195 protein-coding genes and 5 pseudogenes (2 of these 200 only partly in view) are annotated in these 229,160 nt (G+C 71.3%); 104 read left to right on the top strand and 96 right to left on the bottom strand.

Going from position 1 to position 229,160, the window contains the following annotated elements; translation table 11 throughout:
* From OHS33_RS35825 to OHS33_RS35790, 8 genes are all read left to right on the top strand, one after another.
* Positions 1-957, top strand: partial view of a condensation domain-containing protein gene (locus OHS33_RS35825; protein WP_330334605.1) — the 3' portion only. The gene continues 450 nt to the left of window position 1, outside the view; 957 of the gene's 1,407 nt are visible here — the last part of the coding sequence; the start codon falls outside the window, past its left edge; the stop codon is at positions 955-957.
* Positions 954-2,279: an ATP-grasp domain-containing protein gene (locus OHS33_RS35820; protein WP_330334604.1), complete on the top strand. Its 1,326-nt coding sequence runs from the start codon at positions 954-956 to the stop codon at positions 2,277-2,279. Before OHS33_RS35825 ends, OHS33_RS35820 begins: the two co-directional genes overlap by 4 nt.
* A complete protein-coding gene (locus OHS33_RS35815) occupies positions 2,272-2,511 on the top strand; it encodes an acyl carrier protein (RefSeq protein ID WP_330334603.1) in 240 nt (79 codons plus the stop codon). The genes OHS33_RS35820 and OHS33_RS35815 overlap by 8 nt, the downstream gene beginning before the upstream one ends.
* On the top strand, positions 2,511-3,971 hold the full coding sequence (locus tag OHS33_RS35810) for an amino acid adenylation domain-containing protein (protein ID WP_330334602.1): 1,461 nt from the start codon (positions 2,511-2,513) through the stop codon (positions 3,969-3,971). Before OHS33_RS35815 ends, OHS33_RS35810 begins: the two co-directional genes overlap by 1 nt.
* Before the next feature lie 44 nt (positions 3,972-4,015).
* Positions 4,016-5,899: an FAD/NAD(P)-binding protein gene (locus OHS33_RS35805; protein WP_330334601.1), complete on the top strand. Its 1,884-nt coding sequence runs from the start codon at positions 4,016-4,018 to the stop codon at positions 5,897-5,899.
* A 145-nt stretch (positions 5,900-6,044) separates the two neighbouring features.
* A complete protein-coding gene (locus tag OHS33_RS35800; protein WP_330334600.1) occupies positions 6,045-6,587 on the top strand; it encodes a GNAT family N-acetyltransferase in 543 nt (180 codons plus the stop codon).
* Positions 6,588-6,807: 220 nt separating this feature from the next.
* Positions 6,808-8,982, top strand: coding sequence for a protein kinase domain-containing protein (locus OHS33_RS35795; protein WP_330334599.1), 2,175 nt, complete (start codon positions 6,808-6,810; stop codon positions 8,980-8,982).
* Positions 8,983-8,984: 2 nt separating this feature from the next.
* A complete protein-coding gene (locus tag OHS33_RS35790; protein ID WP_330334598.1) occupies positions 8,985-11,276 on the top strand; it encodes a protein kinase domain-containing protein in 2,292 nt (763 codons plus the stop codon).
* A 105-nt stretch (positions 11,277-11,381) separates the two neighbouring features.
* On the opposite strand, the gene OHS33_RS35785 is transcribed toward OHS33_RS35790, so the two are convergent.
* Together OHS33_RS35785 and OHS33_RS35780 are read right to left on the bottom strand one after the other, a co-directional pair.
* Entirely contained in the window at positions 11,382-12,344 is a 963-nt protein-coding gene (locus tag OHS33_RS35785) for a hypothetical protein (protein ID WP_330334597.1), read from the bottom strand.
* 2 nt (positions 12,345-12,346) lie between these two features.
* Positions 12,347-12,736, bottom strand: coding sequence for a hypothetical protein (locus OHS33_RS35780; protein WP_330334596.1), 390 nt, complete (start codon positions 12,734-12,736; stop codon positions 12,347-12,349).
* Positions 12,737-12,851: 115 nt separating this feature from the next.
* Here OHS33_RS35780 and OHS33_RS35775 point away from each other — a divergent pair, with 115 nt between their 5' ends.
* Entirely contained in the window at positions 12,852-16,475 is a 3,624-nt protein-coding gene (locus OHS33_RS35775) for a CHAT domain-containing protein (RefSeq protein ID WP_330334595.1), read from the top strand.
* Between the two features lie 232 nt (positions 16,476-16,707).
* Here OHS33_RS35775 and OHS33_RS35770 read toward each other — a convergent pair whose 3' ends face one another.
* The 6 genes from OHS33_RS35770 to OHS33_RS35745 form a co-directional block, all read right to left on the bottom strand.
* Positions 16,708-17,724, bottom strand: a complete 1,017-nt coding sequence (locus tag OHS33_RS35770; RefSeq protein ID WP_330334594.1) for a ricin-type beta-trefoil lectin domain protein — start codon at positions 17,722-17,724, stop codon at positions 16,708-16,710.
* Between the two features lie 145 nt (positions 17,725-17,869).
* Positions 17,870-23,548: a PA14 domain-containing protein gene (locus OHS33_RS35765; RefSeq protein WP_330334593.1), complete on the bottom strand. Its 5,679-nt coding sequence runs from the start codon at positions 23,546-23,548 to the stop codon at positions 17,870-17,872.
* Between the two features lie 238 nt (positions 23,549-23,786).
* Entirely contained in the window at positions 23,787-32,480 is an 8,694-nt protein-coding gene (locus OHS33_RS35760) for a type I polyketide synthase (protein ID WP_330334592.1), read from the bottom strand.
* A gap of 145 nt (positions 32,481-32,625) precedes the next feature.
* Complete coding sequence (locus tag OHS33_RS35755; protein WP_443065492.1) at positions 32,626-34,083, bottom strand: amidase family protein; 1,458 nt, start codon at positions 34,081-34,083, stop codon at positions 32,626-32,628.
* Between the two features lie 601 nt (positions 34,084-34,684).
* Positions 34,685-35,305, bottom strand: a complete 621-nt coding sequence (locus OHS33_RS35750) for a hypothetical protein (protein WP_330334590.1) — start codon at positions 35,303-35,305, stop codon at positions 34,685-34,687.
* Positions 35,306-35,379: 74 nt separating this feature from the next.
* Positions 35,380-36,375: an alpha/beta hydrolase family protein gene (locus OHS33_RS35745; protein ID WP_330334589.1), complete on the bottom strand. Its 996-nt coding sequence runs from the start codon at positions 36,373-36,375 to the stop codon at positions 35,380-35,382.
* A gap of 164 nt (positions 36,376-36,539) precedes the next feature.
* On the opposite strand from OHS33_RS35745, the gene OHS33_RS35740 reads away from it, so the two are divergent.
* Together OHS33_RS35740 and OHS33_RS35735 are read left to right on the top strand one after the other, a co-directional pair.
* Positions 36,540-37,142 (top strand): TetR/AcrR family transcriptional regulator, encoded by a 603-nt coding sequence (locus OHS33_RS35740; protein ID WP_330334588.1) that lies wholly within the window; start codon positions 36,540-36,542, stop codon positions 37,140-37,142.
* A gap of 8 nt (positions 37,143-37,150) precedes the next feature.
* Positions 37,151-37,684 carry a GNAT family N-acetyltransferase gene (locus OHS33_RS35735; protein WP_330334587.1) on the top strand — a complete coding sequence of 178 codons (534 nt, stop codon included), beginning with the start codon at positions 37,151-37,153 and terminating at the stop codon, positions 37,682-37,684.
* A gap of 117 nt (positions 37,685-37,801) precedes the next feature.
* On the opposite strand, the gene OHS33_RS35730 is transcribed toward OHS33_RS35735, so the two are convergent.
* The 8 genes from OHS33_RS35730 to OHS33_RS35695 all read right to left on the bottom strand — a co-directional run bounded on the left by OHS33_RS35730 (position 37,802) and on the right by OHS33_RS35695 (position 48,480).
* A complete protein-coding gene (locus tag OHS33_RS35730; protein WP_330334586.1) occupies positions 37,802-39,256 on the bottom strand; it encodes a hypothetical protein in 1,455 nt (484 codons plus the stop codon).
* Positions 39,257-39,359: 103 nt separating this feature from the next.
* Positions 39,360-39,884 carry a SigE family RNA polymerase sigma factor gene (locus OHS33_RS35725; protein WP_330334585.1) on the bottom strand — a complete coding sequence of 175 codons (525 nt, stop codon included), beginning with the start codon at positions 39,882-39,884 and terminating at the stop codon, positions 39,360-39,362.
* Between the two features lie 190 nt (positions 39,885-40,074).
* Positions 40,075-41,694 carry a M4 family metallopeptidase gene (locus tag OHS33_RS35720; protein ID WP_330334584.1) on the bottom strand — a complete coding sequence of 540 codons (1,620 nt, stop codon included), beginning with the start codon at positions 41,692-41,694 and terminating at the stop codon, positions 40,075-40,077.
* A gap of 521 nt (positions 41,695-42,215) precedes the next feature.
* Complete coding sequence (locus OHS33_RS35715; RefSeq protein ID WP_330334583.1) at positions 42,216-43,586, bottom strand: glycosyl hydrolase family 28-related protein; 1,371 nt, start codon at positions 43,584-43,586, stop codon at positions 42,216-42,218.
* Between the two features lie 85 nt (positions 43,587-43,671).
* Positions 43,672-44,691: a peptidogalycan biosysnthesis protein gene (locus OHS33_RS35710; RefSeq protein WP_330334582.1), complete on the bottom strand. Its 1,020-nt coding sequence runs from the start codon at positions 44,689-44,691 to the stop codon at positions 43,672-43,674.
* On the bottom strand, positions 44,688-45,959 hold the full coding sequence (locus tag OHS33_RS35705) for an MFS transporter (RefSeq protein ID WP_330334581.1): 1,272 nt from the start codon (positions 45,957-45,959) through the stop codon (positions 44,688-44,690). The genes OHS33_RS35710 and OHS33_RS35705 overlap by 4 nt, the downstream gene beginning before the upstream one ends.
* Entirely contained in the window at positions 45,956-47,221 is a 1,266-nt protein-coding gene (locus OHS33_RS35700; RefSeq protein ID WP_330334580.1) for an ATP-grasp domain-containing protein, read from the bottom strand. The genes OHS33_RS35705 and OHS33_RS35700 overlap by 4 nt, the downstream gene beginning before the upstream one ends.
* Before the next feature lie 5 nt (positions 47,222-47,226).
* A complete protein-coding gene (locus tag OHS33_RS35695; RefSeq protein ID WP_330334579.1) occupies positions 47,227-48,480 on the bottom strand; it encodes an ATP-grasp domain-containing protein in 1,254 nt (417 codons plus the stop codon).
* Positions 48,481-48,697: 217 nt separating this feature from the next.
* On the opposite strand from OHS33_RS35695, the gene OHS33_RS35690 reads away from it, so the two are divergent.
* The 3 genes from OHS33_RS35690 (at position 48,698) to OHS33_RS35680 (ending at position 51,567) form a co-directional block, all read left to right on the top strand.
* On the top strand, positions 48,698-50,146 hold the full coding sequence (locus OHS33_RS35690; RefSeq protein ID WP_330334578.1) for a coproporphyrinogen-III oxidase family protein: 1,449 nt from the start codon (positions 48,698-48,700) through the stop codon (positions 50,144-50,146).
* The gene (locus OHS33_RS35685; protein ID WP_330334577.1) at positions 50,143-51,237 is read left to right on the top strand and encodes a DUF1152 domain-containing protein; all 1,095 of its coding nucleotides are present in this window, start codon (positions 50,143-50,145) and stop codon (positions 51,235-51,237) included. Before OHS33_RS35690 ends, OHS33_RS35685 begins: the two co-directional genes overlap by 4 nt.
* Before the next feature lie 96 nt (positions 51,238-51,333).
* Positions 51,334-51,567: a tetratricopeptide repeat protein gene (locus OHS33_RS35680; RefSeq protein ID WP_330334576.1), complete on the top strand. Its 234-nt coding sequence runs from the start codon at positions 51,334-51,336 to the stop codon at positions 51,565-51,567.
* Between the two features lie 150 nt (positions 51,568-51,717).
* Here OHS33_RS35680 and OHS33_RS35675 read toward each other — a convergent pair whose 3' ends face one another.
* Complete coding sequence (locus OHS33_RS35675) at positions 51,718-54,672, bottom strand: AAA family ATPase (RefSeq protein WP_330334575.1); 2,955 nt, start codon at positions 54,670-54,672, stop codon at positions 51,718-51,720.
* Between the two features lie 306 nt (positions 54,673-54,978).
* Here OHS33_RS35675 and OHS33_RS35670 point away from each other — a divergent pair, with 306 nt between their 5' ends.
* From OHS33_RS35670 to OHS33_RS35660, 3 genes are all read left to right on the top strand, one after another.
* Positions 54,979-55,707: a helix-turn-helix transcriptional regulator gene (locus OHS33_RS35670; protein WP_330334574.1), complete on the top strand. Its 729-nt coding sequence runs from the start codon at positions 54,979-54,981 to the stop codon at positions 55,705-55,707.
* 164 nt (positions 55,708-55,871) lie between these two features.
* Positions 55,872-56,585, top strand: a complete 714-nt coding sequence (locus OHS33_RS35665; protein WP_330334573.1) for a DUF4255 domain-containing protein — start codon at positions 55,872-55,874, stop codon at positions 56,583-56,585.
* A complete protein-coding gene (locus OHS33_RS35660; protein ID WP_330334572.1) occupies positions 56,582-58,630 on the top strand; it encodes an ATP-binding protein in 2,049 nt (682 codons plus the stop codon). The genes OHS33_RS35665 and OHS33_RS35660 overlap by 4 nt, the downstream gene beginning before the upstream one ends.
* A 15-nt stretch (positions 58,631-58,645) precedes the next feature.
* Here the strand turns inward: OHS33_RS35660 and OHS33_RS35655 are convergent, their stop codons facing one another.
* The gene (locus OHS33_RS35655; RefSeq protein WP_330334571.1) at positions 58,646-60,037 is read right to left on the bottom strand and encodes an RICIN domain-containing protein; all 1,392 of its coding nucleotides are present in this window, start codon (positions 60,035-60,037) and stop codon (positions 58,646-58,648) included.
* Between the two features lie 160 nt (positions 60,038-60,197).
* Here OHS33_RS35655 and OHS33_RS35650 point away from each other — a divergent pair, with 160 nt between their 5' ends.
* The 13 genes from OHS33_RS35650 (at position 60,198) to OHS33_RS35590 (ending at position 74,418) form a co-directional block, all read left to right on the top strand.
* Positions 60,198-61,796 carry a phage tail sheath family protein gene (locus tag OHS33_RS35650; RefSeq protein WP_330334570.1) on the top strand — a complete coding sequence of 533 codons (1,599 nt, stop codon included), beginning with the start codon at positions 60,198-60,200 and terminating at the stop codon, positions 61,794-61,796.
* Positions 61,797-61,898: 102 nt separating this feature from the next.
* Positions 61,899-62,342 carry a phage tail protein gene (locus tag OHS33_RS35645; protein ID WP_330334569.1) on the top strand — a complete coding sequence of 148 codons (444 nt, stop codon included), beginning with the start codon at positions 61,899-61,901 and terminating at the stop codon, positions 62,340-62,342.
* Positions 62,342-62,821, top strand: a complete 480-nt coding sequence (locus tag OHS33_RS35640; protein WP_330334568.1) for a hypothetical protein — start codon at positions 62,342-62,344, stop codon at positions 62,819-62,821. Before OHS33_RS35645 ends, OHS33_RS35640 begins: the two co-directional genes overlap by 1 nt.
* Positions 62,818-62,976 (top strand): DUF6760 family protein, encoded by a 159-nt coding sequence (locus tag OHS33_RS35635; protein ID WP_330334567.1) that lies wholly within the window; start codon positions 62,818-62,820, stop codon positions 62,974-62,976. Before OHS33_RS35640 ends, OHS33_RS35635 begins: the two co-directional genes overlap by 4 nt.
* A gap of 4 nt (positions 62,977-62,980) precedes the next feature.
* The gene (locus OHS33_RS35630; RefSeq protein WP_330334566.1) at positions 62,981-65,098 is read left to right on the top strand and encodes a hypothetical protein; all 2,118 of its coding nucleotides are present in this window, start codon (positions 62,981-62,983) and stop codon (positions 65,096-65,098) included.
* Between the two features lie 907 nt (positions 65,099-66,005).
* Entirely contained in the window at positions 66,006-66,713 is a 708-nt protein-coding gene (locus OHS33_RS35625; protein ID WP_330334565.1) for a hypothetical protein, read from the top strand.
* Positions 66,714-66,785: 72 nt separating this feature from the next.
* Positions 66,786-67,208, top strand: coding sequence for a phage tail protein (locus OHS33_RS35620; protein WP_330334564.1), 423 nt, complete (start codon positions 66,786-66,788; stop codon positions 67,206-67,208).
* A gap of 31 nt (positions 67,209-67,239) precedes the next feature.
* On the top strand, positions 67,240-67,962 hold the full coding sequence (locus tag OHS33_RS35615) for a CIS tube protein (protein WP_330334563.1): 723 nt from the start codon (positions 67,240-67,242) through the stop codon (positions 67,960-67,962).
* Positions 67,962-69,875 (top strand): VgrG-related protein, encoded by a 1,914-nt coding sequence (locus OHS33_RS35610; RefSeq protein WP_330334562.1) that lies wholly within the window; start codon positions 67,962-67,964, stop codon positions 69,873-69,875. Before OHS33_RS35615 ends, OHS33_RS35610 begins: the two co-directional genes overlap by 1 nt.
* 46 nt (positions 69,876-69,921) lie before the next feature.
* Positions 69,922-70,371 (top strand): GPW/gp25 family protein, encoded by a 450-nt coding sequence (locus tag OHS33_RS35605; RefSeq protein ID WP_330334561.1) that lies wholly within the window; start codon positions 69,922-69,924, stop codon positions 70,369-70,371.
* Positions 70,371-72,329, top strand: coding sequence for a putative baseplate assembly protein (locus OHS33_RS35600; RefSeq protein ID WP_330334560.1), 1,959 nt, complete (start codon positions 70,371-70,373; stop codon positions 72,327-72,329). Before OHS33_RS35605 ends, OHS33_RS35600 begins: the two co-directional genes overlap by 1 nt.
* On the top strand, positions 72,326-72,898 hold the full coding sequence (locus OHS33_RS35595; RefSeq protein WP_330334559.1) for a phage tail protein: 573 nt from the start codon (positions 72,326-72,328) through the stop codon (positions 72,896-72,898). Before OHS33_RS35600 ends, OHS33_RS35595 begins: the two co-directional genes overlap by 4 nt.
* Positions 72,895-74,418, top strand: coding sequence for an NADase-type glycan-binding domain-containing protein (locus OHS33_RS35590; protein WP_330334558.1), 1,524 nt, complete (start codon positions 72,895-72,897; stop codon positions 74,416-74,418). The genes OHS33_RS35595 and OHS33_RS35590 overlap by 4 nt, the downstream gene beginning before the upstream one ends.
* Before the next feature lie 24 nt (positions 74,419-74,442).
* Here OHS33_RS35590 and OHS33_RS35585 read toward each other — a convergent pair whose 3' ends face one another.
* The gene (locus tag OHS33_RS35585; protein ID WP_330334557.1) at positions 74,443-77,469 is read right to left on the bottom strand and encodes an eCIS core domain-containing protein; all 3,027 of its coding nucleotides are present in this window, start codon (positions 77,467-77,469) and stop codon (positions 74,443-74,445) included.
* 478 nt (positions 77,470-77,947) lie between these two features.
* Complete coding sequence (locus OHS33_RS35580) at positions 77,948-78,292, bottom strand: hypothetical protein (protein WP_330334556.1); 345 nt, start codon at positions 78,290-78,292, stop codon at positions 77,948-77,950.
* 758 nt (positions 78,293-79,050) lie between these two features.
* Here OHS33_RS35580 and OHS33_RS35575 point away from each other — a divergent pair.
* Positions 79,051-79,893, top strand: a complete 843-nt coding sequence (locus OHS33_RS35575) for an alpha/beta fold hydrolase (protein ID WP_330334555.1) — start codon at positions 79,051-79,053, stop codon at positions 79,891-79,893.
* 49 nt (positions 79,894-79,942) lie between these two features.
* Positions 79,943-80,302 carry a hypothetical protein gene (locus OHS33_RS35570; RefSeq protein ID WP_330334554.1) on the top strand — a complete coding sequence of 120 codons (360 nt, stop codon included), beginning with the start codon at positions 79,943-79,945 and terminating at the stop codon, positions 80,300-80,302.
* A gap of 57 nt (positions 80,303-80,359) precedes the next feature.
* Here the strand turns inward: OHS33_RS35570 and OHS33_RS35565 are convergent, their stop codons facing one another.
* Positions 80,360-80,863 (bottom strand): hypothetical protein, encoded by a 504-nt coding sequence (locus OHS33_RS35565; protein ID WP_330334553.1) that lies wholly within the window; start codon positions 80,861-80,863, stop codon positions 80,360-80,362.
* Between the two features lie 432 nt (positions 80,864-81,295).
* Between OHS33_RS35565 and OHS33_RS35555 the strand changes: the two genes are divergently transcribed.
* The 4 genes from OHS33_RS35555 (at position 81,296) to OHS33_RS35540 (ending at position 85,589) form a co-directional block, all read left to right on the top strand.
* On the top strand, positions 81,296-81,952 hold the full coding sequence (locus OHS33_RS35555; protein WP_330334552.1) for a DUF6193 family natural product biosynthesis protein: 657 nt from the start codon (positions 81,296-81,298) through the stop codon (positions 81,950-81,952).
* Between the two features lie 276 nt (positions 81,953-82,228).
* Positions 82,229-82,669, top strand: a complete 441-nt coding sequence (locus tag OHS33_RS35550) for a VOC family protein (protein ID WP_330334551.1) — start codon at positions 82,229-82,231, stop codon at positions 82,667-82,669.
* Between the two features lie 281 nt (positions 82,670-82,950).
* Positions 82,951-85,002: a HelD family protein gene (locus OHS33_RS35545; protein ID WP_330334550.1), complete on the top strand. Its 2,052-nt coding sequence runs from the start codon at positions 82,951-82,953 to the stop codon at positions 85,000-85,002.
* Positions 85,003-85,157: 155 nt separating this feature from the next.
* Positions 85,158-85,589: a hypothetical protein gene (locus OHS33_RS35540; RefSeq protein WP_330334549.1), complete on the top strand. Its 432-nt coding sequence runs from the start codon at positions 85,158-85,160 to the stop codon at positions 85,587-85,589.
* Between the two features lie 29 nt (positions 85,590-85,618).
* Here the strand turns inward: OHS33_RS35540 and OHS33_RS35535 are convergent, their stop codons facing one another.
* Positions 85,619-87,982, bottom strand: coding sequence for a hypothetical protein (locus OHS33_RS35535; RefSeq protein ID WP_330334548.1), 2,364 nt, complete (start codon positions 87,980-87,982; stop codon positions 85,619-85,621).
* 981 nt (positions 87,983-88,963) lie between these two features.
* On the opposite strand from OHS33_RS35535, the gene OHS33_RS35530 reads away from it, so the two are divergent.
* Together OHS33_RS35530 and OHS33_RS35525 are read left to right on the top strand one after the other, a co-directional pair.
* Positions 88,964-90,010 carry a hypothetical protein gene (locus OHS33_RS35530; RefSeq protein WP_330334547.1) on the top strand — a complete coding sequence of 349 codons (1,047 nt, stop codon included), beginning with the start codon at positions 88,964-88,966 and terminating at the stop codon, positions 90,008-90,010.
* Positions 90,011-90,333: 323 nt separating this feature from the next.
* Complete coding sequence (locus OHS33_RS35525) at positions 90,334-90,672, top strand: hypothetical protein (RefSeq protein WP_330334546.1); 339 nt, start codon at positions 90,334-90,336, stop codon at positions 90,670-90,672.
* A 612-nt stretch (positions 90,673-91,284) separates the two neighbouring features.
* Here OHS33_RS35525 and OHS33_RS35515 read toward each other — a convergent pair.
* The 5 genes from OHS33_RS35515 to OHS33_RS35495 all read right to left on the bottom strand — a co-directional run bounded on the left by OHS33_RS35515 (position 91,285) and on the right by OHS33_RS35495 (position 95,509).
* Complete coding sequence (locus OHS33_RS35515) at positions 91,285-91,656, bottom strand: MerR family transcriptional regulator (protein WP_330334545.1); 372 nt, start codon at positions 91,654-91,656, stop codon at positions 91,285-91,287.
* Positions 91,657-91,682: 26 nt separating this feature from the next.
* Complete coding sequence (locus tag OHS33_RS35510; protein ID WP_330334544.1) at positions 91,683-92,474, bottom strand: SDR family NAD(P)-dependent oxidoreductase; 792 nt, start codon at positions 92,472-92,474, stop codon at positions 91,683-91,685.
* An 88-nt stretch (positions 92,475-92,562) separates the two neighbouring features.
* A complete protein-coding gene (locus OHS33_RS35505; protein ID WP_330334543.1) occupies positions 92,563-94,035 on the bottom strand; it encodes a hypothetical protein in 1,473 nt (490 codons plus the stop codon).
* The gene (locus OHS33_RS35500) at positions 94,032-94,358 is read right to left on the bottom strand and encodes a helix-turn-helix domain-containing protein (protein WP_330334542.1); all 327 of its coding nucleotides are present in this window, start codon (positions 94,356-94,358) and stop codon (positions 94,032-94,034) included. Before OHS33_RS35500 ends, OHS33_RS35505 begins: the two co-directional genes overlap by 4 nt.
* Positions 94,358-95,509: a tyrosine-type recombinase/integrase gene (locus OHS33_RS35495; protein ID WP_330334541.1), complete on the bottom strand. Its 1,152-nt coding sequence runs from the start codon at positions 95,507-95,509 to the stop codon at positions 94,358-94,360. The genes OHS33_RS35500 and OHS33_RS35495 overlap by 1 nt, the downstream gene beginning before the upstream one ends.
* A gap of 371 nt (positions 95,510-95,880) precedes the next feature.
* Between OHS33_RS35495 and OHS33_RS35490 the strand changes: the two genes are divergently transcribed.
* A complete protein-coding gene (locus tag OHS33_RS35490; RefSeq protein ID WP_330334540.1) occupies positions 95,881-96,621 on the top strand; it encodes a dienelactone hydrolase family protein in 741 nt (246 codons plus the stop codon).
* Between the two features lie 36 nt (positions 96,622-96,657).
* On the opposite strand, the gene OHS33_RS35485 is transcribed toward OHS33_RS35490, so the two are convergent.
* On the bottom strand, positions 96,658-96,918 hold the full coding sequence (locus tag OHS33_RS35485) for a hypothetical protein (RefSeq protein WP_330334539.1): 261 nt from the start codon (positions 96,916-96,918) through the stop codon (positions 96,658-96,660).
* Between the two features lie 94 nt (positions 96,919-97,012).
* On the opposite strand from OHS33_RS35485, the gene OHS33_RS35480 reads away from it, so the two are divergent.
* Positions 97,013-97,207: a hypothetical protein gene (locus OHS33_RS35480; protein ID WP_330334538.1), complete on the top strand. Its 195-nt coding sequence runs from the start codon at positions 97,013-97,015 to the stop codon at positions 97,205-97,207.
* Here the strand turns inward: OHS33_RS35480 and OHS33_RS35475 are convergent.
* The 3 genes and pseudogenes from OHS33_RS35475 to OHS33_RS35470 form a co-directional block, all read right to left on the bottom strand.
* A complete protein-coding gene (locus OHS33_RS35475; protein ID WP_330334537.1) occupies positions 97,177-97,821 on the bottom strand; it encodes a hypothetical protein in 645 nt (214 codons plus the stop codon). The two genes, OHS33_RS35480 and OHS33_RS35475, sit on opposite strands and share 31 nt — an antisense overlap.
* 122 nt (positions 97,822-97,943) lie before the next feature.
* Positions 97,944-98,102 (bottom strand): annotated as a pseudogene (locus OHS33_RS39885) (zinc finger domain-containing protein); the annotation flags it as partial.
* A gap of 341 nt (positions 98,103-98,443) precedes the next feature.
* Positions 98,444-99,241 (bottom strand): maleylpyruvate isomerase N-terminal domain-containing protein, encoded by a 798-nt coding sequence (locus OHS33_RS35470; RefSeq protein ID WP_330334536.1) that lies wholly within the window; start codon positions 99,239-99,241, stop codon positions 98,444-98,446.
* Between the two features lie 1,149 nt (positions 99,242-100,390).
* Here OHS33_RS35470 and OHS33_RS35465 point away from each other — a divergent pair.
* The 5 genes from OHS33_RS35465 to OHS33_RS35445 are packed head-to-tail and all read left to right on the top strand — an operon-like array spanning position 100,391 to position 109,245.
* The gene (locus OHS33_RS35465) at positions 100,391-100,591 is read left to right on the top strand and encodes a DUF5988 family protein (protein WP_330334535.1); all 201 of its coding nucleotides are present in this window, start codon (positions 100,391-100,393) and stop codon (positions 100,589-100,591) included.
* Positions 100,592-100,608: 17 nt separating this feature from the next.
* A complete protein-coding gene (locus OHS33_RS35460; RefSeq protein WP_330334534.1) occupies positions 100,609-105,864 on the top strand; it encodes a type I polyketide synthase in 5,256 nt (1,751 codons plus the stop codon).
* 59 nt (positions 105,865-105,923) lie between these two features.
* Positions 105,924-106,880 carry a spirocyclase AveC family protein gene (locus OHS33_RS35455; RefSeq protein ID WP_330334533.1) on the top strand — a complete coding sequence of 319 codons (957 nt, stop codon included), beginning with the start codon at positions 105,924-105,926 and terminating at the stop codon, positions 106,878-106,880.
* Entirely contained in the window at positions 106,877-107,869 is a 993-nt protein-coding gene (locus OHS33_RS35450; protein ID WP_330334532.1) for a spirocyclase AveC family protein, read from the top strand. Before OHS33_RS35455 ends, OHS33_RS35450 begins: the two co-directional genes overlap by 4 nt.
* Positions 107,866-109,245, top strand: a complete 1,380-nt coding sequence (locus tag OHS33_RS35445) for an NAD(P)/FAD-dependent oxidoreductase (protein WP_330334531.1) — start codon at positions 107,866-107,868, stop codon at positions 109,243-109,245. The genes OHS33_RS35450 and OHS33_RS35445 overlap by 4 nt, the downstream gene beginning before the upstream one ends.
* Positions 109,246-109,350: 105 nt before the next feature.
* Here OHS33_RS35445 and OHS33_RS35440 read toward each other — a convergent pair whose 3' ends face one another.
* Both OHS33_RS35440 and OHS33_RS35435 read right to left on the bottom strand, forming a co-directional pair.
* Positions 109,351-110,781 carry a sensor histidine kinase gene (locus tag OHS33_RS35440; RefSeq protein WP_330334530.1) on the bottom strand — a complete coding sequence of 477 codons (1,431 nt, stop codon included), beginning with the start codon at positions 110,779-110,781 and terminating at the stop codon, positions 109,351-109,353.
* Positions 110,778-111,512 carry a response regulator transcription factor gene (locus OHS33_RS35435; RefSeq protein WP_330334529.1) on the bottom strand — a complete coding sequence of 245 codons (735 nt, stop codon included), beginning with the start codon at positions 111,510-111,512 and terminating at the stop codon, positions 110,778-110,780. Before OHS33_RS35435 ends, OHS33_RS35440 begins: the two co-directional genes overlap by 4 nt.
* Positions 111,513-111,682: 170 nt before the next feature.
* Between OHS33_RS35435 and OHS33_RS35430 the strand changes: the two genes are divergently transcribed.
* The 3 genes from OHS33_RS35430 to OHS33_RS35420 are packed head-to-tail and all read left to right on the top strand — an operon-like array spanning position 111,683 to position 114,307.
* Positions 111,683-113,062, top strand: a complete 1,380-nt coding sequence (locus OHS33_RS35430; RefSeq protein WP_330334528.1) for a ferredoxin reductase family protein — start codon at positions 111,683-111,685, stop codon at positions 113,060-113,062.
* Between the two features lie 11 nt (positions 113,063-113,073).
* On the top strand, positions 113,074-113,535 hold the full coding sequence (locus OHS33_RS35425; protein ID WP_330334527.1) for an FMN-binding protein: 462 nt from the start codon (positions 113,074-113,076) through the stop codon (positions 113,533-113,535).
* A gap of 4 nt (positions 113,536-113,539) precedes the next feature.
* The gene (locus OHS33_RS35420) at positions 113,540-114,307 is read left to right on the top strand and encodes an FAD:protein FMN transferase (RefSeq protein WP_443065392.1); all 768 of its coding nucleotides are present in this window, start codon (positions 113,540-113,542) and stop codon (positions 114,305-114,307) included.
* A 66-nt stretch (positions 114,308-114,373) separates the two neighbouring features.
* On the opposite strand, the gene OHS33_RS35415 is transcribed toward OHS33_RS35420, so the two are convergent.
* Positions 114,374-115,543: an ETX/MTX2 family pore-forming toxin gene (locus OHS33_RS35415; protein WP_330334526.1), complete on the bottom strand. Its 1,170-nt coding sequence runs from the start codon at positions 115,541-115,543 to the stop codon at positions 114,374-114,376.
* A gap of 395 nt (positions 115,544-115,938) precedes the next feature.
* Between OHS33_RS35415 and OHS33_RS35410 the strand changes: the two genes are divergently transcribed.
* From OHS33_RS35410 to OHS33_RS35395, 4 genes are all read left to right on the top strand, one after another.
* Positions 115,939-116,958: a helix-turn-helix domain-containing protein gene (locus tag OHS33_RS35410; protein ID WP_330334525.1), complete on the top strand. Its 1,020-nt coding sequence runs from the start codon at positions 115,939-115,941 to the stop codon at positions 116,956-116,958.
* 60 nt (positions 116,959-117,018) lie between these two features.
* The gene (locus OHS33_RS35405; protein ID WP_330334524.1) at positions 117,019-117,378 is read left to right on the top strand and encodes a hypothetical protein; all 360 of its coding nucleotides are present in this window, start codon (positions 117,019-117,021) and stop codon (positions 117,376-117,378) included.
* Between the two features lie 23 nt (positions 117,379-117,401).
* Complete coding sequence (locus tag OHS33_RS35400; RefSeq protein WP_330334523.1) at positions 117,402-117,749, top strand: hypothetical protein; 348 nt, start codon at positions 117,402-117,404, stop codon at positions 117,747-117,749.
* 156 nt (positions 117,750-117,905) lie between these two features.
* Complete coding sequence (locus OHS33_RS35395) at positions 117,906-118,721, top strand: class I SAM-dependent methyltransferase (RefSeq protein ID WP_330335326.1); 816 nt, start codon at positions 117,906-117,908, stop codon at positions 118,719-118,721.
* 74 nt (positions 118,722-118,795) lie between these two features.
* Here OHS33_RS35395 and OHS33_RS35390 read toward each other — a convergent pair whose 3' ends face one another.
* Together OHS33_RS35390 and OHS33_RS35385 are read right to left on the bottom strand one after the other, a co-directional pair.
* Positions 118,796-119,380 carry a DinB family protein gene (locus OHS33_RS35390; protein WP_330334522.1) on the bottom strand — a complete coding sequence of 195 codons (585 nt, stop codon included), beginning with the start codon at positions 119,378-119,380 and terminating at the stop codon, positions 118,796-118,798.
* A gap of 33 nt (positions 119,381-119,413) precedes the next feature.
* Positions 119,414-120,688: an MFS transporter gene (locus tag OHS33_RS35385; RefSeq protein WP_330334521.1), complete on the bottom strand. Its 1,275-nt coding sequence runs from the start codon at positions 120,686-120,688 to the stop codon at positions 119,414-119,416.
* Between the two features lie 89 nt (positions 120,689-120,777).
* Here OHS33_RS35385 and OHS33_RS35380 point away from each other — a divergent pair, with 89 nt between their 5' ends.
* The 4 genes from OHS33_RS35380 to OHS33_RS35365 all read left to right on the top strand — a co-directional run bounded on the left by OHS33_RS35380 (position 120,778) and on the right by OHS33_RS35365 (position 124,058).
* Positions 120,778-121,782, top strand: coding sequence for a winged helix-turn-helix domain-containing protein (locus OHS33_RS35380; protein WP_330334520.1), 1,005 nt, complete (start codon positions 120,778-120,780; stop codon positions 121,780-121,782).
* A 250-nt stretch (positions 121,783-122,032) separates the two neighbouring features.
* On the top strand, positions 122,033-122,722 hold the full coding sequence (locus OHS33_RS35375) for a CatB-related O-acetyltransferase (protein ID WP_330334519.1): 690 nt from the start codon (positions 122,033-122,035) through the stop codon (positions 122,720-122,722).
* Positions 122,719-123,684, top strand: a complete 966-nt coding sequence (locus tag OHS33_RS35370) for a Vgb family protein (protein ID WP_330334518.1) — start codon at positions 122,719-122,721, stop codon at positions 123,682-123,684. Before OHS33_RS35375 ends, OHS33_RS35370 begins: the two co-directional genes overlap by 4 nt.
* On the top strand, positions 123,681-124,058 hold the full coding sequence (locus OHS33_RS35365) for a hypothetical protein (protein ID WP_443065391.1): 378 nt from the start codon (positions 123,681-123,683) through the stop codon (positions 124,056-124,058). The genes OHS33_RS35370 and OHS33_RS35365 overlap by 4 nt, the downstream gene beginning before the upstream one ends.
* A 60-nt stretch (positions 124,059-124,118) precedes the next feature.
* Here the strand turns inward: OHS33_RS35365 and OHS33_RS35360 are convergent, their stop codons facing one another.
* The 3 genes from OHS33_RS35360 to OHS33_RS35350 all read right to left on the bottom strand — a co-directional run bounded on the left by OHS33_RS35360 (position 124,119) and on the right by OHS33_RS35350 (position 126,991).
* A complete protein-coding gene (locus OHS33_RS35360; RefSeq protein ID WP_330334516.1) occupies positions 124,119-124,607 on the bottom strand; it encodes a hypothetical protein in 489 nt (162 codons plus the stop codon).
* A gap of 39 nt (positions 124,608-124,646) precedes the next feature.
* On the bottom strand, positions 124,647-125,882 hold the full coding sequence (locus OHS33_RS35355) for a lipase family protein (protein WP_443065390.1): 1,236 nt from the start codon (positions 125,880-125,882) through the stop codon (positions 124,647-124,649).
* Between the two features lie 149 nt (positions 125,883-126,031).
* Complete coding sequence (locus OHS33_RS35350; protein WP_330334514.1) at positions 126,032-126,991, bottom strand: NADP-dependent oxidoreductase; 960 nt, start codon at positions 126,989-126,991, stop codon at positions 126,032-126,034.
* 114 nt (positions 126,992-127,105) lie between these two features.
* Between OHS33_RS35350 and OHS33_RS35345 the strand changes: the two genes are divergently transcribed.
* Positions 127,106-127,561, top strand: coding sequence for a winged helix-turn-helix transcriptional regulator (locus OHS33_RS35345; protein WP_330334513.1), 456 nt, complete (start codon positions 127,106-127,108; stop codon positions 127,559-127,561).
* 196 nt (positions 127,562-127,757) lie between these two features.
* Entirely contained in the window at positions 127,758-128,291 is a 534-nt protein-coding gene (locus OHS33_RS35340; RefSeq protein ID WP_330334512.1) for an RICIN domain-containing protein, read from the top strand.
* Positions 128,292-128,331: 40 nt separating this feature from the next.
* Here the strand turns inward: OHS33_RS35340 and OHS33_RS35335 are convergent, their stop codons facing one another.
* The 5 genes from OHS33_RS35335 to OHS33_RS35315 all read right to left on the bottom strand — a co-directional run bounded on the left by OHS33_RS35335 (position 128,332) and on the right by OHS33_RS35315 (position 132,800).
* The gene (locus tag OHS33_RS35335) at positions 128,332-128,667 is read right to left on the bottom strand and encodes a hypothetical protein (RefSeq protein ID WP_330334511.1); all 336 of its coding nucleotides are present in this window, start codon (positions 128,665-128,667) and stop codon (positions 128,332-128,334) included.
* Between the two features lie 21 nt (positions 128,668-128,688).
* A complete protein-coding gene (locus OHS33_RS35330) occupies positions 128,689-129,216 on the bottom strand; it encodes a hypothetical protein (RefSeq protein WP_330334510.1) in 528 nt (175 codons plus the stop codon).
* 520 nt (positions 129,217-129,736) lie between these two features.
* Entirely contained in the window at positions 129,737-130,144 is a 408-nt protein-coding gene (locus OHS33_RS35325) for a hypothetical protein (protein WP_330334509.1), read from the bottom strand.
* A 755-nt stretch (positions 130,145-130,899) separates the two neighbouring features.
* A complete protein-coding gene (locus OHS33_RS35320; RefSeq protein ID WP_330334508.1) occupies positions 130,900-131,568 on the bottom strand; it encodes a response regulator transcription factor in 669 nt (222 codons plus the stop codon).
* Positions 131,565-132,800 carry a sensor histidine kinase gene (locus tag OHS33_RS35315; protein ID WP_330334507.1) on the bottom strand — a complete coding sequence of 412 codons (1,236 nt, stop codon included), beginning with the start codon at positions 132,798-132,800 and terminating at the stop codon, positions 131,565-131,567. Before OHS33_RS35315 ends, OHS33_RS35320 begins: the two co-directional genes overlap by 4 nt.
* A 118-nt stretch (positions 132,801-132,918) precedes the next feature.
* On the opposite strand from OHS33_RS35315, the gene OHS33_RS35310 reads away from it, so the two are divergent.
* From OHS33_RS35310 to OHS33_RS35300, 3 genes are read left to right on the top strand one after another with little or no spacing between them, the layout of a single operon-like run.
* Positions 132,919-133,125 carry a hypothetical protein gene (locus tag OHS33_RS35310; RefSeq protein ID WP_330334506.1) on the top strand — a complete coding sequence of 69 codons (207 nt, stop codon included), beginning with the start codon at positions 132,919-132,921 and terminating at the stop codon, positions 133,123-133,125.
* Between the two features lie 12 nt (positions 133,126-133,137).
* Complete coding sequence (locus tag OHS33_RS35305) at positions 133,138-134,112, top strand: ABC transporter ATP-binding protein (protein WP_330334505.1); 975 nt, start codon at positions 133,138-133,140, stop codon at positions 134,110-134,112.
* Positions 134,109-135,101 carry an ABC transporter permease subunit gene (locus tag OHS33_RS35300; protein WP_330334504.1) on the top strand — a complete coding sequence of 331 codons (993 nt, stop codon included), beginning with the start codon at positions 134,109-134,111 and terminating at the stop codon, positions 135,099-135,101. The genes OHS33_RS35305 and OHS33_RS35300 overlap by 4 nt, the downstream gene beginning before the upstream one ends.
* A gap of 118 nt (positions 135,102-135,219) precedes the next feature.
* On the opposite strand, the gene OHS33_RS35295 is transcribed toward OHS33_RS35300, so the two are convergent.
* Entirely contained in the window at positions 135,220-136,116 is an 897-nt protein-coding gene (locus tag OHS33_RS35295; protein WP_330334503.1) for a hypothetical protein, read from the bottom strand.
* Positions 136,117-136,196: 80 nt separating this feature from the next.
* Between OHS33_RS35295 and OHS33_RS35290 the strand changes: the two genes are divergently transcribed.
* A complete protein-coding gene (locus OHS33_RS35290) occupies positions 136,197-137,012 on the top strand; it encodes an IS5 family transposase (RefSeq protein WP_443065389.1) in 816 nt (271 codons plus the stop codon).
* Positions 137,013-137,211: 199 nt separating this feature from the next.
* Here the strand turns inward: OHS33_RS35290 and OHS33_RS35285 are convergent, their stop codons facing one another.
* Positions 137,212-138,111, bottom strand: coding sequence for a LysR family transcriptional regulator (locus OHS33_RS35285; RefSeq protein WP_330334502.1), 900 nt, complete (start codon positions 138,109-138,111; stop codon positions 137,212-137,214).
* Between the two features lie 133 nt (positions 138,112-138,244).
* Here OHS33_RS35285 and OHS33_RS35280 point away from each other — a divergent pair, with 133 nt between their 5' ends.
* The 8 genes and pseudogenes from OHS33_RS35280 to OHS33_RS35245 all read left to right on the top strand — a co-directional run bounded on the left by OHS33_RS35280 (position 138,245) and on the right by OHS33_RS35245 (position 146,576).
* Positions 138,245-138,886, top strand: coding sequence for a hemerythrin domain-containing protein (locus tag OHS33_RS35280; protein ID WP_330334501.1), 642 nt, complete (start codon positions 138,245-138,247; stop codon positions 138,884-138,886).
* A gap of 81 nt (positions 138,887-138,967) precedes the next feature.
* Positions 138,968-139,966: a GNAT family N-acetyltransferase gene (locus OHS33_RS35275; RefSeq protein ID WP_330334500.1), complete on the top strand. Its 999-nt coding sequence runs from the start codon at positions 138,968-138,970 to the stop codon at positions 139,964-139,966.
* A 39-nt stretch (positions 139,967-140,005) separates the two neighbouring features.
* The gene (locus OHS33_RS35270) at positions 140,006-140,671 is read left to right on the top strand and encodes a DUF4097 family beta strand repeat-containing protein (RefSeq protein WP_330334499.1); all 666 of its coding nucleotides are present in this window, start codon (positions 140,006-140,008) and stop codon (positions 140,669-140,671) included.
* 62 nt (positions 140,672-140,733) lie between these two features.
* On the top strand, positions 140,734-141,951 hold the full coding sequence (locus OHS33_RS35265) for a serine hydrolase domain-containing protein (RefSeq protein ID WP_330334498.1): 1,218 nt from the start codon (positions 140,734-140,736) through the stop codon (positions 141,949-141,951).
* A 271-nt stretch (positions 141,952-142,222) separates the two neighbouring features.
* Positions 142,223-143,434 (top strand): annotated as a pseudogene (locus OHS33_RS35260) (glycosyltransferase); the annotation flags it as partial.
* Positions 143,435-143,452: 18 nt separating this feature from the next.
* Positions 143,453-144,190 (top strand): SAM-dependent methyltransferase, encoded by a 738-nt coding sequence (locus tag OHS33_RS35255; protein ID WP_330335324.1) that lies wholly within the window; start codon positions 143,453-143,455, stop codon positions 144,188-144,190.
* Between the two features lie 100 nt (positions 144,191-144,290).
* The gene (locus OHS33_RS35250; RefSeq protein WP_330334497.1) at positions 144,291-145,175 is read left to right on the top strand and encodes an alpha/beta fold hydrolase; all 885 of its coding nucleotides are present in this window, start codon (positions 144,291-144,293) and stop codon (positions 145,173-145,175) included.
* 138 nt (positions 145,176-145,313) lie between these two features.
* The gene (locus OHS33_RS35245; RefSeq protein ID WP_330334496.1) at positions 145,314-146,576 is read left to right on the top strand and encodes a glycosyltransferase; all 1,263 of its coding nucleotides are present in this window, start codon (positions 145,314-145,316) and stop codon (positions 146,574-146,576) included.
* 463 nt (positions 146,577-147,039) lie between these two features.
* Here OHS33_RS35245 and OHS33_RS35240 read toward each other — a convergent pair whose 3' ends face one another.
* Positions 147,040-147,948: an alpha/beta hydrolase gene (locus OHS33_RS35240; RefSeq protein WP_330334495.1), complete on the bottom strand. Its 909-nt coding sequence runs from the start codon at positions 147,946-147,948 to the stop codon at positions 147,040-147,042.
* A 407-nt stretch (positions 147,949-148,355) separates the two neighbouring features.
* Here OHS33_RS35240 and OHS33_RS35235 point away from each other — a divergent pair, with 407 nt between their 5' ends.
* The 5 genes from OHS33_RS35235 (at position 148,356) to OHS33_RS35215 (ending at position 152,267) form a co-directional block, all read left to right on the top strand.
* Positions 148,356-148,775 carry a hypothetical protein gene (locus OHS33_RS35235; protein WP_330334494.1) on the top strand — a complete coding sequence of 140 codons (420 nt, stop codon included), beginning with the start codon at positions 148,356-148,358 and terminating at the stop codon, positions 148,773-148,775.
* A gap of 265 nt (positions 148,776-149,040) precedes the next feature.
* Positions 149,041-149,670, top strand: coding sequence for a hypothetical protein (locus OHS33_RS35230; protein ID WP_330334493.1), 630 nt, complete (start codon positions 149,041-149,043; stop codon positions 149,668-149,670).
* 278 nt (positions 149,671-149,948) lie between these two features.
* Positions 149,949-150,656: an Lsr2 family DNA-binding protein gene (locus tag OHS33_RS35225; RefSeq protein WP_330334492.1), complete on the top strand. Its 708-nt coding sequence runs from the start codon at positions 149,949-149,951 to the stop codon at positions 150,654-150,656.
* A 114-nt stretch (positions 150,657-150,770) separates the two neighbouring features.
* Positions 150,771-151,454, top strand: a complete 684-nt coding sequence (locus OHS33_RS35220) for an Lsr2 family DNA-binding protein (RefSeq protein WP_330334491.1) — start codon at positions 150,771-150,773, stop codon at positions 151,452-151,454.
* Positions 151,455-151,514: 60 nt separating this feature from the next.
* On the top strand, positions 151,515-152,267 hold the full coding sequence (locus OHS33_RS35215) for a hypothetical protein (protein ID WP_330334490.1): 753 nt from the start codon (positions 151,515-151,517) through the stop codon (positions 152,265-152,267).
* Positions 152,268-152,452: 185 nt separating this feature from the next.
* Here the strand turns inward: OHS33_RS35215 and OHS33_RS35210 are convergent, their stop codons facing one another.
* From OHS33_RS35210 to OHS33_RS35200, 3 genes are all read right to left on the bottom strand, one after another.
* On the bottom strand, positions 152,453-153,337 hold the full coding sequence (locus OHS33_RS35210) for a hypothetical protein (RefSeq protein WP_330334489.1): 885 nt from the start codon (positions 153,335-153,337) through the stop codon (positions 152,453-152,455).
* Between the two features lie 173 nt (positions 153,338-153,510).
* Positions 153,511-153,996, bottom strand: coding sequence for a DUF2867 domain-containing protein (locus OHS33_RS35205; RefSeq protein ID WP_330334488.1), 486 nt, complete (start codon positions 153,994-153,996; stop codon positions 153,511-153,513).
* Between the two features lie 633 nt (positions 153,997-154,629).
* A complete protein-coding gene (locus tag OHS33_RS35200; protein WP_330334487.1) occupies positions 154,630-155,115 on the bottom strand; it encodes a hypothetical protein in 486 nt (161 codons plus the stop codon).
* Positions 155,116-155,348: 233 nt separating this feature from the next.
* Between OHS33_RS35200 and OHS33_RS35195 the strand changes: the two genes are divergently transcribed.
* Both OHS33_RS35195 and OHS33_RS35190 read left to right on the top strand, forming a co-directional pair.
* Entirely contained in the window at positions 155,349-155,762 is a 414-nt protein-coding gene (locus tag OHS33_RS35195; protein WP_330334486.1) for a hypothetical protein, read from the top strand.
* 512 nt (positions 155,763-156,274) lie between these two features.
* Positions 156,275-156,586, top strand: coding sequence for a hypothetical protein (locus tag OHS33_RS35190; protein WP_330334485.1), 312 nt, complete (start codon positions 156,275-156,277; stop codon positions 156,584-156,586).
* A gap of 177 nt (positions 156,587-156,763) precedes the next feature.
* On the opposite strand, the gene OHS33_RS35185 is transcribed toward OHS33_RS35190, so the two are convergent.
* The 4 genes and pseudogenes from OHS33_RS35185 to OHS33_RS35170 all read right to left on the bottom strand — a co-directional run bounded on the left by OHS33_RS35185 (position 156,764) and on the right by OHS33_RS35170 (position 161,908).
* Complete coding sequence (locus tag OHS33_RS35185; RefSeq protein WP_330334484.1) at positions 156,764-158,494, bottom strand: Ig-like domain-containing protein; 1,731 nt, start codon at positions 158,492-158,494, stop codon at positions 156,764-156,766.
* A 59-nt stretch (positions 158,495-158,553) separates the two neighbouring features.
* The gene (locus OHS33_RS35180; protein ID WP_330334483.1) at positions 158,554-159,633 is read right to left on the bottom strand and encodes a hypothetical protein; all 1,080 of its coding nucleotides are present in this window, start codon (positions 159,631-159,633) and stop codon (positions 158,554-158,556) included.
* A 149-nt stretch (positions 159,634-159,782) separates the two neighbouring features.
* Positions 159,783-160,379, bottom strand: a pseudogene (locus tag OHS33_RS35175) (sigma factor-like helix-turn-helix DNA-binding protein); the annotation flags it as partial.
* A gap of 260 nt (positions 160,380-160,639) precedes the next feature.
* Positions 160,640-161,908, bottom strand: a complete 1,269-nt coding sequence (locus OHS33_RS35170) for a hypothetical protein (RefSeq protein WP_330334482.1) — start codon at positions 161,906-161,908, stop codon at positions 160,640-160,642.
* A gap of 204 nt (positions 161,909-162,112) precedes the next feature.
* Here OHS33_RS35170 and OHS33_RS35165 point away from each other — a divergent pair, with 204 nt between their 5' ends.
* The 3 genes from OHS33_RS35165 to OHS33_RS35155 all read left to right on the top strand — a co-directional run bounded on the left by OHS33_RS35165 (position 162,113) and on the right by OHS33_RS35155 (position 164,217).
* Positions 162,113-162,631, top strand: a complete 519-nt coding sequence (locus OHS33_RS35165; RefSeq protein ID WP_330334481.1) for a MarR family winged helix-turn-helix transcriptional regulator — start codon at positions 162,113-162,115, stop codon at positions 162,629-162,631.
* A 165-nt stretch (positions 162,632-162,796) separates the two neighbouring features.
* Entirely contained in the window at positions 162,797-163,324 is a 528-nt protein-coding gene (locus OHS33_RS35160; protein WP_330334480.1) for a hypothetical protein, read from the top strand.
* A gap of 8 nt (positions 163,325-163,332) precedes the next feature.
* Positions 163,333-164,217, top strand: a complete 885-nt coding sequence (locus OHS33_RS35155; protein WP_330334479.1) for an NAD(P)H-binding protein — start codon at positions 163,333-163,335, stop codon at positions 164,215-164,217.
* 50 nt (positions 164,218-164,267) lie between these two features.
* On the opposite strand, the gene OHS33_RS35150 is transcribed toward OHS33_RS35155, so the two are convergent.
* A complete protein-coding gene (locus OHS33_RS35150) occupies positions 164,268-164,678 on the bottom strand; it encodes a hypothetical protein (RefSeq protein WP_330334478.1) in 411 nt (136 codons plus the stop codon).
* 336 nt (positions 164,679-165,014) lie between these two features.
* Between OHS33_RS35150 and OHS33_RS35145 the strand changes: the two genes are divergently transcribed.
* Both OHS33_RS35145 and OHS33_RS35140 read left to right on the top strand, forming a co-directional pair.
* Entirely contained in the window at positions 165,015-165,650 is a 636-nt protein-coding gene (locus OHS33_RS35145; RefSeq protein WP_330334477.1) for a hypothetical protein, read from the top strand.
* 74 nt (positions 165,651-165,724) lie between these two features.
* Positions 165,725-166,465, top strand: coding sequence for an SDR family oxidoreductase (locus OHS33_RS35140; RefSeq protein ID WP_330334476.1), 741 nt, complete (start codon positions 165,725-165,727; stop codon positions 166,463-166,465).
* Positions 166,466-166,472: 7 nt separating this feature from the next.
* On the opposite strand, the gene OHS33_RS35135 is transcribed toward OHS33_RS35140, so the two are convergent.
* Together OHS33_RS35135 and OHS33_RS35130 are read right to left on the bottom strand one after the other, a co-directional pair.
* A complete protein-coding gene (locus tag OHS33_RS35135; protein ID WP_330334475.1) occupies positions 166,473-167,807 on the bottom strand; it encodes an MFS transporter in 1,335 nt (444 codons plus the stop codon).
* Entirely contained in the window at positions 167,804-168,361 is a 558-nt protein-coding gene (locus OHS33_RS35130) for an ArsR/SmtB family transcription factor (RefSeq protein WP_330334474.1), read from the bottom strand. Before OHS33_RS35130 ends, OHS33_RS35135 begins: the two co-directional genes overlap by 4 nt.
* A gap of 329 nt (positions 168,362-168,690) precedes the next feature.
* Here OHS33_RS35130 and OHS33_RS35125 point away from each other — a divergent pair, with 329 nt between their 5' ends.
* On the top strand, positions 168,691-169,077 hold the full coding sequence (locus tag OHS33_RS35125; protein ID WP_330334473.1) for a C40 family peptidase: 387 nt from the start codon (positions 168,691-168,693) through the stop codon (positions 169,075-169,077).
* Here OHS33_RS35125 and OHS33_RS35120 read toward each other — a convergent pair.
* Positions 169,074-169,577, bottom strand: a complete 504-nt coding sequence (locus tag OHS33_RS35120) for a DUF3291 domain-containing protein (RefSeq protein ID WP_330334472.1) — start codon at positions 169,575-169,577, stop codon at positions 169,074-169,076. The two genes, OHS33_RS35125 and OHS33_RS35120, sit on opposite strands and share 4 nt — an antisense overlap.
* A gap of 95 nt (positions 169,578-169,672) precedes the next feature.
* Complete coding sequence (locus tag OHS33_RS35115) at positions 169,673-170,353, bottom strand: helix-turn-helix transcriptional regulator (RefSeq protein ID WP_330334471.1); 681 nt, start codon at positions 170,351-170,353, stop codon at positions 169,673-169,675.
* Between the two features lie 170 nt (positions 170,354-170,523).
* Between OHS33_RS35115 and OHS33_RS35110 the strand changes: the two genes are divergently transcribed.
* Genes OHS33_RS35110 through OHS33_RS35100 form a run of 3 tightly spaced genes read left to right on the top strand, consistent with a single transcriptional unit; the run spans position 170,524 to position 172,930 of the window.
* On the top strand, positions 170,524-171,045 hold the full coding sequence (locus OHS33_RS35110) for a hypothetical protein (RefSeq protein WP_330334470.1): 522 nt from the start codon (positions 170,524-170,526) through the stop codon (positions 171,043-171,045).
* Between the two features lie 20 nt (positions 171,046-171,065).
* A complete protein-coding gene (locus OHS33_RS35105) occupies positions 171,066-172,259 on the top strand; it encodes a sensor histidine kinase (protein ID WP_443065388.1) in 1,194 nt (397 codons plus the stop codon).
* On the top strand, positions 172,256-172,930 hold the full coding sequence (locus tag OHS33_RS35100; RefSeq protein ID WP_330334468.1) for a response regulator transcription factor: 675 nt from the start codon (positions 172,256-172,258) through the stop codon (positions 172,928-172,930). The genes OHS33_RS35105 and OHS33_RS35100 overlap by 4 nt, the downstream gene beginning before the upstream one ends.
* A 32-nt stretch (positions 172,931-172,962) precedes the next feature.
* On the opposite strand, the gene OHS33_RS35095 is transcribed toward OHS33_RS35100, so the two are convergent.
* Entirely contained in the window at positions 172,963-173,694 is a 732-nt protein-coding gene (locus tag OHS33_RS35095; protein ID WP_330334467.1) for an ATP-grasp domain-containing protein, read from the bottom strand.
* Positions 173,695-173,906: 212 nt separating this feature from the next.
* Here OHS33_RS35095 and OHS33_RS35090 point away from each other — a divergent pair, with 212 nt between their 5' ends.
* Together OHS33_RS35090 and OHS33_RS35085 are read left to right on the top strand one after the other, a co-directional pair.
* Complete coding sequence (locus OHS33_RS35090; protein ID WP_330334466.1) at positions 173,907-174,308, top strand: hypothetical protein; 402 nt, start codon at positions 173,907-173,909, stop codon at positions 174,306-174,308.
* Between the two features lie 8 nt (positions 174,309-174,316).
* Entirely contained in the window at positions 174,317-177,373 is a 3,057-nt protein-coding gene (locus OHS33_RS35085) for a tetratricopeptide repeat protein (protein WP_330334465.1), read from the top strand.
* A gap of 49 nt (positions 177,374-177,422) precedes the next feature.
* Here the strand turns inward: OHS33_RS35085 and OHS33_RS35080 are convergent, their stop codons facing one another.
* Both OHS33_RS35080 and OHS33_RS35075 read right to left on the bottom strand, forming a co-directional pair.
* Positions 177,423-178,313: an alpha/beta fold hydrolase gene (locus tag OHS33_RS35080; RefSeq protein ID WP_330334464.1), complete on the bottom strand. Its 891-nt coding sequence runs from the start codon at positions 178,311-178,313 to the stop codon at positions 177,423-177,425.
* Positions 178,310-178,903 (bottom strand): TetR/AcrR family transcriptional regulator, encoded by a 594-nt coding sequence (locus OHS33_RS35075; protein ID WP_330334463.1) that lies wholly within the window; start codon positions 178,901-178,903, stop codon positions 178,310-178,312. The genes OHS33_RS35080 and OHS33_RS35075 overlap by 4 nt, the downstream gene beginning before the upstream one ends.
* Before the next feature lie 168 nt (positions 178,904-179,071).
* Here OHS33_RS35075 and OHS33_RS35070 point away from each other — a divergent pair, with 168 nt between their 5' ends.
* Positions 179,072-180,718, top strand: a complete 1,647-nt coding sequence (locus OHS33_RS35070; protein ID WP_330334462.1) for an ArnT family glycosyltransferase — start codon at positions 179,072-179,074, stop codon at positions 180,716-180,718.
* A 48-nt stretch (positions 180,719-180,766) separates the two neighbouring features.
* Here the strand turns inward: OHS33_RS35070 and OHS33_RS35065 are convergent, their stop codons facing one another.
* Both OHS33_RS35065 and OHS33_RS35060 read right to left on the bottom strand, forming a co-directional pair.
* On the bottom strand, positions 180,767-181,606 hold the full coding sequence (locus OHS33_RS35065; RefSeq protein WP_330334461.1) for a PIG-L family deacetylase: 840 nt from the start codon (positions 181,604-181,606) through the stop codon (positions 180,767-180,769).
* A 188-nt stretch (positions 181,607-181,794) separates the two neighbouring features.
* Positions 181,795-182,046 carry a hypothetical protein gene (locus OHS33_RS35060; protein ID WP_330334460.1) on the bottom strand — a complete coding sequence of 84 codons (252 nt, stop codon included), beginning with the start codon at positions 182,044-182,046 and terminating at the stop codon, positions 181,795-181,797.
* 247 nt (positions 182,047-182,293) lie between these two features.
* Here OHS33_RS35060 and OHS33_RS35055 point away from each other — a divergent pair, with 247 nt between their 5' ends.
* Positions 182,294-186,247 (top strand): HEAT repeat domain-containing protein, encoded by a 3,954-nt coding sequence (locus OHS33_RS35055; RefSeq protein WP_330334459.1) that lies wholly within the window; start codon positions 182,294-182,296, stop codon positions 186,245-186,247.
* 198 nt (positions 186,248-186,445) lie between these two features.
* A complete protein-coding gene (locus OHS33_RS35050; protein WP_330334458.1) occupies positions 186,446-187,189 on the top strand; it encodes a class I SAM-dependent methyltransferase in 744 nt (247 codons plus the stop codon).
* 510 nt (positions 187,190-187,699) lie between these two features.
* Here the strand turns inward: OHS33_RS35050 and OHS33_RS35045 are convergent.
* Both OHS33_RS35045 and OHS33_RS35040 read right to left on the bottom strand, forming a co-directional pair.
* A complete protein-coding gene (locus OHS33_RS35045) occupies positions 187,700-188,431 on the bottom strand; it encodes a DUF7873 family protein (protein ID WP_330334457.1) in 732 nt (243 codons plus the stop codon).
* A gap of 264 nt (positions 188,432-188,695) precedes the next feature.
* The gene (locus OHS33_RS35040) at positions 188,696-189,073 is read right to left on the bottom strand and encodes a VOC family protein (RefSeq protein WP_330334456.1); all 378 of its coding nucleotides are present in this window, start codon (positions 189,071-189,073) and stop codon (positions 188,696-188,698) included.
* A 210-nt stretch (positions 189,074-189,283) separates the two neighbouring features.
* On the opposite strand from OHS33_RS35040, the gene OHS33_RS35035 reads away from it, so the two are divergent.
* The gene (locus OHS33_RS35035) at positions 189,284-189,871 is read left to right on the top strand and encodes a hypothetical protein (protein WP_330334455.1); all 588 of its coding nucleotides are present in this window, start codon (positions 189,284-189,286) and stop codon (positions 189,869-189,871) included.
* A gap of 129 nt (positions 189,872-190,000) precedes the next feature.
* Here OHS33_RS35035 and OHS33_RS35030 read toward each other — a convergent pair whose 3' ends face one another.
* The 5 genes from OHS33_RS35030 to OHS33_RS35010 form a co-directional block, all read right to left on the bottom strand.
* Positions 190,001-190,780: an SDR family NAD(P)-dependent oxidoreductase gene (locus OHS33_RS35030; RefSeq protein ID WP_330334454.1), complete on the bottom strand. Its 780-nt coding sequence runs from the start codon at positions 190,778-190,780 to the stop codon at positions 190,001-190,003.
* 143 nt (positions 190,781-190,923) lie between these two features.
* Positions 190,924-191,397 (bottom strand): GNAT family N-acetyltransferase, encoded by a 474-nt coding sequence (locus OHS33_RS35025; protein WP_330335323.1) that lies wholly within the window; start codon positions 191,395-191,397, stop codon positions 190,924-190,926.
* 121 nt (positions 191,398-191,518) lie between these two features.
* Positions 191,519-191,944 (bottom strand): arsenate reductase ArsC, encoded by a 426-nt coding sequence (locus OHS33_RS35020; protein WP_330334453.1) that lies wholly within the window; start codon positions 191,942-191,944, stop codon positions 191,519-191,521.
* A complete protein-coding gene (locus OHS33_RS35015) occupies positions 191,941-192,738 on the bottom strand; it encodes an aquaporin (protein ID WP_443065387.1) in 798 nt (265 codons plus the stop codon). Before OHS33_RS35015 ends, OHS33_RS35020 begins: the two co-directional genes overlap by 4 nt.
* Complete coding sequence (locus OHS33_RS35010; RefSeq protein WP_330334452.1) at positions 192,735-193,148, bottom strand: ArsR/SmtB family transcription factor; 414 nt, start codon at positions 193,146-193,148, stop codon at positions 192,735-192,737. The genes OHS33_RS35015 and OHS33_RS35010 overlap by 4 nt, the downstream gene beginning before the upstream one ends.
* A 120-nt stretch (positions 193,149-193,268) precedes the next feature.
* On the opposite strand from OHS33_RS35010, the gene OHS33_RS35005 reads away from it, so the two are divergent.
* From OHS33_RS35005 to OHS33_RS34995, 3 genes are all read left to right on the top strand, one after another.
* Positions 193,269-193,745 (top strand): ArsI/CadI family heavy metal resistance metalloenzyme, encoded by a 477-nt coding sequence (locus OHS33_RS35005; protein ID WP_330334451.1) that lies wholly within the window; start codon positions 193,269-193,271, stop codon positions 193,743-193,745.
* 115 nt (positions 193,746-193,860) lie between these two features.
* Positions 193,861-194,643 (top strand): alpha/beta hydrolase, encoded by a 783-nt coding sequence (locus OHS33_RS35000; protein ID WP_330334450.1) that lies wholly within the window; start codon positions 193,861-193,863, stop codon positions 194,641-194,643.
* A gap of 342 nt (positions 194,644-194,985) precedes the next feature.
* Positions 194,986-195,594: a hypothetical protein gene (locus OHS33_RS34995; RefSeq protein WP_330334449.1), complete on the top strand. Its 609-nt coding sequence runs from the start codon at positions 194,986-194,988 to the stop codon at positions 195,592-195,594.
* A 40-nt stretch (positions 195,595-195,634) separates the two neighbouring features.
* Here OHS33_RS34995 and OHS33_RS34990 read toward each other — a convergent pair whose 3' ends face one another.
* Positions 195,635-196,414 (bottom strand): MerR family DNA-binding transcriptional regulator, encoded by a 780-nt coding sequence (locus OHS33_RS34990; RefSeq protein WP_330334448.1) that lies wholly within the window; start codon positions 196,412-196,414, stop codon positions 195,635-195,637.
* A 98-nt stretch (positions 196,415-196,512) separates the two neighbouring features.
* Between OHS33_RS34990 and OHS33_RS34985 the strand changes: the two genes are divergently transcribed.
* The 4 genes from OHS33_RS34985 to OHS33_RS34970 all read left to right on the top strand — a co-directional run bounded on the left by OHS33_RS34985 (position 196,513) and on the right by OHS33_RS34970 (position 199,071).
* Entirely contained in the window at positions 196,513-197,154 is a 642-nt protein-coding gene (locus OHS33_RS34985) for a putative immunity protein (RefSeq protein WP_330334447.1), read from the top strand.
* The gene (locus tag OHS33_RS34980; protein ID WP_330334446.1) at positions 197,151-197,666 is read left to right on the top strand and encodes a putative immunity protein; all 516 of its coding nucleotides are present in this window, start codon (positions 197,151-197,153) and stop codon (positions 197,664-197,666) included. The genes OHS33_RS34985 and OHS33_RS34980 overlap by 4 nt, the downstream gene beginning before the upstream one ends.
* A 90-nt stretch (positions 197,667-197,756) precedes the next feature.
* Complete coding sequence (locus OHS33_RS34975) at positions 197,757-198,086, top strand: hypothetical protein (protein ID WP_330334445.1); 330 nt, start codon at positions 197,757-197,759, stop codon at positions 198,084-198,086.
* A gap of 481 nt (positions 198,087-198,567) precedes the next feature.
* Positions 198,568-199,071: a hypothetical protein gene (locus tag OHS33_RS34970; RefSeq protein WP_330334444.1), complete on the top strand. Its 504-nt coding sequence runs from the start codon at positions 198,568-198,570 to the stop codon at positions 199,069-199,071.
* A 184-nt stretch (positions 199,072-199,255) separates the two neighbouring features.
* Here the strand turns inward: OHS33_RS34970 and OHS33_RS34965 are convergent, their stop codons facing one another.
* The 3 genes from OHS33_RS34965 to OHS33_RS34955 all read right to left on the bottom strand — a co-directional run bounded on the left by OHS33_RS34965 (position 199,256) and on the right by OHS33_RS34955 (position 203,129).
* Positions 199,256-201,250 carry an ABC transporter permease gene (locus OHS33_RS34965; RefSeq protein WP_330334443.1) on the bottom strand — a complete coding sequence of 665 codons (1,995 nt, stop codon included), beginning with the start codon at positions 201,248-201,250 and terminating at the stop codon, positions 199,256-199,258.
* A complete protein-coding gene (locus tag OHS33_RS34960) occupies positions 201,247-201,981 on the bottom strand; it encodes an ABC transporter ATP-binding protein (RefSeq protein ID WP_330334442.1) in 735 nt (244 codons plus the stop codon). The genes OHS33_RS34965 and OHS33_RS34960 overlap by 4 nt, the downstream gene beginning before the upstream one ends.
* A gap of 116 nt (positions 201,982-202,097) precedes the next feature.
* Positions 202,098-203,129, bottom strand: a complete 1,032-nt coding sequence (locus tag OHS33_RS34955) for a phosphotransferase (RefSeq protein WP_330334441.1) — start codon at positions 203,127-203,129, stop codon at positions 202,098-202,100.
* Between the two features lie 132 nt (positions 203,130-203,261).
* Here OHS33_RS34955 and OHS33_RS34950 point away from each other — a divergent pair, with 132 nt between their 5' ends.
* Positions 203,262-203,774: a hypothetical protein gene (locus OHS33_RS34950; RefSeq protein ID WP_330334440.1), complete on the top strand. Its 513-nt coding sequence runs from the start codon at positions 203,262-203,264 to the stop codon at positions 203,772-203,774.
* A 91-nt stretch (positions 203,775-203,865) separates the two neighbouring features.
* Here OHS33_RS34950 and OHS33_RS34945 read toward each other — a convergent pair whose 3' ends face one another.
* The 12 genes and pseudogenes from OHS33_RS34945 to OHS33_RS34890 form a co-directional block, all read right to left on the bottom strand.
* Positions 203,866-204,276 carry a hypothetical protein gene (locus tag OHS33_RS34945; RefSeq protein ID WP_330334439.1) on the bottom strand — a complete coding sequence of 137 codons (411 nt, stop codon included), beginning with the start codon at positions 204,274-204,276 and terminating at the stop codon, positions 203,866-203,868.
* Positions 204,277-204,316: 40 nt separating this feature from the next.
* Complete coding sequence (locus tag OHS33_RS34940) at positions 204,317-205,075, bottom strand: hypothetical protein (RefSeq protein WP_330334438.1); 759 nt, start codon at positions 205,073-205,075, stop codon at positions 204,317-204,319.
* Positions 205,076-205,226: 151 nt separating this feature from the next.
* Positions 205,227-205,886 (bottom strand): hypothetical protein, encoded by a 660-nt coding sequence (locus tag OHS33_RS34935; protein WP_330335321.1) that lies wholly within the window; start codon positions 205,884-205,886, stop codon positions 205,227-205,229.
* 335 nt (positions 205,887-206,221) lie between these two features.
* A complete protein-coding gene (locus tag OHS33_RS34930) occupies positions 206,222-206,755 on the bottom strand; it encodes an SMI1/KNR4 family protein (RefSeq protein ID WP_330334437.1) in 534 nt (177 codons plus the stop codon).
* 70 nt (positions 206,756-206,825) lie between these two features.
* The gene (locus tag OHS33_RS34925; RefSeq protein WP_330334436.1) at positions 206,826-207,236 is read right to left on the bottom strand and encodes a hypothetical protein; all 411 of its coding nucleotides are present in this window, start codon (positions 207,234-207,236) and stop codon (positions 206,826-206,828) included.
* Positions 207,237-207,253: 17 nt separating this feature from the next.
* Complete coding sequence (locus tag OHS33_RS34920; protein ID WP_330334435.1) at positions 207,254-207,664, bottom strand: hypothetical protein; 411 nt, start codon at positions 207,662-207,664, stop codon at positions 207,254-207,256.
* Entirely contained in the window at positions 207,661-212,448 is a 4,788-nt protein-coding gene (locus OHS33_RS34915; protein WP_330334434.1) for a putative T7SS-secreted protein, read from the bottom strand. The genes OHS33_RS34920 and OHS33_RS34915 overlap by 4 nt, the downstream gene beginning before the upstream one ends.
* Positions 212,448-213,119, bottom strand: coding sequence for a hypothetical protein (locus OHS33_RS34910; protein WP_330334433.1), 672 nt, complete (start codon positions 213,117-213,119; stop codon positions 212,448-212,450). The genes OHS33_RS34915 and OHS33_RS34910 overlap by 1 nt, the downstream gene beginning before the upstream one ends.
* Positions 213,116-213,649 (bottom strand): SseB family protein, encoded by a 534-nt coding sequence (locus OHS33_RS34905; protein ID WP_330334432.1) that lies wholly within the window; start codon positions 213,647-213,649, stop codon positions 213,116-213,118. The genes OHS33_RS34910 and OHS33_RS34905 overlap by 4 nt, the downstream gene beginning before the upstream one ends.
* Before the next feature lie 341 nt (positions 213,650-213,990).
* Complete coding sequence (locus OHS33_RS34900) at positions 213,991-214,806, bottom strand: hypothetical protein (protein WP_330334431.1); 816 nt, start codon at positions 214,804-214,806, stop codon at positions 213,991-213,993.
* Positions 214,807-215,297: 491 nt separating this feature from the next.
* Positions 215,298-215,567 (bottom strand): annotated as a pseudogene (locus tag OHS33_RS34895) (putative quinol monooxygenase); the annotation flags it as partial.
* Between the two features lie 61 nt (positions 215,568-215,628).
* On the bottom strand, positions 215,629-216,051 hold the full coding sequence (locus tag OHS33_RS34890) for a VOC family protein (RefSeq protein ID WP_330334430.1): 423 nt from the start codon (positions 216,049-216,051) through the stop codon (positions 215,629-215,631).
* A 71-nt stretch (positions 216,052-216,122) separates the two neighbouring features.
* Between OHS33_RS34890 and OHS33_RS34885 the strand changes: the two genes are divergently transcribed.
* Positions 216,123-217,106 (top strand): helix-turn-helix transcriptional regulator, encoded by a 984-nt coding sequence (locus OHS33_RS34885; RefSeq protein WP_330334429.1) that lies wholly within the window; start codon positions 216,123-216,125, stop codon positions 217,104-217,106.
* A gap of 17 nt (positions 217,107-217,123) precedes the next feature.
* Here the strand turns inward: OHS33_RS34885 and OHS33_RS34880 are convergent, their stop codons facing one another.
* The 3 genes from OHS33_RS34880 to OHS33_RS34870 form a co-directional block, all read right to left on the bottom strand.
* Complete coding sequence (locus OHS33_RS34880) at positions 217,124-217,597, bottom strand: hypothetical protein (protein ID WP_330334428.1); 474 nt, start codon at positions 217,595-217,597, stop codon at positions 217,124-217,126.
* Between the two features lie 26 nt (positions 217,598-217,623).
* Complete coding sequence (locus OHS33_RS34875) at positions 217,624-218,124, bottom strand: MarR family winged helix-turn-helix transcriptional regulator (RefSeq protein WP_330334427.1); 501 nt, start codon at positions 218,122-218,124, stop codon at positions 217,624-217,626.
* Positions 218,125-218,291: 167 nt separating this feature from the next.
* Positions 218,292-218,627 (bottom strand): hypothetical protein, encoded by a 336-nt coding sequence (locus OHS33_RS34870; RefSeq protein WP_330334426.1) that lies wholly within the window; start codon positions 218,625-218,627, stop codon positions 218,292-218,294.
* A gap of 251 nt (positions 218,628-218,878) precedes the next feature.
* On the opposite strand from OHS33_RS34870, the gene OHS33_RS34865 reads away from it, so the two are divergent.
* Entirely contained in the window at positions 218,879-219,625 is a 747-nt protein-coding gene (locus OHS33_RS34865) for an alpha/beta hydrolase (RefSeq protein ID WP_330335320.1), read from the top strand.
* Between the two features lie 501 nt (positions 219,626-220,126).
* Positions 220,127-220,465 carry a trypco2 family protein gene (locus tag OHS33_RS34860; protein WP_330334425.1) on the top strand — a complete coding sequence of 113 codons (339 nt, stop codon included), beginning with the start codon at positions 220,127-220,129 and terminating at the stop codon, positions 220,463-220,465.
* A gap of 273 nt (positions 220,466-220,738) precedes the next feature.
* Here OHS33_RS34860 and OHS33_RS34855 read toward each other — a convergent pair whose 3' ends face one another.
* Positions 220,739-224,239, bottom strand: coding sequence for a tetratricopeptide repeat protein (locus OHS33_RS34855; protein WP_330334424.1), 3,501 nt, complete (start codon positions 224,237-224,239; stop codon positions 220,739-220,741).
* Between the two features lie 755 nt (positions 224,240-224,994).
* Between OHS33_RS34855 and OHS33_RS34850 the strand changes: the two genes are divergently transcribed.
* Positions 224,995-225,534, top strand: a complete 540-nt coding sequence (locus tag OHS33_RS34850; protein WP_330334423.1) for a hypothetical protein — start codon at positions 224,995-224,997, stop codon at positions 225,532-225,534.
* A gap of 212 nt (positions 225,535-225,746) precedes the next feature.
* Here the strand turns inward: OHS33_RS34850 and OHS33_RS34845 are convergent.
* From OHS33_RS34845 to OHS33_RS34825, 5 genes and pseudogenes are all read right to left on the bottom strand, one after another.
* A pseudogene (locus OHS33_RS34845) lies at positions 225,747-225,926 on the bottom strand (DUF1330 domain-containing protein); the annotation flags it as partial.
* 112 nt (positions 225,927-226,038) lie between these two features.
* Positions 226,039-227,493, bottom strand: coding sequence for an MFS transporter (locus OHS33_RS34840; protein WP_330334422.1), 1,455 nt, complete (start codon positions 227,491-227,493; stop codon positions 226,039-226,041).
* A gap of 37 nt (positions 227,494-227,530) precedes the next feature.
* Positions 227,531-227,989 (bottom strand): MarR family winged helix-turn-helix transcriptional regulator, encoded by a 459-nt coding sequence (locus OHS33_RS34835; protein WP_330334421.1) that lies wholly within the window; start codon positions 227,987-227,989, stop codon positions 227,531-227,533.
* Positions 227,990-228,240: 251 nt separating this feature from the next.
* Complete coding sequence (locus tag OHS33_RS34830) at positions 228,241-228,624, bottom strand: hypothetical protein (RefSeq protein ID WP_330334420.1); 384 nt, start codon at positions 228,622-228,624, stop codon at positions 228,241-228,243.
* A gap of 172 nt (positions 228,625-228,796) precedes the next feature.
* Positions 228,797-229,160: the 3' portion of an NADP-dependent oxidoreductase gene (locus OHS33_RS34825; RefSeq protein WP_330334419.1), read on the bottom strand. Its footprint extends 566 nt past the window's final position; 364 of the gene's 930 nt are visible here — the last part of the coding sequence; its start codon lies off the right edge, out of view; the stop codon is at positions 228,797-228,799.

The raw sequence follows: 229,160 nt of genomic DNA, 5'->3' as shown, positions 1-229,160 counted from the left end.
GGCATCAGCCAGTCCCTGCTGTTCGAGGAGCTGAGCGGGCTGATGGCCGAAGAAGGCCCGCTCGTCCCGGCCGAACGGGGCAGCTCCGCGGCGAGTTACGCGGAGTACGGCGAGAGGCAGCGGCAGGCACTGGGCCCGGACTCGCAATCCGTACGGTTCTGGGACGAGCAGTTCCACCGCAACGGCGTCTATCCGCCCACGCTGCGCCCGAGCGGGCGGCTCGCCCCCGCACCGTTGGCGACGGGGCCCTCCGCCCATGTCGAGGTCGAGCTGCCCGGCGAGTTCACCGCCCGCCTCAAGGAGATCACCGCGGCCACCCGGACCACCCCCTTCATGGTCTATCTGTCGCTCCTCGCCTTCGGGCTCCGCGACGGCCTGCTGGACGACCGGCTCGGCGTCGTCTTCATGGAGTCCGGCCGGCGCGGCCGCGATGCCCGGCGGCTGATCGGCAACCTGGCGTTCGAGCTGTGCGCCTGGACCCCGCTCGACCCCGAGGACGGGATCCGTGACGTGCTGGCCCGGGTGCGCGACTCGGTGGCCACATCGGTCGCCCATGCCATGCCGCTGTGGTGGGCGACCCGCCGCTACTCATCGCGGGAGGGGGCCCGTGAGACCTTCGACCCGTCGCGGCTGGACGAGCGGTTCGCCACGCCGTGGATGTACTTTTCCGTCTCCGATCCCCGCGCGAACCCGCTCAGGCTGCCCGGCGCGCAGGTCCAGCCGTATCCGGCGCGGGTCGAGATCCCGTACATGAGGACCCCCCTGCTGATGGCGACGGCGGTGGCCGAAGCCGACTCGACGAGGCTGTCGTTCGACTTCGCGGAGGGCGGGTACGACCCTTCGGCGCTGGACGCCGTGCTGGCGGCGGCCGCGCGCGCGGCGGCAGAGCTGGCGGTCCCGCCAGCACCGCCGTCATCGCCGCCGCCGTCAACTGCGTCGTCGCCGTCGGACCGATGATCGTCGTCACGTACGCCGCCGGCGGCTCCGCCTCGCCGACCGAGGCGGCACGGGCCTGTGCCCCGTTCGGCGGTGCGGTGTTCGTCCTCGGGCCATCGGGTCCGCTCGACGAGCGGACCCGTACCGTACTGGAATCCGTGGGCCGGGTCGTCGTGGCCGATGACCCGGCCGACGTGGTCCGGTCACTCGCCGGGACCGCGACCGCGATCGACGGCGTGGTGGCCTTCGCGGACGCGACCGTCGAGGTCGCCGCCGGGCTCGCCGAGGCCCTCGGCCTGCCGTACCACAGCCCGCGTACGGCGGCCCGCCTGCGGGACAAGCTCGCCCAGCGGCGGCGGCTGAACGAGGCGGGCGTCGGCTTCGTGCCGGTCGTCTGGTCCGGCACCGGTGCCGGGCTGACGCCCTTCGACCGCGGCGCGTATCCCGTGGTGGTGAAGCCGCGCCGTGGTGCGGGCAGCGAAGAGTGCGTGATCATCGAAGGCCCGGAGGACCACCGCGCCACGGCCGCCCTGCTCGACCCGGCGCGGGAGTACCTCGCCGAGGGCTACATCCCCGACGGTGCGCCCCCTGACGAGCACCTGGCGAACTTCCTCTCCGTCGAGAGCGCCGTGCGCGGCGGGGACGTCGTCCACCTCGGGATCAGCGGCCGGCTGCCGCTGGCGCCACCGGTCCGCGAGAGCGGCACGGTCTTCCCGGCCCCGCTCTCCCCGGAAACGGCCGGACGGGTCACGGCGCTGGCCGACCGCGCGATCCGGGCCCTCGGCATCACCTGCGGAGTCGTCCACACCGAGATCAAGCTGGCGCCGCGGGGGCCGCAGATCATCGAGGTCAACGGTCGGCTCGGCGGCTACCTCAGCGAGCTGATGAAGCTGGTCGGGCATGCCGACCCGGTCGGCCTGGCCGCGCAACTCGCCGCCGGGGGCCCGCTGCCGCAACCACGGAGCGCCCGGGGCGCCGCCCTGGTCGTGCTCCGGCAGCCGCCCATGGAAGCGCGCACCGTGCTCCGGGTGCCCACGTCCCGTGATCTCGTGTCCTTGCCCGGAGTGGTCCGCGCGAAGCAGTGGGCGCGGGCCGGTGCCCCGCTGGACTGGCGCGTCGGCACCGCGGGGATGGTGCTCCAGGTGTGGATGCACGGAACCGACTGGGCCGGGCTGCGCCGTGACTACCTGCGGGTGACGGACTTCCTCGACCGGAACCTCCGCTACGCGTACGTGAACGACACCGACGAGCAAGCGACACCGACGAGCAGTGGACGAGCAGTACCAGTGAAGGGACCAGGAGATGAGCGGCGGGCCGGACCGGTACGTTTCGGCGATGTGTGAGATCTGGGGGGACGCGCTCGACACCCCCGTCGGTCCCGACGACGACTTCTTCACCCTCGGGGGCGACTCCCTTCTGGCCGTGGAGATCGAGGAGCAGGTCGAGCAGCGGCTGGGGCTCGAAATCGACTTCCGCGACTTCTTCAACGCGCCCACCCCGCGTGAGCTCCTACGGGCGGCCCGGGCCCGCTCCACGGACGGGAGCGGGGCCGGGGCCGGACCGGGGCAGCCCTGATGGACCGGCTTCCCGAGCTGCTGCACGCGCGGGCCGCCGCTCACCCGGACAGCGCCGCGCTCCGCCAGGGCGGACGGTCTCTGACCAGCCGTGAACTCCTCGCCGAGGTCGTGGACCGGGCCGCCGGGCTGTCCCGTCTCGGGTACCCTCCGGCCACACCCGTCGCGGTGGGCGTCGGCCGTGACATCGACTCCGTACTGACGGTCATGGCGCTGCTGGAGGCGGGCTACGTCTATGTACCGGTCGACGCCGGCTGGCCGGCGGCACGGCGGGAGTTCGTACTCGCCGATGTGGGGGCGGCGGCGGTCGTCGACCCGGGGACCGGGCGGGTGACCGAGCTGCCCGGCACCCGCGGGCCCGGTCTGTCCCCGTCGACCGCCTACGTCCTGTACACCTCCGGATCCACCGGCCGGCCGAAGGGCGTCGCGGTCAGCCACGACAACGTGCTCTCCCTGCTGCGGGCCGCGACCGCGCCGTTCCGGTTCGAGGCCTCGGACGTGTGGACCGTCTTCCACTCCCTGTGCTTCGACTTCTCGGTCTGGGAGCTCTGGGCGCCGCTGTACACCGGGGCCTGCGCCGTCCTGGTGGACCGCCGGGACACCCGCAGCCCGGCCGGACTCCGCGACCTCGTCCTGCGCGAACGGGTGAGCGTGCTGAATCTGGTGCCCTCGGTCTTCCACCGTTTCATGGATGCCTGCGCCGCCCGGCAGTGGCCCCGACTGCCGTTGCGCCAGGTCGTGCTGGGCGGCGAGGCGATCGACCGGCAGCAGTGCCTGCGGTGGATCCGGCACCAGCCGCAGGTGCCGCTGGTCAACATGTACGGCATCACCGAGGCGACCGTGCACACGACGTACAAGCGGCTGACCGAGGGCGACCTGACCGGTCACGGCCCGGGCACCCCCATCGGCCGCCCCCTCGACACGTGGGCCGTCCGTCTCGTCGACGGGGCGGGAGCCGCCGTCGCTCCCGGCGCGGTCGGGGAGATCGCGATCTCGGGGGCCGGGGTGGCGCTGGGGTACGTGGCCAACCCCGAGGAGAACCGGCGCCGGTTCGTCGAGCTGGACGTCGACGGGAGTCGCGCCCGCTTCTTCCGCACCGGCGATCTGGCCCGCGCGGAGGGGCCGGAGCTGTTCTACGCCGGTCGCGCGGACGCCCAGCTGAAGGTGAACGGGCACCGCATCGAATCGGGAGAGATCGAGACCGCGCTGCGCGAACACCCCGGGGTGCGCGCCTGTGCGGCACTGGACACCGTCGGCCCGAACGGCGTCCCGCAGCTGGCCGCGCTCGTCGTCGCCGACGGGCGCGCCGTGACTCCGGCCGAGCTGCGCACCCATCTGCTCGACCGCGTGCCCACCTACATGATCCCGGGCATCTTCGTCTTCGTCGACGCGCTGCCGATCAGCGAGAACGGCAAGCTCGACCGCACGGCCTGCAGACATGTCCTCGACGGGGCACGGTGACGCTCATGCGCCGACCTGACGGCATCCTTGGGGAGCGAGATCAGATGTACGAGGCGGCAGACCGCGAAGGCCGGGCGCACCGCATCGCCGTGGTGGGGGGCGGGCCTCGCGGGATGGCGGTACTGGAGCGTCTTGCTGCTCGACTGGCCGACGGCCCGTCCCCCGAAGGCCCGGTGGAGATCCATCTGATCGACGCCCGCACGCTCGCGGGTGGCCGCGTCTGGCGCGCCGACCAGCCGGACTGGTTCCTGATGAACACCGCGGCGGGCGAGATCACCATGTTCTCCGGTCCACCGGACGGGGGTCCCACCAGGCCCGGCGCCGGCCCGTCGTTCGCCCAGTGGTGGACCGGCGCGGACCCCTCGTCCGCGTCGCCCGAGGGCTATGCGCCGCGGGCGCTGTACGGCCGCTACCTGGAGCACGTACTGCACTCGGTGGAGCGGTCGCTCCCCTCGGGCGCCCGCCTCCACCGCGTCCTCGACTCCGTCGATGACATGGAGCGGACCGCGGCGGGGTACGCGCTCTCGCTGGCGCGCGGCGGCACCCTGACCGTCGACAAGGTCGTGCTGGCCACCGGCCACACGCTGCCCGCGCTGGGAGAAGCCGAACAGCGACTCTCCGACTTCGCCCGGGAGAGACCGCACCTCCGGTACATCCGCGGTGATTCGGCTGCCGACATGCCGCTGGACTCCGTCCCGGCCACCGCGGTGGTGGGGATCATCGGGCTCGGTCTGTCCTTCATCGACGTCGTGTTCGCGCTGACGGTCGGCCGGGGCGGGGAGTTCGCCGAAACGGGTGCGGGTGACGGGAGGGTGGTGTATCGGCCCGGCGGACGGGAACCGGTGCTGGTGGCCGGTTCCCGCAGTGGGATGCCGGTGCTCTCACGCGGCTTCGACCAACGGCCGGCGGGCGCGGTCCGCAAGCCGGTGCTGTTCACCGAGGCGAGGGTGCTGTCGGGGGCGGACCGGGAATCCCTCGACTTCCGCCGTGACGTCTTCCCCCTGCTGGCCGCGGAGATGGACCTGGCCCACCACGCCACCTCGCTCCGCCTGCGTCGCGGCCCCGCGGCGGAGGCCGGGTTCCTGCGCGAGCTGACCGCCGTCGCCGAGCACGGCGACCCGGACGTCTGCGGGCTGGCGGCGCGGCACGGGATCGGTGAACACGAGCACTTCGACTTCCGGGCGTCGCTGCGCCCCTTCGCGGGCCAGGACTTCCCCGATCAGGAGGCTTTCCAGAAGGAGTTGACGCAGCAGCTGCGGACGGACATCTCGCGTACCGAGCGGGGGAACCATGAAGACCCGTTCAAGGCCGCGGTCCAGGTCATCCGCGACACGCGCTCCGTGATCCGCTCGCTGGTGGACTACGGCGGGCTGCAGGCCCGCTCCCACGAGCACGACCTGATCCGCTGGTTCTCTCCGGCCAGCGTCTTCCTGGCGGCCGGCCCGCCACTGCACCGGGCACGGTGCATCCTGGCGCTCATCGAAAGCGGCGTGCTGCGGGTGGTCGGCCCCGGGGCTGGCTTCGCCGCGGACCCGGCCTGCGACCGGTTCGTCATGGAATCCCCGCAGGTCGGGAACTCACGTACCGAGGTCGACGTACTGATCGACGGCCGCGTCCCGATCCCGGACGTCGCCACCGACACCTCACCCCTCACCCGACGGCTGCTCGCGCGGGGCATCTGGACGGAGTTCGTCAACCGACGCGGCCCCGAACCCTTCCACTCCGGAGGCGTCGCGATCACGGAGGTGCCGTTCCACCCGATCAACCTGGACGGAGTCCCTGACACCGGTCTCTACGTCATCGGTATTCCCACGGAGCACACCCGGTGGGGCACTCAGGTCGGAAACGGCACGCCCGGTCCGTGGAACAAGTTCATCCGGCACGCCGACGCCATCGCGGAACACGCCCTGACGCGCCGCGCGCGGTGAGGTGCCTCTTCGGATCCGGTCCGGCGGCGGGCCGCGCCATTACGCTGCCGGTCACCCGGACCCCACCTGCCGGATAATCTGGTGAACCGACCCCGGCTGGCCTATATCCTGCCTCGTCCCGTACCGGCCGCGGAGGTCCTTCAGCATGAGCAGCAGCACACCGTCCTTCCCCGCCCAGATCGAGCTGACCGGGGAGGGTCTGGTTCTGCGCGCGTGGGCGGAGTCGGACCTGGGCGCGATGCCCGCGCTGTTCGACCACCCTGACATCGCGTATTGGACGCCGATCGTCTCGCCGTTCGACGACGAGGCCGCCCGCACCCGGCTGGAGCGGTCCCGGCAGCTTCACGCGGAGGGTACTGCCCTCCTGCTCGCCATCACGGTCGACGGCGGCGCGCCGCTCGGTGAGGTGATGCTGAAGCGCGCTCCGGAGGGTACGGAACTCGGCTACGCGGTCGGCCCCGCCCACCGGGGCCAGGGGCTGGCCGCCCGCGCGGTCCGGGTGATGGCGGCGTACGCATTCGATCAACTGGGCGTGGACCAGGTGATCCTGGAACTGGAGGCGGAGAACGCCTCCAGCGTCGCCGTGGCCACCGGCACCGGATTCCGCCTCCTCGACGTGCCGTTGATCAAAGGCGAGGAAAAGGGCAGGCCCTACGTGCTCCAGACCTGGGGCTTCGACCGCCCCTGACTCCGGACTCCCCGCACTGACCGGGACGCTGTCGTTTCAGCGGCGGTCCTCGGCTGGACATGGTGCCGGAGGCGGCCGCGGCGCGGGGTGAGGGCGTGACCCGCGCACGGCGCACGCTGGCAAGGTCCGCCCAACTCGCCCTGGATTAAAGGTCCTTCTGCTGTCCGGGCGGCTGATGTTGAGTAACCTGCGAGGGTTTGCCGAAGCAGGGGGGACCACGATGAAGGCACTCGGCGCTGCCGATCCACGGCAGGTCGGGCCGTACACGCTCTTCGGCCGGCTTGGCGCCGGCGGGATGGGGGCGGTGTACCTGGGGCGGTCGGCCGGGGGCCGTACCGTCGCGGTGAAGGTGGTGCGCCCGGACCTGGCGGAGGACTCCGCGTTCCGGGACCGGTTCCGGCGCGAGGTGGCGGCGGCCCGCCTGGTGTCCGGGGCCTTCACCGCGCCCGTCGTGGATGCCGACCCGGACGGTGAACTCCCCTGGATGGCAACGGCGTTCGTCCCGGGCATCTCACTGCATCAGGCGGTCAGCACCCGGGGGCCACTGCCCGAGGGCGCGCTGCGGACCTTGACGGCCGGTCTCGCCGAGGCGCTGGCCGGGGTGCACGCCGCGGGCGTCGTCCACCGTGACATGAAGCCGGGCAACGTGCTGCTCGCGCTGGACGGGCCGCACCTCATCGACTTCGGCATCTCGCGCGCGATCGAGGGGACGGCCTTGACGCACACCGGGGCGGTCATCGGCTCGGCGCCCTACATGTCGCCGGAACAGGCGCTCGGGCAGCCGGTCACCGCGGCCGGTGACGTGTTCTCGCTCGGCTCGACACTCGCGTACGCCGCGACCGGTTCCGACCTGTTCGGCGAGGGCGCGGGGGCGGCGGTGATGTTCCGCGTCGTCCACACCGAGCCGAGCCTGGACGCGGTGCCTCCGGGCCTTCGCCCGCTGGTCGCTGCGTGTCTGGCCAAGGACCCCGGCGCACGGCCGACTCCGCGCCAGATCCTGGAGGCAATCGAGCGGGAGGGCCGCCCCGTGCCGTCCGGCGGCTGGCTGCCCGACCCGGTCGCGGCCGACGTCATCGCGGTACGGGCCGTCCTGACCGCGCTGCCCCAGGTAGCCCCGACCAAGCTGGCGGAGGCCCTACCCGAAGGGCCGGGGCCCAGCCGCCGCAGACTGATTCTCGGCGTGACCGGCGGGCTGCTCGCGGTGGCCGGGACCGGCACCATGATCGCGCTCCGCAGAGACACGTCGGATCCGTCCGGGTCCTCCGGCGGTGCGGCCCCCAAGTCCAGCGGATCGCCCCGCCCTTCGGGTGACGACGTACCCGAAGGGCGGCTCGCCTGGAAGGTGAAAACGGACGCGACCTGCCCGCAGGTGCTGTCCGGGCATGGTGTGGTGGCGTGCGTCTCGCTCGAGCGGATCTGGGGAATCGACGACCAGGGCAAGACCAAGTGGACCGTCGAGGGCAAGGACCACGGGATCACCATGGCGATCCCCGCAGGCCCGAACACCATCGCGGCGATGGAGGGCGGGCGGCTGGTGGTGGGCGGGACGAAGTATCCGAACTCCGCCTTGCTCTCGGTGGACATGGCGACCGGCGGGGACGCGTGGACCACCACCCTGGACCAGAACTCCTCCGGTGTACTGCGCTGTTACGGCGCCGCGGGAGGCAAGGCGTACCTGCTGGCCACGGGCGACGGAAAGAGCACTGACCCGGTTGCCACGGGGTTCACCACCTGGGCGGTCGACCTCGCCTCGCGCAAAACGGCCTGGGCGCATCCCGAGAGTGCGATGTTCCTCTTCGGCAGTCCTACGCAGAGCGGCGACCGCGTGCTGATCGGGGACCTGAACCGCCGGCAGGCACTCGACGGCCAAGGCGTCGTCAGCTGGTCGCAGGACGTGCAGTCGCTCGCGGTCGCCACCGCGGGCAAGTACTTCGTCGTCATCGACGCCGCGGCCACCCTGTCCGCCCTCGACCCCGCGACGGGCCGCACGGCGTGGACGGCGGCGGGTGTCGCCGGGCCGGCCGCCCGGGGCGACGGTGTCGCGGTCAGCCAGGACGGCAGCGTCCTCTATGCCCTGTGGCAGGACAAGGACGGCGGGTATTCCCTGGGCGCCCTGGACACCACGACCGGCCGGACGCGGTGGAAGGCTCCGGTTCCCGCCGACACCAAGCCCTCCGGTGCCCGGCTCCTGTGCGCCGACGGGAACGTGTACCGGTTGAGCGGGGACTCCATCCTGTGGGCCTACGACGCCGCGAGCGGCAAGCCCCGCTGGAAGTACACGGGCATGAAGGGCACCGACGCCATGAAGCTGGCCTGGGCGGCGGGTGACGGAAGGATCTGTGTCTACGACACCTCCGTCGCGACGGTCGCCACTCTGCACGCGAACGGAGCCTGAACATGGAGATGTTGAACCCCTCGGACCCCCAGCACATAGGGCCGTACACACTGTTGGGACGGCTCGGAGAGGGCGCCATGGGGGCGGTCTTCCTCGGACGTTCGGCCGGGCGCACGGTCGCGGTGAAGCTGATCAGTCCCGGGCTGGCCCACGACGACGGGTTCCGCGCCCGGTTCCGCGCGGAGGTGGCGGCGGCGCGGGCGGTGCCCGGAGCCTTCACCGCGCCCGTGGTCGACGCGGACCCGGACGCCGAAGTGCCGTGGATGGCAACGGCGTTCGTGCCCGGCATCTCGCTGCATCAGGCGGTGATGCTCGCCGGACCACTCCCGGAACCCGCGGTACGGGCCCTGGCGGCCGGGATCGCCGGGGCGCTCGTGGACGTACACGCGGCCGGCCTCACCCACCGCGACCTCAAGCCCGGCAACGTCCTGCTCGCCCTGGACGGGCCGCACGTCATCGACTTCGGCATCGCCCGCGCGGCCGATGCCACCGCGCTGACGGCCGCGCGCCTGGTGCCCGGCACGCCGCCGTACATGTCGCCGGAGCAGGCGATGGGGCACGAGGTCACCCCGGCGAGCGATGTGTTCTCGCTCGGGTCGACCCTGGCGTTCGCCGCACGGGGCTCAGATCTCTTCGGGACGGGCGAAGTGACGGCGGTCCTGCGGCGCGTGGTGCACGACGAACCGGACCTGTCGGCCCTGTCGGACCGGCTGCGGCTGATGGTCGCGGCCTGCCTCTCCAAAAACCCGGCCGACCGGCCGTCCCCGCGCGACGTGGTGGCCTTCGTCGAACAGGACGCGCGGCCGATGGCCGGTGCCTGGCTGCCGCCGGTGCTGATCGCCGCGATCGAGCAGGCCGCCGCGGTGATGGCGCCCTCACAGTCATTCGGGCCGGGAGCCGCCCCGGCGGTCGCGCCGACGCCTCCGCCGCCCCCGCCGTTCGCCCCGCCGGCCCCGCTCCCCCGGCCCTCCCGTCGCAAGCTGCTGCTCGGCCTGGCCGGCGGGACGCTGGCCGTGGCGGGCGGCGGCACGGGCCTCGCGCTGGCCCTGTGGGGCGGCTCGTCGGGCAAGGGGGACGGCAAGGGCGGCGGGAAGCCCTCACCGTCCGCCTCCCTCACCGACCCGGCGCGCTCCCTCGCGAACGGCGTCGTCGCACGCCCGCTGTGGACCGCGGAGATCGGCGATCGACTGGTCCAGCTCGCGGGGGCGGGCCACACCGTCGTCGCCGTCACCGGCACGTACATCCGGGCCTACGACCGGTCGGGGCGAGCCCTGTGGGAACCGCTGGCGAACCAGTCCGACAACAACGGATACCGCGTGGGTGGCATGGGGGGCGACTCGCTCGCCGTCGACGGCTCCATGGCGTACGCCGTGTCCTACGCGAAGGAGCCCCTGCCGACCCGCGTCCTGAGGGCCGTCGACCTGGCCACCGGCACGGTCGCCTGGACCGTCGGCAGGACCGGCGCCTCGGTGATGACGGCGTGGGTGCCCGGCATGCTCGACGGCGTCGTCTACGTCGCCGGGATGACGATGGGCGGCGGCGGCATCGGCGGCCAGTCCGCCTTCGTCTGGGCGGTGGATCCCAAGACCCGGCAGATCCGCTGGCAACAGGATTTCGCCAACCCCGGCATGTCCCAGACCATGCTGAAGGTGCCGTCGTCGGGTTCTCGTCTGCTGTACATGGACTCGGCGCCCGACCGCAGCTCGGCCACCCTGACCGGCCTCGACATCACCGCCGGGGGAAAGCCCGCGTGGGAGCAGCCCTCGCCGGGGCCCCAGACCGCGCTCAGCTCGCTGGAGGCCCTGGACGTCAACTGGCACGACGGGCCGCACTGTTCGGCGGGCGGGAACTTCCTCATCCTGTCCGGTCCCCTCTACGCCGTGGACCCTGCGAACGGGCAGGTGGCGTGGCAAGCGGCCGTCCAGCTGCCGCTCCGCGCCTTCGCGGCGGCGCCGGACGGCTCGCTGGTGTACGGGGCCGCCCTCGATTACCCGGGCCATGGCCTCGTGTACGCCTTCGACGCCAAGTCCGGCACGGTGCGCTGGGCGGGCCAGGTGCCGGTGGCGTCGCCCGGAACCGTCGCGATCCAATGCGCGGACGGCCAGGTGTACGTATGGATCAACGGGAAGGTGTGGGCACTTGACGCGGCCACCGGGGCGGGCCGGTGGTCCTTCGAGTTCGCCGTGGGGAGCCCGACGGACGTGTCCCGGCCGGTCGCGTTCTGGGCCGGTGGCGGCCAGGTCTACGGCGCGGGGCCCAAGGGGCTCGTGGCCCTGAGCGCCAGCGGCAAGTAGCGCGTGGTGAGGGAAGGGCCTGCCCGGGCGGCTCAGTGGCGGGGGCCCGTGAGCCGGGTCCGGTGACATCACACGAACCGTCGGCGCGTGCGTGCTGTCCGCCGCTCAGGAGGTCGGACATCCGCCCGGGGCGGCGGGCGGGACCGGGGAGCGGGCTCGGAGGCGGTCGGAGAGGGTGTCTCCGAGGGCGGTGTCAGTGAGAGTGGTGTGGTCGATGCCCAGTTGGGTGGCCAGGTCGCGGGTGTGAAGGCGAGGGGCGGCCTCCAGGAGTTGGGCGTAGGTCTCGGTGGCACCGCGGATGCGGTATCCGGCGATCGTGCCGAGAGTGGCGGCGAGCGGGGCGGCGGGCCACCACCAAGCCGTGAGCGGGGTGTACAGGAGGGCCCATCCGCCCAGGGTGGCGGCGCGGGTGAGTGCCTGCTCGGCTGCCGTGATCTCTGACCGGACGCTCTTGGGCAGGATGAGCCAGAGGTGCGGCCACAGGACGGGCAGGTCGAGGTGGTGGTCGCGTTCGAGGCGGATGGCGACGGCGTGGACGCGGTCGCCGCTCCAGGTGGGCCGGTCCGGTTCTTCGGCGGCGATCCGCCGCATCGCGTCGTGTGCGATCCGGCGTGCGGCGGGGTCGGCCCGCTGTCCGTCGCGGGCCAGGGAGCGGGCGTCGGCGTCCAGTTGCTCGCGGTAGGTGTGTGCCGCGCGGGTCCAGCGAGCGCGGCGGTGCTCGGCACGGCGGTTGGCGTACTGGCGCAACGGGCCGGGCCAGGTGTGCCGGTCGGCGGCGAACACGATGCGCTGGACGAGCGCTCCGAGGCCCTGGGCCGCGAGGCCGGCGACGGCCGAGGCGGCGAGGACCGCGCCGAGCAGGACGACCTGGCCACCGACCGTGGTCACGGCGGGCCCCCGGGCGGCTCGCGTGATCCAGTCGGTGAGACGCTGCCCGTCCAGGGCGTGGGCCTGGCCGAGGATCCGCGCGGTGGCAGCGGTCGCCAGGAAGAGTGCGCCCGGCAGGGCCAGCAGCGTCAGCCACCGCTCGGCGAGTTTCTGCCCGAGGGCGCCGAGGAATCCGCCCACCTCTAGAGCCGCTCACTACGCAGGGGCTGCCCGCTGATCCGGCACCGCGGTGTTTCGGGTCCTTCCGGCCATGCGTGGCGCGCGCACTGCCCCGTAGGGCAGAGCAGCACCCGCTCGGCGGCCCTGGCCGGGCCGACCCCTCGCGGGTTCACGCCGCGGTCCCGGCCGCGGATGCCCGATGCGTCGCCCAGGGCGAGCAGGGCCTCGTGGAGGGAGTCCAGCGAGGCCGCGGGGTCCTGTCCTTCGCGCAGGGCCGACAGCAGGTGCTCCAGGGGGGCCGCGCCCTGGGCGCCGTACGTCTCCAGGGTCGTCCGGATGTAGTCCACCTGCGCGCATACGTGTGCGACTTCTTCGCGTGCCCGTATGCCCCGGTCGTCGTGCCGAGTGGTCATCCGTACCCCCGTTCCTCCGCGAGCCCTCGGCGTTTCGTGCTCGAATCTCTTGACCTGGCCGAGCAACTCGTCTTGTGTCGTGCAGAATTGACGATACGACAGACGGGGGCAGGTCATGGGGGAACGCGAGGAGCTCATCGCGGCCATCAGGGCCCGCGTCGATCGGGTGAACATTTCGGGGAGCCCGTCCGCGGTGCTCACGGAGTCCGCGCGAGCGGACGCGTTGCGCCTGGCCGGGTACGGGCCCGAGGACCCTGCCGATCTCGACGGCACGCGCGCCCTGGGCTGGCTGTTCTACCACCGGTCTCGTGGTCTCCCGCTCGCCGCGGCGGCGCGGGAGCTGGAGGTGGCGATCACGTGCTTCATGCCCTGCTTCCTCATGGGTGAGGGCGATCTGCCGCGGCCGTTGCTCGCCGTCCTGGCCCAACGGGTGCTGCCGCAGGCGTTGGGCCTGCTGACCAGCCGGTCGGAAGCGGCCACCGATGCCGCCGGTCTCACCTTCGCCGTCGGGTTGTGGCAGCGCATCGCGGACGGTCTCCCGGACCAGGACCCCGACGCCGCGATGGGTCTGATCGGTCTCAGCCTCGCGCTGAACGCCCGCTTCAAGCTCACCCGGCAGGTCACCGACGCGCGGCGGGCGGTCGAGGCCGGTCGGGCCGCCGTACGGGCGGCTCCCTCCGGCCACCCCCATCATGTGATGGGCCTGCTCACCGTCGCCGAGGCGTTGCTGGCGCTGTCCGGTCACACCGAGGATCCGGGCCAGCTGGACGAGGCGGTGGACGCGGGCCGCGTGGCCCTGCGGTCCTTGTCCGATGATGACCCGACACGGGCGAGTGTGCTGAACAATCTCGCCCTGGCGCTCAAGGACAGGTTCCAACGCGGTGGGCCGACGGCGGACATGGAGGAGGCGATCGATGTCGGCCGGGCCGCCGTACGGGCCTACCGCCACGACGATCCCGAGCGCGCCGCCGGGTTGTCGAACCTTGGACTCGCCCTGCAGCAGAGGGCGGAGCGCACCGGGAGCCCGGAGGATCTCGACGAGGCGGTGGAGCTGGGCCGGGCCGCCCTCCGCGCCGCCCCCGGCAGCGCTCCCGTACTGACCGGTTTGAGCCATGCCTTGAAGCGGCGGTCCGAACGCACCGGAAGCCGCGGCGATCTCGGGGAGGCGGTGGAACTGGCGCGTGCCTCGGTGCGGGCCACGGACGCCGACGACGCCCTCAGGCCGGTTCGTCTCGCCGGCCTCGGAAACGCGCTGCGCCTGCGGTTCGAATACACCGGGCATCTCGCGGATCTGGACGAGGCGGTGGAAACGGGCCGCACCGCGGTGCGGTCCACGGCGCGCGACTTCCCCGAGCAAGCGAACAACCTGTCCGGGCTCAGCACGACACTGCGCATTCGGTTCAGGCACACCGGTGAGCTGGCGGACGCGGATGAGGCGGTCGAGACGGGGCGCGCCGCCATCGCCGCCATCGCGCGGGACCACCCCGACCGGGCGGGCCTGCTGTCCGGGCTCTCCCTCGTGCTGCGGATGCGTTTCGAGCGGACCGGGGCCATCCGGGACCTGGACGAGGCGGTGGAACACGGCCGCGCCGCCGTGGCGGTGACCCCGTACGACCACCCGGACCGCGTCCGTCACCTGTCCGCCCTCGGCAATGCCCTGCTGATTCGCGTCAACCGTCTGGGCGAGGCGGCGGACGCGGACGAGACGGTGGACGTGGCCCGGACCGTGGTGGGCGCCATGCCGTCGGACCATGCCGACCACGCGAGCCGCCTGGACGCCCTGGGCCTCGCCCTGCGACTGCGGTACGAACGTACCGGGGACCACCGGGACCTGGACGAGGCCGTGGAAACGGGCCGCGCCGCGACACGGACCATCCTCGACGGCCATCCCGACCAGGTCGCGTGTCTGTCCAACCTGGGCGGTTCCCTGGAGGCCCGCTTCCGCAGTACGGGCAGTCCCGCGGACCGAGCGGAAGCCCTCGCGGTATGGGAGCGTGCCGTCGACCTGAAGTCGGCGCCACCCTCCTTGAGGATCCGCGCCGCACAAGCGGCGGGACAGCTGTCGGCGGCCTCCGATCCCCACCGCGCTGCCCGGTTCCTCGAACGGGCGGTCCAGATGCTGCCCGAGGTGGCGCCGCGGCGTTCGCGGCGCGGTGACCGGCAGCACGCCCTCGGCCGTCACGCTGCCGGACTCGCCGCCGAAGCGACCGCCCTCGCCCTGGCGGACCCCGAGGGCACCGCGCGGGAACGAGCCGTCCGCGCACTGGGGCTGGCGGAGGCCGCGCGCGCCGTGCTCCTGTCCCAGGCTCTGGACACCCGCAGCGACCTCACCGACCTGTACGACCGTCACCCGCAACTGGCCGGGCATTTCGCCGAACTCCGGGACCTGCTGGACCGTGACACCGCGGCCGAGGCCGGCGGCGCTCCCGACGACGGGGCTGCCGACGACGGGGCTGCCGGCCGCCACCGCCTCACCGCGGAGTTCGAGGAACTGACCCAGCACATCCGTACCTGCGAGGGGTTCGCCGACTTCGGTCTGCCTCCTGCTCTCGACGCTCTCCTCGCCGAAGCGGCCGAGGGGCCCGTGGTCACGTACAACATCAGCAACCACCGCAGCGACGCGCTGCTGTTCACCCGCCACGGCGTCATCTCCTGCCCGCTCCCGGGCCTCACCGAAGACACCGTCGCCGCCCGCATCAACACCTTCTACCGGGCCTTGGCGGAGGCGACCGCGCCCGACGGCCGTCGCATCGCGGCCCAGAGGACCGTGACCGGGATCCTCGAATGGCTCTGGGAATCGGTCGTGGAGCCGGTCCTCGAAGCCCTCGCGGCCCTGGGCGAGGCCGTTCCGCCAAGCCAGGACGGCCAGCCGCTACCGCGAGTGTGGTGGGCTCCCGGTGGACTCCTCGGACTACTGCCCCTGCACGCAGCCGGATTTCACACAGAGCCCGAACGGGGTGCGCACCGCCGTACCACCTTGGACCGGGTGGTCTCCTCCTACACCCCCACCATCCGCGCCCTGCGCCACGCCCGCCGTGATCAGCGACAACGACAGCGACAGCCCGCCGAAGGGTCCCGGTCGCTGATCGTCGCCATGCCGACCACTCCCGGATACGCCCCGCTCCCCCACGTTCCGGAAGAAGTCCGCCGCATCAGGGACTTGCTCCAGAACCCGGTCCAACTCACCGAACCCGAACCCGACTCCGACTTCGACTCCGCGCCCGACAGCCCTCCGCCCGTCGCGGGCGTCGCCACCCCGACCAAGGAAGCCGTCCTCGCACTGCTCCCCGACTGCGCCACCGTCCACTTCGCCTGCCATGGAGTCGGCGACCGGGTCGACCCGTCACGCAACAGGCTGCTCCTGCACGATCACGCCACGGCAGCGCTCACCGTCTCCGCTCTCGCCCACGTCGACCTCGACCGCGCCCAGCTGGCCTATCTCTCCGCGTGCGGTACGGCGAACCCCGGCGGCTCGGGTCTGCGGGACGAGGCCATCCACCTCACCAGCGCCTTCCAGCTCGCCGGGTTCCCCCATGTCATCGGCACCCTTTGGCCCATCGACGACAGTCTCGCCATCGATGTCGCCGAGTCCTTCTACACCCGCCTGAGCGGTGACCAGCGGGGCACACTCACCCCCGCCAACGCCGCCATCAGCCTGCACGACACGGTGCGAAACCTTCGCGACCGCTACCCGGCCACTCCCTCACTCTGGGCTGCCTATCTGCACGCCGGCGCATGAGCCACGGCCCTTCAGGCGCCGCCGACGCGCTGTGCGTTCCGGCCCGCGAAGACGGGGCCGGTGAGGTAGCCGTTCGACACCCCGGCAAGGCGTCGCCGACAGACGCGCTCCCGGCAGAGCCAGAACGCCAGGCGCTCCCGGGCCCGGAGCGTGTCCGGGTGCCGGGAGCCCAGGCTCCGGGGCAGGCAGTCGAGCTGCCGCTGGCGCCGCCGCCCCGGCGGGAAGACCTCTGCTACGTTCCGGCGCAGTTGGTGAACGTCGCCCTGGTCCGGGCGCTGTAGATGCTCGCGCCGCCGTTGACGTCGTACTTGAGGGGCACGGTGATGGTGTCGTCGGCGGTCCACGGGAAGCCCTGTGCGTCGAACGTCCAGGTTCCGGTGGCCTTGGTGGCCAGCTCCGACAGCGTGACCCACCCGTACTGGCGCGGGGGCACACTCACGGTCAGCTTGTTGCCCATTTCCTGCTTGAGGTCCACCGTGGTCTGGCCGCTGACCTCGGCGGAGACGGTGAGCGTGAGCTTGGCGACACCGATGGTGCCCTCGGCGGCCAGGCTTCCCCCCAGTTTGACGCCGATGCTGTTGCTCCACCCCGTGCTGGTGTTCAGCGTGAACTCCCACGGAATCGTGGTCGAGGTGTCGTTGAACCAGATCGGAGAGACGCACGTCTCCGGCAGCGTGAACGGAGGTGTCTGACTGGTCGTGGACCACACGCAGGTCGCGGTGTCCTTGTTGCAGCGGCCGGCCGCGTAGTCCACGGCGGCGTTCCAGGCCGTCTGGTAGACCGCGGCGGGCAGCGTCCACTGCTGGTACGGCGTGTTGTCGCAGCGGTAGGTGTACACCCAGTTGTCAGTGCTGGGAGGGATCTGGACGGTCAGGCAGGAGTTGTCGCCGACCTGGCGGATCCTGAACGCCTTCTGTGCCGATCCGGCGATCGGCTGGAAGTACCACTGCTCGGACGCGCGCCCGTCACAGGGCTGTTGCCGCAGTTGGTAGCGGGCGGTGGTCAGGTCCATGCACTTGCCGGTCGTGTTGTTGACGATGGCGAACCCCGAGCCGAGGCTGGTGCCGGTGTTGATGCGCCACGTCGTGGCGGACCCCGGCGCCGGGTTGACGGAGATGGGCGCGCTGTCGTCGTAGCTGCCGTCCTGGACGTCCAGCAGTTTTCCGTTGCTGACGTTGGTGAATGTCAACTGGATCAGTGCGGTTGCTGCCTCGCTGCCCTCGGGCGCCGCGACAGCGGGGGACGCCATGATCCCCACGGCCGCGCACAGCGCCGCCACGAGGACGGTTGCCCTCGCCCATGCGGCTCGTCTGCGTTTCGTTGCTTCTCTTACCACCAGCGTGATCCTTTCCTGGTACCCGCATCAAGTTGGGGCTGTTCCGCGCGCGGAAGCCCTAATACCCGTCTGATTTCCAGCCGTTGCACGGGCGACAGAGCAACTGACCGTTGTCGGGGCTCCCGGCCCCGCCCTGGGCCTTCGGAATCTTGTGGTCGACATTCCACTCGTCGGGAGAGGGAGTCACACCGCGCTGTGACTGCGCCGGTTTGGTGACCTCCCTGCCGCACCATTCGCAGAGGTGGTATCCGTTGTACTTGTCGGCGTTGGCGTCGGCGACGTCCCTCTTACCGGCCTGCGTGAAGTTCTTGAATGATCTGTCGCACGCAGCAGCGTTGTGCACCAGGATCTGCTTCGGCCCGGCCGCGACGTAGTAGGTGTGGATGCGGCTGACACTCAGGTTGAAGACGGTTTGATCAGCCACCTCGCCGCGGTCGTGGACGGAGCCGACCCGCACGGCTGCAGAGCCGGGCCCACCGCGGACCAGGTCACCGGTCCTGATGTCCCCGGCGTCGACCCAGCCCTGGCCCTGGGTCCAGAGGGGATGGTTGGCGGTGGCGGTGATGGTCACCGGCTGGGCCCCCTCGACGCCGATGTCGATCAGGTGCTTGGTGCCGTGGCCGGTGATGACGTCCGCGACGGGTTCATCCACGGTGTGACCGGTGGCGGGGTCCGTGGCTTGGACCAGGTCACCTTCTTGGACGTCACTGATCGGTTTGGTGGTGCCGTCTGCCATCACCACCGGGGTGTCGGGGGCGAAGGAATTGCACCCGTTCTCCAAGGCCTCGGCGGCCTTCCCCAGTGTCGAGGCCTCCTTGCCGGCGGTCTTGGCCATGGTGCCGACGAGCTTGCCGCCGGGAATCATGCCCAGCGCGTCCATCGCCGCGGCCTGCTTGTTGCCCTGCGCGAGCTGGCCGGCCACGGCCACCCCGGAGGCGACCGTACCGATCGGCCCCGGCACGAAGGCCACCACCTCCGCCGCCTTGGTGGCGGTGGAGACCACCGATTTCCAGCCGAAGGTGCCCGCGAGGTCCAGGCCGTTGATCGGGTCCGCATTGACGTAGTCGTAATCGTTGGCCGATCCGCCCTGCACCGGGTCGACCTGCAGGAAACGGCCGAGCACCGGCAGGTAGACACGGGCGCCCATCTCGATGGCCTGCTGGCCCGCCAGGTGTTCCACCGGCCGCTCGTACTGGCCCAGCCACCCGAAGTCCATCCCACCGGCCGCGGTGGCCGGGACGGGGATGTCGGCCAGCGCACCGGTAGCGGGGTCGATGTTCTGACCGTACGGGTCATAAAGCCGGATGTCGCCGGTGCGAGTGGCGGACCCGTCCGCGGTGAACAGCACGTCACCGTGGATGTTGGGGTAGGCCCAGTTGGTGGTGGCGGACCGGTCGTAGTTCTTGGTCAGCAGCACTCCGCCGGGCAGCGCCACGATGCGCTGCAGCAGGCTGCCGTCCTTGCCCAGGATGAGATCCGCGTTGTCGTGCTTGGAGCTGTAGGAGTAGCGGGTGGTCCCGTTCTTCGACAGGTCGGCGGCACCGACGGCCGTGCGGGCGATCAGCCTGTCGGCCGAGTCCCTGGTGTAGGAGATCGAGGTACCGGACGCGGTCGTGGTCTGGACGTGGCGCTTGGCGGAGTCGTAGCCGAGGGTGTCGCCGCCCAGCTGGACCGTGTCTCCGTGCGTGTCGTAGGCAACTGCGAGTGCGAGGCCGCCGCTGGTGGAGGTCAGCCGGTCGGCGCCGTCGTAGCAGTAGTTGGTGGTGACCGCCGGACCGCCGTCGAGGCTGTCGGTGGACGAGGTCCGGTTGGTGTTCAGCCCTGCCGTCTTGGCCGTACCACAGCCGTCCGCCGGGTCGAACCGGTAGCCGAGCTGGTGGTGCGGGACGGTCGCCGCGGTCAACCGGCCGATGACGTCGTAGGTGTAGGAGTAGTTCGCGACGGGTTTGCCGTCCGCGGTCACCGTGTCGTCGGTGACGCGGTTGTCGCGGGAACGGGCGACGGTGTCGACCACCGTGGATGCGGAGGTCTTCCACGCCAACGCGGTCGGCTTGCCGGCGTCGTTACGCGTCAGCGAGGCGAGACGGGATCCGTTGCCGTAGGCGACACCGGTCAGTTCGGCGGAGGCGTCGTAGGCGGGGGTGGCGACGGTGGTGCCGTCCAGCTTGACGTTGGTCAACTGGTTGCCGTCGTTCCAGGTGTACGTCACCGTGCTGGACACTCCCTTGACCGTGGTGGTGTCCGTCGTCAGCCGTCCGACCTGGTCATAGGTGGACCTGGAGGTGACGCCGTTGGCGTCGGTGTAGCCGACCTCCTGGCTCAGCAGGTCGATCACGGTGGTGATCGATCCGTTCTCGTCGGTCACCTTCGACGTAAGCGGGTCACCGCCGACGGCATAGTCGATGACGACGGTGTGGGCCGCCTTGCCGCCGTACGCGGGCGTGCTCTTCTTCACCACCCGGCCGCGTACGTCGTAGCTGTTGCAGGACCACGCCTCGTCGTTGATGCGCTGCGCCACCACACGGCCGGTTTCGTCGTACACCGTCTCGCCCGTGAGGGCTGGTCCGGTGCCCGGTCTCGCCGCCGTGGCGGTCTTCGCCAGGCCGCCCTGGTTGGCGGCGGGAGCGTTCGGGTCACAGGGGTTGGCGCGCGTCTCGCTGTCGCCGTAGTACACGGTCGTGCTGCGCTTGTCGGGGTTGGTGATGTCGCCGGCGGACATGGCCGTGGCGAGTTTGCGCAGGTAGTTCTCACCCGGTCGCTCATAGGTGGTCCGGGAGGTCAGGCCCAGCCCGTCGGGATCGAGCGTGCTGGACACCTGGAGCCCGTACACCGGATCGATGCCCGCCGCCGGGTCGGAGTAACTGCTGGTGCTGCGCTTGGACGGGGCCCGTTCCTTGTCGCCGCCGGAGGTGTCGTCGGTGGTGGAGCTGGTCGCCCAGCCGTAGCGGGGTGCGAGGTTCGCCCCTGGCACGGGAACCGGTCCGCCGACGCCGGGCTGGGTCCAGGTGAAGGCCAGGGCACCCGTCTTGCCCGTGCGGTTGTAGTAGTCGACGCGGACGCGGTGGCGGCTGCCGGCCGCGGTGTTGGTGTACTTGCCAGTGACCGCGGTGGAGGGTTTGTCGCTCCAGCTGTCGACGGTCAGTACGTCGTCCACCCACAGGCGCACGCCGTCGACCGCGGTGAATCCGAGACCGTATTCGCCGGTGGTGGGGAACTGCACCTCGCCGGTGAACCGGCCCGACCAGCCACCGGTGTTCGCCACCGGCGGGCTCGCCCCCCACGAGCGGGACAACGCCCCGTCGCTGGCACCCACGCCAGTGGCGAAGGAGGTGGGTACGCCTGACAGTTCCGGGTTGTCGTAGAAGGCAGCCGAGAGTCCCGCGAGCCCCTCGTCGTAACTGGTATGGCTGTGCGGCATCTTCGCCGCGCACGAGGGTGTCGGGGTCTGGCCGGTGAAGCACGTCGCCGGTGCCGGGCCGTACTTGTCGACCGGGCGGTCGGCGTGGTCGTAGACCGTGGTGGAGCGCCGGCCGGCGCTGTCGACCGCGGCGGTGGCCTGGTCCTTCGCGTTCCACTCGGCGGAAATGGTCGCGCCGGTGAAGTCGGTGGTGACCAGGGTGCGGCCCGCGTCGTCGTACGTCGCGGTGCGCGAGCGGGTGGAGTCGTACACCCCCGCCAGGGCCACGGTGGCCTGCTTGCGTTCGAGGTAGTACTGGTAGAAGTGCTCGGCCCGCAGCCCGCTCGAGCGGCCGTCCGGGGCCGGGGCCAGCACCTGGACCGCGCGCAGGGCCGGCGGTTCCTGAGGCTGTTCGATCACGGAGGCGTAGCCGATCACCGTACAAGCGGCCGCCGTGTCACTGGTGTTGGTGCACCCGTTCTCCTCGGACGGGGCCTGGCGGGCCACCCAGTCGTAGGCCAGGCCGCCGCGGAGGGTGGCCAGCGGCCCGATGCTGTCGAGGGCCTTCTGCTTCTCCTCCTCGTTGTCGCCGGCCTCGTCGTAGAGCTGTTTGGCCGAGGCCCGGCCGACGTAATCGAAGTCCTGCATGGACGCGCCGGGGTTCTCGATCCGGGCCAGGGTGCCCATCTGGTACCACAGGCGGGTCTCGCTGCCGTCCCAGTAGCGGATCCGGCACAGCATCTGTAGTGGTGCCTGGTCCGCGCCCGGCGGGCGGGACGTCCCGCCGTAACAGCTGTCGCTGCCGTCGGTGTTGTAGAACAGCTGGTGGGAGCGGCCGGAGACCGGGTCCTTGATCCGGGTCAGGCGCGGTGGTGTCCCGCTGTAGACGTACTGCAGGGCGGCGGGCTTCTTCCCGTCCAGTACCGACTCCACCGCGGCCAGCGCGCCATCGGGGCTGAACAGTGACACCGTTTCGCCCTCGGTGACCGTGATCTGGCCCTTGCTGTCGAAGGCGAGCACGCCGTCCTCGCCCACCGGCGGCGTGTAGCCGCCCGTGGACGCCTTGGCCCAGGTGTGCTTGCCGCCGGCGGAGTCGGTGAGCACCACCGATCCGTCCAGCATCTCGGCGTGGCTGTAGCCGCTGGACTGCGCCGACAGAGTCCAGCCCGCGGGCAGCGACTGTGAGTCCGAGGAGAGGAGCCACTCCGTCGGCACGATCCGCGGTTGCAGGTTGTGGGTGCGCTGGTCATCGGGGCCGGTGCTGCTCTTGGCCCACAGCACCATGCGGGGGCGCTGGTCGGAGCGGTGGTACAGCTCGACGCGCAGCGGCACCAACTGACCGGCCTTGAGGGCGACTTCCTGGGCCTGGTGCGCGCCGGGCAGCAGGAAGTCGTCGCCGGGATCGGCGGGGCTGGGGTTGTCGTAGACGAGCTTGTCGCCCACCCAGACCCGCGCGCCGTCGGTGTGCGCGCCCGCAAACTGGAAGTCCCCGGTGACCGCGGCCTTGAACTGGCCCTCCCAGCGCACGACGAACCAGTTCTTGTCCAGTGCCGGCGGCATGGGATTGTCCCGCCACGGCTGGTTGTCCGGGTTGCCGGTCCACGGGACGCCCCAGTCCAGGTTGACCTGCGACTCGCCGCGCACCATCACAGGGGTCGCGTCCGGGGTGCCGGTGTGCCGCGAGTCGTTGAAGTAGGAGGCGCGCACTCCGTGCGGCGCGCCCTGCCGCGAGTTGTAGGCGAGGCTCACCCCGGCCGACCCGCCAACGGTCTGGAACGCCGGGCCGGCGGCCTCGACGTGCGCGTTGCCGTTGAACAGGTTCACCGTCACCGGCCCCAGGTGGTCGGTCGGCGCCGGTCCCGGATCGCCCACCCGCTGGTTGACCGTGAAGTGCCCGACCCACAGCGGCGACGTCGCCGTCGTCGCGCCGGCCACGGCGGTGGCCACCGTCCAGGTGTAGCGGCCCCCGTCGTGCAGCACGTGCTTGGGGACCGTCCACTGCGGCTGGTCGAGGCACCCGGAATCCACCACGCTGCCCGAGCGGCCGTCGAACCCGGTGGAGATCTTGAAGCAGTACAGGAAACCGTCACCGACCGAGTCCACCTGCAACAGCGGGGTCTCGGTGCCCACCACCGCGCCATCGACCGGGGCGACCGGACGGGTCTGCGGTGCGGAGTCGGCGTCGGCGCCGTGCACCGCCCTTCGCGCGTCGAACCGGGCGTGCTCGCCGGTCGCCAAAGGCGCGAAGTCGGCCTTCGGCTGCTTCGGCTCGGCCCCCGGCCCCTGCGGTTTCTGCTCGCCGGGTGACGAGACCGAAAGGAGCGGCAGGTTCCGCGGCACCTTCCCGGACCCCGCCGATGCCGCCGACGCGGGGGGCGTGCTCCCCGCCTGCGCCAGTGACACCACCAAAGCCATCGCCAGCGCGAAGACGATCATCCGTAGCCACGACCGCGCGGATAATCGCGCTCTGCCACTACCCCCAGGCACCAAGACCCCTCCAACCCCGTGGACGTCCGCCGGAACGCGATCATGCATCCCTCCACAGCCGTGGGGGCTCGTTCCGGGCCGGGGTGGGAACCTACCGGCCCACTGGCGGGCTTGGATTGGAAAAATCTGACCTGGCCTGGGGTAGGGCGGCCAGCCACTGGTGGACGGTGTGGGCGGTGGAGCGCGCGTGGCTCTCCAGGAGCGTGAAGTGGTCGCCCGGAACGGTGACTTCGCTGTGGGGCAGCGGCCATGCGGGGGCCGGTGCCGTGCCGGGGAGGGGTTCCCCGGCACGGACGAAGAGGGTCGGGGCCGCCGGCCGCGCGGGGCGCCAGTCGGAGAACAGGGCGAAGTACGCGGCCATGGCCGTGAGGCGGTCGGGGTCGGCGGAGGCGAACCGGGCGGCCCGGCCGAGCATGTCGGACGTCATCTGGGAGAGGGCTTCGTCGGCGTCGGCGCGGGCGGCGGGATAGGTGTCCAGCACGATGACGGCGGCCGGGGCCGCGCCCTCCGTCGCCAAGCGTTCCGCCACGGCCTGGGCCGCCCAGCCACCCGCGGAACGCCCGAGGAGGGCGAACGGCTCGCCGTCCGCGGCGGCCCGGACGGCGGCGGCCTGGGCGGTGACGAAGGCGTCCAGTGTGGCCGGCAGCCGCTCCGGCCGCTGGAAACCGGGATGCGGCAGGGCCGTGACCGGTTGCAGTCCGTGCAGCCCCCGGGCCAGCCGGGCGTACTCCTGCGGTCCGGAGAGCGCGCTCAGCGCCGGGAAGCAGAGCAACTGCGGTCCCGTTCCGCCGAAGGCGAGCGGAACGGCCGGCGGCGCGGCCGTCAGCGCCTCGGCGCGGTCGAAGGCCGGGCGGAGGCGCGCGGTGATCGTCAGCAACCCCATCGCGTCCATGGTCCGTCCCCGTGCGCAGGCGGCGCGGAAGAGGCCGCTCAGGGAATCCGGGAGCTGCTCCTCGGGCGCCGGACCGCCCGCCGCGGTAGCAGTGGCGGCGTGCGGATCCGTGGTCCGGGTCTGCTCGGGGGGCGGTGGGGCGTACCGCTGCGCCAGGTGGGTGGCGACCGCGCGGGGGCTCGGGAAGTCGAACAGCAGCGTGGCCGGGAGCGCGGTGCCGGTCGCGGTCGCGAGGCGATTGCGCAGCTCGACCGCGGCCAGGGAATCGAGCCCCCAGTCCGCCAACAGGTCGTCCGGGTCGATCGCCCCGTCGTCCTCCGTGTGGCCGAGCACCTCGGCCGCCAGGGCCTGGACCTCGCCGAGCAGCAGGTCGGCGCGCTGCGGGGGCGGCGCGTCGGCGAGGCGTCGGATCAGTGCGGGGAGCGGTGTGGGGCGCGGTGCGGCGGGCCGGACGGCCTGGCCGTTCTCGACGGCCGTACCGGTGGGTGGGGTGGGCGGGGTGCGCGGGGCATCGGGCGTGCCCGGGCGGGCGGCGGCCACCCGGGCCGGATCGAGGCGGGCCGCCACCGGGGCCGGGTCGGCGCCGCGAACGGCCTGGTCGAAAAGGGCGAGGCCCTCCTGCGGTGCGAGCGGGGCGAAGCCGGCGCGGGCCATCCGCGACAGGTCCCGCTCCGTCAGGTGCGCCATCATGCCGCCGCTCTGCCGCCAGGGGCCCCAGGCGATCGAGGTCCCCGACAGGGCGAGCCCGCGCCGATGGCGGGCCAGGGCGTCCAGGACGCAGTTCGCCGCGGCGTAGCCGGCCTGCCCGGCGGAACCGAACGCGCCGGCCACCGAGGAAAAGAGGACGAACAGCGCGAGGTCGCGGTCCGCGGTCAACTCGTGCAGCGCGAGGGCGGCGTCCACTTTGGGCCGCAGCACCCGGTCGAGCCGTTCACCGTCGTACGCCACGACGATGCCGTCGTCCAGGACGCCCGCGGTGTGCACCACCCCGGTCAGCGGGTGCGCCGCCGGTACGTCGTCGAGCAGGGCGGCGAGTGCCCGCCGGTCGGCGACATCGCACGCCCGCACCGTCACCCGAGCACCCCGTGCGGACAGTTCGGCGCACAGCTCGGCCATCCCCGGTGCCGCGGAGCCGCGCCGGGCGGCGAGCAGCAGATGGCGGACGCCGTGCGCGGCGACCAGGTGACGCACCGTCATCATCCCCAGCGAGCCGCTCGCGCCGGTGACCAGGACGGTGCCCCGCGGGTCGAGGCGCCGTCCGGGTTCCGCCTCGGCCGCCGTCCCGGGCAGGCGGACGAGTTGCGGGAGGTGGGGCACCCCCTGACGCACGACGGTCTCGGGCTGCGCCCCCGACAGCAGTGCGGGCAGCGCGGCCGCGGAGCGGGGGTCGTCGTCCAGGTCGATCAGGGTGAAACGGCCCGGGTTCTCGCGCTGCGCCGAGCGGATCAGTCCCCACACCGCGGCCTGGGCGAGTCCTGGGTCGCCCGTGGCGGAGCCCCTAACGGCACGGGTGCCGGTACCGGTCTCGGCGCCGGTGTCCGGCTCGGCGGTGCCCGTGTCGACGGCGCCGGTGGTGACGAGGACCAGGCGGGAGTCGGCCAGGCGGGGCTCCACCAGCCAGGCCCGCGCCAGCGCCAGGGCCCATCGGGCCGTTCGGTGCACCTGCCCGGCCGGGCTGTGGTCACCGTCGCCGTCACCGTCACCGTCGGTGGCGACGCCGGGTGCGGGGCACGGGGCGACGACGATCGCCGGTGCGTCGCCGACCGCCGCCGCGAGGTCGGGGTACACCGGGACGCCGGAGCCCGCGAGCGCCAGGGCGTGCCGCGGCCCGGCGCCGGTCAGCAGGCCCCACTTGGGCACCGGAGCGTCCGCGCTCGCCGGTGGCCCGGGTGCCCAGCTCGTGCGGAAGAGCGACGCGGCGGGCGGTTCGCCCACGGCGGGATCGGTGGGCGACGGGGCCGAGGGCCGCAGGTCGAGCCGGTGGATCGTCGCGACGGGCGCGCCCGTCTCGTCGGTCAGCTCCAGCCCGATCCGGCCGTCTGCCCCGGGGACCACGTGGCCGGGCGGCGCGTCCGCCGCCCCTCCGGGCCGGGCGGGGCCTGGTGCCGTGGGCGACATCAGGCGCACCCGCAGCCGCCGGGCACCAGCGGCGTGCAGGCGCACCCCGGTGAAGGAGAACGGCAAGGCGACCGATTCCGCGCGCGCTTCGTGCCGGGGAGGCGTCTCGTCCTCCCCCGGTGCCCGGTCCGTCGCCGGGAGGAGAGCGGCGAGCGCCACCGTGTGCAGCGCGGCGTCGAGCAGTGCGGGATGCAGGGCGAATTCCGTCGCGGCCGCGGCCGCGCCCGACGCGGTGACGTCGGCGGTCTCGGGCAGGGTCACCTCGGCGTACACCTCCGCACCGAGCCTCCAGGCGGCGCGCAGCCCCTGGAAAGCGGGCCCGTAGCGGAGTCCGGAGCGGGACAGACGCGCGTACGCTCCTGCGGCCGGCGGCGTCCCCGGGGGGCCGTCGAGGTCGATCGGGACCGCGCCCGACGGGGGCCAGGGACGGTCCCCCGCCGGTGTGGCGAGCCGTCCCCGGTCCGGTTCCCCTTGTGGTACGAGCGTCCCCGTGGCGTGTCGGCGCCAGGGGCCCGTGCCCGCCGTGCCCGCCGTGGGGCCGCGGTGGCGGGCGTGGACGGTGACGGCCCGCCCGCCCGTACCGTCCGCGCCCGCCACCTTCACCTGGAGCTCCAGGCTCCCGGCCGCGGGCAGCGGCAGGGGCGCGGTCAGGGTGAGTTCCTCGACGACGGGCGTGCCGGCCTGCGCGCCCGCGTACAGGGCCATCTCCACGAAGGCGGCCCCGGGCACCAGTACGGTGCCGGCCACGACGTGGTCGGCCAGCCAGGGGTGCTCGCGGAGGGAGAGGAGCCCCTCCAGCAGCAGGCCGTCGTCGTCCGCCGTGGCTGTCAGGGAGCGGAGGAACGACCTGTCCGGGACGCCCTGTTCGGGGGCCGGCCGGTGCGGCGGATCAGCGTCCAGCCAGAAGCGGCGGCGCTGGAACGCGTACGTGGGCAGCGCGGTGCGTCGTGCGTCGCGCCCGGTGAAGACGGCTCGCCAGTCGACCGGAACGCCGTCCGCGTGGAGCGCGGCCACGGTGTCGAGCAGTGCGCCCGCTTCCGGTCGGTTGCCGCGCAGTGTCGGGAGGACCAGCGGGGCCGGGGTTCGGGGCGTTTGCGGGGTCGGCTGCGGATCGGGTTGTGGATCGGGCTGCGGTGCGGTGAGGCAGGTGCGTGCCAGGGCGGTGAGGACGCCGTCCGGACCGATCTCCACGAACCGGGACGCCCCGCGCTCGCGGAGGTGTGCCAGGGAGTCGGCGAACCGGACCGGTCGGCGCACGTGGTTCACCCAGAACTCCGGTGTGCGCAGGTCCTCGTCGGTGGCCGCGTGACCCGATACCGCGCTGACCATGGGGAGTTCGGGGGCTTCGAAGGACAGTCGGCCCACTACCTCGGCGAACTCGGCCAGCATGGGCGCCATGTGGGCCGAGTGGAAGGCGTGGCTCACGCGCAGCGGCGTCGTGGACCGGCCGAGGGCACGGAAACGGGCGACGGTCTCGCCCACCGCGCCCTCGTCCCCGGAAACGACCACCGAGGCGGGCCCGTTCACGGCGGCGATCTCCACTACCCCCGCCACCTGGGCCAGATGGGCGGCGACCTCGTCCTCACCGGCTGCCACGGCGGCCATCGCGCCGCCCGGCAGCGCGTCCATCAGCCGGCCCCGGGCCGCCACCAGGGTGCAGGCGTCCGCGAGGGACAGCACGCCGGCGGCGTGTGCCGCGGCCACCTCTCCGATCGAGTGCCCGGCCACCAGGTCGGGGCGCACGCCCCAGGATTCCAGCAGCCGGAACAAGGCCGTCTCCAGGGCGAAGAGCGCCGGTTGCGCGAACCGGGTCGTCCGCAGGAGGGCGTCGCCACCCCTGCGGGACGTGGTGCCGTCGGCGGCGAACACCACATCGCGCAGGGGTGTCGGCAACAGCGGGTCGAACAGCGCACAGCACTCGTCGAAGGACCGCGCGAAGGCGGGATGCAGCGACCGTCGTCCGTACAGCTCCCTACCCATCCCGAGGCGCTGGCTTCCCTGCCCGGTGAAGAGGAAGGCCAGGGAGCCTTGCGTGCGGGTGGCGCCGGTGTGTACGCCCGGCCGGTTCTTTCCCTCGGCCAGCGCGCGTAGCGAGGTGAGCAGTTCCGCCCGGTCCCGGGCCACCACCACGGCCCGGTGCTCGAAGCTCGAACGGGTGGTGACGAGGGAGTACGCGACGTCGGCCGGCGCGGCGTCCGGGGAGGCTTCCAGGTGGTCGAGCAGACGCCCGGCCTGGTCGCGCAGCCCCGGCACGTTCCGGGCCGACAGTACGAACGGCAGCGGCGCTCGCGACGGTCCGGGCGGGGCGGCGGGTGCGGGCGGGGCGGCGGGTGCGGGGGGCTCGTTCCGCGGACGGTCCTCCGGCGGAGCCTCTTCGAGGACGACGTGCGCGTTGGTCCCGCTGATGCCGAAGGAGGAGACGCCCGCCCGGCGCGGGCGGTCCGCCGCGGGCCACGGCACGGCCGTGGTCAGCAGGGCCACCCGCCCCGACGGCCAGTCCACGGCGGGGTTCGGCTCCTCGGCGTGCAGGGTCCGCGGCAGTACGCCGTGCGCCATCGCCTGCACGGTCTTGATCACGCCGGCCACCCCGGCGGCGGCCTGGGTGTGGCCGATGTTCGACTTCACCGATCCCAGCCAGAGCGGGCGTTGCCGCGGCTCCCGTCCATAGACGGCCAGGAACGCCTCCGCCTCGATGACGTCTCCCAGCCGGGTGCCGGTGCCGTGCGCCTCGACCGCGTCGACGTCCGCGGGTGTCAGCCCGGCGTCGGCGAGGGCCTGGCGGATCACGCGTTGCTGGGCCGGGCCGTGCGGAGCGGTCAGCCCGTTGCTCGCACCGTCCTGGTTCACCGCCGAACCGCGCACCACGGCCAGGGCGCTGAGGCCCCTACCGCGTGCCTCAGACAGGCGGCTCAGCAGCAGCATCCCGACGCCCTCGCCCCAGCCCGTACCGTCGGCGGCCGCCCCGAAGGCCTTGCAGCGGCCGTCCGGGGACAGCGCCCGCTGTCGGCTGAACTCCACGAACGACGCGGGTGTGGACATGACCGTCACCCCGCCGACCAGAGCGAGGTCGCATTCGCCACGGCCCAGTGCCCGGGCCGCCAGGTGCAGGGCGACCAAGGACGAGGAGCAGGCGGTGTCCACGGTGATGGCCGGCCCTTCCAGGCCGAGGGTGTACGCGATGCGGCCGGAGGCGACGCTGCCGGCGTTGCCGATGCCCAGGTAGCCCTCCACCTGCGCGGGCGTCACCGCGAAACGGCCCGCGTAGTCGCTGTACATCAGCCCGGCGTACACCCCGGTCGCCGATCCGCGCAGGGTCTTGGGGTCCATCCCGGCACGTTCGACGGCCTCCCAGGCCACTTCCAGCAGGAGCCGGTGCTGCGGGTCCATCGCCAGCGCCTCGCGGGGCGAGATGCCGAAGAATCCGGGGTCGAAGTGGCCGGCGCCCGCGAGGAAACCGCCCTCGCGCACGTACGTGTGCCCGGGGCGGCCGGGATCGGGATCGTAGAGCCCGTCGGTGTCCCAGCCGCGGTCGGCGGGGAACGGGCCGATGGCGTCCGTACCGTCGGCCACCAACCGCCACAGCTCCTCGGGGGTGCTCACCCCACCGGGGTAGCGGCAGGCCATGCCCACGATGACCACCGGATCGTCGCCCTCGTCGGCGCCGGCGTCACCGGGGCGTCCCGGGCCCGGGCCCGGACGCGGGCGCGGCGCCGGTGCGGTGGCGGCCCGCTCGGCGGCGTCGAGCGCTCCGAGGTGGGCGGCCAGTGCGGCGGCCGTCGGGAAGTCGAAGGCGACGGCCTCGGAGAGCCGGAGCCCGGTGGCCGCGGACAGTCGCTCCCTCAGCACCGTCGCCGTCAACGAGTCCATGCCCAGGTCCCGCAGCGCCGTCGCCGGCTCCACCGCCTCGGGCGCACAGCCCAGGACGTCGGCCGCCGCGCGCACCACCAGGGCCAGTACGTCCGTCGCGTCCGTCACGTCGGGCAGATCCGTCGCGTCCGTCGCCGAGCCCCGGATCGGAGTCGTCGGACGCTCCGCGGCCGCAGCCGCAGGCGGTCGTTCGGCCGGTGCCCCTTCCAGTAGCCGCGCGGGCACGTCGGCGAGCGCGTTCCTGCGTACCTTCCCGGAAGCGGTACGGGGGACCTCCTCCACCTCGTACAGCTCGGCGGGGACCTTGAAGGCGGACAGCTCACGGCGGCACGCGGCCAGGATGGCGGCGCGATCGAACCGGTCGCCGGGCCGCCGGCCCCGCTCGCGGACCAGGTAGCCGACCGGCACTTCGCCGAAGACGGGGTGCGCGCGACCGGCCACGGCGGCATCCGCGATCCCGGGCAGCCGCCGCAGGACCGCCTCCACCTCCGAGGGGTGGACGTTCGCCCCGCCCCGGATGATCAGGTCACCGGCCCGGCCGGTGATCACGAGTTCCCCGTCGGCATCGACCCGGGCGAGGTCTCCGGTCCGGAACCAGCCGTCGCGCAGCACCTCGGCGGTGGCGTCCGGCCGGCCGTGGTAGCCGGCCATCACCCCGGGCCCGCACACCCACAACTCGCCCTCGCCGACGCGCTGTCCGTCCGCCTCGCCACCGACCCGGACCCGGGTTCCGGGCAGGATCCGGCCGCACGACTCGGCCGACACCGGGTCGCCCGGCGCCGCCATGGTGACCGGGCCCGCCTCCGTACTGCCGTAGTGCTCCAGGTAAGGGACGCCGCAGATCTCCTCGAACGAGCGGCGGAACGCGGGCCCCGCCGAGGCACCGCCGCTGACGCACCCGCGCAGGGCACGCGTGCCCAGGGCGCGCGTGCCCAGGGCGCGCGTGCCCGGGACGGCGCTGCCCCGCACCTCGTCGAGCAGGGCGGAGTACGTGGTCGGCACCCCGCCGAGGAGGGTGTACGGGGCGTCCGTACGGCGCAGTTCGGCGAGTACCGGCGCGACTGCGAACCGGGGCTGGATCATGGCGCTCGCGCCGGTCGCGGTCACTCCCACCACGCAGACCACGTGGCTCATGGCGTGGTGCAGCGGCAGTGGCCACAGCAGCCGGTCCCGCGGGGACATGTCCAGGACGCCGACGAGTCCGGCGGCCACCGGGGCGAGCCGGTTGCGCTGGGTCAGCAGGACGCCCTTGGGGGCCCCGGAGGAGCCGGAGGTGTAGAGCAGCCAGGCCACCTCGTCCAGCCCGAGGTCGTCCGGCGCCGGGGTCGCCGGATCGGTGCCCAACAGGTCTTCGTACCGCAGCTCGACGCGATCCGTGGCTCCCGCTCGCAGGGGGACCTGGAAGGGCGAGCGGCCCGCTCGCGGGCGGGCCCGGCCGGGCGACTGCGCGGTCGTGCTCGGGTGGCCGTGCTCCGGGGCGACGGCCTCGTCGTCCATGGGATCGGCGACCAGCACGGTCAGACCGGGGCGCGCCGTCAGCAGCGGAAGCAGCCGGGGAAGCCGGGCGCGATCGGTGATGATCACGCGGGCTCCGCTGTCGTCCAGCAGGTGGGCCAGCTCCGGCGCGGGGCTGGCGGGGTCCAGCGGCACGGCGACCGCGCTCGCCCGGGTGATGGCCAGCAGGCTCTCGACCGCCTCGACCCGGTTGCCGAGCAGGATCGCCGCCCGCTCTCCGCGCGCCAGGCCGAGACCGACCAGATGACCCGCCAGGCGCCCGGTCCTCCGCTCCAGATCACGGTAGGTCAGCCGGGTACGGCGGTCCTCGAAGGCGACCTTCTCCCCCATGCTCCGGGCGTGCTCGCGCAGCAGCACCGGGAGCGGCCTGACGATGTCCGCGTCCGTGCCCACCGCACCCACCGTACCCACGTGATCCTTCACCTGTTCGAAACCCCTGACTCGAAACCCCCTGGACGGACTCGTGGTTGAGGATGCGGGCACGGACCGAGGGGTTGCCTGCCGCTCCGGCCGAATGTTCGCCGCCGGAGCAGCCGCGTCAGCGCCCGGCGGCGCCGGGGCCGGTCGTCGGCAGGTAGCGCGGCGCCCGCCAGGCCTGGAGCCGGCGCTCGACCGCCGCCCCCAAGGAGAGGAGCGCCGCGTCCTGGTGGGCGCCGGCCATCAGGAGGACGCCGACGGGGAGTTCGCCCACGGATCCGGCGGGGACGCTGAGCGAGGGGTAGCCCGCGACGGCCGCCGGTGTGGACGAGGGGATCACGTCGTTGTCACCGCGAGCGCAATCGGTCGTCCAGGCGGGCGGGTTGGCCGGTGCGGCGATCGCGTCCAGGTGGTGCGCGGCCATCGTCTCGTCGATCGAACGCCGCGACAGGTCACGCAGCTCCGCCCGCCCGGCGAGGTATCCGGCGTCGGTGGTCGGCGGGGCGGAGAGGGCCTGCTCGAAGAGTTCCTGGCCAGGGAAACAGCTCTGTTCCGCCGGGTTGCCGCGGTTGAACGCGATGAGCTGGGCGAGGTCGTGCGGCCCGTTGCGAGTGGCGAGGTAGGCGTCGATGTCGCGGTGGAACTCGCTGAGCAGCGCCGGGAACTCCAGGGCCGCGAGCCGTTCCTGGTAGGGCGGGGTCACCTCGACGACCTGGGCGCCCGCGTCCCGCAGTCGCCGGGCCGTGCGGGTCATGAGCGCGTCCACCGCCTCGCCCAGCACGGGCAGCCGCCACAGGCCGATCCGCTTGCCCCGCAGATCGCCACCGCTCACCAGCCCGCTCAGCCGCCCGGCCTCCTGGTCTGCGGGGCCACCTGCCAGGACTGCGGCGCTGCCGTCCTCGCGCGGCGCGGGTCCGGACATCGCCGCCAGGGTGAGGGCGACGTCGACGACGTTGCGCGCCATGGGACCGGCCGTGTCCTGTTCGGCCGAAATGGGCACCACCCCCTGGGCGCTGACCAGGCCGAGGGTCGGTTTGAGTCCGACCACGCCGTTCATGCCCGCCGGGCAGACGATCGAGCCGTCGGTCTCCGTACCGATCGCCACCTGCGCCAGTGACGCGGCGAGCGCGGCCGCCGACCCCGCGGACGAGCCGCAGGGGTTGCGGTCGAGCACGTAGGGGTTGCGGGTCTGCCCGCCGACCGCCGACCATCCCGAGGTGGGTTTCTGCGCACGGAAGTTGGCCCATTCGGACAGGTTGGTCTTGCCCAGGATCACGGCGCCCGCCCGCAGCAGGCGGGTCACGAGAGCGGCGTCCGAGGCCGGAGGACTCCCCGCGAGGGCGAGTGAGCCCGCCGTCGACGACTGTCCCTTGGTCTCGACGTTGTCCTTGATCAGTACGGGAATGCCGTCGAGCGGACCGAGGGACGTGCCGTCGCGGTGCCGTACGTCGCTGGCGGCGGCCCGGGAGAGGGCGGTCGGATCGGTACGGAGCACGGCGTGGATCGTGGGATCCACCCTCTTGATCCGCTCCAGGTAGGCACGGGTCAGCTCCGACGATGTCAGCGACCCGGCCGCCATCCGGGCCTGGAGCTGCACGATGGTGACGGTGTCGAGGTCGAGGGCGAGTCGGGCGGGGTCCCGTTGTGGCGCCGTGCCCGTGGTACTGGTGGTACTCGTGGTACCGGCGCCTTCGGCGGTGGCCGCACGCGCGGGCTGGGTGGGGGCTCCGGCCCAGAGGGAACCGGCGAGCGCGGCGGCCACCAGCACGGCTGCGCCGCCGCGGCCGTCGGCCCTCCGGCGGCGCGGCGGGGTGGTGCGCGAGGTCCGTAAGGAAGTCGGTGTCTGCGGGGGGTTCATCCGCACAGCCGACTACAGACCGACCTGCCGCACAAGAGCGCCCTGCCGCAGACGAGTGCGCTCCGCAAGGCGTCGTCGGGCCGCGTCCGCGGGGCCCGGGGCCGGGCGGCAGAAGGAGCAGGGGCAGGGGTAGGGGCAGGGGTAGGGGCAGGAGCAGTGACCACGGTGCAGCGCAGCGTCCCCTGCCGGCCGCGGCGGAGAAGCGGGCCCGGTGAGACGCGGCTTCCTCGGTCACCGGGCGCGGGTCCCGCGCCGGCCGGACAGACGCCGGTACCGGTCGTCTGCCGACAGGTCTGCACCCCGGCCAGGCCCTTCCAGGGCCTCATTCAGACTCGGCCCGGCGGAAGCCCCGGCCCGGGTCGGGCCAGGCGGCCGCGAGGTCGCGGTAGTTCGCGAAACGGGGGCCGGGGACCGTCTCGTCGATCGCCTGGCCGTTCAACCAGCACACGTGGAAGGTGTCACCCTCGGTATCGAGCAGGCAGCACACTCCGCCGCTGGCGGCGGTGAGGCCGGTGAACGCCGCTCTGATGCTCGCGGAGCGCTCGAACATCCGACTCATCCCCGATGTGGCCGCAGTGAACTGAAGCGAGGCGTGACGGGGGTGCTGCACGGGTGCCAACCGGGCGGTGAGGTAGACGTACCCGATCTCTGCCCTTCCGAGTTCGTCGAGTTCGAGGACGCGGCCCTCGACGTACTCGCGCACCGCGTCATCGACGCCGACCATGAGGGACGTGTCGAGTTCGAGCACGCTGTCCGTCGAGCAATCGACGGGATCGCTCTTGAAGTTTGACGTGAACGGGACGACGAGCTGGTCACCGCCCGGCAGGGTGAGCGTGAGCGGCGGTTCCCGACGGGTGCGCGGAGCCAGCTCGACGAGCTCGGCCAGCGCCCGGGTCACGTTCTGGGCAGGCGTGATGATCTCGTAGCTGTAATCGAGTCCCATGCAGTCCGCTCCTCTCCACTCCCCCGGGGCCGAATCGCATCCTCCCATGACGCGTTGAGGGGGCGCCCGCTCTCCTACTTGGATGCGACCCGTCCGACTGGGTCGGAGCCGGCGGCCAGTGCGTCCTGCGCGGCCTGCCAGGCGCGATCCCCGGGGTAGAGCGTGCTGCGCAGGTAGGCCCAGGTGAGCCGCGCGAGTGCGGCGACCCGTTCGGGGTTCTCGTCCGTGGTCTCGGCGACGTCGTATCCGGAGATCCCGCCGAGCCCGTGCTCCGCGCCGAACAGGGTGAGCAGCGAGGCGGGGCCCGGGGAGAGCACGTACGGATCGGTGTGCCAGGCGGGGCCGGCGACCGTGAGGAAGGTGGATTCGTCCCGGTCACCGGCGACCACGAGCGCGGGCGTCGTCATCGTGGAGAAGTCCGTGGTGAGGAAGAACGGGTAGTTCTCGACGGTGAACTCGGTGAGGGCGTCCCCGCCTCGCCCGGGTGCGGCGAGCAGCACGCCCGCCTTGATCCGCGGATCGGCCAGGTCCACCTCGGTTCCGTCGTGCGGGTCGGTGAGCCGGGCGCCCAGCAGCAGGCTCGCGGTGTGCCCGCCCATCGAGTGCCCGGCCACGGCGATCCGGCTCCGGTCGAGACGCCCGGGCAGCTGCGGGACGGCGGCCTCGATCGCGTCGAGCTGGTCCAGGATGCGCTTCATGTCCTCGGCCCGGGTGCGCCAGTGCGCTACGGGCCCGGGCGCGCCGGGACCAGGGGTCAGCGTCCTGGAGTCGAGGTGCGTCGGCTGGATCACGACGAAGCCGTGCGCCGCCCAGAAGTTCGCGAGCGGAGCGTAGCCGTTCAGGGAGGAGAGGTTGTTCGAGGGGCCGAGCCCGTGCGAGAGGAGGACGACCGGCAGTTCGCCCCCGGTCATCGGGGCGGAGACGCGGACCTGCAGGTCGACGGCGCGGCCGGGAGCCGGCAGCACCACCGGGCTGACCGAGAGTACGGGCGCGGGCGAGAGCACGGGCGCGGGCGAGAGCACGGGCGCGGGCGAGCCGAGGACGTCGGTCGTGCGTGTGGGACTGCTCATGACGAGCGTGCCTTTCGATGGACCCCTGCCGCCAGCCGTCGCACCTGGCCGGACATGGGTAGGGCGGAGCGCCCACCTTCAGCTAGGCTGAAAGCGGATCGTTGTTCCACTTACGATACGGATCGCTGTTCCGTTTCGTCAATGACCACCGGACGGAGTGCGTGATGGGGAGTGTGGACCAGCCCAAAGGGGCGTCTGCGCGCAGCAAGAGGGCGGATGCGGTACGCAACCAGCAGACGCTGCTCGATGCCGCGGCAGAGGTGTTCGTGACCTCGGGGATCGATGCGCCGATCCGGGAGATCGCGGCCCGGGCGGGCGTCGGACTGGGCACGCTCTACCGCCACTTCCCGACCCGGGCGGACCTCGTCACCGCCGTGTACCGGCACCAGATCGAGGCGTGCGCCGAGGCGGGCCCGCGCCTCCTGGGCGAGGTCGCGTCCCCCTTCGAGGCGCTGCGCCAGTGGATCGACCTCTTCGTCGACTTCCTGGTCACCAAGCACGGACTCGCGGACGCCCTCCAGTCCGACAGCGACCGCTTCACCGCGCTGCACACGCTCTTCCTGGACCGCTTGATGCCCGTCTGCGCCCACTTGCTCGACGCTGCGGCCGACGCCGGCGAGATCGAGGCGGGCGTCCAGCCGTACGAACTCATGCGCGGCATCGGCAACCTCTGCATCGGACAGGACGGCGATCCCCGTTACGCACCACGCCGGCTGATCGAGCTGCTCCTCCGGGGGCTGCGGCGGACGAACGGCTCCTGCCGGTGACGGCTGAAATGGAGCAGCCCGTACTCGCGCTGGCCAGTGGGTGGCAGCTGCGTCCCTGGCGGCACAGCGATGCCGATGCGCTGTTGGCGGCCAGTCAGGACGAGGCGATCCGCCAATGGAACCGCCTGCTGGTCGGCTCCGTGGAAGAGGCGGGCATGAGGATCGAGCGCATGCGGCAGCGGTGGCGGGCCGGACTCAGCGCGATCTGGGCCATCGCCCGGCCCGACGACGGGGCATCGGGGCTGATCGGGTGGGGCGACATCGACCTGCAGGGCGGCAGCGCCGAGATCGTCTACTGGCTGCTGCCCGCGGCGCGCGGCGGTGGCGTCACCGTGGAGGCGACGCAGCGAGTCAGCCGGTGGGCGCTCGACGATCTCGGGCTGCATCGGCTGCGGTTGTGCCACGCGGTGGCCAACACGGCGTCCTGCCGCGTGGCGGACAAGGCCGGGTACTCCCTGGAGGGCACCATGCGCAGTGCGTTGCTGCACGCCGACGGGTGGCACGACGAACATCTCCACGCCCTGGTCCAGGGCGACATCTGATTCCGCGCTGTCTGATTCCCCGCTGGTGGTCCTGCCGCCACCAGGAGCGGCGGCGCCCGCCCGGGCCGGGATCTGCTGCGGGCAGATACCGGCCCGGGCGGGCCTCCGGATGGATGATCAGGCGAACCACTTCGGGTCGAGCGCGATGGCCTTGATCTGCGCCATCGTCAGGATGGGCTTGGCACGGGTGGCCGCCTTCGCCTGGTCGCCGGTGTTGAAGGCCGACACGACCACGCGGCGGCCGTCCGGGCGCAGCGTGTCGACGCTCCACCAGAGCACGCCCGAGCCGCCCTTCTCGCCCGACTTCTGCTCCGTCAGCACCCGGGTGCCGTCGGGCAGGACGACGACGCCCGCGCCGTTCATGCGGTCCTTGAGGGCTTCGCCCATGTCCTCCTGGACGTTGACCTGGACCAGCGAGGCGCCCTTGCCGTCATCGAGCACGAGCGAGCCGAAGCCGGGCTGTCCGGCCCTGCGCAGGACCTGGATGCCGGACTTCGGCACCAGGGATTCCAGGACCGCGACCGTACCGCCGTGGCCGGAGCTCTCCTGGCCCGTGTCGCCCCGGCCGGCATCGCCCGGGTCGGGCGTCTGGGCCGTTCCGCCGGACGGCTGCGCGTCGCCTGCGGTGGAGCCGCCCGCATCCTTGGCCCGGTCGGGGGTCGCGCCGACGGGGGTGCCGGTGCTCGTGCCCGCGGAGGCACCGGGGGCCGCCGCGGTTCCCGTGTTGGTGGCGGAGCCCGTTCCCGACGGCGCCTGCTGGGGCGCGGGCAGCCGGGTCAGGATCTGGCGCCACAGGGCCGAGGTGGTGAAGGCCTTCAACTGGGCTTTGGTCAGCGGCGGATTGGTCCGGGTGACGGGCTCTCCCTTCTCCGCGGGGGCGTTCCACTCGGACACGTCGACCTGGTAGCCCTCGCGGGTGATCAGGATCGCCCGCCAGAGCTTGGTGGGCTCGCGCTTGTCCGGGTACTCGTAGCCCTGGAAGAGGTTCAGCCTGCCGCCGTCCGGCAGCGTCTCGACGGAGCAGGCGTCGTACGGGACCAGCTTGGGGTCGGGGCACTTGAGCATGTCCTCGGCCGCCTGCCCGTGCGGGTCGGTGCGGGAGAGGCCGACAGCGATGGCCGCGCGGCCCTGGCCGTCGTCGTACACACCCGCCACCGCTGCGTTCGGCGACTGGTCGGCGCCGCCCGGCACGGTCGCCGCGGTGTCGCTCACCCGCCCGTCCGTCAGCAACTGCCGGTAGATTTCGATCAGTCGGGCCGCGGTCACCCCGCCGCCCGGCTGCCCGGTGCTCGGGGTGGAGGCGGCGGCCGTCTGAGTGTTGGGGAGGGGAGCGGCGGCGACGTTCGCCCTGCCGTCGCTCGCGGTGCCGACGGCGATCAGACCGCTCCCGTAGGCGCCGACGGATCCGACGACGGCCAGGGCCAGCGCCGCACCCCCGACGACGGAGGCCCTGCGACGAGCCAGCAGTCGGCGGCCGCGCCGCTCGCCGGCGGCCACCAAGTCCGGGCGGCCGGGGACGAATCCGTCTCCGGCGCTCCGCAGGGCCGCACCGAGCTCATCTTCAAAGGGCATGCCGAATCACCTTCCGGGTGGTAGTGGGCAAACGCGCCGGTGTGGTCCGGCAACGGACGTGACGGGAACGACGGTCGGGCACCGCGGATGCGGGTCCCCGCACTCAAGTGGTCACGAACACGCTGAGACTCCCGCCCAGTTCCGCCCGGAGGCGGGCGAGCGCGCGGGAGCTGCGCGTGCGCACCGCCGCCGAGCTGACGTTCATGGCCTCGGCGGTCTCCTCGACGCTGCGGTCCTCCCAGTACCGCAGCACGAGCACCGCCCGGTCCTTGGGGGCCAGGTGACCGAGCGCCTCCAACAAGGTCAGCCGCAGGGTCGGATCGGCCCCGGCGACCGGGAGCGGCGTCGTCCCGCCCGAGTCGGCCGGGACGGCGAAGGGCCGCTCCCCCGCGGAGCGGCGGCGCTTGTGCTTGAGGAACTCCCGCACCAGCACCGTCTGCGCGTACGCCGCCGGATTGTCGATGCTGGAGGTCCTCCCCCAGATCAGGTACATCCGGCCCAGGGTTTCCTGCACGAGGTCCTCGGCGAGATGGGTGTCCCCACTCGCCAGCAGACAGGCCGAACGGTAAAGACTCCCAGCCCGGCCCTCCGCGAACTCGCGGAACCCCTCCCTGCGCACTTGCCCCATGCCCGTCCCCCTCACTTCCGACTCACCCCATAGACGCGTGGGGAGCAGGGGAATGTTTCACCCTGCGGGAAGGGAATTGAGCGAAGGGGAAACAAGAGTGCCGACAGGGCGCCCGTGCGGGCCCTGTCGGCACTCTGGTCGAAGATCAGAAGCTCAGAAGATCAAAGGTGGTGGCCGGGTGGCCGTCGGGCTAGTTGACGTTGACTCCGGACCAGGCGGCGGCGACGGCCTTGTATTCGGCGGACGTCGTTCCGTACAGGTCACCCGCGGCGCTGAGCGTGGCGGTGCGGGCGCCCTTGTAGTCGGTGGTGGACGTCATGTACGTGGTGAGCGCGCGGTACCAGATCTTGAGGGCCTTGTCCCGGCCGATGCCGGTGAGGGCGACGCCGTTGGAGGTCGGGCTGTTGTAGGAGACGCCGTTGATGGTCTTGGCGCCGCTGCCCTCGGACAGCAGGTAGAAGAAGTGGTTGGCGACGCCCGAGGAGTAGTGGACGTCGAGGTTGCCGACGCCCGAGGACCAGGAGTCGGCCGAGCCGCCGTCCTTGGAGGGCTTGTCCATGTAGCGCAGCGGCGTACCGTTGCCGTTGAGGTTGATCAGCTCACCGATGAGGTAGTCGCCCTTGTCGGAGGCCAGGTTGGCGTAGAATTCCACGCCGGTGCCGAAGATGTCGGAGGTGGCCTCGTTCAGGCCGCCCGACTCGCCGGAGTAGTTCAGGCCGGCGGTGTTGGCGGTGACGCCGTGGCTCATCTCGTGGCCGGAGACGTCCAGTTCGGTGAGCGGGTGGGTGTTGCTCGCGCCGTCGCCGTAGGTCATGCAGAAGCAGTCGTCGTCCCAGAAGGCGTTGACGTAGTTGCGGCCGTAGTGGACCCGGCTGTAGGCGCCGACTCCGTCGTTGCGTATGCCGCTGCGGCCGAAGGTGTTCTTGTAGAAGTCCCAGGTGACCGCGGCGCCGTACTGGGCGTCGACCGCCGCGGACTGGCCGTTGGAGACGGTGCCGGTGCCCCAGGCGTTGTCGGCGTCGGTGTAGAGGGTGCCGGTTCCGCTGGTCTTGTTGGCGAGGTTGGTCGTGTACTGACCGCCGCGCGTGGCGTCCTTCAACTGGTACGTGGAGCCGGACTGGTTGGTCGTCAGCGGCACCGATCCGACGAAGACGCCCTTGCCGCTGCCGGTGGCGTTGGCGGTCTGGACGCTCTCGTGGGTGGAGAGCACCGCACCGCTGTCGGCGTCGGTGACGATGCGCTGGCGGCTGGGGGTGCCGTCGGCGCGCACGCCCTCGACCACGGTCTCGTACGCCAGGCGCGGGGTGCCGCTGGTGGCCCAGACGACGAGGCGGGGGGTGCCGGCCTTGCCGACCGAGGTGAGGGCGGCCTCGTCGGCGTCCTTCGTGATGCCGACGGTGGCCTGTACGGCTCCGGAGGCCTTCGTGGCGGCCTGGTCCGCGGAGAGCTTCGGCGAGAGCGAGGCGGGGGCGATCGGCGCCTGGACGGCCTTGTCGGCCGACTTCACGGCCCCCTTGGCGTCCTGGTGGACCACGAGGTCGCCGCCGAGGACGGGCAGACCGTTGTAGGTGCGCTCGTAACGGACGTGACGGCTGCCGTCGGCGTCGGTGACGACGTCCTTGACGACCAGCTTCTCCGTGCTGCCGAGGCCCAGGGTGCGCGCCGTGGCGGGAGCGTCGGCCGCGGCCCGGGCGAGGTCGGCGGCGCGCTGCTGCCCGGGGCCGGAAGCGGGAGCGGGGGTGGGAGCGGCCTGGGCCGCACCGGCGCTGACCTGGATGGCACCGGCGAGCAGGGCCGAGGCAGAGAGCACGGCTCCAACAGTGAGCTTTCGCTTCACGTGGGTCTTCCTTCCGATCCAACCGCGTGTGCGCGGTCGCACCACGTTCCGGGGCACTTGGGTGAGTGCTCGCAGGGGGCGGAACGGGTGCTGCGACTCCGCACGGACGACGGTGCCTGTCGGGTTGGGGATCGACCGGCGGTGCCGTACGAAGCTGCCAAAGCATGACAATCGGCTTGGTCAAATGAACAGAGCGGAAACGGAATTGGCACAGTTCCGCCAGGCCTGACGCACCATCATTTACTGATGGTGCGTCAGGAGATAGGGACATAAAGGCTTTACGGGGCCGACGAAGCGTGGTTACTGCAGGTACTTGGGCGACTGTTTCGGAGAAACCGATGGCATTTCCGACATGACCGTCAACGTTTCGGCCGTATTACCGGAACGTGTTGTCCGGATCTCCGGAAATCGGGGGTGGCGGTTAATCGCCACCACACGCAGTGGTGACAGCAAGGTGACGTGCGGGCGACGGCGGCATGAGGGCGGCCGTCGGGTCAGCCGTTCAGCGCCGACCAGAGCCACTGGCCGCCGACGCGGACATACATCCGCTTGTTGACCGAGTCCACGGCCATCGTGCCGTCGAGCGGCTGGTGGGTGAACGAGGCATCGCTGACCGGGCCGGGGACCAGGCGCAGCGGCGGGTTGGGGGCGTTCTTGACCGGAATCGTGCCGGTCGCCTGGGCGCCGGTGCTGCCGTAGCTGTTCTCCACGCGGAAATCGCCGGTGGACGACTGTTCGTAGTAGATATGGGTGCCGGTCGGCGCGGTCCCGTAGAGCCCTACGACATTGCGCAGCACCGCGGTCGATCCGGTGCCCGAGTAGAGCGCCACGCCCGCGTTGACCGTGGCCTTGCCCGCCTTGTTGGCGATGACCACGTTCTCCAGGGCGCTCGCGCTCGCCGCCCAGCTGATGATGTTGCGCGCGGTCTCCGGGGTGCCGGGCGCGAAGTCGCCGGCGTAGCAGTAGATGTTCGTCGCGTAGACGTGCCGGCAGCCGGCGTCGGTCTTCAGGTGCGGGCCTCCCTGCATGCGGGAGGTCTCGAACTTGCAGTCCGTGACGTAGACGCCGTTGGGGTTGTTGGAGGTGACGGCGCCCTGGCCGACCCACAGCGCGCCGGTGCCGAACGCCTCCATGCGACAGCCGGTGAAGTGGATCTGGTTGATGTTGTCCTGGCTGTACCCCCAGGTGCCGGCGGTGGCGGAAGAGGCGTTGCGCAGCCAGACGTTGGGCTGGGTGGCGCTGCCGGTGGTGCCGGTGCTGTCCTCGATGACGAGGTTGTAGAAGCGGGAGTCCCAGAACTCGACGGCGTCGATGCACATGTCGTTGTTGGAGGACATGAAGACGTCGCGGAAATAGGAGTTGTTGTTGTAGTAGAGCTCCAGCAGCAGGCCGGTCTTGCGGTTGCCGTTGAAGCCGAGGTTCTCCACGGCGCAGTAGCGGCGATGGGTGGTGCCCGTGGAGCCGGAGGTGCCGGTACCGGACATCCGCAGCAGGATGCCGTCGCCGCCCTTGATCAGGGTGGACGCCTTGGCGCCCGCGCCGGCCAGGCGGATCCCGTCGCCCTTGACCGCGAGGGCGGGCTGCCCGGAGGCGGGCTTGACGAGGTACTTCCCGACGGGGAAGTAGACCGTGCCGCCGCCCGCGGCGGCCGCCGCGTCGAGCGCCGACTGGATCGCGGGGGCATCGTCGGCCGAGCCGTCGCCTATCGCGCCGTACGCCTTCACGTCGAACCAGTCGGGCGTGCCCGCAGCCGCCGGCGCCGCGGCGGCGCTCCCGGCGGCGCCCAGTACGGCCGCCCCGGTGGCCAGACCGGCCATCGCCCCGGTGAGCAGGGCCCTGCGTGCGGTCTTCGGCTGTTCGTTCATGGTCTCCCCCTGTGCCGTACCGATCAACGAACACGATCATGGCAGGAGCCACTGACAGGCCGGGGCCTCGCCCACGGTCGCTCCGTCACCGCGGCCCGGCGGGAGGCAGGTCGACCAGGGCGTGCAGGCCGGATACGGCGGCGCCGCGCAGGCGCTTGGCCCGGATCGTCCCCATGCCCACGTGCAGGGCGGTCGTGCCGTGGGCGTAGGCGTCCTCGATCGGCAGGTAGTACGTGAGGTTGAAGTACAGGTGGGGCGCGGGGTGGCGGCGGTCGTGGGCCGCCGCGCGGATCCACGTCGTGCTCCCGTAGTGGTAGTAGAGGCAGAAGCCGGTCATCCGGTGTCCGTCGTAGGCCGCGACCACGCGCGCTTCGCTGCCCATCGCCGTGGCCTGCCGTTCCAGCAGACCGGTCATGGCGTCGACGCCGTCCCGGTCGTGCCCGTGGTCCTGCTGGTGTCCGGCGAGGAGGAACCCGGCGTCCTCGAAGCAGTCCGCGAGGACCTGTCGGCGTACTTCGAGGCCGGACGCGGCGAAGTCGCGGCGTTCGCCGCGGACGCCGGCCCGGCGCTGGCGGGGCAGGGAGGAGATGTAGTCGTCGATGCCCGTGCCGGGCAGGGGAATGAGGGCGTCGTCCTCCAGGTGGAGGGCGGGGTCCGCGTAGAGGGGGGCGAGCAGGGCGGTGGCCGGGGCGGTGAGGTAGGGCCACCAGTGCGTCGTGCCGTGGTGTTCGGCGAAGCGGCGTACGGCGTCCCGGAGTTGGGTGAGGCAGGCGTCCCGCAGGTCGGGGGCGAGGCCGGGCGCGGTGAGCGGCGTGTTGTGGTAGCCGCGCCGCGCCCCGGCGATCACGCGGGGTCCCAGGTGCGGGGGCAGCACGGTCTCGGGCTGGTAGCTGTCGTTCGGTTCCTCGTGCACGAGGGACAGGGGAGCGGCGGCGAGCAGGGCGCCCCCCGGGTCCCGTACGAGCGCGTACGCACGGGTGGCGGTGGGGTCCTTCTCCTCCCCGGCGAGCCACCGGTGGGAGAGGTAGAGACCGGCGGGCCGGGCGAGGTGCTCCCACTCGGCGGCGGGGACCTCGTGGATGGACTCGATGGTGCTCGCGATCAATTCTGGTTCCTCCGGCGGTGGCGGTTGGCGGGCCTGAGGGCGGGCGCGGCGAGTGCGCCGATCAGGCAGGCGGCGGCTTCGGCACCCCACGGGTAGAGGGGGCCGGCCTCCAGGAGCAGGGTGAACAGGGCGGGAGCGGCGACCATGCCGACGGCCCACGAGAACTGGTACAGGCCCTGCGTGAAGCCTCCGGCCGCCTGCGGGGTGAGGCTCACCGACAGTTCGCTCAGGGCCGGGCCGAGGAGGATCTCCGCCACGCTGAAGAGGGTGATCGCCGCGATGAGGGCCACCCAGGCGGTGGCGGCGGCACGCGGCAGCGCGGGCAGCGCGAACACCGCCATCCCGACCGTCAGGATCAGGTAACCGACGGCCACCGCGCGGCGGGGTTCCTTGGGCGCCACGTGCGCGGTGACCACCGTCGAACACGCGGAGACGATCGCGGTGTTGATGACGAACAGCATGCTCGCCGCCGAGGCGGGGAGCCCGAGGGCGCGGGTGGTGTAGACGGCGACGAGGACGGCGAGGACGGCCTGCGCGAGGACGTAGGGGAGGTTGACGGCCACGAGGAGGAAGTAGCGGCGGGTGTGGTCGGCCCGGGCCACCGGCGCGCCCGGCGGCGCGGCGTCCGGTTCGGGCGGGGTGGTGGGGAGGGCCGCGAAGCAGGCGGCGGCCAGCAGATAGGTGGCGGCGTCGACGGCGATCATCCAGCGCAGCGAACCGTTCCCGAACACGGTCAGGGCGCCCGCCGCCGCGGCGGACCCGGCCGCGAGCCCGACGTTGCGCAGCGAGCCGGTGAAGGCGAACCAGGCACGTCGTTCCCCGGCCCGGGTGACGTGCGTGATCAGGGTGCGCTGCGCGGTGAAGTACATGTTGATGCCGGCCTGGACGAGCACGTACACGGCGGCGATGTGCCACGGGGCGCGGGCGAGCAGGAACAGGGCGAACCCGACCGCGGAGAGGACGTTCGCCCACACCACCACGCGCCGGGGCCCGACGCGGTCCATGAGGCGTCCGGCGAGGAACGTGACGGGCAGGGCCAGGGCCTGACCGGCCGTCATGGCGGCGCCCACCTGCGCCAGGGGCAGGCCCTGGACGTCGGTGAAGTACAGCAGTCCCAGCGGCAGGAGCATGCCGTTGCCGACGGAGTCGATGAGGTTGCCGGTGACGAAGAGGCCGTGACCGCGCAGGGCGGGCAGGCCGAGGCGGTCCGCCACGGTGCGCGGGCGGCGGGTTCCGGTGGTCGGGCTCACCGGTTCAGTCGCGCTCACCGGTTCAGCAGGGAGGTGATCTTGCCCAGGACGTCGGCCGCGGGGAAGCCGGTCGTCTCGTGCAGCTCCGTCAAGGACTTCACCGTCCGGTCCTCCTCGCCTTCGGCGAGGGTGATCACGACGATGTCCCCGTGGGAGGCCCCGTCGATCACCAGCTCGTGTGCGGTGACCACCCTGACCAGGCGCCGGAGTTCGGCCACCACCGCCGGCGCGATGCCGTCCCCGGCGAGGAATTCGATCGCCCAGCCCACCCGTGGGACCGCGCCCGCGGTGAGGGGGAGGCCGCGGGCCATCCGGGCGAGGGAGGTGAAGGTATTGGTGCCCGACGCGGCGCACGAGAGGGTGGTCGCGCCGCCGATGCGCGGGTTGACCTCCAGGACCACGAACCGGCCGCCGGTGTAGATCATGTCGACGTTCACCGACCCGTACACCCCCAGGTCCGCGCAGAAGTCGACCAGGGCGCGGGCCACTTCCGCGAAGGCGGCGTCCGCTTCCGCGCGGGGACCGCACCAGCGCAGGTCCGCGAAGGTGAACACCGGCTCCGGCCCGGCCCGTCCGGTCCAGCACGGGGGAAGGACCTGGTAGGAGCCGGGGCGCCCGACGATGTCCACGCTGCACAGATCGCCCACGACGACCTCTTCCACCACCGTCGACACCGCCCCGGGGCCCGGTTCGTGGTGGGCGTCGAGGTGGGCGTCGAGGTCGGCGGGTGAGCGCAGGGTGCGGATGCCCATGCTGGTCGAGTCCCATACGGGCTTCGACATCAGCGGGTATCCGGTCCCTTCGGCCAGCGCGCGCAGCGCGTCCCGGTAGCCGGGCACCGCGAGGCCCCGCCCCGCCAGCAGGTCAGAGTCGATGCGGAACCCGTCGGGCACCGGCAGCCCGGCCCGCCTGCATCGTTGTTTGGTCTCCCACTTGTCCACCAGCAGCATCGTCGCCGCGAGCGGGGTCATGACCGTGGGGATGCCGGCGGCGTCCAGGAACGCCTTGGCCGCGGCGTCGCGCAGCGCGTTCTCGCAGGGCAGCGAGATCGACACCGCCGCATCCGCTCCCCAGGCGGCGACCGCATCCGCGAGTTCCCGTGGCGTCACCCCGCGGTCGAGCCGTTGCCGGTGGCCGGGGAAGTCGTCGTCGCCCGCGGCGCCGCTGGTGTGGAACAGCCCGGATTCGATCCCGTCGTCGGCGAGCGCGCGGACGGCCCGCTGGATGTAGGGGTCGGCGCGCTGGATGCGTACGGACCGTAGGAAGGCGATCTTCCGCACCTGCGTCAGCCCACTTCCACTCGGGACCGGGCGGCCGCCCGGCCGGCCAGCCCGCGCGCCGCGTCGGCCGTCTCCGCGCGGGCCACCACGTGCCCGATGCGGCACATCGAGTCCGTGGGCTCGGGCACCACCGCCCCGGGCCGCAGGTGTACCTCGCCGTGCGTTCCGGGCAGGTCCGCGATGACCGCCTGCCGCAGGACCCCGCCCCGCTCCGGCAGCAGGAAGCGGATCGACGCCCCGTCCGTACGGGAGGGGACGGTGTCGGGCAGCAGGCCGAGCACGGCCTGGAGGTGGGCCACCGCCTCGCTGACGCCCGTCGCGGCCTCGACGACCTCGCACAGGTTGTCCCCCGGCAGGCGGGCGCCGGTCTCGATCACATACGGCGTGTCCGAGTCCGGTGGGATCTTCACCTCCGTGTGTGCGATCCCGTTGCGGACGCCCACGGCGAGCGCGGCCCGCGCCGCGATGTGCTGCACCTTCCTGACCAGCGGCGCGGGCAGGCCGGAGGGGCAGGTGTGCCCGGTCTCGATGCGGTACCGGCCCGCGGTGGTGTCCTTCGCTACGACGGGCAGCGGGTAGGCCACCCCGTCGGCGACCACCGTGTCGCAGGAGTACTCGTCGCCGGGGACGTACTCCTGGATCAGGGCCCGCGCATCGAGCTCCAGGCCGTGCGGCTGGGCGTGCGTGTACTGCCGGGCTGCGGCGACTGCCTCGGCGAGCTGGTCCGGGCCTTCGACCACGGACACGCCCCAGGAACCGCCCTGCTCGGCGGGCTTGACGACCAGGGGCCAGCCCAACTCCTTCTCCAGTGCCACCCGGTGGGCTTCGGCGCCGTCGTGCGCGACCGCCCAGCGGGGGGCGGGGATCCCGGCGGCCGCGAACGCCTCGCCCATCAGGACCTTGTTGCGGGCCGCGCGGGCGAGCCGGGGATCGTTGCCGGGCAGGCCGAGGCGTTCGGCGAGCAGCGCGGCGAGCGGGGTGAAGAGTTCGAAGCAGGGGGCGACACCGGCGATGGCGTGCTGCCGGCAGAAGGCTTCCATGTCCCGCAGTGCCCTCGGGGTGTCGGTCAGGTCCGTCGCGCAGAGCCCCGCGAGGGCGGCCCGCAGCCACTGCGGGTAGCCGTCGTGGACGTCCTGGTGGGTGGCCGCGTACAGGCGCACTCCCAACCGTTCGGCGGCCTCGACGAGGAAACGCCCCGCGTTCCCCATCGGCTCGATCACCAGCACTCCCGGCCCGTGCGGGCCCGCCCCGATTTCCATTCCTCCAGCAAAGCCGTGGGCCGGGTGCGGCGGCTATGGGCCCGACAGACGAAATCAACTGGCCTTTCGAGAGCCGCATTTGGAGCAATCCACAATGAACTGGCCAGTAGGTGTGCGGTATTTGGTGCGCCCACCCGATGGGCCCAGAGGGGCGAACCGTGGTCGGATCGCCAGGCTGGGTGAACCCGCGCCCGCACCCGTTCGGGAAGGCAACACCGTGACCAGCAGGCTGCACCAGGAGCTCGCCGACCACATCGAACAGGGCGTCATTCCGCCCTACCAGTACTCGTACCCGCCCCGCTCCACCTACCGCCCGCTCCCCGAAGGAAAATGGACCGTCCCCGACATCTGGGCCGCGGACCTCGCCAACCACCAGGTACCCGAGCTCAACCTCTACCTGCACGTACCCTTCTGCGACCGCAAATGCGGGTTCTGCAACCTGTACACCATCATCAGCACCGACGAGGACGTCTACGACGCCTACACCGACGCCCTCTGTACGCAGATCCGCGATCACGCGGAGATCATCCAGGCCCGCCGGCTGCGCACCGTCTACATCGGCGGCGGGACTCCCGCCCTGCTGCGGCCCCGCCACTTCGAGCAGATATTCGCCACCATCGGCGAGATCTACCCCAACTGGCGCTCCACGGCGGAGGAAATCGCCGTGGAAGCCACCCCGTCGTCGATCGCCGACGCCCCCGACGAGTTCAAGGCCCTCATCGACATGGGCCTCACCCGCGCCAACGTCGGCATCCAGTCCCTCGTCCCGCGCGAGATCCGCGAGGCCGGCCGCGGCGGCGAGGACGAGGACGTCATCCGCCGCGCCCTCCGCACCGCCCAGGAGCTGGGCCTGCCGGACCTCTCCACCGACCTGATCATGGGTTTCGCGGGGCAGACCCCCGAAACCTGGCGTCAGAGCGTGGACGAGCTGGCCGCGCTCCAACCCACCACCATCAGCACCTACTTCCTGACGGTGCGGCCGGACGCCTGGTTCTCCAGGACCGGCGCCTACCAGTACATGTGGCAGCCCGAGCTGTACGAGCGCTACGACTACGCGCGCCAGGTCTTCCTCGACCACGGCTACGTCCAGGAGGGCTCCGTGCGCTACAAGAAGCCCGGCCGCGGCGGCTACGTGCAGAAGGTGCTCACCTTCCACGGCGTGCCCCTGCTCGGCCTCGGCGTCGGCGCCCGCTCCTACACCAGCGTGCTCGACTACATGTGCGGCAGCGTGAAGCCGTCGGCGGCCGAGGTCGCCGACTACATCGCGAGGGCCGGGAGCCACGAACTCGCGCCCGTCACCGGCTTCGAGCTGACCGCCGAGGAGCTCGTCCGCAAGCGCCTCGTCCTCGACACCTTCGACCTCGACCTCGGCGAACTCGACCGCTTCGGCTACCAGGAGCACGCCGCCGAGTTCGAGCCCGTCCTGGAGGCCGCGGAATCCAACGGACTGATCCACCGCCTCGGCCGGCGCGTCCAGCTGACCCCCAAGGGCTTCAAGTACCGCGACGTGCTGTCCTGGATGTTCTACTCCGGGTCCGTCAAGGACCTCGACCGCGAGTACTACGAACAGCTGCACGCGGCCAACAAGCGCGCGCGGAAGAACATGGGGGCAACGCCGGTCCGGATCACCGGAATCGACCTGCGCGAGCGCGAGGGAGCCGCGTGAGCGGTCTGTACATCGCGGCGGGCGGCGGAGGGGATCCCGTCGGGACCCTCGTCGCCGCCCGCGCCCTCGCGGCGGACCCGGCCGGTCCGGCCCGCCCGGCCCGCCCGCCGCTGATCGCCACCTACGCGTGGGAGCGCCCCGAGGTCGACCCGACCTCCAGCCCCCTCGGCGAAGGGGACTTCGACGGGCTCGTCCACGAGGCCGGGGGCGGCCGGGGCGGCGGGTTCGCGGCCTTCACCCCGGCCACCCGGGCCCGCCCGCCGGCCGGATCGACCATGCCCGCACTCGCCCGGGACCTGCCCGCCCGGCTGCTGCTCCTCGACCCCGGCCGGGGACTCGCCGCCCTGGCCCGGCAGATCGCGTCCATGGCCGGAGGATCGGGCGGCCGGATCCACGTCGTCGACATCGGCGGCGACATCCTGACCCACGGCGACGAGCCCGGGCTGTGCAGCCCGTTCGGCGACGCCCTCACCCTCGCCGCCTGCCACCTCGCGGGGATCCCCACCACCGTGCACGTCGCGGGGCCCGGCCTCGACGGGGAGATCGGCGAACGGATCCTCCTCGAACGCCTCGCCACGAGCACGCCCCTCGTCCCCGGCCGGAACACGACGGCGGCGGCCGCCCGCGCACTGGCCTGGCACCCCTCCGAGGCATCCGCACTCTGGGCCGCCGCCATCCACGGCGCCCGCGGCACCGTGCGCACCGTCAACCACGTCATCGCGCTCACGGATGCCTCCCCGCGGCTGTACCCCTTGCCGCTCCAGGAGGCCATCGGCCACAATCCCGTGGCCCGGGCCCTCGTCGAGGAGCGCCCGGCGACCCTGGCCGCCGCCGCCGACGTCTCCCACCGGCTCACCGGCATTCCCGGGCTGGAGAGCGAACGTACCCGGACACCCCGGCAGGAGCCGCCCGCCGGCGGGATGGCCCTCCTCGACCGGGACGGAATCGTACGGGCGCTGCGCGCAGCGGCCGACGGAGCCGACCACGTCACCCTCCGCCACGCCGCCCGCACCCTGGGCCTGACCTGGGCGGACATCCCCGCCCTGCGGACCGTCCTCACCACGGACACCCCGCTCCTGCGGCTCAACTGAGGTCAGAGCAGCTCTGCGAGCGGCTCCACCGTCTCCCAGTGGCTGAGGTACTCCGTCGCCGCGTGCGGGTCGAAGTCGCGGTTGCCGACCCGCCGGGTGCGTTCGAGCACGGCGTCGTCCTCGGGGAAGATCGGCTACGCCAACCCCGAGCACCCGGAGGTCATCACGACGAGGTTCGGCCGGGCCCGGACCCTGGCGCGGCTGGGGGAGGCCGAGTCGGCGGTGGCCCTGCTCCGCGAGGTCGTCGCCGACCGTGCGCGGATCCTGGGCGAGGAGCACCGCGACACGCGCGAGGCGCGGGAGGCACTGGACGGTCTGCTGGGCGGCTGACGGGGCGGAACCGGACCGGGTCCACCCGCGACGGACTCCTCGCCCGTATCACCACCCTGGAGCGGGCCGACGTCGACGAACTCCTCATCCAGCCGGTGGTCGACCCGCCCACCGAGATGGCCCGGCTCGCGGAACTCCTCGCGTGAGCTTTCATCGGCGGATGCGGACGAGGGTGGCGGGCAGTTCTGCCCTGCGGCGGATGCCCAGTTTCCGGTAGGTGCTCGTCAGGTGGGTCTCCACGGTGCGCCGGGCCAGGTGGAGGAGGTCGGCGATCTCGGTGTTCGTCCTGCCCGCCGCGGCCAGTTCGGCGATGCGGCGCTCGCTGCCGGTCAGGGCCGCCGAGCCGGTGCGCGCCGCGGCCGGGACCCGGGCGCCGCCCTCGCGCAGGGCCTGCTCGGCCAAGGCCAGCAGCCGCAGGCCGCCCTTTCGCTCGGCCAGGTCCGCCGCCTCGCGCAGCCGGTCGCGGGCGCGGCCGCGTTCGCCGGCGGCGAGGAGCTGGCGGCCTTGGGCGAGGAGGGCCTCGACCAGTTCCATGCCGGCGTCGGCGGGCGCGTCCCTGAGGGTCCCGACCGCTTCCTCCGCGAGGTCCAGCCCCCGGCGGCCGCCGGTCGCGGTGCCGAGGACGCGCAGCGCGCGTCCCACCGTGCGCGGGGTGTTCCACACCCGCGCCAGCCGCAGTTCCTCGGTGGCCAGGGCCAGGGCTTCCTGGTTGCCCCCGAAGGCGAGCCGGCACTGGGCGACCGCCGTCCGCCAGGGGGTGACCACCGGGCTGAGCACCTCACGGGCGCTCTGGCGGCGGCCGCACTCCAGGAAGTCGTGCAGCGCGCCCGCCGGGTCGCCGGCGGCGAGGCGCTGCACTCCCCGCGCGTAGAGGAAGCGGTTCAGCTCCCACGATTCCGGGGCCAGGCCGAGGTCGAAGGCTTCGGCCAGCCGTCGGGCCTCCTCCGGACGGCCCGTGTGGACGAGTGCCATCAGCACGTGGGCGTCCCGGTTGGAGGGCCCGCCGTGGGCGCGTGCGGCGACGGCCGCGCCGTCGCCGCGCACCGCGATCAGCCGGGCGACATCTCCACGGGCGGCGGCGATGTCCGCGCGGGTGTTGAGGAGGGCGTCCTCCATGGGGTGGAGCAGGGCGGGGTGCCGGCCGACCAGGCCCCGGTCCACGAGCCGCTCGGCCTCGTCGAGTTCGTCGGCCCACTCGGCGACCGCCGCCGCCGTCCCCAGCAGGAACGGCTCGGCCAGCGGGTCGCAGGGCTGCGCGAGCAGGGCCCGTACGCGGGTCATGGCCTCGCCGGCCGAGATCAGCCCGGCAGTCGCCTCGTACCGCACCAGCAGGGCCCGGCTGGCGGTGCCGACGAGTTCCGGCGCGTCCTCGCCGCTCGCGGAGAGCCTGCGGTAGGTCTCCTGGCGGGAGGCGAGGTCGGCGTCGGACAGCAGCGCGGTGACGGTCTGGACGGTGCGGGCGAGTCCCGGGTGGCCGTGCAGGCCGTCCTCCGTGCGCCGCATCACCTCCAGCGCCGTGGTGACCTCGCCGCGGCCGACCAGGGCCGTGCCGAGGGCGACGGCGGCGCGCACCCGGTCGCGGGGCGCGGCCGGCAGGTACTGGGCCTCGGCCAGGCGGGCGATCGCCACCGTGCCGTCGTCCGAGGCGTACTCCAGCGAGCCCAGTTCGGTCAGCAGGCGCTGGCGGTGGTCGTCGGAGAGCGGTTCGTCCAGGGCGCGGCGCAGATAGCCCGCCGCGTCGCGGGGGCGGGCGTCGTGCACCGCGACGGTCGCCGCGTCCCGCAGGACGCGCAGTGCCCAGGGCAGGCCGTCGCCCGGCGTGCGCAGCAGGTGGGCGGCGACCGCCTCGACGCGCTCGCCGCGCCGCAGCATCGTCTTCGCCGCCACCAGGTGCGCCGCCTCCCGCCGGGTGGTGGGCCAGCCGCTCAGCACGGCGTCGCGCAGCAGCCGGTGCGCGAAGCGCGGCAGGCCGGCGGGGTCCGGGCGCAGCAGACCGATGCGGGTCATCGCGGTGAGCCAGCCCTTGACCCGTGCGGGATCCGCACCGGCCGCCTCCGCCAGGAGCCCGGCCACGCCCGGATCCGCCGGGGCGCCGGCCGCGTCGGGAGCCGTCGGGGCCACAGGCGCGTACGCACCCACCGAGACCCCGGCCGCGCCGGAACCTGCCGGGGCGCCGGCCACGCCCGGATCCGCCAGGCCGCCGGCCGCGGACGGGTCCGCCGTGGCGCTCCCGTCGGTCCCGGGCGGGCATTGCGGTGGGCGGTGCCGGGGCGCGGTCGGCCGGGGCCAGGCCTCCTCCAGGGCTGCCAGGCAGCGGGCCACCTCGGCCGTCGCGCGGCCCGCGCTCTCCAGCCACCACGAGACGGCCGCCGGGTAACTGCCGGGATACAGCGCGGCGCAGGTGTCCGGCAGGGGCTGGGCCGCGTCCGGTGCGCCGCCGAGGTCGTGGAGCAGGGCGTGCAGGAGCAGCGGGTTGCCCGCACCGGCCCGTACGGCCTGCGCCGTCCACTCGGGTCCGGCCGTCGGCAGGGCGGTCCGGACGAGTTCCGCGGCGGCCGCGTCGCCGAGCGGGTCGATCGTGTGGGTGCGGACGAGCGAGGGCGGCAGCGACCGGGCGAGCCCGGAGCGCCGGGGGCCGATGTCGTACTGGCTGCGCTCGCTCGCCACGAGTAATACGGGTAATCGGTCGATGTGGCGCACCGCTTCGCGCAGCCAGCGGCGCGACGCGGAGTCGGCGAGGTGGACGTCGTCCACCGCCATCAGGAGCGGTCCCTCGGCCACGTACGAGCGCAGCAGCCGCCACAGCCGGGCGGCGTTCCCCCGGTCGACGTGGTCGGGCACGAGGTCAATGAAGTCCGGCACCGGGCCCAGGAGTTGCAGCACCGTGGCGAAGGGCACACCGGTGTCCTCCGGCGAGCACCGCGCCGACAGCACCCGCATGCCCAGTCCCTCGGCGTCCCGGACGGCGCCCTCCAGCACGGCGGTGCGGCCGGTGCCGGTGGCTCCCTGGAGCAGCACCAGGGAGCCGGAACCGGAGCGTGCCCGCTCCGTCCGGTCCGCGATGAGCGCCCGCGCGCCGTCGCGCTCGTGGAGTGGTGTGGTCATCAGTACCTCCCGCGGGCAAGGGTGTGCTCCGCCGCCGGATGAGACGACCGGGCGCGCGGCGTGGTGACCGGAAGTGGCGCACCTCACTTCCGCCCACCACGGCCGGTCCAATGCCGACGGGAACCGCCGTGACCTGCGGCGACGCGCACGGAGCGGGCCGGCCTCGTGGTCATCACCGCCGCGCTCTCGTGGTGGGGCCCGTGGTCGTCCACGATTGCGTTGCCCGTGGCGCCCGCAGAACTGTTGAGGAGCTCATCGGCTACTACCGGCCCGAGCAGCACGACGGGCCGCTGCATAGGGGAAACGTTGCTCGACTCACCCCGGACCATCACTACGTCCTCCGTCACCACGTCCTCCGCCACCAGGCCCTCCCTCACCACGCCCTCCGCCGGTACGGGCCCGCACGCGGGCTCCGCGGACCGGCGCGTCCCCGTGGCGGTGTACGCCGCGGACCCGATCAGCCTGGAGGGGGCGGTCGGCCAGCTGCGCAGACGCCCCGAGGTCGAGCTGCGCGAGGAGTCCGGTCCGGACACGGTGGCCCTGCTCGTGGTGGACGTCCTCGACGATGCCGCGCTGACCCGGCTGCGCCGCCTCGTGCGCAGCGAGGGCGCACGCGCCGTTCTCGTGGTGGGCGCGATGCGGGAGAGCGAGCTGCTGGACGTGATGGAGTGCGGGATCGGCGCGATCGTCCGGCGCCAGGACGCCACCGCCGAGCGGCTGGTGCAGGCGGTGCTGGCCGCGTCCCGCGGCGACAGCGATCTGCCCGCCGATCTCCTGGGCCGGCTCATCCACCAGCTGGGCACGCTCCACCGGGGCGCGGCGGGCCGGTCCGGCCCGCCGGCCCTCGGGCTCACACCGCGCGAGGTGGACGTCCTGCGTCTGGTCGCCGAGGGCCTCGACACCGCCGAGATCGCGGGCAAGTTGTCCTATTCCGAACGGACCGTCAAGAACGTCATGCACGGCCTCACCATCCGGCTCCACCTGCGCAATCGTGCGCACGCCGTGGCCTTCGCCTTCCGGGAGGGCTACATCTGACCGTTCGGGCAACCGCGGGCGCCGACGGGTGTCCGCGCGGGCAGGCCCGGCTGCCCCGCCGTCGTCCCCCTCGCTCCTGTGGCCCGGGTGCCGTCCGGGGGACGATCGGCGCAGGACAACGGACCGGGCGGAGCCGGCCGTGCGGGCAGGGCGGGAGTGCGGACGTGATCCACGAGGTGGACGAGGTGCTCAAGGGCCTCCTCGGCGGCGGTGCGTTGGCGGGTTCGGGCATCGAGGTGTCCTTCGAGGCACCGACCCGGGACTGGGCCGCCCGGCGCAACGCCCCCGTGGTCAACACCTACCTGTACGACATCCGGGAGGACGTGGCCCGGCGTCAGCGCGGTCGGACGGAGGTGCGGGACGAACGGGACGTGGTCGTGCGGCGGAGTCAACCGCCGCGCTGGTTCAAGCTGTCGTACCTGGTGACGGCCTGGACGAAGACCCCGCAGGACGAGCACCGGCTGTTGTCCGCCGTACTCGCGACGCTGCTGCCCCGCGAGGTACTGCCGCCGGAGGAACTGCCGGGCTCCCTGCGGGCGCTGGGGCTCTCCGTACAGCTGTCGGCGGCCGGCGTGCAGACGGAGGCACGCTCGCTCGCCGAGATCTGGTCCGCGCTCGGCGGCGAGCTGAAGCCCTCGCTGGACCTGGTGGTGACCGCGCCCTTCCCGGCCTTCCCCGAGTACGACGCGGGGCCGCCGGTCACCGAGGGCGCGACCGTCCGGCTGGGCGGGATGGACGGCGACCCGGCGGCGGCCGAGGGCCGTTCGCACCGCCCCCACCAGGTGGCGGCCGCCCGGGCGGCGCGGGCCGGCGCCGGCGGCGCGCCCCTGCCCCGGGAGACCCCCCGGGAGACCTCCGGCCGCTCGGACGCGCGGTGAACGCCGCTGGAGCGGTCGCCGACGAAGGCGATCCCGGCCGTGCGCTGCTCGACCGCCTCGGCGCCTTGCGCGGGCGGGTGTCGGCGCTGGTCGAACGGCGGACCGCCGGTGATCCGACCGCCGACGACCCCCTGCGCGGTCTCTACCTGTCCGACGAGGCGGTGCGCCACGTGCTCGGCACCTGGCCCCCGGTGCCAGACGTTCCGGCCGGATCCGGCCGGAACGGCGGCGCGGACCCGGCGCACGGCCCCGGGGACCAGCCGCACCAGTTGGACCGGATGGACCGGATGGCCCGGCTGGCCGGGCGGGCGGGCCTCACCGCGCTCGACGTCGCCGTCGTGCTCGTCGCCCTCGCTCCCGACGTCGACCGGACCTTCGAACCCCTCTACGGCTACCTCAACGACGACGTGAGCAGACGCCGGGCCACCGTCGGTCTCGCCCTCGACCTCTGCGGGGTGCCCGCACAGTCCGCCACCGCCCGGGCCCGGCTGCACCCGTCCGCGCCCCTCCTGGCCCTCGGCCTGCTGGAAGTCATGGAGCCCGAACGCCCCTTCCTGACACGTTCGTTGCGCGTGCCCGACCGGCTGACCGGTCATCTCCTCGATGACGACACGCCGGACGCGGCCCTGCTCGGCCTGGTGCGCCCGATGCCGGATCCGCTGCCCGGCGACCGGGCGGCCGAGCAGTTCACCCACCGGCTCGCGGCCCTCCTGGCAGCCGCTCCCGCCACCGTCTACCTGCGGGAACAGCGCGAGGGCGACGGCCTGGCCGCATACGCCTCGGCGTTGCGCGCCGCGGGCCTGGACGGGCTGTGCTGCGCCGAGCCGGGCGAACACGTCGCCGAGCTGCTGCGCGAGGCCCGCCTCAGCGGCCGGGCCGTCGTCGTGCCCGCGCTGCCCGAGGAGCCCGGCCCGCTGGTACGGGCGCTCGTCGCGGCGCCGGACGTGACGGTGCTGCTGGCCGGTCCCCGCCCGTACGACCCCCACTGGGCCCCCGAGGACCCCCTGGTCCTGGACGCGCCGGACCGCCGGGACGGGGGGATCGCCGCGTGGCGGGCCGCGCTGGGCGCCGACGCCGCGGCCGACGGCTTCGACCTGGCCGCGACGGTCGCCCCGTACCGCCTCGGCGGGGACCGGGTGCGGCGGGCCGCGCGGGCGGCCCGGGCGCTGGCCGCCTTCGACGGCGCCCCGGTCACCGCCGCTCACGTACGGCGGGCCGCGCGCCGCCAGTCGGCCTCGGGGCTGGAGAGCCACACCCGCCGCATCCGGCCGGCCGTGGGCTGGGGGGACCTGGTCCTGCCCGCGGGGCCCCTGGCGCAGCTGCGCGAACTGTCCCTGCGGGCCCGCCACCGCGACCGGGTGCTCGGCGACTGGCGGCTCAGCGCCGGCGGGGGGCGCGGGCGGGGCGTACTCGGCCTGTTCGCCGGGGAGTCCGGGACCGGCAAGACGCTGTCGGCGGAGGTCGTCGCGGCCGATCTCGGACTCGACCTGTACGTGGTCCAGCTGTCGTCGATCGTGGACAAGTACGTCGGTGAGACGGAGAAGAACCTGGAGCGGATCTTCACGGAGGCGGACCGCACCGACGCGGTACTGCTCTTCGACGAGGCCGACGCCGTCTTCGGCAAGCGCTCCGAAGTCAAGGACGCCCACGACCGCTACGCCAACATGGAGAGCTCCTACCTGCTCCAGCGGTTGGAGTCCTTCGACGGGATCGCGCTGCTCACCACCAACCTGCGCGCGAACATCGACGCGGCGTTCACCCGGCGGCTGGACCTGGTGGTCGACTTCCCGTTCCCGGACGCCGGGCAGCGCCTCGCGCTGTGGCGGCACGGGCTGGCGCACGTGCCGTCCGCCGACGGGATCGACCCGGCCGCGTTGGCCCGAGACTTCGAGCTGGCGGGCGGCTCCATCCGCAGTGCGGTGGTGACCGCCGCCTACCTCGCCGCCGGGCGGGGCGACGAGGTGACGGCGCGGGACCTCCTGGAGGGTGCCCGCCGGGAGTACCGCAAGGCGGGGCGGCTGGTGCCGGGCGAAGGCGGCTGGTGATCCCTCGGCCGGTGATCAGTCGGTCTTGGGGTGGACGATCTTCCACTCCTGGTTGCCCGTGTTCGTGCAGTCGGAGATGTCCAGCCGGTCGTCGACGGCGGCCCCGCCCTTCACGTTCAGGCACTTGTTGTTGCTGGCGTAGTTGCGGATCCAGTAGTCGCCGCTCTCCTGCACGGCGATCCACCACAGTTGGTTGTCGGCCGTGGTTCCGTCGCAGGTGAACTCGCCGATGCCGGTCCCCACGGGCCGACCGCCGTACTCACCGAGGTCCATGCAGAGCTGGTCCTTGACGTTGCGGATCTGGAAGAGGGGAGTGCCGCCGGGGCCGAGGTCCGGATACTTCACCTCCAGGTTCCACAGCTGGTTGTCCGCCTCGGTGCCGACGCAACCGGACTGCTGGACGGCCACGTTGATCCGGCCCTTGTCGACCCCCGGCAGGTCGGCGCACATGCGGGTGGCGGCATTGCGCAGCAGCACCTTCTCGGCGGGCACCACGGGCGCCGGGGCCGCGGGCGCCGCGGACTCCCCTCCCCCGCCGTCGGCCCCCGGCTTCTCGTCCTTCGGCGCTTCGGGGGTGGCGCTGGGCGAGGGCGGGGGCGGCGGGGCGAGGGGCTGGGTGGTCGGCAGCACGGTGCCCGCCTGTTCGGTCGCCTCGGTGGCCGCCGTGCGGACCTGCGGATCGTAGGCCATCCAGATCATGACGAAGGCGACGGCCAGGGCGAGCAGGAGCCCGAAGGACGTGGCCAGCCAGCGCGGGAGGAAGCCGCGCTGGACGTAGGTCCCCTCGACCTCCAGCGGCTCGGCCCCGGAGCGGCGCACCGCCAGGGTGTAGGGCCGCTCCTCCTTGGAACCGAACCAGACGATCTGCCGGGGCCGCAGGGTCGTGTCGACGAACGCGGCGCGCCCGGGGTCGATCTGGACGTTCCCGGGGCGGATCTCGTACGCGAGGTGGTCCCCGGTGTCGCTGCCCGTGATCGACGCCGTCACCTTGGTGTTGCCGAGGTTGTCCACGGCCAGCCGGGGGCGTCCGCGCAGGCGCCCCTTGACGGTCGGCGGCACGAGTTCGGCCCGCAGCTCGGTGAACGCGGTGACGGTCAGGTTCCCTTCCGGGACCGTCACGGCCTCGGGGTGCTCGGTCGGTGTGATGCGCACCGCGTACGGGTTCGGGCCGGCCGTGGCGTCGGGGGTGCGGGGCGGTGCGAAGGTCAGCTCCACCGTGCCGGTGGTGCCCGGGTACAACCGCAGGGTCGCAGGCTCCACCGTCGTCCAGGGTGCCACGTCGCCGACGGGCTCGAAGCGGTACTCGTCCACCACGTCACCGGTGTTGCGCACGCGCAGCCGTACGCGCGTACTGCTGCCCGGGTCGACGGTGACGGAGGCGGGTTCCAGGGAAGTCCATAGGCTCACCCCCCGCACGCTAACCGCGGCCCCACCACCCGCCAGGAGCCGCGGGGGCAGACCTCGGGGCAACGACCGTGCCCCCGCCCAGGTACCGGGGGACGTTTCGAGGGGGCGGCGCGCGCGTCAGGGTGGTGGTGTCCTGTCTCGTACCCGAGGAGAGCAGAGCATGCCGTCCTATCTGTCGCCCGGCGTCTACGTCGAGGAGGTGGCCAGCGGTTCGCGCCCCATCGAGGGGGTCGGCACGTCGGTGGCGGCCTTCGTCGGTCTGGCTCCGACCGGCCCGCTGAACGAGCCCACGCTGGTGACCAACTGGACCCAGTACGTCGCGGCGTTCGGCGACTTCACCGACGGCTACTACCTCGCGCACTCCGTCTACGGGTTCTTCAACAACGGCGGTTCGGCCGCGTACGTCGTGCGCGTCGGCGGGTCCGCCGGGGACGCCGCCGCTCAGGGCCGGGGCCGGGCGTCCGCGCCCGCCGCGGTCACCGGTGCGTCCGTCCGGCCCCCGCTGCCCGCCGCCCCGTCCCGTCCGCTCGGTTCCTTCGCCGTGGCCGCCGTCGCGGAGGGCCTCGGCCCGCTGTCGGTCGAGGTCGCCGACCCGGAGGGCGAGGGGCCGGCCGAGCGGTTCAGGCTGATCGTCAAGGACGGCGACAAGCCGGTCGAGACCTTCGACGTGAGCGCGAAGAAGGGCAACCGGTCCTACGTCGTCACGCACGTCAAGGAGCATTCCCGGCTCATCACCGTGACCGAGGCCGCGCCGTCCGGGCAGTTGGCGCGACCGGAGAACCAGACGGTGGACCTGCCGGCGCCGCAGGCCGCCCCGGCCGCACCCGCCGACCACGGCGAGGACTCCCACCCCGGCCCCGCGCAGTACCTCGGCGACTCGGCCGACCGTACGGGCTTCGGCGGCCTGGAGGCCGTGGACGAGATCTCCATGGTCGCCGTGCCCGACCTGATGTCCGCCCACCAGCGCGGTGCCATCGACCTGGAGGCCGTCAAGGCGGTCCAACTCGGCCTGATAGCCCACTGCGAGTTGATGGGCGACCGGGTCGCGATCATCGACCCGCCGCCCGGCATGAACGCCCGCGCCATCCGGGTCTGGCGCCAGGAGACGGCCAACTACGATTCCAAGTACGCGGCCCTGTACTACCCGTGGATCAAGTCCTTCGATCCGGCGACCGGGCAGTCGCGCCTGGTCCCGCCGAGCGGCCACGTCGCCGGCGTCTGGGCCCGCAACGACAGCGAGCGCGGTGTCCACAAGGCCCCCGCCAACGAGGTCGTACGCGGCGCGGTCGACCTCGAACTCCAGATCACCCGCGGCGAGCAGGACCTGCTCAACCCGATCGGCGTGAACTGCATCCGGGCCTTCCCCGGCCGCGGCATCCGCGTCTGGGGAGCGCGCACCCTCTCCTCCGACCCGGCCTGGCGCTACCTGAACATCCGCCGGTACTTCAACTACCTGGAGGAGTCGATCCTGATCGGCACCCAGTGGGTGGTGTTCGAGCCGAACGACCACAACCTCTGGGCGCGCATCCGCCGTAACGTCTCCGCGTTCCTGGTCAACGAGTGGCGCGGTGGCGCCCTGTTCGGGCAGAGCCCCGAGCAGGCGTACTACGTCAAGTGCGACGAGGAGACGAACCCGCCGGAGTCGGTCGACCTCGGCCGGGTCGTCTGCGAGATCGGCATCTCGCCGGTGAAGCCCGCCGAGTTCGTCATCTTCCGGCTGGCGCAGTTCTCCGGCGGCAACGGGGAGCTGGAGGAGTGACCGGGCGCGGAGCCCGCCTCCGCCCCCGTCGCGCCCCCGTCGCGCCTCCGTGCCCCTCCGTGCCCCTCTGCGCCCTCCCGTCGTGAAAAGGACAGCGAACACATGAGCCTCCAGCCGGGTGACGCCCTCACGTCACACAACTTCGGCCTCCAGATCGACGGGGTGATGGTCGAGTACCTCGCCGAGATCAGCGGTCTCACCCTCGAACAGGACGTCATCACCTACCAGCAGAACAGCGCGCAGGGCCGGCCCGAGGTGGCGCTGCTGCCGGGCGTCCAGAAGAACGGCCAGTGCACGGTCGTGCGCGGCATGACCCAGTCGTCGTCCTTCACCGAGTGGATCAACGACTCGATCCGCGGCCAGATGAGCACGGCCCGCAAGAACGCCTCCATCATCATGATGGATTACGAGGACAACCCGGTGAAGCGCTACAACCTGCGCAACGCCTGGTGCAGCAAGATCGAGACGAGCACGGTGAAGGCCGGCGAGGCGGCGGCGCTGACCGAGTCGGTCACCATCGTGTTCGAAGAACTGGTCATCGAATAATGCGCCGTTCGACGACCAGGGGAGCGGCGGGGGCGGACCGTGCGCCTTCGGCCCCCGCCCCCGCCGCCGCGCCCACCGGCCCGTCGGCGGACCCGGCACCCGTGCGGTCCCTGCGCACCGAGTTCCCCTTCGAGCTGCCGCGGGGGTACGTGGACGAGGCGGGCACCGTGCACCGGGACGGCGTCATGCGGCTGTCCACGGCGCGCGACGAGCTGGTCCCGCTGCGGGACGTGCGCGTGCAGGAGAACCCCGCGTACCTCTCGGTGGTGCTGCTCGGCCGGGTCATCGTCAGGCTGGGCACGCTGACGATGGTGCACGACGGGATCGTGGAGAACATGTTCGCCTCGGACCTGGCGTTCCTCCAGGACTTCTACCGCCAGATCAACGCGGAGGGCCACACCCGCGCAGCCGTGCGGTGTCCGCACTGCGCGGAGCCCTTCGAGGTGGAGCTCGGCGGGAGCCGCCTGGGGGAATCGTGACGTACGCGACCGACCGGCTGCACGAGGAGATCGCGTACGTGGCCTTCCACTTCCACTGGGAACTGGAGGCGATCTTGGACCTGGAGCACCAGGACCGGAACCGTTACACCGAACAGATCGCGTCGTTCGTGACGCGCGCCGCACCGGAGGGCTGAGCAGGTGGCATTCCTGGACCGGCTGCGGGGTGCGCGGAGCGGGCGCGGTGCGTCGGCGCCCGGCGGCTCCCCCGCTCCGGGGGCCGTGCCCCCGGTCCCGGCTCTCGCGCCGTCCGCGCCCCCGGTGGCCGTTGCCGCCTGGGCCGGCCTGCCGCCGATGCGGCGGACGACGGACGACGCTCCGACGGGCATCGCGGACGCCGGGTTCGGCGGGCGGCTGGCGACCTGGCAGGACCCGGCGTTCACCCGGGGCCCCTCCCCGGCGGTGCTGGATCCCGCGGCGGGCGGCGGTCTGCTCCAGGGCGCGGTGGCCGGGGCGGCCGGGCCGGTCGCGGGGCCCGGCCGCCCCGCCCCCACCCGCGCCCTGCCGTTGCCCGTGGCCGGCGTGCCCGCCGTGCAGCGCGTGCCGGTGGCGCCGCTCCGGGCGGTCCCGGTGGCGTCCCCCGTGCCCTCCCCGGCGGGACCGGGGGTCCCCCCGGCACGCACGGGCGCCCGCCCCGTCGGGTCCGCCCCGGCGGTGGCCGTGGCCCGTGCGGGCCGCGCACCGGCCCTGGTGCGGGAATCGGCCCCTGGGGCGACGGCCGCCCCGGCAGTTGCCGTGGCCCCTGCGAGCCACGCACCCGCTTCGGCGCGGGACTCGGCCCGTGGGACGGCGTCCGCCCCGGCGGTGGCCGTGGCCCCGGCGGACCGCGCACCGGCCCCAGCCCGTGGGGCGGTCTCCGCCCCGGCGGTGGCCGTGCCCCCGGCGGGCCACGCACCCGCTCCGGCGCGGGAATCGGCCCGTGCGGCGGCGTCCGCCCCGGCGGTGGCCGTGCCCCCGGCGAGCCACGCACCCGCTCCGGCCCGGGAATCGGCCCGTGGGGCGCTCTCCACCCCGGCGTCGGCGGCCTCGCGCGGGATCCGGGTGACCCCCGTACCGCCGGCTCCGCCACGGACCCGGCAGCTCCTGTCGAAGGCGCCTCCCGTAGCCGCGGCCGTGCAGCGGACGCTGCCGGTGGCACACCGGCCCGCGCCGCTGCCGGCGGGGACCCGGGCGGCCACGGCGGCATCCAGCCCGGCAAGCCTCGCGGCCCCGGTGACCCCGGTGACCGTCGCGGCCCCGGCGGCCCCAGCCCCGGCGACCCCGGCGGCCCCCGGGATCCCGGCCATCCCAGCGGTAGCGAGCCAGGCGGCCTCAGCCTCCCCGATGGCCTCGCCGACCCCTGCGACCCCGGCGGCCCCCGCGATCCCGACCATCCCGGCCACCCCGGCGGCAGCGAGCCCGGCGGGCGCGGCGACCCCAGCGACCCCGATGGCCTCGCCGACCGCTGCGGCTCCCGCGATCCCGGCCATCCCGGCCATCCCAGCGGCAGCGAGCCCGGCGGCCGCGTCGGGCGGTGCCAAGCGGGGCGGCCCAGCCACCGGCGCCTCCACCGCCCCGAGCACCGTGCCGCCGGCGCAGCGGGCCTCGGTTCCCCGCCCCGGCGCGACCGGCGCCGCCGGGGACACACCGTCCCCGGATGTCCCGGTCGTCACGGCCGCGCCGCAGATCGCCCCTGCGGTGCAGGACGGTCCGGTACGGGGCGCCCCGCCGCGGCCGACGAGCACGGAGCGCACGGCTCCGGCTGCCCGGCGCACGGGGCTCGGCACACCGGTGCAGCGCAGCGCGGTGCGCCGGCCCGAGGGTTCCGCACCGCGCACGGACGCCCCCGAAGTCCCGGGCGCGCGGGGGCCGTCGGCGTCGGGAGCGACGCCCTCCGCACGGCAGGACACGCCGCGCACGGGTGCCTCCGGCCCCGCGCGGGCGGCGGACGCGGCGCCGGCCTCCGCTGCCACCGCCCCCGCCGGGGCTGGGGCCGCGCAGCGATCGGTGAACGACCCCGCGCAGGTCGGCGAGCGCCCTTCCACCGCCGGGCCCACCGTCCAACGGGCGGTCGGGTCCCCCGTCCCCACGCCCGACGGGCACCCCGTACCGGCGGCCATCCGCGCTGACGGACCGACGACCGCCCCGCAGGCACCTCCTCCGGGCACGCCCCGTCCGGCGCCCGCTCCCGGCACCCCGCCCGTCCAACGCACCGCGCCCCCCCCCAACCGGGCCCGTCCCCGTGCCCCCGCGCGCCAACCGACCCGCCGAACACGGTGACCCAGCGGCCCCACCCGCGGCGCACACCGCTCCCCCACAGACACCCGCTCCCGCCAACCCGCCCGCCCAACGCGCCGCCACCCCGACCGTCCCGGTGACAACCCCACCAACCGGGCCCGTCCCCGCGTCCCCACGCGCCAACCGGCCCGCCGAACACGGTGGCCCACCAGCCGCGCCCACGGCGCACACCGCTCCCTCGCAGACACCCGCTCACCACACACCGCCCATCCAACGCACCACGGCCCCACCCGCCGGGCCCGTCCCCGCGTCCCCGCACGCCGACCGGCCCACGGAGCGCAGTGTTCCGGCGGTCGGCCCCGGCACGCCCACGGCGCCCCCCGCCATCCGCCCTGACGGGCCGGCACCCGCTCACCACACCGCGCCCGTCCAGCGCGCCGCCACCCCACCCGCCGGGCCCCTTCCCGTGCCCCCGCACGCCGGCCGGCCCACCGGGCGCGGTGTCCCGGCGGCCGGCCCCGCGGCATACACCGCTCCCCCGCATGCGCCCGCACCCGGCACCCCGCCCGTCCTGCACACCGTGGCCCCGCCCGCGGCCCCGCGCACCGCGCGGCCCACCGGCGCTTCCGTCCCGGACCGGACGGCCCCCTCGGCCGTCACCGCTTCCCCGGCCGCGCGTCCGGACACGGCGGCAGGCCCGGTGCAGCGGTCCACGGGCCGCCCGACCTCCCCCGTCCGCCGTGGCTCCGGGCCCCCGCCCCCATCGGCTCCCGGCCCTGCGGGACCACGGCCGGGGGCCGTTGCCCCGGACCCCGGCCCCGCGGCCCCCTCCCCGCCCGGGGGGCCCGTACGCGCGGGGCTCGGCGCGCCCCTTGCCGCCCCGGCGCGGAACCCGCAATCCGGCGGTGCGCCCGACGCCCGGCGCCGGTCCGCGCTCGGTGCACCCGTCGTGGGCGCGCCCGCCCGTACGGCTCCGGCCGGCTCCGGCGCTGCCGCTCCCCCTCCGGCCCAGCGGGCCTGGGCTCCGACCGCACCGGTCACGCCGACGGCACCGCACACCGCGCACGTACCGCACGTACCGCACGTACCGCAGGCAGCGCCCCCGCCGGTCATCGCGCCCGATGTCCTCCCCGTGCCCGGGGTTCCCCTGCGGCGGGCCTCCGTGCCCGGAGCAGGGGCCGCGGCGCGCGGTCCGCTCCCCGTGGCGCCGCTGACGGCCCCGGCCCCGGCCCGGGGACGGCTACCGGCGCCCGGGGGATCCACGGTCCAGCGCCTCCCCTTCGGCGCCGGCTCCGGCCGGTCCGTCGGGGCGCTCGCGGCCGCCGCGTCGGCCGCGGTGGCCTCGACGCTGGGGCACGTCCGGCCGTCCCCGCAGCGGCCGCCGCCGCCCGGGCCCCCGCCCCCCTACGAGCCCGCGCCGCCGTACGAACCGCCCGCATCCGGCGGGCGTCCGGCTCCCGGGGCCGCGGTCGCCCAGGAGGAGCCACCACCCCCGTACACCGCGGTGCCCGCGGCCGCCTTCGATCCGCGCGAGCTGACCGACTTCCAGTTGGACGAACTGGTGCACCGGATCATCGACCGGGTCACCCGCCTCGTCCGTACCGAACTGCGCATGGACCGGGAACGGATCGGCAGGCTGCGCGATCCGCGCGCCTGATTTTGGGGCCGGACACCTCCAGCACGACACGAACGAAACGAACGAAACGAACGACAGGAAGGCCCCTCTCCGATGTCCCGCCAGGACCCCGGGTCCACCATCTGGTTCACCCTCACCATCGACGGCGAGAGCCTCGGCTACTTCAACGGGTGCGAAGGCCTCTCGTCGCAGGTCGAGGTCGAGCACCGCCAGGAAGGCGGCAACAACGGCTTCGTGTGGCACCTGCCCACCCGGGTCACCTTCTCGACCATCCGGCTCACCCGGCCGCTCACGCCGGACACCGCGAAGGTCGCCAAGTGGATCTCGTCGGTCCAGACGGGCATCAAGCGGCCCACCGCACAGATCGCGGCGCTGCGGGCCGACGGGTCGCTGGTGGCCCGCTGGGGACTCATCGACGTCCTGCCGGTGCGCTGGCAGGGTCCCACCCTCGACCCCGCGAGCGCCGCCGTGGCCACGGAGGTCCTGGAGATCACCCACCACGGGTTCACGGACTGACGGCGCGACGGAACGGAAAGGAGGCACACCCATGGCCACGAGCAGCAGGGGCGCCGGCAAGAGCCTGGTGCGTGCGTCGCTGGCGATCCACGAACCCCCGGTCGGGACGAGCACGACGCCCGGCGCGCTGATGCGGACGTTCGGCTTCGAGTTCAATCCGGCGCAGCTGTCGCTGAGTCAGCGCGCGCAGTGGAAGGCGACGCCGACGATGGCCGTGCGCGACGGTTCCAGGCCGGAGTTCATGGGCGCCGAGCCGCGCGAGATGACCCTGGAGATCTTTCTGGACTCCTCGACCGCGCCGACCGGCAACACGGTGCTGAAGAAGGTGGAGTCCCTGCTGGGATGCTGCGAGGTGACGGCGAAGAGCATCGCCGCCGACCAGCCGTCGCCACCGTGGGTCGTGTTCGAGTGGGGCTCGTTCTCCACGGCCCGGTTCGTGGCGTACGTCAGCTCCGTCGAGGCCTCGTACAGCCTCTTCGGCACCACGGGCGTGCCCATCCGCGCCACCTGTCAGGTCCACCTGGTGGAGATCCCGGGGAAGACCAAGGGGCAGAACCCGACGTCCGGTGCGCTCACCGCCCAGCGCGTGCACCGGGTCGTGGCCGGCGATTCGCTGCAGTCGCTGGCGTGGCGGGAGTACGGCACGGCCACCGTCTGGCGGGCGATCGCCGATGTCAACGGCATCGACGACCCGTCCCGGCTGGTGCCGGGCACCCAACTGGTGCTCCCCGCGCCCGAGGAGGTCTCCCGCTGATGGTGCAGCCCGCGTTCTCCAGCATCATGCAGGTGCGGATCGGCGCCGCGAAGCTCCCGGACGACATCGCCCCGCTGCTCGTCGAGGGCTGGGTCGACCAGGGTGTCGGCGTACCCGCCGCGTTCCGGCTGACCTTCCGCGACCCGTACCGCCTGGTCCTCGGCAAGCTGGACGTCACCTTCGGCACGAAGGTGGTCCTCACGCCGATCGCCGACGGCCAGGGGGCCGGCGCACCCCTGTTGACCGGCGAGGTCACCGCGTTGGAGGCCGACTACGACGGCACCGGGAGCTTCACCGTGATCCGCGGTTACGACCTCGGGCACCGGATGATGCGCCGGCGCCGCGTCGCCGCCTACCGCAACCAGAAGGCGTCCGACATCGCCCGCGAGCTCGCCGCCCTGGACGGAGTGCCGATCGGCCGGATCCAGTCGACGAGGGGCACCTACGCCTTCATCAGCCAGTCCAACGTCACCGACTGGGACTTCCTCTCCCGCCTCGCCGACGAGAACGACATGGTGATGTCCCTGGACTCCAAGGGGAGGTTCCGGTTCGTGACGCCGATGCCGTCGGCCGGTGCGCCGTCCCCGCGGGCCGACGCCGACGCGAGCCCCTTCGTGCTCCGGGCCGGCCACGACATCCTCCGGCTGCGGGCGGCGGTCACCGCCGCCGACCAGGTCGCCGCGGTCGAGTCGCGCGGCTGGAACGTCACCACCAAGAAGAAGATCGTCGAGACGGCCCCGGCCACCAACGATCCGGGCATCTCCATCGGCCTCACCCCGGGGCAGACGGCCGCGAAGTTCGCGTCGGCGCGGCTCGTCGAGACCGGCACGCCGTACGACCGGCAGGACGAGGTGCGGAACGCCGCCAAGGCCCTGGCCTCCGACGTCACTTCGTCGTTCGCCGAGCTGGAGGTCTCGGTGCACGGCGACCCCCGGCTGCGGCCGGGCGCGGCGGTGGCCCTCGGCGACGTCGGCAGGCCCTTCGAGGGCAAGTACACCGTCACCTCCGTGCGGCACGTCTTCGGCGACGGCAGGCACTACGAGTCGTGGATCACCGTGAGCGGGCGCCAGTGGCGGTCCCTGTACGGGCTGGCCTCGGGCGGGGGCGGTACGGACGCCACGAGCGCCTCCCGGCTGCCCGGCGTCGCGAACGCGATCGTCACCGACGTACAGGACCCGCTGAAGCAGGGGCGGGTCAAACTCCAGTTCCCGTGGCTGGACGACACGTACGTGAGCGACTGGGCCCGCAGCGTGCAGTCCGGGGGCGTGGGCGGCGGCGGGGTCTTCCCCATGGACGTCGGTGACGAGGTGCTGGTCGCCTTCGACCGGGGCGCGCTGGACCACCCGTTCGTGATCGGCGGGCTCTACAACGGCCGGGACCTGCCGACCCGGGTCGACGACGTGCCCCTGCACGACGGCCTCAAGCGGAAGGCCGCCCGGCACACCCTGTCCGACCGGCAGGCCAACCGCGTGGACCTGCTCAGCCAGCGGTCCGGGCGGCGCAGACAGGGCGTCCGCATCGCCACCGGTGACGACCGGCTGACCATCGACCTCGACCGCACCAAGACGGAGATCACCGTCGACAGCGAGGGGGCGGTGACCATCAAGGGCGGCCGCTCGGTGTCCGTCGAGGCCGGGACCGACCTGACGCTCAGCGCCGGACGCCGGCTCACCATCAAGAGCGGCGGCGTGCTCGACATCGAGGGCCGCGGCCTCGTGAACCTCAGGTCGCTCGGGGGCGCGGTCACCGTCGACGCGATCGGCATGCTCAACCTCAAGTCCGTGGGGGCCACCATGATCACCTCCGGCGGCACGGTCCAGGTCAACACCATCGCCAACGTCGGCATCCGCGCCCTCAAGGTCGACCTCATGGGACTCGTCTACGTCAACAACATCAAGTACCCCTTCGGATGACCAGTCGGATGACCAGAAGGATGAGCAGAAGGCAGGTGGCCTCCTGATGGCCGAACAGTTCATCGGCTCCGGCTGGGCGTTCCCGATGCGCATCGGACCCACCGGGGGCATCACGCTGGTCAGTGGCGAGCGCGAGGTCGAGGAGGCCATCCGGCTCGTCCTGGCCACCGCCCCGGGCGAGCGGCCGATGCGCCCGGAGTTCGGCTGCGCCATCCACGACCTCGTCTTCGCCCCGGTCAACGAGCAGACCGCGGGCCGCATCCAGCACGAGGTGTACGTGAGCCTGGACCGCTGGGAGCCCCGGATCGAGGTCCACGAGGTGGAGGTCTCCGCCGGCGACGACCGGAGCGTGCTGTTCATCGACGTCCGGTACTCGATCCGCGGGACCAACAACCCGCGCAGCCTCGTCTTCCCCTTCTACGTCATCCCCTCCCACGACGAGCCGCACGCGCCGGACGCACCGGGCTCGTCGGGCTCCTCGGAAAGCGGCCTCTGATGTCCCTGCCCTCCCCCAATCTCGACGACCGGCGCTTCCAGCAGTTCGTCGACGACGCCAAGCGCTACATCCAGCAGCGCGCCCCGGAGTGGACCGACCACAACGTCTCCGACCCCGGCATCACGCTCGTGGAGACGGTCGCGCACATGGCGGACCAGATCGTCTACCGGCTCAACCGCGTCCCGGAGAAGAACCACCTCGCCTTCCTGGACCTGGTCGGCATCACCCTGTTCCCGCCCTCCGCGGCCCGTACGGACGTCACCTTCTGGCTGTCCGCGCCGCAGGAGGACGTGGTCCTGGTCCGGGCCGGTGCCGAGGTCGCCACGCTGCGCACCGAGCGGGAGGAGGCCGTCGTCTTCGCCACCGAGCGCGACCTCGCCGTCGTCCCGTGCGCGCTGTCGCGCGTGGTGGTGCAACACCGGGGTCAGCCCGTCGTGGACCGCACCACGGACCTGCTGGAGGGCAAGGACGTGCTGTGCTTCGCCGAGGCTCCGGTACCGGGCGACTGCATGCTCATCGGTCTGACCGCGGCGGCACCGCACTGCGCGCTCGCGCTGGAACTCGACAGCCGCGTCGACGGCGTCGGTGTCGATCCCCGCCAGCCGCCGCTGCTGTGGGAGGCCTGGACGGAGGACGGCTGGCAGGAGTGCGAGGTGGACCGGGACGGCACCGGCGGTCTCAACCGGCCCGGCGACGTCGTCCTGCACCTGCCCGGCGGGCACGTGCTGTCGCGCAGCGGCGGGCACGAGGCCGGCTGGGTCCGCTGCCGGGCCACCGCCGCGCTGCCGGGCCAGCCCTTCTACACCTCCTCGCCGAGCATCCGTTCCGTCGAGGCCTTCACCATCGGCGGCACCACCCGCGCCGTGCACGCCGAAACCGTCCACGACGAGGCCCTCGGCGAGGCGACCGGACTGCCCGGCCAGCGGCTGCGGCTCTCCCGCGCACCGGTCGTGGCCGACGACCCCCCGCTGCTGCTGCAGACCGCCGGCGACGACGGCTGGCAGGACTGGCAGGTGGTCCCGCACTTCGCCGCTTCCCGGCCCGGCGACCGGCACGTCACCCTGGAGGCCGCCACCGGCGAGATCGCCTTCGGCCCGGCCGTCCGCGAACCGGACGGCACCCTGCGCCAGTACGGGGCCGTCGCCCCCAAGGGCGCCGTCGTCCGCGCCCACCGCTACCGGACCGGCGGCGGCCGCGGCGGCAACGTGGCGCGCGGCGCCGTCCAGGTGCTGCGCACCTCCGTCCCGTACGTCGCCGAGGTCGTCAACCGCGAGGCGGCGCGCGGCGGCGTCGACGGCGAAACGGTCGAGGAGGCCAAGCTGCGGGCGCCGATCACGCTCCGCGCCCAGGACCGCGCCGTGACCCTGCGCGACTACGAGGAACTCGCCCGCCGCGCCGCGCCCGAAACCGCCCGCATCACCTGCCTGGAGGGGGAGGAAGGACGGCACGGCGCCTACGCGGTCCGCGTCCTCGTCGTCCCCCAGGCCGTGCCCGACCCGGGCGGGCGGCTGCGTTTCGAGCAGCTTGTGCCCGGCGACGCGCTGCTCGGCCGGATCACGCGCCACCTGGACGAGCGCCGGCTCATCGGCACCCGGCTGGCCGTCGGACCTCCCTACTACCAGGGCGTCACCGTCGTCGCCACGGTGCACGCCTTCCGCGGGGTCGACACGGACCGGGTACGCCGCCGGGCGCACGACGCGCTCTACCGCCACCTCGACCCGCTGACCGGCGGCGCGGACGGTCAGGGCTGGCCCTTCGGGCGGCCGGTCCAGACCGGCGAGGTGTTCGCGGTCCTGCAGCGGGTCCCTGGGGTGGAACTCGTCGACGAGGTCGTCCTGCACCCCGCCGACCCCCTCACCGGCAAGCGCGGCAATCCGACCGACCGCATCGACCTGGAGCGGCCCTCGCTGGTCTTCTCCTTCGACCACCGCGTCCGGGTGATCGGGGACGGCGGATGACGGCCGCTCCCTACCGGGGGTCCGTCGACGGACTCGGCTCCTCGCTGCCCCTGGGCACGCTGCTCCCCGCCGTCTTCGCCGACGACGACCTGGCCCAGCGGTTCGTCGCCGGACTCGACGAGGTCCTCGCGCCCGTCCTGAACGTGCTGGACTGCCTGGACAGTTACTTCGACCCGGCGCTGACCCCGGCCGACTTCGCCCGGTGGCTCGGCACCTGGGTGGGCGCCGAGACCGACGGCGGCGAGAGCGAGCCCCGGCTGCGGGCCGCCGTCGCGGCCGCCGTCGCGCTGCACCGCATCCGCGGCACCCGCCGCGGCCTCGCCGAAGCGGTCCGGCTGGCGTTCGGCGCGGTGCCCGAGATCACCGAGAGCGGCGGGGCCGATTGGGACGCCCGTCCCCTCGGCGCCTTCCCCGGAGCCCCGCGCCCGCGGCTGCACGTCAGGCTCCGGTTGCCCGACCCGACTCCGGCCGACGTGCACCGCCTGGACTCCCTCGTCGCCGCAGCCCGCCCCGCCCACATGCCCTACGCGGTCGAGGTGACCGCCGTGGAAAGGAACTTGGACACATGACCACGCAGAACTGCGCCGAGTGCGGAACGCCCGCGGAACCGGGCCAGTCCTTCTGCGACGCGTGCGGCGCCGTACTCGGCTGGAACCAGGGCGCCCGCGCCGCACAACCCGCCACCCCGTCGCCCCACCCGCGAGAAGCCGCGCCGGCCGCCCGACCGGAGGACGGGCCGGAGCCCGGCCGGCCCGAGCCCGTCGGCACGGCTGCCGCCGCCCCGGACCCCGCCGTCGCGCAGCCGATGGAGCGGCCGTTGCCCCCGGGAAGCCCGGCGCGGGAGCGGAGTTCGGCCGACGCGGCGCCGCCGTCGCCCGGAGAGGCCGGGAGGGCGGCGGATGCGGCGGATGCGGCGGGAGTGGCTGGCGGTACGGGAGCGCCGGGCGCGCCCGGGCAGCCCCGGCCCGTCGCGGGAGGGAACCGGTCCGTCGCCGGAGGGAACCGGTCCGTCGCGGGAGAGAACCGGTCCGGAGAGCCGGCGTGGCCGGACGGGGCCGCGGGCTCCGGGCCCGCCGGGACCACCGGACCCGCTCCGGCGCGCCCGGGTACCCCGGCGCCGGAGGAGACCGCGCCCACCCGGCCCGTACCGGCCGCCCCGCACCCGCACCCGCACCCGCTCAGCGACACCATGTCCGACCGGGCGCGCTCCCTGCTCGTGCCCGTGGCCGACCCCGAGGCGCCGCACCCCCCTGCGGCGGCCGCCGCGCCCGTCCTCCCCGGCCGGCCGGAGGTGGACCGGCCCGCCGTACGGGCCCCGGGGCCGCAGCCCGGCACCGCGGGCGGCCCGCCGTGCCGGTGGTGCGCCACGCCCAACCCTCCCGACCGCCACTACTGCGTGCGTTGCGCGATGCCCCTGGCCGAGCCGGGCGGGGCCGCCGCGTCCGTACGGCCGCCCTGGTGGCGCCGGCTCTTCGGTGGACAGGGCCGCGCGACCCCCTGGGCGGGCGAACGGCCCCGGCTGCGCCGCGTCTTCGGCCGCGCCGGCACCTGGATCACCCTCGCGGTCGTCGTCGCCCTGGCCGTCCTCGGCTTCGCCTACCTGCCCGATGGCATCGACGCCGCCAAGGACCACTTCGCCAAGCGGGCCCCGGTCGCCCCGGACCGGATCACGGCCTCCCGCTCGTACCCCGGCCACCAGCCGGAGCTGGCCTTCGACAAGCACAGCAACACCTGGTGGGGGCCCGGCGTCTCGCAGTCCGGGCAGGGCGAATGGATCGAGGTCACCTTCGGCGAGCCGACCCGGCTGCTCGACGTGATCATCACCCCGGGGGTCTCCGGACGGGCCGACAAGCTCGGCGAGTCCGCCCTGCCGCACCACGTCACCGCGACCGTCACCGGGAAGGACGGCAAGGTCACCACGCACCGGCTGACCCTGGACCAGGGGGCGGGTGGCCAGCGGCGTCCGTTCCGCGTCGGCGAGGTCACCAAGGTCCGCTTCATCATCGAGTCGTCGTACGCCGCCTCCGCCGACAAGCAGGCAGCCCTCGCGGAGATCGAGTTCTTCGGCCCGTCGAACGCCAACCGCTGACGCGTCCGCGCTGGCGCCGGCGTTTCAGCGGGAGGAGCGGCCCCTGCCCCCGCCCTCGCGGGGGTCGCCCCAGTCCTTGCGCATCTTCCCGGCACGGTTGTTCATCGTGCTGCGTTCCACCTTGAGGAAGTCGGCCAGCCAGGTGTACGACACCCGGTTGGCCGGGCGCTCGTACATGATCGACCACAAGTAGTGGGCGAACTCCTTGCTGAACTTCGTCGATGTCTTCCCGCCCTGCGGGACGGCCTGCCATTCCGTGTGGAAGTGGGGGTCGCGCTCAGTCATTTCCCGCTCGATCTCGCGCGCGCCCTGGGCGTCGGCGCCCTTGGCCTGCTTGCGCTCGTCGGCCTGGCCCAGTTTGGCCAAGTGGCTCACCTGCAGCGCCGACTTCGAGATGCCGAACCAGCTCGCCACGGCGGTCTTCGTGGTCCGCGCGCCGTCCCCCACCGTCAGGTCTTTGATCGTCTGGAGCAGCGGCTGCGGGAACGTTTCCCTGTAGGGCGCCTCGGCGGCGCGGTTCACCCGTTCCGCCTTCAGGTCGTCGTGCATCTTCGCCAACAGCAGCGGCACGATGACCCGTTCGAATTCCGCGTCCGCCCGTTCCTTCTTCTCCGCTCCGGTGAGGACGGGCTGCGGTGCACCCGGGGGCCGGGCGGTGAGGCTGAGCCTGCCGGATGCGTCGGCGAGGCGCATGCGGCGGGTCCGCGAGGCCAGTTCCGCATCCGAGTCCCCGGACGCCTCGCTGGTGGAGGGGGAGTCCACGGTCTGCATCTCGCCGCCGTTCGGCTGCTCGACGTAGGCGACCTCGTCCGTCCCTTCCTTCATGACCTTCCGCAAGGTGAAGGGCTGCTGGAAGCCGCCCCTGCCATCCGCTTCCACCTCGCCGACCCCGGGGCCGGCAGGTGCGTGCTGGGCATGCCTCGGCGCCGAGACGTGGCTGTGCCCGATGGCGCCGAGCCCTTCGGCGAGGTGGTCCTCGAGCCGCTGGGCCTGCTCGGCGTCGCCGGTCCGGAAGTTCTTCACCGCGGTCCTGAGGGGACCCTCGTAGAAGTTGTTGCCGTTGGGGTTGAAGCGCAGGTCGATCCCCAACTCGTCGCGGACGTACTCCAGGAGCTTCAGGCACCCCTGGCACGGCCGTTTGCGGCCCCGGATCAGGACGGGGTCCTGCGGCGGGGCTTCTCGGTCGAGCCCGGCGTTGGCGAGCAGGCTCAGGTGCTTCTGCTCGGCATGCACGTCGTCCTTGTTCGTGCCGTCGTGGAGGAGGTACGCGTAGTTGGCGTACTCGCCGTCCGGGGCGATCAGCTTGGCGAGGTAGGCGCGGTAGTCCTCGTCCTTCGTCCTGGCCCGGGAGACGTCGACCATGCGGACGTAGGACGTGTTGCGCAGGGCCTGCAACGTCCGGTTGTCCCGCTTGTACGCCGGACCGCCCGCCGTCCCGTCCCGGCCGTCCGCGTCCACGTCCATCGCCTCGTGGGGCGGCACCTGCGGCATCGGCTGCGGCGTGAAGCCCTGGCGGATCTTCCTCCTGGCCTGCTCGTCGCGCCGCGCCTCCTCGTCGCGTTTGGCGGCACGGCCGGAGGTGTACGTGCCGGCCCCCTCGCCCGCCGCCCCGCCCGCCTTCTCCCCCGCCTTCTCACCGGCCCTCTCACCCGTCTTGCGCCGCTTCTGTCCGGGGCGGCGGTCCGGGGCCGGGCGTTTGGCCGACCCCGGGGCGGGTTCCGGGTCCTCCTCGCTCTCCGACTCCGCGTGGCCGTGCCCGGTGAGCAGGAGCCGGCGCAGGCTGTCGCCATGAGCGTCCTCCACCGGAGGCCGTCCCTCCACCAGGGGGCTCTCGGCCAGCAGCGCCGAGTGCAGCCGTGCGACGGACGCGTTGAGGTTGGTGGCGAAGAGCAGGTGGTCGTTGGCCAGCATCGACTGGAGTTCCTTCTCCTTGGCCTCCGCCGGCCGCGGTGTGTGCGCTTCCTCCTCCTGTCCCCCGGCCTGCAGTTCCTGGAAGAGGACGCGGCTGAGGTGGCGCAGGCTCTGCTCGTCCGGCTGCTGCTTGTACGAGCGCGCGTAGTGCAGGATCGCCTGGGCGGGGGTGCGGCCGGCGCGGCGCCCGTACACCTGCGCGCAGGTGCACTTGTTGGCGAGCTCGCTGATCCGCGCGACGCTCTCCTCCCAAGTGCCCCGTCCGGAGGCGCTGGCGGAGGCTGCGGTCGCCCTGCCCTTGCCCTTGTCCTTCGCCCTGCTCTTGTCCCCGCCGTCGCCCTTCGCGTTCTTCGCGTTCTTCGCGCTGCTCTGCGAGTCCTTCTTGGGCATCCGCTGCACGTGGTGCCCGGCGCAGCAACTGCTGCCGTGGCCCGTCCCCGTGGTGCCCAGGGGCGAACGCTGGACCGCGCCCCGCCCGCCCTCACCGGCCCCCTCGGAGCCCGCCGCCACCGCCCGCCGCACCGCCACCGACGGGGCGGTTCCCGCCCCCGCGGCGAAGGCGGCGCCGTCGGTATCGGCCGATCGCTCGGAACCCTGGCCGGGATCGGTGATCGTGACCCCGGCACCGTTGTCGGTACCGGTCTCCCGCACGCCGTGCAGGTTCTCCTTCACGTGGCTCAGCTCGTGACCGACCACGTGCTTCTTCCTGGCCGCTTCCGGGGGCAGGAACACGTGGTGGCCGACCGTCATCGCCTCGGCGCCCATCGCCGCGGTGGCCCGCTGGGCCACCGGACCGTCGTGGAGGCGGGTGGGCGACATGTCGCGCCCGTAGAAGGCGCTCGCCTCCTTCTCCAGCACCGGCGGCAGCGGGCGCCCCGGAGACTCGGCCAGGGCCCTGTGGAGCAGATCGCTCTGTCCGGCCGGGCTGGTGTCCTCCACCTCGCCGTGCCCGCAGGCGGGCCCGTGCGCGTGACGCCGCTGCGCGACGAGGCGCGCGACCACGCGATTGCCCACCAGCCCCGCCAGGTCGAGCAGCCGCGCCTGGTCCTCGGGCCCGCGCCCCGCGACGCCGCGGACCTGGCGCGCTGCGGCACCCTGGCCCTTGGCCTTCGACTCGGCTCGTTCTTCGTGCGCGACCACGTCTGCCCCGCCCCTCCGGTGCCGTCCCCGTCTCCGTCCCGCTGTTGTATCCGCGTACCACCGACTGCGGAATGGCCACCGGGGCAGCCTTGAGGGCATACCGGGTGCGGATACGGATACGGACACGAGACGCCGGGCCGTCGGGGCGGGTAGCCCGGGCGCGCATCCGGCCGGGTCCCGGCCCGTCTCAGCCGGTCGGCGGGGTCGAGCGGGCGTAGCGGGTCGCGAGACGGCGGACACCAGGGTCGTCAGCCCTTCCGCGGAGACTCCGGCTCCGGACGATCTGCGGGCACGGCCACGGAGTAGGCCTGGAGGGCCCACACCCGTCGGCGCAGCCGCGAGGACAGCACCTGCTCCAGCCTGACGAGCGCCCGCAGTTGCCCGCCCACGAGCCGTCAGCGTCCTGCACGGTGGAATCAGCGCCAGCCTGCAACCCCCGCAGCAGCGGGCTATCCGATCCCACTGAGCAATCGTCAGTTCACTCGTCGGACCGCTGTCGCGCCTGGAGGAATCGAGCGATTTGAGCTGCTTTCGTGGCCTGGAACTTTGCCACACGCTCGTCCGACTCGATCTTGAGTCTTTGAGTCTCCGCGTCCGTTTCATCCCTGCGCCGTTGAGTGTTGGCGTCGATCTTCGCCTTGGCGACGGTCGCGGCGGCGGTCACAGAGGCTGCTATCGCGCCACCGGCCAGGATTTCGTTGAACAGCTCAGGCTCGGCCTGGCGTTGAAGCGCCTCGGACGCGCTTTCGATCGAGCCACGCGGGACGCGCCGCGGCAATCCTCGCCGCAGGTGTGAAAGCCGACCCCGGACCTCGTCTGGCATGCGCGACACCGGGGGCGGGTCGGGACGCTTGGGACGGTCGTGGTCACTGGAGTCCGCCATGTGCGGGCCGGCGGGCCGGACTCGTCGAGGAAGCGGTGGCAGCGCGGTAGCGCTTGAGCCGTCCGAACGGGGTTCAGCGCCGTCCGGAGCAAGGCCAGTACCGTCTTGGCCGATATGCCTGCTGTAGGCAATCCGCGGATCAGATATCTCGCTTCCCGACACCTCACCAGCCTATCCAGAAGAGGCGTGGCGGCGGGGCCGAAACGGGCATCACGCCCGGAGCCCGGGCGCTGACGGGCCCATGTGGTGCACCTCGCCGGACAGCGAGGGCCGCGCGTTGACTCGCATTTGAATCCGAGCGCACCCTCTATACGGATCATGACCTTCCGCATCATCGAGGAACTGTCCGGGCGCGAGTAGTTGCGGTACAGAAAATGCCGCCAAGAGGCACTCACCGAGGCCGGGTGCCCGACCCGGGCCGCTCGATCACCTCGATCACCTCGATCGCCAAGCTGGTCGGCGTCTAGCCGGGCACGTTTCTACAACCACATCCCGGACCTGCGCGAGCTGCGCGGTGCCCCGCCAGCTCGTGCGTGAGCGATGAGTTTGGGTGGCGGATCGGGTCTGCCTTGTATGACTCGAATCATCGCTGACGCCTCGGGCTCCCTCGACCGTGCCCAACCGCAAGCTCTTCGACGGAGTCGACGGGCCGAATGGCTGGGACGAGAAACCTGCTACCGCGTCAGCAAGGTGATCCGATGACCGCCATCAACGTCAATGAGATCACCCTGGGCATCGAGTCGTTCGGTGACGACGACGCGCCACTCATCCTGCTCACGGGCGGGACGACGATGCTCTCCTGGCCCGACGCGTTGTGCGAACGCCTCGCCGTCGGCGGCCGCCGCGTGGTGCGCTACGACCTGCGCGACAGCGGAGAGTCCACGACGGCGGACCCCCAGGCGCCCGCCTACACACTGCGCGACCTCGCCGCCGACGCGGCGGCGCTTGCCGACGCGCTCGGCGGCAGGCCCGCGCACCTCGCAGGCATCGGCGTCGGCGGGATGGTCGCCCAGGTGGCCGCGCTCGACCATCCGGGCGCATTCTCGGCACTCACCCTGGTCGGCACCCGCCCGGTCGCGCCCGGCCCGCCCGACGATGATCTCCCCGACCATGACCGAGCAATGATGAGCCGGTTGTTCGCCCGTCCGATGCCCGACTGGACCGACCGGGAGGCGGTGGCGGAATTCGCCGTCGCCGGCGCGGAGATCCGCGGCGACGACCCCGCCGCCGCGCGCGCGATCGCCGCGCGCATCTGGGACCGTACGCCCACCGCCCCATCCCCGGTCCGGATGGCCAACCAGATGGGCCTGGTGTTCTCCAGGCTCGACTGCGAACCCCGTTGGCGCGAGCGCCTACCCGGGATCGCGATCCCCACGCTCGTTGTCCACGGCCGCAGCGACCGGTTCTTCCCCGTCGGCAACGGCGAGGCGATCGCGCGCGAGATCCCCCGGGCACGGCTGCTCGTCCTGGAGGAGGCCGCCACCGCGATCCCCGAGGAGGCGGTCGGCGCGGTCGCCCAGGCGATGCTCACGCTCGGGTAGAGGACGACGGTTCACGACCGGGCGCTTCGGCCGGGACGGCGCTGAGACCGTGTGCTGGGCCAGCCACGGGGCACTGCTCGTCGACAAGAACGGCATCGCCAGCTGCCCCGAGCTCGAAAACCGAACTGCCTACCGCATCTCCTACCCCGCGATGGCCTGCGAGGGGACCGCGGTGTTCTGGCGAGACGGCAAGTTGCTCGCCGTGGACACAGACCTCGCCGGACACGAGGTGCTCGCCATGGACGACAGCCGAGCGGTCATGAGCCGTGCGCTACTGCTGAGCGAGGGCAGCGTCGTCATCTCCCTGGACAGCGAGGTCCCGGTTTTTCGTACACCGCTGGGCTCTCTGGCCGAAGGCCCCTGGGCGTGCGGGGATGCAAACCTCAGACCGCGTTTGAGATCTGGCTAGCCCAGTCTTCGCTGGTGCTGGTGCTCACCTTTGACAGATGGCCCGGAGGGTGGCATGTCAGCTGAAGCCAAGCTCGGTGAAGGCGCAGCCCCCACGTTCGGCATTGGGCAATACCTGTCGGGCTACGAGTCTCGGAGCCTGCCGGAAGTACTGACGGAAGCCGGAGGCTCGGAACTTCAACTCGAACGCGTGACCTTCGATGTGCCAGAGCGGCAGGTGTGAAAAGTCCTGGCGGGCATCGTCCGGCACCAGTCGGTGCACCCCGTCGATCTCCAGGTCCAGGGCGAACCCCTTGAAGTCGAGGTCACCCTCAAGGTCGAAGACATCGTCGAAGACAAGTGTCGCCGGGGAGACCCAGAACGAAAAGTGCGTTGCGGGCGGAACCGGGTGGACCCAGCGGACGATGTAGTCGAGGTCGAGGAAAAGACGCGGCAGGATGTCGTCGGTCGGCTGGACGGACAAGCCGTGGATCGTGGCGTCATGCCAGCCCATTTCCTCGAAGTCCGCGTCGCCCCAGACGCTCTTGGAGAGACCTGATTTCTCATGGCTACCGATGCTCATGTTCGAATCCAACCAGACAGCTCATTCGAGGCAGTCAGGGGCCAGGAGCGGTCGAGAGGGGACGGGGCCCTGCTCGCGTGGCCAGTCGGCCTCGGGTAAGTCCACGGACCATGATGCCGATCATTGCCCAGCAGATCATGGTCTCGGAGCGGGCCGGACTGGTTTCGTAGCCCCGGGCCGGGCGCCGATGGGCGGTGATCCAGGCGAGGGTGGGGTCATGGCCCGATACCCACCCCCAGAACTACTCACGCAAGGCCCAGCGACTCCTCCAGCCGCGGGATACGGCAGATCTCGAACGCGGTCTCAGGGGCCATCCCCTGCTGAGGTGACGTGGGCGATGCCGATTCGGAGCGGCATATCGTGTCCGCGTAAGGCATCTCAATCACGGGGGCGGGCATGACAACAGGTGGTCACGAGGCGGAGCCGCGGGGCGTGGCTGATCCTGATGCAGCGTCGCCGGCGGGTCTGGTCCGGGGTATCGAGCGCATCGCACTGGCTCAGGGCTTCGATTTGGGCGAGGTGCGGACCCACTCGGGATGGGACGTCGGCGCCGAGGTGAGTACCGATCGGGGGTGGGTTGTCGTTTCCCCCTGCGCGGAGGATTCCTTCTCCGTACGGATTCGTCGCCACCGTGTCTTCGTTTCGTCGGAGGGGTGGACGAACGACCTCGTCGCCGCGGTGGGAGTCGCGCATTTGTGGCGCCGAGGCGGCAGTCTGCGGGAGCTGCGCGACCGCTTTCCGTTCATGAGCTGGAGCGAGCTGGCGCAGGCGTTCGAGGATGGCGACCCCACTCCTGTGAAGTGGCGCCAGCTCCTTTCCAGCGAGTGGCACCTGCCTGCTCGACCGCTCCTTCAGGCGGCTCACGCACACCCTGACCTGCGGAAGTTCTGGCCCGATATCAGCCACGGGAGTCTGATTCTGTGCCGGACGCCATTCGAGTCGGAGTCGGGCCTTGCGAAGATCTGGCCCCTGGAGGAAGGGCGCTATCGAGTGACCATGACCCCGGGCGGGTTCCGGCGTGAGGTGTCCTCGCTCACTGCGGCACTTGAGGTCACCGCTGCCTGTTTCGATTCCCTTCCGGGTTTGTAGCCACCGGGCGCGCAGGCGGAGCATGCGGGATCGTTCAGCCTTGGGAAAGGGAAGGTGTACGGCACGACTCGCCGGATCTGGGTCCAGGAAACCCCGTACGAGGGTCCTCGTACGAGCAGCACCCTCCCAGCTCACGGCGGGCCCCGGAGCGGTGCTGGGGCGCGATCCGGCTTTTCGGAATCCGGCGGTCTATGGATGTCGATAACGTGCCACCGGTTCCGTCCCAGGGACATCAGCGGCCACCATCGGCCGCGCGAGGAAGAAGGAGATGCCAGCATGGCGATTCAGCGGATGGACAACGTCGGCATCGTCGTCGAGGACATGGATGCCGCGATCGCGTTCTTCGTGGAACTCGGTATGGAGCTGGAGGGCAGGGGGGAGGTCGAGGGCCTCGTAGCCGACCAGTGCACCGGACTCGACGGCGTCCACTGTGACATCGCGATGGTCCGGACCCCGGACGGTCACAGCCGGCTCGAGCTGGCGAAGTACCGCACCCCCGCGGCGACCAGCGCCGGGCCGCGCAACCGGCCTCACAACGTCCTGGGCACGCACCGCGTCATGTTCGCCGTAGACGACATCGAGGACACCGTTGCCCGCCTGCGCCCTCACGGCGCCGAGCTCGTCGGCGAGATCGCCCGGTTCGAGGACAGCTATCTCCTCTGCTACGTCCGCGGCCCGGAGGGCATCATCGTCGGACTGGCCGAGCAACTGCGCTGAGATGGAGCGCGGCAAAACATCGCCGGCATCAAAGGCCGGGCTCGCCATAAAGCAGGCCGACATCGGGAGCACAATTAGCGATATCGATATACGGAACAACGGAACAACGGAACAACGGAATGCATGGAGCGCCATACGCCGTAGGGACATGGCTTGCCAGGTAAGTCAAGACTTACCTTCAAGGAACTTTGATCGTATGGTGTGGCTCGAATCAAAGGAGCCCCCTGTTGTCAAAGATGAATGACCCCGCTGCGCGTGCACTTGACTCAGAGCGGGATTATGTGTCCTCCCTGTATGAGTTGCTCACCGAGCGGCTTTCCGAGGCGCGAGTACACCGGGCGAGTGTGCTGAAGGCACCGGCGGAAAGCGCCGGTGAGGCATACGAGAGAGAAATCGCCGCCGAGCGCCTGGCCAAGGAAATCGGCCGGCTGGAGGGCGCCGAAAGAGGGCTGGTCTTCGGGCGCATCGACTGGACGGACGGCACGGCCCTGCGCATCGGGCGGATCGGACTGCACACGGAGGACGATGACCTGCCTCTGCTCGTGGACTGGCGCGCGAAGGCGGCGCGGCCCTTCTACGAGGCGACACCGGTCCACCCGATGGGCCTGCGGCGGCGCCGGCACCTGCGCCTGGAGGAGCGCACGGTCATCTCGGTGAGCGACGAACTGCTGGACGGGACCGCCCCGACCGACGAGGACGTCGTCGGGGACGGCCCGTTGACGGAGGCTCTGTCGGCACGGCGTACGGGCAGGATGCACGCGGCCGTCGCGACGCTGCAGGCCGAGCAGGACCAGATCGTCCGCTCCGCCCACCGCGGGGTGACCGTGGTGCAGGGCGGGCCCGGCACCGGCAAGACGGTGGTCGCCCTGCACCGGGCGGCCTACGTCCTGTACGCGTTCCCGCGCGCCGCGGAGGAGGGTGTCCTGGTGGTGGGCCCGAACGCCCGGTTCCTCGACTACATCTCGCAGGTCCTTCCCTCGCTCGGAGAGAACGACGTCGTTCTGGCGACCTGCCGGGAACTGGCCGGAGTGTCCTCGGACACGTTGGACATGGCGGACACCGTGGACACGTTCGATACGGCGCGTCTCAAGGGCAGTTCCGACCTCGCCGACGCCTTGGACGCCCTGCTCCGCGCCCACCAGGCCCCCGCCGGTGACTTCAGCGTGCGGGTCGGACGGGAACTCGTACACCTGTCCGGCGAGGAGGTCGCCGCGGCACGCGACGCCGCCGCGGCAGCCGCACCGGGGCACAACCCCGCGCGCCAGGTGTTCACCGAACTCCTGGTCGACGCCGTCACCAACGCGATGCAACGGGACATGGGCGACCTCCTGGAGCAGATCGACGCCGATGCCGAAAGGATGACGGGCCTGGACCTCGACCGGTTCACAGGAGCCGCCCAGCGCCGTACCGAAGGTGCGGCCGACCCTGGCCCGGTCCACGAGCTGGACCTGGACGCCCTCCGAGCCGACCTCCTCGACGACGCCGACGTCGACCGAGCGGTCGAGGTCCTGTGGCCGCGGCTGGCACCCGGCGACCTCGTGCAGGCGCTCCTGACGAACGCCGACGCTCTCGCCGAGTACCTGCCCCGCCTGACCGCGCAGGAGCGGTCCCTTCTGCTGCGCGGTCAGGACGCCCCGTGGACCTGGACCGAGGCCGATGTGCCGTTGCTGGACGAGGCGGCGAGCCTGGTCGACGGGCCCCCGGAGCGGACGTACGGGCACGTCGTCGTCGACGAGGCGCAGGAACTGACCGCCATGCAGTGGCGGATGATCGTCCGCCGCTGCCCGGCCAGGGCGATGACACTGGTGGGTGACTTCGCCCAGGCGGGCCCGGTCGCGACGGCACGCGACTGGAAGGAAGCACTGAGCCCCCACCTCGGGCCGCGGTTCAAGCTGCACCACCTGACCGTCAGCTACCGCACCACGCAGGAGATCCTGGAGAGCGTCCGGGACCTGCTCACGCGGATCGCTCCGGACCAGAAGCCCACACGGTCACTGCGAAGCGGTGAAAGCCCCCGCACCGTGACCACACCTCCGGACGGGCTGGTCACCGCGGTCGTTCAGGAACTCCGCGCCCAGAGCACCGCGTACCCGGGCGAGCTGCTGGGAGTGATCTGCGCGGACACCAGGGTGAGCGAGCTGATGGCCGGGGGCATCGCCCACCACGCACGCATCGTGCCGGCGTCCGAAGCCCGCGGCCTGGAGTTCGACGGGGTCGTCGTCATGAACCCCGAGGACATCATCGCGGCCCGCCCCGGCGGGGAAAGGGACTTGTACGTGGCCCTGACCCGGGCCACCAAACGCCTCTGCACCATCACTGCCCAGCCCGCCTGACGACCCGGCCTGGTACGGGCACGGCGCGGGTACGGACACCGGCTGGCCGTGTTGCCGGTGTACCGGAATCGTGTTTGGCTGCTGATGAGGACTGCGCGGAGGGATGCGCCCCCGCGGAGGTCACGGTGGCCGACCGTACGAGGTGATCCACCATCATGCCGGAGACGTTCTACGGGCCATGGAGCATCACGGTCGCCGAATGCGACGAGATGACGTTGCCCGGGGCGGTGCTGCTGCAGAGCTTCGTGATCACTGGTTCCGACACGGCCGACGCCCGCTACGCGGTACCGCCCCACTCGTCCCCGGCAACGGCTCCGCTCGTGGTGGTCGAGGGCGAGCGGTGGCAGATCGCGCTGGAGTGGAAGTTCAGCGGGGACACAGAGTGGCAGTCGCCCGTGGCGGAGAACCGGTCGACGGACTTCGTCGCCGGGCAGGGCCTGACCGTCACCCTGGACTCCCACAAGCCCCCAGGGAGCTTCATCGGGCCCTACTACCTCGGGATGACCCTCTCGTGTGTGTGCCACGACCCCGCGACGAATCCCATCGCCACCGGGAACCCGTACGACTTCACGCTTCCGGAGGGCTGAGGATCCGGCGGCTCGGTTCACCAGCCCGTTCAGCTCACGGTCACGAAAGCGGTACGGGCTTCGCCGCGTTCGGTGGTGCCGTCCGGCGCTGGCAGGCCATCCGGCGCCGGCAGGGTGGCGAAGACCGTCACCTCGTAGGTTCCGGTCTGGTCGGCCCGGAAGGTATGGGTCCCGGTCAGCGCCACGGCACCGTCGACGAGGTGGGCGCCGTTCGGCGCGGCGATCCTCAGGTAAACGGCGGTTGCGTCGGGATTGAAGGTGCAGTTCCAGGCGACGGTGACGGCGGCGCCGATCGACGCGGTCGCCGGGGCGACGCTGAAACCGCTGACGCGCGGCACCACCACCTCAAGCCCGGTCCGCCGGGTGAAAGTGCTGGTGAAGCCGTTGCGCCGACCGTTGTCCGTCAACCGGGCGAGGGCCTGGCGCCAGAGTCCCAGGTCGCCGCCGGGGTTCAGGGCGCTGTCGCCGAAGACCCGCTCGACTTCGGCGCGCTGGTAGTCGTTGCGCTGCCCCCAGTGCAGGATCGCGTTCATGTTCGGGTTACGGGCCAGTGCGACGGCGTAGTCGATCAGCTCCTGGCTGCCGGTGACGTCCCGTAGGCAGGACACCTCCACCGAGCAGGTGCGGTCGAACTTCTGCATGCCCAGGAGCGCCCGGGAGCGTGGGGAGAACCGCAGCGACGCGTATCCGAAGAACGCCTTCCCCTGGAACTCCTGCATCACCTCGTAGGCGATGAGCGCGTCGACGAAGGCGATGACCCGGTCGTCGAGGGCGTCGAAGAAGACCTCCACCGAGTCGACGTTCACATTGCACGCCACGTCGAGGTAGTCGTGAGTGTCCATCATGGCGTAGCTGATGGCGTCGTAGTCCTGGTCCTTCTGCTCCGACGAGAACACCGTGTAGGCGATGACCTGCCAGACGAAGACCCCTGCGGCCCGTCGCGCGGGGTCGGGGTCGTTCGGCGCCAGCACGGCGTTCTTGATCTTCTCCATGGTCTCGCCGAGCCTGGGGTGGTCGCCGGTGGCGTTGTGGAGTGCCGCGAGGAGGGCGAGAAGCGCGAGCAGGGCCGGACAGAGGATCAGGAGGCCGGTGCCGCCGGCGATGGCGACGGCGGCGATGCTCTCGCTGACCACGGTGCCGTTGCTGTTCACGAAGGCGGCGATCTCGGTGATCGTCGAATCGAGCAGCCCCCAGATGAATCCCGGGTCCGTGCACGCCTTCTCGAGCATCGACGGTCCGGGATGGTCGGGGTCGGGTGCGTAGGCATGGCTGGATCCGGCGTGGGCGAACAGCGGCGACTGGGTGCGGTCGTCGAGCCCGATGACGTCGCCGACGCGCTCGGCCCGTCCCGGCATCACGGCGGGCGCGGGGACCTCCCAGAATTTCGTGATGCCGGCCAGGTTCCTGCTGAAGCCGCCGTGCGGGGTGAGGCAGACGGCGACCTGCAGGAACCGGCAGACGGCGCCGGGCTCGGCCGGCTCGCTGTACAGCGGCCCGGCGGGGTCCTTGACCTGTCTCTTGATGTCCTGCCAGACGTGCAGCCGGCGCCGGTGGTGCAGTACGTACTGGGGTACGGCGCTCAGGACGACGGAGTAGACGACGCCGAACCGGCCGACGGACACCAGGACGGCGTCGAAGACGTCGCTGTCGCGGATGATCGCGAAATTGAACGGGCCTCCGAAGTCGTCGACCCCGTAGAGGTGTTTCAGCTTGACGTCGTCCGTGAGCTGCGGTCCGTCGCCGGGTGCGGGCTCGATCCAGTAGTGCCGTCCGCCGTCGGTGACCAGGTGCAGGGCGACCACCGCGTCGGCCAGCGGCGGGCGGTCCCAGTCCCCGCCGTGGGTGCCGGTGCTCAGCGCTCCGACGACGGTCTGGCCGCCCGCGCCGCCCAGCGTTCGGAACGCCCAGGGCCCGCGGTACCGGGCGCCGCCGTACTGCTCGCCGAACCGCGCCTGCATGACTCCGGCGAGTGTCGAGAGGTCCCCGCTGTTGGTGGGCTGGTCCATCTCCGCGTACGCCTGGTGGATGCGCTTGCCGGCCTCGACGTGGAAGAGGTACGTCTGCAGCTCCCCTTCGGTCTGGTGCTTGTACGCGAGGTATTCGTCGCTGAGACATCCGGGAACGACGGTGGTGAGGGTCCGTGCCATGGCGTTGTGGATGCCGGTCGGGTCGTTGGTCTCAAGGAAGATGTCGTCGCTGATGGCGGCATCGGACAGAGCCCAGTGCGAGCCCGCGGCCTTAAGGTGCCGGTCCGGCGGACGGTCCCGGCACAGGGCGATGAGATCCTGGAGCGACGTCGGGTAGACGGTCTCGTATGCCTGGGCGATGTGCGGGGCCTGCGGATCGTCGTGCTTGCGCGTCCAGGGGCCGTCGAAGGTGCTATCCGAGCCCATGGCCGACCCTCCTCGAGCGGCTGCGTTCCGGCTCCTTCTCCTCCTTCCAGTGAAGCCCAGCCTCCCTGCCCGCGCATCTCACCTCCCGGTGCGCCGAGCTTCGCGATGCCGGCGTCTGCGGCGCTGTACGGGGCCTGCTGGGCTGTGACTCCGTGAACTGATCTGACGTTAGGTCCAGCACGAGGGCCGAGGCAGCGCTCCCACCCGGAGGCTCAGGCTCAGGTACGTGGTGCCTTCAGAGGGTCCGTCTCAGCCTTCCTCCGCCGTGCACCGGTGGGTATCGGCCCCCATGCGCAGCCACACTCTCAATTACTGGTAACAGACCAGAGGACCACCACTCCCTGCCCGCGGTGTACCGAGGTCCGGAACTCACAGGTACGGCGCGGGGCGGGCCGGGCCGGGCCGGGCCACTGAGGTGAGTGGGTGGTGGCCGAGTCTGTTACAAGTAATTCAGCTGTCTGCGATGAAGGGGCTCTGGCTCGGTCAGAAGTGCCGCACATCGATGAATCCAGCCAGAGCGCCTCCATGAAATTGGCGCGGCCGTTTCCACACGGAGCCCCAACCGCACCGTTAGCCTGAGCATGTTCAAAATGATATTGGGGTTAGCCCTGGGGGGATGCGCGCTCCGCGCTGCGCACCTGGGCTCCACGGAGGGGACGAACAGACGTGAAACTCAAGTTACAGCGCTTGGCCGTCGTGGCTGCCGCCGCGATAGCCGGACCGACAGTGCTCATGGCAACGCCTGCGATGGCCGACGAGGCACAAAGCCCGGCGCTCTCCGTACCGGACGCGGAGCCGAAGGGCGACGCCGCGGCTGCCGGAGAACTGCAGGACCCAGGGAAGGCCCAGGTCGCACCGGGTGAGACTCCGAAGGCGGACAGTGGGCACCCGCCGACCCCGGAGTCCCGGGCCGGTCAGCATGCCGACACACCACAGGCGAAACCCGCGACGCCGGAACAGGCTGCAGCGCAGGGTCCGAAGATGACACTCGCCGGACTGCCCGACGAGTTCAAGGTGGGCAGCGACTGGCAGGGATTCTCCCTCCACGTCGACAACTCGGGCCGCCCGGCCGCTGACGACTACTCGCTCGAGCTGGTCCTGTGGGCCCAGGACACACTGTCCTGGAAGAGCAGCGACATCCAGGCGGAGGTCTACGCCCCTGACACCTCCGGCACCTGGGGCTGGCACAAGATCGAACCCGACGGCTCCGAAGAGGTCTACAGCCTCAGCATCGCCGACGTCGACATAAAGCAGAACGAGATCTTCGACCTCAAGCTCCGCATGAAGTTCGCCAAGGGCGCCGCCCCCAGCCGCTTCACACTGTCCACGACCGCCGAGGGCGGCACCGCGGACCGCGTCCGCTACTTATCCCAGGTGACTAACCTGCCTGCCGCCAACACGGGCCCCAAGGTCAAGCTGAAGGGGCTGCCGGAAAACGGCTTCACAGCAGGCGGCGACTGGCAGCCGCTCTCCCTGAGCATCGACAACTCCGGCAGGGAAGCACTCGAACGGTACGGCTTCGCCTTCTCCATCCAGAACAACGAACGCACCCTGAAGGCCGGGCATCTCGACCTCGAGGTCTGGGACGGCAACCGCTGGACCGCCGCCGAGAAGGGCCGCGACCTCGCCGCAGTGATCTTCGACCACGCGGTCGGAAAGAACGCGAAGTTCGACATCCAACTCCGCGCCAAGATCGCGCCAAGCGCTCCCATCGGCAAGGCGTTCATCATCGTCGACGCGGACGACTACGCGCAGACCAAATCAGACAAGGCCTTCGCCTATACCTCCATCACGACCCGGGCCACCCCGGGCGACGGCGGCCACAACGGCACAGGTACTCCCGGAAACCAGCCCAAGCCCGATGACGCCCTCACGCCGGTCATCAGCGAGGGTGGCATCAGCGGTGGCCAACTCGCGGTCACCGGCTCCGACCCGGCCACGGGCTGGGCCCTCGGCGGAGCCGGCGTGACCCTCGCCATGGGCGCCGCCCTGGTCGCCGGAACCGGCAAGCGGCGGCGCACCACCTGAGTCGAGGCCGGCCAGGCCGAATCCGACCACTTCTCGCGGCATAGCGCACCCCCGCCACCTCCACGCCCAGCTCGTCCGCCACCAGATGCCCGCACTCGGATGTCAACCTCAGAACGGGCTGGGCGTTATGCCCTGCGGCCCGGGCCCGGGGCTATGGACCGGCCGGACGGCCGGTCCATAGCCGGAGGTGGCGGGGCCCCGTGCGGCGAAGCGTTCCCTCTCCTCCCGCTCTCCCGCCAGGTGAGACCTGGGACCGGATACTCACGCCGTCTGAGTAGCCGCCCCCACGCGGGGCCGATAGCCCTCCTCATAGGCTCCTCTCCATGAGTTCCACGCGGCAGGCCATCGGATCGGAACACCCGGCAGACCCTCAGGACACAGGCACCGGATCGCTGCTCCTGGGCATCGCCGCGCTCGGTGCCATCGGGTGTCCGTTCCTACCGGAGCGTCTCCCGACCTGGATCCGCTTCGTGCCCTGCTACTTCGTTCTCCCTCTCGGCATCTGCGCGCTCGTCTGGGGGCTTCCCACCGTGTGGCGCACGCGGAGCCGCGGCACATCAAGCCCGGTCCGGGCCCGTATGGGGGTCTCGCTCGGTACGGTGGTCATCGTGGCCGCCGTCGTGCCGCTGGCCTGGTACTTCTGGTTCGCAGACATCGGGTGAACGCCGCGCGCCGAGATGACCGCCGCCACCACACCGGCGTACGGCTGTCTCCATCACGCGCGACCGGTACGACACGCGGTGCACCGTTGGGCGAACAGTGTTGCGACCTGTCCGGCCCCGAGCGGCACTCGACCGCGCGGGACCCGCACATTGTCTGTCCAGCCCCGTCACCTGCGCGGTACCAATGGCAGGGCCCGCCCGCCCATTCCCAAACCACCACCGGCACCTACATCGACATGGCGTCCCGCCTCCTCGAACCCGCCCTCCTCGCCCTGGCCGCCCTCGCCGTACGCGGACGCATCAAACGCTGACCACCCCACTAGGTGTTCAGAAAACTGAACACGCAACCGCTACTCATCGCGCCGGCGATCCCCAAGGGTCGCCACGCCCGGCGGGCGCCTGGTCTTCCACGTTTTCGCCGCCCCCGCGGAGTTCATCCGCGAACTCATCGCGCAGGGCACCAGCGAGTGCCTGGACGGGGTGTGAATCTGGCGACCTCGCGTAATCGAGAGTCGCGTATTCCCTGGCCAGTGAGGGCTCGTGGTCACCGTGAGTGGCCGTGAGGAGCGTAGCGACTGCAGGTTCCTCCGGCTTCTGCGACGAGGCGGGCGTTCAGGCCACTGGGCGGATCCGGTCACCGGTTGCCTGTCGGAACGCGGCTTCCAGCCGGTCGCGGGCCTCGGTCTGGGCAGCGATCCGTTCGTTGAGGACCGCCAGCCGTTCCAACGCGACCCGCAGGCCCTTCTCCGAGGGCGGTGCGGCGGCCACATCGCCGTCCAGGCACGGCAGGAACACCCGCACGTCGTCCAGGGTGAGCCCGGCGGCCAGCAGGTAGCGGATATTACGGACCCTCACCACCGCCCGCTCGTCGTAGATGCGGTAGCCGTTGGGGGCCCGCTGCGAGGAGATCAGTCCGACCTGCTCGTAGTGCCGCAGCGCACGGGCAGTTGTCCCGGTCGCCCTGGCCAGCTCACCGATCCGCACCCATCCCACCTCCCGGGCCACCTTTATCACGCCACGACCGCTCCGCCGTCGACCGGGAGTACCACTCCGGTGACGAACGACGCGGCCGGTGCGGCAAGCTGGGTGACTGCCCAGGCCACCTCCTCGGGGCGGCCGATCCGGGCCAGTGGGGTGTGCGCCAGCTGCCACTCCCGCACCGCTGCCATTCGCTCCGGCGTCAGGCCCTGGTGCTCGCCGATGGGGGTGGCGATCGCGCCGGGGGCGACCGCCACCACCCGGATCCCGCGGGGTGCCAGCTCGACTGCCCAGCTGCGGGTCAGCAGCTCCAGAGCGGTCTTGGTAGCCGCATAGACCGAGCTGCCGGGCCAGGCACGCTGCCCCACCGACGTAGTGACATTGACGATCACCCCGCCCGACTTCTCCAGGAGTGGCAGCGCGGCCTGGGCCAGCAGGATGGGGGCAACGAGGTTGGTGGCAAGCTGAGCTGCGATCATCTCCGGCGTCAGTGTGCCGAGGGCGCCGCTGCGCACGATGCCTGCGTTGTTGACCAGTACGTCCAGCCGGCCGTGTTTCTCCAGCACGGCCCGGATGATCCGATCCGGCTCGCCCTCGGTGGTGATGTCGGCGGCCAGCGGCGTGATCCGGTCGTGCCCGGCCCCGGTCTCCTTGAGGGGCTCGGCCCCGGTCTCCTTGAGGGGCTCGGCCCGCCGCCCGATCGCGACCACGTGGGCGCCCTCAGCGGCAAAGGCGCGGGCGGTGGCCCGGCCGATCCCGGTGCCGGCTCCGGTGACGGCGATGATCCTGCTGCTCTGCGATGCGGTGCTGTTCATGCCGGTCATCGTGCAACCCTGCCGCCAGCGGCAAGGTCAAGCAGCGTCTGACGGGGCATGAATCTGGCGACCTCGCGTAATCGAGAGTCGCGTATTCCTATCGTGGTGAGGGCTCGTGGTCACCGGGGGCATAGCGCTGCCAGGTCCCTCCGGCCTCGGCGGCAAGTTGGGCAGTGGTGTCGTCGTGGTAGCCGAGCATGCGGGCGATGACCGGAGCCGGGGCCTGGAGAACGAGGTGACGGATCGCCGCTGTGCGTCCCCGCTGGGTCGGGAAACCCAGTTGTCGAAGCCGGAGTTCCAGAGTTTCCGGGGTCATGGGCTGTCCGGCCCGGCGGCCGGGGAAGAGCCACCGGGCATTGAGGTTGGTGGCGGTCATGGTGTTCGGCCGCTGGCCGAGGTAGTTCAGCAGCATCCCGGCAAAGGGGGCGGGGACGGGGGACGGCGGGTCGCCGAGCCGGACGTAGGTTTCGCCGTCTTTGTGCTCGACGTCGTCGGTGCTGAGCTGGACGATTCGGGTGAGTGGCTGCGCGTAGAGGAGGACGAGCAGGGCGGCGACGCGGTCGTGGAGTGGGACGTCGTCGCGATTCGCGAGCTGCCGAAGCAGCGCGAGCCGCTGGTGTTGGGCGAGTGGGGCGGGGTTGCTCGTGGAACGGTGCGGGACGGTGGCCTTCGGCATGTGCTTGGAGCGCATGGCCCAGCGTAGGAAGGTGTGGGTGAGGCGCCGGGCGATGTAGTTGCCCGCGTACCAGGCGTCGACATCGGTTTGGGTGCACTCGGCGAGGGTGCGTCCGCGCTGGGTGAGGTGGTCGAGGAAGGCGGTCGCGAGGCGGAGTTCGCCGCGGGCCTGCTGGACCTGTTTCCCGGTGAGCGCGCCGCGGCTGGCCAGGATGTTCAGTCGGTGCTGGAGATGCCAGGTGGTGAAGAGTTCCAACAGCCGGCGGTGCCCGGGGTTGCTGACGGCAGGGAGCTTCTCCGCGAGTGTGCGCTGGAAGAACAGCAGCTGCCGGTCGGCCGGGGGCAGGACGTCGGCCTGGACGAGTAGATCGCGCAGGTAGGCGACCGAGCGCCACGGGGTGAGCCGGCTCAGCCCCTCGTGGGTCAGCGGGGCTTCGCCGCGAGCCAGGGTCTGCAGGTTGCGCCGGACGTGCGAGTAGCCGAGCCAAGTCAGAATGCTTTTGGGCCGGTTGGCCTGGCGAAGGGTGACGAACAACGGCACGAGCTGTGGGTTCACGCGGCCCGTGCCGTCGTCCAGCAGAGGGCGGAGGCGTTCGGCGACGACGCAGCATCCGCAGACGCCACGGCGGTAGCGGCGGGCTTCGGCGCCGCAGAGCAGGCAGGTGAAGTCGCCAAGACCTCCGGCGCAGTCGGTGCAGAGCTTGCCGCCGTGGGCGTCGAGGCCCGGGGTGAGCCGGTCGGTGCCGCAGCCGGTGCAGGTGCCGTAGGTCTCCAGCGCATGGTCGTAGCAGTGTGCGCAGAGGTAGCCCTCGGGCCAGTGGTGGGCGCCGAGGCGGACGGCCCGGTGGCATCGTGCGCAGAACAAGTCCTCGGCTCGGACGCGGGTCCGGCTCATTGCTCGGGCCGGATGCGGGCGCGCTTGGGGCGGACTGCCGCAAGGTCGACCACAGCGTCACCGGTGGCGACCTTGCGGACCGCGGCGTTCTCCGCCTTGGTGGCGATCAAGTCGGTGGGGGTGCAGTCGAAGATGTCGCAGAGCGCGGCGAGCACCGGCAGCGACAGCCGCTCGGGAGTGCCAGTGACCAGGCGGTGGACTTGGGAGAGTGAGAGATTGATGCCGCGTTCGGCAAGGAGCGGGGCGAGCTCGCTGGTGGTGAACATCCCGGCGGTGGCCATCTTCTCGCGCAGCCGCCACTGGTAGCTGACCTGGCGTTTCATCAGGCCCTCCTCATCTTCGTGGGGTTGAGCGCGGCCTCGATGGTGGCATCCAGGGCCCGCCGCAGGGTGCGGGTGCGAAAGTCGGAGGAAACGCAGGTGTAGATGGAGGTAGTGGATGCGTGGTCGTGGCCGGCCTGCTGCTGGACGAACAGCGGGTCCCAGCCGTCCTCGATCAGGTGGGTGACGTATGACCTTCGCAGCGAGTGGAAGTCCAGGACCGGATCGAGCCCGAGGTCGTCCCGGTAGGCGGCGAAGCGGGAATCGAGCCGTTGCAGGCCGACGCGTCGGCCGCGTTCGGAGGGCCATAGGGCAGGCCCGTCCGCGTGGCGCATGGCGGGCCTCACCTCGCTGATCCACTGGTCGAGGATCTCGGTCGACCAGTCCCACACGGTCAGCACGCTGCGGCGTTTCGGAGGCGAGCCCTTCTTCGCCTTGCCGTGGCGGACGTAGCAGACGCCGTACTCGCCGAACTCCGTCCCTTCGGGGTTGCGGCCGAAGTCGGCGAGATCCAGCATCCGCGTCTCGTTGCGCCGCAGCCCGTAGGCGTACGCGGTCTTGAACAGCATCGCGTCGCGGAAGGCGGGGAGCCATCCCTTGCGGCCACGTCCGCGGACCCGGCTCACCTCGTCGTCGGCGTGGTCGAACAACGCCTGCAACTCGTCCCGGGTGAAGGCGCGCTTCGGTGCCTCGGCCTCACACTCCTGCATGTGCACGGCGGTGTTCCACTCGTGACACACCTGGATCGGATGAGTACCAAAACGCCGCTCGCACTCGGCGGCCCAGCCGTAGGCCGGGTCGGTGGCGTAGCCGCAGAACAGCCGCACTGCCTCCTGGTAACCGCGCAGCGTCGAGCGGACACAGCCACGGACCGCTCGCAGGTCGCCGAACCACTCGTCCGCCAGCGACGAGGACCAGACCCATGGGAAAGCATCCGCGTGCGAGGCGAACGCCCGCACCTTCCGCTCACGGCCGTTGATCGTCGACAGCGCGAGGTTCCGGGCCAGCTGCTGGTTACGCCAGCCGTCCAGCATCGCCTCGAAGACCTGCTCCTCCGGCCGCAGCAACGGCACCCCATCAGCCAGGTGCAGCCGCGCGGCCCCAGGCGCCGTCCCGCCCTTGCCCGCCAATTCATCACGCTCCGTAGATCGCATCCGGCGCGAGAATCTCGCATCAGATGCGAAGCCCGGGGAGGAACGGCAGGTCAGCCATCCGATCGAGTGAAGCGGAACGACACGGGCCCGCCCGCCCAGTACCGTCTCGGTAAGCACGCGACGAATTCCCTACCCGCTGATCAGCGGCTTCCAGGCGCCCGTCCGGCCAATGCGACGCAAGATGCGTCCAGTTCGCATCGGATGCGATTGGCGACGGTTCCGAGGTACGCGCCAAAGGGGCAACGAGATGATCTTGAAGCCCTGAGCGCTCGGCCCCCGTATCTCAGAGGGACACGAGGGACACGCACGCTGTTCTGCCAGCGGCAGAACACCGACCGAACAGGGCTCGACGATCACTACGGTCCAGTCTCATGACGACGATTACGACGCGTACGGTCGAGTACCCGGCGGACGGTTTGACGATGATCGGGCACCTCGCGCTCCCGGCCGGTGTCGGCCGCCGGCCCGCGGTGCTGCTCGGACCAGAGGGCATGGGGCTCAGCGACGTCGAGCGCCGCCGGGCCGATGCTCTCGCCGAGCTGGGATACGTAGCGCTGGCCTTCGACCTTCACGGCGGGCGCTATTTGGGCGACCCCGACGAGATGCTGGCCCGTTGCCTGCCGCTGCTCGCCGACCCCGACCGGATGCGGGGCATCGGCCATGCGGCACTCGACGTGTTGCGTACCGAACCGCGGACCGACCCCGACCGGATCGCCGCCGTCGGCTACGGCACCGGGGGCGCCGTCGGGCTGGAACTCGGGCGCGACGGCGTCAACCTGCGCGCGATCGGGACCGTCAACGCACTGACCACGGGCCGACCGGGCGAGGCAGCGCGCATTCGCTGCCCGGTGTGGGCCGGGGTCGGATCGGAAGACCCGATCATGCCGCCCGCGCAACGGGACGCGTTCACCGCTGAGATGCAGGCCGCAGGCGTCGACTGGCGCCTCACGGTCTACGGCGGCGCCTTGCACGCCTTCCACCACCCGCCGGTCGACCACCCCACGGTCCCCGGCGTCGGCTACCACCCACAGCACGCGCAGCGAGCCTGGCGCGACATCGTCGACCTGCTCGCCGAGTGCCTGGGAGTTGAGACTGGTAGGCGCGCATGTTGAGGTGGCGCGCATTCCTGATGGGTGGCGATGGCAGTGTCACCGTGTGTGGTCGCCGGGGGCGTATCGGCTCCAGGTGCCGTCGGCCTCGGTGATGAGCCGGGTGGCGGTTTTGTCGTGGTAGCCGAGCGCCTTGGCGATGACGGGTGCGGGGGCCTGGAGGACGAGGTGCCGGATGGCAGAGGTGCGAGTTCGTTGGGCCGGGACACCGAGGTCACGGAGGGGGCCGAGCAAGCTGGCCGGGTTCATCGGCTGGCCCAGGCGGCGGCCGGGGAAGAGCCAGTGCGTGGAGAGGTTCACCGCGGGCGTGCCGGCCGGGAGTGAGTGGAGGTAGGGCTCGAACGAGATCGGCGACGGGCTCGGGCAGGGGCGAGGGCGGGTCTCCGAGCTGGAGGTGGGCCTGCTGGCCGTCGTCCAGGATGTCATCGGTCGTCAGGCGAACAATGCGGGTGAGGGGCTGGGCGAACGGCAGGACAAGACTGGCGGCGACCCGGATTCTCAGCGGCGCGGCATCGTTGCCGAGGACGCGGCGCAGGGCGGCCAACCGCTGGTGCTGGCTCATGGGTTGTGGTTGGTCGCCGTGCGGTAGGGGATCGTCAGCCGCGGCATGCGGCGTGTGTCCATGCACCAGCGCAGGAAGGGTTGTGCCGCGCGGCGGGTGGCGTAATTCTCGGCGTGCCAGGCGTCGAGATCGGCTTGGGTTGCCGTCGCCAGCGTGCTGCCTCGGTGGGTGAGCCAGGTGAGGAAGGCGTCGGCCTGGGTGGTCTGCTGACGGTGTTCGCTGACGGTGCTGACGCTCAGCGGGCCGGCGTCGGCCTTGGCCCGCAGTTTGCGGAACTGGTGTCGCGGGTGATGCCCGCGCAGTCCCGGCAGAGCGGCTGGCCCTGATCGTCGCGACCGGGCAGAAGCCGGTCGGTGCCGCATCCGGGGCAACGGCCCCGGACACACATGGCCTTCTCCAGGCAGGTGCCGAACTGGCGGACCGCCACCTACCTGCGCGACCTGCTCATGGAATGCGGCGCCCTGCCCCGCCAGGACCGCCGGCTCCTGCTCTTCCAACGCTGGCTGACCGAACGCCTCGCAGCGACCACAGACACCGAACACGAGCAGTTCCTGCGGCGCTTCGCCCACTGGCACCAGCTCCGCAAGCTGCGGGCCAAGGCTGACACCGGCCCGCTGAGCGTCAGCACCGTCAGCGAACACCGCCAGCAGACCACCCAGGCCAGCGCCTTCCTCGCGGCCGGCGCCTGCTCGGCGGGCTCGATGCGCGGGCCAGGCACCCAGGGCCGGCCCGGGCCGCGGTCGTCGGGCACGGCGACATCGAGCGCTTCGCGGAGCGCGGGAACGAGGATGAAGCGGGCGGTGTGGTACTTCGTCGCGGTCTTGCCGCCACGGGTTCGGCAAGGACTTCCGGCCGGAGCATCGCATTTGAGGCAGTCGTGGCGTTCTACCGCATTCTCGGCCTGGTCGATGGTGAGTTCCACGCGATCACCCCCTCAAAACCGATTCGCAGAACGCCCTGGTTTTGAGAGGTTCTTTGCGAACGGCGACCTGCGGCAACGTGATCGCTGAGGGGGCGTTCGCAGAACTCGCAGAGATGGTCATTTGTGAGAACTGCGGACCACCGCTAACCCGCCGACCCGGGTCGTGATGCCCGCCGGCCCGCGTCGGGCCGAAGCGTGCACGCTTGCCGGTCGACCGAGGATGTCACCCTGCTCCACCTCGATCGCGACCGACCAAGCGCACCGATCAGCTTGTGGGCCACCGCCTTGGTCAGCCGCTTCGCAGCCGTGACGGTCTGCTCCCCCCCGCGCATCGTCACGTCCTACTCATCCGGGTCCCAGGCGCTGAGCTGGTCGAAGAGACGTTGGTCGCCGTCGAGCTTCAGGGAGTTGAACGGGATACGGTCGTACAGGATGAAGACCAGCTCGCTGGCCGTGCCCCAGGCGGAGGCGTGGGCCACGTCCGGGTCCTGGCCGGCAGCCGTGGCCGATATGGCGCCGGGCCCGGGGAGACGGGTGGTCCGTGCGCCGTCGGCGGAGAGCGAGAGGCGCCAGGAGCGGCCCTCGGAGGCGTGGAAGTCTATGACAGCGGGCTTGTGCGGCCAGGCACTCGTCGTTGCGACGCAGGTGAACAGGAACTCCTCGACACCGTCGAGTGCCACCTCGGCCGGCAGCGGCTGCGGGGCACCCACGGTGATCTGGGCGTCGTAGGTATGCACCGCCATCTGCTGGAGCTGGTGCCGAGCCACGGCACCGGAGGTCTGCGGCGACTGCAACGTCTCCCACCACGTCCAGCAACCGCGATCCGGGCCGGCCTTCCGCAGTGCGTCCAGCAGTTGCTCCGTGGACTCCGCCAACCAGGCCAGCAGGGCCTCGCGCTCCCGAGGCGCGGCCGGGGCGCCCACCGCCGCGGACTTGGCCGGAGCAGGCCCTGCGGCGACGGTTGCGGCCCAGTCGCGGCGCCCCTCGCCGATGTGCTGCGCCAGATCGAACAGCGTCCACTCGGGGCAGGTCGGCACCTGTACGTCGAGGCTGGGCGCGGAGGCGACCGCGGCGCGGAAGGCGGTCGACCGTTCGTCGATCAGTCGCAGCAGAGCGGGGAACTCAAGTGTCGTTGTCACCCTGAACCTCTATCACTGCGTTCCGACAATCGGACAGCGATTTTTCGCAGCGCCCATCGCGGACGGACCCTCACCACCCACGACTGCCCGAACCGTGACGCGCCCGCCGACAGAGCCTGCCGCACCCGGGGAGGGAAGACCAGCGCGAAGACCACACCGCGCTTCGTCCTCGCTCCCGCGCCCCGCACCGAGCGGCCCGTCCGGATCGGGTACGCGAGGACGTCGACCGCCCGGCAGGAGCTGGCGAGCCAGCTCGAAGCTCTGCGCCGGGCGGAGTGCCGCCCCGCCAGTTCAAGGAGGGCGCCCCCGAGACGCCAGTCATCCTCACCGTGCACGAGCTCAAGCGCCTCGTGCGCAACGCCGCCGAGCTGGGGACCTCGGCCTCTGCCGTGTCCGTCGATGCGCGTGGGTATACGGCTGTACGTTCCAGGGGGTGGCGGGTATCCGCCTTTGGGCGTATACGTCCCTACTGGGGGCGGGTACGACGTGTGCTGCATGGCGATGAGGCGCCTTGCGTGAGTACGTTGCGGCCGCTGGTGGTAGGACGGTGCGAAAAGCGATGGTCCGGGGCTCGTAGCCTGCCGCCTGGTGCGAGCCGACGGGCGCCGGTGTGCGCTGTGTGCTTCTGCTGCTCTCCAAGTTTCTGGCCAGGGGGGCTGGTTTGGCGCTTGTGGCGGGAGGAGCATGTGCTTCGTCGGACCCCGGCTGGTGCTGCAAAGCAGGGTTGTTGATGCCTGGGCCCAAGGTTTGGGCGGGGTCCGCGTGTTGTGGTTGCTGGCGTTGTTGCCGCCACCCGTCTGTTGAGGGCGCGCTGTGCCGTTGCCGACTCCAGCCTCGGCCGTTACTGGCCGTCATCGCTTCTTCTTCGTGTGCTGGTTGGTCAGAGGGACGGCCGGGGCGCGCTGGCCGGCGTAGCAGGGTTGCCACGCGGCCGGGCACGCTCATCGTGGTCTTCGCCGGTCTTCGCCTCTTCACTGGAGTGTCTTCCCGAGTGCAGCGGGTTCCTGCTTGCACACCGGTGTGCCGTGACGGTCCGGCATCCCCGACGTATTCCTGTCCCCGTGCTGTGCGGGGTTCGGTGCGGTTCCCCATGTGTGTGCTCACGTGTGTGCTCACGTGTGTGCCCTCAAGAGCAGGAAGGTTCCTTCGATGACGGCGATCGTGCTCGTGGGCGGCCCGGACGGCCTCGGCCCGCTGTATGACCTGCAGGGTGATGAGTTGCCGGAGAAGATCGCGGTCGCTTTCTACGGATGTCACCAGCATTTCGAGCATGCCGGGGAGTGCGTCCGTATCGACGGCCGGGACCTGGCGCTGTTCCGCTTCACCTACCGCACCGCTATCGCCGAATAGCCCGGAAGGACTGCACGATGTCTGCTTCACAGGAGATGCCGATCGCGGTGGTGGGGATCGGCTGCCGCTTCCCGGGCGGGGTGGAAACCCCAGGTGGTTTGTGGCAGTTGGCGGCCGATGGCCGGCAGGCGGCCGGTCCCGTGCCGGCCGACCGGTGGGACGCGGGCCGGCTGGCCGCGGTCCATGACCCCGAGCTTGCGGCCCGGGCCGGCCTGGGCTGCTTCCTGGAGGGGGATGTGTGGGCGTGGGACCCGCAAGCCTTCTCGGTGGCGCCCGCGGAGCGGGACTGGGTGGACCCGCAGTTCCGGGTGCTGATGGAGACCGCGTGGGAGGCGGTGGAACATGCCGGCATCCCCGTCGACCGCATCCGGGGCTCGCGCACGGGCGTGTACGTGGGCACGTACGCGCCGGACAACCTCTTCCGTGAAGCCCGGCCGGTCACGGACGCTCCCAACAGCCCCTACCTGTTCGGCAACTTCACCGCCGGGGCGGCCGGCCGGGTGGCGTTCGGGATGGATCTGCGCGGCCCGGTCATGGTCATCAGCACCCACTGCTCGTCCGGGCTGGTGGCCCTGGACACGGCGTGTGGTGCGCTGACCCTGGGCGAGTGCGACATGGCACTGGCCGGCGGGGTGCTGCTGATGCTCGCGCCCGAGACGCAGTACTACGAAGCGCCCCTGCTGCTCTCGCCCAGCGGGGCCTGCCACGCCTTCGACGCCCGCGCGGACGGCTACGTCCGGGGCGAGGGTGCGGGCGTCCTGGCCCTCAAACGCCTGGCCGATGCCCGGCGGGACGGCGACCGGGTGCTGGCCGTGATCCGGGGCAGCGCGGTCAACAACGACGGACAGGCATCGCGCCTGACCGCGCCCTCCACACTGATGCAGCAGCAGCTCTTCCGCGAGGCCGTCTCCAAGGCAGGCATCGATCCCGGTGAGGTGGGGCTGGTGGAGGCCCACGGGCCGGGCACCGCGGTGGGTGACCCGATCGAGTACACCTCGATCAACACCGTCTACGGACAAGGCCGCGGCCGGTGCGCACTGGGCTCGGTCAAGACGAACATCGGGCACTCGGAACCGGTGTCCGGCATCGCCGGAGTCATCAAAGCGATCGAATGCCTGCGCCGGGGGGTGATCCCGCCGAACCGGAACTTCCACGCGTGGAACCCGGCGATCGAGCGGGACGATGACTCACGGCTGTTCGTGCCCACCTCCCTGACGAAGTGGCCGGTGTCCGGGGCCGCCAGGCTGGCCGCAGTCTGCTCCTACGGGGTCACGGGCACCAACGCGCACGTGGTGCTGGAGGCTTCTGCGACCGTGCGCAGGCGCCCTGCCCGCACCGCACCACGGGCCGAGAGCGGGGTCCGGCTGTTCCTGGTGTCGGGCACCTCGCCCCAGTCGCTGACCCGGGCGGCGGCGCGCCTGTCCGCCTGGGCGGCGACCGAGGCAACCGGGGCGCGGGCCCGGGACGTGGCGCACACGCTCGCGGTGCGCCGCCAGCATGCCGATCACCGCCTGGGCATCGTCGCGCGTGACCTGCAGCAACTCGCCGCACGTGCGAACGCGTTCGCGGAGCACGGACCCGGTGAGGGTATGGCGAGCGGGGTGCCCGTCCTGCCGCCCGGGCATGCGGGGCCGGTGTTCGTGTTCACCGGGCAGGGCTCCCAGCGCCCCGGGATGTGCCGGGTGCTCCTGGCGGGCGAGCCGGTGTTCGCCGCGGTCATCGACGAACTGGAACCACTCATCCGGGCCGAGGCGGGCTTCTCACTGCGCGAGACGATCGAACAGTCCTGGGAGCTGACGGGCATCGACCGGATCCAGCCCGTCCTGTTCGGCGTGCAAGTCGCGCTGGCCGCGCTGTGGAAGTCCTGGGGCGTGAACCCGGCCGCGGTGGTCGGGCAGTCGCTAGGCGAAGTGGCCGCGGCCGTGGTCGCCGGTGTGCTGAACGCCGAGGACGGAGTGAAGGTCATCTGCCGCCGCTCGGCGCTGCTGGCCACGATCTCCGGTGGCTCGATGGCCTCGGTCATGCTCAGCGCCGGACACGTACGGGCCGCGATCGAGGCGGCGGGCGCCAACGAGGTGTCCATCGGGGTGCTCACCTCCCCGCAGGCCACCGTCGTCTCCGGCGACGCGGCACAGGTCAAAACCCTGGTCGAGGGGTGGGAGGCGGCCGGCGTCGTGGCCCGGATGATCGACGTCGATGTGGCCTCCCACTCCTCCCAGGTCACCCCCATCCTGGATGAGCTGCACCACGTACTCGCCGATGTGCCGGCAACAGTGCCAGGACCGGGCTTCTTCTCCACCGTCAGCGACGACCCGCGCGATCCGGGCCCCCTGGACGCCGACTACTGGGTGCGCAACCAGCGCCACGCCGTGCGGTTCCACACCGCCGTGTCGGCGGCGCTGGACGCCGGGCACCGGCTGTTCATCGAGTGCACCGCCCACCCCTTGGCCGTGCGCCCCATCCTGGACACCGCCACCCACCACGGCATCACGGACGCAGTCGCAGTCGGCACCCTGCGCCAGGGCACGGACGACCAGGAGGCGTTCCTGGAGCACCTGGCCACTGTCCACTGCTCCGGCCACGACCAGATCGACTTCGCCGCGCACTACGGGCAAGGGGAGCTGGCCGACGTACCGACCACCGCCTGGCACCGCACCCGCCACGGCGGCACCCAGACCCCGTACACACTGGTCGGTCCGCACCTGACCGCCGCATCCCAGCACCCGCTGCTCGGCGGCCACGTGAAGGACCCGGAGCACCCCGAGCAGCACCTGTGGCAGACACCGATCAGCCCCGGCCGGTTGCCCTGGCTCGGCGACCACCAGGTCGCCGGCGTCCCCGTGCTGCCCGGCACCGGCTTCGCCGAGATGATCCTCGCCGCAGGCGCCGAGGTCTTCGGCACCCATCGGATCGCGCTGGAGCATCTGAGCGCCGAGGCCCCGCTCGTCCTGGAGCCCGAACCCGCGGTCACCACCCGCCTCATCCTGAGCGGCGAGCGCGAAGCCGCCGTCACCATCTGCTCGGGCAGTGGGGAGGAGGCCGTCGTGCACGCCCGCGCCACCGTCCGGCCGCTGCCCGACGACGCGACCGCCACATCCTGCGCCGCGCTCCCGGTTCCTGCCGGGGACTGGGTCGACGCTGCCCCGGCCGACCTGTACCGGCACTTCCGCGAACGCCATGACGTCGTCCACGGCCCGGCCTTCACCGCGATCGACCGCATCCAGATCCACCCCACGGACGACGTCGCCACCTCCCGGCTGCACATCGCCGACAGCGCCCGCGTCTCGGCCCACACACTGCGGCTACACCCCGCGCTCGCCGACGAACTCGTGCAGACGGTGGTCTCGGTGTGGCTGGCGCACCACGCCACCAGCCCCGGCCCGGTGGTCGTCGCCGGCTTCGACGAGATCCACCTGTACGGTCCCACCGCCCACACCCGCCTCGCGGCCGTCGAAATCCACCACGCCGACGACCTGACCTGCGCCGCCTCCGGGCGGCTCGCCACCGCGGACGGCACCGTGGTCGCCGAGGTCCGTGGCCTGCGCCTGACCAACATCACCCCGGCCGAACAGCGCTACACCGCCCGGCTGTCGCACCTGGCCTGGCTGCCCGAGCCCCCCGCGCAGGCACCGCAGGCCAGCGACCAGCAATGGCTGGTCATCACGCCCGACGACATGGTGTGGGGCGAGCGGCTTGGCCGCCTGCTCGGCAAGAAGGCGGCGGGCAGCCGCCGGTTCACCCCTCCCCGCGATCGTCCCCTGGACATCCAGCACCTGGCCCAGGCCCTCGACTCCGAGGCCGAACCACCGTGCACCCACGTCCTGCTCGCCCTGGGCGGCCACCAAGGCGCCCCCACTCCCGGAGGGGCCCGCGCCGCCGTGCAGCACACCCTGACCGTCCTCACCCATCTGGCCGAGCGGGAGACGCCCCCGCGGCTGTGGGTGCTGTGGCGCGGTGACGACGTGCTGGCCGCCGCCGGAGTCCGCGGCCTCCTCAGGACCGCCGCCTTCGAGCACCCGGAACTCCGGCCCAGCAGCCTGGAAGTAGCAGGCGACACTCCGCTGGAAGCCATCCTGCCCGACCTCCTCGCCGACGACCCGCCGATCACCGAGATCGCCTGGCGGCACGGGACCCGCTACCTCGCCCGCGTCCAGCCCGGCCCCGGCCCCGGCCCCACCACCTCGGACGGCCTGCCCCGGCAGGTCAGGGCCGACGGCAGCTACCTGATCACCGGCGGCCTCGGCGGCCTGGGACTGCTCACCGCCCGCCGCCTGGCCGAACGGGGTGCCCGCCGCCTCGTCCTGTGCGGACGCAGCGCCCCCACCCCGGCCGCCGCACGGGAGCTGGACGACCTGCGCACCACCACCGGTTGCGCCATCGAGGTGGTGCTCGGCGACATCGCCGACACCACCGCGCAGGCGCTGAAGACGGCAACCGACGGCGACACCCCCCTGCGGGGCATCGTGCACGCCGCGGGCGTCGTCGAGGACGCCACCCTCGCCAACCTCGACCCCGACCTGCTGGAACGGGTCTGGCGCGGCAAGGCCGAAGGCGCCTGGGCCCTGCACCAAGCCACCCTCGATGCGGACCTGGACTTCTTCGTCGTCTACTCCTCCCTCGCCTCCCTCATCGGCTCCCCCGGACAGGGCGCCTATGCCGCCGCCAACGCCTACCTCGACGCCCTCACCGCCCACCGGCTGGCCGAGGGACTGCCGGCCACCGGCATCCACTGGGGCGCCTTCAGCCAAGTCGGCCGCGGCCAACACCTCGCCCAGCAAGGCTTCGTACTCATCAACCCCACCGACGGCATGGACGCCCTCGAACGCATCCTCGCCGAAGGCCACCACCAGATCGCCTACTCCCCCATCGACCCCGCCCAGTGGACCGCCCCCTACCCGGCCCTGCGCCACTCCACCCTCCTGGCCCACCTGCTCACCGACACCCCCGCCGCCGATCACGGCGCCTCACCGGTGCGCGACGAAGTCCTCTCCGCCGGCAGCGACGCGGAGCGGCGCCGGATCCTGGAGGACTTCATCACCGGCCAGGTCCGCGAACTCCTCGGCAACACCACCCGCCACATCGGCGCCCACACCAGCATGGTCGTCCTCGGCATGGACTCCCTCGGCGCCGTCCAACTCCAGCAACGCATCCACCGCGCACTCAAGGTCGACATCAAACCCGGAGTCATCTGGGTCAAACCCACCGCTGCCAGCCTCGCTGACTGGCTGCTGGCGGCCATGGGCCTCACGGGGTCGGAGAAGGTGCGCCCATGAGTCCGGGTACGCGGTGGAGAGTGGGCCGGTCATCGGTCACCGCCAGGATGCGGGTGGACGTGGACGCGCGTGGACCGTGGCCGCTACGCCCGGTCACGATGTGGGCGGCGGTGGGCGTCCTCTCCCTGGCCGTGGGAACGTGGTCGGTGGGCCGCTGGCTACTTGACAGCAGGTTCACCGTGTACGTTCCGTGGCCGGGGGAGCGCGGAATCAGCGACACCCGGTACATCACCTTGTGGGTCTTCCAGGGTCTGATCATGTCCGCCGCGATCGGCTTGGTCGGCTACGTCGTCCGGCAATGCCTGGTGGAGCGCACGTTCACCTTCGACGCGTCGCTGGTGGTCGCCTACGCGGCGAGCTTCTGGCTGGAACCGCTCACCAACTTCAGCCGCCCCAGCCTGGTGCTCAACGCCGGTCTGGTCCGGGTGTCCACCTGGGGACCGTACATACCGGGCTGGTACAGCCAGGACGCCGAGCAGCAGACCCATGCCGTGGTGACCTCCGGTCCATGGGGCTACGCGATGACCGCCGTGTGGCCGTTGACGGCCGCCGTGGTCATGGGCAGGACCGTGCTACGCCGCTGGCCGAACCTGCGCGGCGGACGGTTCGTACTGGCCGCGCTCGGCTGCTCGGTGCTCATCGACTGGACGCTGGAATGGATCTACATCCTCACCGGCACGGTGACCTTCCCGGGCGCCGAGCCGGTGTGGCTGACACCGTTCGCCGGCCATTGGTACCAGTTCACGACGCTGCGCTGGATCGCCTCGCCCCTCTGGTCACTCATTCCTTTCCTCATCCGCCACCGCTACCTCACCGCAGGACCGGATTCGACGATCCTGCGCGGCAGCGCCGAGCTGCCGCCCCGGGCCGTAGCGGTGACGCGGACGCTGGCACTCGTCGGTGTGGTGGCTGCCGTCTACCTGGTGTTCGCGGCGAACCACGTCCTCTACACCCGGTTCGGCGGCCCGTTGCCCGCCGGTCTGCCGAGCTTTTTCGTCCCGGTGGGCCGGCCATGAGGCCCGCCCACCCGGACGCGGAACCCGCCGGGCTCCGGCCCCGTCCACGGATCCTCACCCCGGTCACCGGCTGGGCGACGATCGGCGCGCTGTGCCTGGCCGTGGCGACCTGGTCGGTCGGGGGGTGGCTGCTGAACGGCGGCGTCGACATCCACCTTCCTCAGGTCGGCCAGCACGGCCTCACCCAGGGCCGCTTCCTCGTACTGGTGGCCTTTCAGGCGGCGGTCCTCCTGCTGTTGCTGGGCCTGATCGGCCATGTGGTGCGGCAATGCCGCAGACAGCGCAGGTTCACCTTTGACGCATCGCTGCTGCTCGCCTACATGTCCATGTTCTGGGTCGAGCCCCTGCTCGGTGTTCCACACCCGAGCCTGGTCTACAGCAGCGGTCTTCCTCTCACCCCGTCCTGGGGCCCTTCCATCCCGGGATGGCCCAACGCCGGCACTCAATACTGGGTCGGGCTGATCACCTCGGGCCCGATCAGCCACGGAGCCATGGTGAGCTGTCCATTGCTGACCGCGTGGCTGATGAACCGGACCGTCGGCCACGGACGGCACATCAGCGCCGCCCGATTCGCGCTGCTAGCACTCGTCTGGTGCTACGTGATCGACTGGTCACTGGAATACCTCTACATCGTCGTCGGCGGATCCTCCTACGCCAACACCAACCTTCTTCCGGCACTGGCGCTGTTCTCCGGCCACTGGTACCAGTTCCCCACGCTGCGACTGTGGAACTCGCCCTTCCTCTGGTCCTACATCGCCTTCCTGATCCGCCACCACCACCTCACCCGAGGGCCCGACTCCACCATCCTGCGCGGCAGCGGGCAGCTGACGCCCAAGGTCCGCACCGCTGCCCGGACGCTGGCCCTCATCGGCGTCATGGACCTCGCCTACCTCATCGCCATCGGGCAGAACGTGCTCCTCACCCTCGGCGGCCCCGGCCTGCCCGCCGATCTCCCACCGCACTTCCACGTCCCCGGCGGCGGCCCATGACCCCGGTCCCGGCGGCAGGCCACGCCGTCGTCATCGGCGCGGGCATCGCGGGCCTGCTCGCCGCCGGGGTACTCAGCGACGCCTTCGCCCGCGTGACGGTGATCGAACGTGACCACCTCGACCCGATTCCCGTGCCACGCAAGGGAGTTCCCCAAGGCCGCTTCCCCCACGCCATGCAGGCCCGTGGCCTTGAGGCCCTCGAACAGCTCCTGCCCGGGCTGCGACACCAACTCACCGCCGCGGGAGCACCACCCGTGGATTTCTGCCGGGACAGCCGGATCCACTTCCCTCGCGGCGCCCCACCACCGATGGCCTCGGACATCCGAATCCAACCCGTCAGCCGCCCGCTGCTGGAAAACACCGTGCGCGACAGGATCCTGCGCCTGCCGGGAGTGCACCTCCGCGATGGATGCGCCGTCACCGCCATCACCGCACACGAGAACCGAGGCACGGTCACCGGCGTCACCCTCCTGCAGCGCCGCCGGGGCCTACCGACCGGCACCGCCGAGTCCATCCCCGTCGAGTCCATCCCCGCCGAACTCGTCGTCGACGCCTCCGGCCGGGGCTCCCATCTACCCGACTGGCTCGCCGCTTTGGGATGGCCCCGCGTCACCGAAACCATCGTCGATCCCCGCGCGGGCTACGCTGCCCGCGGATACCGCCTCACCGAGCAGACCGCCCCCGTCTGGCGCGCGCTGTTCGAGCTCCCCCAACCCCCGCACACCCCGCGCGGCGCCGCTGTGCTGCGCGTCGAGAACGACCGGCTCCTCGTGGCCCTCCAAGGTGCCGCCGGCGACCACCCGCCCACCGACGAACACGGCTTCCACGCCTTCATGAAATCCCTGTCCTGCGACCTGTACGAAACCGTGCGGCATCTGGAACCCGACACCGTAGTGATGCGGTATGCCCGCACAGCCAACCGCCGCCGCCACTACCACCGACTGACCCCTTGGCCCGACGGACTCATCGTGCTGGGCGACGCCGCCTGCGTCTTCAATCCCGTCTACGCCCAAGGCATGACCGTGGCCGCCCTCGAAGCCCTGGCTCTACGCGACCTGCTCACCCGCCACCCGAACACCGCACTCCACGGCAGAACCCACCAGTTCCAACGCCGGCTCGCCCGCATCACCACCTGGCCCTGGATCCTCGCCACCATCCCCGACCGCGCCTGGCAGGACACACAGCCACCCGCCTACACCCGACTGGCCCTGTGGTACCTCGACCACTGGCAACGACTCGTCCCCCACAACCCACGCATGTTCCACGACATCGCCCGGATCACCGGCATGCTCGCCACTCCCCTGCTGTTCGCCCACCCCCGCCACCTCACCCGACTCGCCATCAACGCCCTCCCCAAACGCAGGACTGAATGGTGATGGGGGGAGTCCACCCGCTCGCGGTGCACGCGCCGTCCAGGCGCCGCAGCTCGGAATGACCGTCCCGGTGCAGGCCGCCGGGGTATGCCCGCGGGGCGCCCCCGTTCAGCCCGGGAGGGTGAGGCGGAAGGTGGTGTGTCCGGGGCTGCTGGTGACGGTGGCGGTTCCGCCGTGGGCGGTGGTGACGGCGTGGACGATGGAGAGGCCGAGGCCGGTGCTTCCCGTGTCGCGGGAGCGGGAGCGGGCGTGGTCGGCTCGGACGAAGCGGCCGAAGACCTCGGGCTGGAGTTCGTCGGGGATGCCCGGGCCGTTGTCGCTCACGTCCACGCGGACGGTGCTCTGTTGCGTGGTGAGGGTGATGGTCACGTCGGTGCCGGGCGGGGTGTGGGTGTGGGCGTTGGCGAGGAGGTTGCCGATCGCCTGCTGGAGGCGGTGGGCGTCGCCGGTGACGGTGACCGGCTCTTCGGGGAGGTCGAGGAGCCAGCGGTGACCGGGGCCCGCGGCGCGGGCGTCGTCCGTCGCGTTCAGGATCAGCAGGGTCAGGTCGACCGGTTCGTGTTCCAGGGGGCGTCCGGCGTCCAGGCGGGCGAGGAGCAGCAGGTCGTCGACGAGGCCGGTCATGCGCCGGGATTCGCTGTCGATGCGTTCGAGGGCGTGGCGGACTTCGGCGGGTACGGGGCCACGGTGGCGCAGGGCGAGTTCGGCGTGGCCGCGGATGTTGGCGACGGGGGTGCGCAGTTCGTGGCTGGCGTCGGCGGCGAAGCGGCGCAGTCGCTCCTCGCTGGCGTGGCGGCGGGTGAGGGCGTCCTCGACGTGGCCGAGCACGTGGTTGAGGGCGCCGGCGACCTGGCCGACCTCGGTGCGGGGGTCGGTGTCGCGGAGGGGTCCCGGCATGGCCACCTCGCCGCTGGCCAGCGGGAGCCGGGCCACTTCCGCGGCCCGGGCGGTGACCTGCTGGAGGGGGCGCAGGGAGATCCTCACCCACAGGGCCGCGGCGGCGCCGGTGGCCAGCAGGGCCGCGCCGAACAGTGCGGCTTCGACGGCTTCGAGGCGGTGGAGGGTCTCCTCCACCGGGTGCAGGGGCAGACCGGTGATGAGGACGTCCCGGTCGTCGCCCTCGACGGCGGTGACGCGGTACTTGCCCAGTGCGGCGAGGCGGATGCTGTGTCCGTGTCCGTCCGCGGGGACCCCGGCCAGGGCGTGGCGGTCCCCGGCGGTGAGCTGGATCATGCGGTCGGTGGCGTCGTGGACCACGGCTGCCTGGGTGGTGGCGCCGTTCAGGAGGCGGGCGCCGAAGGTCGCTTCGGCCTGGCCCCGGGTGTCGGGGCGGTTGTCGGCGTCGGGCGTGGCCTCGTGTTCCAGGCTGGCGGCGAACCGGCCGCCGGAGGCGGAGAGCTGTTCGTCCAGGCGGTTCATGAGGAAGCCCTCCAGGGCGAGGGCGGTGGTGATGCCGACGGCGAGGCAGGCGAGGGCGAGGAGGGTGACGAGTCCGGCGGTGAGCTGGCCGCGCAGGGTGCGGGGCACCGCGCGCCTCACGGCGAGCCCGGCTTGAGCACGTAGCCGACCCCGCGCACCGTGTGGATCATCGGAGTCCGTCCGGCGTCGATCTTCTTGCGCAGGTAGCTGATGTAGAGCTCGACGACGTGGGCACGTCCGCCGAAGTCGTAGGCCCAGACCCGGTCGAGGATCTGGGCCTTGGACAGCACCCGGCGCGGGTTGCGCATGAGGAAGCGCAGGAGTTCGAACTCGGTGCGGGACAGGTCGACGGTGTTTCCGGCCCGGGTGACCTCCCTGGCCTCCTCGTCCATGGCGAGGTCTCCGACGGTCAGCAGGTTCGCTCCCGGTGCGGCGGCCATTCCGGCCCGCTGGAGCAGCCCGCGCAGCCGGGCGAGGACTTCCTCCAGGCTGTAGGGCTTGGTGACGTAGTCGTCGCCGCCCGCGGTGATCCCGGCGATGCGGTCCTCGACGGCATCGCGGGCGGTCAGGAACAGCACGCACACGCGGGGCGCCTCACGGCGCAGGGACCGCAGGACCTGGAGGCCGTCGAGGTCGGGGAGCATCCAGTCCAGGACCACCGCGTCGGGCCGGAAGTCACGGGCCGTCGCGAGTGCGCTCGTCCCGTCGGCGGCGGTGCGTACCTGCCAGCCCTCACCGGTCATGACTCCGGTCAGGACGTCGGTGACGTCGGGTTCGTCATCGACGACGAGGATCCGTACGGGCCCTCCGTCGGGGCGGTGCAGAAGTGAGGTCGTACGCGGCTCGTTCATGATGCCTTCAGCATCTCCCGGTCCGGCCGGTCGCAGGAACCGCCGTTTCTTTGAGTTTCCTCTGAATCCGCGCTGAGGGCGGTCGTAGGGGCGCTTTCAGAAGGTACTCAAAGGTTGGGCTGTGAGTCTGGCCGTCCATTGCCGGAGCGAGTTCCATCCGGAGGAGCCCCATGACCAGCACGTTCACCAGCACCGGGACCAGCACCGGGACCGGCCGCGGGCTGCGCCGCCGGCGCCCGCACCGCAGCGCCGCCGCCGTGCCCTTCGTAGCGCTGCTGGCGATCTGGTCCGGCGGCGCCGGGGTGCTCGCCCTGTGGTGGAGTGACACGACCTCGGTCGTCGGACCCGCGGGCTGGCTCACCGGCGCGGGGCGCATCACCGGACTCCTGGCCGGCTACGCCTGCGCGGTCCTGCTCGCCCTGATGGCCCGGATGCCGTTGCTGGACCACACGGTCGGCACCGACCGCCTCGCCCGCTGGCACGCCTGGGGCGGACGGTGCACCGTCTCCCTGGCCCTCGCGCACACCCTCCTGATCATCTGGGGGTACGCCCTGACCTCGCGCACGGACGTGGTGAGCCAGACGGCCACGCTCGTCCTGGACTACCCCGACCTCCTCAAGGGCACCGCCGGGTTCCTGCTGTTCCTGGCCACCGCGGTCCTCTCGGCCCGGGCGGCCCGCCGCAGGCTCAGCTACGAGACCTGGCACTACCTGCACTTCGCCACCTACCTGGCGGTCTTCCTCACCTTCGGCCACCAGCTCTCCAACGGAGCCGACTTCGTCGGGAACCGCACCGCGCAGGCGGCCTGGTTCGCGCTCTTCCTCGGCGTCGCCGCGCTGCTCGCCTGGTACCGGTTCGCCGTACCGCTGCGGCGAGGACTGCGCCACCGCCTGCGCGTCGCCGCCGTCCACGCCGAGGCACCGGGCGTGGTCTCCGTCCACTTCACCGGCGAGCACCTGGATGAGCTGGGCGGCGAGCCGGGACAGTTCCTGCGCTGGCGTTTCCTGACCCGCGGACTGTGGTGGACCGCCAACCCGTACTCCCTTTCGGCCCCCGCGCACCCCCACCGGCTGCGCATCACGGTCAAGACCGCGGGCGGCCACAGCGCCGCGCTCGCCCGCCTGGCACCCGGTACCCGGGTATGGGCCGAAGGGCCCTACGGCGGCTTCACCGCGCACCGCCGCACCGCCCCCAAGGTCCTGCTCCTGGCGGGCGGCGTCGGCATCACCCCGCTGCGCGCGCTCTTCGAAACCCTGCCCGGCCAGGTGACGCTCGTCTACCGGGCCCGCCGCCCCGAAGATCTCGCCCTGCGCGGTGAACTCGACGTGATCGCCGCCCGCCGTCGGACCACCGTGCACTACGTCGTCGACGAACCCACGGCATGCTCCTCACCCCTGACCGCGCGGGCCCTGAGCGCTCTGGTCCCGGACCTGGCCGCGCACGACGTCTACCTCTGCGGTCCTCCCGGCATGGCCGAGGCCGCGATCCGGGCCCTCGCCGAGGCGGGCGTCCCGTCCCGGCGCATCCATCACGAGTCGTTCGCGTTCTGAGGAGAACCGCCATGCGCCGAGCCGTCCTCACCACCACGGGCGTCAGCACGCTCATCGTCACCCTGCTCGCCCTCAAACCCCACCAGCCCGCGGCCCTCGCCGGGACGACTCCCCGCTCCCCCGCCGTATCCGCGACGCCCCGCGTGCCCGCGGGGAGCCAGCCGGGTACGTCCACCGGAACCGGCACGTCCACCGGAACTGGCACGTTCACCGGGGATCCCGTCGACACCCGGTACGGAACCGTGCAGGTCGCCGCCACCCTCGACCGGGGCAGGATCACCTCGGTCAAGGTCCTCCAGGCCCCCGACCGCAGGGGCCGGGACCAGGAAATAGCCGCCTACGCCCTGCCCCGCCTCGCCCAGGAGGCGATCGGCGCCCAGAGCGCGCACATCGACGCCGTCTCCGGCGCCAGCTACACCAGCCAGGGCTACATCGAATCCCTGCAGAGCGCCCTGGACCAGGCCCGTGCCTGACACCGTGCCTGACACCGCGACCGGACTGCGCCACGTCGAACACGTCATGGGCACCGTCTTCTCCTTCGACATCCGCGACGAACCGACCCCCGCCATCCACCGCGCCCTCGCCGAGGCCGTACGGCAACTCCACCGGGTCGACGCCGTGTTCTCCACCTATCGGCCCGACAGCCACATCAGCCGCCTCGACCGCGGCGACATCCACCTCGACGACTGCCCGCCCGAAGTCCACGAGGTCATGTCCCTCTGCGCCCAGGCCGCCCACGACACCGACGGCTGGTTCAGCATGATCCCCGCCGGCACCCTCGACCCCTCCGGCCTCGTCAAGGGCTGGGCCACCGAAGCCGCGTCCCGATCCCTCTACGAAGCGGGCGCACACCACACCTGCGTCAACGGCGGCGGCGACCTCCAGCTCCGCGGCCGGGCGGGACCCGGCAGGCCCTGGCGCATCGGCATCGCCCACCCGCTGCGCCCCGGCGAACTGCTCACCGTCATCACCGCCGACCACGACCTGGCCGTCGCCACCTCCGGCACCGCCGAACGCGGCGCCCACATCTTCGACCCGCACACCGGCGCACCCGCCACCGGGCTCGCCTCCCTGACCCTCATCGGCCCCTCCCTGACCCTGACCGACACCTACGCCACCGCCGCGTTCGCCCGGGGCGACGAGGCACAGGGCTGGGTGGAGACACTGGACGGCTACGAAGCACTCGCCGTCCGGCCCGACGGCCAGGAATGGCGGACACCCGCGTTCAGCCGGTACGGGGCATGAAGCGCTGTACGGGCTGCTTCCCGCACCGCCTCCCGCCCTGCTTCCCGCGCTGCTCCCCGGAAAGGTTCAGTGCGTGGTGACCGAGCTGCGCACGGTCTTCGGGTCGACCTTTACCGGGATCGAGTAAGAATGCCGGATGGGCTGCTGGCCGGAAACAACGGCCATGCCGGCGGCCGAGTCCGGGGAAACACTTCCCGGCTTGATGACATCGGACGGATACTGATCAACGGTCACACTGAAATTCGCACCCGTGACGGCCTCGTACGAGCCGATCCCCGGGGCCGAAACGGTGTGGTGGCCGCTGATGGAAAAACCTTCGGGGAGTTTCCCGAACGGCGGACCTCCGCGTCCCGCGTGGGACGCGGCCAGCGCCACGTCGTACACCGAATAGGTTCCGCAGTCCTTGTTTCCGTCATGGTCATAGCCCTGGGTGCCGCTTTGCCACGTCACCCAGTTACCGTCGGCCTTCCGGAGTGAGCCGTGAACGCATTGCGTGAGACTCCCGTCCAGGTCCCCCGAGAGCTGGACCTGCCCGGTGCCGGTATAGCGGTCCATCGCCTCGTACACGATGTCGTAGCCGTGCGGTGGTACCCAGACGTTCTGGGGGTCCCCGGTGAACTTCAGGTCATCGCTCTTCGTCGTGGACTCCGACGCTCCCCACGTGTAGGTCGTGGTGAGGGCAGCGCCACCCTCGATGAGGCCGCTGAGATTGAAACCGGCACTGAGGGTGTGCCCCGTGCTGAATTGCTTGGTCACCGCGCTCGTGATGGAGGTGGTGTACCCCGAGCCGAACGACCCGGAGGTCATGAGCTGCCAGTTGGGGGTGTTGTTCGTCAGCCATGAGCGCGCCGAGATCCGGACACCGTGATCCATCGACACGGACGGGGTGCCCAGTGCCGTCACCTGAAGGTTCTTGAACGTGAGCCCGGCGGTGTCGGTGATGATCCCGTCGTACTTGGCACCCGTACCGGCCGACCGGCAGCCCGCGCGGGTGCAGACGCTGCCGTACTCCTGTGTGACACCCCAGTTGTGCGCGTGGTCGCTCTGCCGTGCCGCCCAGGCGACGGGGTCCCCGTACTCCACGAAGTCGTCGGCCACCTCGCCGAGGGAGGCGGGATACGACGGCCTGGAGTCGGCATAGGCGGCGCCGGGCACCGCGACGACCGCCGCCATCACCACCGCGCCGGCAATCGCCGCCTGAAAGGCAGCTTTCCTCTTCGATATGTGAATCTTCATAAATTCTCCCGCCTCGGTCAGCAGCAGCGGATCCGGGCCTGACAGGCCCGGGGGAACTGCGTCTGACGCAACTTTTCATTTCACCGAAAGAATTCCGGCGAAATGGACGCTAGCAGGCCGTTGAGTCGAACCCGGCGTCATTTGATGCCGCCCGTATGGGCCTTAACGAATTCTTTCCACCGCCGATCAGAGGGGTCGGACGCCACGGCGGCGGGCGACAGGCGGCAGCCAGCAGGCGGCAGATACAGAGGCAGGCGCCTCCCGGCCGTCTCCGGCCGTCTCCGGCCATCTCCGGCAACGGCTCGGCCATATCGCCGACGAGCGTTGCGTCGTGGTGAGCCCGCTGGCCATGTTGGGCAGTCAGATGCGAGGCGGGTTGTCCATGTGGGGGGTCAATGGCGTTCACCGAGTTCAACACGGCGGCGTTACCGAGGGAGCAGCGTTTCGACTGGTGGTGCGAGGTCGTCGGACGAGGGGTGGCTCCGACACGGATCACCAGTGACGGGGCCTCTGACTTCACGGGAAGCGTGGGGTCCCTCGGCCTCGGCCCTCTTCAGCTGACCACCATGGCCTTCCCCGCGCTACGGTCGGAGCGCACCGCGCAGCTCGTCCGCCGCGGGGACCCCGAGACCTACGAGCTGACCCTGGTCCTGGGCGGGTCCATGGAGGTGTCCCAGGGCCGCAACGACGCCGCTCTCCACGCCGGCGACTTCGCCCTCTGGACATCCTCGCGGCCCTACCGCGGACGAGCCGTCAGCACGCCCGAAACCGGCGCCGCACGAGCCGTCATCCTGCACCTCCCCAGAACGCTCGTCCCCGTGCCCGAGTCCAGACTGGACCGGCTGTTCGCCAGCACCCTGTCCGCCAGGTCCGGGATCGCCCGGATCCTCGCCGACCACCTGATCTCGGTCGCCCGGGAGGCACCCCTGCTGGACGAGTCGGACGGTGAGCGGCTCGGCCTGGCCAGCCTGGACCTGGCCGCGGGACTGCTCGCGTCCCGGGCCGACGCACAGGACCGCGTCCCCCCGGAGACGCGGCACCAGGTGCTGCGCGCCCGCATCGACGTCTTCATCCAGGACCACCTGACCGATCCTCAGCTCGGCCCCGACGCCATCGCGGCCCACCACCACATCTCCGTGAGGCTCCTGCACCAGCTGTTTCGCCCCAGGGGCGAGACCGTGTCGGCCGCGATCCGCCGACAGCGCCTGGAACGCTGCCACGGTGACCTCACCGACCCGCGGCTGCTGAGCGTCCCGGTGCACGCGATCGGCGCCCGGTGGGGCCTGAAGAGCCCCGAGTCGTTCAACCGTTCGTTCCGTGCCGCCTACGGCATGCCGCCGGGCGAGCACCGTCGTACGGCACTCGGCGTGCGCTCAGGGACAACCCTTCGTGCGTCACAGGCCAATGACGGATAGACAGCCCGCGACCAGACTCGTCACGGACACGCTCATGACGCACTCATGACGAGGGGAATCATGAACAAGAGCATCAGGTTCCGGACGTTCACCACAGCGGCGGTGATCGCCCTATCGGCCCTCGGCCTCGTATCCGCCCCCGCGGCCCAGGCGGCCACGCCAGGGACATCGACCTGTCGGGTCATCGAGGCGCCCCGCACCGCCGAGGGGTACGGCGACGGCCGGGTGTGCGACGGAAACATCACCGGCACCGTGCACGACACCAGGGCCGACGGCCGCTGCCCCTACGTCCGCATCTTCTTCACGGTCGATGGCTGGTGGGATTCCCCGTGGGCCGGAGGCAACGGCAAGGCCGTCAACTTCAGCGGCTATCACGCGGGCGAGTACACGGGCGCGGAGATGAGGTACATCTCTTGCTGAAAGGAGTGCGATCCAGGAAGCACATGACCTCGGTGGCCGGCCTGCTGGGCACTCTCTGTCTCCTCGGCCTGGCATCGGCCCCCACGGCTCAGGCGTCCACCGACGCGGTGCTCGGCTGCAGGGTCTTCGACACGGGCGGCCCCGGCTCACGCCCTGAGGGGTACGGCGACGGCCGCGTGTGCGACGGGAACATCACCGGCACGGTCCATGACACCAGGGCCGACGGCCGCTGCCCCTATGTCCGCATCTTCTTCACGGACGGTGGCTGGTGGGAGTCGCCGTGGGCCGGGGGCAAGGGCAAGGCCGTCAACTTCAGCGGCTTCCACGCCGGAGAACCGACCTCGGCGGTGCTCGACTACATCTCCTGTTGAGGGCGCGGCCCACGGTCCCGTCCATCGCGATGCGCCCCCGCCGGCAGGCGGGGGCGCGGCCTCGGCAACGCTCCGGCTCCCCTCATCGGGCCCCTTGGAATCGATCGCTAGGCTGGCGCGGTGACTGATGAGCAGGAGCGGGTACGGCCGTCGGGAGTGTGGGCCACGGCGGTGGGGGTGGCCAGGGTGCGGGCGCTGGAGACCGAGCGGGAGAACGCGCTGTTCCGCGACCCGCTGGCACGGGCCTTCGCCACCGCCGGTGGCCTGTGGCCCTCCTCGCCGTCGCTGCCCGAGGACGAGGCCGCGCGACGCCGTCGGCTGGCCGTGTCGTACTCCATCGTCATCAGGACGAAGTTCCTCGACGACCTGTTGCGGCGGGCCTCTGCGTCCGGGGTCCGGCAGGTCGTGCTGCTCGGCGCCGGCATGGACAGCCGGGCCTTCCGGATGGACTGGCCCGAGGGCACCCGGCTGTTCGAGGTCGACACCGCCGCGCCGCTGGACTTCAAGGCCGCGGTGCTGCGCCAGGAGCGGGCCGTCGCGCGCTGCGAACGGATCACCGTCGCGGTGGATCTGCGTGAGGACTGGCCCGGCGCACTGGCCGCCGTAGGGCACGACCCGGCGGCGCCGACCGTGTGGATCGCCGAAGGACTGCTGATCTATCTGCCCGAGGACGCGGTGGAGCTGCTGCTGGCCCGGATCGGCGCGCAGTCGGCGGCAGGCAGTCGGATGGGGCTGACGTTGGGCTCGCGCGGCGTGATCGAGCGCTTCGGCGCGGACGCCGTGCCGGGATCGGCGGCGTCCATGTGGGTTTCGGAGATGTCCGACGACCCGGTGGGCTGGCTGGCCGGACACGGCTGGGAGGCCGGCAGCCACACCCTGCGCGAGTGCGGCGGCGCCTACGGCCGCCCGATCAGCACCCCGCCGCAGCGCGAGGAGCGGCCCGGCGGACTGATCTCGGCGGTCCGCCGGTAGAGCGCCTCCCGGTTCTCCATCGGAGATCGCAAGCGCCGGTAGGGGGCTGATGTCAGGCTGCCCGATATATCCAGCTAAGCCTTGATGGACGTACCCGACCTGGCGGCCTGCTCGATCTTCGCGCAGTAGGCCGCGCGGGCTTCCTCGTCGATCTGCTGCTCGTGCTCGGCGCGCACCCCGGTCCGGCCGTCGAGGCCCTCGCGCAGGATGTCGGCGTGCCCGGCATGCCGGACGGACTCGCTGAGGACATGGACCATGACGGCGAACAGGTTCGTGTTGGAATGGGGCTCCGGCCACCACGGCACGTGACCGGGGGCGTCCAGGGGAAGCTCGTTGATCGTCGCGTCCGAGTGTTCCCACGTGCGCCGGTAGAACCCGATGATCTGATCGCGGGTCTCGTCCTCGGCCGCCCACAGATCGCTGCCGTCGGAGTCCTGCCACGGGCACAGCGGTTCCGGGGACGGGCGGTCGAAGACCTCGCCGAAGTACCTGGCCTCGACGCTGGCCACGTGTTTGACCAGGCCGAGGAGGCTGGTCCCGGTCGCCGTCAAAGGCCGGCGGGCGTCGTATTCGGACAAGCCGTCGAGTTTCCAGAGGAGCGCCTCGCGGTCCCGCCGCAGTCTCCCGTGCAGGTTGTCCTTCGCGAATTCATCGATCATGCGGCATGAGCCTTCCATGGGTTGCTCGTGGTCTCAAGATCCCGTTGAGTGGTTCGGTACGGGGACCGGGGATTTGGGCGGGTTCCAGGTCAGAATCCAGCCGGCGGTGAGCACCGCCGCGCCGCCTGCCAGGGCGATTGCGCCGCCTGTTCCGATGCCTGCGGCCACCACGCCGAAGCAGGCCGGTCCGACGCCTTGCAGCGTCATGCTGCCGGAGCCGAGCAGGCCGAAGGCCTGGCCCTGGCCATCTTGCGGCAGGGCGTCCAGGAACGGCCGTTGCAGGCCGAGACCGTAGGCGAATCCGAAGCCGCAGAGCAGCAGCAGACAGGACGAGACGCCCACTTCGGGTTCGGCGGCGAAGCCGAGCAGCGGCAGTCCCATCAGCGCGATCAACGGGACCACCAGTCGCTCCCGGGTGGGCGGCCGCAGGAGTCGGCCCACCAGCAGGTCACCGACGAGCATGCCGACCGGCAGGCAGCCCATCAGCACCGCGTACCAGCCGGGCGCGAAGTGGCGTCCTCCGGCGTAGGCGACGATCAGGCCTTCCGCGCCCGCTACGAACGCGGGCGGTAGCCACTGGGCCAGCATCAGCCGCCGCACCGTGTGTCCGCGCAGCAGCAGGCCGGCACCGTGCAGGCTTGCCCGGACGGCCCCGCCATCGCCCCGAGCGCTGCCGGGTGTGCCGCCGAACTCTCCCAGCTGCAGCCGGGGCAGCCGGATGCGGATGGCGAGCGCGCAGCCGAGGTAGAGGGCGGCGCTCACCACGAGCGCCCGGTGCGGGCCGAGTACCGCGACGACCGCACCTCCCAGCGCCAGTCCGAACAATTGCGCGCCGGAGGAAGCGATGTTGTTCAGTGAACGGCCCAGTACATAGGCGTCGCCCTCCAGCGACTGCGCGACCAGCCGACTCGACGCGCCGTGAAACACCGGTGTGGCGAGGGCGACCAGCGCCACGACACCAAGGCTTGCCGCGATCGGCATCCGCACCAGGGCGAGCAGCAGGGCGGCGGCGCACTCCAAGGCGTAGCCGCCGGTGATGAGCGCGCGGGGCGGCAGTCGGTCGGCCAGTGAGCCCAGCAGCAGCGAGCCGAACAGCTGCGGGATGAAGCCGATGCCGAAGGCCAGTGCGCTCAGCAGCGCGGAGCCGGTGGCCGAGAAGACCAGCACCGAGAACGTGGTGATCCGCAGCGCGTCCGCAGTGATCGCGACGGTGCGGGTCGAGAAGAGCAGCCGGAATCGTGGCTCGGCCAGCACCTCCCGGTACGTGGCACGGTGGTTGACCTGCGCGGGTTCGGCGATTGGGGTCATGGCGCCCAGCGTCGCCGTGCGCCCACGCCACTCACCAATGATTCGTCCCTGGACGAATCGGAGCCGACGTCCCGCGGTAGCATGGCAGGGTGCTGCGCTTCGAAGTCTCCGTCGATGACCTGCTGCGCAGCCGCTTCGCACTCTCTCCCGCGATGGACCTCTGCTTCCTGCTGCGCTCGCTCGCCGGCCAGTACCGGCCGCTGCCGCGAGCCTGGGCCACCCGGCTCCTGCCGGCCTTTGAACGGCTTCGCCGCGAGACCGAACTGAACGCCGCCCTCGCCCTGCACACACCGCAAGGCGGACCGAACTTCGTCGCCCCGCCCCCGCGCGGCCTCAACCAGACCTGGGCGGACGACCTGGCCATGATCCGGGACACACCGCTGGAAGCGGCTCGCCACGAAATCGCCACCAACGCGACCGGCCCGTCCTCCCGCGATCCCCGCGTACGCGCAGTGCTGGACTCGCCGGACGCCGTCTCCAGGATCGCCGAGGCGATGGACCAGGCGTGGCACGAGCTGCTCGCCGCGGACTGGCCGCAACTGCGCGCGATCTGTGAGCGCGACGTCGTGCACCGGGTGGGTGTGATCGGCGAACACGGATGGGCCGCGACCATCGAGAGCCTGCACCCGAGCATCGCCTGGCAAGCCGGCGGCATCGAGATCGGCCACTTCCCCCACGTCGGAACAGTCCGCCTCGCCGGCGACGGGCTCCTGCTGATCCCTTCGGTCTTCGTCGGGAACATGGCCGCCCACCTGGACGATCCCTGGCCCAGGACCTTGGTCTATTGCGCACGCGGCACCGCCGCCCTGTGGGGCGACCAGGAGACCGTCCCCGGGCCGGACGCCCTGACCGCTCTGGTCGGCCGGTCCCGAGCCCGACTGCTGTTGGCGCTGGACGCCCCGGCCAGTACCAGCCACCTCGCCCGAAGCCTCGCCATGGCACCCGGCGCGGTGGGAGACCACCTCGCCATCCTGCGAGACGCGGGACTGCTCGTCCGCGCCCGGTCCGGACGGTCGGTGCTCTACCGGCGCACCCCGCTCGGCGAGGCACTGGTAGCGGTACGGGCTGAGGGATCGGATCAGCACTGCTTTTGAGGCGCCGCCGGCGGACGATTGCGCGGCCGGGGGTGAGGAGGGTCCTGGCCCCCGGTCCCCCGGTCCCCCGGTCCCCGGTCGCACCTGGTCCCCCGCTCCCCGGCTCCCCCGGTTCGTGAACCTCAGGGTTAACGAACGACCATAACAAGATCGGCCGTTGCTCCCCGGAGGGCTGATGCGCATGCTGGGTACCGGCCCGGAAGGCCGCCTCCCGCCCAGCACGAACCAAACCCCACGGAGAGATTCGCGCGTGACATCCGAACCGAGCACCGCTGCCGCCGCCGGGGCACCCGACCCGGCCAGCGTCCATCCCCTGCCCGCCCACGACAGGGTCGTCTTCCTCAAACCACTGGTCGCCGGGACGAACGTCGTGGTGGGTGATTTCACCTACTACGACGACCCCGACGGCGCGACCGACTTCGTACGGCGCAACGTGCTGTACGCCTACGGCCCGGAACGGCTGATCATCGGCAAGTATTGCGCGATCGCCACGGGCACCCGGTTCCTGATGGCGGGCGCGGAGCACCCGTCGATGGGGGTGTCCACCTTCCCCTTCACCATGTTCGGCGGGGAGTGGACCGAGCGGACCCTCGACCTCGTCACCGCGATGCCCAGCCGCGGGGACACGGTGGTCGGCAACGACGTGTGGTTCGGATACGGGGCCACCGTGCTGCCCGGCGTGCGGATCGGCGACGGCGCGGTGATCGCGGCCGGAGCGATGGTCACCGCCGACGTGCCGCCGTACACCGTCGTGGGCGGGAACCCGGCCCGGACGATCAGGCAGCGCTTCGACGACGGGGACATCGAACGGCTCCTGCGCGCCGCCTGGTGGGACTGGCCCGTCGAGCTGGTGACCGCGCACGCCCGGACCATCATGGGCGGTTCGCCGCGGGACATCGAGCGCATCGCCGCCGCCGAAGGTCTGGGGAAGTCGGAGTGACGACCCCGGACGTCGAGGAGTACCCGGTGTCCGGCCGCGACAGCGGCCCGTACGCCCTCACCACCGGCCCGGACGGCGCGCTCTGGTTCACCCTGGTGCACAGCGCCAGGATCGGTCGGCTCGTCCCGGGACAGGAGCCGACCAGCCATCAGCTCGCCCCGGACAGCAGCCCGACGGTCATCTGCAACGGGCCGGACGGCGCTCTGTGGTTCACCACGTACCGGGCGCACCGGATCGGGCGGATCACGACGGCCGGCCAGGTGACGGAGTTCGCGCCGCCGACCCCGGAGTGCGGCCCCTTCGGCATCGCCGCGGGGCCGGACGGCGCGCTGTGGTTCACCGAGACCGCCGCCGACCGCATCGGCCGCATCACCACCGACGGAACGGTCACGGAGTACCCGCTGCCGCGACCGCGCACCGGCGCGTCTCCCTCCGCGTTCCCCTCCGCGATCGCCGCGGCCGGGGACGCGATGTGGTTCACGATGAACCGGGCCAACGCCATCGGCCGCATCGGCATGGACGGCCGCATCACGGTCCAGGAGCTCCCCACCGAGGCGGCCGCACCGGTCGGAATCGCCGTGGGCCCGGATGGAAGCGTCTGGTTCACGGAGATCGCGGCCGGTCAGATCGGTCGGAGGACCCCCGACGGCCGGATCACCGAATACCCGCTCCCCGACCGCACGGCCCGGCCGCATGCCGTCACCACCGACGCCGACGGCACGGCGTGGTTCACCGAGTGGGGCGCCAACCGCGTCGGCTCGATCACCCCCGACGGCACCATCACCCTCCACGACCTGCCCACCCCGGCCTCCGAGCCGCACGGGATCACGGTGGGCCCGGACGGCGCCCTGTGGACGGCGCTGGAGACGGGCGCACTGGCCCGCATCGAACCGACCACCACCACCGTAGGCGCCGGCTGTCCCTGCAACCGTGCGTCTGGCTGCCACGTCCAGAGGGCATGAGGGAAAACACCCCAGGGCGGACCGGTTTGAAGCCGCAGGACGAGCGTCAGGCGCGTCAGGCCAGATACTTCTTCGCGGGCCTCGGTGCGTTGACCGGGCTGGCTGTCTGGCTACCCCGGGCCGCGTTCAGTATTGACGGGGGGTTCGAGGGCCACGCCCGCGACCTGAGCGTGGTCTTCGTCGACCTGCCGCTCATCCTGCTCGGCGGCGCGCTGGTGCCGCTCTTCACCTGGGCCATGGCCGTCAGGCGGGTACCGCCGTGGGCTGGGGCGGTCGCGGCCCTGGCAGCGCTCGCGCTCGGGGTGTGGGGTCTTACCGAGTGGTGGACCCCCCGTCAGCATCCGGACCCCGGCTACGACATACCGGGCATGTAAACGTGTGTACGAACGTGCGTACGTATGCACTTCCGCGCCGTGACGGCCTCCGGGCCCGACTCATCCCGGGAGCGAGGACGCCTCACCCATGGCGGCGAGCAGTTCGAAGGGCAGCTCCCGATCCGCCTGACCGATGGCCAGCGCGAGCCATCGGCCAGAGGACGGCGGCCGCCACACCTGCATGCGGCCGGCGACGTTGCACAGGAAGCCCAACGGCTCGGGAGCCGTGAACTCAGGGTCCGGATGGTCGAACCCGAGATACGGCCACAGGTCGACCGTCGTGGGGGCGCCCCAACGGGCGGTCAGAACGGCCACCAGGGCATCGAGATCGGCTTCGAGCTCTTTCTCGGCCGCCTCGACGATCTCGTCGCTCCGGTCATCCCAGAAGTCCTGGCTCTGCCGGAGCACGGCCACGTGATATCCAGGCCCACCCCACCCGCCGCCCGTCCCCGGCCTGCCTTCCTGCTCGGGGAACGGCAGGACTCCCAGTTCGTCGATGATCGACAGCTGGGCCTCGGTGAAACCCGTCGAACGGTGCCGGCTCGCCATGGGCGAACCCTACCTACGGCCGGTTCGAGCCGGCGTGCTTCAGTCGGTCTTCGCCGCCGACTCGTCGAAGAATCTGACGATCCGGGGCAGGGCTTGCTGAACCGATCCGTTGTGGTCGTAGTCGCCGACGTCGGTCAGCCGGTGTGCGGCGCCGTTCCTGGTCAACTGGTCGGCGCAGTACGTCGCGTGACTGAAGTCGACGTCCTTGTCGCCCCGGCCGTGGAAGATCTCCACCGGTACGTTCGGCCGCCAGTCGCACGTGTTGTCCATCGGGCGGAGCCTGTCCTTCAGGACACCGTCGGGCCTGCGGATCTTGTTCAGGAAGTCCTCGGTGAACAGGTCCTTGGAGGCCGCCGGGAGTGCGTCGACGATCTGCTGGGTGGTGTGATAGCCGTCGAACAGGCCCTCCACCTCACTCGCGTAGGGAGAGCGGAAGACATCGCCGGGTGACGTGTAGAGGCCGTACATCTTGTTCCACGCGGTGACGAAGTAGGCGAGGTAGATGCCGGATTTGGCGATCTTGTCGTCGGCTGCGGCGGCCTCGAAGGCCGAGAGGCTGTAGGGGCCGCTGACCGGGGCGAGCGCCCCCAGCCGGAAGTAGCGGTCGGCGCCCTCCTGCTGAAGTGCCCGGCCCACCAGCATGGTCGCGGGGCCGCCCTGTGAGAACCCGCTGACCTGAACCTTCTGCTCCAGCTCCCGGCCGCTCCGGTGGGCCACGGTGCGGGCCGCGCGCAGGCCGTCCACCGAGGCCGCGACGGTGGCCCGGGGGCCACCGTAGGGGTGGAAGCCTTCGCCCGATCCGAGGCCCACGTAGTCGGGCGCCGAAACGGCCCGCCCGGTCGAGGCGAACAGCAGGGCGGCGAGCCGGTCGTCCGACTTCGGATTCTCCGAGGCGACGTCCTTGCGGTAGACGGTGGTGCCGTGCAGCCAGGAGACGGTGGACAGGTGGCGTGCCCCGTTCTTGGGCAGGACGACGAGCTGGCTCGCGGTCGTGGGGGCGCCCGCGCTGTCGGTGGTGCGGTAGGTGACCCGATAGGCGGTCACGCCGTAGCGGAGCTGGGACGAGTCGATCTTTCCCCGGAGTTCCCCGGCCACTTCCTCCGCTGTGAGGTCGGCCGCTTGCTCGACGGAGACGACGGCCCCACCCCGTGCCCAGTCACTGTGGGAGTCGGCCGCCGCCGAGACCGGAGCCACACCCACCAGGGCGGACACGGACACACTTCCCAAGACCGCCGCACCAGCCATAATCCGGATTCTTGTTCGCCGTGAAGTCATGGATGGATCCTGCCCGCCGGCCGCTCCGCCGCGACATGGAGCGACCCCCCGGGCCGCACAGGGGGAAAACCCCCTCGGGGCCCGCGTGGGGATGCCGACTGCCCTGTCCCCTACGGGACAGGCTCTGTCATCCCGCGCCGAACAACCCGTCAGACGGTGAGGACGATCTTGCCCTTGACTCGGCCCCCTTCGCTGAGCCGGTGGGCCTCGGCCGCCTCCCGTAGCGGCAGCACCTTCTCGACCGAGACCCGCAGGGCGCCGCCTTCCGCCAGTTCGGCGATGCTCTCCAGGTCGGTCCCGGACGGGGTGAAGCCGAACTCGACGAAGCGCAGACCGCGTGCCGCGGCCTGCTCCCGGACGGTGCTGCGGTCGGGGCCGGTGCCGCGTACGTCGATGAGCGTGCCGCCCGGCGCGAGCACGGCCAGGGAGCGGGGCCCGTAGTCGTCGGCGATCGGGTCCAGGACGATGTCGACGTCCCGTACGGCCTGGGCGAAGTCGACCTGCGTGTAGTCGATGACCTCGTCGGCGCCCAGGTCGTACAGGAAGGCGTGCTTGCCCGTGCGGGCCGTGCCGATCACGTACGCGCCCTGTGCCTTGGCGATCTGCACGGCCAGGTGGCCGATCCCGCCGGCCGCCCCGTGGATGAGGACTCGCTGACCCTCGCTCAGTGAGACGGCGCGCGTGAGCGATTGCCAGGCGGTGAGGCCCACGGTCGGCAGCGCGGCGGCGTGCACATGGTCCACGCCCCGCGGAACGGCGGCGAGCCACTGCTCCGAGGTGACCGCGTATTGCGCGTGGGCGCCGTGCGGTGGGAAGGCGTTCCCGAACACCGCGTCACCGGGCCGGAACCGGGTCACCTCCGCGCCGACGGCCTCGACCACACCGGACAGGTCCAACCCGAGCGTGAACGGTTGTTCCGTGAAGGGTGGTTCGCCGAACCTGCGCACGTCTCCGGAGCGGATCTTCCAGTCCGCGGGATTGACCGCGGCGGCGCGGATCCGCACCAGGACCTCGCCCGGCCCCGGCTCCGGCCGGTCGGTCTCGACGAGCTCAAGCACCTCGGGGCCGCCGTAGGACCGCTGGCTCACGGCGTACATGCTGCTGGTCATGGGATACCCCTCTACCTCTCCTCACGGGACTGCGACCGCTTGATCGCTGCTCCCATCCTGGTGGGAAGTGGTACCCGTTGCATAGAAGGCACCTTTTTGATACCTAGGTACCTCATGGGTACTACCTCGGAACAGGATCTCGACCTCGGCCTCAACCTCGGCCTCGACCGCTGGACTTCCACCTACCGCCGTGACTGCCCGTCGCGCACGGTCGTCGAGGTGCTCGCCAACAAGTGGACGCTGTACGTCCTGGCGGCGTTGCGGCGGCAGGACGGGCCGCTGCGCTTCAACGAACTCCGCCGCCTCCTCGACGGCATCACGCAGAAGATGCTGAGCCAGACGCTCCGCGAGCTGGAACGGTCAGGCCTGGTCCGCCGTACGGTCTACGCCACCGTTCCGCCCCGTGTGGAGTACGCCCTGAGTGACCTGGGGGTGGAGGCCGGACGGCTGACCACCGCGATCGCGGAGTGGTCGGTGGCGCACGTCCCGGAGATCGCCGCCGCCCGCCAGGCGTTCGACGTCCAACGTCGCGCCGAACCACGTCCGGTGGCGGTGACGGAGGCGCCGTAACGGCAGCCGGGACGGCGGTGCGGCCGATGGCGCTGGCCAACCGTTTCTGCTGGTCACGGGCCCTATGGATCACCCAGGTGGGGGATCCCTGCGGCGTACGCGTCGCTGTTACGTTCGCCTGCGGGACCGGCGGGGACCGGTCCGCGGAACGACTCAGCACGACTACTCACGACTCAGGACGACTGTGGGAGAACGTATGCGTACAACTGCGGCCGCTGCGGTGCTCGCCCTCGGGCTGGCCGGCGTCATGGCAACACCGGCAGCCGGCGCTCTGGCCCCGTATCCACCCACGGCACCGACCAAGATGAAGAGCCAGAACTCCCAGAAGTGCGCCGACGTCGAGGCCCGGTCCCTGGCCAACGGAGCGGCGGTTCACCAGTGGAGCTGCGTGCTCGACAACGACAACAACCAGAAGTGGACGTTCGAGGCGTCCAGCGCCCACATCGGCTACTTCAGGCTGATCAATCTCAACAGCAAGAAGTGCATGGACGTCGAGGGGCCTTCGTACGCGGACGGCGCCAAGATCCACCAGTGGGAGTGCTACGGCACCGACAGCCAGGAGTGGAAGGTCGAGTACCTGGGCGACGAGGCCAACACGTTCAAGCTCGTCAACCGCCACAGCGGCAAGTGCATGGACGTCGAAGGCTGGTCCAAGGACAACGGCGCGAAGATCCACCAATGGACCTGTCACGGCGGCGATGACAGCAACCAGAGGTGGAACTTCGCCTGAGGCACCCGCTGACGGGCCCGATCGGCACTTCTGGCAGCGTTCAGGCGCGGGCGGCGATGGCATCGGCCCAGGCGTCGGCGGCCGCGCCGATCGCGGCCGCGGTGGGTACCCGATCGGCGGCCAGATCGTGCCAGCGACGGGCCTCGGCCCGGGTGAAGGCGGCCAGCGCCCTGGGGTCCGTATCCCTCCACCCGGGCACGCGGAGGGTCCACTCCCACGCCTGGTCAGGGGTATGGCCGCCGGTGGAAATGAGCCGCATGCCCCACAGAGCCGTGTCGATCCAGGACGGACCGACCGCGGGCCAGGACCAGTCCACGAAATGTGCCCGGCCGACGTTCACGATGACGTTCGTGGACGCGGGGTCGGTGTGCAGCAAGTGGTGCCCGGCGAGCTGCTCCTAGTCGTCGTCCGAGGAGCAGTAGTAGCCCCAGCGGTCCCAGGCCGTGGGCAGTCGCAGGCCGAACGGCGCCCTGACCGTCGCCAGCTCGGTGAGGGCTACGGCGACTGGCGCGAGGTCCGGTGAGCCGGGCGCGCACTCGGCATCGCGCCCTGGCAGGCCCTCGAAGGCGAGGAGGTGCCAGCCGTGGGTGTGCAGGCGCCACAGGACGCGCGGGGCGCCGGCCGGCACGTACGGGTTGACGGCCTCCTCAAGGTCCAGCTCATCGACGGGCGACCAGTCGGGCCCCCACGGCGACGCCTCCGCCCCGGCGGGTACGGCGGCGCCGGTGGGGCTGGGGGCGGGGGTACGTTCGTGCTGCCCCTTCACAAAGACGAGGCCGCTGGGCAGGGTCAGCAGCGCGGCCACGCCGGACGCCGCCGCGTGTTGTACGTCGGCGGCCGTGTAGGGCACGCCGCCGAGCCGCTCCCCGACGGCCCGCACCACTTCATCGGGGAGCCGCGCCCAGCCGATGCGCCGGACCCCCATCGTCAGGCGCCCGGGGGCGGCGGGGGCTGCGGAGGCGAAGGAGGATTCTTGTCCGGCGTGACCGGCCCGGGCGGCCGCCCGGCCGGAGTCGGCGTCTTCGGGCCCCTCGGGGGTGTCGCGGCTTGGAGTGCCATGACGCCCAGCGTAGGCACGGGCGGTCCCTGGCGGGCCGCGTTCCCCCACACTGTCCGATTCGCACACCGCAACTGTCGGGTGCCCGGCTCCGCAGCACGGCCTGGGCGCCATCGGCCGTCTCCTGGCCCGCTCCAGAACATCCGTCAGCGCTCCTGGCCAGCCCGGTGGAGGCGCCCGTACGTCGGGCACGGTCCGCACCTCGCGACCTCGCCCACAGGCGTGGAGCGGGGAGGCGGAACTGGGGTTCGTTCGCCTCGTCCGCCGATCAGAACCCCGGACCTCAACTCGGCGCCAGCTCAGATGAAGTCATTGCCGCCGTCACGCGCCGGGGTGAGACCCTCCGCATCGACGCTGAGGTCGAACGCAGAGCTTCGAACCCCGCGGGTCAGCGTGCCGCCGAGGCTGCGCGCATCCGCGGGCTGGTGTCCATGAGCACCCAGACGCGTCGCCCATCGGCTGCGGCGTCCGTGCCGCAGCTGGCTGTCCCGGCGATGGCGGCAAGTCCGGTCAGCATCTTGTCGGTGGCTGAGGCTGGCGCTGGGTCGGGCTGATGGCTGAGTGCCAGGATCAGCAGCCGGTCGTCCTGGTCGGCGAGGTGCACGCTGATGCGCTTGCCACCGTCGCCGAGGACTCCCGCCACGAGGAGCTCGACCGCCTCTGCGAGGGTCTCGTCCTGCGGGTAGGAGTAGCCCCACGAGCGGACGGCCTCGGTGACCAGGCGTACCGCCTTGCTGGGAGCCCACTTGTCGGCGGGGATCGTCCGGTTGGCCGCTCGCCGGTTGCGGACGCTCATGCGAATCGGCCGACGCACGGTCGGAGGAACGGACGCGGTGAGCGTCACCTGCGTCTCGCCGTTGGGCCGGGGAGGTTCCACCGGTCGCTTTGGGGGCGGCGGGGTCTTGGGCGGGTAGCTCGGAGGCAGCTGGGGCCCGCTCACGCTCGCCGGTTCCGCCATGACGACCTCCGCCTCCCGGCCTTGCGTACTGGGTGCTGACGGGAGCGTACCCGCGGAACGGCTCGCGGAACTGCCTGAATCGAGCAGAGGGCGCGGCATGACCTTCACTCGCGTGCGCTTGACCGGCGTCCTCGTCTTCATGGAAGCAGTCGTCGACGAACGCGTGACCCGCGCCCGCTGTCGGCCGGGCCTGCCGGACCGGACCGATGCTGACGATCCCTGCCGCCCTCGAGTCCCGCCCTCGACGGCCGGAGCCTCGACGAGAAGCAGCAGGCGGGCCCAGGGGGCACCCCCGCGGGCGCGGGGAGCAGGTCCACGGGCTGATGTTGTCGATGATCCCGTTGGGTTCATCCCCCGCGGGCGCGGGGAGCAGTCTTGCCGACCTGCAACTTTATCCAGGCACTGGGCCGTTTCGAACCACTTCTACATATTCCGGCATACCCGGATAATCCGGCCAGACGCTGCCTGTTCCACCCGGCTTTCGGCCACCGCGTTCTCCTATCCCGAAGCTCCGGGAGCAGGCCGGGGGATCCTGAAGCCCGGCACGCCCGGGGGTGGGGGTGAAGAGACCGGAAGCGGGATCCAGCAGGTGCTCAGCGGCGCGGTTCGGCGGAGTCCATGAGGCGGCTCTCCCAGGCCCAGGCGGCGATCTCGACGCGGTTGCGGACGCCGAGTTTGTTCTGGATGGTCGCCAGGTGGCTCTTGACGGTGCTGAGGGTGATGAAGAGGGCGGCGGCGATCTCCTGGTTGGTGCGGCCCCGCGCGATGGCGCGGATCACCTCCGTCTCGCGTGCGGAGAGCGGATGGGCCGGGCGGGCGGCGGGTGCCGTACGGGCCGGGGCGAGGTTGCGCAGCAGGCGCAGGGTGACGGACGGGGAGATCAGGGCGTCCCCAGCGTGTGCCGCCCGTACGGCCTCGATGAGCAGCGAGGGTGCGGCGCCCTTGAGGATGAACCCGACCGCCCCGGCGCGCAGTGCTCCGTGGACGTACTCGTCCAGGTCGAAGGTGGTGACGATGACCACCCGGAGCGGGGCGGAGACTCCGGGGCCGGCCAGCGCGCGGGTGACATCGATGCCGTCCAGTCCCGGCATGCGGATGTCGACCAGGCACACGTCGGGGCGCAGTCGGCGGGCGAGTTCGACCGCCTGTGCGCCGTCGGCGGCCTCGCCGACCACGGTGATGTCCTCCTGGTCCTCCAGGATGAGCCGCAGGCCGCCGCGGATCATCGCCTGGTCGTCGGCGAGCAGGACGCGGATGCTCAACGAGTCCCCCTTTCCGGAAGGGGCAGGGTGGCGTGGACCGACCACCCGTTGTCCCGGCCGGGTCCGGCGGACAGACTGCCGCCGAGCGCCTCCACCCGCTCGCGCATGCCGATCAGGCCGTAACCGCCGTGGTGCTTTCGTGGAGCGTGGCCGGGTGGGCCGTCGTTGGTGATGGTGACGGTGATGGTGCCGGTGTCCGGGCCATGGTCGATATCGGTGTCCATGCCGCTGTCGATCTCGATGCCGATCTCGACGGTACTGGCGTGCGGGGCGTGACGGGCGATGTTGGTCAGGGCTTCCTGCACGATCCGGTGGATGGTGGTGGCGACCTCGGGCGGCCAGGGTGTCGGGTCCGCGGGCAGGCGCAGGCTCACCGTGGGGCCGGGGCCCTGCCCCTCGAATCGCCTGATCAGTTCGCGCAGTTGGTCCGGGTGGGGCGTCGGAGGAGCCGTGGGGGCGGCGTCGTCGACGTCGCGCAGGATGCCGACCACGCGTCGCATCGCGGTGAGGGCTTCGCCGCCGGCCTCCTCGATGCCCGCGAGCGTGGTGTCCAGGCTCTCGGGCCGCCGCCTGGCCACGATCCGGGCGGCCTGGGTCTGGACCACGATGCCCGTGACGTGATGGGCCACCACGTCGTGCAGCTCCCGGGCCAGGGCGAGCCGTTCCTCCTGCCGGACCGCCTCGGCGACGGCCCGGCGGCGGTGGTCCAGGAAGCGCAGCCCGACTCCCGCGCCCAGCGCGAGGATCCAGACCTCGATTCCGACCCGGAACGGGGTGCTCGGCGCTTCGACGGTCAGCAGGCCGACCGCCATCAGGGCCAGCCCGGCCGCCGCGACGACGGCCGCCCGCCGCCAGGCGAGCGCGCGTACGGCGCAGCCGCCGAGAACGAGCAGTCCCAGCACGGCGGCGGCTCCGGGCTCACCGGGCAAGTGGGCAAGCCGGGCGATCACCGCCGCGGTGCCCGCCACGGCCAGTCCCAGGGCTGCCGCCCGGCCCGGGTGGCGCCGGCGGCCGAGCGCGATCAGGCAGACAACGGTGCCGACCGCCGCGTCGAAGCCCCAGACCCGGCCCTGCGCCGCGTACTGAGCGGCCATGACGACCAGCACCGCGGCGAACAGCGTCCCGAGCGCCGCGTTGACCAGTACCTCCGGCCCCCGGACGTACCGCGTCGATGAACTACTCGCCCGGCCGACGCTCGGTGTACTCGCCCGCCCCACCCTCGTTGTACTCACCCGGCTCACGCTAAGCGATTCGGCCGGGCCCCGAACCGGCCGAAAGTACGACTCGATGAGCCGGGGACCGTACCTTCGGCCGCTGCGGCGGGCAGCGGGTGGTCCGCAGGCTGAGCCCATGATCGATCCAACTTCCGCTACTTCCACACCCCGCCTGCTCGCCGCGGCAGCGGTGGCAGTGGCAACGACCCACGCCGAAAAGACCGAGCGGAGCCCGCTCCTGTACGCCTGGTGGGCACTCAACCTCGCGGTCCTGATCGCGCTGGGCTACGGCACCTACCGGCTCGTCAAGACGTGGCGCGCCAAGCGCCGCCCCCGCGGCTGAGGGGGCGGACACATGACACACACGACACACATGACACCGGTACTCGAAGCCCGAAAACTGGGCAAGCGGTACGGCCGCCACCCCGCGCTCACCGACATCGACCTGGCCGTCCCGCCCGGCCGGGTGATCGGACTGGTCGGCCCGAACGGCGCGGGCAAGTCCACGCTTCTGCAACTGGCCTGCGGCCTGATCACGCCCAGCTCGGGCACCATCCGAGTCCTCGGCGAGACACCCGCCGCAGGCCCCGCCCACCTGGCCAAGGTCGGATTCGTCGCCCAGGACACCCCGCTCTACGCCGACCTCTCCGTCGCCGACCACCTGAAGATGGGTGCCCGACTCAACCCCGGCTGGGACCCGGTCCTCGCCCGCCGCAGGCTCGACCGCATCGACCTCGACCCACGGCGGAAGGCGGGCCGGCTCTCCGGCGGCCAGCGCGCCCAACTCGCCCTGACCATCGCCGCGGCCAAACGGCCCGAACTGCTGATCTTCGACGAACCCGCCGCCGCCCTGGACCCGCTGGCCCGGCACGCCTTCCTGGACCACCTGCTGGAGTCCGTCACCGACCTGGGCGCCTCCGCCATCCTCTCCTCCCACGCCCTGCCCGACATCGAGCGGGTGTGCGACCACCTGATCATCCTGGCGGGCTCCCGGGTCCAACTGGCCGGTGATGTGACCCGGTTGCTGGCCGACCACGTCCGCGTCACCGCGCACCCGTCGGACCTCCTGGCCCTGCCCGCCACGGCGTACGTCGTCACGCGCACCGACCCGAGCGAACGGGAGGGCAGCGCCGCCACCGCCCTCGTCCGCGCCGCCGACCGGGCGCTGCTGGCCGACGGCCCCTGGACCACGACGGAGGTCGGCCTCGAAGAACTGGCCCTCGCCTACCTGAACCGGGCCGACCGCGGCGAGACCCGCCCCTCCCTGTCCCCCTACCCCGGCCGCCGGCCGGAGGCACCCACCCCGACGGCAGCGGAGGACCACCGATGATCTGGATGACCTGGCGCCAGTTCCGCGCCCAGGCACTGGTGGGCCTCGCGGCCCTCGTACTCCTGGCCGGCTACCTCGTCGTACTCGGCAGACGGATCCACAGCGAGTACGACGACACCCTCACCCACTGCGCCACAGCCACCGCATGCTCCGGCCCGCTCGGCGCCCTCGCCGACCGCTACAGCCTCCAGGCCGACCTGCTCGGCTACCTACTGCTCACGGTCCCCGCCGTCATCGGCGTCTTCTGGGGCGCACCCCTGATCGCCCGCGAGCTGGAGACGGGCACCCACCGGCTGGTGTGGAACCAGAGCGTCACCCGCACCCGGTGGCTCGCGGCGAAACTCGCACTGGTCGGACTGCTGAGCATGACCATCTCCGGCGTGTACAGCCTGCTGCTGACCTGGGCGACCGGCCCGGTCACCACCATCGTCAACAACCGCTTCGAACCGGCGAACTTCGCCTCCCACGACATCGCCCCACTCGGCTACACCGCCTTCGCCTTCGTCCTCGGCGCGGTCCTGGGCCTGATCCTGCGCCGCGCCGTGCCCGCCATGGCGGCCACCCTGGTCATCTTCACAGCGCTCCAGATCGCGGTACCTATCCTGCTCCGCCCGCACTACCAGGCACCGACCCGCACCTCGGTCCCACTCACCGCCGACCTGATCGGCCATCTGACGAAGATCGGCACCTACGGCGACATCGGCGGTCTCCGCGTCCCCGGCGGCCCCTGGGTCATCGACACCAGCCCGATCCTCGACTCCGCGGGCAAGGAGGTCGGCCACACCCCCTGGTTCCAGGACTGCATGGACCACAGCTCGCTCTCCGAACTGCCCACCTGCCTGGCCAAGGGCAATCTCCACGTCACGATCACCGAACAGCCGGCCGACCGCTACTGGACCTTCCAGTACCTGGAGACCGGGCTCTTCATCGCCCTGGCGGCCCTCCTGACCGCTCTCGCCCTCCGACGGATCCGCAACCATCCGGTCTGACGGCCATCACCAGCGGGGCGGCCACGTCCCACGTGGGTGTCCAGGCACGTAAGGTCCGCACCGAGGAAGGCACGGGACGCGATGAGCGACGCCGCCCGCCTGCCCCGAGACCCAGGATCTACAGACCGGCACGGGCCAGGAGGTCTTCTGCCTGTTCTCGTGTGAGGTTGGGTGGAGCCGGTGCACGCGGAGGACACGTGTGGGGGGGCCGACGGAACGACAGGACCCACTCGGTGATCGGGTCGTCAGACGTCAGCGTGGTCACGAGGTTCTCCCGCAGGGCAGCGGGTGTGTCCTGGCGGGCCGCGATCGCGTTGCGCACGAAGACGTCCGGGTCCCCCGCCGGCAGGTCTCGCAGCTCCGCGGGCAGCTTCGGATGGGCGGCCACCGCTTCGCGCACGCCGGAATCGGGGTCAGCGGCCAGTTCCGGGGACGGATCGACGTACCGGACAGCACGGGAACGGGTCACGGTATCGGCGAGGAGGACCGGCAACAGGTCCGCCGGCGGTGAGTACTTGGAAACGGCGTCCCGGCGGATTTTCGGGTCGGCATCCGTCAGCAGAGCCCGGCGCACCGCCTCCGGCGCATGGCGCCAGTACTGGATGACCGAGGACCGGACACTCGGCTCCGGATCTCCGGCCAGCCTGGCCAGGAGCTCCATCGGCACATGCTCGTTCATCGCAAGGAACGAACGGACAGAGGGATCCGGATCATCCGCCAGACGGTCGAGAAGCCCAGACGGTTCGTCCTCGACACTCGCCGCGACCGCGGCCCGGACCGAAGGCTCCGGATGTTGCGCCAGGCGGGCCCTGACCTGGGCAGGTACGGAGGAGTTGGCGGCGAGACTGCGTGCGGAGCCGAGCCTGATGAGCTCATCCGTCAACTCCTCCGTCAGGTCCCGCCGCAAGAGAGCCACCGAGCGGCGGGCCTGCGGATGCCGGAGCAGACGCCGCACCAAGTCGGCGGGAAGATCCTCCTGGACCGCCAGGGCGCTCAGTTCGGCATCCAGATTCATGTACCGCAGGCCAAGAACCCCCAACGAAATAATCTTCGACGTGGTTGGATCATTCAGGGACTGGTGATCCGGGGTGTGCGGTGGCTCGACTGAAGCCTTGGCATGTTGATGACGAGCTGTGGGCGGTGATCGAACCGCTGCTGCCGAGGGTGGAACGGCGGACGCATCATCCCGGGCGTAGGCGCCATCCGGACCGATTGGTGTTCCAAGGAATCCTGTTCGTGCTCCATACCGGAATCGCCTGGGAACACCTGCCGCAGGAGCTCGGTCTCGGCTCGGGCATGACGTGCCGGCGCCGCCTGGCCGAGTGGACCGAGGCTGGTGTGTGGCCCCGGCTTCACGAGGTTCTTCTGGCCAAACTGCGCAGCGCGAACGTGCTGGACCTCTCCCGTGCTGCGGTCGACGGCTCGCACATCCGGGCGTTAAAGGGGGGCTCCAAGACGGGGCGAAGTCCTGTTGACCGGGGCAGGACGGGCAGCAAGCACCACCTGATCACCGACGCCATCGGTATCCCGCTCGCCGTCACGCTGACTGGCAGCAATCGCAACGACGTCACCCAGCTCATCCCGCTCCTCGAAGCCGTGCCACCCGTGCGGGGAAAGCGCGGCCGACCACGGCGCCGACCGGACGTCGTTCTTGCCGACCGCGGGTATGACCACGACAAGTACCGCCGCCTGGTGCGGAAGCTCGGCGTGAGGCCGCTGGTCGCCCGGCGGGGCGCCGAACACGGCTCCGGATTGGGCACTCAACGCTGGGTTGTCGAGCGCGCGTTCGCCCACCTGCACTGGTTCCGCCGCCTGCGGATCCGCTGGGAAGTCCGCGACGACATCCACGAAGCGTTCCTCACCCTGGGATGCCCGCTGATCTGCTGGCGACGCTTGACCTCACCCCGATGAAGGTGCGTCAACGCGTGCAGGGGAGTGCAGGGCCAGGTCGTCCACATCGCCCTGACACAGCCGCGCGACGGCGTCGATGAGCTGTACTTCCCGGATGTGGGCACCGCAGTCCGGCTCGCCCTCGGTAAAGAGATCGCGAGCCTGGTGAACGATCCGCGAGGCTGCGGCGCCTACGACGTGGTGGAGTCGGCAGCCTGCGTCAGAAGCGGAATACACCCAGGTCGCGCACGGTGTCGGCCAGGGCGCGGATGAGGTCGTTTTCGGCTTCGGTCCGCCAGACCAGAGCGAAGGTCAGGGTGGCCATCTCAGGGAGGGGGAGGAATCGGATGTTCGACATGCCCCAGTATCTGGTGACATGGCCAGGGAAGGTGTGGATGATGTCGCCCATGCCGACGTGGCTGATCAGCTGATCGGCGTTGTCCGAGGCCGCGCCGGTGATGCGCTCGATCGAACGGCCGCGTGGGGTGGAGAAGGGCAGGTAACTGTCCTCCCAGTAGTCCGGCAGGCCGAGGGCAGTGGCGTGTGGGAACTCGGCGAGCAGCTCCACCGGTACGGAGTCCCGTGCCGCGAGCCGGTGGTCGGCGGCCACGGCAAGGACTCGCGGGTCGGTGCACAAGGTCGGCCCGACGGTGAAGTCCGGCTCCTCCACCGGCAGCCAGACGATCATGACGTCCATGGCGCCGCTGCGGAGCTGGCCGAACGGATCGGTGAAGGTTGCCTGGCGGATCTGGAGGCCCCATTGCGGGTGGCGCGCGCGGAACGCCTTCCAGTAGGGGTGCAGATCGGCGACGTTGAAGGGCATCAGGCTGACGCGGAGCTGTGCGGTGATGCCGCGGGCCGCCAGCTGGGCTCGCTCCAGGGATTCGTACAGGCCCGCGTAGACCGGTTGCAGGTCGTCGCGGAACTGCCGGCCGACCTCCGTCAGGCGAACCGTGCGGCTGGTGCGGGCGAACAGCTCGGCCCCGATGCGCCGCTCCTGCTTCTTGATGGCCTGGCTGACGCGTGCCTGGGAGACGTGCAGCCGCTGTGCGGCCCGGCCGAAATGCAGCTCCTCCGCCAGTACGAGGAAGATCTCGATGTCCCGCAGCTCCACCGGCACCCCCGTGTCGATAACCCAGCGGTTATCGAACCGCGTGGAAGTATGGCTTGATCATATGCGCGGATCGCAAGATCGTTTGAGGCATGCATGCACGCATGAAGAACCGTGAAGAACGCCGCGTTCGTCCGGCCCGATGAGCGACGCCATCGACCTGACCGTGATGTACGCGATGCATGGCGCCCTGCGCCGGGAACTGGCCCAGCTCGACCGGGTCACCACCGCCGCGGACCGTGACCCCGTGCGCGTACTGGCCACCGCTGCCGGATGGACACTGTTCAAGCAGGCCCTCCGCGCGCACCACGCTGCCGAGGACGGCGCGCTGTGGCCGTCACTGCGGCAGAATCTGGCCGGCAGCCCGAAGGACCTGGCGCTGCTGGAGGTGATGGAGGCCGAGCACGCCGCCATTGCTCCGGTGATCCAGGCCATCGACGAGCTGCTGACCGAGCCCGGAGCCGACCCGCTGCGGCTGGGCCAGCTCACCGACGCGCTGACCCGCGGCCTGGCCGGACACCTCAAGCACGAGGAGGACACGGCCTTCCCGCTGATGCGGCGGACGCTGACCGCCGAGCAGTGGGCCCATTTCAGCCAGGTCCACGCCCAGCACATCGGCAAGGACGCACCACTTCTGCTGCCGTGGCTCCTGGACGGCGCCGACAAGCCGACCATGACGAGGCTCCTCGCCCAGCTGCCCGCGCCCGCGTACGCCGCATGCACCGCCCGATGGATCCCGGCCTACACCGCTTTCGACCGCTGGAGTCCAGGCACCACGGCCTGACACACCTTCACCACCCGCCGCCGTCTCGGTCCATCGCCCGGCCGAATTCGCCCCTCGACCTCCACCACGAAAGCCATCACAGTGTCCCCATCTGCACACGTCACTCCGCTCCAACGCGTCTCGGATACCGAGGCTGCCGCGTGGCACCAGGTCGTCGCCGCCTCGACGGCCCACGACCTGCCGGGAGTACCGGCCCCCGACCCCGGACACATCCACGCCCAGCTCACCCAGCCTGCCCTCGGCAGCCGCGGGCTGACCTGGCTCGCCACCGCGGCGGACGGCGCCCCCGTCGGAGTTGCCGGCCTGCGGCTGTTCACCTCAACGGGCCAGCAGCACCTGGCCGAACTGGAACTCCACGTCGATCCCGCACACCGGCGCCTGGGAACCGGCTCCCTCCTCCTGTCGGCGGTCGTGGCGGCCTGCCGCGCCGAGGGCCGGCGCAGCCTCGTCGCGACAGCCGCGGCCGACAGCCCGGGCGAGGCGTTCAGCGAGCGCCACGGCTTCCGCCGGGCGCTCACCCTGGATCACCTCATGCTGCGCTTCGACGAGCTGGACGTGGCCGAATTGCTGCGGATCGCCGATGCCGACCACCCCGGTTACCGTCTGACCGGCTGGACCGGAACGGTTCCCGACGAACTCGCCGACGCGTTCGCCACGGCCAAGAACGCGATGAACGACATGCCCACCGGCGACCTGGACTACGGCAGCGTGGCGTGGGACGCCGAACGCGTGCGCGCCATGGGCAAGGTGGTCGGCGACCGCGGTGACGTACTGCTGACGACCGCCGCGCTCGGCAAGGGGGAGATGGCCGGATACACCGAGATCGTCATTCGGGCCGGGGAGACCTGCCGGGCACTGCAGTACGACACCGTCGTCGTGCCCAGCCACCGCGGCCACGGGCTCGGGCTGTGGGTCAAGGCAGAGATGGTGCGCAGGCTCCGCGCCGAGCACCCCGGAATCGTGGAGATCGAGACCGACAATGCCCAGGACAACACCCACATGCTCGCCGTGAACCGGCAGCTGGGCTTCCGCTTCCACCGCAGCACCCACGAATACCAACTCGACCTGCCCACCACCTGACCACTCCACTACCTGACCACCCATCAAGGAGAACGCCCGATGCAGAAGTTCGAGACCCCCGGCACGATCGCGGCCGTTGTGGAGATACCTGCCGGACGCATAAGACTCCTCGCTGCCGACCGCGCCGAGACCACCGTCGAGGTACGTCCCGCGGACGCCGGCAAGGGCCGCGATGTGAAGGCCGCGGAGCAGACCACGGTCGAATTCGCCGACGGCGTGCTGCGCGTCATCGCGCCGGAGGCGAGGAACCAGGTGCTGAGCAGCCCGGGATCCGTCGAGGTGACGCTTCAACTCCCCACCGGCTCCCGCGTCGAAACCACCTCCGCCGCCGCGGAGGTGCGCACCGAGGGCCGGCTCGGCGACGTCGCCGTCCATGGCGCCCACCGCCGCATCGAGATCGCCGACGTGGAAGGCTTGCGCCTCACCTCCGTCGACGGCGATGTCCACGTCGGCCGGCTGGGCGGCCCCGCGGAGATCTCGACCGCGCGGGGCGACATCACCATCGGCGAGGCGGTGCGCGGCACGGTGGTGCTCCGCACCCGGCACGGCGACATCTCGATCGCCGCCACCCCCGGCGCCTCCGCCACGCTGGACGCCGACCCCCGGCACGGCCGCGTCAGCAACGCCCTGAAGAACAACGGCTCCCCCGTGCTGGAGATCAGAGCCACCAGCGGCAACGGCGACATCTCCGCCCGCAGCCTCTGACCCCCCTCATCCGTCACCTCCTCCTCGCCCGACACGTCCACCCGACCAGGGAGCACCCCACCATGTCCCAGTTCACCGCTGCAGGGCAGCGCAAGATCCGCGACGTACTGGCCCGCCACGTCGATTCCGGCAAGATCCCGGGCGTCGTCGCCCTGTACAGCAAGGACGACGAGACGCACGTCGAGACGCTGGGCGCGATGGAGCATGACGGCGGTGCGCCGATGCGCCGGGACACCATCTTCCGGATGGCGTCCACCTCCAAGCCGGTCTCGATAGCGGCGGCGATGGTACTGCTCGACGAGTGCCGACTGCGGCTGGACGACCCGGTGGACCGGTGGCTGCCGGAGCTGGCCGACCGTCAGGTGCTGAAGGCGTTCGACGGCCCGATCGACGAGACGGTCCCGGCGCGCCGTCCAGTCACCGTCCGGGACGTGCTGACCTCCACCTTCGGCCTCGGTATGGACATGACCTCGATCGGTACGCCGATCATGAACGAGGTCTTCGCACAGGGGCTGACGCCCAACCTGCCCACGCCGATGCCCGAGCAGGACGAGTGGCTGCGCCGCCTGGGCGCGCTGCCGCTGATGCACCAGCCCGGAGACCACTGGCAGTACCAGCTCGCCAGCGACCTGGCCGGCGTTCTGGTCTCCCGGGTGACCGGCAAGACCTTCGAGGAGGCGCTGCGCGAACACGTCTTCGGCCCGCTGGGGATGGAGGACACCGGCTTCCACGTCCCGGACGACAAGATCGACCGGCTGCCGGTCCTCTACGCGCCCGACCCGGAGTCCGGCGAGTTCCACGTATGGGACGAGTCCAAGGGCGGCCGTTGGAACATCCCTCCGGCGTTCCATGGCGGTGGCGGTGGTCTGGTCTCCACCGCGGACGACTACCACGCCTACTTCAAGATGCTGCTGAACGGCGGCAAGCACGGCGGCGAGCGCGTTCTGTCCAGGCAGGCGGTGGAGCTGATGACCACCAACCGCCTCACCCCCGCGCAGAACGCCGCCCGCACCGAGCTGGCCACCAACAACGTCCACATCTCCTTCGGCCAGGGCCAGCAAGGCGGTTGGGGCTTCGGGATGGCGGTGCGGACCTACCGCGGCGACTACGCTCCCGTCGGCCAGTTCGGCTGGGACGGCGGCGCCGGCACCTCCACCTACGCCGACCCCGTCAACAACGTCGTCGGCATCCTCCTCACCCAGGTCGGCACCTCGGTCCCCGACTCGGTCCACCTGGCGCACGACTTCTGGACCACTCTGTACCAGGCGATCGAGGACTGATCGCCAGCAAGTCCGTTCCCCCAGCACATGCGGATGGGGGAGTGGCCGGGCTGCACCCATGTCGCGCCCGGATGCGGGCCGGGGCCCACGTCGCGATGCGTTCCGACGGAGTCGCCTCCGTACCCGGTACCCAGGGCAGCCGTGAGCTGCCCTGGGCTCGGTGACCGCCGCAGCTCCGCACCTGAGGTCCCCCAAGGGCTTCCGGCAAGGCCCCGGCCTTGCCGCACACTGACCGGCCGAGGCCGGCATCCATGGAAATGAGAGTCGCTCAATGCGTGTGTTGTTGATGGCGTACGGGTCGCGTGGAGACGTCGAGCCGATGGTGGGACTCGCAGTGAGTTTGCGGGCGCTCGGCGCGGAGGTGCATGTGTGCGCGCCGCCGGACTTCGCGGAGCTGCTGGAGAGCCTGGACTTCCCGCTGGCACCGATCGGCCGGCCGTTGCGGCCGGTTGTGAAGGCGGTGGTGACCGGGACGGCGCCGACGGCGGCGGAGGGCCTGGCCGAGCGCACGGCCGCGTTGCTCACCTCCACGTACGATGCGGTCGCCGCTGCCGCAGAGGGCTGTGACGTGGTGGTGGCGACCGGTCTGCTCCCGGCCTTGGCCGCCGCGCGGTCGGTGGCGGAGCAGCTGGGCATCCCCTACATGCCGGTGGCCTACTATCCGGCGTTCCTGCCGTCGCCGCACCACCCGCCGCTGGCGTGGCCGGGCCGGCCCGTCCCGCCGGAGGTGACCGACAACCGGGTGCTGTGGGAGCTGAACGAGGAGAACCTGAACGCGTTGTTCGGCGAGGCGATCAACGCGCACCGGGCATCGATCGGCCTGCCCCCGGTGGACAGCGTCCGCGACCACGTCCTCACCGATCGGCCGTTGCTGGCAGCCGACCCGGTCCTGAGTCCGTGGCTGGAGCCTGCGGACCTCGACGTGGTGCAGACAGGCGCGTGGATCCGACCGGACGAACGCCCGCTCCCAGCTGATCTGGACGCGTTCCTGAACGCCGGAACACCACCGGTGTACGTGGGCTTCGGCAGCATTCCCGTGCGCGACGCGCAGAACGTCACTCGGGCTGCCATCGAGGCCATCCGCGCGCAGGGCCGCCGTGTCCTGCTCTCCCGCGGCTGGGCCGACCTGGAACCGGCCGACGACAAGGACGACTGCTTCGCCGTCGACGAGGTCAACCATCAGGCCCTCTTCCGCCGGGTAGCCGCCATCGTGCACCACGGCGGCTCGGGCACCACGACCACCGCCGCCCGAGCCGGTGCACCCCAGGTCGTGGTACCCCAGATGGCGGACCAGCCCTATTGGGCCGCCCGCGTGGCCGAACTCGGCATCGGAGTGGCCCACGATGGCCCGACCCCGACCTTCGAGTCCCTGTCGGCCGCCCTCGGGACGGCCCTGGCCCCCGAAACGGCAGCACGGGCGAAGGCCGTCGCCGGTACGATCCGCACCGACGGGACGACGGTGGCCGCGAAGCTGCTCCTGGACACGGAGCACGCCGCGCCGATGAGCCGCGAACAGATTTCCAAGATCGCCCATGCCGACCACCCGATCAAGTCCCCGCTCGACGACGACTCGGTCAGCCGGCTGCTCGAACGCGGCCTCCCGCAAGGCGACGAGCGAGTCCTCGACCTCGGATGCGGCACGGCGGAATGGCTGCTGCGCGCCCTGGCCACGCGCCCGCACCTCCACGCCGAAGGCGTCGACGTCTCCGAAGTCGCCCTGAGGAAGGCCCGCCAGGCAGCGAGCAGACTCGGAGTCGGAGAGCGACTGGTACTCCACCAGCAGGAGGCCGCGGACTTCGTCTCTCCTCAGCCGTTCGACCTGGTGATCAGCGTCGGCGCCACTCATGCCTTCGGCGGTCTCCTGCCCACGCTCGCGGCAGCCCGCGAGCACCTGGCTCCCGGCGGCCGCGTCCTGATCGGCGAGTCGTTCTGGGACCGCGACCCGTCACCGGCGGCCGTCGAGATGTTCGGTGACCTCGACGACCTGGCGACCACGGTGGACCGCGTCGTCGCCGACGGCTGGACCCCGGTCCACGGCCACGTCAGCACCCGGGCTGAGCTGGACGCCTACGAGTGGGCCTGCTGGGGCTCGCTGGCCGCATGGGCTCTGGACCACCCTGCCGATCCGGCCGCCGCTCAGGTGCTGGAGACGGCCAACGCCGCGCGTTCGGATTGGCTGCACGGGTACCGGGACAGCTTCGGCTTCGTCTGCATGGTGCTGCGTCGGACCTCGGAGTGATCGCGTAGGCCGCCGGCAAGCCCACGCACCCAAGACGTCCCCCGCACCCGGGGCCCGCCCTGGCCGCAGCCCCCACGCCGGCCGGAAAGTGAACAAACAGATGCAACCGACGTTCGTACTCGTGCATGGAGCATTCGCAAACTCCTTCTCCTTCGCGCCCCTTCAGGCCGAACTCGGCCTCCTCGGGCACCGCTCTGTCGCCGTCGACCTGCCCGGCCACGGGTTCCAGGCGACCTTCACCCACGCCTATCAGGCGCCGCAGGACCCCGCCGGTCTCGCAAGCGCGCCCGGCTCGATCACGGGCGTCACGCTCGCCGACAACGTCGCGCACCTGATCGGCATCCTCGAACGGGCCAAGCGGAACGGCCCCGTGATCCTCGTCGCCCACAGCCGCGGCGGTGCCACGGTCACGGCCGCGGCCAACGCGCGCCCGGACCTGATCGACCGCCTCGTCTACGTCTCGGCCTGGGCCCCGGTCGACCTCGACGTCAACGACTACTACGCCGAGCCGGAGATGGCCACGGTCGACCCCGTGGCCTTCGCCGCGGCGCTGGCCGGGAACCCCGCCGACCTCGGCCTGCTCCGCGTCAACTTCCGTACTGCGGACCCGGACGCGATCGCCGCGTTCAAGCTGGCCTTCTTCGCCGACGGCACCGACGAGCAGTTCCTCACCTTCCTCAACACCTTCCAGCCCGACGAGAACCTGGATGTCGGCGGCTCCGCCGACCGGGCGCAGGCCGCGACCTGGGGCGGCATCCCCAAGACCTACATCCGCCTGGCCGACGACGCGAGCCTGCCGCTCGTCCTGCAGGACCGCCTGATCCGTGAGGGCAACGAGCTGACGCCTGACAACCCGTACGACGTCTGCACACTGGAGGGCAGCCACCTGAAGTGGCTGGTCGACCCCGCGCCGGCGGCCCGCATCCTGGGCGAACTTGCCACGCTCCCCGCCCCGTCCGCTCAGGACACGATCGGAACGGGGTGAACGGTTCGGCGGTGGTGGGACAAGGAACGAGAGTGTCCATGTGGGTGCACCCACCACCGCCCCCGGCACTGAGATCGGACGCCGACCGGGGTGACAGCCTTCGCCACGGCCGTCACCCGGGCTCCACGCCGACCCAGGATGGTCGGCCTGGCCAAGAAGCTACGAAAATGGGAGATCAACGAAGTGCGTGTGGTGTTGTCGACGTATGGGTCACGTGGGGACGTCGAACCGTTGGTAGGGCTAGCGGTGCGGTTGCGGGAACTCGGCGCAGAGGTGCGGGTGTGCGCGCCGCCGGACGAGGACTTCGCGGAGCGGCTGGCCGGGGTCGGAGTGTCCATGGTGGGCGTCGGGCAGTCAGCACGCACGCTGACTACCGCGGCACCACCGCCGTCGAAGGTCAACCTGCCCCAACGCGCAGCGGAATTGATCGCCAGTCAGCTGCAGGTGATACCCGCGGCAGCCGAAGGGTGTGACCTGCTGGTGGCGACGGGCGCAATGCCGGCCATCGCCGGGGCGCGGTCGGTGGCCGAGAAGCTGGACATCGGCTACGTATCCGCGATCTTCCAGCAGCTGACCCTGCCCTCGCCGCACCGCCCGCCGCTGGCGTACCCGGGGCAGCCGTTCCCGCCGGAGGTGACCGACAACCGGGCACTGTGGGACCTGGACGCCCAGAGCATCAACGCGCTGTTCGGTGAGGCGCTCAACACCAACCGGACGTCGATCGGCCTGCCCCCGGTGGACAACGTCCGCGACTACGCCTTCGGCGACCGGCCGTGGCTGGCGACGGACCCGGTGCTGGACCCGTGGCTGGAGACGCCGGACTACGACATCGTACAGACCGGCGCGTGGGTGCTGCCCGACGACCGGCCGCTCCCGGCTGATCTGGTGGCCTTCCTGGATGCCGGCGCACCGCCCGTGTACGTGGGCTTCGGCAGCATGGCCGTGCGCGCAGGGGAGGACGCGGCCCGGGTGGCCATCGAGGCGGTCCGCGCGAGCGGCCGCCGGGTACTCGTCGGGCGTGGCTGGGCGGACCTGGGCCTCATCGACGACCGGGACGACGGCTTCGCCGTCGGCGAGGTCAACCACCAGCAGCTGTTCGGACGGGTAGCCGCCGTCGTGCACCACGGTGGCGCGGGTACGACGACGACGGCCGCTCGGGCCGGCGCTCCCCAGGTGGTGGTGCCCCAATTGGCGGACCAGCCGTACTGGGCCGGCCGGGTGGCCGAGCTGGGCATCGGCGTAGCGCACGATGGTCCGGTGCCGACCGCCGAGTCCCTGTCGGCCGCGCTCAAGACCGCCCTTGAACCGGAAACCGGCAGCCAGGCGAAGACCGTGGCTGGCACGGTCCGCACCGACGGGGCGATGGTGGCCGCGAAACTGCTGCTCGACGCTGTCAACTGAGAGACACGAGAGGGATCCGCGAGAACCACGCGGACCCGTCCTGCCAGGGCCAGTGCCCGGCGCCGGGTTGCACCGCCAACTCGGTACGCCCGAAGAGGCCGCATTTTCCCGGAGTTCCACGACAGCCGCCCGACGTCGTGGCACCGGCGAGCAAGACAACCGGCCGCCGAGTTCATTCTGTTAGGAGTTCTAAGCCGCAGCACAGGAATTCGTTGCCGACGAGGACCAAGTGCGGTTGTAGCGGCCGTTGCAGCGGACCAGGACGGTGAGTCCGTCCCGGACGGCCCGGGCGGCGGTACGGGAGGATGCGCACGAGACCGGATCGCCTGTCGCCGACCGCGCCACGCTGTGCTGCTTCCGGGCCGTGATCAACGGCGATCAGCACCACGATCGAGCAGTCACGAGCCGAGGAAGACCGGACCTGACGCCCACTCGGGGCCAAGCAATCGTCGGGGCCAAGCAATCAGGCGAGGCCTGTGGCGAGTGCGTCGAGGGAGTCTTGCAGCGCCCTCGCCGCGGCGGGTACGTGCGGGGCAAGGGTGCAGAAGGCGTGGACCAGGTCCTCGTGGTTGCGGTGCTCGACCGGGACACCGGCCGCGCGGAGCAGTCGGGCATAGAGGATGCCTTCGTCGCGGATGGCGTCGCCTTGGACGGTGGCGATGTAGGCGGGCGGGAGACCAGCGTGGCTTTCGGCGTAGGCGGGTGCGGCGCCAGAGGTCTTGGGGTCGCGCTCGCCCAGGTACCAGCCGACGCTCAGCTCGACGGCGCGGCGGGGCAGGACGGGCGCGTCGGCATTCTCCGTCTCCGAGGGCAAGGTGAGGTCGATGTGTGTGCACGGGTACCACATCAGCTGGAAGCGCAGCGGTGGCCCACCGGCGTCGCGGGCGCGCAGAGCGACCATGGCGGCCAGGTTCCCGCCGGCCGAGTCGCCGGCCACGGCGATGCGGTCCGGGTCCCCGCCGAGTTCGCCGGCGTGAGCGGCGGTCCAGCGCAGCGCGGTGAACGCGTCCTCCAGAGCCGCCGGGTACGGGTCCTCGGGGGCGAGGCGGTAGTCGACGGAGACCACGACTGCGCCGGCCCGGTGGGCGATGCTGCGGGCGACGTTGTCGTGGGTGTCGAGGCTGCCCATGAAGAACCCGCCGCCGTGGTAGTACACGACCACCGGCAGACCGGCCGCGTCGGCCCGGGGCCAGTAGATGCGCACGCCCACCCCGTCGACGCGGCGGTCCTCGATGCGCGGCAGCTCGACGACGCGCGGCTGCGCGATGGAGTTCGCGATATTGGCGCGGCGCAGTTCTTCCAGCGGAACCGCATCGAAGTCGATCTCCGGCATGCTGGCGAGGAGCTTCCGCAGAATCGGATCCAGTGGCACGACGTCCCTCACTCCTCACGCCTTCGATGGCCGTTTCCAGCGCCATCACCGTGCATGACGCACTCGCTGGGGTCCGGGCCGTACGCCCGACACTTTAGGGCGCAGAAAAGGCAGAACCGGCGATTCGACATCGGCGGGGCTTCACGGTGTGCGGTGGGGGTTCATCCCCGCGGGCGCGGGGAGCAGTGGCCGGCTGCCTTGAGGGCGGGGCCGACGGCGGGTTCACCTCCGCGGGCGCGGGGGATGGCCAGTACGGCCCTTTGGTCGCGGCGGCGCGTCCACGGTCTGGTGGCCCGCACAAGCGGAACTCCGATCGGCTCTTCGGCGAAAAGGCTAGCCGCGAACCACCCGCGTGCAGTCCACTCTTCTCGGCTCCCGACCGCCGGGAGCCGGCAAGGGGGAGAGTCATGAAGATCGGGAAGCGGCTCGCGGCAACCGGCACGGCTCTGGGCCTGGCCGTATCGGGCCTGATGCTCGGCGCCACGGCCGCGCACGCGGACGGCACCCAATGCGGCCACTACACCACGAAGTACGGGGCGTACGTCAGCATCTGTCTGACCATCTCCCAAGGCTCCCGGCCGCAGGCCAACCTGAGCTACTACGTCGACAGCCGCAGCGCGAGCACCGACGAACACATCTACATCCAGCTGGCCGGGTGCGGCAGCAGTGCCACCTCCGACTTCAACGATGAGCAGAACGGTCAGCGCGTCTGGAACTACCGCATCACCGGGTCCTGCCCCTCAGGTTTCTCGAACTGGGACGGCTACTCGTACGCCACCGAAACGGGCCACACCACCGGCTCGACCAACACGGGCTGGTTCTCCTAGCCTGATCGCGCTCCGCCGCGCGAACCGGGGCCGGGACCTCTGCCTTCACTCCGTATGGTCCCGGCTCCGGCCCTGGCGATGACCTCGCCGTACGTCGTCACCACCGACACCCGCCTGTACCCGGGTGTCGGTGGTGAAGGCCGAAGCGGATGGACTGGGTGCCGACGCGGATCCTGCCGCGCGATCGAGTGCCGCCCGGGGCCGGACGCGCCCGGGCCACGCCCCGTCCGCGTCCTCCTCTCCGGGAGGACCGGACAATGAGGCCATGTCTGAAGCACTTCGCGCGATACCGCCTCGCCGCCGTACGGGAGAGGAGCCCCTCCACCTGGACGGCGCCGCCCACGGCAGACTGATCGGCTTCTGGGCGTGGGCGTACTCGGGGCTGGTCGGCAACACCCTCCGCGGGGCGCTCGCCGAGTACATCGTCGCCCTCGCGCTCGAAGTCGCCGACGGCACCCGGGTGGACTGGGACTCCGTGGACATCCGACTGCCCGACGGGCCTCGGGTCGAGGTCAAGTCGGCCGCCTGCCTCCAGGAGTGGGACCAGACCAAGCTGTCCGCGGTGTCCTTCTCCATCGCCCCGGCCGAAGGCTGGAACGCCGTCACCGGAGAGGTGGACCCGGCTCGCCTGCGCCGGGCGGACGTCTACGTGTTCTGCCTCCTCGACCACCAGAACAAGAAGACCCTGGATCCCCTCGACCTCGCCCAGTGGACCTTCTACGTCCTCCCCACGTCCGTCCTGGACGAGCACCGGTGCCACCAGCGCACCCTCACGCTTTCCTCGCTCCTCGCCCTGGACCCGCTACGCACCGACTTCCAGGGTCTGCGCTCCGCCGTACTCGCTCCCGTCCTGCCGCAAGGGACTCGGTTGATCACTCCTCCGACTTCCGAGTGACGAAGAGAGACGGCTTTGGCAGTAGCGGATTCCGATCAACACGATGTTCGGGCTGGGGCGGGCCGTGAGTTCCTCGTGCGGGTCGGGGATGAACCGCACCTTTGTCTCTTCCGCCTCCGAACCCAGGCTCGAGACCACCAACAGATCGCGACTTCACCTCGTAGAGCCGCCCGATTCCGTCCACCGCATCCGCGCCCAGTCCACGCTGTGCCCGCAGGTCGCACAGTCGCGCGTCGTCCCCGGCCCCACCGACGTCCGTAGCCCTTCCAGGAGTCAAGATGACCGCCCTCGCCGCCCTCGCCGCCCTCGCCGCCCTCACCGCGCTCTGCCCGCCCCCCGAGTCCGTCCCCCCGGCCCCCGACTGGAACCAGGTCGAACGAGAACTCGGCATGCGACTCCCCCAGGACTACAAAGAACTCGTCGCCACCTACGGGCCCGGCCAGTTCTGCGGATTCATCTCCCTCCACCAGCCGTACGGCGCCGGCGAATGGACCGACCTCACCGGCCCCTTGCCCGCACGCCTCCGCGAACAGATCGAACAAGTCCGCCACAGCACACGCACTCCCTGGCCACTCCCCCACGACCCCCAGCACCTCTTCGCCATGGGAACCACCGCCAACGGCGACTACCTCTTCTGGGTCACCCAGCCCGACACCACGCCCGACGCATGGGCCGTCGCCGTCAACGAAGCCCTGCGCGCCCCCTGGTTCACCTACCCCGGCACCCTCACCGACTTCCTCCTCGCCATCCTGACCGGCACCACCCAGGTCCCGATCTTCCCCACCGACCTCCTCACCACCGGAACCGCATTCATCCCCGCAGCCGTACGCGACACCCCCGCCCCCCAGCACCCACCCCGCGGCCCCGCCAACACCAACACCAACACCATCCGCACCTGGGCCCGCGCCAACGGCCACGACCTCCCGCACCGCGGCCGGATCCCCCTCGACATCCTCCACGCCTGGGAAGCCGCCAACCCCACTTGACCGATTGGCCCGCCGGCCAGCCGGTAACCGAAGTCCGCCGGCCTCTCCCGGCAAGCCCTCGACAACGAACCCTGAACACGCCGCCCAGCACCACCGCCGCAGCAGAGGACTCCCGTGCCCGACTCTGATCTGAGAGCACTCACCCAGATCTGCCCTCCGCCCGCCACCGCGCCTGGCCCCGTCAACTGGTACGCCGTCGAAGCGGAACTGGGCATGCCGCTCCCCTCGGACTACAAGGCGCTCGCCGCGACGTACGGACCCGGCCGCTACGCCGACTACCTCAGCGTCTACCACCCGCACGGGGTCACCGAATGGGTCCGCCTCACCGGACCCATGCCCGCCCGGATCCGCGGACAGCTCCAGCAGGACCACGACGGCGCCACGCACCCCGTGCCCCATGACCCGCGGTCCCTGTCGGCCATCGGCGTCACCGACAACGGCGAGTACCTGTTCTGGATCACCGAGCCGGAGCGAACGCCCGACCGCTGGCGCATCGCCGTCAACGAGGCGCGCGGGCCCCGCTGGTTCACGTACGACGGCACCCTCACCGCGTTCCTCGCCTCGGTCCTCCGTGGGGAAACCACCGTCCCCCAGTTCCCCCAGGACCTCCTGCCCGCCCCACCCACCTTCACCCCGTCGGCCCCCCTCCCCTACGAACCCCCGCAGACCCCGGCCAGAGGCCCCGTCGACACGGACACCATCCGCGCCTGGGCCACCGCCAACGGCTACCAGATCCCCCTCCGCGGCCGGATCCCCGCGAACATCCGCCAGGCCTGGGATGCCACCAACCCAGCCTGACCGACTGGCCCCGTCCGGTCCGGCAGCCGGTGTCGGCAGCCCGAGGTTTAGGCTGCGGGCATGACGGAGCACCCTGGTTTCGGCGTGATGCTGGCGTGGTTGCTGGACCACAGGCAGCTGCGTGTGCAGGAGCTGGCCGAACGCGCCGGATCGACTGAGAACGAGCTCCGAGCGGTGCTCATGGGGGAAACATCCGGCGCGAGACTGCTCCGGCGGATCGCGCCTGCCACGGGTTTCCACACCGTCGACCTGTTCATCCTCGCGGGCCTCTCCGTCCCGGACGACATGGCGCCTTTGGACGGAGCGGCCGAGCGGTGGGGACCGTACATCGTGATGGACGCACTGCACCTCCCTGAGGCGCAACGGCATGAACTCCTGCGGCTGGTCCACTCACTACCGCAGGAGGAACGGCTTTCCGTCTTCGCCGCGAAGCGGCTCGCGTCCGCTGCCGACCTGGGAGGCCGGGTCATTCGCATGCTCCAGTACCGCAATCTGAGCTGGACCGGCATGGCCAAGATCCTGGCGATCGCGACGCCCACGTATCTGTCGGCGTCCACTTACGGTGTGATCGGTTCCGGTCGCAAGGACCTGACCCCCCGTTTGGTCACGGACTTCGCAGCCGTGCTGGGGATCGACTCCCAGGCACTGGCCGCCCTGACGGGCGTCCACCTGCGCGAGGTACCACCGCCCCCGGCCCCGGAGGCGGTCGACGCCGCGGCCCTGCTGTGGGAGACGCGGCGCCTCTCCGCCGCCCAGGCACAGCACGTCGCCGGGCTGGCACGCTCGCTGCGGGAGGACTCCCCCTACCTGTAATTCATCACGGTGCGGACACGCGGGGCACCTTGGGCGAACAGCCGAAGCCCGTCGTCGTCGGTGGGCTCGAATGCGTGCCCGACCGTTGGGCCGTCCACCCCGAGCAGGTCACCGAGTGCGCTCGGCCAGGGTTCCGCATCGTCATTTGCTGTCACCGGCAGCGCTGAAGGCGCACCCCCTGTGACTCATCTAAGGCTCACCTGTGACTCACCGGCAGCGAGATGCCACACGCCGTGGGCGAGATCGAGCGTCGCCGTACGGTCGGCCCGCTCCGGTAGCTGCTGGCCAAGGCGCCACCGCTCGGGCAGAGCCGACAACTTGACGGTCACCGTGGTCCCGGACGCCCTCCCGACGACTCCGCTCCAATGGGGGTTCTCGGCGATCAGCTGCTCTGACAGCGCACTCTCCGGTTCCGGGACGCTCACTGATGGGGCTCCACTGGCACCGAGCAGGGCGGACCCGGCCAGCAGGGCCAGTAGTCGGCCGAGGATCGACGAGGGCATGGCTGGATCTGTCGATTCCACCGCCAGGTAGCAGTCGTCGTGTCCGGAGAACCAGAAGCGTGAGCCATCGAGGCGAGGGAGGACCGGCTCGTCGCCGGCGGCCGTGCCGATGACCAGAGCGAGCTCATCGAGCTGCCCGGGGGTCGCGCCCGCCGGCACGTCGACCAGCGACAGCTCGTAGGGTGACCAGTCGCTGCTCAGGAATCGGGGCAGGCTGTTCCGGTGCAACGTCAGGAACTCCTCGCCGAGCTCGATGGAGCCCGAGGCCCATGGCCCGACCGGGTGGACGGTGCAGTCGACCCCTTGTTCTGCTGCGATCAGGGACGGCCGCCATTGCTGGTAGTCATCGTGCAGAAAACTGTTCGTCGCCAGGTTCACGACGACGACCGTGTCGTTCGCCGTGCGGGTGAGCACATCGATCAGCTCTCCGGCCCGGGCGGCGGCCGCGCTGATCATCCACGAGCCTTCAGCCTCACGGACACTGAAGCTCAGCGGAAACGGCAGACGCTCCCACCCGACGCAGTTGACATTGAACGCACCGTGGCGCTCCACCTTGATCACTGCCACATCCCCCGTATAAATCGTCGCCAGCGCTGTGACCAGCGCAGACCATCATCCCTCTGTGTTGAACCATCGGGGGCCCCGAGAGCGGCACGCCAGCGTCAGGGACCGCAGGCCAGAGACTTCGGTTGAGGTGTCGCAGTGTCAGCCACGGTGCGGGGGACGGCATGCGAGCCCGGCTATCGTTCCGATTCCGGCGACTCGGCCCGGGCCCGGGAGCGAAACGGCGCGGAGGCGAGAGCCGGGATGATCCGTTTGTGGAACGGCTTGACCAGCGCGAAATAGGCGCGCCCGATCCGGTCGGAGAATTGGACCTCGGTGGTGAAGCTGCCACACTGCCGCGCCGCGTCGACCTGGAACAGGGACCGGAACACCAAATGCGCGTCGGCATTGCCGCACACGACCAGATCCGGCGACACCGACTGGACGACCAGCGGCCCGAACTTGCGACCCACCTCCAGGTGGACCGGCCGGCCGTAGTTCCGCTCCTGGGTGCTGAAGCCGAAGGGACCGGTCACCCGGTCGCGCATCGACAGCGCCAGGTCGAGCCAGCGTGGCGCCGACTCCAGGATCAACGAACAGAACCGAGGCGCATCCATCGGTTCCGGGAGCAAGACGCTGTACTTGTCGGCGTAGTCGATGCGCCCGAGGTGGCTAATCGTCATGGGGCGTGCTCCTCCGCGCGGTCAGTGAGTGAACGGTTCGCAGGCGGGCGGGGTTCGCCCGGACGGCGAGGTCCCGGGCCGACATGGCACACCTTCCCGCTCCCATATACCTCTACATCCGTAGAGACCCCGCGAGTGCACTCTACACCCGTAGAGTGCAGTCATGTCCACCACTCACCCGCTGGCCGAGCTGGACCTTGCAGACCTCGGACCTCGCGGACCGCGACGGCGGTAGCCCCGGGCCAGCGTCCGATCGGGACGCAGTGGCTGGGCCACTCGGCGCTCCGCCGTACCCGTGGCCGATCTCCGGCCGGACACGTCGCCGATATGAACGCCTCCACCACCCCGACAGGACAGGGCAGCGATCCGGGAAGGGGCGGCACGACCTTCAACACATCTGCGGCCCCGCCCCACACACCGCCGTGGCGGACTGACAGCCCCGGACCGCATCAGATCCGCCGGAGCGCTCAGCCCGCAGTGACACGTGCAGGAGCAATACACGTCATATGGACGAGGGAACGCGCGACTCGGCAGCTCAAACGGGCCTTCTTCCTCTCCGCGTTCGCAGCCCTGGGCGACCCACCATCGCGGTCCCACCACAACAAGAAGCCCCATCCCGAACGACGGCCGCAGTCACCTGACCAGCGGTTCAGCCAGGAGGACGACTCGATCGGCCTCGACATCGAAGCCGAGCACCGGATGCCCGTGGTCACCCTCCGGATCCATCAGGACCGGCTTGCCCAAGCGCCGCCCGATCTCCCGCAAGAAGCCACAGAACACATCGAGTCGCTCCTGGCCCTGCAACTCCCGCAGGTCAACGTCGAAGTCGATGACCTCGTCGTCAAGGAAACGGAAGATCGCCAGCACGTCGGCAGTCGGCCAGACCCGCAGGGTTGGGCACTCGGCGACCACCGGGCGGGACAGCACAGCCTCAGCGCGAGGCACCGGCAGCACCGTCTCGCCTTCGAAGTACTGGCACGTCCAGCCTCTCTCCTCGACGAGATCGAGAACCGCCTGCCAGTCCCCCGCCGAACAATCCGGGACACGCACGTCCGGCAGCGACCCCATCAGATCAGGGTCGAAGAAACAGCTCACGTCATCCCACAGAAGATCAGCCACACCGCCGTGTTGCCCGGCTCCCCGACCCGACGCAGCCCCGTTTCCCTTGACCAAAGAGGTAGGGGCCACGCGTTAATGGGGCCTCCGTCGGCGTGGAGGTTGCGCCAGTCCGTCCATCGGGTCCGGCACGCACACGTGGATCCCGTCCCCACCCGGCTGATGTCGGCGTACGGTCAGGGGCTGTTGTCGGTGAGCCCGCGATGCCACGTCAGCGCGCACCGTAGGGTGGTCTGATGTTCGACCGCCTGGAGATCAGAGTGTTGCCGCCCGGACCCCGCTTCGCGGCTCAGGTTCGGTTCTGGGTCAACGGCGAGGACATCGTCGAAGAGGCCGTTGACGAGGGCGGCCGCGGGCCGTACGCCATCGACGTGCTGCCGACCGGGCGGCCCAGCCCTCTTCGAGCGACCGGTGAGGCCCGCCGCCTGGAACTGGGGGAACCCGAGTGCACCGGTGGGTGCTGCGGCTTCCTGACCATGACCGTGCAGCGGATCGGGGAACTCGTCCAGTGGTCGGACTGGGAAGTCCCGTGGGCGGGGGCGAACACCCCTGCGCCCCATCCCCCGCCCGAGCTCCACTTCGACGCGCGTCAGTACGACGCCGAAGTGGCTCGTGCCGAGGCAGACCGCTGGTGGCAGGTGTACCTGTAGGCCCGTCCCGTCCCGGCCCGGCCCGTCCTGGCCTGGCCTGCCTGGTTCCGGACACGCGCCGCCTCCGTCGCCCATGTGGCCGAGCCGGCGTGCGTACCAGTCGAGGAAATCGGTGGCGGAGGAGACGTTGGGCCCCAGTACCCGTCTTCGGCCCGTACTCCCTAACGCCAACATCAGCCACATGGAGCCGGGACCTCGATTTCCCCCGAGCCGGGGCGCGATGCAACGCCGGCCCCGGGACCGGACCACCGGTTCGCCACGGATGTCGCGCGGATGCCCTGGCGGGCCGGGTGCAACCCTGGGTGCGGTCTATCCATGCGATCCCTCGGGGGGACAGCCCTGCCTTGGACAATGCTCCCGGAACGCGCCGAAATCCTCGCCGTCCACGCGGCCTACATGGGATTCGGCCAGAGACTGAGCAGTTCATGTCCCGGAACGCCCCGAGACCAGCCTTCCCCACTACCATCACGGCCACTTCCCCGGCCTGCGGGACATGGCGCACCGTCGATCCCATGCACCTGGGCACAAAGCGGGAGGGAAGCCGAAAGCCCTACCTGCTCGACCTCGCAGGCTGGAAAACCGGTGCCTACGCGGGCTCCTGGAAGTGGCAGGAGACCGGAGCCCGAGCCATCCACAAACGGCGCATGCACTCGAACGCCACCATCCTGCCGACGGGGGAAATCCTGGTCACCGGTGGCATCGACTACAAGCCGCCGCCCGAGATCCCGAACATGCCGCCACCCCCGCCACCGCCCGACCGCCAGGCCGTACATAATCCGGAGATCTACAACCCCGTCCCTGATAGCAGCAGAGCAAGGGGTTGACTGCACTGTGAGGCGGCGCGCGCCCGAGCCCAGCGGGCCGTGAGTCTGCGCCCGTCGAGGACGGGGCCGGTGGGGCGGGGGTTGTTTCCCGCCCCACCGGCCCCTGGTGTTGTGGTCCTCGCAGCCGTCGTGGTGCTGTGGGGCTGCGGTCAGCGGCACGCGGTCACGTGCGTACGGTTACTGGCACTGGCCGGAGCGGGGGCCCGTCACGGTGGTGGCGGTGAGGTGCGGCGCCGGGTTGTTGGCCTCGCAGCGCAGTGGTCCGACGACGCGGTCGCCCGAGACGTCGACGCCGCCGGTGTTGGCGTCCAGGGAGACCGGGCCCGTGAGGGTGTTGCCCTCGCAGTCGGGCGAGCCCGAACCGATCAGTACGGCGCCGCTGGTGTTCCGTACCGAGACCGGGCCGGTCAGCGTTGATCCGCACAGGGAGACGGCGAGCGCCCCGCCGGCGGTTACCGGGCCGGTGACGCGCCCGTTCGACACGGACAGCGCGCCGCCGGGACGGACGGTGAGCGGTCCGCTCTGGCTGCCGCCGGAGGCGATGCAGACCGACTCCCCGGCGGCCACGGTCAGCGGTCCATGGGACGCCGTCGTGATGCAGGGCCGGCTGAATCCGACGTTGATATCGGTCGGTTCACCGGTGGAACTGGCCGTGTGGTCGGCGTCCGGAGCGTACGAGGCGCTGATCCGGTGGGTGCCGGGGCGCAGGGCGCTCGTGGTGAAGCGGGCCTGTCCGGCCTGGAGCGCGACGGTGGCGAGCGGGGTGCCGCCCTCCGAGAAGGTGACCGTACCGCCGGGGCTCGCGGCGGTCGGGCTTTCGGAGCCCGTCACGGTCGCGGTCAGGGCGACGGCGTGCCCGAACAGCGGGGTGGCGGTGTCCACGGCCAGGGTGGTCGACGTCCCGTAGCGGAACGAGAGGACGGCCTTGCCGTCGCCGTGCTGGACGCCGCCGAGCAGGGAGGCCTCGGAGATGCCGGCCTCTGCCGGGGCCGCGTAGCCGCTGCCGCCGCCACCGCCCGCGCCATAGAAGTTGCCGGGGTTGCCGCCGCCGGAGCCGCCGCCGCCGCCGTGCCAGCCGCCGCCACCGCCACCCCCGCCGTTGCCACCGCGGCCGCCGTTGCCGCCCGAGCCGCCGGAGCCCGGGTTGGGCAGGCCGGTGTTCTGGTCGATGTCGCCCGCGTCGCCTCCCGCCGCGCCGACCGGGTTCGTACGGACGCCGATGCCCGCCTCGGTCCGGGTGCCTCCGGTACCGCCGATGCCGGAGCCGTTGGGGCCGCCGCCGTCGCCGCCGTTGACCCCGGCGGGCCCGCCGCCGTTGCCGCCGCGGAGGAGGGGGCCGCCGTTGCCGGCGCCTCCCCCGCCACCGGCCACCAGGATCCGGTCAGCCGGGCCGAAGGTGCCGGTGCGCAGGTCGGTCGCGCCGCCGCCGGAACCGCCGCCGCCGTGCGCGCCGCCGCCGCCGGAGCCGTGGCCGAAGCCGCCGGGACGGGCGTACTCACCGTGCCGGGAGGTGCCGGAGCTGCCGACGGCGCCCCGGGTGATCTGGATGCTCTGGCCGGGGATGACGGCCAGGGTCGCGTGCGTCCGCCCGCCGAGGCCGCCGGGGGCGCCGTCGTTCGGGGGGTTCGGGGAGACGTAGCCGGCCGCGCTGCCGCCTTCGGCTCCGTACAGGTCGACGGTGAGGGCACTCACCCCGGCGGGCACGGTGAAGACGTCCGTGCCCGCGGTGGCGTACGTACAGGTGGGCGGCGAGGTGGTGAAGGCGCCCGCCGGGCCGCAGGGTCCCGCCGCGTCCGCCGGGTCGGCGGCCGCGGCGAGGGGGGCCACCAGGGCGGCGAGAAGGCCTGCCGCGCCGAGGACGAGGGCCGTCCTGGAGGTCGGAAGGGAGCGGGGTCTGAGTCGGTTCATGGTCCTGATCGTGGGGTTCGTGGGGTTCGTGGTGATGGGGTCGGGGTCGCGCATGGCGGTCAGACTCCGTCGTCGGCGCAGAGCGCCCAGGCGTCGGAGTAGGTGCTGGGCGAACTGCCGCCGCCGGTGTGGGTGTACGCCGTCCAGTAGGAGGCCGTGGTGGCCCCGTCGCTGACCGGGGTGCCGCCGGAGTTGCTGGGGTAGGTGCCGTTGAGGTGATCGCCCGGCGAGCCCGGCCCGGTGAAGTCGGTGGTCGTCACGCTGCCGCCGCTGATGGCCGCACCGCCGCTGATGAGCTTTCCGTCGTTGCCGCCGCAGCCGACCGTCACGGTCTGGCCCGTGGTGGCCGCCGTCGGGCCGCTGACCTCGCTGTAGCGGACCTTGACGGTGGTGCCGCTGATGTTGATGTTGCTGCCGCTGCAGATCGCGTAGGCGTACGTCACATTGCCCGTGCCGCCGCCACCCCCGTTCCAGCCGACCGCGGTCCAGGAGTCGGGGTTGGTCTCGCCGTCGGCCGCCGCCTTCTGACCGTAGTCGTGACCGGCGTTGTTGAAGGTGGGGAAGGACGCGATCGGCTTGAGGCTGCCGACGTCGGCCGGGGTGATCCGGGCACCGCCGCCGAGCAGGCGGGTGTTGGCCGGGCAGGTGGCGGTGACGAGGCCCACCGTGGAGGCCGTGGTGGGGCCGGAGATCTTGTTCATCACCACCTGGGTGTGGTTGATGAGGTTGCTCGTGAAGCACACGGCGTACGGGGTGCTGGAGAACGAGGCGTTCACCGCGCCGCCGCTGCCGCCGATGCCGAGCCAGTGCGTCACGTCGGTGCCGACGACGCCGGTCGAGCCGGTGTACTCGGTGCTGCCGTCGGGGCTGGGCGAAGTGCCGTTCACCTTGTTGCCGTTCGACGACGTTCCGGTGCCGATGGCCTGGTTGATCCCACCACCGGCTATGAGGCCGGAGGCGCAGTCCGCGTGGGTGGAGATTTCGGAGAAGGCCGATCCGGGTCCGGAGGTGGCGCCCGGAGTCTTCACCGTCACTCCGACGGTGTTGGCGTAAGCCGATCCCGGCACCAGAAGGGCCAGGAGGGCGCCGAGGACCAGTGACTTTCCTGCGACGGTGCGCCGCAGAACGGTCTTTGCCATGAAGTTTTCTCCCTCATCCAGAGTCGCGCATGCGGACTGTAACAGTCCATCTGCGGCGCATCTACCATGAGAACGGACTGTCTCACCTGGCAGATAAGGGGGCGCATCCGAGCAGTCGGATGACCTGGACATATCCGGATTCGGATGGGTCACCACTGGGCGAGAGGCGGTGTGTCCGGTCCGTGCTGACGCCAGGCTTCGGTGAGGCGGACGAGGCGGACGAGGCGGGTCGGGGCGGCGATCCCCCGCACGGTGGCGATCTTGCCGTCGGTGACATCGAACGTCACGGCGCCGATGACCCAGTCGCCGAGTACGAAGAGGACGGCGGGGGCGCCGTTGACGAGTGCGTAGTGGACGGCGGGCGCGCCGCCGACCAGGCGTCGTTTCGCGGGTGTGGGCTTGAAACCGGCCCGCACGATGGCGGCGATGCGCTCCGGAGTGCCGTACCGCAGCAGCGTCTTGGCCAGGCCGGCGGCGTTGGAGTCGGAGATCGCGATCGCGTTGTCGGTGAGCAGCGCGACGAGCCGGTCGGTGCGGCCCGAGTTGGCAGCGGCCAGGAATTCCTCGATGATCCTGCGGGCGGCTGCCGGGTCGACCGCGCCGCTCCGGCGGCGCGCGGCGGTGATGTGGGTACGCGCGCGGTGGAGGTGCTGCTGGCTCGCGGACACGGTGATGTCGAGGATCTCGGCAATCTCGGCGTGGCCGTAAGAGAACGCTTCGCGCAGGAGGTAGACGGCCCGCCTCAGCACGGTCGTGGAAACGGCGAACGGCGAACGGCGCCATGGCCGGCGGTGTCGGCGCCGTACCGGGACTCGCCATCGGCATGATGACCGGCACGGTCCACGGGCTCGGCGAGGCGATTCTCCTCTGCGGCACGGGCTCCAAGAAGTAGCCCCGAGCCTGCCATTCCCGGGCCCCCTCCCCATTGCCACTGCACCGGGGAGGGGGACCTTCGCCGAGTGCGGCGCGGGTACGGGGCCCTCCGCCACGCCGGCGTTCGGAACCCTCAGAGTCCGCTCGGAGCCCGGTGCAGGAACTCCAGCCGCTGCTGGGCCAGTTTGATGTGCCGGGAGTCGAGGGACGGCAGTGCGCGCAGGAGACGGATGAGTTCCGGGGCACTGCCGATGGCCGTTGCCGGATCTCTGAGCTGGGTCCAGCAGTGGAGGGCACCGGCCGCCGCCGCGTGGACCTCCGGTGCGTCGGGAGACTGGCTGGCCAGCCGGATGAGCCCGGCGCTGGTCCACAGCTGGGTCGCGGGCCCGAAGGTGCCCGCCATCCGGGCGAGGTCGGCGCGGATTTCCAGCCAGCTGATCGCCTCGGGTGTCCCGTACCCCGCGTGCTGGAGAACGTACTCCTCCCATGCCTGTGCGAGAGCGGCGGCCTCGGTGTGGCGGCCGGCGGTGGCCAGGGCGTGGATGTGCGGTCGCGGGTCGCGCGCGACCGCGTCGACGGAGGCGGTCGGCGGAGGGACTTCTCCCTGCTGGGCCGCGGCTGTGGCCGGGGCCGTAGCCGGGACCTCGGGCGGCGTTGCGAGATCGGGCAGGACCTGGCCGGGAATCCCGGATCCGACGGCCGGGGCGTGTGGTCCCGAACCGGCCGGAGCGGCGAGTTCGCGGGCGGTCGGCAGGACCAAGGTGCCCGGTGGCAGCGCCGCCGCGCCCGCTGCGAGGGCGTGCAACTGCAGGTTGGCCGGGCGGCCCGGACTGCCGGCGAGCTGTTCGATCCAGCACCGGGTGTAGCTGCTCACGGTGTTCCCGCTGCCGGAGAAGCCGGGCGGGGACACAACCCCGTAGACCTCGGCCGAAGGGGAGGAGGGCAGGCTGCCGTACTCCTGGAGCAGTGGCCATGCCGCCTTGTCCGCGACCAGGTCGAGGAGCACGGTAGTCAACCCGGCCGGGCGGTCGCGCAGTTCGGTACCCAGCCATTCCCAGGGCAGCGCGGTGTAGCGGACCGATCCGGGCGTCGTGCCGGCCAGGGCCAGGTGCAGTCGGCGGCCGCGGCGGTCGAGCGTGAGACGGCCCGACAAGTAGACGAGCAGCGGACCGCGGGTGGCCGCGGCCGTCCGCAGCCGGGTCAGGACCAGGTTCGGGTCCCGGGCTCCGTCGAGATAGGTCGTATCGCAGGAGAGGCCGCTGTTCAGCAGCATCGCGGCCGGAACCACCCCGAGCGCGGCCAGGTTGGCGCTCGGCGCCACCTGAACGGCGCGGCGGTGTACTGCCGTACCCCCCGCTATGAGAAGGACGTGCCCCCGCTGCTCCAGCCCCAAGTTCTGCATGACCAGACCGTACTCACACGACGCGCAGCGCAACGCACGGGCCGCTCAACACTGCCCTCCGGCGTGAACCCGGGCGCTTCCGTTGCCGTCCGGTGCTCCGGTCACCGGGGCGGGCGCCGGCGAACCCGTGGAAGCGGCTCATGTCGAACCGCGGCTGATCAAGGTGCCTTGACAGCCCATGTGATTAGCCGCCATATTATGTGCATGACGAGGGACAGCATCGACGGTGAAGCGCCCACGCTGGACCAGGCCAGGCGCCAGGTCGAGCACTACGGGCTGGAGGTCGATCCGCAGGCGGTACTGGTCGCGGTGCGGCTGATCTCGGCGGGCGCGCGGGTCGGCCGGGCGACCGAGGCGCACTTCGCCAGGTTCGGCCTGTCGACGGGGCGCTACCGACTGCTCGCCGACCTCGAAGACCACGGCGGGGAGAAGTCCCCCTCGCACCTGGCGGCCGACCTCGGCGTCTCCAGGGCCACGGTCACCGGACTGCTGGACGGCCTCGAACGCGAAGGCCTGATCGCCCGCCGCCCGTCCACGGAGGACGGCCGGGGCACGGTGGCCATCCTGACCGCGCGCGGTGCGCAGCGCCTGCGCGACATGGCGCCCGAGCACTTCGGGCGACTGGAGGCGATGGTGAGCGGGCTCAGCGCCGAGGAGCGCGCGGTGTTCCTGGACCTGCTCGCGCGCGTCGTGCGCGGCAGCACGGCCCTGGCCGCCGACTGAGCCCGCACGCCCCTCGACTCCCAGCCCTCACCCCTCGACTCTCAGCCCTCGACTCTCGACTCTCGGCCGGTACAGCCCCGCCCTCCGGGCAGGGCCCTTTTCATGGCCACATAGTTAGCTCCCTAATCATCAATGTCGTCTTCACGGAGCAGGAAAGAGGCAAGCATGCCCGCGACGAAGGACAGAGCGAACAGACCCAGCCGGAACCGCGCACCCTCCCCACCGCCGCGGCCCACCCGGCCGTTCACCCTGTGGCGCGAGGTGCTGACCGCCTACGCCGCCCCCGCACTGATGGCCGGCACCGCCGGAATCCTCACCGGCCAGCGGGACCTGGCCGTGGCCGCCTGCACCTCCATAGCCGCCACCTCCGCCGTGGTGGCCTTCCTGGTCGGGACCTGGCTGCGGAACGGCGGGCGGCCCCGACGGTGGACCACCACCACGCCGCGCGTCATCCTGACCGCCGCACTCCTCGTCATCACCGTGGGCGCGGCGGCCCTGCTGGGATGGTTCACCGCCCAATGGCTGCCCGCCCACACCCCGCTCCCCGCCGCCCCATGGCTGCTGCGCCTGCGCATAGACCTGCCCGTCTCCGCCACCCTCGCCACCACCATCGTCACGCTGCGCTGGCGCAGCAGCAGCACCGCCACCACCACGACCACCACCACCACCACCACAGGAACGAGCACACGATGATCGTCGTCATGGGAGCAACCGGAGCGACCGGCAACGCCCTGCTCCACAGCCTCCAGAACCTCCGCGCACTCGACACAACCGTCCGCGCCCTGACCCGTACCCCGCACCGCCCGATCCCCGGCGTCACCGCGATTCCCGGAACCACCGCCGACGCGCACCGGCCGCCCGTCGACGTCCACTACGCCGATGCCACTGACCCCCGCTCCCTGCGCACCGCCTTCAAGGGCGCCGAGCAGCTGTTCCTCGCCATGGCCAACGGCCCTACGCAGGTCGAACTCGAAACCCGCGTCATCGACATCGCCGCCGACGCCGGCATCCGACACATCGTCAAGATCTCCGCGCCCGCCGCCGAACCCGACTCCCCGGTCGCCGTCTCCCGCGGACACCACGCAGTCGAGGAACACCTGCGCGCGAGCGGCCTCACCCACACCATCCTGCGCCCCTACGCATTCATGCAGAACCTCCTGCGCCTGGCCCCCACCGTCGCCCAGGGCGTCATCCTCGGCACGACGGGCAACGCGCCCGGCAACCACATCGACTGCCGCGACATCGGCGATGTCGCAGCCGCCGCCCTCACCACGCCCGGCATCGCAGGTGGCACCCACACCCTGACCGGACCCGAAGCCGTCTCCCACCCCGAACTCGCCGTCCGGCTCGGCACCCTGACGGGCCGACAGATCCGCTACGTCAATCTCACCCCGGACGAGCTGCGCGACCACCTCATCCGCAACGCCCACATGCCCACCTGGCTCGCCGACCACGTCACGGAGATCCAGCGGCTCACCGTCACCCGGCCCGAAACCCCCACGACCGCCGTCACCGACATCCTCGGACGCCCGGCCCGCACCCTCGATGCCTTCCTGCACGAACACCAGGCCCACTTCAGCCGATAGGACGCCGCCCCACGGGCCGCGAAGCCACCCTCGACGGACCCGACCGCGCCTCAGACGTAGTTGATCGGGCAGACCAGGCGGATCGAATGCTCGGCGGCCCGGAGGTAGAGAGCCACGTAGTACGCGGCGTCCATGTCTTCGGACCAGGCGCCGGGGTGGGAGTCGGCCGCCTCGGCTGCCGCCGGGCTGTCGAACCAGTTGCCGAGGTCGAGGTTGTCGCAGTGCCGCGGGACTTGCGGGGGCAGGGATATCCGGTCCGCGAGCCGCTGCGCCACTGTGCGCGTGCCGTGGGCACTGCGGACGGTGGTGACGTCGCCGTACGGCGTGGGAACGGGCAGCTCGAACGCGCCCTCGAAGGCGACCGGGATGAGCAAGTCCCAGCCGAGGAGCGCGTCGTGGCATTCCTGGCCGGCCGGATCCTCCCGGCACAGATCCTCGAAGGTCTGTATCGGGCGGTACACCTTCTCTTCGAACGAGGTTCCCGAGCGCGGACGGAACGCGCGTGGCGATGGCGGCGGGCAGGCCTCAAGGCCACGCCGGACCAACTCGGCAGCGAGTGCCCGCGCAGTCGGCCCGAGGATCTCTTCATCTGACCAGTCGCCGGAGTCGACACCGCACACATAGATTCCCATACGACGAAATCTACGATCCGGCACTGACATCGCCCCTGGGGCGGTGAGGCTGTGGCCGGAGGAGGCGCTCACTCCCGGCTGGGGCCGGGGCCGCCCGCATCACAGAGCGGTCACAGCACCTGCACAGTGCCTGCATAGTGCCCCCAACCCGGCGAATATGGCGCGATGCGCACACACCGCACCACCGCCCTGCTCGTGGCAGTCGCCGCACTCGTGCTCACCGCCTGCGATCCACAGAGCGCCCCCGCCTCGGACAAGCCCGCCGGTGGCCCGAGCGCAGCGTCTTCCACCCCATCCGCGAGCCGCACCCCCGCCGCCAAGAAGGCTGCGGCTCTCCCCAACCTTGTCGGCAAGGGTCTCCAGACGGCCCAGGACGAGGCGCAGGCCTCCGGGTTCTACTCCTTGAAGTCCCACGACGCGCTGGGCCGCGACCGGCTTCAAGCCCTCGACCGGAACTGGAAGGTGTGCTCGCAGACCCCCGCCGCCGCAGCGAGCATCGACACGAGCACCACCATCGACTTCGGGGCGGTCAAGCTCGAAGAGACCTGCCCCGCGACGGACGCGCCGGCTCCGAAGCCCGCCGGGAACACCATGCCGAACTTCGTTGGCCAGGGCATGAAGGCCGTCCGTAGTGCCCTGCCCGCCAATGCGAGCATCACCGTGAAGGACGCGGTGCAGAGCCGCATGGTCCTCCAGGAGTCGAACTGGAAGGTGTGCACCCAGGACCCGAAGCCGGGCGTCGCACTCACCGGCCAGCCCGTCGCCTTCGCGGTCGCCAAGACCGAAGAGACCTGCCCCTAGCTTTGAACGTCGGACGGCGCGGCTACGCTCACGATGATCAACATTGGCCAGAAGGAGCAGAGGGAGGTGTGCTCGTGGATCTCACGGGGCGCACGGTGGTGGTGACCGGGGCCGGGCGCGGGTTCGGGCGGGCGGTGGCTTTGCGGGCGGGCCGGTTGGGTGCGCGGGTGTTCGTGTCCGCGCGTTCTCTGGCTGGAGCGCAGAGCGTGGCCGATGAGGTGGTGGCCGATTCCGGGGCGGAGACCGGGGCGTTCGCCTGCGATCTGGCCGACCCGGTCTCCGTACGCGCCTTCGCGGCGGGCGTCGGCGCCCATGCCGACCGGGTGGATGTGCTGGTCAACAATGGGGCTCGTTATCTGACGGGTCCCGATCTGTGGGACGCCGATGACGACGCGATCGCCGACACCATCGCTTCCGGAGCCACCGGCACACTGCTGACGGCCAAACACTTCCTGCCGCTGCTCCGCGCTTCTGATGGTGCGGACGTGGTCAACCTGGTCTCCTCGGCCGCGGAGGCCCGGAATCACCGCTCCCCGGCGCACCCCGCGTTCTACGCGGCCAAAGCCGCCCAGGCCGGGTTCGCCGACATCCTCTCCCACCGGCTCCGCCCCGAGGGCATCCGCGTCATCTCGCTCTACCCGCCGGACTTCACGGACGGCGACCCGCTCGACCCCACCTGGGATGACACGTCCAGGACCGCAGGCGACCCGCTGACCGCCCAATCCGTCCTCGACTGCGTCCTGTTCGCGATCGGGCAGCCCCGGGACTGTTTCATCCGCTCCTTCCACTTCGAGCAGATGCGCGAGCCGGTGTAGACATCGGTCAGGCAGTTCCAACGGGTCCAGCGGGTCCACCGGGTCCACCGGGTTCGGCTGCACCTTCCCGAACGAGATCCGCGGATTCCGGGTGGCTTTGGCCGCTGCCGGTCGGGGCGGCGCCGCGCAGTGCCGCCTCGACCCGGCGGTTGCTGGTCATGGTCGCCGTGACGGCGGTCATGGTGAGGAGGAGACCGGCGGCGGCGTAGAGCGGGGTGCGGATGTCGTAGGTGGTGGCCAGCCAGCCGCCGAGGAACGCGCCGAACGGGGCGGCGCACATGGCGAGCATGCGGGAGGTGGAGGCGACCCGGCCCATGAGGTCGGCCGGGACGATCGCCTGCCGGAGGGAGGGGCCGAGCACCATCGTGGCGCCCATGCCGGCCCCGCAGACGGCGAGCGCGAGGCCTGCGACGTACGGGTTCGGGGCGACGGAAAGGCCCAGGATGGCGAGCCCTTCGACCGCGGCCGTGCAGGTCAGCGCGGTGCCGGTGCCGAGTCGCCGGCCGAGGTGGGAGGCGATGGCGGCGCCGAGCAGGCCGCCGGTGGCCTCCGCCGTGAGGAGCAGGCCGAAGCCGAAGGTGCCGATGCCGAGGCGGTCGTGCGCGAAGAGGGCGAGTACGGTCTCCACGGCGAGGAAGGCGATGTTTCCGACCGCCGGGCGCAGTGCGAGTCCGAGCAGCAACCGGTCCCGGAAGACGTACGAGGCTCCGGCCCGCGCCTGGCGCAGCAGCGATTCGCGGGCTTCCGGTACGGGCCGGGGTGCGGTGGGCAGCGACCGTACGAGGAGGGCGGAGAGCGCGAAGGACACCGCGTCGGCGAGGAGCGGTACCGCCCGCCCGAGTGCGAGCAGGGCGCTGCCCGCGGGCGGCCCGGCGAAGCCGGAGGCAGCGGTCTGGGCGCCGCGCAGGCGGGAGTTGGCGCGCTCCAGGAGTGCGGGTTCGCGGCCGAGCAGATCCGGCAGGTAGGCCGTGGCGGCGGTGTCGAAGAAGAGTCCGCCGATGCCGAGCAGGAAGGCGACGGCAGCGAGCAGTGGAATGCTCAGCAGGTCGAGCGCGGTCGCTGCCGCCGGTATCGCGAGCAGTACCGCGCGTGCCGCGTCCGCGACCCACATCGTGCGCCGGCGGTCCCAGCGGTCCACCAGCGCACCGCCGAGCACTCCGAAGAGCAGCCACGGCAGCGTTCCGGCGGCGGTGACGACGGCGAGCGCCATCGGATCCCGCGTCAAGGTCAACGCGAGGAGCGGCAGCGCGGCGTGCATCACCCCGTCACCGAGCGAGGACACCGTCTGCGCGGTCCACAGCCGTCCGAAGCCGGTCGGCAACTTCCGTACGTCCGCGGTCACTTGGCATCCCCTTCGTTCCCTTCGGCCTCTTCGGCCTGCTCGCCCTGTACCGGGTGGAACAGGGCGAACACGAGGGAGGCGTCCGGCAGCGACGGATCGGACAGCTCCCGGTACTCGTCCGCCAGCGCCTGCAGACGCGCCCCCAACTGCGCGAACTGCTCGTCGGTGAGCCGCAGATGCGCCATCCGTACGTGCCGCTCGGCGTCCACCGGCGCCGCCTCCAGGTCCGCCACCGCATGCCGCATCAGCATGTCCGGCCCTCCCTCGCCGGGATCCGGCAGCACGATCGACCGCGCGGCCATCGCGTAGTACCGCTCGGTGACCCCCCGCACCTTCCGTGTCCGCACCACCTTCACCAGGCCCGCCCGCTCCAGCAGCCGAACGTGATAGCTGGAACTCCCCTTCGCGAGGCCCACCCGCGCGGCGATCTGTGTGATCGTCGCGGGCTCGAAGCGGAGCACGGCCATGATCCGGTGGCGCGTGAGGTTGGAGACGGCGCGCAGTTGCTCGTCCGTGGTGACGTGAAACGTCTCGGGAAGATCATCGGTAGGCATGTGAGCAATGGTCAACGACTCTTGACCATTGCGCAAGGGGATTTCGCACGGACCTCCAGAGACGCCGGGCATGGGACGGCGTGGGCATTCATAGGATTTGGGAGGCTTTTTGCCCAATCAAGACGATTCAGGGCGTGTCTCAATCCCGTCGACAGGGGGCCGTCGGGGATAGCTTGGCTGGCGTCGAGATTCGTTACGCAGCAAATGCGGAGGTGTCACGATTGCGCCCCATTGAAATTGATTTTCAGGAGCCCGCTAAAGACCGACGACATATCCGCCGATTTTCTCCGTCCCTGGTCTCCCTCTTCCTCACAATGTCCCTGGCCACCATGACGAGCCAGGCCACACAGGCCCAGGCGGCCTCCCCCTACGGCGCCAAGGCCGTCGAAATCGCCGCATCGAAGCAGGGTGCGCCCTACGCCTACGGGGCTACGGGCCCCGAAATATTCGATTGCTCAGGGCTCACCCTCTACGCCTTCCGCGGGGCCGGTCGCACCCTTCCCCGCACGGCCGAGCAGCAATACGAAAGCACCCAGCGCATTTCCCGGACCCAGCGCACGCGGGGAGACCTCGTCTTCTTCCCCTCCGGGGCGACCATGGGGCACGTGGGCATCTACGCGGGCGACGACCGCATCTGGCACGCCCCCCGCCCGGGCACGCGCGTCCGGCTGGAGCGGATCTGGAGCGGAGACGTGCGCTACACCCGGGCCAACTAGGACAGCGCGGCTCGATCACGCTGGGCGGCAGCCTCGGCCGCGGTGTAGGAGGAGGCGAAAGTGAACGCGCGGGGGGACGGCCCGTGCGCCCGCAGGTGCGCCAGCCGCTCCAGGGCCTCGTCGACGGTCGGCGGGCGATCGGCGGGGACCCACCAGAGCACCAGGTGGGACTCGACGTGCCGTTCGAACCATGCGCGGCGCCCCTGCATCGCTTCCAGGTGCCCACTGCGGTAGACGAAGTCCCACAGAGCCTGCCTGGTCTCCCAGACCGACAGGTTGACGATGACGTTCTCGCCCGCCGGGCGCATACCGGTGGCGTCGGCCGCACCCTCCTCCATGAGACGCCACACGAAGCCGGGCGCGCTGTCGGCCTGGCTGTTGACCGGGTCGAGCAACTCGACGAACGGTGCGGTGCGCGGGTCGTCGAGGGGGAAACGGAGTGTGGCCACGTTGAGTTGGGCGAGGTGGACGGGCTGGGCGGGATGCGCGGATGCGGTCATGGCCTCATCCCAGCACGGCCTCCTTTTCTATGTCAATGTTCATTGTTAATAGAAGGTTCGGGCAGAGGATCCAGGCAGAAGGTCGGGCAGAGGGTTCAGGTGGATGGTTCGAGCACCACACAGCACTCCCCCGGCCGGGCGTCCATGCGCGCGCGCACCGGACCGTCCGTGCCGAGCAGTCCCTCCAGCAGGGCGAGGTTCATTCCGCAGACGAGGGGCGGGAACCGTTCGGCAACGGCGTGGAAGGGGCAGTTGCGCATCCGTACGACGGGGCCGGTCCCCGCACCCTCCGCGCTTTCCGCGCTTTCCGCGCCCTCCACGTGGGGCTCGTAACCGCGGGAGGCCAGCACCTCCATGGCCTCTTCGAGTCCGGCGCAGGGCGCGGCCGTACCGCGCAGGGCTTCGCCCCGACGGCGCGCGGCCGCACACAGCCCGGCGTCGAGCCCGGCCTCCTCCGCCGCCTCGGCGAGCAGCTCGGCGGCGGTGCGGTAGTCGCGGGCGGGCAGCGACACCGACCGCTCGGTCCGGGCCCGCGTGTACACCTTGGCGGGACGCCCCGCCCCCGGCCCGGTCCGGCCCGTCAGGCGGCGAGAGCCGCTGTCGAGGAGCCCGGCCTCGGTCAGTCTGTCCAGATGGTGCGCGGCGAGCGTGCGCGCCACCCCCGCGGCCTCGGCGGCCTCGTTGCGGCCGACTTCCCGGCCCTGCGCGGCCACGTACTCGTACAGGCGGCGGCGTACCGGGTCCTGCAACGCCGCGATCGCTTCGATGTCCTCCATCCCGCCATTCTAGATTCTAGAAACAACACAGATTGGAGATAGAACGTCCGGACGTGGCGCCCTCACACTCCACCCTCACACTCCACCCCCGCACTCCACCCCCGCACTCCACCCTCGTTTCCACCCCTGGGTCCAGGTGTGGCGAGCCGTTCCGCAGCAGTCTTGAGGGCATGACAACGACCGAGTGGATCACCGACATCGCCCTCCTCCTGATCGTCTTCCGGCAGCTCCGGGAAGGACGGCTCGACCTCAAGTCCTTCCTGATCCCGCTGGGGATCGTGGCCTTCGTGGCCAACTCGTACCTGGACACCATCCCCACCGCGGGCAATGACCTGGTGCTGATCGCGGCCCTGGTGGGCGTCGGTGCCGTGCTCGGCATCGCGGGTGGCGTCTACACCCGGATCCGGGCCGTCGGCGAGCACGTCCTGATCAAGGCCGGTGTGGTGTCGGCGGTCCTGTGGGTGGTGGGCATGGGAGCGCGGATGGGCTTCCAGCTGTGGGTCGAGCACGGCGGCGCCGCCGATGTCGCCCGGTTCAGCGCCACCCACCAGATCACCAGCGACAAGGCCTGGGTGGCGGCGTTCGTCCTGATGGCCCTCACCGAGGTGGTCACGCGGCTGGCGACGATCTTCATCCGGAGCCGGAGCCGCGCGGTGGCCCGCCCCGTGCCCGTCTTCGACCGCACGGCCTGACCGTGCAGTACGTTCTGCGCATGCCCACACCCGAGAGCGCTCCGCCCCCAGGGAAAGCACCGTCCCCGGGGGCGGTCCCGCGCCCGGTTCCCGGACAGGACCCGCGGGTACGGTGGGCGCTGACGCTGGCGGTCATCGTCGCCGGCATCGTGACCATCCGGCCCATGGACTTCACCGGCCGGGGCCTGGCCGTAGCCGCTCTCTTCGCGGTCTGCACGGCCGCGCTGCTGGCCCGGGGCCTGCCAGAGAACGCCGTGACCCAGCGGTTCGCCCCCGCGTGGCTGACCGTCGGTGTCATCGCGACGGCCGCTCTGATCGCCGTCAGCAGCAGCGGAACGGGTTACCTCTTCGGCTTCTTCCTCGCCGGTCACATCGGATACCGGCTGGAGACCAGGTGGGCGCTGGCCCTCGCGGGGCTCTGCAGCCTGCTCTGCGCAGGCGTCATCTACTTCCACCTCGGGCCGGGGCACCAGCAGTTGCCGTGGACACTCGGCCTCTCCACCGGCACTCCGGTCCTGGTCGGCATCCTCAACCGCAGCCAGCGCCAAGCCGTGCGGGCGGTGATCGCGGCGGCCGAGTCGGCCGAACGCGCCGCCCTCGCCGAGGCGCGGACGGCCGTGCTGAGCGAACGCGGCCGGATCGCCCGGGACGTGCACGACGTACTGGCGCACTCGCTGGCCGGGATCAACATGCAGTTGGAACTGGCCGACGCCCTGATCGACACCGGTGACCTGGAGAAGGTCCGGGAGGCCAACGCCAAGGCCCACGCCCTGGTCAGAGAGAGCCTCAAGCAGGCGCAGTGGACCGTGCACGCGCTGCGCGAGGACGCGCTGCCGCTCGTGGAGAGCCTGACCGCGATGGTCGAATCGTCGGGCCACCACGGCGCCCTCACCCTCACCGGTACGGTCCGTGAACTCCCCACCCGAGTCACCCAGAACCTGCTGCGCATCGCCCAGGAGGCCCTGACGAACGCCGCTCGGCACGCGCCCGGCGGCGAGGTCGCCGTGGAGCTGACGTTCGCCGCCGCATCGACGACACTGAGGGTCCGTAACCGCCCCGGCACCCGCGAGGTGACCGCGGGGCCCGGCAGTGGGATGGGGCTGATCGGCATGCGCGAACGCGTCGCGCTGCTGGACGGAACCGTCACCGCGGGTCCGGTCACCGAAGGGCCGGACAGGGGCGGCTGGCAGGTGGAGGCAGTGATCCCGGGATGAGCGAACCGATCGAAACGCAGCAGAAGTTGAGGGTGGTCGTCGCCGACGATCAGGCCGCCGTCCGGGAGCCGCTCGCCGCGGTGCTCGCCCTGTCCGAGGACATCGACGTCGTCGCGGCCGCCGCGGACGGAACCGAGGTGCTGGCGGCGGTCGCCGCCGGGCCGGTGGACGTCGTACTGATGGACCTGCGGATGCCCGTCATGGACGGGATCGAGACGACCCGCCGGCTGAGCGAGCAGTACCCGCAGGTGGCGGTGGTCGTCCTCACCACCTTCGCCGACGACGACTCGATCCTGGGCGCACTGGGCGCGGGAGCCCGCGGGTACCTGACGAAGAACGCGGGTCGCCAGGACATCACCCGGGCCATCCGGGCCGCGGCCGCCGGCCAGTCGGTACTCGACCGCGAGGTACAGGACCGGCTGCTCGCCACCGCCCGGAACACGGCGACGAGGACCCCCGCGCCGGGGCCCGCCCTGCCCCAGGACCTCACCCCCCGCGAACGCGAGGTGCTCACGCTGATCGGCCAGGGGCTGCCGAACCGGGGCATCGCCGAGAAGCTCTTCATCAGCGAGGCCACCGTCAAGACCCACATCAACAACCTGTTCGCCAAAGCGGGCATCCCCGACCGGGCGGCCGCCGTCCGCCGCGCCATCGAGGCGGGCCTGGCGTGATGTGACCGGCCGGAGTCACTGAGCTTTGCTCTTCAGCGGAGAAAGCTCCGGTCAGAGCCGGAGAAGGACGGCAGCGGGGCGGCGGCGCGGAGGACCACGTCCAGCGCGAGCCCCGGATCGCAGGCATACGTTCCGCTCGCCCAGGCGGCATTGGCCTCGATGACCGCCCAGCGGCCGTCGGCGAGGCCCACGTCGACCACGATCGCCGACGGCAGGGTCGGGAACGGCAGATCCGCGGCGAAGGCGAGCGCCTCGGCCGAGGCCGGGCCCAGGCTGAGGCGACCGTCCTCGGCGTAGCGGCTCGCGGTGTGCACGGCCCCGTCCAGCAGGAACAGCCGGTGCTCCGCCGTGAACCTGACCACGTCGCTGACCAGCACCTCGGTCTGCGGATCCACCGCGTCCGGTCCCGGCAGGCGGGAGCCGTCGGCGTAGACGAGGGCAGGGATGTCCTTGTCGTTCGGCGACTTCACGAAGACGGGCCGGTGCAGCCCGTACGCCTCGCGTATCGGCATCCGCCGGACCTCCCGCCCGGTGAACTCCCGGGGCAGCCGCGCCAGCCAGTCGGACGGCGCCTCCAGCAGGCCGATCCCGAGCCCGGGCGCCACGGCGTCGGCGAAGCGCGGACCGGCGTGCAGGTGCGCGGCCCGCAGCCCCTCGGGTACGGCGAAGCCGTCCAGTTGTACGGTCGCCAGCCCGCGGGCGTGCGCGGCGTCCCGGATCCGGGCGGCGGACGCGGTGACGCGGGGAGGGAGGAGCAGGGTCATACGGGGATCCTGCCGAAGCCGTGGCCTGGCGTCACCCGGATATCGGCGACCGGGCCTGGCGATCCGTTCCGCTGGCGGCTGGCGCCTGGTGACTCAAATGGGCTGTGTGTGGCGTGATTTGGGACCTTCGGGATGTCCACCGGGCGCTTCGTTAGCATGTGTGTCGCACGCATCGATTCCGGGAGAAGCGAGGGCGCACGGTGGACGGTTCCATGGTGGATGCGGTGGTTGCCTCGGTGGGCGCGGCGGTTGGTGCCTACGGCTCGGCGGTGCTCACCCGGGGGGAGGACGCCGCCGCGGACGCCACGGTGCGGCTCGGGCAGCGCCTGCTCGCACGGCTGCGGCGCGACCCGGAGTCCGGGGCACAGATCGTCGGGGCGGTCGAGAACGTCGCGGCGCACCCCGGGGACGACGACTACCTCGTACTGCTCCGCGCGAAGATCGTCAGAGTGGTCGACGGAGACCGCGCCCTGGCGGCGGAACTGGCCGGACTCCTCGCGGAGATGGGCCGGCCGGTGGTCACGGTCAGCGGCGACCGTACGGCCGAGGTGCGGGAGAACTCGGGCATCGTCTCGCTGGGCGACCACGCCAGCAACACCGTCGGGGATCGCTGAGGGTCGGCGTGGAACCGTTCGACGTGGACCCCTCCCGCGACCCGTTCGACGTGGACCCTTCCCGCGACCCCGCCCGCGACCCGTTCGGCGACGTTTCCCGTCGGCGGGCCGAGGTCGAGGTCAACCACGGGATCATCTCCCTGGGCGACGGTGCGAAGAACACGATCAACAACTACCACCACCCCCTGCCCCCGGCGGCGTCGCTGAGCTGGCCGGGCGGGCCGGGCAGGCTCTCTCCGACCGCCCTGACCCCCGGCCGGTTCGTGGGCCGGGAGCGGGAACTCCACGATCTGCACACCGCCATGCGGTCCGGCACGGGGCTGATCGCCCAGACCGTCGCGGGCCTCGGCGGAGTCGGCAAATCGGCGCTGGCCTGCCGGTACGCCCAGATGCGGCAGGACGCGTACAGCCCCGTCTGGTGGATCACCGCCGACAGTCCCGACCGGATCGAGGCGGGCCTGGCCGCGCTGGCCGTACGCATGGTGCCCGAGCTGAACAGCGCTCCCCTGCCGGACGCCGCCGCGTGGGCGCGCAGTTGGCTGGCCTGTCACGACGGGTGGCTGCTGGTCCTGGACGACGTCGCCGCACCGGCCGATGTGCAGGAGCTGATCGGTTCGCTCGGGGGCGCCGGGCGTTTCCTGATCACCAGCCGCCTCGCCGAGGGCTGGCAGGACCTGGTCGACCGGCCCGTGACGCTCGGGGCCATGCCGGCCGAGGACGCCACGGAACTGCTGCGGCGCTCCTCGGGCCGCGCGGACCTTCCCGACGCGGCCCGGCTGAGTGGGCGGCTGGGTCATCTGCCCCTCGCCGTCGCGCAGGCGGGCGCCTATCTGTCCCAGACCGGCATCAGCGTCGGCGAGTACCTGGACCTCCTGGACGACAGCAGCGCCGAAACCTTTCGCCACGCGGCTGCCGGGACACCCGAGGACCGGACGATCGCCGCCGTCTGGACCGTGACCCTGGACAGGATCGCCGCGCAGGACGCGCTCGCCCTCGAAGTGTTCAGGACCCTGGCCTGGTTCGCCCCGGACGGCATCCCGCGCGGCCTCCTGACGCCGATGGCCGATCAGGGGCCGCTCGTCCACGCCCTGGGCCTGCTCCGCGCGTACCGGATGGCCAATGCCGTCGGCGGTTCGCTGTCGGTGCACCGGCTCGTGCAGGAGGTGTTCCGCACACCCGACGCGGCGATCCGGCACCGCGACGACGAGGCCGTCGCCCGGGCGCGCGTGCGGGCGGTGGACCTCCTCCACCGGGCCCGCCCCCCGCTCGACGCCGGGCTGGAGGCCTGGCAGCGGTTCCTGCCGCACGCCGACGCCCTGGTCGCGTACACGACCCCGGCGCAGGACGACCCCGCGACGACCGGCGTCTTCGAGGCGGCCGCGGCCTTCCTCGGCAGCCAGAACCTGCAGCACCGGGCGATCCGGTACTGCGTCCGGATCGCCGACTTCCACGAGCGGACGCAGGGGACGCAGGGGACGCAGGGGGCACACGGGATGCAGGAGATGCCGGGGGCGCAAGGGACACCGGGGGCGCAGGGGACGTACGCTCCCGCTGCCCTGCGCGCCCTCAACGCCCGCGCCAACCTGGCCGCCGCGTACCTCGCGGCCGGGGACCGGGCCCGGGGCCGTGATCTGCTCATGGCGAACCTGTCCGACCAGCAGCGGATCCTGGGCCCCGACCACCGCCTGACCCTGACGTCCCGGGCCCACCTGGCCTCCTTCACCTACGACGACGGTGACCGGGACCTCGGTATCGAGCTGATGGAGGCGAACCTCGCCCACCGGGAACGGGCGCTGGGGCCGGACCATCCCGACACGCTGGTCGCCCGCGGCAATCTCGCCATCGCCCATCACGAACGCGGCACCATGGGCCGGGCGGTCGGTCTGTTCGAAGCCCAGCTCGCCGACTGTGCCAGGATCCTGGGCCCGGACCAGTTCGACACCCTGCGCGCCCGCTACCACCTCGCCAGTGCCCACCACGCCGCCGGGGACGCGACGGAATCCGCCCGGCAGCTCGGGGCGCTCCGCGCCGACTGCGAGCGGGTCCTGGGGGCGAGCCACCCCGTGACCGCAGCCGTACGCTCGGACGTCGCCGCCGTCGAAGCGGAACTCACCCAGCGGCCGCGCGACGACATCGAACAGCTACGGGCGGAACTCGTCGCATGCGAACGGGAGCACGGACCGGAGCACCGGCAGACCGTGTCCGTCCGCGCCGTGCTCGGGAGTGCCTATTTCCGGGCCGGAGACCTCCGGTCGGCCATCGAGGTGCTGGAAGCCGCTCTGGGGTACGCCCTGTGGGTGCTGGGCCCGGACCATCCGGCCACTCTTAACATCCGTCACCAGCTCGGCGACGCCTACTACGCGGCCGGCCGGTACGCGCTGGGAACCGAGATGGTCCGGGAGGCGCTGGCCGACTGCGAACGGGTGCTGGGCCCGGACCAGTGGGAGACCACGAACGTCAGGGCCACCCTCGTCTACATGGCCGCGTCCTCCCTGCTCAACCTCATCCCCGGGGCCCGGGCGGCGAGGCGCCTGCTGAAGCGGATGCGCCGCCGCAGCCTGCCCGACGGGCACCAGGGGTGGATCCGTAGCGCCCCCGACCCCGAGCGGATCCGCGCGGCGGCGGCCGAGGGCCTGCGGCGGTGCCAGACGGGCGAACTACGCGCGGCGGAAGGATACTTGCGCGTTGCCGCCGACGGCGGGAACAGCTCGGCGATGGCCAATCTGGGCATGGTGCTGGCCCGGACCGGCCGCCCCGCCGGAGCCGAGTTCTGGCTGCTGCGCGCGGTGGAGGCCGGCGAAGAGACCGCGAGCGGCCCGCTCGGGGGCCTGCTGGTCGAGACGGGACGGTTCAAGGAGGCACAACCCTGGCTCAGGCGCGCCGCGGCGACCGGCTCGGTCGACTCGATGATGGACCTCGGGCACATCCTCATCCGCACCCGCCGCGGGCGGCGCGAGGCCGAGCTGTGGTACCGGCGGGCGGCGGCCGCGGGTGACCCGGAGGCCGCCCGCTTCCTGGAACAGTGGGCGACCCTGCACCCCCAACGACGGCCGGGGCCCGGCTGAACCGTGTCGGGGGGGCGTGCCCCGCTCGCCCGCGCCGTGTGACAGCGGTTCAGCCGCGCAATGCCTTGCGGAGGAACTCGCCGAACTCGGCGGGGTGCGTGGTCAGGCCGGTGTGCCCGCCGGGGAAGTGCCGGAGTTCGATGCCGAGACGCTCGGCCAGGAAGGCGGCCGGACGGTAGGGCAGCTCGCCGCGTGAGTCCTGGCCGCAGGCGAGCACGAGCCGGTCCGCCAGTGCCTCCAGCCGGTTCACGTCCGGGACGTAGGACATGAAGCTCGGCACGATGCGCCCGACGAAGTAGGGCAGGTTGGCCATCGTCTGCCGGGCCCGCGCCGCTGCCTGCGGTGGAAGCGTGAAGCCGGCCTTTGCCTCCATCCCGGCCTTCGGCTGGCTCTCAGTCTCCGGCTCGCTCGCGGCCATCGGCTCCGAGGTGTCGCCGTCCTTCTTGAGACCGGCCGCGAACACAGCCATCGCCGGCATGAGCCCCTCCGCACGGAAGGTCGCCTGTACGCGCGCCAGGAGCGCGCGGTGTGCGGGGGCGTCCGGCAGGACCTCCACCACCGGCGGCTCGTGTGCCACGAGGCGTTCGATGCGTCCGGGATGGGCGGTGAGCAGGTGCAGGGCGGCGATCGCGCCCGAGCTGGAGCCGAACACCCGGGCGGGCTCATCGGGCGACAGCAGTTCCAGTATCCGCAAGGCGTCGTCGGCGTGTTCGGCCACGCTCTGCTCGGCTTCGGGGTCGTCCAGCGTGCTGCGGGACATGCCGCGCGGGTCGTAGGTCACGACGGTGTATTCGGCGGCCAGGTCGTCGGCGATCGCGTCGAAGGAGGCCGCGCCGCCCGTCCCTCCGGAGATCAGGAGCAGGAGCGGGCCCCGGCCGCGTACGTCGTAGTGCAGGGTTGCGCCGTTCACGCGCAGGGTGCCGGTGGTCGGGCCGGTCATGCGAGGTCTCCTTCTCGGGACGGGGGCCAGTGCTCCAGGAGGGCGTGCAGGGCGTCGAGGGCGCGGACCCAGGACTGCTGCGGCGAACGCTCGTGCCCGAACCCGCCCGCGGCCTCCAGGGCGACGAAGCCGTGGAACGTGCTGCGCAGCAACCGGACCGCGTCGGTCAGGTCGGGCTCGGTGAGTCCGTAGCCGCGCAGCATTCCGTAGGTCAGCTCGATGGCGCGCCGCGGTCCGGGCGCCCCCGCGGCCAGTTCCGGGTCGATCGGGATCGGGGTCTGGGTCGCGGTGTAGCGGCCCGGATACGTGTGGGCGTACTCCCGCCAAGCGTTGGCGAACGCGAGCAGCGCGTCCTTGCCCGCCCGCCCGGCCGTGGCCTCCGCGATGCGGAGGGTCTTCTCGTCCGCCGCCAGCAGCGCGATCCGTCCGCGCAGATCCTGCAGGCTGCGGACGTGCGCGTAGAGGCTCGCGTCCTTCACGCCGAGTCGCCGCGCCACCTGCGACATGGTCACCTTGTCGAGCCCGACCTCGTCCGCCAGCTCGGCGCCCGCGACCGTCACCCGCTCCGCCGTCAGCCCTGCCCGTGCCATACACACTCCTCGATCCTAGGACTCCTAGTTTTAACCTAGGATCCCTAGGAATCACAAGTGGGAGGCGGATGGCGGATGGCGGATGCGCAGCTGTCCACGCGGCGATCCCATGCGATCTGCGGTGGCAGCACCCTTGGCCGCGCCGGTCGTGGCTGCCAGACTGCGCTGGTGAACGTTCGGGGGGACGGGCGGCTCGGTCCGCAGCAGTTGCCGTTACGGCCGGTCGAGTTACGGCCGTTCGCGTTGCGGCCGGTCGCATGGGTGGCGGCCGTGCTCGCCGCGGCGTTGGTCGCGCTGTCGGGGCGGTACGGGTTCCACCGCGACGAGCTCTACTTCCTGCTCGCCGGGCGGCATCCGGCCTGGGGGTACGTCGACCAGCCGCCGCTGACCCCGCTGCTCGCCCGGGCCGGCACCGCCGTATTCGGGACGAGCCCGACCGGCCTGCGGGTCATACCCGCGCTGCTGTCGGCATGTTCCGTGGTGCTGACCGCCCTGCTGGCCCGGGAGCTGGGAGCCGGTCGTGGCGGGCAGATCCTCGCGGCCGCGTGCTGTGCCTGCTCCGGGTACGTCCTGGCCATCGGCCATTTGCTGTCCACCAGCACCTTCGATCTGACCGCCGAGCTGGGCGTCCTGCTCCTGACGCTCCGGCTGCTGCGGACCAGGAACCTGCGCTGGTGGCCGGCCCTGGGCATGGCGGTCGGGGTGACGCTGCTGAACAAGCAGCTCGTCCTGTCGCTGCTCCTCGCACTGCTCCTCGCGCTGCCGCTGGGCTGGCTGGTGGATCGGCTCGTGGTTCGGCTGGCGGATCGGCCGGTGGCCCGCCCCCGGCGCGAGTTCGCGTGGCGCCCGCGGCCCGGAAGTACAAAGCTTGGAAACGCAAAGCTTGGAAGCACAAAGCTGCTGCTCGGACCGCTACTCGCGCTGTTCCTCGCGCTCCTCATCTGCGCACCCACGCTCTGGTGGCAGGCCACCCACGGCTGGCCCGAGCTGAAGGTGGCCCGGGTTCTCAGCCACATCCAAGGCGTGTCGGGACGGCTGCTGTTCCTGCCGCTCCAGTTGCTCCAGTTCTCCCCGGTCCTCGTTCCCGTCGCGGTGTTCGGCCTGCGCCGACTGCTCCGCGATGACGAGCTGCGCTGGGCCCGGCCAATGGCGCTCGCCTATCCGGTGCTCTGCGTCCTGGTGCTCGTCGGCGGCGGCAAGCCGTACTACCCGCTCCCCCTGCTGCTCGCCGTGACGGCGCCCGGCTGTGAACCCGTCATCCGCCGAGCCGGCCGAGCCCGCCATGCCGGCCGGCCCTGGCGCACCCTCGCACCCCTCCTTCTCCTGGCGGCGGCCACAAGCGCCCTGGCCGCCCTGCCCGTGCTGCCGGTCTCGGCGGTCGCCGTGACCAACGCCGTCGACATCGACCAGGGCGAGCAGGTGGGCTGGCCCCGCTTCACCCGTGCCACCGCGGCCGCCTGGACCGCGATCCCCGCGGCACAGCGCGCTCACGCCGTCCTGCTCACCTCGAACTACGGCGAGGCGGGCGCCCTCGCCCGTTACGGGCCGGCCTACAGGCTCCCCCTCGTCTACTCCGGTCACATGAGCCTGTACGACTGGGGCCCGCCCGCGGACAACTACGACGGCCCCGTCCTCCTGGTCGAGCAGGCCGGCGGGCAGCACCGCCTGGAACGGCCTTTCACCCACTGCCGCACCGTTGGCCGCATCGACAACGGCCACGGCATCGGCAACCAGGAGCAGAACGCGGAGTTGGTGCTGTGCGACGGCGCTCACCAGCGGTGGTCCGTACTCTGGCCGTCAGTGCGCGAGTACTGACGGCCGTGCGGCCCGGGCCGGTTTCCCGGGCCCCGTCGAACGGCCGGATCAGCGCAGTCCGGCGAAGAGGTCGTTCTCGGGTACGGCCGCGCCGGTGGTGTCCTTGACCCGTACGAAGGTCTCCGTGCCCATCAACTCGCCGAACCTCTCCTTGCCCATTTTGAGGAAGAAGATGTTCTCGCCCTGACTGGCGTGCGCGGCCAGCGCATCGAACTTCTGACCGCTGAACTCGACGGCGTCCACCCAGGTGGTGATCTCATCGTCGGGGAGACCGATCTTGGCCATCGCGGCGGCCTCGGCGGGATCCGGCTCCGGCATGTCCTCATGGAACTCGCGCATGATCTCGCCGAACCGCTGCATCATCGAGCGGGGCATCGTCGTCCAGTACACCTTCGGCGTCAGCGTCGGCGCGACCATCTCCAGCGCCGCCATCGTGATGCGGTGGGCCTGGATGTGGTCGGGGTGACCGTAGAAGCCGTTCTCGTCATACGTGACGACCACATCGGGCCGGTAGTGCCGCATGAGTTCCGCGAGCCGGGCGGCGCCCTTCTCCACGGGGGTCTGCCAGAAGGATCCGGGGGCGTCGTTGCTGGCCCAGCCCATCATCCCGGAGTCGGCGTAGTCCAGCAGCTCCAGATCGCTGACCTTCAGGACTTCGCAGCTGGCCTCCAGTTCTTGACGGCGCATCAAGGCGATGGCCGCCGGATCGTGCCCGGGCTCGCCCGGCTTGACGCCCTCCGGTCCGTCACCGCAACCGCCGTCGGTACACGTCACGAGCACGGTGCGGATGCCTTCCGCCGCGTACCGGGCGAGGACCCCGCCGGTTCCGGTGGCCTCGTCGTCAGGGTGGGCGTGTACAGCCATGAGTGTCAGGGGCCGGTCAGTCATCAAACAGTCCTTCTGCAGAAATACGTCGTGGTCCGAGTGCGCGGCGGGCGTGCCGCGACCCTGGAGCCCGGATCCAGGCAGGGCGGACGACCTGGTGGTCCCCCGTGCTCCCCGCCCGCGCGGCGCCGGTCCCTCGTTCGATGCAACGGCGCCGACCGGCCCGGCTGTTCCCCGCTCGGGCGATTGACTCAGTGGCTCCGCAGCCACCACTCCAGGACGACGACGACGGCGGCGCCCGCGGAACCGGCGAGGCTGAGCGTGATCCGGTGCCCACCCTCACCCCAGGTCCCGTTCCAGGTCCCGTTCCAGTTCCCGCGCCACGACGGTGTGACCAGTGGGAAGGAGGGCGCGGGCCGGGACGGGCGGCGCCCTCGGCGGAGGCTGCGGGGGCGGCCCGCCTTGGCGGCGCGGGGGGCGGTGGACTTGCGTACACGGGGCACAACGGGCTCCTGAGGATGCGTCGGGAGGTCTGACGGTCGGCCGTATCCGGCTCGGTCCCCGACTCTCGCCCTCGGCCGCACCCGGCGTCCCGAAACCCGGGCGCCCCGGGCAACGCGGCGGCTATCCTGCCTGTTCAGCGCCCCCCGGAAGCGGCTTCCCGGGTCACCCGCCTCGGGCGGTCCCGCTGCCGCCGGGGAGACGGGAAGGGGGCGCCGAGGGAACCAGAGGACCAGGGGGCATCGATTCATGGGGTTCGCTCGCGAAGAACTGCGCAGGGCACTGCTGGAGTTGCAGGAAGCGGCGGCCCGGAAGGCGCCGGACCGGACCCAGGCCGATCTGCAACGGCAGGTGCGGCGCACAGGGCTTCCGGGCACGGACCGGTTCCACGGCCAGCGCGCCAGCGAGTGGGCGACGGGGGCGGCTGAGGACTTCCGGCTGCCGAAGAACGCGGATGTCCTCATGGCGGTGGTCGCCGTGTGGCTGTCCTGGACGGACCAGCGGATCCTGGAACCGGACGGCCGGGTACGGCGGGAGTGGCTGGCGTCGTCGGCGGGCGGCCGGTCCTGGCTCGGTCGCTACGCGGATGCCGCCACCGAGGCGAACGAGGACCGGCGGCCCCGGGACCCCCGGGGCGGCCTCAGCGCCCGGACGGACGCCGCGATCGGCGCGTACCTCCAACGGCTGATGCAGACACACGGCCGGCTGAACCTGGACGTGCTCGGCGAGACCGGCAGGGCGGGCGAGCAGCCGCAGATCGGCCTGGGCGCGGTGTTCGAGGAACCGCTGCTGGCGTGGGACTGGCCGCATCGGCACCTGCCGCAGCGGCTCGTACGAGACCTGCTGGAGCACGGCGAACTGGACGAGCGGGACGCCGCCGAGCTGACCTCGTGGGAGCCCGACGCCAGGCGGCGTCAGCCCACCCCTGTACGACCCGCACGACCCGCACGACCCGCACGACCCGCCCTCGACGTCCTCGGCTCCGAGGACGGCCGCCGTCTGGTGGTGCTCGGCGACCCCGGCGCGGGGAAGACGACGCTGGCGAAATACCTGGCGCTGGCCCTGGCCGGCGGCCTGGGCACGGTCCCCGGCAGCCTGGACGCGCTCAAGGACGCCGTTCCGGTGGTGGTCGAACTGCGGCGGCTCGCCGACCCCCGCTGGATCGGGGCGACCGTCGAGGAGTACTGGGCGGAGCACAACGCCGCCGAACGCATGGGCCTGCCCCGTGAGGTTCTGGAAGACCTGCTGGCCGGTCGCCGGCGCCCGGTGGTGATGGTCTTCGACGGCCTGGACGAGGTCTTCGACCCCGCCCGGCGCGCCGACATCGCCCGGCAGATCACCGCCTTCGCCCAGAGTCACCCGGACACCCGCGTCGTCGTCACCTCCCGCATCGTCGGTTTCAGCGCGGGCGAGTTCGCCCGCGCGGACTTCGGGATCGCCAAGCTGGAGAACCTCTCGCGGGCACAGGTCGAGTCGTTCATCAGCCGGTGGTACACCGCCGCCCACCCCGACAACCCCGGCGAGGCCGCCCGGCTCACCCGTCGGCTGACCGAGGCCGTACGCGACTTTCCCTCCGTGGGCGAACTCGCCGGGAACCCGCTGCTGCTGGCGATCCTGGCCGCGATCGGACTCGGCGCCTCCATCCCCCGCGACCGCAAGGACGTCTACGAGCACGCCGTCGTCGTCCTGGCCAGCCGCTGGGACCGGGACGCCAAGCACCTCCGTCTCCCGCGTCACGCGCACCCGGACGTCGCGCACGCCATCGAGGAACTCGACGGCCGGATCCTGCAGGAGCTGCTGGAGCGGATCGCCTCGCACATCCAGGAGGGGGCCGCCTCCGGCGGTCGTTCGGGGGGCGGCGACAGCCCGCTGATCGCGGTCGGCGATCTGGAGCAGGTGGTGCGGGACTTCGTCTCCGAGCTGGGCTACTCGGTGCCCGTAGCCCGTACGGTCGCACGCGCGATGATCGAGCGGCTGCACGAGCGCGCCTTCCTCATCCACCCGTTCGGCGCCGGTGCCTACGGCTTCGTGCACCGCACCTTCCTGGAGTACCTGGCGGCCCGCGACCTCGCCCACCGCTACCGGCAGTGGAGCGAGGAGACGCTGCTCGACCAGCTGATGGAGCGCGTGGTCAACCCCGGCTGGCGCGAAGTCGTCCTGCTCTTCCTCGGCATGATCAGCCGGGACTCCGAGGCCCTGCACGCACGGTTCATCGCACGCCTGCTGCGGCTGCACCGGCACTGCGGCGGGGCCCCGCTCTTCCGTGCGCACGGCGACACCGTGTTCCTCGACTTCGCGATCCAGGCCCTCGCCGAGGCGCACCGCATCGGTCGGCCGACCGCCGGCCCGAACGTCTCGCCCGAGCAGGCGGAAGCGTCACTGGCCCTGCAGAGCGATGCGGTGATCGACACGGTCATAGCGGAACTCTCCCTGTTCCCCGGCGTGGACTTCCCGCGCGGGCGGGCGGTCCTCCCGGGCTTCCCGGGTTCGTGGAGCGGCCGCGACCGCTTCCATCGCTGGCTGTGGCCCCACCTCACGGGCACGTTGGACGTGAGCGACAGCGCTGCCCTCATCGGGCTGGCCATGTGCCGCGATGCCACGGAGGCCTTGGCATTCGCCCGGGTGGCCTGGCACGAGGCCGGGGAGGTTGCCGTACGTGCCCTCGGTGAGCGATGGCCCGATGAGCCCGGGGTCAAGGCGGCGGTGTTCGCCCTCGCACGCGACACCGGCATGACTCCGCAGGCGCAGTCCGAGGCGTTGCGGACGGTGGCTGAGCGATACGCGGCCGACGAGGACGCACGAGCACTCCTGATCGGCACCGCCCACGATACCGAAATGAACTCGGACAGCCGGGGCACGGCCTTGCTCCTCCTGGCCAAATACTGGCCCGCGGACCCGGAGGCCCGGCGTACGGTTCTGGAGTTTGCCCATGACGCGTCCACCGACGAGGAGGTGCGTGCGAGTGTGGTGGGCGCGCTCGCACGCCACTGGGTGGCGGACCCGGAGGCACGGCTCCAGCTGCTCCGTGCGGTCGCTGACGAGAACCCGCGCGTCCGCTTCGGCGCTTGGGGGGCGCTGGGTGAACGATGGCCCGCTGAGGAGGAGTTCCGGCTGCTGGCAGTGCAGGCCATGGACGACAGCGACCCACTCGTGCTGGAGACCGCCATACGATATATGGGCAGGCGTTGGCCGCAGGACGCCGAAGTGCGCTCGGCCGCGGTCGCCGCCGCCCGCGCGGCGCGCCACGACCTGGTGTTCCACGCTGTGGGAGTGAATTGGCCTGCGGACAGCGAAGTCCGGCAGATCCTGCTCGCGGTCGCTGGTGACGACACGCTGCCCCCTGAGGACCGACATGCGGCTGTGTGGGGTATGGGAGAACAGTGGCACGAAGATCCCGAAGTTCGTCAGCTGATCTTCGGACTCACCCGTCATCCAGACCCTCAACTCCGTTGGCAAGTGCTGGGAGCGATGACGGAATTCTGGCCGGCAGACGATGAGGTGCGCCGGGCAATGCTCGCCGCCACGGGCGATGCCGTGGCCGCAGTGCGCCAAACGGCACTTGAATTCAGCGGATACGAATGGCCCGGGGATCCCGAGCTGCGGGCCGCACTCATGGCAGGCGTGCGGGACAGCGAATCCAAAGTCCGGTGGCTCGCCGTGCGCAACATCGCCCAGCAATGGCCTCAGGACGACGACGTGCGACACGTCGTGCTCGCCTCCGTCCACGACAGCGACCCCGACGTGCGACGCACGGCGGTAGAAGCACTGGCCGAGCAGTGGCCGGAGTGTCCTGAGGTGCAGCGGGCCGTGCTCGCGGCGGTCCGCGACACGGACCCCTCTGTCCGCGGCATGGCCCTCCGGAGGGCGGGCGACCACTGGCCAGGGCACGAAGAGGTCCGATCGGCTGCTCTCCAGGCCACGGACGACGCGGAACCGTGGGTTGCCCTGACCGCGCTCAGGGTGCTGGCGCAGCGGTGGCGGGACGACCCCGAGACGCGGGCCGCCGTGGAGCGCTGTGTGGACGGCCCGCTGGGCGTCCACGCCCTGAGGCTGCTCGCCCTGGTATGGCCGCGGGACGCGGCGACGCTCCGGACCGTCGAACGGGTGGCGCGCGAGGAGCCGACCGCGATGCACGATGTCACCGCATCGCTCCTGGCGTTCCTCGCCGGGTTCAGTGACGACACCCCCTACACCTGCCACTGACCTGACCCCGCTCGAACCCGCATGCCCGCCCGCCTGTACGGGAGCCCGGGACGATGTCGAGATTTTCGTGGTTTCCGCCAAGCCAGACGGCCTGCCAGGTTGGGAGAGACTGCCAACCAGAGGCCACGGCCGCCCGCCCCGATCGTGGGGGCGGCCCGTGGCCGATGACATGGTGAAACACACGGGGAGGACGGCACGATGAGTGCGCAGCAGCAGTACGACGAGATCGGTGAGGCGTACGAGGGGTTCAAGGCCCTGCCTCTGGAGCAGTACGCGGTGGTGCCCGGTTTCCTGGCCCTCGTCGGAGACGTGAGCGGCAAGTCGGTCCTCGACCTGGCCTCCGGAACCGGCTTCTACAGCCGCGAGTTCAAGCGACGCGGTGCGACGGACGTGCTCGGGATCGACATCTCCGGCGAGATGGTCGCCGTGGCGCAGAGGCTGGAGGAGCACGACCCGCTGGGCGTGCGCTACGAGGTCGGCGACGCGTCCGCGCTGCGGACCTTCGAGCAGCCCTTCGACGTGGGTCTCGCGGTTCAGCTGCTCAACTACGCATCGGACATCGCCACCACCGAGCTGATGTGCCGCAACATCCACCGGAGCCTGAAGCCCGGCGCCGAACTGTTCCTGCTCAACCAGTCGCCCGACTACCGCTTCGACGGGCCGACCCCCGAGAAGTACGGCTTTCGCAGCGAGCTCACGGGTGAGGAGGTCGAGACCGGACCGCAGGTCCGCACCACGGCGCTGCTCGACCCGCCCGTCTCTTTCATCGCCAACCGCCCGCGGCGCGATGTGTACGAGCACTGCCTGAAGGCGGCCGGATTCAGCGAGCTGACCTGGGCCCCCGTGAAGGTGTCAGAGGCCGGTGTACGCGAGTTCGGGGCGGACCACTGGGCGGACCTCGCCGCCAACCCCCCGCTGGAAATGCTGCGCTGCCGCGCCTGACGGCACACCGCACATCCGGCATGCGGATCCTGAGAGGCACCACATCCCGGGCCCTCGATGTCCGTAGAGGTGCCACAAAAGTCGCCGTGCGCGGGAGCGGGGGCGTGAACGGGAACGGAACGTGACGGAGCCCGGGAGCATGTCCAGCTCCCGGGCCCCTGCTTGCCACCCAATTGCGCACACCGGCTGCGTTTAAGAGCCAGAGATCATATTGAGGCCGACGTGTTCTGCCTTTGAACTACCGCGCCACGAGAGAGGCGCAGGAGGGACTTGAACCCCCATCCGCCGGTGATCGTCCCTGCTCGGTCGATCCGGTGTTCGGCGGCGAATACTGAGACTGGAGCGATAATCTGAGATTCAAGGGGCCGCCTCTGCCGGGCTTGGGCCACCTCGGCACGTCGTGCCGAGGGAGGGATTCGAACCCCCAACTGACACCCCTGTTTCAGCTTCAACATCAGTTTCAGCTTGCGCTCTCGCGCACCCCCTGCGACACAGGGGGCGTTCTCGGGGCTACCTGAAGAGGTAGCCGAACACCGCGTCGCCGACCCTCTGGTCGGTGACCTCGGCGCTGTTGGCCTCCTCGCGGGCGAACTTCACCGCTTGCTGGAGCCGCTCCACCCTGTCGAGCAGCTCGTTCACACGGCGGGCAGGCAGTGCGCCGGAGAACTTGACCGTGGTCCAGTACCCGACGGCGACGTCCTCGTAGTAGACCTCGACCTGAGCCGGGTGCTTCTCGGTGGCCTCGGCCTTGACGTGGTTGCGCGGCACCTTCTTGGTGCGGATCGTGCGCACGGCCTCGGTCTTCCAGGCGTCCGTCGACGGGTCGAGGTTCCAGGACTCCGAAGCGTCGAGCACCGGCAGCTTGCGCACGAAGGTGTGCAGGTCGGTGAGCTGCTTCTCCAGGAAGAGGAGGTAGGGCACGGGCACCTGGGCGAGCAGGACGTTCCCGTCGACGACCACGTCGGCGGCGGCGCTGCGGTTGGCCCAGTCCTTGGTCGCCGTCACGTCGAAGAGACGGGTGAGGGTGGCCGCCGTCGACCGCAGCACGTCCTCCGCCTGGACCTGGACCCGGGTGGACTCGGGGGGCAGCTGCTCGCCCTCTTCGTCCTTGGGCTGGTACGTCCGTGAGATGCCGGCCAACAAGGCGGGCTTCTGCACGTCATGGTGGGCCTGGGTGAGTTCCTGGAGGGACTTGGACTTGACGCCCTTTTCGACTGCGATGATCTGATTCAGCTTCGGCACGTGATCAACCTAGAACACCACTCGTACGATCAGCATCTGAATTTCCGTCACGGGTTACGGGTTACGGGCTGCGGGCTCGGGCCTCGGTGCGGACATCCGCGGTGCGGGACTCCGTGACTCCGTGACTCCGTGACTCCGTGACTCCGTGAGAGCTTGCGTACGGACGGTTTTCGTGCATATTCCGCCGAAGCGGGCTTCCTACGCGTAACGAACAGGTGTTCGCATTCGGGGGCGCCGCGGGTGGGTCGGCGGCAGGGCGATCGGTTACATCGGTTCGAGCACCGAGAGGACGTTGCCGGCCGGATCCTTGAACCAGGCGACGAGTGGGCCGCCCTCCTCGCGCACGATGCCCTTCTCGTCCGCCGTGAACTGCGGGTAGCGCTCCATGCGGACCCCGGCCGCCGTGAGCTCGTCGACCGCCCGCTCTACGTCGGACACCGGGAAGTTGAGGACCGTGAAGCTCGCGGGCTCGTGGTTGTCCTTCGGGTACACCAGTACCGCGGTGTCGTCGGAGAGGTGCAGGAAGAGCATGCCCTCGTCCTCGGTGACGCGCAGGCCCAGCGTCTGCCCGTAGAACGCCCTGGCCTTGTCCAGGTCATCGACCGAGAAGCCGCTGAACGGCTTGCCGCTGCCTTCGAACATGATCATCCCTTCGACGCGCGAGCCCCTTCCCATCGTCGCCCCGGGCCCGCCAGGCGTCGAGCGGTGGGACCGGGGCGGTCGGAACCGGCCCCCTCGTGGGTGTGACGCTTCCCCGGAATGGGGGTACGCAGCTGGACGTGGTGCGGCAGGCTGGAGGCGGCCGTCCGGACCGTGCCGGATGGCGGGGCACGGTGTGGAGAGGGGGTGGTCGTGGTGGACCGGACTCTGAGGGACATGGGGGCGGCGCACGAGGGCTCGGTGGGGGTCCTGCTGGCGGACGGCAGTGAGCCGGGGCCGGTGTACTTCGACGTGGGCAGCGGTGGGCACGTACCGTCCTCGACGGCCTGGCACGCGTACGACGGCCGGTACGGGCGCCCGAAGGCGGCGGTGCTGCGCGGCGTGTGCGCGTGCGGCTGGCGCGGGATGGCGGAGTATCCGCTCGACTGGACGGTCCTGGACGGCCGGCGCCCCCTGTACGAGGCGGACATCGACCTGTCCGGGCCCATCGGGGACTACCACGCGCACCTCACCGTGGTGCGGGACAAGGCGGTGCCCCTGCCCCGGCCACTCCTCGTAGTCCTGACCGCACTGAGGGAAGAGCTGGACACGGTCGCGGCGGAGGACCCGCTGGTGGCCCTGAAGGCCTTGGCCGATCTCCGCCACCTGATCGTCGGCGTGGGGCAGGGCGCTGCCCGTGAGGTGCGGGTCGGTGAGATCCCGATGGAGGTGGTGGCGACGGCGCTCGGCACCAGCGAACAGGCCGCTCGCCGGTACGTGATGGAGTACCTCCACCCTTGATTGCCCGTGACCGCCGCTGCGGCCGAAGGACGGCTCCAACCTGCTGGTTGACGGGCCTGGGGGTGTCCACGGCCCGGAGACGAGGGCCCGGTCGGCAGTTGAGGAACGTCCGTACGCGCCCCGGACGGATCACCGAGGCGCGATCGGTCCCAGGTAGGTGCCGCCGGAGACGTCGATGGTCTGGCCGGTCACCCAGCGGCCCTGCGGGCCTGCCAGGAAGCCCACCACGTCCGCGACGTCCTCCGGCTCGCCGATCCGTCCGAGCGCGGTGATCGATTCGAGTCCGGCGACCGCTTCGGGAACGGCGGCGTAGGCGGCGATCATGTCGGTGAGTACCACGCCGGGTTCGACCGTGTTCACGGTGATTCCGCGCCGGCCCAGCTCGTTGGCGAGCGACGGGCTGAGAGCCGCCAGCGCCGCCTTGGTGACGGTGTAGCCGATCTGGAGGGGGTTCGCGATCCGGGTGGCCGCCGAGCCCATGTTCACGATCCGTCCACCGTCCCGGAGCAGTGGCAGCGCCCGCTGGACGACGAAGAGCGGCGTGCTCACGTTGACCGCGAGCAGTCGCTCGAACTCCTCCTCGGTGAGCTGCCCGATCGAGGTGGCCGAGTGGATGCCCGCGTTGTTGACCAGGATGTCCAGGCCGTCCACGCCGTGGTCCGCCAGCCCGGCGGTGAGTCCTTTGAACAGCTGGTCCACCGCGCCGCTTTCGCCGAACCGGGCCCGTACCGCGAACGCCCGGCCGCCGGCCTCGGCGATCCGTGCCACGGTCTCCGCGGCGGCGGCTTCGTTGCCGCCGTAGTGGACCGCGACCAGCGCCCCCTCGGCGGCGAGTCGTAAGGCGACCGCCCGCCCGATCCCACGCGAGCCACCCGTCACCAGTGCGGCCTTGCCGTCCAGTTGCCCCATGATCGCCTCTCCCCTGTGAATCCCCCCTGGCCTAGTCCAGGGGGGATTCACCCTATGCGGGGTCGGTGAAACGCGGTGCGGTTCCTCCCGCGCCGCCCGCGCCTTCCGGCGCGGACGGGTGCTGCGGGACGTCGGTTCCGTCGCTACTTCACGGTGGGGCTGCGGCGTTCGACGAGTACGACGTCGCGCCACCTTCCGTGGTGGCGGCCGATGCGCTCTCGGGTGCCGATGATCCGGAACCCGGCACGCTGGTGCAGGGCGAGGCTGGCGGTGTTCTCCGGGAAGATGCCGGACTGCACCGTCCAGATGCCCGCCGCGTCGGTGGAAGCGAGCAGGCCGGTCAGCAACGCCAGCCCTACGCCGCGGCCGCGGGCGTCGGGATGGACGTAGACGGAGTGCTCCACGACACCGGCGTACGCGCACCGGTCGGAGACGGGGACCACGGCGGCCCACCCCAGCACGCGTCCGGCGTCGTCGAGGGCGACCAGGCGGTGCTCGTGCAGCTTGGCCGCGTCGAACGCCTCCCAGGCCGGGGCGGTGGTCTCGAAGGTGGCGTTGCCCTCGGCGATGCCGAGGCGGTAGATCGCCAGGACCTGCTCGGCGTGCTCCGGCCGCATCGCGGCGGTGCGTACGCCCGGGGGCGGGGTGGACACGCGCGGCGCCGGGGTGCTCATGCCGTCGCCGCGGTGGGTACGCGTATGGCCGTCACCGCCGCGCGCACGCCCGTCACCGACGTACTCATGCCGTCGGCTCGATGTCGAGTTCGGCGAGCAGGCCGCGGATGCGGCGTTCGATCTCGTCCCGGATCGGGCGGACGGCGCTCACCCCCTGCCCGGCCGGGTCCTCCAGCTTCCAGTCCAGGTACCGCTTGCCGGGGAAGTACGGGCAGGCGTCGCCGCAGCCCATCGTGATCACAACGTCCGAGGACTGCACCGCCTCGACGGTGAGGATCTTCGGCGTCTGCGCGGAGATGTCGATGCCGACCTCGGCCATGGCCTCCACCACGGCCGCGTTCACCGCGTCGGCGGGGGCGGAGCCGGCGGATCGGACCTGGACGCGGTCGCCGCCGAGGTGGGTGAGGAAGGCGGCGCCCATCTGGGAGCGGCCTGCGTTGTGGACGCAGACGAACAGGACGGACGGGGTGGCGGAGGTGCTTGTGCTCATGAGGTCAGGGCGCTTTCTTCGGCGGGGCGGGCGTGCTGCGGCGGGACGACGGCCTGGTCCGTGTCCGTGTCCGTATCCGTATCCGTATCCGTATCCGTGAGCGTGGGAGCCGACGGGCGGCCGAAGCAGACGGCGACCAGGGCCACGCCGAGGGCGGCACCGAGAAGCTGCGCGGCGAGGAACGGCAAGACGGAGGCGGGCGCGATCCCGGCGAAGGTGTCGGTGAAGGCCCGGCCGATGGTGACCGCGGGGTTGGCGAAGGAGGTGGAGGAGGTGAACCAGTACGCCGCTCCGATGTAGGAGGCGACCAGAACCGGCGCGAGGTGCGCGCGGCCGGCGCGGGCCAGGCCGAAGATGAGCCAGACCAGCCCGGCAGTGGCCACCACCTCGCCCAGCCACAGGTGCCCGGCCCACCGGTCGTGGGTGGAGAGGGCCACCACCGGCTTGGCGAACATCGCGTCCGCCAGCACCGCGCCGCCGACGGCCCCGGCGATCTGGGCCGGGACGTACGCGACGACGTCGCGCAGGCCGGGGCCGTCGCCGCTACGGCGGCCGGTGACGTACGCGGCCAGCGTGACGACGGGGTTGAAGTGCGCCCCGGACACCGGCCCGAGGAACGCGATCAGCACACCCAGGCCGAAGACGGTCGCCAGGGAGTTGGCCAGCAGCTGCACGCCGACGTCCCGGGTCAGTTCGGTGGCCTGGATACCGGAGCCGACCACCACCGCCACCAGTGCCGCCGTACCCAGCGCCTCGACGACGGCGCGCCGCATCAGCGGCGCCTGGGCGCTCAACGTCCGGCCTTCGCGGGCACGGCGGGCACAGCCTGCGAGGCCGGCGCGGCCGGAATCTCAAGCAGAGCGGACAGCTTGGCCAGGGCCTCCGGCAGCACCCAGTAGTACACCCAGGTCCCGCGCCGCTCGGAGTCGACGAGGCCGGCGTCGCGCAGCACCTTCAGGTGGTGGGAGATCGTCGGCTGGGACACGTCGAACGGGCCGGTCAGATCGCACACGCACGCCTCACCACCCTCGTGCGAGGCGATCAGCGACAGCAGCCGCAGCCGGATGGGGTCCGACAGGGCCTTGAACATCCGCGACAGTTCGGCCGCGGCCTCTTCGCCCAGCGGCTCGCGGACCATCGGCGCACAGCACACGGCCTCGTCCTGTCCGAGTACCAGTACCGGTAGACCAGCTTGTTTCGACATTCCTCTATGTTGACAGCCATCTAATCCGGTGGCAAGGTCGACCGTATCGGCTATATCGACAGTCATCGAAACAGCCTGCTCGCTGAATCGAAACAGACTGCTCACTGATGGGAGACCGCCATGTCCCGTGTCCAGCTCGCCCTGCGCGTCGCCGACCTGGAAGGCTCGATCGCCTTCTACTCCAAGCTCTTCAACACCGAGCCCGCCAAGCGCCGCCCCGGCTACGCCAACTTCGCCATCACCGAGCCGCCGCTCAAGCTCGTTCTCATCGAGGGCGCGGGCGAGAGTGGGGGCGAAGCCGACGAGGAGACCCGCCTGGACCACCTCGGCGTCGAAGTCGCCACCGCCGAAGACGTCCATGCCGCCACGACCCGGCTGAAGGATTCCGGACTGGCCACCTTCGAGGAGAACGACACCTCCTGCTGCTACGCCCTCCAGGACAAGGTGTGGGTCACCGGCCCCGGCAAGGAGCCGTGGGAGGTGTACGTCGTCAAGGCCGACGCCGACACCCTCGGCAAGAGCGCCGACAGCGCGCCGCAGACGTGCTGCGGCACCACCGCCTCCCGCACCCCCGCCGGGTGCGCATGCGGCAGCTGACCGGCAATTCGTCTAATTCGGCGTTCGTTCCCTGATGGCGACGAACAACCCGTGCAACAACCCGTGCGGGCGGTGACACCCCGTCACCGCCCGCATAGCGTGGTCGCGGGGAGAAGTGGGGAGAATCCGGGGAGACCCGGGGGGGGAATCGGTCACACCACACCCGCGAAGGACGGTCCACACTCATGGCATCGAAGCCCTCCACGCGCTCCATGCCTCCATCGTTCTGGTCCACGGATTCTGGGGCGGCGCCGCCTACTGGGCGAACGTCATCGTCGAACTGAACAAGCGAGGATTCACCGATCTGCACGCGGTGGAGAACCCGCTGACCTCACTCGCGGACGACGCCGAGCGCACCCGCAAGATGGTCAAGCAGATCAACGGCCCCGTCCTGCTCGTCGGCCACTCCTACGGCGGCGCGGTCATCACCGAGGCCGGGGACCTGCCCAACGTCGTGGGCCTGGTCTACATCGCCGCGTTCGCCCCCGACGCGGGCGAGAGCCCCGGCCAGATCAGCCAGGAGATGCCACCGGCGGCGTTCGAGAACATCGCCCCGGACTCCGATGGCTACCTGTGGGTCAAGCCGGACAAGTTCCACGAGAGCTTCTGCCAGGACCCGCCCGCGGACGAGGCCCTGGTCATGGCGGTCACCCAGAAGGCGCCTCTCGACTCGACGTTCGGTGACAACGTGACCGCGCCCGCCTGGCGCACCAAGCCCACCTGGTACCAGGTGTCGACGCAGGACCGCATGATCCACCCGGACAACGAGCGCCGCATGGCACAGCGGATGAACCCCCGCACGATCATCGGACTCGACGCCGGCCACGCCTCCCTGGCCTCCCAGCCGGGCCAGGTCGCCAACCTCATCGAGAACGCCGCGAACGAACTCTCGGTCTGACGCTCCACAGTCCGCCACAAGGGACCAGCCGGGCTTTCCCGCCCGGCTGACCCCGTCCGTTTTCGGCGGGGTGAACGGGTTCAGGCACGGATTCCGTGAAATTGAGCACGGGTCGGTTACGGTCTGTGGTTCGGCCGGAGTCTTGAGCGGAGGCTGTGCTGGGCGGATCTTTGTGCGCGAGAATGCTCGGCATGACGACTTGAAGAGCACCGGCCGGGCGACAGCATTGGCGAAAGGTCGGGAGCTGGGACACGGTTCCCGACGGCAATCGACGCGTCTGTGCCGTCTGCGGATGATCCCCGCGGCGGCGTGAGCACGCCGAAATCTGGCTCGGGGGCTCGAATGGACACATGGCAGGACCTCATAGCGCTGGTGAAAGCGCGTCTGGAGGCCGCGTCGCCCAGCGAGCGGGGTGTTTTCGCCGCAGGTGTTGCTGAGCGCCTGATGATCTGGCACGAGGCCCTGCCCGAGGATGATCAGGCAGCCTTCACTCTGGGTCTGCGACCGCTCCTGAACTCGGTGTGGGAGGGCGTCCTCGGCGATCCGGCGGCCCATACCGCCGTCAACCGCGGCTTGGCTGAGTACATGCTCAGCGACTACTGCAACAGCGACCGTCTGGTGGGCCCCGACGATGCGCACGAGCCCGCCGCAGCCGCGACCCTCAATGCAGCGTACGCGTACCTCTTCGGATGCACCGACTTTGCCGTCTGGGCCAGTGGTCGGGCTACCGATGATCAGCACCTCGAGTACCTCGCCGGCGCCGAGCTGGAAGAGGGTGACCCGCTCGACACCGACAAGGCGCTGATCGACGAACTCAAGCGCCAGCTGCGGGACCTCGACCTCATCTCCGCACGTTCGACGGAACTGCGTCACGCCTCGTTCGGACTACCCATTCTCACGTCCGTTCAGCTCCGTGTGGAACTGCGCACTCCTCTGTCCAGCCGCGGCTGACCGGTAGGGCTTCCCCGTGAGCCGCGTCGTTCGGCTTCAGTCAGTGGGGTACGTGCTCCGGGGCTGAGCCGGTTCTCGCCGATCCGTCCAAGGAGTCCAGGTAGGCGGAGAGTTGACCGGCGGCGTACAGCTGGGCCGTTCCGCGGGACGTGAGGTCGCGCCGCCACCCTTCCAGGGTCCTGGTCAGCGCATCGAGGCTGCCGGCGTCGCGGAGTTCTCCGAGGACGGTGGCGACGGTGCGCAGGGGCTGGCCTCCCCGGCGCAGCAGGTGTGCCAGTTCGGCGTCGCGCACGTCCTGCGCGAGGTACTGGCGGTACCCGCGCGGATCACGGTGTGGGGTGAGGACTCCAGCTCGTTCCCAGGCGCGCAGGGTGGCCGGGTTGAGCGCGAGGTGGCGGGCGAGTTCACCGATGCTGTACGGCGCCCGGATGCCGGCCGTCGTATCCGGGGTGTCCGGGGTGCCCGGGGTGTCCGGGGTGTCCGGGGTGTCCGGGGTGGAGGCTCCGAGGTGTGAGAGCGCCGCTTCGACGGTTCGTAGCGTGTTGCGGTCGCGAGCCAGGAGTGCGTGCCCGTCGTCGACGTACTCCAGTGCTTCGTCGAGCCGGCCGCTGGTGACAGCTTGCATGATGCGTCGGCTCGTCGCGTAGCCGAAGGCAGGGATGAGCAGCAGGTAGGCCGAGAGGCCGGCGGCATGAGCGGCGGTGTAGTCCCGGTACCCCGTCCGGCTCCGGTGGGCCGGCGGGATGATGCCGGCGTCCTCGTAGTTGCGGACCGCCTGCGTGGAGAGGCCATGGCGACGGGCCAGGTCCACGGGCCGCATATGACCTCCGATTGAGGGTTCTGACGGGTTCTGGCGCAGATGAGCGGAGTATTCGTCGCGAAGTCTCCACCGAGCGTTCAAGGATACGATTCAGGTCCATGGCGCAGAGCACGCACACCGTTTCCGGAGACTTCGACCTGACGATGGACGAACTGCGTGTCGTGGCGCGTTACGTGGTCCGGCACGCGGAGGACGTCCTGCCGGTCTTTGAGCAGGCTGTTCCCGGCGATCCGCGCCCCCGTGCGGCGATCGACGCGGCCTGGATGTTCATCAACGGTGCCAACAGGACGAAACTGCAGCGCGTCACTTCCCTGGAAGCTCATCGAGCCGCCCGGTCCGCACCCTCCGAAGCCGCGCGTCTGGCCGCGCGGTCCGCCGGGGACGCCGCCTCGGCCGCGTACTTGCACCCCATCGCCCAAGTCACCCAGGTCGGCCACATCCTGCGGGCCTGCGCGAGCGCGGCGCGCATCGGGGAGCTGGAGGCGGGCGGTGATCCCGCGATCGGAGATGCCCTGCTCGAACGGTCGCGGCAGCGTGCGACACCCGTGCTCATCGATGTGCTCTGCCGCTACCCGCCCGCGACAGGCGGCAGCAGTCGTGTCGCACGGCTGATGAGCACTCTGGATCATTCCCTGCGCCGGGCGGCGGACACGGCGGACCGGCCGCCGGGGCACACCGCGGCGAGCCGCACCAATGCGCTCAGTGCGCTCGACGCGCTCAGGAAGGAACCCACGTCATGATCCTCCCGAAGGTCCGCGACCCTCGCTTCGTGACGATCCGCCGTGGTGGGACTCTCACTGATGCGGATCACCGTCTCCTCGCTCTCTGGGCTGCCGCCTGTGCGGAGCACGTCCTCGGCCTCTTCGAGTCGGCCCGGCCCGGGGACCCGCGACCGCGTCAGGCGATCGAGCATGCCCGGGCCTGGGTACGTGGCGAGGTCAAGATGATGCAGGCCCGCGCAGCGGGCGGCCATGCGATGGGGGCGGCCAGAGACCTGCGTGGGGCGGCACGGCATGCCGCGTACGCCGCCGGCCAGGCCGGGGCCGTCGCCCACGTCGCCGCGCACGAGCTCGGCGCGGCCGCCTACGCGATCAAGGCCGCACGTGCAGCGGCACCGGAAGGCGAGAGCGAGACCGCGGGACGACTCGAGTGCCAGTGGCAGCGTGATCAGCTTCCGGAGGCGATCCGCGCGCTCGTCCTTGATGACCAGCGGCTGCGCAACGACATCTGCTGGTCGGTGTTCGACTGCTGAAGCGGAACCGTGCAGAGCCGTCCACAGCCTCTCATCGCCGGCCCAGCGGGGATCACCGGGCACCACCACCGTCCAGGCCTGACTGCTGAAGTGACCATCGCCTACGGCCTGCACGCAGACTCCCGCACCCTCTACCCGGCCCTGTCCCGCGCCCGCGGGGAGAGCCACCTCCACCTGTCCCTGGACGAACTGGAGGACCACCCCACCCGCACCGCCCTCGGCCCGGTCCGCTCCGACGCCGAACGCCTGGCCCGAGCGGTCGCCGCGTACGGGCGCCAGCTCGATGCGGACCCCGAGGACAGGATGGTGATCGACGAACTCGCCCTGACGGCTGAGGAGGCAGCAGGGCCGCACACCTCCTGGCGCCAACGCCCGTACGGCAACCTGCCCACCCACCAGCTGACGGCCCGCCAGGCCTAGGAGCAGTCGGCCGCCCAGCGCGCCGAGGAACTGGCCGACGCGTACGAGCGCCAGGCCGCCGAACAGCAGTCGAGGCTGGACACCACGCTCACCCCCGGCGCCGCCCTCGCCTCGGCCGCGTACGAGGTCCTCGCCCGCGCCGGAGCCCACGCCGACCGGGCGCGTGAGGAAACCGGGCACGGCGCGGCGGCGGACCGGGCCGCTGATTCGGCACGCCGGATCCTCGAACGGACCAACGTGCCGTCCGACCCAAAGGACCGCCTTGCCCTCCGACTTGCCGGGACCCGCAGGCGGCGCGAAGCCCTCGCCCGCACCACCCACTACCAACAGCAGTACGAGGCCACACTCACCGAAGCGGCCCGGGCATCGCGCGCCGCGGCCGAAGCCGTGCGCGAGGCAGCCCGGCTCCTCGAAGCCCACCCGCACGCCTCGCTCCTCGCACCAGGCGTCAACTGGGCCCCGCCGAAGGACGCGGGGGCCCTTGACCACCCTCCTGGAAGCGATGCGCCAGCGCGTCCCGGTCCTGGCCGCCCGCCTCGACGCCCGCGTCGCCGAAGACGCCCAGCATCTGCGCTCCGCCGCGGCGACGCAGCGCACGAAGGCCGTACGACACCACGAGGCCGTAGCCGCCCTGCACCAGGAGGCCACCCTGGGCGAGGAAATGCGTACCGCAGCCCCCGCCCACCACGCCCGCGAGACCGCCGAACGCCCCGCCACCGTCACACCCCAGCGAGGCGGCCCGCCCCCAACCAGCCGCGCGGGTGCCTGCCCCTCCCCCGGGCACATCGCCCCGCCTCCCACCCACCCCGATTCCCGGCCACCACGACCGGGGGCCGCGCCCGCTGGCCCGCTGATACCCCCTCGCAGACGTCGGGCCTTGCCGATGTCCTACCGCAGCGATCGCGGGACGCAGGCGCGCAGCTTGTCGGCGACGAGGAGCGGCGCCATGCTCTCGTCCCGCCACGGTGGGCGCTTCACCAACTAGATGAACAGCTCTGGGTATCGGCAACGGTGGGGCTGGAGTTCATCTGACTTTGCACTGCTGCGAGAGTTGCCCCATATGCCGGTTTCGATGAAAGTGGTTCAAAACAAGCTCCTCCCGACCTAAAGTGTCTGTTCAGCAAGCCTGCTCCCTGCACCCGCGGGGATGCCCCCGGACCATGGCCGGCCTATTCGCGGATCCCCGCCATGTCGAGCGCGCGGGTGCGCAAGGCCAGTCGGGCAGGGATGGCCGCCGCGAGCACGGCGAGGACGAGGCAGATGGCGGCGCTCGTCGCGAGGACCGTCCAGGGGAGGGCCAGCGGGGTGGGGCCGGCGGTGGGCAGGCGGTCGTGGATGAGGGTCACCGTGCCCCACTGGGTGGCGACGGTGAGCAGCAGGCCCAGCGTCGCGGCCGTGGCCACGACCAGGACCGCTTCGAGGGCGACCATGATCAGGACCTGGGGGCGGGTCCCGCCGGTGAGGCGGAGGGCGCCGAAGTCGCGGAGCCGTTCGGAGGTGGACATCAGCATGGTGTTCACCAGCGCGATCAGGGCGTACAGCAGGGCCGGGCCCATGATGGCCAGGATGGTGATCCAGTCGAAGTGGGAGTGGTCGGCGTTCCACGCGTCCAGCCAGGCGTCCGCGCTCGCCACCGTCGCGCCGGGCACGGCGGCCGGACGGGTGGCGGCGTACCCGGTGGGCGGCTTCGCGTCGCCGAGGTGCCCGGCCACGGCGGCGTAGGGCAGCAGGACTTCGGCCAGGTTGGGCGGGGTGCGTACGATCGCCACGAGGCGGAATCCGGTGGTGGAGCCGTCCGCGAGCCGGGTGGTGAGCCGGTCGCCGACGTGCCAGCCGTAGCCGCGGGCCATGTCGGTGGAAACGGCGACCGTCGCTCCGGTCAGATCGGCCAGCGATCCGGCGTCGGCGGGCAGCCGCCAGGCCGTGGCCAGATCGCCGTCGACGGCCATCGCGACGGTGGGCAGGGGCGGATTGTCCTGGGCCTCCCCCTCCCCCTGGGCCTGGCCCTGGGCCGCCTTGGCCGTGTCGGTGTCCAGGTCCTCGACCAGCGTGGTCGTGGTGGTGACGACGCCCAGCGCGCGCAGCGCCAGTACCGCCTGTTCGGCCCGCTCAGTCCGTACGGCCTGTTCGGGTTTGGCGCTGAGCTGTACGACGTAGTGGGCGGCCAGTGCGGTACGGACCTGCGCGGTACGAGCCTGGCTGAAGGCGGCGGCCCCGCCGGCCACGGATCCGGCCAGGCCGATGACCAGCAGTACCGGCGTCGCCGTGGAGACCGTACGGCGGACCGCGCCCAGGGCGTTCTGCCGGGCGAGCAGGCCCGTGGCGCCGGGCGCGAGCGCGGCGGGCAGGGTGAACAGCCGGACCAGCAGCGGGATCAGCAGCGGCGCGAACAGCACCACGGTGACGACGGCGAGGACGTCCAGCAGCAGGGTGCCGGTGGCCAGCGCGTTGGAGCCGCGCATGCCGGGGTCGCGCAGCGTGGCGGCCTGCGGGGTCAGGAAGACGGTCAGCGAGCTCCCGGCCACCACGAGCAGCAGCGGAACGCACAGCCAGCGGCCCCACGTCATCCCGCGCCGGTCGGCGGCGGCCTCGCCGAGGGCTTCGACCGGGCGGACCCGGCCCGCCCGGCGCGAGGCGGTGAACGCGCCGATCAGCGCCACCACCAGGCCGATGAGCACCGCGACGACCAGCGAGGTCGCCGACACCCGCCCGGTGAATCCGGCCGGGGCCGCGCCCTGGCGCACCAGCCAGGCGGCGATGCCCGGTGCCATCGCCAGGCCGAGCAGGCAGCCGGCCGCGGCGGCCACGAGCGCGACGAGCACCGCCTCGCCGAGGACCAGCGCCCGTACCTGACGCGGTGTCGCGCCGATCGCACGCAGCAGCGCGGTCTCCCGGCGGCGTTGCGCCACAGCGAACGCGAAGGTGCCGGCCACGACGAAGACCGAGACGAAACCCGCCATGCCCGCCATGAACTGGAGCAGCTTGTTCAGCGACGGCCCCGCCGGGTCCGCGTTGGCCGCGAGATCGCCGCCCAGCAGGATTCCGGTGGCGGAGATCAGGCCCACGCCGAGGGCCAGCGCGACGAACGAGCCGAGGAGGCCGGTCCAGCGCCTTCGCAGCGTCGCGAGGGCGATCGGGAGCAGCGTCATCGGGAGCAGCGTCATCGGACGGGCTCCAGCCGGGTCATCCGCTCGGCGACCGACTGCGGCGTCGGCGAGGTCAGTTCGTCGGCCAGTTGTCCGTCGGCGAGGAAGAGGACGCGGTCCGCGTAGGAAGCGGCGACCGGGTCGTGGGTGACCATGATGGTGCTCTGCCCCTCCTCGTCGACCAGGTTCCGCAGCAGGCCGAGGACTTCGCGTCCGGTCGTACTGTCCAGGGCGCCCGTCGGCTCGTCGGCGAACAGCATCTCGGGGCGGGTGATCAGGGCCCTGGCGATCGCGACCCGTTGCTGCTGGCCGCCCGACATCTGCGCCGGCAGGTGCCCGGTCCGCTCGCCGAGCCCGACCCGGGCGAGCGTCTCGCGTACGAGGGCGGCGTCGGGGCGCCGGCCGGCCAGCCGGATCGGGAGCCCGACGTTCTGCTCGGCGGTGAGCGTGCCCAGCAGGTTGAACGCCTGGAAGACGAACCCGATCCGCTCGCGGCGCAGCTTGGTGAGCTCCGTCTCGGACAGCGTTCCCAGATCGGTCCCGCCCAGCGTCACCGTGCCGGAGTCGGGCCGGTCGAGACCGGCCGCGCACTGGAGCAGGGTGCTCTTGCCCGAACCGGACGGTCCCATCACCGCGGTGAAGGTGCCGCGGTCGAAGGAGACCGTCACTCCGTCCAGGGCGGTGACAAGGCTCTGACCTGCTCCGTAGGTCCGCCGGACCCCGTCCAGTCTCACTATTCGATCATGCATGGGCGGACTATCTCACGTGGCCGATCCTTTTCAGAATTGACGTGATCACGTCCATCACCTCGCCTCAACGAGCCCCAGCGCCGAGCCCTCGCGGAGGCCCGACAGCCAGCGGACAGCTAGCGGGCCGCGTAGGCGGCCTGGACCTCATCGGCGCGGTCCGTCCACCAGATCAGCAGTGCCTCGCCCGTCAGGAACATCTCGCCGTAGGTGGCGTCCTGGCGGTCGAGGTAGAACTCCAGCTGCCAGAAGTCGGTCATCCGCTTCCACCACAACCGCTTCACGGCGTCGGCCAGCTCCCCCTCCGACAGATCGATCACGGACCGGTAGCCAGCGCAGAAGGCGGCGATGCGGTCAAGATCGAAGACGCCACCAACCCCGAACTGCACCTGCGCCGTACGCGCCACCTCCTCCCCATACGAACGGACCCCGAGCCGGTCCCAATCCAGGACCGCCACCACGCGGCCGCCCTGTCGCAGCAGATTGCGGTACTGGAAGTCGCCGTGCGTCCATCCGTACGGGCCGGACACCACCTCGTCCACCGGCGGCCGGGCATCGGCGTAGCGCGCGAGGAGGCCGCGCCGGTGGTGGAGGGCCTCGACGGCGCCCCTGACGAGTTCGGTCATGGGTTCTGTCGGGAACCTCCCGAGAAGGACAGCGGCCGCCCGGTCGGCGTCGGCGACCTCGCGGACTTTCGCGGGCGGTGCCTGCCCCGGGGCCGGTCCGGGCGCGTGGCGACGCAGGCCTACGTGGAGGCGTGCCAGCAGAACACCGAGGTCGCGGGCTTGGCCGAGGGTGAGGTCGGTCCCCTGGACGTGCTCACCCTCAAGCCAGGGCAGCACGCAGTAGCCGTGACCACCGACCTCCACCACCAGGTCACCGCCGACGGCGGGCCTCGGCGCGGGGACCGGGATCCCCTCGCGGGCCAGGTCCACCAAGACCGCGAGGTTCCTGCGGAGCTGGGGCAGCGGCACATCGGTGATCTCCTTCACCGCGTAGGCTCCGGCGTCAGTCTCCAACCGCCAGTTCCGGTTCATCAGGCCGTGTTCAAGGAACTGCCGATCGTGCACCTCACCCAGCCCGAACACACGGGACAAGGTCGGCAGCACTGCCTGAAGGCCGTCTTCTCGGATCTCATCCGTCACGTCCATGCACGGTACGCGTACGCCGCAGCCTGGTAGGCCCCGTCCGCGCGATCACCGTCGTCCCGCCGATCCCGGATGGCAGGTCCGACTGACTGTCCACTTCATGGGCGTTGATGAGCTGAAGTGGCGGCTGCGAGCATGCACGGCATGCTGTCACTGAAAATGAACGACGCCGCGATTCAGGCCCTGGGATTCCTCGCCGGTCTGACCGGCGCGACACCACCCGGAGGGCTCGCACCCGGCCTGCGGGATCAGCTTGCCAGCGGCATCGGCCACCGAGGAGACCTGCTCACCTGGGCCGACTCCGCCAGTAACACGGACAGCGCTCCCTCGTTCTTCGGCGACCTCACCAACTGGGAATGCTCCGCCAGCTCCTTCCGCCTGGAGGACCACGTCCCCGTTCGCATCGCTCTCGTCGACGGCGGTACTCCCCAGATCACGGAGGACGACCAGCGGACCCTCCTGCTCCACGGCATCGCCTTCGCCCTGGAGTTCGGCCGGCTCGTCTACGGGTTGGACCGTCCCGCCCCGTCCGTTGCATCGTCGCCGCGAACGAGACCAATGCGACCTTCAGGTTCCACCAGATCCGCCCCGGCGAGTTCTGGAACTACCCGGACCTCGACAGATATCAGTTGGAGAAGATGGTCGTGATCGACTTCGAACCCGCTCGCGCCTGAGGCACACCAGTCCGGCGCGTGTCCCGTCCCCAGAATGGTGGGGTTCTCCGTCGGCAGCTGACGCGTCAGCGCCAGTGGTTGGTGTCCACGATCTTCCCGGTCTCCAGGTCGATGCGGCCGTGGAAATCGCCCCCGCTCGTGGCCATGATCACGAGAGGGCGGCCCTGTGACGGGAAGGCGGAGTAGAACCCGTCCACATCCTTCGGGTCCCGCATCAGATCGCTCGGCGGGCACACCCGGAACCGCTCCGAGCCGTCGGCCCGGTAGACCACCGCGTTGTCGTTCGGGGTGAAAGGTGCGAGGTCCAGCTTCTCCACCACCAGCACCATCGTCTGGTCGTACTCCCGCCACGTCATGACCGAATCGGGGGGGGGAAGCTCGTACGACTTCTCGACGATCCCGGCGGGTCCGCTCCATCGGACGGTGGTGTCACCTCGGGCCCAGGTGACCACGACGTCGGAGTCTTCTGCTGTCACGTGGCAATCTCCTTGAGTGGACGGCCTTCCTGGCTGGCCGTCACCAGTCCCCGTAGCTTTCCACCTTGTCGGCGATCTGTGCGCTGAGGGCATCGGCCCGGTGCCGGTCCTCGCGCTGGTTCCGCAGGGCCTCGTAGACGGCACGCAGCCGGGACAGGGCGGCCGGGTCCCGGCGCATCACCTCGCGGAGCACCGGAGTGGTGATGATGTCCATGCATTCGGTGAACAGGAGCCGGGTCGAAGGGGCGGGGGGAGCCGGGTCGGGGGCGGCGAAGCCGGTGGTCAGGTAACGCACGGGGTCAGTGAGGCTCCAGCCGACGACGGTCCCGTGCTGGACGAGCAGCGCTACGTCCGAGGCGATGCCCACGCGGGAGTCCAGCGGCTCGTCGAGGACGTCGAGGTCGCGCAGGCAGGTGAGTACGGCGTCGCCCGGGGCGCGGCACAGTTCCGTGGCCGTCTCCAGCCGAAAGTCCCGTACCTCGTCGGCGCGCAGCCCGCCCTGCTGGACGCAAGAGGAGGCGGGAACGCGGACGGAGTCATCCGCGTCAGCGGCCTCACCGGCGAACTGGAACACGGCGCCGACCAGGTCCCGGCTGACGGGATCAAACCGGAGCTCGTCGGGTGTGTCCCATAGCCACGCTGCACTGCCGAAGGTGCGCATGAGGAACGGCCCGTGTTCCTTGACGTTCGGGTAAGGCCCGATACGCACGCAGAAGTCGTAGAAATCGAAGCGCGGGGTCATGCCCAGTGCCTGGCCCGTCACCGTCGCGGTCCAGCCGTCGTCGAGGGTGAGTCTCATGGTGGATTCCATCTCATCGAACCTGTACCGCGGGTGGCTGATGGCCGCCCTGCTCGTGGCGGGTGCACCGCCTCCTGGCCGACCAGCCCTGGCCAGGCCAGGCCTGTCGTCCGGTACCTCACCGCCGTTCGTGCCCCTACTTCCGCCGCGCTCACCAGTTCCCGTAGATGTCCACCATGTTGGCGATGAGCTGGCGCAGGGCACCGGCCCGGCGCCGATCCTCGTACTGGTCCCGCAAAGCCTCATCGGCCGCTCGTAGCCGTGCCAGTGCTGACGGCTCGCCGTCCTCCACGCCGTGGATACCGGGCGCGGTCGTCAGGTCAAGACACTCGGTGAGCAGCCGCTGGGTTTCAGGAGAGGGCGGGTTGAGGTCGGGGCCAACGTACTCGGTGGTCAGGTACCGCACGGGGTCAGTGAGGCTCCAGCCGACTACGGCGCCGTGCTGGACGAGGAGCGCCACGTCGGGGGCGATTCCGATGCGGGCGTCGAACGGCTCGTCGAGGACGTCCAGGTCGCGCAGACACGTCAGCACGGAGTCTCCGGCGGCGCGGCAATGCACCGTGCACATCTCGTGCCGGAAGTCCCGAACCTCGTCCGCGCGGAGCCCGCCCAGGCGTACCGAGGGCGCGACGGGCACACGGGCCGCGTCTTCGGCGGACGCGGACTCCTCAGGCAGGCGGAACTCGGCGCCGACCAGCTGTCGGTTTGCCGGGTCGAAGCGGAAGACGTCGGGTGCGTCCCACAGCCAGTGCTGGCTACCGAAGGTGTCTGCGACGAACTGCTCGCGTCCCACCACATCGGCGTACTGCACGATGCGCAACGAGTCGCGTGTGAAGCGAGGGGCAATGTGGAGTGGATCTTCCGTCACAGTCACAGGCACCGTCACGTGCCCGTCGCCGCCGAACGATAGGTCCATGGTCATTCTTCCCATCTGATCCGTGCGAGCGGCGGCGCCACACTCTCGTCCCGGCGGTCGGTAGCGGTGGTCGCAGCTGGCCTTCCAGATCGAGCAGGCCCTGCTCGGATGCCGGGTATGCCACCTCCACGTCGGCGTACTGTTCCACGAGTTCACGCCACATGGGCTCTCCAGGGGTCCGATCCTCGTCGACTACGCCGAAGCGTTGCGGTGGGCGGAGCGCCGGGTCGTCATACCGCACCGAGCTGGCGGAATTCATGTGTAGCGAGGGGGAACGAGGGCGAGAGGATGTTCGACTGCAGCTCTCCAGTGAGGGAAGACGCCAGGAATTGTGTGCAGGATGCAGGAAAATGCTCCCACCGGTCGCCGCGCGCCTCGTTCACCATGATGGTCCATTGATCCGGTTCAAGGCCCGGCCGGACGAGCCAGTAGAGACATTCTCCGTTGTCCGTGGTCGCCCATGGGACTACCCGGGTCCCCTCGACCTCCAGCTCCGCTGGCTTCTTCTCGAACTCCCACAGGCCTTCCAGGTCTTCAGTCTGGCCTTCTGCCCATTCGATGAGGTCGTAGTTCGCGTTGGGACAGCCCGGCTCCAGGACGTACAGGTAGTCGTCCCAGTTGCTTCCTCCGTAGACATGGATGAGTTCCTTGTAGTCGGCGGGAAGCTCAATCCCAAGGGTGCGCTCGACCTCTTCCCAGTCTTTCTGGCAGGCCTCGCTCGGCGCTGGGGCGATCTCGAAAAGGCGTGTCAGGGCGTTGGTCATGGTGGGGGTCGTTGTCCAGGGGGTTATTCGGTGAGAGTTGTGCGGGGGACATCCGTTGGCAGCTGCCATATCAGCGCCAGTGGTTGGTGTCCACGATCTGACCGGTCTCCAGGTCGATGCGGCCCTGGAAATCACCCGCATTGCGCGTGACCATGATCATGAGTGGTCGGCCGTCCTGCGGCACGGCGAGGTAGAAGCCGTGCATGTCGTGCCGCTCGTACACCAGGTCTCGGGGCGGGTGCAGCCGGAACCGCTCCGAGCCGTCGGCCCGGAAGACCACCGCGTTGTCCGACGGGGTGAACGGTGCAGTGTCGATGGCTTCCACGACAACGACCAGCGTCTCGCCGTACTCCCGCCACGCCATGACATCCTGCGGCGGACGCTCGTACGACTTCTCGGCGCTCCCCGCCGGGCCACTCCACCGGACCGTGGTGTCGCCCCGCGTCCAGGCGACTACGACGTCGGGTTCTGCTTCTGTCACTTGGCTCTTCCTTCAGGTCATCGCCATGTGTTGGTGTCCACGATCTTTCCGGTCTCCAGGTCGATGCGGCCGTGGAAGTCGCCCGAGGTGCGTGTCCCAATGATCATGAGGGGCCGGCCGTGCTGCGGGAAGGCGGAGTAGAAGCCCTCCACGGCGTTCGGGTCCCCTACCAGGTCGCGGGGCGGGTGCAGCCGGAACCGTTCGGATCCGTCGGCCCAGTAGACGACTGCGTTGTCCGTCGGGGTGAACGGAGTGGTGTCCAGCTTTTCCACCACCAGCACCATTGTCTTGTCGTACTCCCGCCACGCCATCACGTCCTGAGGTGGGGAGTCGTATGACTTCTCGACGCTGCCAGCGGGGCCGCTCCATCGGACCGTGGTGTCACCCCGGGTCCAGGCGACTACGACGTCAGGTTCTGCTTCTGTCACTTGGGAATCTCCGTGGGTGGGCCGACTGGGATCAGCCGGGCTCGGTCTGCTTTTTCCATGATTTCTATTTGACTCGCGCCGCCTGGCAGAGGGCCGAGCTTGGGGTCCATCTGGGGGCCGATGATGCTCTCCTGGACGAGAATCGGGTCACCGCCCTCTGGTATGCGGTAGCGCTGCACCAGCGAGACGTCGTCCTTCCAGTCGGTGCGGACGGCCAACTGATCGCGAACGAACTGCTGGTTGGGTACGTTGTCGAACGTACCGAATCCGCCCGGAGTGGTCTGCCCCTGCCCGATCACCATGTTGAACTCCTCGCCCGGCTTTGCGAAGCGAGCGAGGATCGGTCCTCCCTCCAGATGCGGGGGTTCACGCCTGGCCGGCTCCAGGGCCTTCCGCTCCTCCCCCTTCGGGCACGGGCTGAGTCCCAGCGGGTCCGCCCACACGAGCGGGTTGGAGACGTAGGCGACCGGGTTCGGAGACGGGGCGAGGCCCAGTGGATCGCCCGTCAGGTAGCGGGCCGTCTCCGGGTCGTAGGTGCGGAAGTAGTTGTGGTGGAGGCCGGTCTCGGGGTCGTGGTACTGGCCCGGGAAGCGCAGCGGGGTGTACGCGGAGGCGTCCCGGTTCCAGCTCGTCGTGCCCCACACCGTCGCGCGGGTACGCCAGGCGACCTCGCCCTGCTCGTCGATCAGCTCGGTCGGCGTGCCGACCAAGTCGGTGACGATGGCGAAGAAGCGGGAGTCGATCTCCTCCTGCGAGGCCTGCAAGGCCTGCGGGGCCGTCGAGAGCGGCGAACCCTGCGGCACCCTGCGTATGGACTCCACCTGCGTGAGCGGGTGCAGGCCGGAATGCGTCCAGCTCAGCGTGACCTCGTGCGGGTTGCCCGCCGAGCGCGTCGTCTGTTCGATGAGGGTCGGGCCGTCCCACGTGAAGACGGTTTCCTCTACCACCTCGTCCCGCGCCGCCGATGTTTCACGTGGAACATCGATCGGCGCGAGCCGCTGTTTCGCGGCACGGCGGCCCATCGCGTCGTAGCGGTAGCGCCAGCGCGTCCCGTCCGGCGTGGTCACTTCCGTGAGCCGGTCGTCCGCATCCCACGTGTAGCGCCAGGTGTCGGGCTTCCGGGAGAGCCGGGTCTTCTGCCGCAGGATCACGCGGCCCTGGCCGTCGTGCTCGTAGCGGACGCGGCCCGCGCGGGTGATGCGTGTCCCGGTGTAGGACCGTTCACCGGTGGCCTCCGGGCCCAGCTGCTCCGGCCAGGCGGCCGAGGTCTGGTTGCCCGCCTCGTCGTAGGCGTAGCGCTCCGACCACGAGGCGGCGTCCACGGCGGTGACCCGGGAGGCCGCGTCCAGGGTGAAGGTCCGCGGTCCCGTCGCCTCGTCGTCGATCGCCAGCAGATTGCCGTCGGCGCGATAGCTGTAGCCGCGGCGCAGCAGGGTCCGCTGATCCGATCCGGTGATGTGCCGGGTGGTGAGCCGGCCCACCGGGTCGAAGGTCTGGTGCAGCTCCGTGGTGGTGCCGATGCGCCGCGTCAGTTCACGGCCGGCCGCGTCCCGCTCGAAGGTCAGTGTCCGGCCCGATGCGGTGAGCTCGGTGCAGTGGCCGCCCTCGTCGTAGGTCCAGCGGGTTTCCGCCCCGGCCGGGGTGGTCATGCCCACCGGGCGGCTCAGCTCGTCGTACGCGTAGCGGACCGTGCGGTCGTCTACCTGCTCCTCGACCAGTCGGCCGTGCCGGTCGCGGATGCGGATCAGCCTGGTGCCGTCGGAGGAGACCGCCGCGGCGGGCAGGTCGAAGACGTCGAACTCGAATGTCGCGGTGCCGGTGGGAGAGGTCTTGCGGATGATCCGGCCGAGCACGTCCCGCTCGTACGCGATCTCCTCGCCCAGCCCGTTGGTGCGCGAGCGCAGGCGCCCGGTCGGGTCGTAGGAGTAGGTCAGCCTCAGGCCGTCGAAGTCAGTCTCCGACGTCAGCCGTCCCGCCGCGTCGTACTCGTACTCCCAGGTCAGACCCTGGGGGTTGCGGACGCCCGTCAGCCGCAGCAAAGCGTCGTAGGTGTACTCGTGCCGCACGCCGTCGGGGCCGGTCCGGGCGGCGAGGAGGTCGAAGTGGGTGTACTCGAAGCGGGTCACCCCGCCTGCCGGATCGGTGAAGGCGGTGCAGTTGCCCTCGCCGTCGTACGTCCACACCGACTCGGCGCCGTCCGGATCCACCCGCCGGGCGGGACGCCCCTCCGGGGTCCACCGCATCGTCGTCACCCCGCCGAGCGGATCGGTCACGCGCACCGCGCGCCCGAAGCAGTCGCGCTCGAACCGGGAGGTGGCGCCGAGGGGGTCCGAGATGGTGAGCGGCAGACCGGCCGCGTCGGTGGTGTAGCGGGTGACGGCGCCCAGCGGGTTGGTCACCGCGACGACGTGGCCGCGTTCGTCATAGGCGAAGGTGGTGACGGCGCCGGCGGATGTCGTGAGAGCGGTGCGGTTGCCGCGCTCGTCGAAGGTCTGGCGGATGATCGTGCCGTCGGCGTTGGCCACCCGTACCGGCAGGCCCAGTTCGTCGTACTGGGTGCCGGCGGTGCGGCCGTCGGGACGGATCGAGCGGGTGATCCGGCCGGCCTCGTCGTATTCCTGGAGCGAGGTGGCGCCCAGCGGGTCGGTACGGCTGATCACGCGCCCGGCGCTGTCGTACTGGTAACGGGTGACGGCGCCGAGCGGGTCGATTTCGGCGACGACCCGGTACCGCTCGTCGATCAGGTAGCGGCGGGTGTGTCCATCGGCGGTGGTGACCGTGGTGACGCGGTGGCCGGTCTCCCGGTCGCGTGTGTCGTAGGTGAGGGTGAGGGCGAGGTGTCCCTCGGTGCCGCCTTCCGCGATGCAGCGGTCCCGGTCGTCGTAGGCGTAGTCGTAGCGGCTGCCGTTGGTGTCGGTCCAGGACGTGATCCGGTCGCGGTCGTCATAGGTCAGACGCAGGGGCAGGCCGGAGGAGTTGGTGACCTCCGTCAGCTTCCCCCTGCTGTAGCCGTACGCCAGAACGCGCGGGCCGCCCGTCAGATGGAGGGCGGTGATGCGGCCCTCGGCGGTGTCGAAGCGCACGTGGTAGCCGCCGGAGTGGGCCATCCCCAGCGGGGTGCCCGCATGGTCGTACTCGAAGGTGATGAGGTTGCTGTTGCGGTCCTCCAACTGGGCGATCGGCGCCAGACCGTCCCCCTCACCGTCCCAGCCCGCAGCAGGCGAGAACCGTCGGACCCGGCCCGTCGCCGGATCGGTCACCGTCCAATCGCCGTCCGGTGTGCGCTCCAGGGGATGCCTCGGACCGATGGCCGGGAGAACGGGGAGACCGGGCGCCGGGTGCGGGTAGGCGACGAGCAGACCGTCGTCGCTGACCAGCACGACCCCCTCGGCATCGATCTCCAGGTGCTGGTCGACCGTGGAGGCCCAGGAAGGGCCGAACCAACGGCCGGCGGTGTACCCGGACTCCGCACGGCGCGTGAAGACCAGCGGGAGCGTGCCGGGGAGGACCAGGTCGGTCTGCGGCAGGAACATCCGCCCCGAAGCGAGGTCGACCGGGTCGGTGCCACCCGTGGTCTTTTCCCCGTCCGGGGTCTTGTGCGCGTCCGGCCCGTCACTGTGCAGCCCTCGGCGGCCAGGTCCCGCGGGTACGTCCTCGGCGAGCCTGGCGACCGAACTCACTCTCTTCGCAGCGCCGAGGCCCTTCGTTCCGATGAGTTCGGGGACGAGTCTGCCGAGGAACTCCGAGGGGTCGCCCTTGGCGGCGTCCCAGGCGTTCTTGAGGGCGCGGTCGGGGTTGGCGGCGGTGGAGGCGAGGCCGGCGAGCGTCATGTTGATGCTCTTGTAGTACTCGGCCGGGTGGGTGAGGTTGTAGGCGTCCGTGGGGTTCACGGAGCGTACGAAGTTGACCAGGCCCGCGGTGCCCTTGACGATGCCGCCGCCGAAGTGGGCCAGTTCGACGCTCTGGCCGAGGCCGTAGTCGCCGATTTCGAGCATGGCCTTCTCGCGGCCGGTGGGCTCCTTGGGGGCGTGGGCCATCGCGGCGCTGACCGCGCTCTTGGCCGTCGTGGCGGCTTCCTTGCGGGCTTCGCGGGCGGCTTTGAGGATCTCCTGCGCGCGCTGGCGCTTGGCCTGGCCCGGGTCGGTGAACTCGGCCGGGACGGGGAGCGGGCTGGCGCTGTTGCGTGCCGCGTTGTAGGCGTCGACCTTCTTGTTGTAGGCGTCGACGGCCGTCTTGGAGTCCTGGGTGCCCTCCTTGTAGAGGGCGATGGCCTCGCGGGCCTTGCCCTGCGCGGTGGTGACCGCGGTGGAGTACGTTTCCAGCGCCTTGGCGGCGTTCTCGAAGGCGTCCGAGGCGTGGAGCCAGTCCGTGGGGAGGGTCTGGAAGTGCTCGCGGAAGCTGGTGGCGGCCTCGCCCTTCCAGTGCTCGGAGTCCAGGCTCTTCATCCCGGCGCCGACGAGGTCGAAGGCCTGGTGGAAGTCGCGGAGGTTCTTGACCGTCGCGGCGATCTTCCCGGGGTTGCCGTGGACCAGTTCGTTGGCCTCTTCGGTCTGGCCGAGCTGCTGTTCGCCGATCTCCGCGCCGAGCGAGGAGGCGGTCTCGTCGCCCCAGTCCTCGACCGCGTCCGCCCAGCCGTGGGCGCCGACCTTGTCCAGGCCCTCCCCCACGACGTCGGTGGCCTTGTCGATGCCTTCGCCGACGAGTTCCTTGCCCTTGTCGATGCCCTTGTCGACGAGGTCGATCCCCTTGTCGGCGAGCCGGCCCAGACTGTCCCAGCTCACCATCAGCGCTCACCCCAGCGCGGCTGCTCGGCCTGCGCCACGGCTTGCTTCGACGGGTCGAACGTCTCGCGCAGCTTCTCGTCCGCCTTCTCCCGCACCGACGGGTCGAGGAGGCCGGAGCGCTCCATCGAGTCCATCTGCGCGTCCATGACGTCGTAGCCGGTGTCCTTCCAGGTCTGCTTCACGTCCTGGTTCGCCTGGGAAAACGATTCTGCACTGAAGTCCGGATTGTCGTACGCCATCTGTGTGCTGACCTTGTCCCAGCTCATCTTCTTGACGTCGTCCTCCGACAGGTGGGGATTCCCGTTGAGGGAGTTCACGCCGATCTTGAACGAGTCCTTGATGTACTGCTCCTGCTCCGCGAACGAACCGGCCGACAGGCCGACCTCCTGGGCGAAGGCGTTCCCGCGCAGGGTCAGCGCCCGTACGCCCCACTCCCAGCGGTTGCAGAACGTCTCGAACTCCGAGGTCAGGGCGCCGTCGCCGAGTTCCAGCCCGGACAGCGCGAGGCCCGAGAAGCCGCGGCCCGCCGATGCCTGGCCGATCATCCCGAGGTCCTTCAGCTCGGCGTGCGCGAGGTCGATACCTTTCGCGATCTTCGCCAGCGCCTCGGCCGGGGCTTCGAGGTCGGGCCGCCCGTTGCCGCCGCCGCTCCCGTCCCCGCCGCCGCTCATCGGGACGCCTCAAGGTCGACGGCGACGGCATCCGGGACGACGCCCCGGACCGGCGGGAAGAGCATCCCGTCCGGGGTGCCCGCATCCAGCGCCACGCCGCCCGGACCGGGCAGCATCGGCACCATCACGTCCAACAGCCGCGCACCCAGAACCCTCTGGTAGGTCCACTCGCGGCCGGCGCTCCCCTGCTCCCGGGCGAAGGCGGCCAGCGTCTCCTCGTCGGAGAACGCGCAGATCCACCGCACCCCGTCCTGGTCCGCGGTCCACAGGCTGCCGTGGTCGTCGAGCGGCACGAGTACGGCCGTACGCCGGAATTCACCCAGCAGGATCGCGAACCGTCGCCGCGCGGCGGCTGACTCGTCGAGGGGCGGCTCGTCCACTGCCGGAGCGGGGACGACGTACGGAGGGGTAGGCGGTGCGGGCGGCGCCGGTGGTCCGCTCGACGGACCTCGCTGGTCGGCCGCTTCTGCCAAGTCGGCAAGCCTGGTGCGCCGTACCGGCGACGGTATGTGTTCCCCGTTGTCACTCACCGGCCGAATCCTGACACGCGAGCCTTTCCACGTGCAATGTTGGCCGGGTTTATGGCCGGGTCTATGGCCGGAACCCCAGTCCCGGCCGACTCGGCGGTCGGGCGTGTGCGCGGATCCTTGGTGGACCGTCAGATGCCGTGGCCGCCGCTGTCGGGGGCGTTGTCGTGGCTGTTGTCGTGGTGCAGGCGCTGGTCGAGGTCGTTCACCCAGCGCTGGGCCCAGGTGCGCAGTTCGGCCGTCTCGTCCTTGGTGAGACCGCACGCCGTGGGCCCTGGCCGCGCTGCGGCGATCTGCCGGCCCCTTCGGCACGGCCTGGTCGATCCTGCCTCGGGTGGTCGGATTCAGTGGGACCAGGGAAGGCGTAGGGCCTCGATCTCCGGGTCGTCGAGGAGGGCTTCGATGAGTGGGGCCGGGCCGGAGAGCTTCGTGGCCCACAGGTCGTAGTCCGTGCACAGGACCCAGGATCGGTCGTGAGCCCAGAGGTTGGACGGGGTCCACCACTCTTCGTCAGGGTGGTCGTACAAGGCCGCGGCGTCCGCGAGCCGGCCCGCCCGGACGTGCAGGTGGTCGAAGTCCTCCGCCCCTTGGCCCAGCGGGGTGTAGTAGGCGAGGCAGCGGGTGTCCGGCCCCTGAGAGCTGTGCTCGGTGAGGATCTCGATCAGCCGGTTCCAGTCGGCACGGTCCAGGCTGCCCTCGGAAGGGGCCGTGATGCCGACCGGCCAGCGGCCCGGCCCGCAGAGCGAAGGGAAGGAGGTGGGGCAGGGCAGGTGACCCTCGGGGACCACCGGATCCCCGGTTCGCTTGGTGAGTTCCGCCCAGTGCAGGCGGTGCCAGCGTGCTCCGGGGTGCTCGCCCCGGGACTTGGCGGAGGTGACCGAGGGATCGTCGACCACTTCCGCGGGGTCGAGGCCCGGGATGATCTCGGGGGCGGCGCTCTTGCTGTTCAGGAAGGCTCGCAGGTACTCGGGGTACGACATGTCGAAGGGCCCGAGTTCGTGTTCGTACATGGAGTGGAGCACCCAGGCCGCATCGGGCAGCCCCGGCGGCATGAACCCGGTGAGCCCGTCGTCGTCGGCCAGGTCCCTCAGCCAGTCGGTCTCCGCGGACGCGGCGAGCGGCCAGCGGGCGGCAGCCAGAGTCGCTGAGGTTTCGTACATCAGCTCAGGATATGAGTACGGGGTCCCGCGCGGCTCGGACGGAGTCCCGCGCTGCTCGGGCTGATCGCGACTGTGGGGGTTGGCATGACGGATCGTTTCGTCGCGGCAAGACTTCTGCAGGGGTTGGGACGGGCGCAGGCCGTAGCCCGACCGAGGTTCCCGTTCCTGGGCTGGGCTGGGCTGGGCTGGGCTGCTGAGCTGTGGGGCAGCTGGGTCCGATCCCGCACGAGGCGGGCGCTGGCGCTGTGCTCGTAGTCCTGGCGGGTGGAGTGGACGTCGTCGGGTATCCGGGCGTCGCGTGCGTAGAAGAGCCTCTGAACTGGAAGTTCAGGTCCCGTGCATGTCCGTGACGCGAAGGGCAGCGCTGCTGGCCGCCGTTCGGCCAGCGTTTACGTCATCAGCGGCACGACAGGCGTGGCGGGGCCGGGGCGTACGCGGCCCGGCCGTAGGAATGGCCTCCGAGCGGGCCATCCTGCAGCCAGGGGCGGGTGTCAGGGCTGGCCGTCGGGAGTGGGGAGGCCTACTCCGTCCATGACGGTGAGGTCTGTGCGGCGCGGTGGGGACGAGAGCAGGGCGAGGACTTCTCCGGGGCCGGGACCGTCAGTGGGCGGTGGAGCGGCGAGGGCCGCCTGCGCGCTGGCGTCGTTCTGCCAGACCTCGGTGACGTGCACGGTGTCCGGATCGGCTGCGTCCTGGCTGATCAGATAGATCTCGCAGCCAGGGAAGCCGCGCATCCTCTCCCCCGCCCTCAGCAGGACAGCGGCGAGTTCACCGCTGTCCTGCCCGGGGGTGCCTTCATGGCCATCAGTCTGCCGATCGTGCTCAGGCCAGGGTGGTGATGCAGAACGGGTGGCCCGCGGGGTCCAGCAGGACCCGCCACCGGTCGGATTCCGGCTGAGTTGCGGGCTTGACGGCCCCCAGGGCGACCAGCCGGGACTGGGCGGCATCCAGGTCATCGACGCCCAGTTCGATGTGGGCTTGCTTCTCCTGGGAAGGGTCCGGCCAGGTCGGACGTCGGTAATCGGCCAGCCGGTTGAACCCCAGCCCGGCCGAGCCCTCCTGGCCGAGCAGGATGAAGTCATCGGTGGAGTAGGCGACGGGCAGGCCGAGGGCGTCGCCGTAGAAGCGGGCGAGTTCGGCGGGGTCCGGGCAGTCGAAGGTGACGGCCGCGTAGCGGATCGTGGGTGCGGACGTGGGTGTGGAGGTGGGTGCGGACGTGGGTGTGGAGGTGGTTTCAGGGCTCATGAGGAGGACGCTATGACGGGACCAGGACAGGTTCGGTCCTGGTCATGCGATCTTGCGGGATACTTCGGAAGGTGATCAGTACCTCCGCCCGCCTGCTGCGATTGGTCTCGCTGCTGTCCGCGCGCCCGTCGTGGACCTGTGGCGAACTGGCGGGCCGGATGGCGGTCACCGAGCGCACGGTGCGGCGTGACATCGCGAGGCTCCGGGAACTCGGCTACGGGGTCGAATCCGAACCCGGGCCGTGGGGCGGCTACCGCCTGCGCGCCGGAGCCCGGGTGCCGCCGTTGATCCTCGATGACGAAGAGGCGCTCGCCGTGGCCGTCGGGCTGCGCGAGGCCGCCCTCAGCGGCGTTCTCGGCGGCGACCAGGCCGCGCTGTCCGCTCTGCTGAAACTGCGTCAGGTCCTGCCACCCCGGATCGCGGACCGGCTCGGCGAGATGGACGCCGCCTTCGTTCACACCACACGGCCCGACGCACCGCAGATCGCGCCCGGCACGCTGCTGGAACTGGCCGGCGCGTGCCGCCGCGGCGAGCGCAGCCGCCTGTCGTACCGCGACCGGGAGGGGAAGACCACGCTCCGGGAGGTCGACCCATACCGCCTGGTGCACACGGGACGCCGTTGGTACTTCGTCGCCCGGGACGTGACGCGGGACGAGTGGCGTACCTTCCGGGCGGACAGGGTTGGCCGGATACAGCCCACCGGGCACCCAGTGGAACTCACCGACCCACCCGACCCGGCGCTGCTCGTCTCCCGCTCCATCGCGACCGGCGCCTACCCGCTCTACGTGACGATCCGCCTCCCTCTGCCCATGGAGCAGGCGCTACGGCTGATCCCGCCGACGGTCGGCACCCATCGCCCGGAAGGCCCCGACGCCACGGTCGTCGACATCGGCGGCCCCGACGCGGACGGGCTCGCCAGGTACCTCCTCAGCCTGGCCACACCGCTGCGGGTCCTGTCACCGGACGACGTACGGGAAGCTCTGCTGCGCCGTACCCGGGAACTGTTCGAGGACAACGTGACACACCGTGACAAGGTGAACGGGCAGGCCCGGTAGGGAGGCGTTTGGCCGGCTCAGCCTGCGCTGAAGACGGCCTGGTCGGGGGTCGCGTCGGAGGTCGGGCCGGCCGTGGACATGATGGCCTGCCAGGGCGCGGCGTCGAAGATGAGCTTGATCGAGGTGATCCGGCCGTCGTGCAGGCGGAAGTGCTCGGCCGTGTGCTGGGTGATGCCGACGGCAGGGGCGGTGTGGACGTCGTAGACCAGGGTCGCCTCGCTCTCGCCGTACAGCTCGCTGATCAGTTCCACGCCGGTGACGATGCCGAGGAGTCCGTCCAGGCCGTCGAGGTGGCCCGTGGGACTGTCGGAGGTGATGAACGGGCTGCGGAAGCCGAAGCCTTCGCCGATCTGGGCGGCGGCCGCGGTGACGTCTCCCCGGAACCGGGCCTCGTGGTAGGCCCTGACGGTACGCCGGGTGGCCGCACTGGCCGCGTCGGTCGCGCTGGTCGGGTCGGCCGCGTCGGCCTGGTTGGCCGGGTTGGTGGTCATGCGGAACTCCTTCGTTGTCGGTCGGTTCAGGTGGTCGGCGGCTGGTCGTGGTGGGCCGAGTTCAGGTACTGCTCGATGCGTTGCTGGTTCTCGACGACGCGCAGGGACAGGTCGCGGAAGCGGGCGAGTTCGTCTTCGGTGAAGCCCTGGAAGACGGCGGACATGGCGCGCTGTGTCGGCTGCCGGAAGGCATCCAGCCAGTCCAGACCGGCCGGTGTGATCCTGGCACGTACCGACCGGCGGTCGCGCTGGTCCTGGACCCGCTGCGCCAGCCCGTCGCCCTCCAGCGTGTCGACCAAGCCGGTGACGTTGCGGGAACTCACCCCCGCCGCACGGGCCAGTTCACCGATGCTCAGACCCTCGTCCACGGCCGTACTCAGTCGCGCGAGGACGTCGAGCGCGCCCGCGCTGAGCCCGCGTCCCCCCGCACCGTGCGACCTCAGCCGGTCGACCGCCTGCGAGGCCGACCGGACGGCTGCGGCCGTCTCCAGCGCGAGGGTGTCGCCGCCTGCCGAGCGCGCGGGCACGTTGCAACGGGCGGCGCGAGCGCGCTTGCCGTGACTCGGGCAAGGCGCTCACGAGGTCGGGCGGCCTCGACGAGGCGGTGGTCCGGGAGGGGCGCCGGGGCAGGGATGCGGTGGGTGTCGGCGAGGGTCCGCTTGCCGATGTGTGCGGCTTCCGAGGGCCTGGGGGTTCAGCAGTCCGTGGTCCCGGCCTCCCGACCGGGCGCGGTGGTGCCGGCGAGGGCCTGGCGCAGGGCGGCCTCGTCAGGTACTCCCGACACGGTGCCGTCGGCGCCCCGGTAGAGGCGGCATGACAGGCTCGGTGTGGCACCGGGCGGTGCGAACGGGTCGGTGCCGTCGATCAGGATCGTCGGCGAACCGCACATACCCAGCCGGGCAGCCTCGGCCTCATCGGCCACCTCGACCAGTACGACCTGTGCTTCTCGCCCGTCCAGCACGGTGGTGATCCGCTCCAGCGCAGGCTGCGCGTTCGGGCAGTCCGCCACCGTCAACACCGTGATCTTCATTCCGACCGGACCTCCATACCCTGTTCGCCGTCTGCACTCCGAGCCCCCGAGGCTGGACACACTTCGAGCCTCTGCGAAAACCCGTTGGCGGAACCACGGCGGCCACTGCTACGTTTCCGGAGGCCGTGCAAGAGACCGAGGAGGTGGTACCTGTGAACGCAGTTTCGACATGGGTGCTCTCCTCCGGGGTCACGGTCGGGCGATAGGTCGTCCGGGAGCGCCGTTCAGTGGCACTCCCGAAAGGCACGACCATGCACTTCAACTTCACTTCTGAACAACGCCTCGACGACGCCGTCCTCGAGCGCGAATTCACCCTCGGCGAGATCCCCGGCATCCTGTGGACGCCCGCGTCCGCGTCCGCGTCCGCACCGGCGCCGCTGATCCTCGTAAGCCCTCCTCCGCTCGGGCTGCGCAAGGCGTACCCCCGACTGGCGGCCCGGGCCCGGCACGCCGCGGCGGACGGCTTCGCCTCGGCCACCATCGAGCTCCCGGGCAGTGGCGACCGGCCCCGTTCGCCCGCCGCCGGGCAGGCCCACGCCGACATGCGCCGGGCCATTGAGGCCGGTGAGCCGGTCACCGGCGAGATCATCGACGCGCTCATCCTCCCCCTCGTCGACCAGGCGGTACCGGAATGGCAGGCCGCCCTGGACGCCCTCCTCGCGCTCCCCGAGATCGGCGGCCCGGTCGGGTACTCGGGCGGAGTGATCTCCATCGGGACCCGGCTGGCGGCGGTCGAGCCGCGCATCTCGGCCGCCGTTCTGTTCGCCGGGAGCTTCATCCCCCGGGCCATGTACGAGGAGGCCCGCCAGGTCACCATTCCTCTGCACGTCCTGTTGCAGTGGGACGACGAAGGGAACGACCGGCAGGCGGCCCTGGACCTGTTCGACGCCTTCGGCTCCAAGGAGAAGACGCTGAACGCCAATATGGGCGGGCACACCGGCGTACCGTCGTTCGCGGGGGACGCCGCGGCCCAGTTCTTCACCCGGCACCTGAAGTGATGCCGGGCCGTCAGGCCACCAGCGGACGGTAGCCGAGTAGCAGTGTTGGCCGGGATGCTGCTCATCCAGGGACAGGTCCCGGCCCTCCTCGGCTCCCTACACCGCGGGCTCCTGCCAGACTCTTGGCAGGGGCCCGTCGGGGTACGGCGGGTGCGGCACGACCAGGATCGCGACTCCGGCATCTGGCACGGCAAAGACCCCGGTCTCCTTGAGGAGACCGGGGCCTTGATCGAGCGCTGGGCAGGCCTTGCACCTGCATCCCCCCACGGGAAGTGGGGTGCCTTTCCTTGGACCACCAACGCGAGCCCCACCGCCGGGAATCCCGGCCGCGAGAACAAGATCAATCGTAACGCATGGCCGGCCCTGCCGCGTAACCGGAAGCGCTGAGAGGGGGGCTGGTGCGGTTTGGTCGATCTGCTTGTGGGAGAGAACCGTTGGGTCGGGGCGCGGGGAGTGCCCGGACGTCAGAAGCAGTGCGATGGAGTGAGAAGGGGGACCACGATGGCCGATTCGTACGGTACGTACGGTGCGGATGAGCAGTGGATGGACCTGGCGGACGCGGTCACGCTGCTACGGGAGCAGATCGCCGAGGCCCAGAACCGGCTCGCGGACCCCGCGGAGGGCGGTGACAAGGGGGTGTTGTTCACGCTCGGGGAGATCACGGTGGAGCTGGGTCTGGAGCTGACCCGGACGAAGGGCGTCAACGGCGGGCTGAGGTGGAGCGTGATCAGCCTCGGCGGGAAGAAGGAGAGCGGTACGAAGGACATCCACAAGCTGACCGTGAAGCTGAACCCGCACGCGCCGGGCGGCGGGGACGTAGACATCAGCGACGAGGAGTAACACTGGGCGTTAGGGGTTAGGGGATAGAACCTGCATCTCAACCGATCTTGGAACGTGCGGGTCGAACAGGTTTCCCCCGTGGGTGATCTCCGGACGGCTGGTGCATGAAGGCAGGGCCTCCTGGTAGCTCGGGGATGCGAATCCGTAACCGAGTACCCGGAGGCCCTGTTGTCGCAGTTGTACTTGCCTGTGCCCGCCCTCATCCCACCGAAACCATTCCTGACCAGCGAAGACTCAGCGATCATGTTCGGTTGAGATACGGCTCCTGAGGGGTTAGGGGCGGTTGTGGGGAGGGCCGGGAGGAAGCGGGTTCGCCGCGAGCCAGCGTCGGACTTCCGTCGCTTCCCGGCGGCTCCCCAGATCGTCGAGCGACTTCGCCTTCATGGTCAGCACGGTGTGGAGCTTGAGGTGTAGAGAGGGAACCGCGGGAGCGCCCCTGTGCCCGCGTTCGTACGCGACGGCTTCTCCTGCCGTGCGCAACGTCTTCGGAAGGTCGTCCGCCAGCAGCAGCATCAGGGCCAGGAAGAAGAGAGATTCGGCGAGGTTGGATCCGTAGGCGACCTGGTTGTCGGCGGTGAGCCGACGCCATGACTCCACTGCCCGTTCGGCAACGGCCAGGGCTTCCTCCCGCTGTTCTGTGTTCGACAGCCAGACGCCGAGGTTGGTCAGCGTGGTGGCGAGTTTGGGTGCGTACACGTGCGGATTGTTGGTCGCCAGCCGCTCGTAGATGCTGGCCACCCGTTCGATGGCGGCCAGAGCTTCTTCCCGCTTCTCCGTCTCCCACAGCCAGATGCCGAGGTTGGACAGCGCGGTGGCGAGGCGGGGTTCGTGGGCGTGCGGGTTGTCGGTCGCCAGCCGCTCGTAGATCCCTGCCGCCCGCTCGGTGGCGCTCAAGGCCTCCTCCAGCTTTCCCTCCCTCGCGAGCCCGAGGCCGAGGTTGGACAGGGTGGCGGCGAGGTGGGGCTCGTAGGCGTCCGGATTGCCCACCACGAGTCGGTGGTAGATGGCCACCGCTTCCTTCGCGGCGGCGAGCGCCTCTTCCAGGCGGCCCGTTTCCTCTTGCCCCAGCCAGCCTCCGAGATTGGTCAACGCGGCGGCCAGCTCGGGCTCCCAGGCTGAGTCCGGGTTGGCCGCCGCCAGCCGGTGGTAGATGGCCACCGCCTCCTCGCTGGCCTTCACGGCCTCCGTGGGCTTGCCCGCCTCGGACAATCGGAGTCCGAGATTGGTCAACGCGGCGGCGAGCTGGGGATTGAAGGTTTCCGGGTTCTCCGCCGCGAGCAGGCGTCGTATCCGCACCGCCTCCTCCGTGGCCGTCAGGGCCCTGTCCCACTCCCCCGCCTCCGACAGCCGGAGGCCGAGGTTGGACAGCGAGGTGGCGAGGTGCGCGACGTGGGCGTTCGGATCCTCGCCCACGAGCCGGAGGTAGATCGTCGTCGCGTCCGTGGTGGCCGCGAGTGCCTCGCGCCAGTGCCCGGCTTCCTCCAGCCGGTTGCCGAGGTTGGACAGCGAGCGCGCGAGGTTGGGGTCGTGGGCGTGCGGGTCGTCTTGCGCGCGTCGCCGGTCTGCGAGGACGAGAGCGCCGGAAAGCCGAAGATTGAGGTCCAGGGTGACGCGCGACGGGTGGGGCAGTGCCGCCAGGGCGGTCTGGACGGCCTGGTAGGCCAAGGGAACGTCGTCCAGAGCGCTGTCGAGCGCGAGGAGGGTACGTTCGACATCACTGTCGCGGCCCGCGTTGGAGTGGGCTACGACGGCACGGGCCAGGACGGTGACGGCCTGGGCCTGCTGGGCATGACTGCCCGCGGCGAGCAGCGCTGGTAACGCGATGCCCTTCTCGTCCAGGGCCCGCGAAACGTGGTACTCGGCGACACGGTCGGGTTGCAGGGATCCCCAGTAGTGACCGGATTCGCCGCTCGGGTACAGGCCGGCCAGCCAGGCGGTGGCCGTCGCCGTCTGGTGTTCGGGCAGACCGGGCAGGGTGGCGACGATCCGCCGGGCCTCGTCCTGCGTGCCGGCCCCGCACAGGGCCGCCGCGGCGACTGCGGCGCCGAGAGCCGGGACGGGCAGGTCGAGCCGGTATGTGGAGGTGTTCGCGCTGTCCTCCCAGAAGTGTTCCTCGTGCTTGATGAGGGTGCGTTCCGGCGGTGTCCCCGGGGGCGAATCGACCGGGCGGGGGCCGTGCTGGAGGAGCGTGACCAGGGCGGTCATCTGCAGGGTGAGGATGTTGTCGTAGCGGCGATGGGCCAGGTCGGCGGGTGCCCGGAGCGTGGCCGCGAGAGCGGCCCAGTCATCGTGCTGGGGCAGGGTGGGGACTTCGGGGAGGAGGCGGGCGAAGTCGCCGACGGCGCGTGTGAAGGCGGTTCGTCGGTTCTGAGTCGATGTCTCGGTGGACGTCGTGGTGGGGAGGTCGGTGGGGAAGAGCGGGGCGAGCGGGGTGACGGGGGCCTCTTCCAGGAGGTCCCGGACGTCGGAAACGGCCTGGAAGGCCGCGGTGCGCCAGGCGCCGTCGGAGCGGGCGATCAGGAGCAGTCGTACGCGGTGGCGGGAACGGTAGAGGTGCGTGATGAGGCGGCGGACGACGTGGGGGCGGGTTTCGGCGTAGTCGACGACGAGGAGCAGCGGGAGGGTGGTGTTCAGCGTGGTGAGGTCCGGGGGGACGCCGTCAACGGCAGGGGCGGGCGTGTCGGTGAGGTCGGCGCGGAGGTGTCCGGTGACCCAGCCGGCCCAGCCGAGGGTGTCGGCCAGCCGACGGGCGAGGCGGGTCTTGCCCTGACCGCCGGGGCCCGTCATGACGTGGATCGCGAACGCGTCCGGCGTGTTCTCGCACCAGGCGCGCAGGTCCGCGAGTTCGGTGTCACGGCCGTGGAAGGCGACTGCCTCGGCGTCCGCGCGCAGCAGGGAGGCGGGCGAGCGGAAGGTGCGGTCGACCGCGGCGGAGGTGAGCAGCCGCACCGGTTCGACGGGCTCCAGGACGGGTTCCCAGCCGGTGTGTTCGGTGATGACGGCGCGGAACGCCGGGTCGGTGAGGAGGGCCGCGGCGGGCGTGGCGGTCAGGCGGGTGCCTCCGTCGGCCTGGCGGTCGCGGCGCATGACGCCGCACAGCAGGTCGCCGCCGAAGCCGTCGTCCGTGAGGACGGCTGCGCCGGACATGCCTGACCAGGGGCTTCCGGCGACGGGAGTGGCCGGTGGGCGGGGGGTGTCCGTCGCGTGGTGGGTGTCCGTCGCGCGGGGAGTATCCGGTGCGCGGGGAGTGGGGTCGGTGCTGGTGAGTTCGTAGCGTCCGGCAAGGGATCCGCTTCCGGGGACGATGGAGCCGGTGAACTGCTCGTCCAGGCGTCGGCCGTCCGTCGTGTCCTTCTGCATGCGGGGGAAGCCGCTCGCGGTGACCGGGTGGGCCCGGGTTCCGATGAGGGCGCCGTAGCGCTGGGGCGGCCGGCTGAGCAGGTCGCCGAGGGACTGCGGTGCCTGCCAGTCGTGGCCGTGGCCGTCGGCGATCTCTATGAGCGCGGCATCCACGGTGTCGTCGTTGCGCAGCCAGCGCACGACCGCGGGAAACTCCCGCTCACTGGTGCCCGGCAGACTCACCGTCACCGGTCCCCCGGTGCTCTCGTCGCCGTCATCCCCGTCCATGCGGTCTCTGTGGTCCATGTGGTCCAGGACGTGGGCGGCCGTCAGCACCAGCCGCGGTGCGACGAGGTAGCCGGAGCCGAACCCCTTCGTCCTCTTCCCCTTCACCAGCCGGGTCACCCGGATCTGCACTCGCCGCTCGAACTCCATCAACCGCCCCCTGTTTCGTGCTGGTTGCCTCCGGTACCTGGTACGGGACTCTTTTCCTTTTCCCCCTGCCGACCGCGGTACAGGTGGAGGCCGTATGTGGCTACTTATCCTGGTGCGAAGGAGCGGAAACCGCGTCAGTGCTCGGTCGGGGCACCGGTACCTCGCAGGGGCTGCGGCAGGTGGTGGCCGCGATGCCCGGTGGTTCGGCGACGAGGACGCGGAGCGCGTACGTAATGAGCTGGACCGGAGTGCGTAGGCACTGGTCATCACCGACGGGGCCGAGGCGGGTCGTGCAGTGTGCCGTGTGGGCTGCGCAGCAGCCGTGACCAATCTCGCGTGGCCGAAGGGGTCTGCTGCCGAGGTGCTGGACCGACTCCGTTCGGACCGGGTGATGCGACAAGCCGTCCCCGTGCCATGGATCTGCCCGCCGCAGGGCTGCGCCCGCCAAACTGAAAGCCATCGGGGCGCCGGCGCTGCTGACCTTCAGCGATGCCCGCTGGGCCGTGCTGCGGCCGGACCACTTCAGGTTGTCCAGCCTCGTCCGTGGCGCCGGCCGCGAGGCGGCTGGCGGTCGTTCGCGGTGATTGGTGCCCTTGCCAGTGCCGCGTCAGGCAACGTTCGCCCCTGTTGCGGTCGGACCGCAGAGTCGGCTGAGTTCGGGGACGTGCAGGAGACGAAGTCGCCGGTCGGCCAGGCATGCGCCAACTCGAGAATCCTCCGGTCGGCGGGCTGCTCTTCCGCCTAGGGTGTCGATCATGTTCAAGTCAGGGGTGGGGTTCCTCGCGTTGTTCGGGTTCGGCTGGTGGCTGCTGGCCACGAGTGCATTCGACGGCGGCTTGGCACGGCTGGTCGAGGTCGCGGTCGGCTGCGCAGTCACGTTGGGGCTGATGCTCGCCGCGCGCCGTTTTCTCCCCTCGTCGGCAGGTGGTCCCTTCCCCGCCGCCCGACGTCGGCGGTTCAATCAGATCAACGGTCTCCAGTGGCTGCTGATCGTCGCCATCGCCGTGGTGTGCGCTCGCGCCGCACTGCCAGTGCTCATTCCCCCGCTGGTCGCGATTGTCGTCGGGCTCCACTTTCTCCCGCTCGCAGCAGTGTTCGAGCAGCCCCGGCTGCGGGTGCCAGCGGCTCTCTTGGCCGCGGCCGGAGCATTGGGCATGGCTGTGTGGCTCACGAACGGCCCGGACACGACCGTTCGCCTCGTGGTGGGTCTCATCTCCGCGCTCTCCCTGTGGGGCATGGCGATCTGGACGGTCATGGGGGCGGCATTCGCGGCCGAGCATGGCGTCAAGGAGTGAGGGTGACACCGGTACGTGACGATCACCCTGTCCGGGCGGCAGGGCGAGTACGGGTGCGCGATAAGGAACAGGGCGGCATGATCCGCCGCTACACGGGTGGGATGTGCTGAATGCCGGTTTCGGTGAAAGTGGTCTAGAACGGCCATCTGTCCACCTAAAGTGGCTGGTCAGTAAGCCTGCTCCCCGCACACGCGGGGATGACCCCTTGGTGAGAACTCGACCAGGACGGTGCGCTCGGCGATTCCGGCGTCGTGTGCGACGACCCGACCGCCACGGGCGAGGGTTCGACCGCCCCCGGCCTTTACGGCCGGAGCGGCCAGCTTGTTGTAGGCAGCCAGCCTCTCAGGGTCTGAAATGGTGCGGTAGACGCTGACCCAATAGCCCTTGGCCACGGTACCTCCTGTGTTCGGAATTGATGCTCAGAAGTATGCTCAGATTCATGGTCGGCGCGCTGTGGGTCAGCGAGCCGACGGAGACGGCGTCGAAGTCGGACGGCTTCGATCCTCAGCTTTCGGTTCGACTCGACCGGCCCGGCCCCGGCACACCGCCTGGGGCTGTGATCGGATTGGTCTCGGGTGAGCGTCGGCGGGCGAGGGCGAGGCCGGCAATCGTCGTGATCGCCATCGCGGCGACGCCGACCAGCGCCGCGGTCGTGTAGGCGTCGTCGTTCGGGAAGAGGCGGCCCGTGGCGGTGCCGGCGGCCAGGACCAGACCGCCGATGGCGCTGCCCAGGGAGTACCCGACGCTGCGGACGACGTAGTTGAAGCTCATGGCGCTCGACGTCTCGCTCTTGGGGGTGACGGCCAGGATGACGCCGGGCATGGCGGCCGAGAAGCTGCCGACGCCGAAGCCCAGCACGCCCATGGCCGCGAGCAGTTCGGCCAGGTTGGACCGGGCGGTGGCGAACAGGACGAACCCGCCGCCGACTATGGCGGCACTGCCGGCCAGGAGCAGGGGGCCGTCGATCCGTTCGCGGACCCGCGGCGTGAGCTTGCCGGCGACGAACCCCAGCACGGAGAACGGGATGAGGACCAGCCCCGCCACGAAGGTGGTCAGTCCGAAGCCGTAGCCGGCGCTGTGCGGCGTCTGCGCGTAGCGGGTGATGAGCGTGAGCAGGAGGTACATGCCGCTCCCGCCGACGAACATGGCGACGTTCGCCCCGGCGACCGCCGGGTGCCGTACCGCCCGGACGTCGACCAAGGGTGTCTTGGTTCGCAGTTCGGAAACGGTCCAGACGCAGAGCAGGAGTACGGCGGCGACGGCAAGGGTCACCGCCACGGCAAGGTGTCGGCTCCACAGGCTCCTCTCGCCGGCCAGGAACAGGACGAGGAGCAGTCCACCCGCCAGGACGAGCGCACCGGCCACGTTCACGTGAGCGGAGCGGCCTTCGGGAGCTGCGGGCATGGAGCGCCACGCGGTCACGAAGGCGATGACGGTGACGAGCAGGCCGAGGCCGTAGGCGGCCCGCAGTCCGCCGAACTCGGCGAGCAGCGCGGCCAGCGGGTAGCCGACGCCGGCTCCGATGATGGAGACCACTGAGATCAGGGCGATCGTGGTCGCGCTGCGCTTCTCGGGAAGATGGTCGCGGGCCACGCCCATCATCAGCGCCGTGAGACCGAGTCCGACGCCTTGGGCCGCTCTGCCCACGAGCAGCCAGGCGAACGGCAGCGGCAGCACGGTGAGCGCGCTGCCGACGACGACGATCGCCAGCGTGGCGAGAACCGTGGCCCGCCGGTGCGGACCGGCTCCGAGCCGGCCGAGGACGGGTGTGGCGACGGCGCCGCTGAGCAGGGCGATGGTCAGCGTCCACTGCGCGCTGTCGAGGGAGACGTGGAACGTGGTCGCCACGCTGGTGATGAGCGGCGTCCCGAGGCTGGCGACCGCCGCCACGACCAGGGCGATGAACACCAGGGCGGGGACCAGCAGACGTGCCTCGGAACGTATCGGGGCAGTGCTCATGGGCTGGTCATGAGCTGGTCATGAGCCTGGGCCGCGGTCACCGGTCCGACTCCTCTCGGGCGTGGCTTTCGAGCTCCGCCAGATGCAGCAGCGCCGGAAGGGCCGCTGCCAAGGCCTCGACCTCGTCACCGGTGAGTTCGTCGATCAACCGCGCGTACGCGTCGACGCCCGCCTGGCGACGCGTACGGACGTACGACGCGCCGGCCCCAGTCAGGCACACCAGCGTGACCCGCTTGTCGGACGGATCGCCCTTCCGCTCGACCAGCCCGGATTCCTCCATCACCCGGACCAGGACGGTCATCGCGGGCTGGGTGACGCCCTCGGCCACCGCCAGGTCGGTGATCCGTCGCGGGCCGGTCTTGTCCAGGGTGGCCAAGGTGGCGGCGGACGTCAGGCTCATGTCGCGGGGAAGGCGTCTCACGGCCCTGGTGGCCAGACCGTAGAGGGCTGACCCGATGGCATCGGAAGCGCCGTGCGCGGCGTCTCGACTACTCACGCCTGAAGCATAGCAGTTTTATATGAATCCTTTATGTATCTCTCGACCACCTCCACCCCGACCAAGCCGAACAGCAGCGTCGCGTCGTTGGACATGCCCGTGGCCCTTCACGTGATCCTTCAAGCGTCGCAACTCGAAGAATCGCGGAGCGTCACGGGCGTTCTGCACCCGTCAAGACCCTGACAGCGGACCGTGCCCACCGGGCACGGTTAAGCAATCAGGGGCATCTCGGCGAGATTCCGATGAAGGATCTAAAGAATCAAATCCACTTCTTCGTCGATTTGCCGGAGTTGGTCACGACCCACGTCCGGTACGGTGTACTGGTTTTCCCGAGCCTTGCGGAGAAACTCCTCCGGGAGTGCAAGGTGGTAGTGCGTCAGATAAAAGGCGAGGTCTGCGCGCCAGACCCACTCTCCGTCGGTGACGATGTTATCGCCGCCAAGGATGCGCTCGTCGGATCCGAGGATGTCCCCAACTTCCCCCATGAACACGAAGAGTTCGTGCCCTGACCTTAGATATTGTGCTACGTCGGTTTCATCTGCTGACTGGTTTTGTCGGATGAACTCGCGAGTGCTTCCCGCAGGCGTGCCGGCCTTTTCGGGCCAAAACTCTTGGTAGAAACCGAGGATTTTCATGCTTCCGTTTTCATCTACGCGATCCAAGGGTTGTCCCGCAAATCGTCTCCGAGTAGGCCTGGACACGGTCATGAGATGTGCGGAGTGCTCACCCACCCGGGCGAGGGTGAGGTTGCGGAGGAGGGCGAGCGGTACCGGCGCGGCACCCGGCACCCGGAATCGCCGCCCGGGTTCAGGGGGTAATGATGATCTTGCCTCGGTTCTGACCGGCTTCGCTGCGGCGGTGGACGTCGGCGAGGTCGGCCAGTGGACGTGACTCGCTGATGTCGATGCCGAGCGCGCCCGCGTCCACGAATTCCACGAGCGCCGCGAGGTGTGCGACATCGTTGCGGGCGACCATGTGTATCGCGCTCACTCCGGCGTCCGCAGCCGGTTCGATCGGGGTTGCGATCGAGACGATCCTCCCGCCCGGCCGTACCAGAGGCGCCAGAGCCGCGGCGTCCGATGGGCTCAGCGGGACCAGATTGAGCAGAGTGTCCACCGGAGCGTCGAGCGCGGCGCTCACCGGTCCGGCGGTGTAGTCGATCACTTGGTCC

The organism is Streptomyces sp. NBC_00536, from assembly GCF_036346295.1.
In the GTDB taxonomy this organism is placed as follows: domain Bacteria; phylum Actinomycetota; class Actinomycetes; order Streptomycetales; family Streptomycetaceae; genus Streptomyces.
The sequence above is the reverse complement of the archived record's forward strand: the minus strand, read 5'-3'. Positions and strand labels throughout refer to the sequence as shown.

Bases quoted from the DNA above. Each gene is read 5' to 3' on its own strand.
- OHS33_RS35815 (WP_330334603.1), top strand. From the start codon at position 2,272: ATGTGTGAGATCTGGGGGGACGCGCTCGACACCCCCGTCGGTCCCGAC.
- OHS33_RS35450 (WP_330334532.1), top strand. From the start codon at position 106,877: ATGAGGCCCGCCCACCCGGACGCGGAACCCGCCGGGCTCCGGCCCCGT.
- OHS33_RS34960 (WP_330334442.1), bottom strand. From the start codon at position 201,981: ATGCATGATCGAATAGTGAGACTGGACGGGGTCCGGCGGACCTACGGA.
- OHS33_RS35230 (WP_330334493.1), top strand. From the start codon at position 149,041: ATGTCTGAAGCACTTCGCGCGATACCGCCTCGCCGCCGTACGGGAGAG.
- OHS33_RS34865 (WP_330335320.1), top strand. From the start codon at position 218,879: ATGCACTTCAACTTCACTTCTGAACAACGCCTCGACGACGCCGTCCTC.
- OHS33_RS35500 (WP_330334542.1), bottom strand. From the start codon at position 94,358: ATGAAACGCCAGGTCAGCTACCAGTGGCGGCTGCGCGAGAAGATGGCC.
- OHS33_RS35065 (WP_330334461.1), bottom strand. From the start codon at position 181,606: ATGACTGACCGGCCCCTGACACTCATGGCTGTACACGCCCACCCTGAC.
- OHS33_RS35430 (WP_330334528.1), top strand. From the start codon at position 111,683: ATGACCAGCACGTTCACCAGCACCGGGACCAGCACCGGGACCGGCCGC.
- OHS33_RS34850 (WP_330334423.1), top strand. From the start codon at position 224,995: ATGTTCAAGTCAGGGGTGGGGTTCCTCGCGTTGTTCGGGTTCGGCTGG.
- OHS33_RS35610 (WP_330334562.1), top strand. From the start codon at position 67,962: ATGGTGCAGCCCGCGTTCTCCAGCATCATGCAGGTGCGGATCGGCGCC.
- OHS33_RS35225 (WP_330334492.1), top strand. From the start codon at position 149,949: ATGACCGCCCTCGCCGCCCTCGCCGCCCTCGCCGCCCTCACCGCGCTC.
- OHS33_RS35460 (WP_330334534.1), top strand. From the start codon at position 100,609: ATGTCTGCTTCACAGGAGATGCCGATCGCGGTGGTGGGGATCGGCTGC.
- OHS33_RS35305 (WP_330334505.1), top strand. From the start codon at position 133,138: ATGACACACACGACACACATGACACCGGTACTCGAAGCCCGAAAACTG.
- OHS33_RS35775 (WP_330334595.1), top strand. From the start codon at position 12,852: ATGGGGGAACGCGAGGAGCTCATCGCGGCCATCAGGGCCCGCGTCGAT.
- OHS33_RS35120 (WP_330334472.1), bottom strand. From the start codon at position 169,577: ATGACCGCATCCGCGCATCCCGCCCAGCCCGTCCACCTCGCCCAACTC.
- OHS33_RS35160 (WP_330334480.1), top strand. From the start codon at position 162,797: ATGCCCGCGACGAAGGACAGAGCGAACAGACCCAGCCGGAACCGCGCA.
- OHS33_RS34880 (WP_330334428.1), bottom strand. From the start codon at position 217,597: ATGACCACCAACCCGGCCAACCAGGCCGACGCGGCCGACCCGACCAGC.
- OHS33_RS35400 (WP_330334523.1), top strand. From the start codon at position 117,402: ATGACCTCGGTGGCCGGCCTGCTGGGCACTCTCTGTCTCCTCGGCCTG.
- OHS33_RS35075 (WP_330334463.1), bottom strand. From the start codon at position 178,903: ATGGCACGGGCAGGGCTGACGGCGGAGCGGGTGACGGTCGCGGGCGCC.
- OHS33_RS35550 (WP_330334551.1), top strand. From the start codon at position 82,229: ATGGCGATTCAGCGGATGGACAACGTCGGCATCGTCGTCGAGGACATG.
- OHS33_RS35795 (WP_330334599.1), top strand. From the start codon at position 6,808: ATGAAGGCACTCGGCGCTGCCGATCCACGGCAGGTCGGGCCGTACACG.
- OHS33_RS35780 (WP_330334596.1), bottom strand. From the start codon at position 12,736: ATGACCACTCGGCACGACGACCGGGGCATACGGGCACGCGAAGAAGTC.
- OHS33_RS34915 (WP_330334434.1), bottom strand. From the start codon at position 212,448: ATGGTGAGCTGGGACAGTCTGGGCCGGCTCGCCGACAAGGGGATCGAC.
- OHS33_RS35030 (WP_330334454.1), bottom strand. From the start codon at position 190,780: ATGGGGCAACTGGACGGCAAGGCCGCACTGGTGACGGGTGGCTCGCGT.
- OHS33_RS35130 (WP_330334474.1), bottom strand. From the start codon at position 168,361: ATGCCTACCGATGATCTTCCCGAGACGTTTCACGTCACCACGGACGAG.
- OHS33_RS35190 (WP_330334485.1), top strand. From the start codon at position 156,275: ATGCACCTGGGCACAAAGCGGGAGGGAAGCCGAAAGCCCTACCTGCTC.
- OHS33_RS35695 (WP_330334579.1), bottom strand. From the start codon at position 48,480: ATGGAAATCGGGGCGGGCCCGCACGGGCCGGGAGTGCTGGTGATCGAG.
- OHS33_RS35250 (WP_330334497.1), top strand. From the start codon at position 144,291: ATGCAACCGACGTTCGTACTCGTGCATGGAGCATTCGCAAACTCCTTC.
- OHS33_RS35110 (WP_330334470.1), top strand. From the start codon at position 170,524: ATGACAACGACCGAGTGGATCACCGACATCGCCCTCCTCCTGATCGTC.
- OHS33_RS35790 (WP_330334598.1), top strand. From the start codon at position 8,985: ATGGAGATGTTGAACCCCTCGGACCCCCAGCACATAGGGCCGTACACA.
- OHS33_RS35405 (WP_330334524.1), top strand. From the start codon at position 117,019: ATGAACAAGAGCATCAGGTTCCGGACGTTCACCACAGCGGCGGTGATC.
- OHS33_RS35165 (WP_330334481.1), top strand. From the start codon at position 162,113: ATGACGAGGGACAGCATCGACGGTGAAGCGCCCACGCTGGACCAGGCC.
- OHS33_RS35410 (WP_330334525.1), top strand. From the start codon at position 115,939: ATGGCGTTCACCGAGTTCAACACGGCGGCGTTACCGAGGGAGCAGCGT.
- OHS33_RS34940 (WP_330334438.1), bottom strand. From the start codon at position 205,075: ATGAGACTCACCCTCGACGACGGCTGGACCGCGACGGTGACGGGCCAG.
- OHS33_RS35745 (WP_330334589.1), bottom strand. From the start codon at position 36,375: ATGAGCAGTCCCACACGCACGACCGACGTCCTCGGCTCGCCCGCGCCC.
- OHS33_RS34910 (WP_330334433.1), bottom strand. From the start codon at position 213,119: ATGAGCGGCGGCGGGGACGGGAGCGGCGGCGGCAACGGGCGGCCCGAC.
- OHS33_RS35770 (WP_330334594.1), bottom strand. From the start codon at position 17,724: ATGGCGTCCCCCGCTGTCGCGGCGCCCGAGGGCAGCGAGGCAGCAACC.
- OHS33_RS35325 (WP_330334509.1), bottom strand. From the start codon at position 130,144: ATGAGCGTCCGCAACCGGCGAGCGGCCAACCGGACGATCCCCGCCGAC.
- OHS33_RS35235 (WP_330334494.1), top strand. From the start codon at position 148,356: ATGAAGATCGGGAAGCGGCTCGCGGCAACCGGCACGGCTCTGGGCCTG.
- OHS33_RS35650 (WP_330334570.1), top strand. From the start codon at position 60,198: ATGCCGTCCTATCTGTCGCCCGGCGTCTACGTCGAGGAGGTGGCCAGC.
- OHS33_RS34830 (WP_330334420.1), bottom strand. From the start codon at position 228,624: ATGAAAATCCTCGGTTTCTACCAAGAGTTTTGGCCCGAAAAGGCCGGC.
- OHS33_RS35350 (WP_330334514.1), bottom strand. From the start codon at position 126,991: ATGACCAGCAGCATGTACGCCGTGAGCCAGCGGTCCTACGGCGGCCCC.
- OHS33_RS35715 (WP_330334583.1), bottom strand. From the start codon at position 43,586: ATGAACGAACAGCCGAAGACCGCACGCAGGGCCCTGCTCACCGGGGCG.
- OHS33_RS35205 (WP_330334488.1), bottom strand. From the start codon at position 153,996: ATGACGATTAGCCACCTCGGGCGCATCGACTACGCCGACAAGTACAGC.
- OHS33_RS35495 (WP_330334541.1), bottom strand. From the start codon at position 95,509: ATGCGATCTACGGAGCGTGATGAATTGGCGGGCAAGGGCGGGACGGCG.
- OHS33_RS35755 (WP_443065492.1), bottom strand. From the start codon at position 34,083: ATGGCGGCCGGGTCGCTGACATCGTCGGAGCTGACCCGTGCCTACCTG.
- OHS33_RS35820 (WP_330334604.1), top strand. From the start codon at position 954: ATGATCGTCGTCACGTACGCCGCCGGCGGCTCCGCCTCGCCGACCGAG.
- OHS33_RS35740 (WP_330334588.1), top strand. From the start codon at position 36,540: ATGGGGAGTGTGGACCAGCCCAAAGGGGCGTCTGCGCGCAGCAAGAGG.
- OHS33_RS35270 (WP_330334499.1), top strand. From the start codon at position 140,006: ATGCAGAAGTTCGAGACCCCCGGCACGATCGCGGCCGTTGTGGAGATA.
- OHS33_RS35310 (WP_330334506.1), top strand. From the start codon at position 132,919: ATGATCGATCCAACTTCCGCTACTTCCACACCCCGCCTGCTCGCCGCG.
- OHS33_RS35040 (WP_330334456.1), bottom strand. From the start codon at position 189,073: ATGTTCGAAGGCAGCGGCAAGCCGTTCAGCGGCTTCTCGGTCGATGAC.
- OHS33_RS35600 (WP_330334560.1), top strand. From the start codon at position 70,371: ATGTCCCTGCCCTCCCCCAATCTCGACGACCGGCGCTTCCAGCAGTTC.
- OHS33_RS34985 (WP_330334447.1), top strand. From the start codon at position 196,513: ATGGCGCAGAGCACGCACACCGTTTCCGGAGACTTCGACCTGACGATG.
- OHS33_RS35565 (WP_330334553.1), bottom strand. From the start codon at position 80,863: ATGAGCATCGGTAGCCATGAGAAATCAGGTCTCTCCAAGAGCGTCTGG.
- OHS33_RS35340 (WP_330334512.1), top strand. From the start codon at position 127,758: ATGCGTACAACTGCGGCCGCTGCGGTGCTCGCCCTCGGGCTGGCCGGC.
- OHS33_RS35295 (WP_330334503.1), bottom strand. From the start codon at position 136,116: ATGAATCTGGATGCCGAACTGAGCGCCCTGGCGGTCCAGGAGGATCTT.
- OHS33_RS35800 (WP_330334600.1), top strand. From the start codon at position 6,045: ATGAGCAGCAGCACACCGTCCTTCCCCGCCCAGATCGAGCTGACCGGG.
- OHS33_RS35425 (WP_330334527.1), top strand. From the start codon at position 113,074: ATGCGCCGAGCCGTCCTCACCACCACGGGCGTCAGCACGCTCATCGTC.
- OHS33_RS35185 (WP_330334484.1), bottom strand. From the start codon at position 158,494: ATGAACCGACTCAGACCCCGCTCCCTTCCGACCTCCAGGACGGCCCTC.
- OHS33_RS35675 (WP_330334575.1), bottom strand. From the start codon at position 54,672: ATGACCACACCACTCCACGAGCGCGACGGCGCGCGGGCGCTCATCGCG.
- OHS33_RS35750 (WP_330334590.1), bottom strand. From the start codon at position 35,305: ATGGGACTCGATTACAGCTACGAGATCATCACGCCTGCCCAGAACGTG.
- OHS33_RS35385 (WP_330334521.1), bottom strand. From the start codon at position 120,688: ATGACCCCAATCGCCGAACCCGCGCAGGTCAACCACCGTGCCACGTAC.
- OHS33_RS35055 (WP_330334459.1), top strand. From the start codon at position 182,294: ATGGGGTTCGCTCGCGAAGAACTGCGCAGGGCACTGCTGGAGTTGCAG.
- OHS33_RS35360 (WP_330334516.1), bottom strand. From the start codon at position 124,607: ATGGCGAGCCGGCACCGTTCGACGGGTTTCACCGAGGCCCAGCTGTCG.
- OHS33_RS35730 (WP_330334586.1), bottom strand. From the start codon at position 39,256: ATGCCCTTTGAAGATGAGCTCGGTGCGGCCCTGCGGAGCGCCGGAGAC.
- OHS33_RS35080 (WP_330334464.1), bottom strand. From the start codon at position 178,313: ATGACCGGCCCGACCACCGGCACCCTGCGCGTGAACGGCGCAACCCTG.
- OHS33_RS35415 (WP_330334526.1), bottom strand. From the start codon at position 115,543: ATGAAGATTCACATATCGAAGAGGAAAGCTGCCTTTCAGGCGGCGATT.
- OHS33_RS34900 (WP_330334431.1), bottom strand. From the start codon at position 214,806: ATGTACGAAACCTCAGCGACTCTGGCTGCCGCCCGCTGGCCGCTCGCC.
- OHS33_RS35810 (WP_330334602.1), top strand. From the start codon at position 2,511: ATGGACCGGCTTCCCGAGCTGCTGCACGCGCGGGCCGCCGCTCACCCG.
- OHS33_RS35025 (WP_330335323.1), bottom strand. From the start codon at position 191,397: ATGCGGCCGGAGCACGCCGAGCAGGTCCTGGCGATCTACCGCCTCGGC.
- OHS33_RS35105 (WP_443065388.1), top strand. From the start codon at position 171,066: ATGCCCACACCCGAGAGCGCTCCGCCCCCAGGGAAAGCACCGTCCCCG.
- OHS33_RS35090 (WP_330334466.1), top strand. From the start codon at position 173,907: ATGGTGGATGCGGTGGTTGCCTCGGTGGGCGCGGCGGTTGGTGCCTAC.
- OHS33_RS35725 (WP_330334585.1), bottom strand. From the start codon at position 39,884: ATGGGGCAAGTGCGCAGGGAGGGGTTCCGCGAGTTCGCGGAGGGCCGG.
- OHS33_RS35490 (WP_330334540.1), top strand. From the start codon at position 95,881: ATGACGACGATTACGACGCGTACGGTCGAGTACCCGGCGGACGGTTTG.
- OHS33_RS35145 (WP_330334477.1), top strand. From the start codon at position 165,015: ATGCGCACACACCGCACCACCGCCCTGCTCGTGGCAGTCGCCGCACTC.
- OHS33_RS35735 (WP_330334587.1), top strand. From the start codon at position 37,151: ATGGAGCAGCCCGTACTCGCGCTGGCCAGTGGGTGGCAGCTGCGTCCC.
- OHS33_RS35245 (WP_330334496.1), top strand. From the start codon at position 145,314: ATGGTCGGCCTGGCCAAGAAGCTACGAAAATGGGAGATCAACGAAGTG.
- OHS33_RS35355 (WP_443065390.1), bottom strand. From the start codon at position 125,882: ATGACTTCACGGCGAACAAGAATCCGGATTATGGCTGGTGCGGCGGTC.
- OHS33_RS35620 (WP_330334564.1), top strand. From the start codon at position 66,786: ATGTCCCGCCAGGACCCCGGGTCCACCATCTGGTTCACCCTCACCATC.
- OHS33_RS35050 (WP_330334458.1), top strand. From the start codon at position 186,446: ATGAGTGCGCAGCAGCAGTACGACGAGATCGGTGAGGCGTACGAGGGG.
- OHS33_RS35445 (WP_330334531.1), top strand. From the start codon at position 107,866: ATGACCCCGGTCCCGGCGGCAGGCCACGCCGTCGTCATCGGCGCGGGC.
- OHS33_RS35100 (WP_330334468.1), top strand. From the start codon at position 172,256: ATGAGCGAACCGATCGAAACGCAGCAGAAGTTGAGGGTGGTCGTCGCC.
- OHS33_RS34955 (WP_330334441.1), bottom strand. From the start codon at position 203,129: ATGGACGTGACGGATGAGATCCGAGAAGACGGCCTTCAGGCAGTGCTG.
- OHS33_RS35535 (WP_330334548.1), bottom strand. From the start codon at position 87,982: ATGGGCTCGGATAGCACCTTCGACGGCCCCTGGACGCGCAAGCACGAC.
- OHS33_RS34870 (WP_330334426.1), bottom strand. From the start codon at position 218,627: ATGAAGATCACGGTGTTGACGGTGGCGGACTGCCCGAACGCGCAGCCT.
- OHS33_RS35010 (WP_330334452.1), bottom strand. From the start codon at position 193,148: ATGTCGAAACAAGCTGGTCTACCGGTACTGGTACTCGGACAGGACGAG.
- OHS33_RS35255 (WP_330335324.1), top strand. From the start codon at position 143,453: ATGAGCCGCGAACAGATTTCCAAGATCGCCCATGCCGACCACCCGATC.
- OHS33_RS35605 (WP_330334561.1), top strand. From the start codon at position 69,922: ATGGCCGAACAGTTCATCGGCTCCGGCTGGGCGTTCCCGATGCGCATC.
- OHS33_RS34860 (WP_330334425.1), top strand. From the start codon at position 220,127: ATGGCCGATTCGTACGGTACGTACGGTGCGGATGAGCAGTGGATGGAC.
- OHS33_RS35215 (WP_330334490.1), top strand. From the start codon at position 151,515: ATGACGGAGCACCCTGGTTTCGGCGTGATGCTGGCGTGGTTGCTGGAC.
- OHS33_RS34840 (WP_330334422.1), bottom strand. From the start codon at position 227,493: ATGAGCACTGCCCCGATACGTTCCGAGGCACGTCTGCTGGTCCCCGCC.
- OHS33_RS35345 (WP_330334513.1), top strand. From the start codon at position 127,106: ATGGGTACTACCTCGGAACAGGATCTCGACCTCGGCCTCAACCTCGGC.
- OHS33_RS34965 (WP_330334443.1), bottom strand. From the start codon at position 201,250: ATGACGCTGCTCCCGATGACGCTGCTCCCGATCGCCCTCGCGACGCTG.
- OHS33_RS35580 (WP_330334556.1), bottom strand. From the start codon at position 78,292: ATGCCAGACGAGGTCCGGGGTCGGCTTTCACACCTGCGGCGAGGATTG.
- OHS33_RS34950 (WP_330334440.1), top strand. From the start codon at position 203,262: ATGCACGGCATGCTGTCACTGAAAATGAACGACGCCGCGATTCAGGCC.
- OHS33_RS35180 (WP_330334483.1), bottom strand. From the start codon at position 159,633: ATGGCAAAGACCGTTCTGCGGCGCACCGTCGCAGGAAAGTCACTGGTC.
- OHS33_RS34995 (WP_330334449.1), top strand. From the start codon at position 194,986: ATGGACACATGGCAGGACCTCATAGCGCTGGTGAAAGCGCGTCTGGAG.
- OHS33_RS35095 (WP_330334467.1), bottom strand. From the start codon at position 173,694: ATGACCCTGCTCCTCCCTCCCCGCGTCACCGCGTCCGCCGCCCGGATC.
- OHS33_RS35465 (WP_330334535.1), top strand. From the start codon at position 100,391: ATGACGGCGATCGTGCTCGTGGGCGGCCCGGACGGCCTCGGCCCGCTG.
- OHS33_RS35265 (WP_330334498.1), top strand. From the start codon at position 140,734: ATGTCCCAGTTCACCGCTGCAGGGCAGCGCAAGATCCGCGACGTACTG.
- OHS33_RS35575 (WP_330334555.1), top strand. From the start codon at position 79,051: ATGACCGCCATCAACGTCAATGAGATCACCCTGGGCATCGAGTCGTTC.
- OHS33_RS35005 (WP_330334451.1), top strand. From the start codon at position 193,269: ATGTCCCGTGTCCAGCTCGCCCTGCGCGTCGCCGACCTGGAAGGCTCG.
- OHS33_RS35595 (WP_330334559.1), top strand. From the start codon at position 72,326: ATGACGGCCGCTCCCTACCGGGGGTCCGTCGACGGACTCGGCTCCTCG.
- OHS33_RS35170 (WP_330334482.1), bottom strand. From the start codon at position 161,908: ATGCAGAACTTGGGGCTGGAGCAGCGGGGGCACGTCCTTCTCATAGCG.
- OHS33_RS35510 (WP_330334544.1), bottom strand. From the start codon at position 92,474: ATGACCGGCATGAACAGCACCGCATCGCAGAGCAGCAGGATCATCGCC.
- OHS33_RS35525 (WP_330334546.1), top strand. From the start codon at position 90,334: ATGAGTTCCACGCGGCAGGCCATCGGATCGGAACACCCGGCAGACCCT.
- OHS33_RS35155 (WP_330334479.1), top strand. From the start codon at position 163,333: ATGGGAGCAACCGGAGCGACCGGCAACGCCCTGCTCCACAGCCTCCAG.
- OHS33_RS35020 (WP_330334453.1), bottom strand. From the start codon at position 191,944: ATGAGCACAAGCACCTCCGCCACCCCGTCCGTCCTGTTCGTCTGCGTC.
- OHS33_RS35365 (WP_443065391.1), top strand. From the start codon at position 123,681: ATGAGGGAAAACACCCCAGGGCGGACCGGTTTGAAGCCGCAGGACGAG.
- OHS33_RS34980 (WP_330334446.1), top strand. From the start codon at position 197,151: ATGATCCTCCCGAAGGTCCGCGACCCTCGCTTCGTGACGATCCGCCGT.
- OHS33_RS35640 (WP_330334568.1), top strand. From the start codon at position 62,342: ATGCGCCGTTCGACGACCAGGGGAGCGGCGGGGGCGGACCGTGCGCCT.
- OHS33_RS35125 (WP_330334473.1), top strand. From the start codon at position 168,691: ATGACGAGCCAGGCCACACAGGCCCAGGCGGCCTCCCCCTACGGCGCC.
- OHS33_RS35280 (WP_330334501.1), top strand. From the start codon at position 138,245: ATGAGCGACGCCATCGACCTGACCGTGATGTACGCGATGCATGGCGCC.
- OHS33_RS35330 (WP_330334510.1), bottom strand. From the start codon at position 129,216: ATGGGGGTCCGGCGCATCGGCTGGGCGCGGCTCCCCGATGAAGTGGTG.
- OHS33_RS34855 (WP_330334424.1), bottom strand. From the start codon at position 224,239: ATGGAGTTCGAGCGGCGAGTGCAGATCCGGGTGACCCGGCTGGTGAAG.
- OHS33_RS35115 (WP_330334471.1), bottom strand. From the start codon at position 170,353: ATGGAGGACATCGAAGCGATCGCGGCGTTGCAGGACCCGGTACGCCGC.
- OHS33_RS35530 (WP_330334547.1), top strand. From the start codon at position 88,964: ATGACACTCGCCGGACTGCCCGACGAGTTCAAGGTGGGCAGCGACTGG.
- OHS33_RS35590 (WP_330334558.1), top strand. From the start codon at position 72,895: ATGACCACGCAGAACTGCGCCGAGTGCGGAACGCCCGCGGAACCGGGC.
- OHS33_RS35505 (WP_330334543.1), bottom strand. From the start codon at position 94,035: ATGAGCCGGACCCGCGTCCGAGCCGAGGACTTGTTCTGCGCACGATGC.
- OHS33_RS35645 (WP_330334569.1), top strand. From the start codon at position 61,899: ATGAGCCTCCAGCCGGGTGACGCCCTCACGTCACACAACTTCGGCCTC.
- OHS33_RS34930 (WP_330334437.1), bottom strand. From the start codon at position 206,755: ATGACCAACGCCCTGACACGCCTTTTCGAGATCGCCCCAGCGCCGAGC.
- OHS33_RS35805 (WP_330334601.1), top strand. From the start codon at position 4,016: ATGTACGAGGCGGCAGACCGCGAAGGCCGGGCGCACCGCATCGCCGTG.
- OHS33_RS35195 (WP_330334486.1), top strand. From the start codon at position 155,349: ATGTTCGACCGCCTGGAGATCAGAGTGTTGCCGCCCGGACCCCGCTTC.
- OHS33_RS34990 (WP_330334448.1), bottom strand. From the start codon at position 196,414: ATGCGGCCCGTGGACCTGGCCCGTCGCCATGGCCTCTCCACGCAGGCG.
- OHS33_RS35540 (WP_330334549.1), top strand. From the start codon at position 85,158: ATGCCGGAGACGTTCTACGGGCCATGGAGCATCACGGTCGCCGAATGC.
- OHS33_RS35300 (WP_330334504.1), top strand. From the start codon at position 134,109: ATGATCTGGATGACCTGGCGCCAGTTCCGCGCCCAGGCACTGGTGGGC.
- OHS33_RS34890 (WP_330334430.1), bottom strand. From the start codon at position 216,051: ATGAGCCCTGAAACCACCTCCACACCCACGTCCGCACCCACCTCCACA.
- OHS33_RS35615 (WP_330334563.1), top strand. From the start codon at position 67,240: ATGGCCACGAGCAGCAGGGGCGCCGGCAAGAGCCTGGTGCGTGCGTCG.
- OHS33_RS35390 (WP_330334522.1), bottom strand. From the start codon at position 119,380: ATGATCGATGAATTCGCGAAGGACAACCTGCACGGGAGACTGCGGCGG.
- OHS33_RS35435 (WP_330334529.1), bottom strand. From the start codon at position 111,512: ATGAACGAGCCGCGTACGACCTCACTTCTGCACCGCCCCGACGGAGGG.